This window comes from Paenibacillus thailandensis (assembly GCF_042685365.1).
GTDB lineage: Bacteria > Bacillota > Bacilli > Paenibacillales > Paenibacillaceae > Paenibacillus_AP > Paenibacillus_AP thailandensis.
On record NZ_JBHUMY010000006.1, the window covers coordinates 402292 to 628796 of the forward strand.

Genomic DNA, 226505 nt, shown 5'->3' on the forward strand with positions numbered 1-226505 from the left:
CGCCGGCCTTATGCTTAGCCGATGCAATGTGCTCGTGTTGGATGAGCCGACCAACCATCTGGACGTGCCCGCCAAGGAAGCGCTCGCTGCAGCGCTGTCGGATTACGGCGGAACGGTCGTGCTGGTGTCGCACGAACCGGAGTTTTACAAGGAATGGGCGACGGACATATGGGAAGTGGAGAAGTGGAAGTAATGGCGGAAGAGACAACGATGGAGGGATCGCGGTGAAACCGATTCAAACGAGTAAAAAAGCGCTTAGACGGCTGCTGCTGGAAAAGCAGCGGCTGCTGCGTCCGCGCGTGGAGCCGGTCCGCTCCCCGCAAGAGCTTAGGCGGAAAGTCATGGGAGTGATCCGGGAGCTGGAGTGCATTCAGATCGATCCGGTATCCGCGGTTCGCCCGAACCAGCATTTGGTGTTGGCGGCCCGGGTTGACGGGTATCGACCGGACGCCTTGCTAGAACTGCTTCGCGAGAACGAAGTGTTCGAATATTTCGCTAACGCCGCGTGCGTCATTCCGATGGAAGACTATCCGTTGTTTGAACCGGTCCGCGCACGAATGCGGAGCCATACGGAGGCTTCGCTCGATGCGCTTCGTCCGGTCGTCGAAGAAGTGCTGCATCGGTTGGAAACCGAAGGGCCGCTTCCGGCGAAAGCGTTCGAGTCCGAGATAAAGGTGCACGGTTATTGGGATAACGTGAGTGCCAAGACGAAAGCGACTTCGCACGCGCTTAATTTGCTCGCCGATGCGGCCCGAATCCGAATCGTGGGACGTGAAGGGAATCAGCGGTTGTTCGCCTTAGCCTCCCGCAGCGTCCCTTATGATCTTCTGCTCTCCGCAGAGCAAATGGATATGGAAGAGTCCGCAAACGCTTTGCTGCGCAAATATTTCCGGGCATACGGCGTCTTTGAGCCGAGCGATCCGCGGCTAGGCTGGCAAAGGCTTAATGCGGCGCAGCGAAAAGAGGCGATTAACCGTTACGTCAACGGCGGAGAGCTTGCCGAGGTTGAAGCCGATGGAGTGAAGCATCCCTATTATGTGTTGGCGGCGGACGTCGAACGGTTATACGCGCATATGGACGAAGCGGAGAAGGAGCGCGCCGCCGATGACGCAGCGCTGCCGATCACGTTTCTGCCGCCGCTGGACAATCTGCTATGGAGCCGCAAAAGGCTGGAGGAATTGTTCGATTTCGAATACCGTTGGGAGATTTACACTCCGGCGGTCAAACGCCGATACGGCTATTACGCGATGCCGATCCTTGCCGGCGACCGTTTAATCGGACGAATGGATCCGAGGCTCGATTCGAAAAACAAACATCTTTCCGTACAATTATTGCAAATTGAACCGGGAGTCGCTCGCTCATCCGCACTGGAGACAAACATTAGGGAGGCGCTGCAGTCGTTTGCCTTTATGCATGGGGCGGAAACGGTTTCCGTCGAGCAGTATCGCTGGGAATAAGCTTTTCCGAAGCTTTTGGCAAAATCGATCCGCAACGCTAAAAAGAGGCGCCCCTCGGGCGCCTCTTTTTCTATTTGGACTGAATGGACTGAAGATAATCGGCAAGCCGTTCCCAAGTCTGGTTCATGCCGGCGACGACCATGTTGAGCGAATTCCGCAGCGCTTCCGGCGATGCGTATTCGGCGCGGTTCACGACCTTCGTTGCGCCGTCCTCCTCATGGAATCCGAGCGTAATGAGCAATCCCGGAGCTTCGGGGTCGATATGGCCTTCCTCATCGGAGAAATAGTCGTTATAAACAAGCTGTTCGGGTTCGTTAATTTCCCGGTAAATCGCTTTGCCCCACGATTTCACCGTTCCGTCCGGAGACTCCATGCAGTAATGCCAGCTGCCGCCCGGATGCAATTCGACCTTGCATACCGGAACCGTCCAGCCCGCCGGTCCCCACCACCGGGCTAGATGCTCCGCTTTCGTATACGCTTCGTATACAAGCTCTCTCGGGGCGTCGAATTTGCGCTCCAAATAAAGAATATGGCCTTCCGTCTTCGCCGTAATCGGGCTTTGCGCTTTTTTGCGCCGGGATAACAGTTTTTTTCGCATAAAAGACATTTCCCTTCTATTCGTTCAATCGTCGCATTCAATATACAGGACAATGCGATAATCGCGCAAGCGGTCCGTATCGCCTGCCGGCCCGTTTGAAACAAAGGTCAGCCCGTATTCGTCAAAGAAGAAGAGATTCATTTCAGATGTTGCGCCCTTACTTTGAAAGAAAGGAGCTGAGCCGCGTGATCGGCAAAATTTCGCGTATGCTAATCATGCTGCTGTTCGTCACGGCGCTCGTTTCGTGCGGGCAAGGGAACGTCCAACCGGCAGCGGCGCCCGGAGTGCAAGCCACTCCTTCGCCTTCCCCCGATGAGCCTGATGAGGAAGGGATTCAAGTGATCGACGGCGGTTATATCGTGTCCAAAGGGAAGGAGGGATGGCTGGTTACCGCCTATGCCAAGCGGGACGGCACCCCGTACGTCGACGCGTTTTGGTTCAGCGTAAACGATCATACCCGATTGCTGGACGCGGACGGGATATCGGTCGGCACCGATCATTTCGACATCGGCTCTCATGTGCAGGTCTGGTCTACGGGTTTGATTGAAGAGTCCTATCCCTCAAGGACGACGGCTTCGCAGATTCGGATGATCGAAGAGCAAGCTGCCGATGCGCCGAGACTTGAAATAAGCGAGGAGGAGGCTTCAAAAGCTGCGCTTCAATGGAAATCGGACGAGGAACAATCCGCTTTTCGGACGATTAAACATATCTCGCTGGATGAGTCCAAATCCTATTGGGACGTAGAGCTTGTCCAATTTGAGAACGCGGGGCAGTGGTCGCATATTAGGGTCGATGCCGTCTCCGGAGCGGTTACGGCGGTATCGGTCGCGGAGAACGACGCTTTGCGCCTGTTTGCTCCGAAGGCGGGGGAAGAGGCCGGGACATCTTTTACCGTCGAAGGCGAAGCGCGAGTATTCGAAGCCTCGTTTGGCTGGACGCTGGAGGACGGTCACAATATATTGGCGGAAGGACATGCAATGGCCGATGAAGGGGCTCCGGCTTGGGGGAAGTTCCGGTTCGAGGTGAATTACCGGGAAGCTTCGCAGCGGCATCTTTTGTTGTTTTTGTATACGGAAAGCGCCAAAGACGGCAGTAAAGAGCATTCGATAATCGTTCCGTTGAAGGCTCCGGAGGAGCTTATTCGCTACGATTAACCGAAACGGGGCGCGGGGCGCGATTCTCATAGACGGAAAAAGCCGCGGAGGAGAACATCCGATTCCGCGGCTTTTTTTGTTGTTTAGGAAATTGTGCGAAGCTATTCTGTTATTCGGAGCCCCCAAAAGGAATAGGAATTCGCTGCAAAGCTTCGCTTCACTTTTGGGGGATTTGTTCCTAATGGACGTATTTGCCGTGCCGGGGCACCGCGATCCGGTCGAAATCCCGGGCAAGCTTGCCGAGACCGTCGGATAACGTATCGCCGCCGACCGGAACGCCGTGTCCGGTGACGGCCGTCGCCGGTTTCAGCGCTTCCAGCTTCCGGACGGATTCTCCGGCGGCGATCCAGTCTGTCGTCAAGTAGCGGGGAGGGCCGCTGATTTCGAGGTCCTGCATATACACCTTGTATAGCGATTCCTGCTTGACCGCCACAAACGCGTCGCCCGCGATGAGCGTCCGGTCGCTCTCCCGAAACAACGAAATATGGCCCGGCGTATGCCCGGGCGTATGGATCCAGCGCCACTCCGACAGGAAGGGGACCGAATAATCCTGAGGGAGCGGCTTTACATGCGCGCCCAGATCGACGGGCGAAACCGGAAACATCGGAGAAAGCTTCGCGACCAGCCCGCCTTCGACGGAAGGATCGGGTTCGGGATAGCTTTGCTTTCCGGTTAAGTAAGGCAGCTCGGCCTCATGCGCGTATACCGGCACTTTCCAGTGCTCGGCCAGATCGACCACCGCGCCGACATGATCGAAATGGCCGTGCGTCAGCACGATGCAGGCGGGACCGGCGCTGCGGCCGAACCGTTCTTCGGCCGCGCCGATAATTTTGTCGGCCGATTCGGGCATGCCTGCATCTACAAGCACCCAGCCGCTATGGTCCGGAAATCCGACGAAGCACACATTGACAATTTGAATGGTATGGCAATAAACGCCCCGGGCCGCCAACCATTCCTTTCCGCTGTTTACCGATGTGACGGGAAGATAGCGGTAATCCTCGCCGTAGCTCGTTTGTTGATCCATTACTGACGTATCCCTCGCTTATCGTCTTCGTTTTCGAATCGGACATAGGTTGCCCATTGTTGATGCCCGCAAATCAAACTTGGTTTATTTGGGCGGGATATGGGAAACGATGGATTAGCATGGAAGTGTGACGCCAAAGCGGGACGCTAGAAGCATATCGGCAAGGAGGAATAGCGTGAAGGAGAATAACCCGGATAGCCGCAAAATTGGCGGATTGCGTGACGTGTACTCGGGCAGGAACGCATGGGCAGGCGTTCTCGGAGGGCTCGGTCTGGTCGCGTTTATCGACGAAGCGGTCTTTCATCAGCTGCTGCATTGGCATCATTTCTACGACAAGTCCACAACGGCCGCAGGCCTCGTTTCGGACGGCCTGTTCCATGCTTTCAACTGGTTCGCTACCGTAACCAGCATGTTTATGGTAGGCGATCTTCGCAGACGGAACGCTTTTTGGCCGAAGCGATGGGGAGGCGGCGTCCTGGTCGGTGCGGGAGGATTCCAGCTGTACGACGGGATCGTCCAGCATAAGCTGATGAGGCTGCATCAAATCCGTTATGTGGACGACGTTATCGTTTGCGATATCGTATGGAACGTTCTCGCCGCCGTTCTACTGTTAATCGGAATCGGACTGCTTGCGGGAGGCCGGCGCAATAAGCAAACGGATCCTTCCCGCCGCCCCGCCCATGATTCTGTCTGACCTCGTACGTCATGCCGGCCACCCCTCCGGAATTCCTTCTGCCGGCTTCATGCGGACGACGTTTATCCTGCTTCCGTTTCTATTGGCCTCGGCCGTATATTTATTTGCCGCGATTCGTTCTTCCCGCCGGTTCCGGCCTTGGCCCCGTTCGCGGGCTTTATGCTGGATTACGGGCCAGCTTATCGCAGCTTTCTCGGCCGTTTATTCCTTATCGGATGGGCACTTCGGCCATTTTGCCGCCCATACCGTTGTGCACCTTCTCATCGGCATGCTGGCTCCCTTGCTGATGGCGCTTGCCTCGCCGGGCACTCTTGCGCTGCGAACTCTGAATGTGAAGCAAGCGCGCCGTCTCGCCCTTCTGTTAAAAAGCATTCCGCTCCGTCTTGCCGTGCATCCCGTCGTTACGGCCGCTCTGAACATCGGAGGAATGGCCGCGTTATATACAACAGGGCTTTACGAATCCATGTGCCACAGCCTACTTTTGCATATTGTCGTTCACTTTCATTTCTTGGCCGCGGGTTATTTGTTCGCGGCGTCGATCGTTTACAGAGACCCGATTGCCCACCGGCACTCGTTCGCTTATCGGGCGGCCGTACTGATGTTGGCCGTCGCCGCGCACAGTATCGCAGCCAAATATGTATACGTCCATCCGCCGGCAGGCGTAGCGGCGCAAGACGGCCGGCTCGGCGGCATGCTGATGTATTACGGGGGCGACGCCGTCGAAATCGCCCTTATGGTTTTGCTCTGCAGCGAACGGTTCAAAGCGTCCCGGAATCGAACCTTGTTGGACATACAAACCGCGTCCCCCGAATAAATTGTACAGGCAGGCAATAGCCTGTACGCCGAAATCCGGGAGGATTTATTTTTGTCCGTTCTTTTTGGCTATTTTTTGTTCGGCCTTTCGTTATCGGCGCCGATCGGTCCGATAAACGCGGCCCAACTCGACATGGGGCTGAAGCGCGGGTTTGCGCACGCCTGGCTTGTCGGGATCGGAGCTATGTGCGCGGATATCCTTTATATGCTGCTTGTTTATTTCGGATTCGTCCATTTTGTCACGCTGCCGTTCGTCAAGACGTTTCTATGGCTGTTCGGCTCTTTTGTCCTGCTGTACACGGGTTTTGAAAGCTTGTTCGCCCGTGGCGGGGAGATGGACGTCCGGTCTCAGGCCGACGACAAAGGCTACATGAAAACGCTGCTGACCGGTTTTCTCATGTCCTTGTCCAATCCGATGACGATCATGTTCTGGCTGGGCATCTACGGATCGGTATTGGCCGAACGTGCGGCGCGATACGAATGGCACGAGCTTGCGGCTGCAAGCGCTGCGATGATCGCGGGAATCATGTTGTGGGATTTTGCGATGGCTCTGCTTGCAGCAACCTTCCGCCGCTGGCTGACCCCTCGGCTTATCCGGTTCATTGCGGTATCGTCCGGCTTATCTTTAATCGGCTTTGGCGCGTATTTTGGATTTAAAGCTTTTGGACTTTTGTTCGGGTGAGAAGGCTTGTACCGGATTGTCATGATGCGGTCCGCCTTGTCCTTCCTCCGAATGTTTCCACCGTTTTCGCATAATCAAGGTCAACGTTCCGATCGCAGCCACAAAGCCAAGGCTCATATAAAAGCCCGGCCGGCTCGTATCGTGGAAAACCGCTCCCGAAACGGCGGCAAGCAGCACGCCCATACCGCCAAACGCTTTGACCCTGCACCATCCGGACGCCTTCAGCAGCTTGACCGATGTAGCGAGTATAAACATCCAATTGTACAGCAGCATCAAACCTGCCGCCGTCGTAAAAAACTCGTAGATGCTGCCCGGCATCGCCATCGACAAAACGGCGGACAGCGCCAAACCGATCGACGTCAGGCCGATCGCCGCCAGGGGACGGTTGAGCCACACTTTGGAAAAAAACGGCGGCGCGTCCTTGTCCTTAGCAAGTGTGACGAGAATGCGGGTTACCCCGAACAAGGATGCGACCATCGTAGAGAAGCCGGCAACAATCAAGACGGCATTGAACAGCGATTGCGCCCACGGCATTCCATAGGGAAGAAGAGCCAGCATAAACGGGCTTTTTTTCGAATGGAACGTCTCCCACGGTACCAGCGTCATCGCGAGAAGCAGAGAGACGGTATAGACGGCTGCCAGCAGCAGAAGCATAATTCTGCCGGCTTTGGGCGCTTCTTCGGGCTTCTTCAGCCGTGTTGCCATCAAGCCCATAACCTCGATGCCGCCGAAGGCGTAAAAGGCAAAAAGCAGCGATGACCACCAGCCTGGAAAGCCGTTCGGAAAATACGGATAGACGGCATCCTTTAAGGATAAAGGCCGGCCGTCTCCCGCCGCGACGCCGAGCAGCACCAGAACGGCAAGGACGATAAACAAGGCGATCGCGCAAATTTTGACGACGGCAAATACGTTCTCGACCCGGTCGAACGCCTTCGTTCCGATCAAAACGACGATGAGTCCGAGAAAACCGTAGCATGCGGCGAAAATCCACATGGGGACGTTCGGAAGCCAATAACGGGTAAACAGCGAAAGCGCCGCCAGCTGGCTTCCGACGATCAAGAGCTCGGAAGACCAATAGACCCACCCGCTGCCGAAGCCGGCCCAGCGTCCGAACGCTTTTTTGGCGTAAGCCCGGAAGGATCCTTCTAACGGCTCGCTCGCGGTCATGCGCGCCAGCGCGTCGAATACGACGAGCGTGACGGCCGCCGCGAGCAGAAACGATATAAGGGAGGACGGGCCGCCGATCCGAACGGCAATGCCGGATCCGAGAAAGAAGCCCGTGCCGATCGTGCAAGCGACGCCAAGCAGAGAAAGCTGCCACCAACGCAGCTTCGAATCGGAAGCTCCTCCGCCCTTTAAACGTTCGTTTCCTTGATTCTCTGTCGCCATCGTTTTACACCTCGATTAAATATGAAACGTCATACTTGTGGACCGCTCAAATGAAAAATCCTGCCGGCGTAGCAGGATTTTTCGTTAGTTTACGCTTTTACGGGTTCGTCATGCTTGACGTGCAGCGGCGGGGGAACGAGCCAGCCCTTGTCTTTGTTCATTTGCAGGATCCGAGCGCTGAGCGCCGTCTTGGTCAAGTGATATTTGGCGAACAAGGCGGCTACGTCCTCGCGGATGGCTTGCCCGATATTTTGGCTGAAGGCGGCAAGGCAGATCGAGTTGTCCGCAGCGATCTTCGCGGCGATTTCCGGATCGGAGAACCGGGCGCCCGGGGGAATATCCTCCCATTTGACGGGCGGTCTTTCCGGTAGCGCCGGAGCCGGCAATACGCCGTTTTCGGTCAGCAGGGCGTCGCATTCCTTGATTTCGAGCCTCGCTTGATCGATCAGATCCTCGAGAATTTTTTTCAGATCTTTATCTCCGCTGTGGCTCATGTAGGCCTGATAACAAGACACGGCTCCTTTGGCGGCCATAGAGGCTGCCCACAAGCCGGATATTTCGCCGAAATGAAGCGGTTGTTCTTTCGGATTGCCGCTTAAAATACCCATTTTGTCTCTCCTCTCATGTGATTGGAATTCAGCCCTTATTGTGTGCAAGGGATGGGAAAACATGCGGCGAGCTTTAGCGGATTAGGGCCGAATAATTAGACAGTTTTAGCCAAATGCTACTCTCGCTAAAACTTAAGAAGGAGGCTTACGCTTGTACTTTTATAAAGAGGATTTGATCAACATGATCGTGCCGGACAAGCCCGATCCGGCTGCCGCCAAAGTGCTTCAGGAAATACTTGGCGGCCATTACGGCGAAATGCGCACGATGATGCAATATTTTTTTCAAAGCAGCAATTTCAGGGGGAAAGCTACGCAATACCGCGATTTGATCCGCGGCGTATTCCTGGAAGAAATCGCCCATGTCGAGCTCGTTCAGAATACGATCAACCAGCTTCTCACCGGCAGCGGAGAATATCAGCCCGGCAACGCCGGCGCGGACGGGGCTCCGCTTAACAATGCCGTGAAAGACGCCAATCCCCATCATTTCATCGTAGGGGCGCAAAGCTCATTGCCGGTCGACGCAGGCGGAATCCCTTGGCTTGGCAATTATGTGTACAGCCACGGCAACCTGATCGGCGATTTGCTTGACAACCTGCTGCTGGAATCGACGGGCGTGCTGCAGAAAACGCGCATTTACGAAATGAGCAGCAACAAAACGTTTCGCGAGACGCTGGCGTTCTTGATCGTCCGGGACAACGCGCATCAGAACGCTTTCGCCAAAGCGCTTGAGACGCTTGGCGTCACTTGGGGCAATCTTTTTCCGGTGCCGAACTACGACATCAATAAGTATCCGGAATGCCGGAAATACGTCGACAAAGGTTTCCATAATGCCCAGTTTAACTTCCGTCTGGACGATACCCGAATCGGGGAAGTGTTTGCCGGCAAATCGCCGAGCCGCAACGGCGGGGAGCTCCAGGTTGTTCCTCCGCCCGACGGCTATCCGCTTCCGTTCAATCCCGAGCTGCCGAACGAGCATAGCCCGGGCTTGACCGACATGGGAAGATAACTTTCTGAACAAGAATAGAAATCCGGAAGTTGAAGACAATAGTTGCGGTACCAAAATCAATATCATGGAGGTTTCAACGTGTTTACAAACCAAAACGTAACGAATCAAATCAATCAATGCGAGCAAGCGATCCAGCAATTAATCAATCAAACGCAGCAAGCTTCCCAAATGTACCAGCAAATGCTCCAACAGGAGCAGCAAAACGCAAGAACGCTCCAAGAGCTGGCGCAACGCGAGCAAAGAGCGGCTCAAATGATTCAAACGGCGCTTCAAGGCCATCAAACGGCGATTCAGCAAATGCAGCAAGTATCCCAAATTTGCAGACAGCTTGAGCATTCCGTGGCCAGCATGCCCTTCAACCAGAACTTTTCTGCGCAAACGCAAACGGGCGGATTTACGTCCACTCCTAATTATCGCGGCTTCCAATAAGACCGGCGGATTCGAACCCGGCCGAGCACAATCGGCTAGCGCCGTCTTCAGGATGCAAAGTTTGCGGGTTGCAGCATAGATAAGCCAAGTGCAATAGGAACGAAACCGGCCTCGCGAAGGCCGGTTTTTTCGTGCTATAATGCGGCTAACGTCATCGTGCCGTTCTCGCAGGACGGCGATGCGAAACGATGGCAACGAGATTGCCGATAAGGAGACTAACCGCTGGTGATAAGAACGCTCGCCGTAACCGACGAACTGGAAGTGATGATAGACATTCCGTTAGAGCGGCTGTCGGACGGAATTTATAAATGGTATTGGGTCGATTTCGACGAACCGACGGAAGAAGAAGCGAAGCTGCTCGACAGTCATTTTCATTTTCACCCGCTGGCGGTTGAAGATTGCTTTCATCTCCTGCAGCGGCCCAAGCTGGATCATTACGAGGACGTCCACTTCTTCGTCATGCACGCCATTAACGGCAGCTCGCTTGCCGCCGAGGAGATTGACTTGTTTCTCGGGTCCAACTACATCGTAACGTTCCATTTCTACCCTTCGGATGAAATCGACGAAGCATGGAACAAAATCGCCGAGCAGGGGAAGGGGCTTGACAAAGGGCATATTTACGCTACATATGTCGTGATGGATAAGCTGGTCGATTATTACTTTCCTTCGGTCTATATGCTGGAGGAAGAAATCAACGATATCGAGAACAAGGTCATGATGCAGTCGAACCGCTCGGTCATGGACGATATTTTCAGCATCCGCTCCAAGCTGATGAAGCTGAGAAGGACGATCGTGCCGATGAGGGAGCTGCTGTATCGGGTCAACAATTCGGACAAAATCGCCGGGGTGAAGGAGCAAATCTTTTACTTCGCCGACGTCCATGACCATTTATTGAAGCTGACCGAAATTATCGATGCCAATCGGGATTTGACGGCCGATATCCGGGACAGCTACATCTCGATGAATTCGAATCGGATGAATACGATTATGAAGACGTTAACCGTCATTACGACGATTTTTATGCCATTGACATTCATTGCGGGAGTTTACGGCATGAACTTCGAGCATATGCCCGAGCTCGGCTGGAGATGGGGTTATTTCGCCGTGCTGACGGTCATGCTCGGCACCGGCATCGGCATGTACGTCTGGTTTAAACGAAAAGGCTGGTTTAAATAACGCGAATGGCGCCGGGACGCCGGAATTTTTCGACAAGCTGCCAAGTACGAATTGAGCGAGGCGGGAGGATTATGCTAACCGCCGTTGAATCTATTGATGAGGAACAATCATCATATAGATATAGAGGAGCTGGCAAGCATGTTTTTGCATTTTATCGAATCGGATGAATATAAATACGCCTTTCTGGAAATCGCCCATCTCGCGGCCAAAGCGGACGGGTTCGTCAGCCGGAACGAGGAAGGGGCTTTGCGCTCTTTTATGGCGGAGATGAATATGGAGGACGCGGGAATCGAATTTTCGGCGAACCGCAGTTTGGAGCAAATTCTCGGCGGGATCGACGATCCGCGGGTGAAACAAATTTATTTTCTCGAAATTTTGATGCTGGCGTTCTCGGACGGCAACTTTAACGACGACGAGAAACAAATCGTAAAAGACATGAAAAGGCTGATCGGAGTAACCGACGAAGCTTATGCCGCCTGCAAAAACTGGGTGGAGCGGCTCGACAAGCTGAAGGTCGAAGGGCTGAAGCTGATTCTGGAGCCTTAAGCGCACAAGCTTTCCCTGCCAATGGGGAAAGCTTGTTTTATTTTCGGCTGCTCGCAATCCTTGGTATAGCCGTAGGCTATAACTGGATATAATTTTTTTCAGTTACCCTATATATTCCAATCCGTGCTATCTTTCTTGTAACCAATCGGATAGGAGTGTTGCAGGATGGCAATCAGCAGTGTGCTTGGATATCCGCGGATCGGAGCGGAACGCGAATGGAAGAAAGCGCTGGAGGCGTTTTGGTCCGGCAAGCTGGAGGAAGAGGAGTTTCACGGAAAACTGAAAGAAATACGTTTAGCTCATTTGCGCAAACAGCAGGCCAAAGGAATCGATTTGATCGCCGTCAACGATTTCAGCTATTACGATCACGTGCTGGATACGGCCGTTATGTTCGGAATCGTTCCGAAACGGTTCGAATACGAAGGAGGAGCCGTACCTCTTTCCGTATATTACGGAATGGCCCGCGGCACGAAAGACGCGCCGGCCTGCGAAATGACCAAATGGTTCAATACCAACTACCACTATATCGTGCCCGAGCTTGACGGCGCGGAACCGGCCCTGACCGGCAACAAGCCGCTCGCCGCTTATCGCGAAGCGAAAGCGGAGCTCGGCATCGAAGGAAAGCCGGTACTGCTCGGTCCGCTTACCTTCCTGAAGCTGTCGAAAGGATATTCCGCGGCGGACACCGACGCCTGGCTGGAGCGTTTGCTGCCGCTGTACGCGCAGGTACTTCGGGAGCTCGAGCAGGAAGGCGTGCAATGGGTGCAGCTGGACGAGCCCATTCTCGCGACCGCGCTAACCGATGAAGACGTCGAGCGTCTTCGCAAAGTTTGCTATACGTTGGCTGAAGCCGCACCGGGATTGAACCTTATGCTGCAAACTTACTTTGAATCCGTCGAACGATACAGCGACATCGTCGCTTTGCCGGTCAAGGGGATCGGGCTTGATTTCGTACACGGCTCGGCCGGCAACGTCAAGTCAATCGAAGCGCACGGATTCCCGGCCGATAAAGTACTTGGCGCCGGCATCGTCGACGGACGGGGAATTTGGAAATCTTCGCTGCGAGATAAGGCTGCGCTGCTTCGGAAGATCGGCGCTTACGTGCCGAACGATCGCCTTATGGTGCAGTCGTCCTGCAGCTTGCTGCACGTTCCGGTAACGACGGAGTATGAGACGGAGCTCCCCGCTCAGTTGAAAGGGGCACTCGCATTCGCCGACGAGAAGCTGGACGAGCTTGTCCTGCTGACGAAGGCCGCCGTGTCGGGGGAAGCATCGATCGCCTCCGAGCTGAAGCAGTGCGACGACGCGCTGCATGCGCTGGAAAGCTTGGAGGAACGCGTTCGTGCCGACATTCGGCAGGAAGTGGCCGCGGTAAGCCAGACTAATCCGGAACGCGCTCTCCCGTTTGCCGAGCGTCACCCGATTCAGCAGAAGCAATGGCAGCTGCCGCTGTTTCCGACGACGACGATCGGCAGCTTCCCGCAGTCGGCGGATGTGCGGAAAGCCCGGCAGCTTTGGCGGAAAGGCGAATGGAACGACGAGCGGTACGGCGCATTTATCCGGGAGCAGATCGATACGTGGATTCGGCTTCAGGAAGAGATCGGACTGGACGTTCTCGTTCACGGCGAATTCGAACGGACGGACATGGTTGAATTTTTTGGCGAGAAGCTGGCGGGATTCGCGTTTACGAAAAACGGCTGGGTTCAATCGTATGGATCCCGCTGCGTAAAGCCGCCGGTTATTTACGGGGATGTCGCTTTCCGGGAAGCGATGACCGTCGAGGAAACGAAATACGCGCAGTCCAGGACGCAGCGTCCCGTGAAAGGGATGCTGACCGGGCCGATTACGATCATGAACTGGTCGTTCGTCCGCGAAGACATTCCGCGCGAGCAAATTGCGTATCAATTGGCGTACGCCCTGCGGCAGGAAGTCGAAGCCTTGGAGAGCGCAGGCATCGGAATGATTCAGGTCGACGAGCCGGCGGTTCGCGAAGGACTGCCTCTGAAGGAGAAGGATCAGGCCGAATATTTGGCTTGGGCGGTCAAGGCGTTCCGGATGACGACCTGCACGGTCCGGGACACGACGCAAATCCATACCCATATGTGCTATTGCGAATTTCACGACATGATCGCATCGATCGAAGCGATGGACGCGGACGTCATTTCTATCGAGACATCCCGCAGCCACGGCGAGCTTATTCATAGCTTCGAGGAAAATACGTACAAGATGGGGATCGGCCTCGGCGTATACGACATTCACAGTCCGCGCGTGCCTCGGGTCGAGGAGATGGCCGCCATGATCGATCGCGCGTTGCGGGTACTGGACCCGCGGCTGTTCTGGATCAATCCGGATTGCGGTCTGAAGACGCGCGGCAAGGAAGAGACGGTGGATTCGCTCCGCAACATGGTGGAAGCGACGCGCCTTGCCCGCGAAAAGTATTCATTAATGGTATAAATTATTAATGTTATAAATCGAATTAAAACTATAACGAAGGCTGCCCGCATTGCCGGCAGCCTTTGTAGCATTTTGCATTATGACGATATTTGATTCCATTTCGTTTGTGACGGACTCACGGGAGTGTTGATCGTATAAGCGAGAATGCCGACGGTAACCGGCATCGACGACGCCGGACAGACGAGGTAGACATTTTCCCAATCCGGGCCGAATTTATTTTTGTATTCGTATAATCCTTTAAAGTTATACAGCTTGCTTCCGTATTTCCAAAGCAGACGGACAAACAGCAGATGGTCCATATTGGCGAGCGGGGCGATGCCAAGACTGCATCTGCCATACCCGTTATCCGCTGCCCACCGGAAGAGCGACACAAACAGATAATCCATTGTACCGTGCGGACATGAAGGCGTATAACGCATAAGGTCGATCGTTATTTTTCGGCAATGCCCGGCTAATGAAGCTTCGGGTCGGGGAGCGTCTCCGGTAATGGAAGCGAAAGCTATGTATCGTCCTTCGGCATCGGTCAATACCGCAACCGGAAACCGGGAGACGTAAGGCCATGAGAAAGCCCCGACGGAAAAGCTTTTTTCTTTGCGCTCGGCAAGCCATTCGTCCGATATTTCCTGCAGTCGGCTCATGGTCGTATAAGAATATGGCGGGAATAATACGTTAACGGAGTATCGCCCGCGTTCGAATTTGTTGATCCGATTCCGGAGTTTGAGCCATCGCTTGCCTTTCAAATCGAAGCGGGTCAAGTCGATTTGCGCTTCTTCTCCGATTTTGGCGCTATGAAGTCCATAGCCGGAGAATAGCGGAAGATATTTGGATTTCGCTTGATAAAATACGGGTAAGCGGTTTAATTTTTTGCAATATGCGATAAATTCTCCGATGACTCGTCTGCATCCTTCGGGACTCCCGACAGGGTCGCCGAGCGCAATGTTTCTTTTGCCTGCCGTCCGGTATGCAATGACGGCTTCGTCCATCGAATCCCAGAACAACTCCTTATCTCCAAGGTAATACAGATGCGTATGCGAATTGTGGCCGCAGCTCTCCAGCAAACGATTCAAACGCTGTTCGGCCATGTTGTCCAGCATGGAAATTCCCTCCAGATAACCTCTATCTTGATGATTTGCTTTAATCTACATCGGCGTTTGCATGCGGCTAGTAAAGAGCTGAAAAGTTGTAAAAATTGACATAACATTCCCGGTTCATGGCGATGACTGAATTTGGCAGCCTAAGATTACAGTTCTAGAGACGAATGCCGGCAAAAAAAAGCATGAATGTTTCAAATATGGCGAACGCTATTTACGGACCGAATAGGTATAATATAGTACAAGCACAAACGCCAAGGCTTAAAGAAGGAGATGCGATGACAGAAAACAATCGTACGAACGACGCCGGTTGGGCGTTCGACAACAGCTACGTCCGACTGCCGGACATCTTTTATAAGAGGATGAATCCGGCGCCTGTAAAATCGCCGAAGCTGGCCGTCCTTAACGAAGCGCTGGCGGAGGGGCTTGCGTTGAACCCGCAGGCGCTGCGCAGCGCGGATGGAGTCGCGGCGTTTGCCGGCAACCGGGTTCCCGACGGAGCCGCGCCGCTCGCCCAAGCTTATGCCGGGCATCAATTCGGACATTTCAACATGCTGGGCGACGGAAGAGCGTTGCTGCTCGGAGAGCAGATTACGCCGCAAGGCCAACGCTTCGATATTCAGTTGAAGGGCTCGGGCAGAACGCCTTATTCCCGCGGCGGAGACGGAAGGGCGGCGCTTGGCCCGATGCTGCGCGAATACATCATCAGCGAGGCGATGCACGGGCTTGGCATTCCGACGACCCGCAGTCTGGCGGTCGTGACGACCGGCGAGACGATCCTTCGCGAAACGGAACTTCCCGGCGCCGTGCTCGCCCGCATCGCCGCCAGCCATATACGGGTGGGTACTTTTCAATACGCCGCAAATTGGGGTTCCGTAGACCAGCTTCGGGCTTTGGCGGATCATGCCGTGGAAAGGCACTATCCGGAGACGGCCGGAGAAAGCAGCAATCGTTATTTGGACTTTCTTAAGGGCGTAATCGCAAGGCAAGCTTCGCTTATTGCGAAATGGCAGCTGGTCGGATTTATCCATGGCGTGATGAACACCGACAACATGGCGATCAGCGGCGAAACGATCGACTATGGTCCGTGCGCTTTCATGGATCTCTACGATCCGGCGACGGTCTTCAGCTCCATCGATATTCACGGCCGTTACGCTTACGGGAATCAGCCGAGCATTGCCGTATGGAATTTGGCAAGATTTGCGGAAGCGTTGCTGCCGCTGCTGGACGAAAACGAGGAGCATGCCGTCGAATTGGCCGAGGATGCGCTTTCCGCTTTCGCCGTGCAGTATCATCGGCATTGGCTTTCCGGGATGAGAGCCAAGCTTGGCATCGTTAACGAGGAGCCCGAGGATGAGAAGCTGGTTGCGGACTTGCTTCGCATGATGAAGGAACACGGCGCCGACTATACGAACACGTTTCTCGCCTTCACATACGGCAAGCCGGAAGATACGCCTTTATTCGGCCATGAGCCGTACGAGCAATGGCTTGAGCGGCTGAAGGCAAGACTAAGCAGGCAAGAGCAATCGGCAGCGGAATCGGAGCAATTGATGCGCCGAAGCAATCCTGCGGTCATTCCCCGCAACCATAGAGTCGAGGAAGCGCTGGAAGCGGCGGTGAGCCGTGGCGACTACGGCCCGATGGAGCGGCTTCTGGCGGTCCTTTCGCAGCCTTTCGCTCATTCAGCCGAGCAAGCCGAGTATGCCGAGCTTCCGGCCTGCACGAACGTCCCATACCGGACGTTCTGCGGCACGTGAGCGCAAATAGCCGTTTCGCCGAGAAGGGCTGCCATTTATAGGCGGCCCTTTCGCAATCTTTCCGTTGAGATTTCAAGCATGAAAATTTTGATTGTACAAAGGGATAAGCGGCTTCGGCATAGAATGAGGAGTGGAACGGAACTTCCTACAGGGTACGAAAGGCGGCTTGAACGATGACGCATGAGGGGCTTCCCCGCAAAGTACTAAAGCAATATGAGCATTCTCCGGAGTTGCTCGCGCGGCTCTACAGGAGGACGCTGCTTATCGTCGCCTTGTCCCAAATTTTCGGCGGAGCGGGCCTTGCCGCAGGCGTGACGGTCGGCGCTCTACTAGCGCAGGACATGTTGGGCTCGGAAAATCTTGCTGGCGTCCCCGTGGCGCTGTTAACGCTTGGTTCCGCGGGATCTGCTTGGCTGGTCGGCCGCATTTCCGGACGGTTGGGCCGCCGGGCCGGGCTTACCGCCGGAACGGATTTGGCGGGACCGAAGCAGAGAGCGAAAGCCGTTAGCGTCGCAATGGTATCGACAACGGTCGGAGCCGTTGCCGGACCGAATCTGGTGGGGACGACGGGGCGATTGGCCGAATCGATCGGCGTGCCCGCTTTGGCCGGCCCGTTTTTATTGGGAGCGGCTGCTTTTCTGCTGGCCGGTTTAACGTTGTTCGTCTTTCTCCGCCCGGACCCTTATATGACGGCAAAGGCGATAGGCGGATTTCCAAACGGCCTTAAAGAAACTCCCGGCTCTGCATCCGTATCGCATGCGCCTGCGGCTCCTAAACGCGGAGCGGCGATTGCATCGGCCGTTATGATCGTGACGCAAATCGTCATGGTCGCCATTATGACCATGACGCCGGTCCATATGCAGCATCACGGGCATGGCTTGAACGAGGTGGGGCTGGTTATCAGCATCCATATTGCCGCGATGTACTTGCCGTCGCTCGTAACGGGTTTTCTCGCAGACAGGCTTGGCCGAACCTTCATGTCGGGAGCGGCGTGCTTCTTTTTGCTCGCCGCCGGCATTGTGGCGGCCGTATCGCCCGGCGATTCGCTCGGGATGCTCGTTGTCGCGCTCACATTGCTTGGGCTGGGCTGGAATTTCGGGTTGATCAGCGGAACGGCGCTGCTCGTCGATGCGACCGATCCGGCAACCCGCGCCAGAACGCAAGGCACCGTCGACGTATTGGTGTCTTTGGCGGGTGCATCCGGCGGGGCGCTGTCCGGATCCGTCGTCGCCAATTCGAGCTATGCGGCCCTGTCTTTCGCAGGAGGAATATTGGCGCTTATGCTGCTACCCGCCGTATTCGGACTAAGGAGCAGGACGAATCCGGCCGCAACGAAACGGACGCCATCGGCCTGACGGGCTGCGTCGGGTGAAGCGAAAGGCGGGACCGCGGTTTTAAGCGTATCCTGCCTTCCTGCCCTGCGACGGTTGGAGTATGGCGATCTCCGGCATCGAAATGTATCCAAAAGGCTTGCGCCGGAATATTTTTCATGTTACCATCTGTTTGAACGTTCAAACAATTTTAGCGGCATACGCTCTATGTACATGGAGGAAGAAATGACGGAACATGACAGACAGAAGAAAATTATCGATGCTGCGTACCAGGTTCTTGCGGAGAAAGGGTACGATCAAGCGTCTACGAAAGAAATCGCCCGCGTTGCCGGCGTGGCGCAAGGGTTGATCGGCTATTACTTTTCAAGCAAAGACATGCTGTTCGCCGAAGTATTCCGGAGAGAATCGGAAAAGTATTGCGAGTCGCTGTCGTTCATGAAGCGCAAAGACGAAGCGCCTCCTACCGGCGACATCATCCAATCCGCCTTAAACGTTCCGAAATCGCGGGCGGAGGAGAACCCGTCCTGGGTGAAGCTTCGTTATGAGCTGTACGCGCTTGGCCTCCGGAATCCGGCCGTGTCGGGCAGCATTCGGGATACGCTGGCAAGCAAGCGCAACCACCTTGCGGAGCTGATCGAATCGGTCGGCAACCTTTCCCCGGAGCGTTCGAAGGCGCTGGCGCCCATCCTGCTCTCCGTGTTCGACGGGCTTGGCTTGCAGAAGCTGTGCGACGAGGATTTTGACTATGACGGAGCCTACGATACGCTGGCGGCTATGATCGGCGCTTATATCCGCAGCGTTCAAACGGAAGGAACGGCTCGCCTTCACGATTGAGACGAAGGCGAACGATAAGTTGCGGTGAAAAGAGAGAGAAAGATTATGCCATTTTTTTTAAACATTATTGTTTGAACAATCAAACAAAATTGGTTAAGGAGGATTGGGATGGAGAGAAGAACAAACGAAGCGATGCCGGTCAAGCCGACTCTGCTTCGAGCAATCGGAAGCTTTATCGTGAAAGCCCGCTACGCCGTCGTTGCGGCGGGAATACTCTTATTTCTCGCTTCCGCATTGATCGGGGCCGGGACCGTCGAACGGTTGTCGTTAAGCCGGTGGGAAGTGCCGGGCTCCGAATCGTACAGGGCCGGCGAAGCGCTGCAGGAGAGCTTCGGCACCGGGAGTCCGAATCTTGCTTTGCTTGTCACCGCGAAATCCGGAAACGTCGACAGCGCCGAAGCGAAGGCGGCAGGGGCAGCTTTGACGGAGCGGCTTGCCGCTGAGGAAGCGGTGCAGGAGGCGTATTCGTATTGGACGCAAGGCGGCACGCAGACGCTGCGGAGCGAAGACGGGACGCAAGCGCTCGTGCTTGCCCGCCTAAAAGGTACCGTAACGGAAGCGAGAGAAGCGTTAGCCGGCCTTTCCCCCCAATATGCGACGGAAGACGCCGTCATCAAGGTCGAGGTCGGCGGGCAGGATGAAATATTCCGGCAGGCGGCCGAGCTGGCGCGCCAAGATTTCGTTCGGGCGGAAATGATTATTTTGCCCGGCGTATTCGTGCTGCTGTTTCTCGTCTACCGCCGTTTCCGGGCTACAGCGCTGACGATCGGAGCGGGCTTGTTCGCCATGACCGGCACGCTGGCAGGACTTGCGGCGATCGTCCCGTTTACGGAGGTCTCGACATTTGCGCTAAACCTGACGCTGGTCATGGGGCTTGGTCTCGGCATCGATTATACGCTCTTTATGATTAACCGCTTCAGGGAAGAGCTTGCCGCCGGCAAAAGCGCGAACGAGGCGGCCGTGCGGACGGTGGAAACGGCCGGGCGAACCGTTATATTCAGCGGCGTCACGGTGGCGGCATCCTGCGCGGTTCTGTTCGTATTCCCGTTTCCGTTCCTCCAGTCGTTCGCTTATACGGGCGTATTGGTCGTTTTGTCCGGAATTGTCGGCACGGTCTTCATTATGCCTGCATTCTTCGCTTTGCTGGGCACGCGTCTCGCGAGAAGGACGAAACCGGGAACGCCCAAAGCTGCCTCAAGCGGCGGCGGCTGGTGGTACCGCACCGCAAAAGCGATTATGCGGCGCCCGTTCCTTTATGGCGGAGCGGCCGTCATCGCGCTTCTGCTCCTCGGCTCTCCGATCCTGAATTTGCGGTTCGGGCTTCCCGATCATCGGGTGCTGCCTTCGGACACAACGAGCCGTATCGTCGAGGACCAGAAGCTGGCGGGCTTTGCCGCCGAGGCGACGGATACGATATATGTGGTTGCCCCGGACGTAGTTGGCCCGCAAGCGATGGCCGGCGAAATCGCAGCCTATTCGGAGAAACTGTCGACCGTACCGGGAATCGCCCAGGTGGACTCGTTGGCCGGCTCCTATGCGAACGGCAAACAAATTACTCCGCCGAGCGATATTCACGCCCGTTTCGCGGGAACGGACGGCGGCACGTATTTGACCGCAACCCCTTACGGGGCAAGCGTAAACGCCGACGCGCCGGGCATAATCGGGACGATCCGGGCTTCCGACGCGCCGTTCGAATTTCTTGTCGGCGGTTATCCCGCGGACCTGACGGATTTCCGGGAGGAGCTGCTGGAACGTATTCCGATTGCGCTGGCGCTAGTCTTGGCTATCACGTTCGTCATTCTGTTTCTGATGAGCGGAAGCGTTCTGCTGCCGATCAAAGCGACATTGCTCAATTTTCTTAGTCTCGCCATTATGTTCGGCGCTCTCGTATGGGTATTCCAGGAGGGCAATCTCTCCGGTCTTCTGAATTTTACGCCGGCCGGGTCGATCGAACCGAGCATTCCGATTCTGATGTTCTGTATCGCGTACGGGCTGTCCATGGACTACGAGGTGTTCATCCTGTCGAGAATCAAGGAAGAATATGACCGGACGGGAAATCTGGAGGAAGCGGTCGCGGGCGGCATTCAAAAAAGCGGCGCGCTGGTTACGACGGCGGCGGCGATATTGGCTTTTACGTTCGCGGCTTATTCGGCCGGCGAAGTCGTATTCCTGAAGATGCTGGGCGTCGGCATGACGCTGGCGGTGCTTGTGGACGCGACGCTGATCCGCAGCGTGCTCGTTCCCGCCTTCATGAAGCTGGCCGGCAGAGCGAACTGGTGGGCGCCGCCAATGCTCAGGCGGTTTCATGAGCGATACGGGATATCGGAAGGCGGAGCGGAGACGGAAGGTTCGAATCCAAGACCGATCGTGCATTAAAGCGAACAAGCAGGGAAGGGGAGGGGCTATGAACGCATTTGTTACCGGCGGCACCGGATTGTTGGGCAACAATCTGGTACGAACTTTACTCGCCGAAGGGCACAACGTCCGGGTCATGGTCCGATCGCGCGAGAAAGCGGAAAGATGGCTTGGGGATACGTCCGCCGAGCTCGTAACCGGAGATATGGAGAGCGTAAACGAACTCGCGGCCGCTCTGAAAGGTTGCGATACGTTGTTCCATACGGCCGCCTATTTCCGGGAAACGTTCTCGCCGGGCAATCATTGGGCGAAGCTGGAGCGAATCAACGTAAGTGCGCCCGTCGAGCTGTTTGAGCTTGCCGTCAAGGCCGGTATCGGCACAATCGTCCATACGAGCAGCAATGCCACCATTCGGAAAAGGGAAGACGGCAAAGCCGGCGAGGAAACGGATGTGCTGCTGGCGGAGGAAGCGTTAAACGATTACGGCAAAAGCAAAATCGCGGGCGACCTGGCGATCGCCGCGTTCGCCTCGCGGCAAGCGGTACCTGTTATTACGATGAAGCCTTCCTGGATGATCGGCCCGTGGGATGCGGCGCCAACGAGCGCCGGCAAGCTGGTACTCGATTACGTCAACCGAAGGATTCCAGGTTATCTTGCCGATTCGGGCATCGACGTCGTCGATGCGCGGGACGTAGCATGGGCAATGGTAAAAGCGGCCGCGTCCGTTAACCGGACCGATTCCTTTATCGTAACCGCTCATCATGTAAGTCATCAACAATTGATGCTGCTGCTTATGGACGTTACCGGAATCCCTGCGCCGCAGCGGCGGCTCCCAAACGGCTTCATGCTGGCGGCGGCGTGGGCGGCTGAGCGGTATGCGGCCTTGACAGGCAAGACTCTGTCTCTATCCGTAAACGGCGTACGCTCGATGACGAACAAGAAGCGAACGAGCGCCTTAAAGGCCAAGCGGGTGCTGGGCGTTACCTTCCGTCCGTTGGAGGAGACCGTCCGGGACACGGTCGATTGGTACCGGATCCATGCTCCCGTGCGGTACGGTCAACATTTATAAAACGAAGACGTTAAGCCGGCCAGGCAAGCCATCCCCGGCCGGCAGTTCTCATAAGGATCCTTTTAACGCTTTTTCGCTTTCTTGTTTGGCGTATTGGGGATATTGAACATATAATTCGCCCAGTCATTCCTTAATTAATTTATCGGAGATGAACGAAAGGCGGGGAGCAACATGGGGAGCGGCATTCCCTTGAGAACGGCGATTATTACCGGAGGAAGCGGAGGGCTGGGATTGGAAAGCGCCCGACGGCTTGCGAAGGCGAACGGCGATTGGATGATCGTTCTCGCATCGCGAAACCGGGAGAGAACGGAGCAAGCTGCGGAAAGTCTAATACGGGATTGCGCTTATCCGCACGTTCAAGCGATGCGGCTTGATCTTGCTTCCATGAAGACGATCCGCGACTTCGTTGCGGAAGTGAAGACCAGGAACCTTCCGCAGATTCAGGCGTTTGTCTGCAACGCGGGAGTACAGTACGTCCAAGGCACGGAATATACGGAGGACGGTTTCGAAGCGACGTTTGGCACGAATCATCTGGGACATTATCTGCTCGTCCGCCTCATGTTGCCTTTGCTCGATGCTTCCGCCCGCATCGTCGTAGTCAGCAGCGATACGCACGATCCGGCGAAAAAAACGGGGATGCCCGCTCCGCAATATTTCCATCCCGAACAAATGGCCGATCCCGATCAATCCGACGCAGCGCTGGCCGGTCTGAAGGCTTCGACGCGCGGACAAATCCGGTACACAACTTCAAAGCATTGCAACCTGTATTTCGTCTACGGTCTCGAATGCAGGCTGCGGCAGCTGCGGCGGGATAACCCGGATTTGCGGATCGCGGTCAACGCCTTTAATCCCGGAATGATGCCGGGAACCGGACTTGCGCGAAGCTACGGGCGTTTAGCCCGGCTGGCCTGGCATTATGCGCTGCCGCTGCTCAGATATATCCGCCCCTCGGTGCGCAGCGTAGAGGAATCCGGTCAAGCACTGGCAAGGCTGCTGATCGACGAATCGCTGGCCGGAACGAGCGGACTTTATTTCGACGGTTACGAGGCGATCGCTTCTTCCCTTGAATCCTATCGTCAGGACCGTATCGAGGAGCTCTGGCAATGGAGCGAGCGGCTAACGGGGCTGACGGGAGCGGACGACCCGGCAAGCTATATAAGTTGAACGAATGAACTTTCTTGACTAAGCCAATTGGAATGGAGAAAGGGAATCCCTTTCGGAAAGGAATGACCGTCAAAGTTTAGTTCAACTTATATAGTTATCGCTATTTCGCTTGTAACCTTTTTCTTCTGATCAACATCATGACGAGAAGAAGCAAAGGAAGGGCGATTTGAAAGTACGGGTCGACATATACAAGCATGAGATGCAAACCGACCCAAATAAATTCGGTGTAAGTCGGCGAAAGGAAGGTGAGCCCGAATACGGCGGCCGCGAGCGGAATGAGCCATATTCTGTATCTGACGCCGGTCAGCTTCTGGAGTCCGATGGCCGCGCACATATAAAATAATGCCATCTTAATCCCAAGCCCGATAAACAGAATGAGCGTAAACAAAGCGTCGGCCCGTTCGACAATACGGACCGTTTCGATTAATTGAACTACCGCGTACAGCGGGTAGGTCGTGATTTTGGCTATCTGCGGGTTCAAGACGAGAATAACTATCTGATTCAGGACGGTCAGGAACACCGCAACGAACGCATATGCAATAAGCACGACCGTACTCAGGTTTTTTCCCTTAGGGGCGTACTTAAACAGCGTTAAGAAAAGCACGGTCTGTCCGAAAGGAAACGATACGAGCTCCGGAAATGCGGCATCCCATACCGGCTTTAACCCGTTCTCCAATACGGGGAACATAAATTCGATATGGAGCAGCCCGGTTAGCGGAATGGTAGCAAATATCAATGCATAGGCTATCGCTAACATGTAAAAGTAGATCATGCAAGACCGAAACAAAGCTTTCGGGCCGTAGCTGGTTACAATGGCTGGCACGGCAATCGCCATCAGCAGCATCACGGACATCGGGGTTTGGTTAAGCAGCGTAACATGCGCAAGTTCTCCCAAATCGCGCAGGTTGCGGGAAGACTCGTATGCGAAGTAGGCTGCAAACGCAAAGCCCGCAAACCACCCCGGGATTTTTCCTAAATAGCGAAGGCACAATTCGTACAGATCTTTATCCGGATCCAGCCGATAGATCCGAAGATATAGGAGAAGGAGCACGAAGCCTGCCGCCGCCGCCAAAAGCATGGCCAGCCAAGCATCCTGCTTGGCTTCTCCTCCGAGCAAAAACAAGGGCGAGCTTCCGACCTCGAACAACGCAAGCGTAACGGCGATTTCGGAAGCGCGGGCGTCTTTGTTCATCAACTTTAACTCCTTAATCAAGCTGCCGGCGATTGGCCGAATTCTGGATTAGCCCCGGCCGCCTGATAATCGCTTTCACTTCGACATTTAATTGTATTTTCTTGAATTCCCGCTCCCAATCCGTTTTAACCCTCCTCCAATCGTGCGGGAATTTTCGGTGGATTTTGTCCGCAAAGCCGGCCGTATCGGCCCCCAACCGTTGCAAGGCCCGCCAAGCGGCGTTCACATCGTCCGCAATCTGGGCTTCGAGCGTTTGCTCAAGAGCCGAAATGACCTGCGGATTCGATAAATCCTCCGTACAGGTGGATTCCATTAAATCGCCGTTTGCTTTTATACGGACGCGCATGGCGAAGCCGTTTCCTGTTTTCGTCGGTTTCACGTTCGTACTCGAAGCGTATACGAGAACGGAACTTAGCTGTTTGGAGCCGGCCGAACAAGGAAAAGTCATTTCGGTCTCTATGATTTGATCGGTCAGCCAGGAAAGCCCGCGGCTTTCCTTTCGATTCAGGAAGCCGACCAACCGGTCGTCACGGAAGATCGCCAATTTGGACAACGTCAATTTTAACTCGGGCGCCGTGCTTTTAAGCGCATCGATGGACTCCAAATTTTTGGCGCTGTCGTTCCTTTCGCGGCCGATCAGGGATACGACCGGAATTCCGATGCTCCGGGAGTCGGAATATAGACTCAGCGCAAATTGGAATACGGACTTTTTGGGGAAGGCGGAAACCAACCGGGTTTCTTTCTCCAAAATCTCGCTATAGCTTTGTCCCGGCAATTTCTCCGGGGGCACCAATTTTTTCAACAGATCGCTCGCCTTGCTCTCAATCACCATTAAATAGACGGTTGCCCGCTCTTCCGTGCCCCGAAGATAAGAGTCGACCAGCTGGGTGATTCCGTTCTCGGCCGCTTTCCTTCCGATTACGATCACCTTGTCGTGGCCGACGTAGACGCGGCGGGACGTTTCGAGATTGCTTAAAAATTTCGCTTTGTTGAACGTTTCCGCTTTCACCGAAAAGACGTGAATGCCCGGCTGATTCGTTCCGCCGGAAACGACCCCGATGCCGGATACGATAGACGATGGAATGATCGTCTGATAGGATACGAGCCATTTGCCGTCTTCGTAATCGACGCCCGTAGCCGTCGTAATGCGCAGCTCGTTCAGTTCGACCCGGTTTCAGCATCCCGACAACAGAATCGCGGTAAGGGCGACAGCGAAACAAACGTAAGCTTTATGCATAGAAACTCCCCCTTCTAGGACAGAGGATCCCGGCGATGCTTCTTTGCCCGCTCGGCGAAGCTTTCTTGCCGTTCGGATTGTCTCATGCGGTTGTCGGCGCCGATCATGGCCGGACGAGTTCTCATCTTCCACCACGGAACGCGGACGATCAGGTCTTTCAGATTGGACCTCGTAAACGGCGCAATCGGCGCCAGATAGGGAACTCCGAACGATTCCAAAGCGCTCAGATGAGCCAGTATCGGCACAAGGCCGGCAAGAATGCCGAATAAACCGAAGGAACCGGCAAGGAACATGAGCAGAAACCGAAGCAGCCGAACGGCAGCGGACATATTGATGGCCGGAAGGACAAAGTTGCATATGGCGGTAAACGAAACGACGATAACCATCGCCGCCGATACAAGTCCGGCTTGTACGGCGGCCTGGCCGAGCACGAGAGCCCCGACGATCGAGATCGCCGGGCCGATCGCCCGCGGCATCCGAACGCCGGCCTCGCGAATGACTTCAAAGGTCAGTTCCATGAGGAAACCTTCCATAAGAGTCGGCAGCGGCGTCCCTTCGCGTTGAGCGGCCAACGTAATCAGAAGCGTAGTGGGCAGCATTTCTTGCTGAAAGGTCGTTACCGCAATAAAAAGGGAAGGGAGCAGCAAAGCCAAAAAAAACGCAACAAGGCGAATGACTCTCAGAAAAGACGATATATCGTACCGTTGATAATAATCTTCGCTTGATGTCAAGAAACGGAAAAAGGTGACGGGCGCCATTAAAACATAGGGAGTGCCGTCTACCATAATCGCTACCATGCCCTCCAGCAATCCGCCCGCAACGGCGTCCGGACGCTCCGTATTCATCATGGTCGGGAAGGGCGATCTTACACCGTCCTGAATATATTCCTCGATATAACCGCTCTCCAATATGCTGTCGGCATCGATCGACAGCAGGCGAGCCTTCGCTTCTTGCACGACTTCGGGCTTCGCGATGCCCTCGATATAAAACAAGGAGACCTTCGTATTTGTATATCGGCCGATTTTATAGGTCACGATCCGTAATTCGGGGGTCGTCAGGATGCGCCTGACGAGCGCGGTATTCGTCGAGATGTCCTCCGTAAAGCCTTCTTTCGGCCCGCGTATAACCGTTTGGGACGAAGGTTCTTCGACCGCGCGCCTCGGTCCGCCGGCAACCGCCGCGGCCAACGCTTCGCCGGATCCGTGGGCGAGAAGCGCGATCTGGCCGTCGAGCAGTTGGAACAGCAGCTTGTTTTCGTCGCGAACCGGCGAAACTCCGCCGATCGTAAGCCGCTCCTTTATTTTGCGGGGTTCCAACGGACCATGGACCGTCATTTCCTTTGCGATACGGTTGGCATCGGCGATGAATTGCGAGACGAGCTGCTGGTCGACGAGCCCGGATATAAAACAAACGGCGAGCCGGCATGAGCCGTCGCTTGTTTCCATGATTTTATGGATGACGAAATCGGTGCTGGCGCCCAGCCTTTCCTTCAAGGCGGCAAGCTGAGCGTCGAGATTCGGCGATAACGGAACCGGTTGATTCTGGTAGTCCGAGCTTGTGCGTGAACGGCGGTTATTGCTACGACTGCCGAGAATGAGCCGCATCCATAAATTAAACAAGGCAAATACCCCTTTTTTTGGGAAAATAAAGCTTACGAATACTTTGCTCCTGATTTATTTTTTTATGCATGGACGGCATACGTGAGGCGTGGAGGGGTGAAATCAAAAAAAGCGCCGGTTCCGCTTCGCGGCGGAGACAGGCGCTAAAATCATAGGCGAAACGGGCAACGTCCCGGTTATTCCGGTTTGACGTATTCCGTTCCGTTCAGAATAAGACGGTACGTAATATCCGCTTTAAGCGAATCGGACACGGCGCAATACTTTTCTTTGCCAAGCTCGATCGCTTTCCAGAACCGGTAATCGGGAATGTCGCCTTCGACACGGAAGACGAGCTCGATCGCCGTAAAGCCGGTAGGCTTCGTTTCTTTGCGGGTGCCGACCGTTTCGATTTCGATCTTCGCGACCTTGTCCAAGTAAGCGTCGAGAATCATCGTGACGTCGATGCCGATGCAGCCGGCAAGCCCTGCCAATAGCAATTCCATCGGGGTTGTGCCTTTACCGTCGCCGCCGTAAGCCGCGGTCGCGTCCATCGTGACGCCGTAGCCGGAAGGACCGGCCGATTCAAAAGTCCTCTTGCCTTTCCATACTGTCGTTACTTGCATTGCTGTCGCCTTCTTTCCAAGTTGTTAATCAGAACGAGTTGATTTGCCTCAGAAAACGTTTGGTCCGTTCCTGCTGCGGATCGTCAAAAAAGCGGTCCGGGCTTCCTTCCTCCACGATGACGCCGTCAGCCATAAAAACGGCTCTGTTCGCTACATTGCGGGCGAATTTCATTTCATGCGTCACGACAAGCATCGTCATCCCTTCCCGGGCCAGCTCCTGCATGACAAGCAGCACTTCGCCGACCAGCTCGGGGTCTAGGGCGGACGTCGGTTCGTCGAACAGCATGACCTTCGGTCCCATCGCAAGCGCCCGGGCAATGCCTGCTCTTTGCTGCTGTCCGCCCGAGAGACGGGAAGGGTAGGCATCCGATTTATCCTTCAGCCCGACCCGTTCCAGAAGCTGTTCGCCAATGGCGACGGCTTCGTCTTTGCGCATTTTTTTGACGGTGAGCAATCCTTCGATTACGTTGCCCAGCACGGTCATATGGGGATACAGGTTAAACTGCTGGAACACCATGCCGGTCTGGCGGCGGATGTCGCGGATCAGCTTGGCTCGGGCACGGGTGGGAAGGCCGGCGTCGACGCGGATGCCGTTCACCTCGAAGCCGCCCGCCGTAATTTCCTCCAGCCCGTTTAAGCTGCGCAGCAGCGTGCTTTTGCCCGAACCGCTCGGACCGAGCAATACGACGATTTCGCTATTGTCGACATGAAGGTCGATGCCCTTCAGTACTTCGTGCTGTCCAAATGATTTGGTCAATCCATAAGTCGTAATCATAATTTAACCTCGCTTCAGTAAGCGATCGACAACCGTCTCTCCGCATAGCCGAGCAGGGCGGAGAACAGCGTGCTTAGAATCCAGTACATAACGGCTACGGCCAAATAAAACGGCATATAGACATAATACTGCGCGATAAGCAGGTCCGCGGAACGGAGAAGCTCGGTCACGGTAATGACGGAGACTAGCGACGTTTCCTTCAGCATGCCGATAAACGTATTGCCCATAGGCGGAATCGCAATCCGGAGCGCCTGCGGAAACACGATGCGGCGCATCGTCTGCCACGGCGTCATGCCGGACGCATAGGCCGCTTCCGTCTGGCCCTTCGGAACCGCGATAATCGCGCCGCGGAACGTTTCGGACAAATACGCGCCGATGTTGATGCTGAGCGCGACGTATGCGGCCGTAAGCGGGCCGAATTCGATGCCGTATTCGACCAGACCGTAATAGACGATGATGATTTGCACCAGCGTCGGCGTGCCGCGGATGGCCGATACGTACGCACGGGCCAGCCAGCGGACCGGCTTGTTACCGTATAGCCGGGCGATCGCCGTGGCCACGCCGACGACAAGGCCGAAAAACATCGAGACGACGGTGATCAGTAGCGTATAATAAGCCCCTTTCAGCAGAAAGGGGAGGTTGTTTAAAACGAGATCCATCGGTTATTTCGCGGAATCGGCGGGTTCTTCGCCGAACCATTTTTTGAAAATTTCCGCGTAAGTGCCGTCGTCTTTCATTTCTTGCAGCGCATTGTTCAACGCTTCGACCAGCTCCGGATTGTTTTTGCGAACGGCGATCCCCGCTTGGTCGGATTTGATCGGCTCGCCGACCGCTTTGATTTTGTAGCCGTTCTCCTCGATAATCGGCTTCAATGCATAGATGTTGTTGATCGTCGCGTCAATGCGGCCATTATTGAGATCCGCCAGCGACAAGATCACGTCGTCGTACGTCTTGATCGTAAAGTCGCCGACCTTCGGCATCAGCTCGGTGCGCAAATACGTTTCGTCGTTCGTGCCGAGGCCGACGCCGATGTTTTTGCCCTTGAAATCTTCGACCTTCGTAATACTGCCGTTGTCTTCCTTAACGATAATTTTAACCTGGTTCGTAATATACGGGTCGGAGAAGTCCATCTGCTGCTTGCGTTCGTCGGTAATCGTCATTTGGCTGACAACGGCATCGAATTTTTTCGCCTGCAGGCCCGCGATCATGCCCGACCAATCCTGCGTCACGAACTCCGCTTCTACGCCAAGCCGCTTTGCCACTTCCTTGGCAATGTCCACGTCAAAGCCGTCCAGCTCTTTGTTTTCGTTCAAAAAGTTGTATGGGGCGTAAGTGCCCATCAAGCCGACTTTCAGTTTTCCGTTTGCTTTAATCTGCTCGAGCAGATTCGAGCTGTCCTGCGGCGAGCTTGTCGCTGCGCCGCCGTCTTTATTGCCGGCGTTGCCGCACGCGCCCAAAATCAGAGTGAACATAAGCAGCAGGGCGGCCGTTAAACCAATAGAATAACGCGAAGATTTATTCATTTACGAAGTACCTCTTTTCTTGTTAGAATGCGTACAATTTGCGTTTACCCCAGTATTTCCTGTCAAATCCCGATTAACCCGAAAAACTCGAAGCGAGCCGTTGCCGCCGCCAGCTCTTGCGGCGATTTCTCCGCGATGGACGCATGGGCTTCCGAGGTGCCGAACAGCCATCTCGACACGATGCCTTCGATCAACCCCATTAGAAGTGCGGCACGTACATCCGTTGAAATCGTGTCGGGGAGCATCCCCAGCTCGATCGCCCGTTCGATGTTGCGGCGGAACGCTTCCTCCATCGCGGTTCTCGTCTCGGCGATTGCGCCTCTTAGAAGCTCGTCGGTTCCGGCGCCGACCAGCAATAGCTCCATGAAATAGCGGTTATCGCGGGCATAGGCGAACAGCTCGGCAAGCAGCGCCTCGGAAGCTTGCTGCATGTCGGCTACGGTGCCTGTTCCGCTGCGATAGCCTTGGGCGATGACCTCCAGCAGCTGCTTGCGGCCCGATTCGATAATTTCCAGTGCGACGGCTTCCTTGCTCTTGAAATATAAGTAGAAGGTGCCCTGCGATACGCCTGCGTCCCGCACGATGTCGGAAATTTTCGTTTGATGGAAACCGTTCCGGGCAAAACGCTCGAGCGCCGCTTTTTTAATCTGGGCTTTGCGGTCCGCGCTTCGATTGGAAGAAAGCTCTTTGTCGGTTGCGATCCTAATCACCTCTTTTCGCCGAACAGATTAGTGACTGACTCGTCAGTCATGTGGTAAGTTATATCCTATAGGACAACTATGATTTAGTCAAGTCAGGATGGAAATTGGGCATGTAACCCCGCTCACTTCCCAAAAGTTAGTTTATAACGGTATAATAGTCGTACTTGGAATATAACCTAAGTCAAACAGATATAAAAGGAGAGAATGAATTATGGCGAAGCTCGCCGAACCGTTCACGATAAAAAATCTGCAGCTTAAAAACCGGATCGTTATGCCCCCAATGTGTCAATATTCCGTTACGGCCAAAGACGGCATTCCGAACGATTGGCATTATGTCCATTACGTCTCGCGCGCGGTGGGCGGAGCCGGTCTCATCATTATCGAAATGACCGACGTCGAGCCCGACGGTCGGATTTCGGATTACGATCTTGGACTTTGGTCCGACGAGCAAATTCCGGCTTTTAAACGCATTATTAAGGAATCTCAGAAGTATGGAGCCAAAGTCGGCATTCAGATCGCCCATGCCGGCCGCAAGGCGGAGGATGCCGAAGTGCCGGTCGGCCCGTCCGATATTCGGGTAAGCGACAACTATAAGCAGCCGCGGGCGCTGACGACTGCGGAGGTCAAAGAATTGGTCGTCAAGTTTCGCGAAGCGGCGCGACGTGCCGTGGAAGCGGGCGTAGATACGATCGAGCTTCACGGCGCGCACGGCTACCTGATCCATCAATTTCATTCTCCCGCCATCAATAACCGCGAAGACGAATACGGCCGGGACTTGGCGAAATTCGGCGTAGAAGTGATCCAAGCGGTGAAAAGCGCAATGCCGAAAGATATGCCGCTCATCTTCCGGATATCCGCGGTTGAGTACATGGACGGCGGGTACGACCTGGAGCACAGCCTGGAATTGGGCCGGATCTATAAAGAAGCCGGAGTGGACGCGTTTCATGTATCCAGCGGCGGAGAAGGCCCCGCCGGTGCGAGAAAGCCCGGCAATTATCCCGGCTATCAAGTGCCGATGGCGCGCGCGTTCAAGGAAAAGCTGGGCGTTCCGGTCATTGCGGTAGGCCTGCTCGAGGATGCCCGGCTTGCGGAAGCGACGGTCGCCAACGGAGACGCCGACTTGATCGGGGTTGCCCGCGGCATGCTGCGCGACCCTTATTGGGCGACGAATGCGATTCGCGAGCTGTCCGGAAAAGCGGACGTACCGAAGCAATACGAAAGAGCTTATTAAGTATCGGAGCCGGAAACGGCTTCAGCGAAACGAAAGGAATGAAAGCCGCGGGAGCGCGGCTTTTTTTTTCGCGGCAAAACCGCCGTACGGCGGCTATAATAGAAATCGAGCATCGATATCGAGGCGTAGGCCGATATTCAGCGCTTCGCGGAAGGCGAACCCGTTGTCGGTAACGTTGGTTTAAAAATATACGAAAGAGACGGTGTCCATCTATGAAATTGGTTACATTTATGGCGAACGGCGAAGCGAGATTCGGGATCGCCACGGTTAAAGGGATTGTCGATGTCATAGCGGCTGCGGAACGGCACCCGGAGCTCGCGGGTGTGCCTCACGAGGTGCATCAAGCCATTGAGGGAGGCCAGGAGGCTGTCGAGGCTTTGGAACGGCTGCTGCAAGCGGTTGAGCGGGACGCCCTGTCGCTTTCGGCTGTACTGCTCGAGGAGGAGAGCTTATCGTTTGAACCGTGCGTAACGCGCCCGAACAAAATCGTATGCGTCGGCTTAAATTACCGCAAACATGCGGAAGAGACGAATGCCGCCATTCCGTCCGTTCCGATTCTGTTCAACAAATTCAACAATGCGCTCGCCGGCCATCGGCACGATATCCCGCTTCCCAAAGTTTCTTCGGAAGTCGACTACGAGGCCGAGCTGGCGATCGTAATCGGAAAGACGGCCAAGAACGTGGACAAAGCTAACGCTCTTGATTACATATTCGGCTATTGCTGCGCCAACGATTTGTCCGCGCGCGATTTGCAAACGCGTACGCCGCAATGGATGCTCGGCAAAACTTGCGATAAGTTCGCTCCGCTTGGACCGTATCTGGTCACGGCGGACGAGGTCGGCGACCCGAACGCGCTCGAAATTCGCTGCAGCGTCAACGGCGAAACGAGACAATCGTCCAATACGTCGGACATGATCTTCCGCTGCGACGAGATCGTAAGCTACATATCGCAGCATATGACGCTGGTGCCCGGCGATATTATCCTGACGGGAACGCCGGAAGGGGTCGTGCTGGGATTGCCGGAAGCCCAGCGCGTTTATCTGAAGGCAGGAGACGTCGTCACGGTAGAAATCGAGAAGCTTGGCGCTCTGACCAACCGGATGGCGGCGGAGACCGAGTAGAGCTCGACGTTCCAATCTAGCATTTTCGCGCATGAAATGCTAGGAGCCGCGGCAATAGGACCATATATACTTTAGTCGAAAGGAGGCCGGCTAAGATGGATTGGCTGGAGAGAATGAATGGCGCGATCGGCTATATCGAAGATCACTTATTGGAAGAAATCGATTATGCCGAAGCCGCCAAAATCGCTTGCTGCTCCGTTCATCATTTCCAACGGATGTTTTCGTTTATAACGGAAGTGCCTTTGTCGGAGTACGTAAGGCGAAGAAGATTAACGCTCGCGGCGTTTGATTTGCAATCCGCCGAGGCGAAAGTGATCGATATTTCGCTGAAGTACGGGTACGACTCCCCCGAAGCGTTTGCGCGGGCGTTTCAAAACTTGCACGGAGTGACGCCTTCCGCCGTACGTCAAGCTCAAGTCCGGCTAAAGGCATATCCGCGCATGGCCATTACCTTGAACATTAAAGGAGCGATCGAATTGAATTACAGGATCGAACGGCTAGAGTCTTTCTCGACGGTTGGGTTCAAAGAACGGGTCCATATGGATGAAGCTTTCGAACAGATTCCGGGCATATGGGACAACGCGCATCGGAACGGGCGCATCGATCAATTGATCAAGCTGCTTTGGGAGCCCGAGCAAAGAGGGCCGAGAGGAATATTGGGGATCTGTGCCGACGGCGGTTTCGGAACTAAGGACGGTTTTGATTACTACTTGGCGATCGCTTCCGATACCGCATTGCCGGAGGGGATGGAGAGGTTGAACGTTCCCGAGGGCACATGGGCCGTTTTTGAAACGAGCGAGGACATGGACGTGCAGGGCATATGGAAACGGCTGTATACGGAATGGCTGCCGACATCGGGCTATGAGCTCGCCGACATTCCCGGCATCGAATGTTATCATCCGCCGGGGCATCAGCCTTCTGCAGAAGTTTGGATTGCGGTTCGGAAAGCCGGCGAACGAAAGAACGGTTGAAACGGGATCGGTCCATATGGTATAATATTGGAAATTATGAATGGGAGATGAAAAGGATGGACATTTCTTGCTGACGATAAAACAACCAAGCGATTTATATCGCGTGTTTTATTTCTCATGCAAGAAAGTTACATTCTCTTTTCACTCAAAGCAAATATCCCGGTCCCAGCTGCGTAATTAACGCGGCGGATTCTTCGTATTTATTTGAGCTGCAAGAAAAGTAACTTTCTTGCGGCTTTTATTATTTTTACGGAGGAGGGGCCGTCTCATGTCATTAATTAACGTTGCGAATTTGACGTTTGCTTACGATGGCAGCTACGATAACATATTCGAAAATACGAGTTTCCAGATCGACACCGATTGGAAGCTGGGATTTACGGGAAGAAACGGAAGGGGCAAAACAACCTTTCTTAACTTGCTGCTCGGCAAATACGAATACGGCGGGACGATTTCCGCTCAAGTCGGCTTCGAATATTTCCCGTTCCATGTCGAACGCAAAGAGATGAATACGATCGATGTCGTCGAAAATATTTACCCGGACTATGAATACTGGATATTAGCGCGGGAGCTTTCGCTGCTAAAGGTCGGGGAGGATGTTTTGTACCGCTCTTTCGAGTCGTTATCGAACGGAGAGCAAACGAAAGTGCTGCTCGCCGCCTTGTTTTTGAAGGAAAACAGCTTCCTGTTAATCGACGAGCCGACGAACCATCTGGATATGGAAGCAAGAAAGCTGGTCAGCGAATATCTTCGCGCCAAAAGCGGATTTATTCTCGTATCTCACGACAGAGCTTTTCTGGATCATTGCGTCGATCACATTCTATCGATCAATAAAGCGGGGATCGACATCCAGAAGGGCAATTTCTCCGACTGGTGGGAAAATAAACAGAGACAAGACCAGTTTGAGCTTGCGGAGAACGAAAAGCTGAAGAAGGATATCAAGAGGCTTTCCGAAGCGGCGAAGCGAACGAGCAATTGGTCGCACGAGGTCGAAAAGACGAAAAACGGTACGACCAACTCGGGTTCCAAGGTGGATAAAGGGTATATCGGCCACAAGGCCGCCAAAATGATGAAGCGGTCCAAATCCATTGAGCACAGACAGCAAGCGGCAATGGAAGAGAAATCGAAGCTTCTGAAAAATATCGAAAGCGCCGATACGCTCAAAATATCGCAGCTCGTTTACCATAAAAGCCGGTTAGCCGAGCTGGATAAAGTTTCGGTCGTTTACGGCGGCAAGGCGGTTTGCGAGCCCGTCAGCTTTACGATCGAGCAAGGGGACCGGATTGCGCTTCTCGGCAAAAACGGCTCGGGCAAATCAAGCTTATTGAAGCTGATTTGCGGCGAACCGATCGCCTATGACGGTACGTTCCGAAAAGGAAGCCAGCTGAAAATATCGTATGTGCCGCAAGATACTTCCCATTTGCAAGGCAATTTGACGGACTATGCCCGAAACAGCGGAATTGACGAAAGCCTGTTCAAATCGATATTAAGAAAGCTCGATTTCTCCAGGGTTCAATTCGAGAAGGATATCTCGGCCTTTAGCGGCGGCCAGAAGAAGAAGGTGCTGATCGCCCGCAGCCTGTGCGAGAACGTTCATTTGCATATTTGGGACGAACCGCTTAATTATATCGATGTCATCTCGCGAATCCAAATCGAAGAATTGCTCCTTGAATATAAGCCGACCATCCTGTTCGTCGAGCACGACCGGGAATTTTGCGACAATATTGCCACCAAGCTCGTCGAGCTTTCATGACGAGGGGCGAGGCGACGATTTTGCCGCTCTTGCATACGGATTCCTCCCGCTGAAGCGTGGAGGATTTTTTTTGCCGGATGGATTGCAGGTAATTCCAGCTCGATATATAATACATATGAACAATTATTCATATGTTAATAGGAGGCACCCTTATGGCAGTCATTCATCCTCATAACCGTAAGCATGATGAGCATGATCATCATGGGCATACGCATGACGGTCACGGACATCATGGACATCATGGACATCACGGCCATGCCCACGCTCATGCGCCAAACAACAAGACGGGGCTGACGATCGCCTTCACGATCACCGTCGGGATTATGGCATTGGAACTAGCCGGAGGACTGCTGACCAACAGCCTGGCTTTGCTGTCGGACGCCGGCCATATGCTGAGCGACGCCGGGGCGCTCGCTTTAAGTTTGTTCGCCATGTGGTTTGCGGCAAAACCCGCGTCTCCAAGCAAATCCTACGGATTTTACCGGTTTGAAATTCTCGCCGCTTTGTTGAACGGAGCTGCATTATTCGTCATCTCCGGGTTTATCCTATGGGAAGCGATTAAGCGGTTTAGCGAACCGCCTGAGGTCGCCAGCGGCTCGATGATGATCATTTCCGGAATCGGTTTGCTCGCCAATCTGCTCAGCGCATGGTTTCTGATGCGCAAAAGCGACGTAAAGGAGAACATCAACGTACGCAGCGCTTATCTGCATGTCATCGGCGATGCGTTGGGATCGGTCGGCGCGATCGCAGCCGGCGTCGTGATGTCGCTCACTTCCTGGTATATCGCCGATCCGATCATTAGCGTCTTCGTCACGGTGCTGATTTTAAAAAGCGCGTGGGGCGTCACGAAGACGGCGATTCACATCTTAATGGAAGGAACGCCCATTGCGGTGGATGCGGTTAAGGTGAAGGAGACGCTTCTTGGCATCGAAGGGGTCTTAGACGTACATGACCTTCATATTTGGACGATCACCTCCGGGCTGGATTCGCTTAGCTGCCATCTGCTCATTCGAGACGAAGAAGACGAGCAGGCCGTCTTGAAGAAAGCAATTCAGCTGATTGAGGACACGTTTAAAATCCAGCATACGACGATTCAGGTCGAAAAGTCCGATTTGCAGCATGCCGAATTGAAAGTTTAGATGCGTGTATGTAAGCTGCAACAACTTGGCGGCGGAAAGCGGCTTGTTCATTGGTTTGACAATCGCCATAGTTATAACTATAATGGTTACAACGGGTGGTGATACAAATGCAAATCAGTACGCGCTTTTCCATGGCTGTTCATACCCTTACGCTGATCGCATTCAGTCCTAACGAATGCACCGGGGACTTTATCGCGAGCAGCGTAAATACGAATCCCGTTGTGATCCGCAGAATTATGGGGATGTTAAAGAAAGCCGGTTTAATAGACGTTCGTGCAGGGGTAGGAGGCGCTGTTTTGCTTAAAGAGCCCGACGAGATTTCGCTTCTTGACGTTTACCGTGCTGTGAGAGCGACGGAGGAGGAAGGGCTGTTCCGCATCCATGAAAACCCCAATATTGCTTGCCCTGTCGGGCGAAATATCGAGCAAGTGCTGCAAGAGGAACTGAATGAAGCCCAATCCGCTATGGAACAAAGGCTGGCCCGTTCCTCGATAGCTCAGCTGTTGGGAAAGTTTGAAAAATAAGCTTAGTGGAAACGCTCCGAATCGGAGCTTTACTTACCGAATCAGCATGTTTAAGTTCATTCGAGAGCTAAGCGGATGAAGATCATTGCTGATCGGCATGAAAAGCAGCCTCTAACGCAGGGTCATACTTCGTGGAAACGCTCCGAATCGGAGCTTTTCATATAGATTTGTTGTAACACTTAAAGTTATAACATAAAAGATTACATCAATATGGGAGGAATTTTCGATGAAAATTTTAGTTACAGGCGCTACAGGGAAACTGGGCTCGAAAGTAGTAGAGACGCTGCTGAAAACCGTTCCGGCGAACGAACTGGCCGTAAGCGTCCGGAATCCGCAGAAAGCCGAACATCTCCGCGCAAAGGGAGTAGAAGTCCGGCAGGGAGACTTTGACCGCCCGGAAACGTTGGATACGGCTTTTGCAGGGATTGACCGGCTGCTGATCATTTCCGCCGACGGGGACAATGAAACGAGAATTCGTCAACATACGAATGCGGTTGAAGCGGCCGCCCGAGCGAAGGTAGGCTTCATCGCCTATACAAGCGTCGCGAACGCCCGCGAAAGCAAATTATTTCTTGCCGAAGTGCACAAAGTAACGGAAGAAGCCATTCTGAAAAACGGCATCCCATATTCGTTCCTGCGCAACAACTGGTATCTGGAGAACGAGATTTCGAGCATCCAAGGGGTGCTGGCAGGGGCTCCTTGGGTGACGTCCGCAGGATCCGGCAAAGTTGGCTGGGCGCTGCAGCAGGAATATGCGGAAGCGGCGGCAGCCGTACTCGCAGGCAGCGGTCACGAGCATACGGTCTACGAGCTGTCGGGCAAGCCGTTGACGCAGGAAGAACTGGTATCCGCTCTCGCAACCGTTCTGGGGAAGGATATTCCCGTTCAGCAGGTCGACGATGAGACCTATGGAGAAATCATGAAAAAAGCGGGCGTTCCGGACTTCGTCGTTCCGATACTGACGGCGATTCAAACGGGTATTCGGGAAGGCACGCTGGAGGTTGAAAGCAACGATTTCGAGAAGCTGCTCGGCCGTCCGTTGACTCCAATCACCGAAGCTTTGAGCCGGCTTGTCGGCAGCATTGCTTAATCATGCATCGCAATCGGCTTTCCTCCCGATGGAGGGGAGCCGATTTTTTTAGTGTGGCCGAGGCCAAAAAGATTGACAACGTTCCTCTAAAAAACCTAATCTTAAGGAAAACGTAAGCGATCGTTAACATCATTTTATTTGGAGAGGAGCTTCGTTTTGATTTCGGCTTTAATCGGAAGTTTTATATCGGCCATGGCGACGGTGCTCGGAGCCGCCCCGATTTTTTTCATCCGCAAGCTGTCCGAAAAATGGAAGGACATTCTCGTCGCTTTTACGGCCGGAATTATGGTCTCGGCTTCTACCTTTGGCTTACTGCCGCAGTCGATCGAGGAGTCGGGAATTGTCGCGCTGACCGTCGGCCTTCTGCTTGGCATCGTCGTACTGGATCTTATCGAAAAAAACGTCCCGCACATCGACGTTGAAAATCAAGCGCGGATTCAGTCGTTCGATGCCAAGACGCTGCTCGTTATCATCGCGTTGTTCATTCATAATATCCCGGAAGGGCTCAGCACCGGCTTCAGTTACGCCAGCCGGAACGAAGGCTTGGGTCCGATGGTCGCGATATCGATCGGCGCGCAAAATATTCCCGAGGGTCTTATACTGGCCGTCTTCCTTATCCGTTCGAACGCGGGGAAATGGAAGTCGTTTTTGATCGTGATGCTAACGGGCTTAATGGAGGCGGTCTCGGCCGTGGCCGGTTATTTTACGGCGAGCTACGTGCAAAGCATGATCGGCGGAGGCCTTGCGTTTGCGGCCGGCGCGATGCTTTTTATCGCCTACAAGGAGCTCATTCCCGAGAGTCACGGCCACGGCTTCGAGCGGCCGTCGACCTACTCTTTTATTATGGGATTGTTGATGATGCTGTACATCAGCTATTGGTTCGGCTAATGAGCAGACAAATTTGTGCGTAACCGCTCATTCCATGCAGTGAGGTCAAGAAGTCCGGTCCATAGGGGAGTGAGTTTCATATCCTTGCCCTACGAGGTGCAAAATTGCACCACGTTGGCGCGGGCTGGACGCAAAGGCGTCCCATGGAGTGCAAAATTGCACCTCATAGGTTCGCCGAATGAACTGGCAACGTATCGAACAAAACGGTCCTTGCGGAAAGCTTGCGCTGCCCGCAAGGGCCGTTTTTGTAAACTTAGGATGAGGAGGCCGTTTGCTCTCGAGATGGAGTTCTTTTATTCCCCATTACCCCGCCATAGAAGAACACCACAAGCGATAACGCAAGGCAAGCCGCCGAGAAGACGCCGATTGACGAGTAGCCGCCGTATTGTGCGTAAATCGCCCCGGCGATCCAGGCGCCAAGCGTGTTAGCCGCGTTCATCGTCGAGTTGGCCAAGCTGGAAATCGTCCCCCGAATCGCTGCGTTCAGCGCGGTAAGAGCCTCCATGACCGTTGGAAACACAACCCCAAGCGTTGCGAACAAGAGCAGGAAACCGACGGTTACGACAGGCAAGCTCGACATTCGGGGCAACACCGCGTAAAGCAAAATAACGAACGACATCCCGGCAATGACCGCATTTACGTTGCCGAGCTTTCTAGTTGCGTAAGAACTAACGACGCTTCCCAGCAAAGTGCCGATGCCAAGAAACATCATGACCGTGCCGATATGCCCCACGGGAAGCTGAAAGCTGTCGGCCAACCATTTTCCGATAAATGCAAAGGCGGTGCCGCTCCCCAAGTGAAGCAGCAGATAGGCGAAAAACCCGCTCCGCGCTTTCCCGCTTTTAATCAAAGGCACATATCGGCTAAGAATAGAAGGCTTCTCCTGCGCACGAGGTTTCATATCGGGCAGCTTGAAGTAAACGAAGGCCATAAGCGGCATCGAAGCCGCTCCGATCGTCCAGAACGGAACGGACCAGCTTGCGGCCGCAAGCCAGCTTCCGATCGGCACGCCAAAAGCCTGGGCAGTCGCAAGTCCGGAAAAGGCGATGCCCATCGTTTTCGATATTTGCGACGGAGGCATTACGACGGGAATGGAGGCCCATACTTGCGGAGCGGTAAACGCCGCGCTGACGCCGGCGAGAAACCGGAACAAGCACATCGTCCAGAAGCTGTCCGCGAAGCCGCACAGAATCGTCGACACGGAGAAGCCGAGCATCCCGCAGAGCAGCACGGTCTTCCGGTTCCAGCCGTCGGACAAAGGGCCGGCGATCAGGGCAAATACGGCGGAACCAAGCGTATAGGCGCCGAGCATCCAACCCGCCATCCCCGTCGATACGCCAAATTCCGTCTGCAGCGTCGGGAGCATAGGCGAGATGAGAAACGTGTCCGTTCCGATCATGAACATGATTAGAAAAAACAGCAAAATCGAGAAACGCATGAAGTATCGCTCCTAATTCATTTGTTATCGAGGTTCAGTGTAAGGCATAATAGTGACAGAAGTTGTCATAGATTTAGAATCGATTGCAAAGGAGCGGTCGCGATGTCGAAATCCAAACGATTGATGGACCTGATGATGACCGTTAATCGGAAACGGGTGTTTAAAGTACAGGAGCTTGCCGACGAGTTCGGGGTCTCGAAGCGTACGATTTTGCGGGATTTGCAGGAATTAAGCGAGCTTGGCGTTCCTTTATATTCGGAAGTGGGCCCGCATGGAGGCTATCAGGTTTTGAGAGAGAGAGTGCTGCCGCCTATCGCCTTTATGGAGGAAGAGGCTGTTGCCATCTTTTTTGCGGTGCATGCCTTGCGCCATTACTCCTCGCTGCCGTTCGAGAAGGAGTCCGCTTCGGCGCTCGGCAAGTTCTATCGGTATATGCCCGGAGACGTACGGGATCGAATCGACAGCATGAAGGAGCGGGTCGATTTCGTAACGCCCACCAGACATGCCGAAGCCCCGTGCTTATCCGTTATCCTTGAAGCGGCCGTGCGTCAGAAGGTGCTCTCCGTCGAATACGAGTCGAAGGAGGAGGGAAGTAAGTGCCGGCGAATCCAGCCGGTATGCATTTACGCGAATAACGGCCTCTGGTATTGCACGGCTTATTGTTTCCAGCGCGAAGAGATTCGGGTGTTCCGCTGCGACCGGATAAGCAAGGCCGAATACGACGAATCCGTCGAGCCGCTTGATCTAAGGAACGTTCCGACGAGAAGGCGGGAAACCGTTAAGCCGTCAAACTCGTTCCGCTTGCGGGCGGAACTGGACGAAGCCGGCGTTCAGCGTCTGGAAGCCGAGCTGTGGCTTGCTCCCATGCTGCGAATCCAAGAGAACGGAACCGGCTTTATCGATGGGGACGTGTCGCGGGACGATCTTCCTTATTTCGCGGAGCTTTTCATCGGGTTAGGGGAACATGCCGTCCTGCAGGAGCCGGAAGAACTGAAGATCTCGATCAGGGCGAGGCTTTCGAAATTGCTGGAACGGTACGGCTGAAATTTAAAGGCGCATTCGAACGATTCTGCTCCAAAATAACTGACTGTTTTTGTCAGGGATTGAAGGTTATAATGAATGCAAACCAAGCTTGTACGAGGCGTTAAATTGGAAAGAAGGTAGGACTATGCCGAAAGCGGACAACATGTTGTCGATCCTCTGGATGCTTCGCTCGGGCAAGCGGATGACCGCCAAGCAGCTCGCGGACGAACTGGAAATTAACGTGCGGACCGTCTATCGGTGCATCGATTCGCTGTGCGCCAGCGGGGTGCCGATCGTCGCGGACTCGGGACCCAACGGAGGCTACAGCATTCTTGATCGTTTTGCCGTTTCTCCGCTTTTCTTCGACACGGAGGAGCAGAAGGGGCTCGTGCATGCCGCGACCTTTGCGAAAGAGGCCGGGTACCCTTATTCGGAAGCGTTGACCCGCGCTGTGAACAAGCTGAAGCGTTACGCGAACGAACGGCAATTGGATTCGCTGGAGCGGCATGGCGGCGCTTTATCGGTTATTTATCCTCCGACGGACGGCAAATACCAAGCGCTCCTGCAAATGCTGGAAGAGGCGGCCGGACAGGGACAAACGCTGGAAATGGTATACGACAAGGGCAGGGGGGAGAAGCCGTCTCCGAGGCCGGTCGATCCTTACGGCATCGTCTTTTGGAAAGGAAGATGGTACGCTGTCGGGCATTGCGGTCGCCGGGGCGAGGTGAGAAGCTTTCGCGTCGACCGGATTCGGAGCTTGCGGGAGACCGGAGAACGGTTTCAGCGTCCGGAAGGGTTCTCCGCGAAAGAGCATCTGCTCGGCAGTCTGCTTTCCGATCCGTCCGGGCCCGGGGAGTTCGAGAGCGTTCGGATTAAGGGTAAGGAGCAAGTGCTTAACGAATTATGCGAGCATTGGCTGTTCGGACATGCTCTTGTCGCGCGCAAGCCCGAAGAAGCCGTATTTCGTTTGGACGTTGCGACGCTGGAAACTTACGTTCCTTATTTTCTGATGCCGTACGGTACGGCATTGCAGATCGAGTCGGAGAAGCTCGCCGGCAGAATGGCCGAGACATGCGCCCGCATGCAGGCGCATTACGAAGAAATGTTACGCGAATTGAAGGAAGAAAGGATCGTGAGCCATGAGTAAATATGCCATGTTCGGAAAGCTAACCGCGCATCCGGGCAAAAGGGACGAGCTTGCGAACAGGATGCTGGAATCAAGCGAAACGCTGAACGGTATGGAAGGCTGCATCCATTACATTTTGCATGCGGACGAAGACCATCCCGACGACTTGTGGGTTACGGAACTGTGGGAGAGCGAGGAGGCGCATGCGGCGTCCTTGAAGAATGAAAAAGTGCTCGAGGTCATCGGGCGCTGCCGGCCTTTAATCGCCGGCGTCACACCGATAAAAGTCCGGCCGCTTGGGGGCAAAGGATTTGGTGGTACGGCATGAAGGACCAGAATAACTACGACACGTTCATCGAAGTAGCCGAAGATTGCCCCGTAGAGACGGCCGAAGTCCCGAAAGCGAAAGGCGGCGTCAAGTCGGTACCGGTTTTGCAATATGAAATGATTGCGAACCATCCTTACCGGTACACGCAGGAGGATGTGCTGTTCGAAGTGTTTGCGGTTCGAAACGGCATAACCGAACAACGGAAGCAAGCCGAACGGGAGAAGTTTTTCTCCAAAGGCCAGCCCTGTCTTCGAACATCGTCGCTCGGCAAACGTTACGGGTGGGGAATTCATTGCGACTCGCAAGGAAAGGTCGCGCTGTACGCCGTCGAATCCGACGATTATCGGCGATTAAAGGACGATCCGAACTTAAAACATGTAAAAGCTATGCGCCAAAGCCGCAATTAGCGCCCGCAAGCCGCCGCCGTGCGGCTTTTTTTGCGGATAACGGCCCTTTGCAGCCGCAGTTATGGAAGCGTCTTTGTCGCGGGAGGATTTCGATTTACTGTTGATAACGCTTTCATTGATGTTATAATTTCCTTACATTCCTAATCCGGAAAGGGGAATAGAAGGCGGAAATGAACATGTTGCGAAACCCGATCCTGTTCAAAACGCTGCGGTTTAAGTTAATTTTCAGCTTCGTCATCATCGTCATCCCCGTTATCGCCTTCATGATTTACAACAATTTGTACGCCATTCAAGTCGTCCGCAGTCAAGTCGCGCAGTCCAACAAAAACCTGATCAGCTTGTATATGGGGCAAATCGACCGCAATTTGGAAGAAATCGACAAATACTTGTTCGGTATCGCTTCGCTCGAAACCGGCTTGCTGGTGTTGGAAACGGCGAGGGAACGCAATCCCGACGCCTATTCCTTCGAACGCATTCAGCTCTACAACAAGCTGAAGCGGGATTTGCCGAATTACAAAACGATCGACATGTTTTTCGTTTATTCTCCGGCCAACAAAGATTTGATCATCGTCGCCGAAAACCAGACGGATTACGGCGTGCAGCTCGGCATTCAGAGCAATATCGTCGATTTGCTGCAATCCGAAGGCAATCCGGAGCTGTCGTATGAGGAATGGTTCGTGCGCCGGATAGGCAGCGAATATAATTTAATGCGCGTCATTCAGTACGGCGGCGTCTATATAGGCGCATGGGGAAACGTCCAAGACTTGATGGTTCCCCTTAATTTGCTGAGGTTGGGCGACAAAGGCAAAGCTTTTTTGGCGACGGACCGTTTCGAGCCGATGACGAACCGGTTGTTCATTCAGGAACATCGAATCGATCTAAGCTTTACCGGTCCGGATTACGAGCTTACCGGCTCGGACGAAAAGTTCATGATCGTGAGCGAATGGTCGGCGAGAGGGAAATTCGGTTTATTCGCGGCCATTCCGGACAGTACCATATTGGCGAATTTGCCGTTTCTCCGCTGGATCGTATGGTTCATCTCGATCGGGGCGATTATTTTGCTCCCACTTGGCTTGTTTGCATTGCGCAAGCATATTTTGACGCCCGTCAACCGCATCGTGATGGCGATGAGGCGAGCCGAAGACGGAAATTTGGACGTCCGCATCAACTATCGTCCATCGGCATTTGAATTTGCGGTCATGACCGATACGTTCAACCGGATGCTTTCGCAAATTCAGGAATTGAAAGTGAACGTCATGGAAGAGCAGCTGAACCTGCAGAAAGCGGAGCTGAAACATCTGCAATTGCAAATCAACCCCCATTTTTTCCTGAACTCCTTGAACATTATTTATAACTTGGCGCAAGTCAAAGATTATAAGCTCATCCAGGAGATGGCGCACTCCCTGGTCGGCTATTTCCGGTTCATGTTTCGCAGCAACTTGTCCTTCGTGGCGCTTCGGGACGAGATCGAGCATACGGTGAACTATTTGCGCATTCAAGAGATGCGATTCCCCGGCATGCTGACCTTCGACGTATCCGTTCCGGATGAGCTTAGCTTCGAGAACGTGCCTCCGCTCGTCATCCAGACATTTGTGGAAAATACGATCAGACACGCGGTCAGCATGGATAAGCCGATCCATATCGGGATTGCGGTGACGAAGGACGGGGACGGCCATTTGCGCATATGCGTCCGCGATACGGGCAGAGGGTTTCCGCAGGAGGTGCTGACCGCGCTTCGCAAGCAGAACGAGCGGCTTGTCCACGAAGGCGAACATATCGGCATATGGAACGTTCAGCGAAGGCTAAGACTGCTGTACAAAGATCAGGCGCAAGTCCGGTTATCGAACGCCGAGATCGAGGGAGCCGTCGTTGAAGTTCGAATACCGTCCGTACGCGAAGCCGGATAAGGGGGATGGCGCGATGCAGCTGTTGATCGTAGACGATGAAATCCATGCCGTACGGGGGATCAAAGCGGGGGTGGAATGGGACAAGCTCGGTTTTGTCCACGTTTATGAGGCGTTCAACATTCGGCAAGCCAAAGACATCCTTGCTTCGCAACCGATCGAAGTGATGATATGCGATATCGAAATGCCGGAAGGCGACGGCTTTCAGCTTTTGACGTGGGTGAAGGAGCATTTTCCGGAGACGGAGTCATTGTTTCTGACCTGTCATGCCGATTTTGCTTATGCGCAAAAAGCGATTCAGCTCGGCAGTATGGATTATATGCTTAAACCTGTTCGCTTCAACGAGTTGGAGCACGCGGTGCGCAAAGCCGTGCAAAAAGTGATGAAGGAAAAGGAGAAAAGCAAGTTCGAGCAAACGTACGAGCATTATTACCGTTTGTGGGAATCTTATCAGCCGATGGTAGTCGAACGGTTCTGGCAGGACCTGCTGCAACGCACCATTCTGTCGAACAAAACGGAAATCGCACAGCGGCTGGCCAAGCAAAATATTCCTTACGACGAAACGGAGCGTTACCTTGCCGTCTTGATCAGCATTCAACGTTGGCATAAACCGTTGTCGCTGCGCGAAGAGAAAATAATGGAATATGCGCTGCGCAATTCGCTGGAAGAAGTCGCCTTCATCCGGGAAGCCGGCGGGCAATTGATTCAAGTGAAGAGCGGGGCGCTTGTGGCCGTCGTAAAGGCGGAAGCGGGCGGGACCAGATGCAGCGGTCGGGTTAACGCCGAGCTGCAGGCGTATATGGAGGCGTGCAACCGTTATTTTTACTGCGATCTTTGCTGTTACGTCGGCACGCCCGTACCGATCGAAGAACTCCCGGCTCAATATGAACGGCTTGCGGAGGCGGAAGAACGGAACGTAACCCGGACCAACGAGATTCTATATCCGCATTTGCTGCGGCGAGGCGGCGGCAAGCTTCAGATGCCGGCCATGGGCGGCTGGGGCGAAATGATTAAGCGCGGCTATATCGCGGAGCTGCGTGCGGACGTCGAGCATTATATGGAAGGACTAAAGCGGATCGAGGAGCTGGATGCCTTACAGCTGCGAAGCTTTTATGAAGATTTTCTCCAGCTGGTTTACCATGAGCTGCACTGCAAAGGGCTCCGCGCCCATCAAGTGCTTCCCGAGAAGCTGCTGTCCACGCGGCTGAAGGTCATTACCCGTTCCGTTGAAGATCTGGCGCAGTGGGTATTCGCTATGATCGAGGAGGCCGGCAAGCATCTCCACACCCCCCTCGAGAACAACTCGGCCGCCGTCGTAAGCAAGGCGAAAAGCTACATCTCGCTGCATCTCAATCAGGATATATCCCGCAACGACATTGCCGGCTACGTGAACCTGAATCCCGATTATTTGACCCGAATATTCAAGAAGGAGACCGGTCTGACGATCTCGGAATACGTTCTGCAGGAGAGGATCCGAACGGCGCAGGAGATGTTGTCCAAGACCGGCATGCCGATAACCGAAATTGCTTATGCGGTCGGGTACAACAATTATTCGCATTTCTCGAAAATGTTCAAAAAAGCGACGTCTATGAACCCGCAGGAGTATCGAAAATCGCGACAGAGTTAATAGTCCCGGGCTGTCCCTTTCGTATGCGGGGCAGTCTTTTTTGTATAGGAGAAGATGAATGGAAGTCGGAAAATCTCAACCGAAAAGTCGTTCTAGAATCTAGTTGAAGCGCTTTCATTTCTTTATGCTTAAAACAAACCAACTGAAGGGGGAGATCGGATGGATGCTATGACGAGCGATACGGCAAAAGAAACGAAGGCTAAGGCCGTAACGTCCGTAAAGCCGAAATGGAGCAGGCTCAGCCGGTACGCGCCGCTGTTCATCATGGTTTTGCCGGGCGTCGTCTACTTGTTCATCAACAATTACTTGCCGATGTTCGGACTGGTGATTGCGTTCAAGGACATTAACTTTGCGAAAGGGATATTTGCCAGCGATTGGATCGGGCTCAAAAACTTCGAGTACTTGTTCAAAACGTCCGATGCATGGCTCATTACCCGGAACACGATTTTGTACAATGCGGCTTTTATCGTCATCAATTTGTTTATTGCCGTGGGCATTGCGATTCTTCTGAACGAAATTCGAAAAAAATGGCTGGCCCGCTTCTATCAAAGCGTCATTCTTATTCCTTATCTGATCTCGATGGTGATCGTCGGTTACTTGGTGCTGGCGCTGCTGAGCGGCGAGAACGGCTTCGTCAACAAGCAAGTGCTTCCCGCTTTTGGGGCGGAGCCGGTTTCCTGGTACAGCGAACCGAAGTATTGGCCATACATTTTGACCATTGTTAACATTTGGAAAAATGCGGGTTATTTATGCGTCATTTATTTGGCCGCGATTATCGGCATCGATCCCGAGTATTACGAGGCGGCAACGATAGACGGCGCGAGCAAATGGCAGCAGATCAAAAGCATTACCGTACCGCTGATCGCGCCGGTCATTACAATCATGACGCTGCTGCAAATCGGACGCATCTTTTACTCCGATTTCGGCCTGTTCTATCAAGTTCCGCTCGATACGGGCGAGCTTCATTCCGTGACGAACGTCATCGACACGTATGTGTACAGAGCGTTATTGAACTTGGGCGACATCGGCATGTCGTCGGCAGCGGGATTATACCAATCCGTCGTAGGATTTGTTCTCGTCTTGATCTCGAACTACATCGTCAGCAGGCGCAACCGCGATCACGCGTTATTTTAACGGAAGGAGGAAGCTCGAATGAAGGCGACTTGGAAACAGCAAACGTTCCAATGGAGCGTCCATGCTTTATTCATCGCGCTAGGCGCCATGTGTATTTTGCCTTTCGTGCTGCTGGTGACAACTTCGTTTACGGACGAAATGACGATTCTTCGGGACGGTTATTCGTTCCTGCCGGATCAGTTCAGTCTGGAAGCTTATCGTTTTCTATGGCAGGATGCCGAAAATATATCGCGAGCTTACGGCATTACGATACTCGTGACCGTCGTCGGCACGTTCGTCGGGCTGTCGGTTTCGGCGCTGCTGTCGTACCCGATCTCGCGCAAGGACATGCCTTTCCGCACGCAGCTTTCGTTCTACGTCTTTTTTACGATGCTGTTTAACGGCGGCTTGGTGCCGACTTACCTGATTTACACCCAAGTATTCGACCTGAAAAATACGCTGCTTGCGTTAATCGTTCCCGGTCTGCTGACGAACGGCTTTTACATTCTCATCATGCGGACGTTTTTCTCCAATTCGATACCGGTTCAGGTGATCGAGTCCGCCGCGATCGACGGAGCGGGAGAGTTTAAAATCTTTTTCCGGATCGTGCTGCCGCTTTCGCTTCCGATTTTGGCCACGGTCGGCCTTATGCAGACGATCGGATATTGGAACGACTGGTTTAACGGCTTGATCTATATTACCGAAAGCCGCATGTTCAGCCTGCAAAATCTATTGAACCGCATTCTGTTGAACGCGCAATTTCTGCAGTCCAATTCCGACATGGCTTCCACGGAAATCGCGACGTCCGCCAGCATCCCGATGGAGTCGATACGGATGGCCATGGCCGTGATCGGCGTCGTTCCTTTGCTTTGCGCATATCCGTTTTTTCAAAAATATTTTGTCAAAGGCCTCGTAATCGGAGCGGTTAAAGGGTAACGGGCGTACCTGGCTTCGGCCGGTTCGTATACGCTTCAGAACATCCAAAAACAAGGACTCCAATAAAAAAGACAGGGGGAACAGGGATGACGAGAAAATGGAAAAGGACGGCGGTTGCCGCCGCATGGATGGCTTGTTTGCTTCTTATAACGGCTTGTTCGGGCGGCAATAAAGGCGGGGGAGGTACGGCACCGTCGGAGAACGATTCCGCGGGAGAGCTGAAGCCTTACGAAATAACCGTCGCGTTCTGGAATATCGGCAACACGAAGGATATGGACGCCGTAGCGGCGGAAGTGAACAAGCTGACGAAGGCGAAAATTAACGCGACGGTCAAATTTTTGCCGATCGACATCGGGGCTTGGCAGCAGCAAATGAATCTGATGCTTGCCGGCAATGAGAAGCTGGACCTTCTCGTCACCGCTACGGGGATGAATTACGGCACGCAAGCCGCAAAAGGCCAGCTTCTCCCGCTCGACGACCTGCTCGAGAAATACGGCCAGGATATCAAGGCGGTCGTAGGCCCGGACATATTGAAGGCGACGACAACGAACGGCAGCATTTACGGGGTTCCGAGCGTCCGCGATTGGGCGGCCGATTACGGCGTGCTGATGCGTAAGGATATCGTCGACAAATACAACATCGATCTGAGCAAAGTGAAGACATACGCGGACATGGAGCCTATTCTGAAAATCATTAAAGAAAAAGAACCGCAAATGGCCGGCATTTTGCCGGAAGGGACCAGCGGCACCATCATCTCCTCCATAACGCCGGGGCTTGTCGATCCGCTGAACGACGAGAACGGAGTGCTTCCGGATTTCGATAATAACCTGAAGGTCGTCAACTGGTACGAATCCGCCGAATACGCGGAGCTGATCAACATGGTAAGAAGCTGGTATACGGCCGGATACATTCCGAAGGACATCTCGACGAACCAAATCTCATCGGAGCAGCTCGTCAAAGCGGGCAAGGCATTCTCCTTCGTCGTGCATATGAAGCCGGGTTACGAAAGCAAAGAATCGCTGTTGACGGGCACGCCGATGGTTGCGGTTCGGCTGCTGCCGCCGGTTGCGACGACGTCTTCGATTTCCAACGTTATGTTCAGCATCGCCAAAAACTCGGACGATCCGGAAAGGGCGATGATGTTCCTGAACCTTCTATATTCCGACAAAGAACTTGTCAATCTGATCGACTTCGGCATCGAAGGCAAACATTACGCCAAAAATCCGGACGGCACGATCAATTACCCGAGCGGCGTGGACGCATCGAACGCCACGTATGCGCCGGTGCACGGCTGGATGTGGGGCAACCAATTTCTGTCGCATGTGTGGGAAGGCGACGATCCGAATATATGGGAGCTTCAGAAGGAGTTTAACGATTCGGCCAAAAAATCGAAAGCGATGGGATTCAGCTTTACGGTCGATCCGGTCAAAACGGAGGCGGCTGCCGTACAAAGCGTGAAAGATCAATATAAAGTCGGGCTGGAAACGGGAACGCTGGACCCCGCCAAATATTTGCCCGAATTTATCGATAAGCTGAAGGCGGCAGGCATTGACAAAATTATTGCCGAGAAGCAAAAGCAGCTCGACGAGTGGGCGGCAAACAATCAATAAGTCCGATAAACGGGTAAAAGGAGCGGGTAAGGATGAGCATTCAGGCAGGCATTAACGTATTCTCCGTACATGAACGGATCGGGGACGATTATTTCGGCGCCTTGGAGCAGTTGGCCGAAGCGGGGTACCGCAATCTGGAGTTGATCAGCTTTAATATGAAGAAGCGTTCCCGCTTGCGCGACGATTTCCCGTCCGAAGCGGTAAGCGGCAAGCTTAAGGAGCTTGGCCTGGCGGCCATCGCCGTTCATGAAGGACCGATGCCGGGGCAAGAGCTGCTCGAGCACGATTGGGATAACGTAATGGCCTATTACGGTACGCTAGGCACCGAGGCGATCGTTTTGCCTTCCGTATGGATTCAGGACCGCGAAAGTGCCCTTCGGCTGGCCGAGCAGCTCGGCGTGTTGGGCAAACGACTGAAAGACAACGGATTTGCCCTTTATCTTCATAATCATGCCCACGAGTTTAAATCGGACGGCGAAACGACGTTGTTCGACCTGCTCGCGGACAATACCGATCCGGAGCTGCTGAAGTTCGAGCTCGATATGGTATGGGCGATGCGTGCGGGCATCGATCCCGTTGCCGTTCTCGAACGGCTGGGCAGCCGCTGCGATATGGTTCACCAGAAGGATCTGAACAAGGAGCTCGCCGGTCCCGTCAACTTGTTTGAAGCGATCAAGCGTAACGGCGACGAGGCATTGCCTGTCTTCGAGGCATACCAGAAATATATCGGTCCGGCGGATTTCGTCGATTTAGGAACCGGAACGTTCGATTTTGCATCCGTCTATAAACGAATTAACGAAATGGGCAGCGTCAAATATGCGCTCGTCGAAAACGAAGGCCGCTCGTCCGACAAAATCGAAAGCGTCCGCAACGACTTGAAAGTGCTGCAAAGCTATTTATAAGCAAATGCAAAAACCGGATTTGATTAAACGTATAGGGGGGCGTCTTACGGATGGCGGACAATAAACTGAAGGTGGGAATCATCGGCTGCGGGGGGATCGCGTTTCAGAAACATATGCCGTCGCTAGCGAAGCAGACGGATTTGGCGGAAATGACGGCGTTCTGCGATATCGTGCCGGAAAAAGCGGAAAAAGCGGCTCGCGAATTCGGGGGAGAGCAGGCAGCCGTGTATACCGACTACCGGGATCTGCTTAAGGACGAGACGATCGACGTCGTCCATATCCTGACCCCGAACCTGCAGCATTCGTTCATTACGGTCGATGCGTTGGAGGCGGGCAAGCATGTCATGTGCGAGAAGCCGATGGCGATCAACTCGGCGGAGGCCCGCAAAATGCTGGAGGCGGCCAAGCGGACCGGCAAAAAGCTGACGATCGGCTACCAAAACCGGTTTAACGACGACTCCCAAACGCTTTATAAAGCTTGCCGCGAAGGAAGGCTCGGCGAAATTTACATGGCGAAGGCGCACGCCGTCCGGAGGCGGGCGGTGCCGACTTGGGGCGTGTTCGCCGACAAAGAGCAGCAGGGCGGCGGATGCTTGATCGATATCGGCACGCACGCGCTCGACCTGACGTTATGGTTCATGGACAATTACAAGCCGGTTTCGGTTTCGGGATCGGTATTCCACAAGCTGAAGGATAAGCCGGAGGGCAATATGTTCGGCCCTTGGGACCCGCAAACGCTTCATGTGGAGGATTCCGCTTTCGCACTGGTCAAGATGGAGAATGGAGCGACCATTTTCCTGGAAAGCTCTTGGGCGCTGAATACGACCGACGTAAAAGAAGCGAAAGCTTCGCTGTTCGGGACGGAAGGAGGGGCGGAAATGAAGCAGACGGCGGATTTCAGGAGCGAAATCGTATTCAATCAGGTCCTATACGGCAAGCTTACCGAAATGAAGCCGACGGCCGGACCGCCAATCGCTTACTTCGGCCCGGACGGGGAAGATCCGGGTTCCCGGGAAGCGCGGCAATGGCTCGAAAGCATCGTTCGCGATACGGAACCTCTTGTATCCCCGGAGCAAGCCTATGTGGTGACGCAAATCTTGGAGGCGATCTATCGATCGGCCGAGACGGGAAAAGAAGTATATTTGTAAGCATCCGGTAACTAACCGGAAAAAGGACCCGGACTGCCGTTGACGGCGGTTCCGGGTTCTTCGCCTCCTGCCTTAGCCGAGTGCCGGACTCGTTGATTGGAACACGATCGTGTTAAACGATTCCGGCTCCAGTTCGAAGCGGTACGTATTCCTTTCAAACGATAGATCTACCGTCCGTTCGTTCTTAAACGGGTTGTTCACGACAACCGCCGTCGATCCGTCCGTGTTGCGGAAGGCGACCGCCTTGCCGCTCCATGGCCCTCGCAGCCCGATTCTTTGCGCTCCGGGAACGACAAAATGGGCAAAATGCTTCATGACGTAATATTCCGGATTGCGCGTAACACGCCCGGACTGCGGGTCGACCGTCACCATGGAGTTCTGCTCCCATCCCCATGTGCTGCGGCCTCTCGGTTCCAGCACCATGTTCCAATAAATATAGGCGTTTACGCCGTTCGTGAAATAATGCTGATACAAATTAAACACGTATTTCGCATAATCCCACGAATTGTTCCCGTCCCCGCATTCGTTCTCCGTCTGCATGTAGCGGAGCTCCGGATAGCTGGCCGCCGTCCGCTGAATCGCATATTTGCCCGCCCATTGGTAGCCGACTCCTTTGATGTATTTATACGCCTTGGGGTCGCTGAGCACAACGGCGGCATACTCGTCGAAATCGGACGATTTTTTCTTGCTCAGCTCTTCCCACGGTTCGGGAGCGTTAATCGTTCCAAGCCATATTTCCGTTTCCAGGCCATGCTTTTCGAAGGCGGGCCCCAGATAGTCCGCAATAAATTCGCGCAGCTGCTCGCCGGTCCATACGCAAGAAGGGAACTTCTGGTCGGCGACGACTTCATTTTGAACGTGGACTTGATGGATCGTGATGCCGACATCGCGGTACGACTCCACGAATTTGACGAAATAAAGGGCGTACGCTTCCAAGATGTCCTTCTCCCAGCGAAGCGTTCCGTAGTTGTAGGCTTTAGGCGTTTTCATCCAGGTGGGAGGGCTCCAAGGCGATGCAAAAAGCTTCAAATCCGGATTGTACGTCAGCGCTTCTCGGATATAAGGAGTCAAATATTTGAAATCGCGCTCGATCGAAAAATGCTTCATGCCGAAGTCGCCGTCCGTCTCGTTGTGGCTGTACCATTCCAAGGCATAATCGCTGGCGCCGATCGGAAGGCGGCAGATCGACAACTTATGCTCGCCGTCCGGATGGAATAAGGAATGAAACAAGCTTCCGCGTTGTTCGTCGCTCAGACGACTAAGCGCGACGTACCCCAGTTCGTTAAAGCAGCCGCCGAATCCTTCTACGATTTGGAACCGCTCTCCGGTAACGATTAAATTCGCGTTCGCGGTGTCCGCAGCTGCGGACACCGTTTGTTCGTTCCATGCTTTCTCCTTCGTGGTCGAAATCCATTGAATGGATGATTTCTTCATCGACTTTCCCTCCTGCTTGAATTAGATGCGATTACTAAGGTACATTCATTATGGCAAACCCTCGTACAATTGGGATTGGTCCAACTCAAGTAAAATTTGCCCTAATCCAAGGTGGTGCAATGATGAACATCCCGGAAGCATACCGTTCCTATTTGTTTCCCGATTCCAGATGGCTTCCCGCGATCGATTGGAACGTCAAATTGTACGGTGCCCATATGCAGCGCGTTAGCAAGGGCTGGACCGTGCCGCAGGAATCCCATCATGCCTTCGAGCTGATCCTTATTCTTAAAGGCACGCAGACGACGGAGATGGAGAATGTCGGCTACGAGTTGAAAGCCGGCGATATTTTGCTGATTCCTCCCGGCTTCAAGCATGTCAACCGATCCGCTCGCGAAGAAGGGCTGACCTATTTTGTTGCCCATTTCAATGTGGACAATGCTCTGTTCCGCCAGGAGATGACCCGGCATTCGCAGTTTTATTTCCCTTCGGGTGACGAAACGAATGTCCGGCTGAAAGCGGCGATGATGAAATGGATCGAGCTGCTGCAGGAGAGGGGCTGCGACTATACGTCGGCGGATCTGTTCCGCATACAGGCCGGTTTGTTTGAAATTTTCGGCATTTTGGCCGAGCAGGCATCAGCCGGCATCGAACATTCCGTCTCTCCCGCCGCGGGCCAATACGCAAGGCTAATCGCCGAAGCCATTAAAGCGAAGTTCGAACCCGGAAAATTGGCGAAATACGGAGAAAACGAACGGGATGTCCGGATCGAAGCCATTGCCGTTTCTCTAAATATAAGCCCCGGTTACGCCCTCGAGGTGTTTCAGAAAGTGTACGGCATGTCGCCGCGCAAATATTTGTCGGAGCTGAAGCTCCATGAAGCCAAGCAGCTCATCCTTCAGCCGGATCTCGCGCTAAGCGCTGTCGCGTCCTTACTGGGGTATTCCAGCATAGCCCATTTCAGCAGGCAATTTAAGCGCTGGACAGGCATGAGTCCCCGCAAATTTCGACAATCGACGCTTGAATCGGAGCCGCATCATACGTTAAGATGACCTAAAGATTGGCCTACAAGCAGAACGCCTACGCGGCAGCGGGGCGTTTGTTTTTTCAATGGCGGAGAGGAGCAGCGCAATGTGGGGAAAGATGGGGAAGATAGGGAAGCTTGTGACGGAGCCGTTGCGGCGAAGCATTCGCAACCGGCTTATACTGACGATGATTTTGATATCCGTTCTGCCGACGCTCGCCGTAACGCTTCTTGCCGCGGAAAATAACAGGAAGACGATGGAAGCGGAAGTCGTCGAAACGAACCTGTCCAATATGAAGTGGACCGGCGTTTATTTGAGCGATCAATTCGCGCAGCTAAATAATCTGATTTATACGATGCTCATTAGCCCAAGTATGAGCGCCTATGTGCTGCCCGCGGAAGACGGTCAAGAGGAATTGGACTTTTCCGCCCAGCGGACAATTTTGGATACGCTTACAAGCCTCTTTTACTCGGCAGGCAACCATGTCGTCGGCGTGGAGTTGTATTTGAAGGAGAGAAAAACGCTGTTAACGATCAATGCGCATCAAAGCGACATCGATACGGTTCCGTTGCCTCCCCCGACTTATGCGGAGCTGTTCGGGCAGCGGAAAGATGTCGTTATTCATTCGTCGCCAGACGATCCAAGCCGGTTTCAGCTTACAAGAAGCATAAACCGGTTTGAAAACCGGGAAAAAATCGGAGGCATCACACTGGAGGTCCAATGGAACGTCTTCGACCAGACGCTTGAGCTGCTTGGGCGGGGAGAAGAGCAAGCCGTTTTTATCGCCGATGCGGACGGCCGCATCTATTACAATCCTTACGAGATCCAAGTCTCCGAATCCGCCAAAAACATAATAAGGCAAAGCGGTTCCGGTCCGGCTTACGCCCGCTCTGCAGACGAAATCGTGTTTACGAATACGATCGACCCGTCGGGGCTTAAGCTGGTCAAGGTCATTCCGAACCGTCTAGTATATCAAAGCGCGATGGAGACGGCCAGATACGGCTTTATCGTCGGCATCGTGTCGGCCGCCGTTTCACTTTTCATAGCCGTATTCATCGCATGGAGAACGGCCAATCCGATCGTCCGGCTGGCGAGATCGTTGAAAGGGCTGCATTTGATCCAGGAGGCGGAGCGCGTGCCGGTTCGGAGGTATGACGAGATCGGGTTGCTGGAAAATCGGCTGCAGCAAATGGCCATGCGGATCAGGGAACATATCAGGGTCGAATACAGCATGAGCCTCGAAAGAAAGACGGCGGAGCTTAAGGCGCTGCAAGCCCGAATAAATCCGCATTTTCTGCAAAATACGCTGCAGTTGATCGGAAGCATGCTGTTTTCCAAGCAGCCGTCCGAAAGCTACGAAGTCATTCGATCGTTAAGCGACATGTTTCGTTATATCATTCGCGAGCCGGAGGATTTAGCCGATTTTATGTCCGAAATCAATCATTTGAACCATTACATGCTTATTCAGGAAAAACGTTACGGCACAAGGCTCCGGTTTACGTTATCGGTAGACGAGGCTTTGCGGGACTGCCGGATTCCGAAGCTTACGCTCCAGCCCATTGTCGAAAATGCGTTCTTTCATGGGCTGGAGCCGAAGCAGGGCGAATGGAACCTTGCGGTTTCCGCCTTCGCTCGGGAAGGAAAGGCCGTAATCCGAATACAAGACAACGGAGTCGGCATTCGACCGGAACGGCTGACGGAGCTGCAAAAACAACTGAAAGGCTACAAGGGAGAAATATGGACGCATGGGGAGCGGATCGGCCTGAACAATGTGGCGTCCCGAATCGGTATGCATTTCGGCGACGAATACGGCGTGGAGATCGAAAGCGTGACAGGGGAAGGAACGATCGTGACCGTCAGCATCCCTTTACGAACAGGAGGCCATAACGATGCCCTATAAAGTAATGATTGTCGATGACGAGAAGTGGAACCGCGACATGGTACGAACGCTCGTCGAGTGGGACCGGCACGGGCTCGAGCTCGCCGGGGAGGCGGAAGACGGGGACGGCGCATTGAACGCGATCCGGGAGACGGGTTCGCAAATTGTCATTACCGACATGCGCATGCCCGGGATGGATGGCGTCCGGTTGATGGAGCGCATACACGAAACGTATCCCGATATAAAAACGATCGTCGTAAGCGGTTACGACGATTTTCATTATTTGAAGCATGCCATTCGTTACCGGGCGGTCGACTATTTGCTGAAACCGATCGACCCGAAGGAGTTGAATGCGATTTTGAGCAAATGCGTCTCCGACTTAGCCTCGGCGTCCGTGCAGGAGAGAGAACTGCCGCTGGAAATGTCGCTGGCGCTTTCCACATGCAAACAACTGCTTCAGAGGCATTTCAACGAATTGAACCGCGGGGGCATCAGTCATGCGCTGGAACAAGTGCGCAAGGAGCTGAACGTTAGGGGGATTACCCAGCCGTCCCGATTGGAGCGGGTCGTGCTCGAGCTGCAGGTGGCGTTAAAGGAGACGATGAACGCGAACATGCTTTCTGAAGAGCCTCTGCCGCCGATCGGCAGAAACGATACGGTCACAAGCGAAACGGCGATCCGATTCGTGGAAGAGCAATATTTGCGGGTGTTGGACATGCTTGCCGCGAGCCGGAAATTTAAAAACAAGCTCAACCTGGAAGAAATCAAACAATACGCGGAGCGGCATTTTGCCGAAAACATTACACTGGAACAGATGGCAAAGGTTTTTTACGTGAGCAAGGAATACTTGAGCAAGGCGTTCAAGCAAGAATACGGGCTAAATCTGACCGATTATATTTTGCGGCAGCGAATGGAAAAGGCAAAAGAATGGCTGCTGGACGAAGGATTATCGATCAAAGCGGTGGCGGAAATGGCCGGCTACGAGGATGTCGCTTACTTTTATCGCGTCTTCAAAAAGCATTACGGCGTAGCTCCCGGAGAAATGCGGAAAAAGAGCCTGGTTGAGAAAACCGACTAGAACATGTGATTAAAATTATCCAATCCAACGGTTTAATTTTGTCCAATTAAACGTTTTCATGAATTGCTTATAATGAAAACGCAACCAATACTAGCCGTAACTTAGGGAGGTCGTAAAACAGATGAAGATGTGGAAAGGCGCGCTTGCGACGATTTTGGCCGCCGCTTTGATCGGAGGATGCTCGAGCAACGCGGGAAGCGGCACGGGTTCCGGAGGAAACGCCCAAGGATCGGAGGGAGGGGCGAAAAGCGTCAATTTAAAAGTATTTATCGCCCAGCCCCGGTTGAAAGAGCATTACGACAAGTTTATCGCGGACTTTGCGGCGAAAGAGAAGGCGGAGAAAAACATCGACGTATCGATCCAGCTTGAAATGCCGCCTGCGGATAATGCGGCCCAAATCTTGAAGACTCGCCTTGCGTCCAACGATGCGCCGGACGTATTTGCCATTCATGCCATCAACGAGATTCCTTCTTACTACAAAGCGGGTTATCTCGAAGATTTGTCGGATCAGCCGTTTGTCGGCAAGCTGCTCGACAGCGTCAAGCCGTCCGTGACGACGACCGATGGGAAAGTCGTTGCCGTTCCGCTTGAGACGTTGTCTTGGGGTTACTTATACGATAAAAAGATTTTCGCCGATTTGGGATTGACGCCTCCGACGACGCTGACCGAAATGAAAACGACCGTAGAGAAGCTCAAGGCGAACAATATAACGCCTTTCCTGCTTTCCTATAAGGAAGCCTGGATCCCGCAATTGTTCCTGCCGCTGGCCGTAGGCGCGAAGATGAACACGGAGGAGGGCGAAAAGGATTTCATTGACCGGATGAACGCCGACCAAGGCTCGTTCGCGGAAATGAAGTCGATGTTCGAGATCATCGATCTGGTTAACGCAAACGGCACGGAAAAAGCGCTCGAGGTCGGAGGGGACGACGGCGCCGCGGCGTTCGCGGAAGGCAAAGCGGCCATGTGGATTCAGGGGCCATGGTACGCGGAAACGATTCTGAAATCGAATCCGGAACTGGATTTCGGCGTCGCCGCGCTGCCGATTAACGACAACCCGGACGCCACTATGATCAATCTGAGCGCATCCACCTCGCTGGCCGTGTCGAAGACAAGCAAAAACAAGGAGGTTGCCTTGGATTTCATCAACTACGTGCTGGACGACAACGACTCCAATGCTTTCTTCCAAGCGCTCAAATTTAATCCGATCGCCACGGTTCATACGTTCGAGAGCTACCCTTGGGTGAACGACGCGACGGAATACGTGAAAGCGGGCAAATCGTACCAAGACCCGGCCATTCCGCAGTCCGTCAAGGACGAGGTCGGAAAGGCGCTGCAATCCTATTACGCCGGCCAAATGTCGCAGGACGACGTTCTGGCCGCGCTGGATAAAGCGTGGAAATCGTTTAACAAAGTCAACAATTAATTCGCAGGCGTAAAGGAACGGAAGGGAAGAGCGGCAGCCGCTCTTTCCCTCCTTACAAGACCATAGAAGCAACCGGGGAGAGGAGATTATCATGCCGATCAGAGCGTACAAAAAATATATGTCGCTGCTTGCATTTACCATGCCGGCGCTTGTGCTGTATGCGGTATTTCTGCTTATTCCGACGATAGGCGGCATGTATTACAGCTTTACGGATTGGAACGGTTTAAACAAAAGCTACAGCTTTGTCGGTTTCGGCAATTTCGCGGAGGCGCTTACGGAGGATCCGGATTTCGTCCACTCGTTATGGTTTACGCTCAAGTACGTCGTCTTTATGATCGTACTGCAAAATGCGATTGCCCTTCTGCTAGCCGTGTTCATCGAGTCGCGCAAAAAGAGCAAAGGATTTTTCCGTACGGTTTTCTTTATGCCCAACATGATCAGCACGATCATCAGCGCCTTTATGTGGACTTTCGTGTTTACGCAGGTCCTTCCTCAACTCGCGGAAAAAACGAACATGCTGTTCCTCGACCAATCGTGGGTCGGCGATCCGAACTATTCGTTTATTTCGATACTTGTCGTTTCGCTTTGGAACGGCGTCGGTTATATGATGATCATTTATTTGGCCGCGCTCCAAGGCGTTCCCCACAGCTTGAAAGAAGCAGCGATCATCGACGGAGCTAGCGCGTTCCAAACGTTCCGCAAAGTGACCGTCCCGATGATTACGCACGCGATAACGATTTGCTTTTTCCTGACGCTGAACGGCGCCTTCAAAGTGTTCGAGATTGTATACGGCTTGACGGGCGGAGGTCCGGGACGAAGCACGCAAGTCATCACGATGAACATTTATGAAGAGGCTTTCTCGAACAATTTCCGTTACGGCTACGCCAGCGCGAAATCCGTCATCCTGTTCTTGTTCATTTTGGTTTTCACTTTGGTTCAAATTTATGTCATGAAGAGAAAAGAGGTGGAAGCGTGAAAACGAAATCGATCTCCTCTTTTTTCATTACGTTGACGCTGTCCGCCGGGGCCGTGTTCGCGCTTTTCCCGATCTACATGGCTGTCGTCAACTCGGTGAAGACGCAAGGCGATATGTTCCGGTCTTTCACTGCGCTGCCGACGGTTTTTCATTGGGAAAATTACAGCCAGGCGTACGAAAAAATCAACCTGCTGCAAAGCTCGCTGAATTCGGCTATGTTATCCGTCCTTGGAATAGGAGGCATCGTTATTTGCGCTTCTCTTGCCGGGTACAAGCTGTCGCGGACGAGCGGGAAGCTGAGCAGCGCATTATTTTTTCTGTTCATCGCGTCCATGCTTGTTCCGTTTCACTCGATTATGATACCGCTGAACCGGATGGCCAACGCGCTTCACGTGCAAGGAAGCATCTATGGGCTGTCGCTTATTTACATCGGACTTGGCGTCAACATGGCGGTGTTCTTGTACCACGGGTTCGTAAAGTCGATTCCGCGGGAGCTCGAAGAAGCGGCGCAAATCGACGGCTGCAACCAGCTCCAGACGTTTTTTACGGTCATCTTTCCGCTGCTCGTGCCGATAACGGTCACGATCGCCATTCTTGATTTTCTGTGGATCTGGAACGACTTCCTGCTGCCGCTTCTCATGCTGACGGATGTCGATCGCTATACGTTAATCCTTTCCACGAACATGCTGTTCGGCGAATACAACAAGGAATGGTCGCTCATTCTCGCCGCACTCGTTCTGACGGCCATTCCCGTCGTCGTCATCTACGCCTTTTTTCAACGGTTCATCATGCACGGCATCGCGGAAGGAGCGGTGAAAGGCTGATCAGATCGTCTTAAAGCTGCACGCTTATTGATTAACAATTGGGCTGGGGGATTCTAAATGGAAAAACTGTTGTACGGCGTTGCCTATTACGATGAATATATGCCTTACGACCGGCTTCGGGAAGATATTCGGATGATGAAGGAGGCCGGAATTAATGTCGTCCGGATCGCCGAATCGACGTGGAGCACCCATGAGCCGCAGAACGGCGTGTTCGATTTCAGCCACGTCGACCGCGTGCTGGACGCGATGCACGAAGCGGGCATTCAAGTGATCGTCGGAACGCCGACCTATGCCATTCCGACTTGGATGGCGAAGGAGCATCCCGACGTGCTGGCGGTAACGGCCAAAGGCCCGGGACAATACGGCGCCCGGCAAATTATGGACATTACGAACAAAACGTACCTGTTCTATGCGGAACGGATTATCCGGAAGCTGATCGGGCATGTGAAGGACCATCCGGCCATTATCGGCTACCAGACGGACAACGAGACGAAGCATTACGATACGTCGGGTCCTAACGTGCAGCTGCAATTCGTCAAATATATGAGGGAAACGTACGGAACGTTGGACGAAGTGAACCGGAAATTCGGCCTCGATTATTGGAGCAACCGGATTAACAGCTGGGAGGACTTTCCTTCGGTCGTCGGTACGATTAACGGCAGTCTGGGAGCCGAGTTCGCCAAATTTCAGCGGAAATTGGTGACCGAGTTTCTGGCTTGGCAAGCCGATCTTGTCCGCGAATACAAGCATCCGCATCAGTTCGTGACGCAAAACTTCGATTTTGAATGGCGGGGGCATTCTTACGGGGTTCAGCCGGCGGTCGACCATTTCCAAGCAGCCGAAACGTTCGACATCGCCGGGGTCGATATATACCATCCTTCACAAGACAATCTGACGGGAGCCGAAATATCGTTCTGCGGGGATATGGCGAGATCGTTGAAGGGGACAAACTATCTTGTCATCGAAACGCAAGCTCAGGCGTTCCCGCAATGGACGCCGTATCCGGGGCAATTGCGGCTGCAGGCGTTCAGCCATCTCGCTTCGGGCGCGAATATGGTGGCATACTGGCATTGGCACTCCATCCACAATTCCATCGAAACCTATTGGAAAGGGCTGCTCAGCCACGATTTTTTGCCTAATCCGGTATACGACGAAGCGAAGACGATCGGCCAAGATTTCGAGCGCCTTAGCGAGCACCTTATCGATCTGCGCAAACGGAACGATATCGCCGTCATGGTCAGCAACGAATCGTTGACGGCGTTGGAGTGGTTCAAGCTGCCCGGCGGCAAAACGTACAACGACGTCGTCCGCTGGATGTACGACGAGCTCTACAAGCTCAATGCGTCCTGCGATTTTATCCCGGCGGCCTATGAGAATCTGCATAACTACCGGATGATCGTCGTTCCTGCCCTATATGCCGTATCGGACGAGACGCTAAAGAAGCTGAACGAATATGTACGGCGAGGCGGCCATGTCGTCTATTCGTTCAAATGCGGGTTTGCTAACGAGCAGGTTCAAGTACGCGTATCGCAGCAACCGGGAATCATTCAAGAAGCTTGCGGAATATCGTACAGCATGTTCGCGGAACCGTCGAACGTCCGATTAAGCGGCGACTCGTTCGATCCCACCGAGGAGAGCAGCGGGGTGCATACGTGGATGGAGCTGATTACGCCGACAACGGCAAAGGTGCTCGCTTATTACGATCATCCTTATTGGTCCCGATATGCGGCGGTAACCTGCAACCGATACGGTGAAGGCACGGCGACCTATATCGGCTGCATGACGTCCGGTTCGGCGTTAAGCAAAGTATTGAAGCAAGTGTTGAAGGAGGCCGGGCTTCGAGGGGCCGATCAAGAGCTTGAATTCCCGCTGATCGTCAAATCAGGCATTAACCGGCAAGGCCGCATCGTCCGGTATTATTTGAATTATTCAAACAAACCGGTTGATTTTGTATACAAGCACGGTGCGGGCCAAGAGCTTCTTCATGACGTGCCGGTCGCTGCAGGGCAGCTGCTGGAGCTGGCGCCGTGGGGCGTCAAAATCGTGATGGAATAAGCTAAACGGCAGCGCTGCGGTCTCCGAACAGATAACGGTGAAACAGCCATTCGGCCGCTCCAAGCAGTACGGTGGCAAACAGTATTTCGGTTGCGTCCAGCGGCCAATTCATCATATAGGCGGCAATCCATAGACCGGCAAAAGCCAAAACGGCGTCGGCAATGGTCGCTACCGTATTGTTCGTTGCCCGCAAAATAAACAGATCCCCGACAAAATAAGCGACTACCGAAAGAACGGTTGCGGTTATCGCAGCGGACCAAAACGTAGCGTCTGCGTAGAACATTAACAAGGATACGACGATTACGCCGTTGACGAGCCATTTTAAAATGAATCTCATTTCTGCAAGTCACCTTCCTTTTCCACTAGCATGTCAATTTGGCCTTTTTTTATTCCAGCATCGTTCGTACACGAAAAAGACCGCTGAACAAGCGGTCTTTTTTTGCCTTGCCCGAGGGGCTTACGATCTCTATTGCATATTGAAGCCAGTCGGAGAAGGGGCCGGAAACGCGTTCGGTTGAGCTGCAGGCTGGCCGGCCGTCTGGAAATGGCCGATGATGGTATTGGTGGTCATTTCCTTCATCGTCGGCACTTGGTAATGCCCGGCTTGATTCATATATTGCCACACTTCATAGGCTTGCTCCGAACAATTGACCGCGCCTTGCTGCATGGCCGAGCGAAGCTCCCGGTTGGCGCATTCCAGCGAAGCGGTCATTTTCATCATAGCGGACGCTTTATGGAGGCACAGCAATCCGGTCGCCACATCGCGGTCGTCCATTTGCTTCGCCGTTAGATTCGGGCTTTCCATGGCGGGATTGTCAAGCCCGTAAATGGGAGTAAAGCCGCCGGCAGCCGAATACGGCGCGGATTGCGGTCTTCCTTGGGCGTTGACGTTTTGCAGCGTTTGGACAAGGAAGTTGTACTCATTGACCGCGAATTGAAGCTGCTTGTCCAGAATCTGAACGAGCCGCGAGTCCTTCGCATAAGGACGGTAAAGCTGCATCGTATTGATGGCGTTGATGGCCGACATCAATATTTCGTGGGTTTCAACCGTTTCGTGTGCGCCTAAATGAGCTGCCAATCGTATTCCTCCTAGTTCATGGTTGTTTCAACGGAATTATCGTTTCATAAACGGCTAGAAAATATGCGCCTTTTTTTCCTCTGGAGAATAATTGTTACAGCTCGATATAATCAGATACCCGTTCAAGCAGAATATTGACGAGTTCATCGTCCATGAAATAATAAGCATCGGGGATATTCAGCACGATCACGCTTTTGCCGAATAATTCCCGGGAGAATCGCTGTTCCAGCATTCTGCGATGCATATGCTCCATGACAAAGATAAGATCCGCCCAGCGGATATGCCCTGCATTGACGGTTATTCTGGCCGTTTCGTCCGTTCCGGCCGAACGAACCTCGAATTGTGGTTTATTTCGGAAAATAACCTCCGCCGTTCTGCTTCGGTTTATATTTCTGCTGCAAATAAAAAGCAATCTCATTTCTCTCAACTCCTAATGATTCATGTGTAATAGAGTATGTGAGTGATTTAAGACGCGACACGACTTCGAAACGATTTTCATAGAAATGAGGATCTATCCCGATTAGGATGGAAGCCTTCATGAGCCGGTTACAGCAAATAGAAAAAACATTCCACAAATTAATTAAAATGTGGAGAAATATACTTTCCAAAAATGGAAGGCGTGTTATAATAGGTTCAAATTCGTTTCGCGCCCAGGATATGGGACGACTTCTCGGTTTTAACATCTTTCCGGGTCTATCTTGAGGAGAGGGTGTTGGAGTTATGGGAAGCAAGAGAGGTACAAGACATGCGCTGCTCCTTGTCATGCTCGGCATGCTGATGGTTTGGGCGGCCGCCTGCAGCGGCTCCGGCAGCGGAGGAAACGCGCCGGAGGCGAGCGGTTCCGCCAGTCCGACCGCCGACGGGGGTACAGAGACTAAGGATATTACGCTTCAATTTTGGACGATCGCGCTGCAGCCGAAATTCAACGATTTCTTCAACAACTTGATCGCCGAATACGAGAAGTCCCATCCCGGCGTAAAGATTGACTGGAAGGACTTTCCGCTGGACGCGATTCAGAGCAAGCTGCTTGCGACGGCGGCGGGAGGAAGCGCGCCGGACGTCGTCAACTTGAACACGGAGTTCGCCAATCAGCTTGCTTCCAAGGAAGCGCTGGCGGACTTGACGGATTTGGTAAACGACGACGTGAAAAACAGCTTTTTTGAAGGTATTTTCAACTCCACCGTATTCGACGGAAAGCCTTATGCTTTGCCGTGGTATACGGGAACGCAAGTGTTGTACATGAATACGAGACTGGTGAAGGAAGCCGGTCTTGACCCCGCAAATCCGCCGAAAACGAAGGAAGAGCTATACGAGTGGGGCCGTCAGATTAAAGCCAAAACCGGCGCGGCAGGCTATGCGACTCAGTTTAGCGCCAATCTGTTCCCGAGCGAAGGAGTGCCGATCCTGGATGCCGACCGGAGCAAGCCGGCCTTCAATACCGAAGAAGCCATTGCCGTTGTAAACAATCTGAAGAAGCTTATCGAAGAAGGGGTTATCGTGAAGGACGACGCTCCTTTCGACAAGCAGATCCAGTACTATTCCAGCGAGCAGGTCGCGTTTGAATTGTCCGGGCCTTCCTTCATCAACTTCTTGAAAACATCGGCCCCGAACGTATATGAGAACACGGTTGCCGTACCGCTCCCGACGGGCAAAGCCGATCTCCGATACTCCAACTCCATGAACCTCGTCGTGCCCAAAGGAAGCAAGAACCCGCAGGATGCGGCAGACTTCGCCGCTTTCGTCACGAATACGGCCAATCAGACCGCTTTCTCCAAATCGTCCAACACGCTGCCGTCTACGAAAGAATCGATCCAAGACCCGTTTTTCTCGCAATCCGACAATACGCTGGAATCGCAAGCCAAAATCGCTTCGGCGCAAAGCCTCGACAAGGCGCAGGAGTATTATTTGGGCGTGCCGAACGCCTCGGACATTAACAAGGCGATCAATACCGAGCTGCAGAAAATATTGCTCGACGGCGGCGATACGAAGGCCGGCCTCGATGCGGCGGCGAAGCAAGTGGAAAGCATACTTGCAAACGGAAGCTAAGCAGCGGGCTTGATAAGGAAAAGATCAATTCTTCAACGCGGCGCGGGCCGATGAATACGACGCGAATAAGGCTAGACTTGCCCGCGCCCAATCGATTAGGACGACGTCCGGCAATCCAGAAGGTGGTGACGCGTTTGCGCGCAAAGCGGCTGCGGTCCGACGATTTGACGGCTTGGGCGTTTATGGCTCCGGGCCTTGTAATTATAACGATATTTGTTCTTTTGCCCATTGTATACAGCGTCCCGCTGTCCCTGACCAACTACTCGGTGCTTGGAGAGACAAAGTTTCTGGGATTGGACAATTTCTCGCGGGCGTTTCAAGACCGCAACTTTCTTATATCGCTCTGGAATTCGGTGCTGTATGTCATCATCGTTCCGTTTATTCAGCTGTTCTCGATCCTGATGGCCATTCTCGTCAACAGCAAGCTGCCGGGGATTCAAGCATTCCGCACGGCGTTTTATATTCCCGTCGTCACTTCCATGGTCGCGGTAGCGCTGATATGGAATTGGCTGCTCAGCAATAACGGCGTCGTCAACTACCTGTTGATCGAGTTAGGCGTCATTCAAGATAAAGTGGGCTGGCTGACAAGCGGCAAGACGGCCTTGTACGTGCTCATGTTCATCACGATGTGGAAAGGGCTCGGCTATTACATGATGCTGTATTTAGCCGGCCTTCAATCGATTCCCGCCGATCTGAAAGAAGCGGCGCTTGTCGACGGCGCAACCCGCCTGCAAGTCATCCGGCGCATTACGATCCCGCTGCTTCGGCCGTATGTGTTTTTCTGCAGCTTGATTTCCCTGATGGCGGCGATTCGCGTCTTCGACGAAATGTTCGTGTTGACCAAGGGCGGGCCCGGCAACTCCACGTTAACGTCGAGCTTGTATATTTATCAGGAAGGCATTATGGAGTTTAATTTCGGCTACGCTTCGGCGCTTGGCCTCATCGTCAGCGTCATTATCGGCGCGATGAGCGTTGCCGTGTTCAAGTTCAATCAGAAAGGCGGTGTCAACCCTTACTGATGAACGCCGTATACCGAAAGCGAAAGCTTCGCAAACCGCTGGGCTGGGCGGTCGGGTATGCGCTGCTGCTGCTGCTGGCCTTGTTTATGATCGGGCCTTTTTTGTGGCTGCTCAGCGTGTCGCTGATGCCGGGAAGGAATGTGTTTACGTTCCCGCCTGCGATTCTGCCGACCTTTATCAAGTTCGACAACTATGTTCAAGTCTGGGATTTCATCGATTTTCCCAAATATATCTGGAACACGCTGATCATTACCGCTTTAGGCGTCGCTTTCAACCTGCTGCTGTCGGCCTTGACCGCGTACCCGCTGGCCAAAATGAATTTCCGGGGGCGTCAGCTCGTATTCGGCATTTTGGTCGCGACGATGATTATCCCGTCCTCGACGTCGCTCATCGTCCACTATTTGACGCTCCGCTGGTTTCATTTGCTCGGTACGTACGTAGGCGTCGTCCTTCCTTCGGCCGTGTCGGTGTTCAACATTTTTTTGATGCGGCAGACGTTCATGAGCGTTCCGGACGACATCCGGGATTCCGGCAAAATCGACGGCGCCTCCGAGCTGCGCATTTGGCGTCAGCTGATGCTGCCGATGGTAAAGCCCGGACTTGCGGTCATCGCGCTGCTCGAGTTCATGTCTTATTGGAACACGTTTATTTGGCCGATGGTCGTGCTGGACGATCCCGGGCAATATCCTCTGGCGGCGGCGCTTACGTATTTGAACGGCCAATTCTCGTATAACTTCGGCTGGATCGCGGCAGGCACGCTTATTTCGGTTATCCCGATCATTCTCGTGTTCCTGTTCACGCAGCGGTATTATATGGAAGGGATATCCGGGGCGCTTAAAGGATGAAGAAGATTGGACTTACGATCCGTTGAATGCGGGACATGAAGCGAGAGAGGAGCATGCGAGTGGAACCGGAAACCGATGCAAAAGCAAAAATCGTTTATTTGCCGCTCGACGAACGGCCTTGCAATTATGAATTTCCGTATTTGCTGGCACAGGGTACCGATGCCGCGGTCGTGAGACCGGATCTGTCGCTTATGGGACGGAAAAAAAAGCCCGGCCGCACCGAAGAGCTTAGCGAATGGCTGGAGAAAGAGTGCTCCGACGCATACGGCGCCATCGTGTCGATCGACACGATGCTGTACGGCGGGATCGTTCCTTCGCGGCTGCACCACCGTTCCGCCGCGGACAACGAGGCGAGCCTTCAAACGCTGCGGCGCCTCAAGAAGCAAAACCCGCGGCTCAAGCTGTATGCGCTGCACCTGATCATGCGCTGCCCGCAATATTCGAGCGCGGACGAGGAGCCGGACTATTACGCGGATTGGGGAAGGGAGCTGTTCCGTGCCGGGTATATCGGGCATCGCGAGGAGCTCGGAATCGCGGCGCCGGACGAGCTTCGGGAGCTGGCGACGATTCGCTCGCGGCTGCCGGAGAACGTCATGGACGACTATCTCGGCAGGCGCGCCGTGAACGCCGAAGCGAACAAAGCGGCGCTTGAGCTTGTCGAAGACGGAACGATCGATTTTCTTGTCATTCCGCAAGACGACGCCGCTCCGTACGGCTGGACGGCGAAGGATCAGCAGAAGGTTCGCGCCCGCATCGCGGAGCTGAACGTCGAGCTGAAGGCGCTTATGTATCCCGGCGCGGACGAAGCCGGCTGCACTTTGCTGGCGAGAATGCTGAATGAAATGAACGAAAGGCAGCCCCTCGTTTATCCGCGTTTCTCGAGCGTGCAAGGCCCGTACGTAACGCCGCTCTACGAAGACCGGATCTTCGGCGAGAGCTTGAAATCCCATACGATGGCGGCAGGCGGGCTGACTGCGCACAGCGCTTCGGACGCCGATGTTGTGCTGCTCGTCAATACGCCGGGCGAAACGATGATGGAAGCCAATTCGCAGCAGCATCCTTTTGTCGGATACCAGGTGATGCGCAATATCGCGGAGCTGGCGGAATACGGGCATTATGCGCTGAAGCGGCTCGGCAAGCCGGTCGCCTTGGCGGATGTCGCTTATGCGAACGGCGGCGATCTGCAGCTGCTCAAGCTGCTGCGGCAAAAAGGGATGCTGTTCGATCTGGCGGGGTACGCCGGCTGGAATACAAGCTCCAACACGCTGGGCACCGTCATTGCACAGATGATGATTTATGCGATTTACGGCAAAACGTCGGCCCATCTGGATTTCCTCGCGCTGCGGTACACGGAGGATTGCGGGTATTGTTCGGCCGTACGCCGCAAGCTTGCGGACGGTCCGGTCAAGGAGCTCGGCTACGATTATTTCCGAATCGACGGCCAGCGCGGCCAAGTGGCCGGCATGGTGAAGAAGAGTCTGGAACGGTTCGTGGCGGAGCATGTCAATGGCTGCGGCGTAGAGGTTCGGATTACCGACTGCCATATGCCTTGGAGCCGCATGTTCGAGACGGGCTTATCCGTTCGTGCGGTCTGGACGGAGAGCGCCGGGACGGAAGGGACGGGAGCGTCGTTAGCAGATGAAGACGAGGCAGGTGGATAAGGCAATGGACCTTTTCAAGCAAGTTCGGCATGGCGTAATCGTCTCGTGTCAGGCGCTGCCGGATGAGCCTTTGTTCGGTTCTCAGATTATGGCAAGAATGGCGGCCGCGGCAGCAGCAGGAGGGGCCGTCGCCATCCGGGCCAATACCGGAGCGGACGTGTCGAGCATCAAGGATACCGTCGATCTCCCCGTAATCGGCATCGTCAAGCGAAGCTACCCGGATTCGGAGGTATACATTACGCCTACGGAGAAAGAAGTGGATGAACTTATAGCGGCGGGAGCGGATATGATCGCGTTCGATGCGACGAGGCGGCGGCGGCCCGGAGGTGTCACGTTGGAGGGAATGGTGCGGTACATCAAAGCGAAGGGGCGGCTCGCGATGGCGGACGTGTCTACGCTGGAAGAAGCGCTTTATGCCGAAAGCTTGGGCGTCGATTGCGTCTCTACGACGTTGTCCGGCTATACGCCGTATTCGCCGCAAATCGACATCCCCGATTTTCAGCTGGCCGAGAAGGCCGCCGCCGCGCTCAAAGTGCCGCTCATCGCGGAAGGGCGGATTTCCGAGCCTTCGCATGTTATGCGCATGTTAGGGCTCGGCGTGCACGCGGTAGTCGTCGGTTCCGCCATTACCCGTCCGCAACTTATTACGAAGCGGTTTACGGCCGCGGCCAAGAGGAGCATCAGCATTCATGGATCTGAAAGTAAAAGTTAGCTCGTATTACCCTTCGCTCACCAAATCGGAGCAGAAAGTAGCCGATCTGGTGCTGGGAAGCGCGGAGGAAATCATCTTTTTGTCCGTAACGGAGCTGGCGGAACTGTCCGGAGTCGGAGAAACGACGGTGATGCGGTTTTGCCGCAAAATCGGCTTTAAAGGCTATCAGGACTTTAAGCTTGCCCTGGCGCAGGACCAGGGATCGCGGCGTGCGGCGGACAACGAAGCCGACGAATCCGTTGATTTTGCCGACGTGCTGCATAGGGAAATGACGGCCATTCTCCACAACACGATGAGCCTGCTCGACCGGGGCCGGCTGCAAACGGCGATCGAACGAATCGACACGGCCCATTACGTCCAGTTCTTTGGCGTCGGATCGTCGGGAATTACGGCGTTGGACGCGAAAAACCGGCTGCTGCGGATCGGCCGGCGGGTAGAAGCGGTGCTCGACACCCATATCCAGGCCATGATGGCCGTCACGATGGGGCCGGGGGACGTCGCTTTCGGCATCAGTCTCAGCGGAAGCACGCTCGATACGAACGATGTATTGATGAAAGCGAAGCAAAGCGGCGCGTACGTCATTGCGATGACGAATTACGCCAAGTCGCCGATCACCTCCATAGCCGACCTCGTTCTGCTTACCGCAGGCAAGGAAGCGCCGCTGGAGGGCGGATCCATCGGGGCGAAAATGTCGCAGCTGCTGCTGATCGACCTGATCTGCGAAGGTCTCGCGCGGCGCGACCTGAACCGGACGCAGGTGATGAAGGAACGAACCGCCAAGGCGGTGATCGACAAAATTTATTAGCGCCGGGGCTTAGATGCTGCAAAAAGGGGGGCTTGCGAATGGGCGATAACGCTGCCGGCAGCCGCACCGCTCGCGTGATCGGAATTGACGTCGGGGGCACGACGATCAAAGGCATCGTCACCGACGATAAGGGGACGCTGCTGGAGAGCCTTACCGTACCGACCGACGCGGCGAAGGGGAAGGATTATATTCTGGCCTCGTTGGAACAACTGATGTCGGAGCTCTTAAGACTGCAGCCCGGAGTTCGGGCAGCGGGCATCGCAAGCGCCGGGCGGATCGATGCCCGAAGCGGGGAAGTCGTCTTCGCGACGGACAATTTGCCGGGGTGGCAAGGAATGCGGCTTGTCGAATGGACGCGAGGAAAGTTCGGGCTATCGGCCGCGGCCGACAACGACGCGAACGCCGCCCTTCTCGGCGAAGCGTGGCTCGGCTCGGGCGGAGGAGCGACCGATCTCGTCATGCTCACGCTTGGAACGGGTGTGGGGGGAGCCAACATGATCGGCGGCCGGATCGTTCGCGGCGCCCGATGGTACGGCGGCGAGTGGGGGCACAGCGTGCTGGTGCCCGGAGGAAGGCCGTGCAATTGCGGCCGGCGGGGCTGCGCGGAGCAGTATGTTTCGGGCACGGCGCTTGCGCGCGACGCCGCCGGGGAAACGGGACGGCCTTACGCGGGCGGAGGCGAAGTGCTGCGTGACGCCGCGCGCGGCGACGAAGCCGCGCTCCGCTTGATCGGCCGATTCGCCGGGTGGCTGGCGATCTTGATCGCCAACCTTGCCATAGGCCTGGATCCGCAGGCGGTCATTGTGGGAGGCGGGCTTGCCGATTCCCGCAATATCTGGTGGCCGCAGCTGCTGGACCGGCTTCGGGCGGAAGGCGCGGATATCGAGGTGCGGCCGGCGTCGCTCGGCAATCTCGCAGGCTGTTACGGCGCCGCCCGGTTGGCGCTTGCGCTTCCGGCAGCCGCCGGGAGTCCGTAAGCGCCGGAGCAAGCGGCCGGAGGAATACGTAAGCCGGGCAATCGAAGGTTACCGGCGAGAACAGGAGGGACATATGAGCGGAAATGAGACGATATCGGCGGACATTGTCGTGATCGGCGGCGGGCTTGGAGGAACGGCCGCGGCGCTGGCGGCGGCCAAGGAAGGGCTAAAGGTCGTCATGACCGAGGAGACGGATTGGATCGGCGGTCAGCTGACGAACCAAGCCGTGCCGCCCGACGAGCACCGTTGGATCGAAAAATTCGGGTGCACCGCTTCCTATCGAGAGTTCCGCGAGCGGGTACGGCGGTATTACCGAGACAATTATCCGCTCACGGAAGCCGCGCGCCGCAATCCGCGGCTGAATCCGGGCAACGCCTGGGTCAGCCGCCTCGCGCATGAGCCGCAGGTCGCGCTCAGCGTGCTGACGGATATGCTGGCACCTTACGTGAACAGCGGCCGATTGACGATTATGCGCCACACGGTACCCGATCATGTCTGCACCGCAGGGAACCGAATCGACTCGGTCACGGTGCGGCGCACAGCGGGAGGAGAGCGGCTCACGCTTTCCGCTCCTTATGTTCTGGACGCGACCGAATGCGGCGATCTGCTCCCCTTAAGCGGCGCAGAATATACGGTTGGCGCGGAATCGCGGAGCGCTACCTTCGAGCCGCACGCCCCGGAAACGGCCGACCCGTACGACGTTCAGGCGATTACGCATGTCGCGGCAGTCGATTACCGGAAAGGTGAGAACCACACTATCCCGCAGCCGGAGCAGTATCGTTTCTGGCGGGGATTTGTCCCTGCCTTCTCGCGGCATCCGCTGCTGAGCTGGTATGCGGCGGATTCGGCGGATACCGCACGAACGAAGGAGTTCACGCTTTTTCCGGGGACGCCCGGAGTGACGTCGCTTTGGGACTATCGGCGCGTCTTCGATCCGGGCCATCTTGCCGTTCCGGTATACGACGGCGAGCTTACGCTGTTGAATTGGCCGCAAAACGATTATTTTCTCGGCAATATCCTTGACGTTCCTACCAAGCTTCGCGCGAAACGGCTGAAGGAGGCCAAGCAGCTCACGCTGTCGCTTGTCTATTGGCTGCAGACCGAAGCCCCCCGGCCGGACGGCGGGAAAGGTTATCCGGGAATCCGGCTGCGGGGAGACGCTCTCGGCACCGGGGACGGATTGGCAAAGGCGGCCTATATCCGCGAGTCGCGCCGGATTCGGGCGGTCCAGACGGTAACGGAATGGGATGTAAGCAAGGAGCTGCGCGGCGAGAAGGGCATCCGGACCTACAAGGACAGCGTAGGCGTCGGAAGCTACCATTTGGACCTGCATCACACGACGTCGTCGAACCGCAGTTTTTATATTCCGAGCTATCCTTATGAAATTCCGCTTGGCGCGCTGCTCCCGATACGCATCGACAATTTGCTGCCGGCTTGCAAAAATATCGGGACTACGCAAATTGCTAACGGCTGCTACCGGCTTCATCCGACGGAATGGAACATCGGGGAGGCGGCCGGCCTTCTGGCGGCCTACTCGATCAGAAGCGGAGTAAAACCGCGGGAAGTCCGGGATAATAGGGATCATCTGGCGCGGTATCAGAGCCTGCTCGTTCGGCATGGCGTCGAGCTGCACTGGCCGGAAGAGGTCGAAGCGGAGGTTCTCGCCTGATGTTCGGCTGTACCATCGGAGGCGTGAGGGAATCCAAGATTGCCGGGAGGGATTGAAGTGAAAAAGTGGATGAAATGGCTATTGATGCTGGGGATGGTGAGCAGTCTGTTGTTTTCGGCCGCAACCGCTTCCGCGGAAGGCGAACTCGTTCCGATTGAGACGTTGAAGCCGGCAAAGCCGATGGAGAAGCCGATTCTTACGCCGACCGGAGGAGTGCTTATTCTTAGCGATTCTCCCGAATCCCCCAAGACGGAGGGAGCGTTCTACCGGGATCAGGTTAGCGGACTGTTCCGCGTATTCTGGCATCATGCCAATATGACGGGCGCGCCTCTCAACATCGCGGTAGCGGTTACGAATCCGACGGATGAGCCCGTTTGGCTGTATACGGAAGGCAAGGGGATCGGGGTCGACTATTATCCCGATATCGCCGGGCAAACGGCTTTGGCCGACTTTATGGATACCCGCTCCAACCGCAAGCCGACCGCTGTGCTGCAGCCGGGAGAAACGTATTATATCGAGAACGAGGCGCCTCCCGAATACACGGTAAGCGGTATCGTCCAGCTTCATGCGGTTACCCCGCAAGGGAAGGATGACGCCATCGTAACCGTGACGACGCTTGGCTATTTCCATAAGCCGGAGCATCCCGAAGAAGTCGAGGTGCTTCCGGGAGACGTCCATGTCCGCGGGACTTTCCCGCATTTCGAGCGAACGGGAACGCTGACTTACAATACGTCCGCAGGCAACTCCCTCATTCGGATTTCTTCCGCTGCATCGGGTCCGTGGAGCGACTCGATGCCGGGGGAATACGAGACCGGGTACAACGTGATAGACGGGAAATCCGTCGTGAACAACGGCAACTACGGCGTGACGTACAATTTATCGGTCGAAATCAATAACGAGAGCAACAGCAGCCAAATCATATCCGTTTACGACAATCCGTCAGGGGGCGCCGGGCATTATGTCGTCGAATGGGGCGGTCTTCTTCTGCAGTCTCCGTTCGTTAACTATACGAAGGCCTGGAAAATTACCGATTTCAAGGTGAACAAGCATGGCAAAACGATTGCGGCGAATTTCAGCTTGACAGGCGGCGCGGCTGGCCCGCAGACGCTGTATTTCACCGCATCGGAAAGATAGGTTCGGAGTAAAGATACCGAACCTCATTCCGGTCGGCATAAAAACCTGTCTTTTCACGCGGTAGCCCGTCTCGAATGGCATCGATGAACGTGCAGTCATGAAAGGATTACAAGCGGTAATGGCGAATGTCCGTTACCGCCGCTTAGTCCCCTCACGGCTCCGATTGTTCCGCCGAACGTCTGATTCGCCCGACCTTCTATCGGCCTCCCCAATTCGGGAGGCTTTTTTAATGCCGATTATGAAATAACGGGAGGATTTTTGAAGTTATTCATCTAATTTTGAAATAGTTAATAAGGGGAGGTGCCGGTTACGGAAAGAAGGCATGAAGTTCTGTTCGAGCAGATGAAATCATACCGGAGCGAGCTGCTCGGAATCGTTTCGGACGTATCCGAGACGGAGGCGGAAAGGATACCAAGCGGCTTCAACAATAATATCCGGTGGAATTTGGGGCATATTTGCCTGGATCAATATTTATGGATTCGTGCGCTTACGAAAGAAGACATCCCAGTCCCTTTAAAATTCAATGAATGGTTCGGTTACGGTACCGACCCAAGCCGATTTACGGATGAAACGCCGACCTATTCCGAGCTGATTCCGATGCTGCAAGAGCAGCCGGGCATCATTCGGGAGACGTATAAGAATCGCATGGAGGAGGAGTTTGCTCCGACCGAAATGGGAATGCACACGATCGAGCAGGTGCTCGTCCGAACGATATTTCATGAAGGGCTGCATATCGGCGCGATTCTGGCTTTAAAACGGCAGCTGAGGAGCGAATCGCGACGCCGTTGATTGCGGTATCCCAAAATCCTGCCCTTGCGCAATTTTATACAATACGCATCCCGCTTTGTCCGGTACGCTGTCTGTATCGGAAAGAAGGAGATGTGGTATGATGATGGAACTAACGGAGCTGGAAACACAATTCGCAGACGCGCTGAAGTCGATAGCCCGTCGGGAAGACTTCAAAGCTTATATCGGACAAAATCCGCTTATTTACCGGATTCTTAGACGTGCTGCCGCACAATATGTGACCGGGGACAGACGGATTCACGGCCTGGAGGCCGCCGATCGGCTGCAGGCCAAAGGATATGCCGTATCTCTCGAATACATTGGCGAAAACACGGCTAACGAGGAGGAATGCAAAGCAGCCGTATCGGAATTGTTGGCGCTGATCGGCGATTTGCGGGAAAGGGGGACTCCTGCACGGGTATCCTTCGATTTATCGCATATCGGGCTTTCTTTGGATACGGAGCTGGCGGCAGCGCATTTGTTGACATTAGCCGAAACGGCGCTACAAGCGGGCATCGAGCTGTTCATCAGCATGGAAGAGTCCGCGAAGACGGACAAAATATTGTCGGTTTACGAAGGGGCAGCCGCTCGTTATCCGAATATCGGAATTACGCTGCAAGCTTATCTCCATCGAACGGCTGAAGATTTATCGACGAAACTCCCGGCGTCCGCTCGGGTTCGCATCGTCAAAGGAGCCTATCAAGAAGCTGACGGCGTCTCGATTCCCCGCTCGGAAGCTTTGGATGACCGGTACCTGGAGCTTGTCGAGCTGGCGGTTCGTCAAGGGAACCGCGTTTCTGTGGCGACGCATGACGAGCGGTTGATCGAAAAAATAATCGACCAAGGATGGTATGGAAAGCCGGAGGTCGAATTTGAAATGCTGTACGGCATACGACCGGACTTAAGCGGCAAGTTGAAAGCAGCCGGACATCCCGTACGAATCTATTTGACCTACGGCCATGAATGGTATCTGTACTTATGTCACCGCGTCGCAGAATATCCGCCGAACATTTACCGGGCCATCGCAGCGATGATCAACGAAGAGAGCATCGGTCCTGCGTATTCTTAATAATTCTAACGGCCGTGAAGAAGTCTCGAGAAGAAGGAGGAACGAAGCATGGCAGCGATAACCTTTTACCGTGACGAGGAGCTTCCTTTTCTGGAGGCGAAGGAATGCATGGCCAACGATTTGTTTTATCACAAGCATTTCCACGAGGAATATTCGATCGGTATGATCGATCAGGGAGCCACGAACGCTTGGTGCGACGGAAGGATGTTCCGCGCCGAAACGGGAAGCGTGATCGGATTTCCTCCCCTCATGCTTCATGCTTGCCATCCCGACCAAGACGCAGAGTGGCGATACCGAATGCTCTTTATAAAACCGGAATGGTATCGGGAGTTAAAACCTCGCGAGCGCGAGCGAATGCAAATTCCTTGCTTATGGGAAGGCCGGGAAAGTTCCGCCGCTCGCTTGCTGATCAATCGGACGATGAATGCGTTAAAGCATAAGGGAGATCCGCTGGAAATCGAAACGGCTCTGATCGGCTTGATCGAGTTCGTCGCGAAACGGGAAGCTCTCGGTCCACGACATGAAGATCACGGACATTCCGATCCTAAATACGTCCGGCTGATGAGGGATTATTTGCACGCCCATTACAGGGAACGGATAACGCTCCGGCAATTGGAGGAAGAAGCGGGAATCAGCAGGTTTCACTTGATTCGCATGTTCAAGAAACGGTATCATATGCCGCCGCATGCTTATCAGAACTTGCTCCGGATTAACCGCGCCAAAATCGAGCTGAAAGAAAAACAGCCGATCGCCGCTATCGCGGCTGGCGTCGGGTATTACGATCAGAGCCATTTTTCGCGGTTTTTTACGAAAATCGTAGGGACGACGCCGGGAAAATACGCAGCAACGGTTACGTAAGGATTGAGCGCACAAATAAGCGTCTTCGCGAAGGAAACTGCCTAAACGGCACCGGAAAAGCCCTTGCCTCTTTCATCCTTGAAAACGGATGCGGGAGAAAGGGCTTTTTTACGTTTAGTTGACATTGTCCCGCTCTCTTTCTATAATTTAAATGAACAACTGTTCAATAAATAGTCGGAGGGATTCGTTATGCGGTTGGAAGGCAAGGTTGCAATCGTTACGGGCGCAGCATCGGGTATGGGCAAAGCCATTGCGGAGCTGTACGCGAAAGAAGGTGCCAAGGTTGTCGTCTCGGATTTGAATATCGATGGGGCGAAGGCGGTCGCGGAAGGGATTGAAGCAAACGGCGGGAAAGCAATCGCTATTAAAACGAACGTTGCAGACCTGAACGACATTAACGCGATGATCGATACGGCCGTGAACGAATACGGAACGCTCGATATTCTGGTTAACAATGCCGGCATTATGGACAACATGGCGCCTATCGGCGACGTGAGCGACGAGAGATGGGATCTTATATTCGATATCAATACGAAAGGCGTCATGCGCGCAATCCGCAAAGCGATTCCGATCTTCCTCGAGAAAGGTAAGGGCGTTATTATCAATACCGCTTCGACGGGCGGTTTCAGCGGCGCGCATGCTGGCGCAGCGTATACGGCTTCCAAGCATGCCGTTATCGGCATTACGAAAAACACAGGCTTCATGTACGCGCAAAAAGGCATTCGCTGCAACGCGATCGCTCCCGGCGGAACCGCGACGAATATCGCTTCTTCGGTTACGAACTTCAACGAGTTCGGCGCATCCCGTACTCAAGTGGCTCAAGGCGTCATCCCTCGCATCGGACAACCGGAGGAAATCGCGCAAGTGGCTCTATTTCTGGCGTCCGACGAGTCGAGCTTCGTGAACGGCACGGTTATAACGGCGGACGCGGGCTGGACGGCGGCATTCTAATAGAACTTGATTTTATTCGATATTTAATCTAAAAGCTGCAAACAGCATGGCTGTTCGCAGCTTTTTTCTTTTCTGACGAAACTTTACGGTATATAATACTCTTCATAGTTATTGAACAAAAGAGGCTCATACCGTTTATTAAATGTTCGATTTATATCAAGCGTAATGTTCAAAGAAGGGATAAAAGAGATGAACGAAAACGATCTGCGGGTCATAAAAACCAAAAAAGCTTTGCATCAAGCTCTTTTGACGCTGTTAAAAACAAATGCGCTCGAATCGATCTCCGTTTCCACCCTTTGCCGGGAGGCTGCCGTCAATCGAGGTACGTTTTACTTGCATTATAAAGATATCGGGGCTTTATTCGACGAGCATCTCCATCATTTGCTTAAGGATTTGGAGGAATCGTTTTATGAGCCGTACCGCCATGTGTCCCGCCTTGTTCCGCAGCAGCTTGATCCTTCGACGATCCGGATTTTCCACCATGTGAAGAAATACCAGCAGTTTTATGAGATCGTATTCGACCGGAAATCGTCGCTGTCGTATTACTATTCGCTATTCGAGAAAATAAAGGGATTAATCCGGGAAAACGCTTCGCTTTATCCGTTGGTTGGCGATATCGACCGTTCCTTCCTGATCGCTTATGAAGCTAACGCCATCATGGGCTTGCTTATCGAATGGAGCGAGGAAGGCTTCGCGCGCAGCCCCGAATCGATGAACGAGCAGCTGGCCCTTATTTTGAAGCTGCAGGGGTCGGGCGCTTCGGATCAAACCTGAAATCGTCCGGCAAACTCGAACCGATTTTCAGACAAGTCTCCGCGAGTTAATCACCCTGCGGCTCGTTCGGCATGGCTGGCCGGCTGCCCACAACAAACTCCCCGACCGGGAATTCCTGCAGGGGGTCCGAGCCGGTAAGCTCCATTATGCGTGACAACGGCCCTGAGCCAAGGGCGAACGACGGAATGTTCATGGCCGAAGCGGTTAAATAAAAATAGGCCAGCAGCACCCCTGCGTTTTTAAGAAGAAGCGAATAGGCGATCGATTGATACTTCCAGGACACCCGGTGAAAACGCGCGGTGACAGCGACTAAAACTTGGGGCTCCATTTCAGGTCTGGATAAGAGCGCTTCCGCGAATAAAGGTTCGACGTTAGCTCCGTCGTAACGCCGCAAAGCGTGAAGTCCGGGATCGTAGGCATAGAGCCCGTCCGCCAGCCCGGGGCACGAACGCAGGGCGACATAGATTTCAAACTCGTACAAGGCGCCTGCGTTCGGGTACGGCCGTCCGGTATAGTTCCCGAATATCCCGGCGTCGTAATGCTTTCTGATCCGGGCCGTTCGGAATAGAAATTCGCCCAAGCAATCGGCATCCATGAGCCTGTAGTTGCGGTCGCGTTTCGCTCCGGAAAACCTCCGTTCCGCCACTTCCGCAAACGATGCATCTTCTTTAAAGACTCGTGTCATATCCGGTCTATGGAGCGGAATAACGGAGGGCGGGAAGTTTGGTTTCACGGGAGGCGGAGGCGGCCACCGGTTCAGAAAGCGAAACGTACCTCCGCGAGTGATCCCGTCCTGTTGTTGCCGGCTTCTGGTGTGCAGCAACAGGTCATGGAACTCCCAGGCGGCCAGGGAAAAATGACGGTCTTCACCCAGCATCCCGTCTTGCCCCGTTGGAGCGGCAATTCCCGCCCAAAGAAAAAGCGTCATGACCGCCTCGACTTCTTCCCAGGCCGAATCGGCCAAGCTTCTCATAGCTTGCGGCAGCGTAATCGGCGTTCCCAGCAATTGAAAAAGCCGAACCGGGAGATCGCCGCCAATGACGATCCGCGACCGAATCAGCGGAGATTCGATAAATAAGCCTTCGTCTTCATGTCTCCGAATATAGGCGAATCGGGAAAGGCGATAGCGCGCGTCCTTCTTCGGAAGATGCCATAGCTGACGAGAATTTGGCGAGCAAGAGGAGAGAACGGCGCCAGCCGTGCTGCTCTTACAAGAGTAGGCTTCGATCAGTAGGCAGCGATGCTCGAGAAGGACGGCGAGCGTCCGGTACCAGGCCGCAAGCGAAGTCCATTCTTCATACTGCAAAACCTTCTCTTCCGCTTCCGTATAATTCAGAATGCCGTTCCCGGACAGTTTCATTAAGAGCGAGAATGCGTACGGCCCCAGTTGAGGCAGCTTGACTTCCGCGCCGCGGCATACGGCTACCGGTGTTTCGGCCGTGCCGCGAATGCCGACCGGGTAAGCGAACCGCACATATAGCCGATCCGTCGGGCTCATCGTACCGTTTACTCCTCTCATAGAAACATCGGGATCGGATTCAAGCTTTCTTCGGGTAATGGAAAGGGCAGCCACCCCATCTTTACCGGTATTTCATATAAACGACCCGGGGCGAACCGGGCCCAGAAGTGACGCAAGCCGGGGACGATGACTTTGACGACGGGCAGCCCGACGTCCGCTCTTGTCTGATCCAATACATATAGCTCGAGTCCAAGCCTTGCGCATGTCTCCACACATAACCGAAGCAGATAGGCGGAACTGACGGATGACGGAAGGGAAGAGGCGCGCAGCGATACGATCCCGTAAGGAGCCAAATAAGGCTGATTATCGACCGTTGCGGTACGCCACCAATTCAGCAGGTCCGGATCCCGGACGGTAAACGGCTTGCTTGTTTCCGGCTCCAGTGCGGGCATAAACTGGTTCATCTCGCTGATGGCCCGAAGCGCCGCGGTTTTTGCATCAAAATGGGCTCCGAATCCCATCATGATTTGCTCTTCATTTGCTCCAACGCGCCGGTTGACTGCAGCATATACCGGGATTCCGCTGTCGGCCGTCAAGTCCAGAACCCAAAATTCCCTTCCTCGCTTCCGGTAATACGCTTGAAGCTCCAGCACGAACGGATCGCCGGTGCAAGCGAGCTCGATGGCCGGACGGCGAATCCGGTTGTACCACCAAAGAGCGACGCTGTCCCGTTCGATCAGCTCCAGGAAACCCTGTACGATCGCTTCTTCAACCGTTTGCCCGGCCGCACTCCCGTTGCTGTCCGGCCAACAGCGAAAGGACCGCTCGGTCAGAGGATAACCGAAGTAAAGGTAAGATGTCGGCAAATAACGCACTTTTCCGGTTGCCGGAGAAGAAATCGGCGACCATTCCATCGGTTCGTCCGGATCGAAGGGATGGGGGACGATCCGGCTGGCGCTTCTTTTGGCCATCCACGCCTCCCGCATAGCGTACTGCTTATCGCTGAAGAGCATGACTTCGTTCGGGTGAATCGCCAAATGGCCGAGATCCCGGTAAGATGCCGTCAGTCTCGGTTCATCCCCGCGAAAGACGCCCGAATACCGCTCCAGCGCTTCGCATAACGCCGAAGCCCGCGCCTGCAGGTCGGTCGTCCCTTTGCCTGCGCTTCGAGAGCGCAGCCCTTGCAGCAGATCGGGAAGCGATTGATCGTTCATCGCGAAATTATGACTGGAATAATAGACGTGATAAGGTCGATCCGGTTCCCCTCCGGCTTTTTCGAGGGATTGAACGATGCCGGTGATCGGGCTTATATGATGCTTGTAGAGCTGCATCAATTTTTGCGCATCCATGTTTCGGTAACCGCCGTCGAAGGAGGAGACTGCAGCGGAAACGGCGCGCCGCGTCCGGCGGTCCCGTGCGGACAGCAATGGCCCGCATGCCGGACAGTCCGAAAAAGCCGCAGCAGCGTGAAAGTCTGCCGCGCCTTGAAGCGGCTGAAGGGTCATGATTTGGCCGGAAAGGGCGGAAGCTCCGCCCGCAGTCAGATGCATCACCGCTTGCAGCACGAATTGGGTCAGTGCCATACGGACGGTTAAAGGATTGCCGGCCAATGAATAAGGTCGAAGGCCCTCAATCCCCCGGCCCCGAAGATAAGCGTCCAATCGGCCGTTTTCGTGCAGCCGTCTCGTCAGGCAGTTAAAGCAAGGAAGTTGTCCCGGAACGAAGACCGGGCCGATCCAGGGAGTAAACCCGCCCGGTTTCGCCGGCATCCATGTGCGGCCTTGCCCGATAAGCTCGCGGTTTAATGCGTGAAGCCGGCCGTCCAGATAATCGTCCGTTACGACAATGACAAAGCTGCCCTCGTCCGAAAGGGAGAGCTCCATTTCTTCAAAGAGATTCTTCAAGCTTTCGCCGTATGCGTGTCCGGTTAAATCGCGCACGGCAATCGAACAGCCGGCAAGCCTGGAACGTACGAGATCGGGGGGAGTACCGAGCATTGACCAGAATCCGGCAAATGGAACTTGTGCAGCCGATGCACCCTCTATGTAACCCTCCCGCTCGAGAAAAGCCAACGCTTCGGACACTTCGTCCGCTCCGGCTTGATCCGCTAGTGCCGATGCGATTTCGTCGACCGGGCATTCATGGTCAAGCAAGGCCGCAAGACGAACGAGGAGGGGATCGGTAAACACGGCGTGACCGGTCTCGGAGAGCGCGAAGACGGCTTCGCGCTCCAGCCTTACCGTTTGATAATGCGGCTTCCAGCGATAAGATCCGTTCATCCGCACATAGGGGGAATGCTCTTCCCCTCGTCCTGACCGTTATTCGACCGGGGACCGGGCTTCGCGCACATCGGCGGAACGGCGCCCGTTTCGTGGAGGTCTGCAAGGCTGCGGTACGACGGAATCGCGCACATTGGCGGAGTCGTGCCAGGCTCCCCGGGGGCGCGGTCCGCCGGAAGGTGCGCCGCCGCGCACATCGGCGGAACAACATATGCCGCATGTATTGGGGGCGCATAAGCGGCGGCAGCCGTTTGCGGCGCGTACGTTCCGAATGGAATGGAATAGGCGCACATCAAGGGTTGAGCGTACATTCCGGAGTGATGATACGTTGCTTCAGAAGGCGCGAAATAAGGTTGCGGGTATACGCGCGGATACGGCTGCGGATAGACGGGATGCGTCCATCCCATATTCGGATAAGCCGGAAACACCGGATAACCGGAATAAGCCGGGTACGCCGGATAACCCTGCTCTCCGTACGGCCTCCACGGTGCAGCGGGCGCAGACGAGTATCCGTACATCGGGGATTGTTCCGGCGATTTGGCCGGTGCCGCAGCTTCGAACGGAGGCGAATACCGGTCCGCTTCCTCCAGAAGGGTGCGGACCGGTTCCGAGTCTGCCGTAAGCATCTGACCGTCAGGGGGAGTATAACCCTGTTCCAGGAACACGCCGGCAGGGTCTTGCCGAAAACGCCGCTTAAATTGGGGATCCGCCCAGCATAAAGCTAAAATACGCGCCGAAACCCGCTGCAGTTCACGATCCATTTCCATCATCGCTTTGATTCTCCTTCTCAAAATAAGAGTGTGTTCGGGAACGATTAAGCTTGAGGCTCGCCATGGAGCAGGCGTTTCAAAAAATGCACGGCCTTCATTCGGTCGTTAACGCCGATTTTACTGTAAATGATGCTGACGTAATTTTTGACGGTGCCCTCCGACAGGAACAGCTCGTCCGCGATTTGCCGGTTATTTTTGTACTGAGCGATCCTCCGGGCGACTTCCAGTTCCCTCATTGACAAATTGAGTTCCCGCGCCGCAGCGGGCTGCTCCGCAGATTCTTGCAGCTTCCGCAATTTCTGCGCAAGCTTGGCGGCAACGGAGGAAGGGAGCGAAAGCTCGCCTCGAACCGCATCGCGCAAGGAGGCGATCAACCGTTCCATAGGCAGATCTTTCAGCAGAAAACCAGAAGCGCCAAGGGCGAGGCTATCGACGATATAAGCTTCATCCTCAAAGGTAGTCAGAATGACAACAACCGTATCGGGGTATTCGCGTTTAATAATTTTGACCGCCTCGATCCCGTTCAGTACGGGCATTCGGATATCGAGCAACACCAGACGCGGTTGATGCAAGCGGACGAGTGAAAGCGCCTGTTCGCCGTTCTCGGCAGCGGCAACCACCTCAAAGTCGGGCTGCAGCTGCAGGATCGTCTTCAGTCCTTCCCGGATGAGAGACTGATCCTCAGCAATTAGGATGGATATTTTACTCATGGTATAACTCCTTGCAAGGGCATCGTAATGCTCAGCCTGCAGGCGGCACCGCCCGTATGGCCGATCTCCAGGCGCCCGCCCGCTTCCCGCACGCGCCGGCCCATCGCCTTTAGACCGAAGCCGAATGGCTTGTTCTCATAAGGCGTTCCATCGTTGTCCAGGGTGAACGAAAGCGTATCGTTCAGCAATCGCAGTTCAAACCTGAATTGACGGCATCTGCCGTGCCGGATCCCGTTCGTAATGCCTTCCTGGAGCGCATGAAAAAGAGCCGTTTGCTGCTGGCGGTTCAAAGGAGGAAGGTTGTCGTCGATTTCATAGTCGAACGATACAAAGCCGTTTTTCTTGGTTTCGTCGATCATTTTGAGCAGGGAGGGGATCAGGCCTAAACGGTCCAGATCGCTTCCCAGCATCCGGACGGATTGCCGGATTTCATTCAAGCCTAGGCGAACCAACTCGCCGGCTTTCGCATAAAATGCCGCCGCTTCCGCAGGAGCATGCTCAAGCAGCATCGTTCCCGCTTCGATCTGAATGATCGTAGCCGTCAGAACGTGTCCGACGTTGTCGTGAATATCTCTTGCGATGCGGCTGCGCTCCTCCAGAACGGATTTCTCGGCTAGCGCGGCGGCCGTTTCCTCGTACGAGGCATGAAGAAGAAGGGTGCGTTCCTGAATTTCTTTCTCCAGCTGCAGGTTCCATTGCGCGAGCTTTAAATGCATGTTCACCCTTGCGAGCAGTTCTCCTTTTTCGACCGGTTTAATCATATAATCGTTCGCCCCGCACGCGAAGCCTGCCGTAATATCTTCGATTTGATGCTTCGCCGTCAGAAACAGGACAGGCACTTCGGCGGCCGAATAACGTTGTCTCACTTCCCGGCAAAACCGGTACCCCGATAAATGAGGCATCATGATGTCTAGGAGAATGATCGTTGGCTTCAACCCTTCATCGATCCATTGCAGCGCTTCCGAACCGTTATCCGATTCGATCACCTGATAGTCGGGAAACGAGAAATGAAGATAGTTGTAAAACACCTGCAGATTGATCAGATCGTCGTCAACGATCAGAATGATCGGTTTATCGCCGGCATTCGAAGACAAGCCGTTCCCCGGCCTTGGAGACGACTCAATCGCATCCGCTTGAACAAGCGCCGCGGCAGCGGCCGAGTGCATCCGATTCATCTGCGGTTTGCCGGCTGCCGGCAGCGTGAACCGAAAGACGGATCCGGCACCCGGAGAAGACTCCGCGCCGATCTGGCCGCCGTGCAGTTGAACCAGCTTCTTCGTGATTGCAAGCCCGAGCCCGGTTCCGCGGTATTTCTTGTGAAGCGAACGCTCCACGCGCCCGAAAGATTCGAAGATATATTCGAGTTGATCCTCCGGTATGCCTATGCCGGTGTCCCTCACTTCAATACTGGCAAACCCTCCGCCGCGATACCCCCGAACGGCAACCGTTCCATGCTCGCTATACGTGATGGCGTTGCCGATCAGATTGATTAAAATCTGCTGCAACCGACCTTCATCGGCGGTAACGAACAAATCCGGCGGCACCTCGTTGAGCAGTTCGAGCGACTTGCCGGACACAAGCGGCTTGAGCAGCAGGAAGACGGTTTCCGTCATTTCGCTCACATTCACGGTAACGGGGCGAAGCAGTACGGAGCCGTGCTTGATTTCCGAGAAATCCAAAATGTCGTTGACGAGATGAGTAAGACGCATACCGCTGGATTTCATGAGCCGAAGCTGCTTCACCGCTTCTTCGGGCAGAGGACCGGCAGAGCCGTCAATAAGCGATTCGGTAATCCCGACCATGCCGTTAAGCGGCGTCCTGAGCTCGTGAGACGTATTGGCCAGAAATTCGTCCTTCAGTTTGTCCAGCACGAGAAGCTTGTCCGACAGCCGCTCGACCTCGGTGAATGACCGGGCGAATTGCGAGGCCAGTATCGTCGATTGGATAAATACGAAGAGGAGAGTGCCGTACTGGGACAAGGAAACAAGCGAAAACAGATCGTGAACGGCAAAAAGCATGTACAAGCCGAACCCGGCCAGGAATAGCCTTGCTCCTTCTACCCCCTTGCGCCAGGCACGAACAATTCCGGCGGCCATATAGGGAATAAGCAGCAGGCAGAGCGCCCCGAACAGCACAAGTGTCCGATCGAACCACCGAAACGGCGCGGCAATGACAATAATCGACAGCAACAAGCAGCCGTATTGCGCGATACGAACGCTTCGGACGGATATATACGGCTTGAACAGGCTCTGAACGAACATGACCCATAGCGGAAGAGCGAGATAGGCCGTGAGGAAAGTCACCTTCGGAAACAGTTCCGAGTTGAAAGCCGGGATCAGCTGAATGGCATAGCGGGAGTGCACGCAAAGGGTTCGGACGGCAATGACAAGACAAATCAGTGCAAAGTAGAGCGCCGAAACATTCTTGCGCCGCCGCAGCAAATAGAAGGCGAAGTGATAAACGGCGATCAGCAATAAGGCGCCAAAAATGAACAGATCAACGGCAAGTTCATTGTCTTGCATACGTTCAAGCTGATCTTTCGTCCCAAGCTCTACGCTGAGGTCGATTCCGCCCTTCGTATATGTAAAGTTGGCCGCATGGATGATGAGATCGAGCTCTTGTGCGTCTTCTAACCGGTCCAGCGCAATGACGTGCGGGTACGAGTAGCGGGTAACCGTTTCCGCTGGGGACTTGCCCGGATTGCCCATCTCATAAAGCTGCTCTCCGTTCACGAACAGCCTATAGGAAGAATAGATCCGGTCGATTTTAAGCGCAAGGCGTTCGCCGCCGGGCGGGAGCTTCAGCTTTAACCTGTAGGATGCATAACCGGTACCGGAAAGCGGACGTCCGCCGCTTTCGACTGAAGTCCAATACCCGGGAACTTGGACGGTGACGTTCGGATCGTCCGCCGCGCCGCCGCCCGATTTTCCGTCTGCCGCGATATACTGCTGCCAATAGAAGGTCCACTGGCCGTCAAGCGCAAACGGCCCGTCCTCGGAAAAATTCCACGAAGACAAGTCGACTTGACCGTACTCGAGAACGGGACGGTCGGAAATAGCCGGCTTCTGTGCCGAACACCCCGACAGCAATGCGCACAGGAAACAAAGAAAGATTCCTTTAAGCCGAAAGAACTCTCTTTGCATGCTCCCGCCGCTTCTCAGCCGGATACCGGCAATTTGGCGGGTGAAAGCGCTGCCTCGATGAAATAACGCTCTCCGCTGTGCAGCAGCATCCATTGTTCGCCGAGTTTGGCCTGTCCGAGCAATGCCGGCTGGTTCGGTTCGGCGAAATCGACGGGCCAATAGCTGTTAGGCACGCGCTCGTCCCCAAGCAGCCCCATCGCGATATAGCTCGCGGCCACGAGTTCGCTGCAGAAGAAGTTATCGTACGGAGCCTTGACGTTGGCCCGGCCTTCCAGAACTTCGGAGAGGAGCGTCCGGTCGTCAGGGAATACCGCTTCGTGAACGTCGCCGATAAAACGGAGGAGAGCCGCGTTCATCTCGGGAGTCCGCTCGGTTTCAAGCTTACGGAAAGCAAAATTGGAAATGGATTGCATGGCGTGAAGTCGCTGAGTGAGCAGGGTGAGTTGAGGACCTTTCTTATGCTTGTGCATGATGACGTCTTCGAGGTCATCCAGAGGCGTGGCCTCCCACAGCAACGGTTCCTGAAATTCGGGCAGCCGCACCACCATCGCGATGTGCGACCAAGGGGATTTCTCAATCATTTCGATCAGCCGGCTTTCCTTCCATTTGCCTTTGAGGAAGAAGAGGTCGCCGGTCTGCAGACGATCCAGCGCAAATTGTAAAATTTGCTGCCGCAACGATTGTTCCATAGCAACACCTGCCTAATCTATTAATTTTAACTAACAATTTCATTATATAGAAATTCAGATTGAGAGACAACAAACGGGTATTTTGGATTTGAAAGCATTTCGAGCGCTTGCCTGCGGCATGTTATGACTTTTTCGTGACCGAAGCATGACTTTTACGACAGGCGGCATGACTTCCGGACCCGTATAGTTGGAAGTGTCAGTAGTTAATCTTTGTGGAGGAAAGGATGATCTAACCGATGGCAGTCAGCATTACAAGATTTACTCCTTCATCAGGGAAGGAATACACCGTGGTTACCTTGTACGGATCCGAGTTCGAACGCGGTTCCAAGGTCAAGTTCAACGGCGTTGCGGTTTCTTCCGCCAACGTCAAATTTATTAGCAGCACGAAGATGACGGCAAAGGTGCCCGCAGGCGCGACGACAGGGAAAATTACGGTGCAAACGCCTGAAGGAACGATCGCCGCAAGCAAGACTTCCTTCCGCGTCTTGTCCGCTTTGCTGGCAGCGGATGCGGAGGAGCAGTCGCTTGCAGCATACCCGCCGTTCAACGAGGCGCATCCGCCGCTGATGACCGATGCCGATACGTTCCCGCCCGAGCGGTCCGCCGATTTAGTGGTCGGAAAGTTCGTCATTCAGCCGGGGAATTTCGACCGGGTCTACGATCCCGTCTTTCCTTGGCAGGATTTGCAATCGTACCATGATCCGGACGATTATGCCAAGATGCAGGCATATAAAAAGGATCGCGACAACAAGGTCGACCATTATGTTGTAACGCGCAAGCGCTTCTGGAAGATGACCGACCGTCAATTTTTCGGAGAGGATACGGATGTTACGGTAACCGTTCAGCAAGGTATTATTAACCATCACTCTTCAACGGAAGAGCAGACGTTTACGGAGCGCATCCAGGCCGAACTCGGTCTGCATATCGGGGGAGATCTGGGAGAGCCGGAAGTACCGCCGGTCGAGCTTACAACCGCAGTGGCGGCCGACTCGGGGCAGCCGACGGACGATCTCGGTTTTACGTTCGAGATGTCTCACACGCTCCATTTTACGCAGGTGGACGAACAAACCTATTCGGAAGAAACAACGAAAACGACCGAAGTGCATTTTAAAGGTCAAACTCATTATCTTTATTGGCAAATTTACGAGCAGCTGATCCTGAAGAGGGTTCCGAAAGCCGGACAGGAGTCTTACTTTAATGACGATCCTTCCAGCGTCAGTTCGATGACGGCGATAACGCCGATCCAATATATCGACCGTTTCACGGTGCAATCCAACAACGATGCGGAATCGAACCCGGACCAGAACCAGGACGGTAAGCTGCAATCCAAAATTTAAGGTAAAGGAGCATCCCGATGAGCGACCAATATAAACTGAACGGCGGGCAGCAGCACGTTTTCTCGACGAGACCCGTAGGTTTAAGCACTTACTTGACGATCGAATCCTACATCGATGACAACAATCATAGCAATCCCACTGAAAGTCTGTGGCATATCGAGCTATGCTGCCAGCACGATCACAACGTTTCGTTGGACCCGGGGGCAACAACCAAAATCGACGTCAGCGAAGCCAAAGGAGCGCTTATTACGGTCCGTAACGAAGGTTCATGGCCTATACTGGTCTGGACCGATTATTAAAAAACAACGACACGAATTGCACAAAGTGAATCCGAACGAAATGGAGGCGGGCTTTCATGTTGGGAACGCAATTATTTGCCAAGTTCGAACACGAACGATTTGCAGCGCGTAAAGAAGCGCTTGGGATCGACGGGCATGCGAGCGCGATAAAAATGCTGGAGCAAATTGGGAGTATCTTAAAGGAAAAAGCGTCTGCCCGCAACGTTCTCGAAGGAAACGGACAGGGAGCAGCTTCGGAACCCGGTACGGCCGATAACGGAGGGGCTGCCGCAAAGCTGCTGTCCGAAGCGCTAATCGCCATGCAGGCGCATCGACCGGGTCCGGCCGTCCATGTGCTTGGAAACGCGCGACATCCGTTTGTGGAACAGCTGAGGGAGGAACTGCGGGATTACGGTTTTACGGTCGCACAAATATTCTGGTTCTTCTCCGAGCTCATTCGGGCAAGAAAAGGGCTTGCAGACATTCTGCAGTCCGTAAAAACGGAAGAGGATTGGCGCACGCTGACAGCTTCCCTGACACATGCAGAGGATCCGCAGCAATGGGGATTCCCGCATAGCGGAAATAACGAAGTCGATCCGGTGCTTCTCCATTTTGTTGCCGCATGCCGGTCCGCCGGCGTTACGCCATCTTTTTACCTGCTATTCGCTGCCGCATCATTGCTGGCGCATGGGCATCGGGAAGCGGCTCAAGCCTGAACGGCAATATCGATTCGCCGGCTGCAAAGCCGGTCCTGCGATTCCGTGATAAACCTATACCGCAGCGGAAGCTGCCAACCAAAACGCGCGCCGGATCCGGAGCGCGTTTACGATTTCCTGCCAATGGGAATAAACCAATTTATTTAAAAAAGGCACATTTTTGCGGCGGAGATCCACTACAATGGAGGTATCAAACAGGCAAGGAGGCAACGATCATGAGAACACGGTCGAATCACCCCATCCAAGCGTATAAGGGTGGACCGCTTTAATTAAGGCGCTCACAGCGTGCCCCCTTATATGTGGCTTTTATTAATCACATAAAGGGGTATAGTATGCGATTTTCTTTAAGAAAATTTGTATCTTATTACAAGCCTTATTCGGGATTGTTTCTGTCGGTATTGGCCTGCACGTTCATCGCAGCGGCTTTAAGCTTGCTCTTTCCGCTGCTTGTAAGGTACGTCACGAAAGAAGTTTTGGCCAAAGACTTTACCGGCGGCGCGCTTACGGAAGTGTATATGGTCGGCGGACTTATGCTTATTCTCGTCGCGATTCAAAACGCCGGGAACTATTATGCCGATTACAAAGGCCATGTAGTCGGAGCGCGCATGGAACGCGATATGCGCAGCGAGTTGTTCGCGCATATGCAGACGCTTTCCTTCGATTTTTACGATAAGCAAAAAACCGGACAGCTGATGTCCCGCATAACGAACGATCTGCTATTGCTCTCCGAGCTGTATCATCACGGTCCGGAGGATTATGTCAAATCGCTTGTACGCTTTATCGGCGCCTTCTTTATTTTGTTCCAAATAAATGCGTCCTTGACCATAGCCGTCTTTTGTTTTTTGCCCTTTATGGGTTACTTCGCCCTGTATTTCAACAAGAAGCTCAATAAGGCGTTGACCCGAAACAAAGAGCGGATCGGGGACGTCAACGCGCAAACCGAGGATAGTCTCGCGGGAATCCGGGTCGTTCAGTCGTTTGCCAACGAGCGTCTGGAGAACGGGAAGTTTAACCGGGAAAATGGCCGCTTCTTCGAGAGCCGAACGCACACGTACAAGGCGGAGGCGCTCTTTTACAATTGCTTTGACACGATCATCCAATTGATTACGGTTACGGTAATCCTTTGCGGCAGCGTCCAAATCGCGGACCAACGCTTGGATCTGGCGGACTTGATTACGTTTCTGCTTTGTATCGGCTATATGACCGAGCCCGTTCAACGGCTGACGCATATGAGCACGCAGCTGCAGGAAGGCGTCACCGGATTTCAGCGCTTTATGGAGATTATGAACCTCAAGCCGTCCATCCAAAACAAACCGAATGCGATCGTCATGACAGAAGCGCAGGGAGAGATCGAATTCAAGCAAGTGTCGTTTCGTTACGGCGACCGTTCGAACGATGTGTTGACGAACCTGTCGCTGCGCGTAAAGCCGGGGGAGTACGTGGCGATCGTTGGTCCGTCCGGAGCGGGGAAAACAACGTTGTGCTCGCTCATTCCCCGTTTCTATGACGTTACGGACGGCGAAGTGCTGTTGGACGGAGTCGACGTTCGCGATATCGAGCTGGGCTCGCTAAGAAGAAACGTCGGTTTTGTGCTGCAAGACGTCTATTTGTTCAACGGGACCATTCTGGATAACATCCGCTACGGGAAGCCGGACGCAAGCGACGAAGACATCATCGCGGCTGCCAAGCATGCCAACGCCCACGAGTTCATTATGAGCTTGCCGAACGGTTACCGATCCGAGATCGGGCAACGCGGCGTTAAGCTGTCCGGCGGCCAGAAGCAGCGGCTTAGCATCGCCCGCGTGTTTTTGAAGAATCCTCCGGTTCTTATTTTGGATGAAGCGACAAGCGCGTTGGATAACGAAAGCGAGAGTGTTATTAAGGCATCGCTGGAAAAATTGTCTCGCGGGCGGACGACGATCGTCATCGCCCATCGGCTGTCAACCATCCGTACCGCCCAGCGGATTATCGTCTTGACCGAGGACGGGATCGCGGAACAAGGGACGCACGATGCGCTGCTGGACCGGAGCGGGACGTACGCGCAGCTATACGCCAAACAATTTGAATACCAAGCCTAGCTATCTCAATCGAGGAAACGGATCGAAACGCGCCCCCTGAGGTCAAATTCGGCTTTGCCAAGGAGGCATGATTGAAGCATTAAAGGGACCTGTCTTAGGGTGGAAAACCGGGGGGAGGTCTTTTTTTATTTGACAACTCCAGCTATGGATCATATGAACATAAACGCAACAACATGAAATGGAGAAGCCTGGCATTAATTTCGTAAGTGTTTCCCGAATCTTTATCTGCTGCTTTTTTGAATTGAACCGGAAGCCGCCGGTTGAGGACGGCGGCTTTACGTTCAGGCAGGCTTAACCTAGCGTCGATCCTGCTTCTGTCTCCACACAACAACAGCGATCCAAAAACAGCCGGTGGCAAGCAGAAGCCCGTGCACGATTCGGAGCGGCTGCCCGGCCATATATTGCGGTAAGAAGAGCAGGAATCCGGCGGCGAGGGGAAGTCCGCTCCATTTTGGCGTCATTCGGGACTTCCAGACGGCGATCGCAATCATCGCAGAGCCGGCGGCAAGCAGTAGAAGCCCGGTCACGATCAGAACGAAGCCCGGTCCGAAACGGACGTGATTCGCAAGGTTAAGCAAGGCATCGGAGTTTTGCCGGATCGCTTCTTGACCGATGGCCCGCAGCCCGAATATTTCCGCTCCGTAATACGGCAAGGTCAAGCCGGTCCCTGCATAACTGAAGACAAGACCTTTACGCGCGAGCCGTTCGCCCGCGGTACCTTGTACATAGAGGTATAGCCCGTAAAACCCGAATGTAACAAGTATAAAGGCAAATATGGCCAATACGTGGGAAACGACCCATTCTTGCGAAGCGAACGCAATGGCGCCCTGCAGCGCAGCTTCGTCCGAGAAAGGTCTTAAAGCGGGATAAAGGACAAAGAAAACTCCGGCGATAGCAAGGGCTATAGCGAACGGCTTGAAACGGCGAGTTTTTGCAGGCAGGACTATTGACTTGATGGGTTCCTCCGATCGCATCGCTTTTCCGTTGGTCATGATCAGACTTCCATCCTCTCCTTATAAATTGGTGTTCGCTTCAAATAAAACTAATGAGATTAGTTTATAGTTATATCATAAAACTAATGTCATTAGTTTGTCAATTCACTTTGTAAAATCTTCACATTGCAGGGACTTGGGGTTCGGTGAAGAAATGATAACAAAAGCTGCAGCAGACCTCTTGCACCTTACGTTACGTCACGTTTTATACTTAAGAAGCCGGTAATCAGCTAGCGCCAAAGAAAGGAGTGGATTATGCAGCAGCAATGGAAAGTGGGGGACCTAGCCAAGTTGACGGGACTCACGGTCCGTACACTGCGGTTTTACGATCAGATCGGTTTATTTTCGCCTTCAGGCCATTCCGGCAGCGGTCATCGGTTGTATAACGAAGCCGATATTAGACGGCTGCAGCAAATTTTGTCTCTGAAAGATTTGGGGTTATCGCTTGAAGAAATCCAGGCGCTGCTGGAAGGCCAGACCTATACGCCTGCCGAAATCGTCTCCATTCAAATCGAAAGGGTTCGCAAAACGATTAAAACCCAGCGGAAGCTGCTGGCCGCACTCGAGCGTGTGGCCGAACGAATGACCGATCAAGAGCCGCTTTCTACCGATGCTTTTATTTCACTGCTCGAATCGATGAGGTTGGCGCATGAAAAATATATCATCGAGCGCCGGATGAATTGGGAAAACCGTTTCGATCTGCTCGGAGATTTTTTAAATGAACATAAATGACAGTTAATTAACTATGGGGAGATGAAGATAACTTATGATACAACGCTCTACGAATCACTCTACCTTTCGGATTGAACGGATTTACCGGGCCGCGCCGGAACGCGTGTTTGCGGCGTGGTCGGACCGCGGCGCCAAAGCGCGCTGGTTCACGCCTGCCGAGATATTCGACTTCCGCGTCGGCGGACGGGAATACAGCCGGGGCGGCCCTTCAAGCGGACCTGTCTATACCTTTGACGCTTATTACCAGGAAATCGTCCCGAATGAACGTCTTGTATACACGTACAGCATGGACCAAGGAGAAACCCGGATATCGGTATCCGTCGCAACCGTTGAGATTGTGCCGGACGGCGATGGCACGAAGCTGATTTTTACGGAGCAGGGAACGTTTCTAGACGGACACGACACGCCGGAACAACGCGAGCATGGAACGAATATATTGCTGGACCTTCTTGGAAAATCTCTGGGGGAATATAACGCGGATACGTTCGAGCTGGTGTCCAGGAGAAGGTTCAATGTTCCCAGAAGCTTGGTATACCGGGCTTGGACCGAGCCGGACCTTCTGGCCTCATGGTGGGGGCCTAACGGGTTCACGAATACGTTCCACGCTTTCGACTTAAGACCGGGAGGCGTCTGGGAGTTTACGATGCACGGACCGAACGGTTCGTCCTATCCGAACCGAAACGTGTTTCAAGAAATCGGTCCGGAGCGGATTGTGCTGCGGCATGAATCCAACCCTCGTTTTACGTTGGCTGGGGATTTTGAGGATGCGGGCAGCGGGACGGAAGTCGTTTTCCGGCAAACGTTCGAAAGCGGGGAAGACTTCAAGAAGCTTAAGCCGATATGCGAAGAAGCGAACAAACAAAATTTGGACAGGATGGGATCGCTCTTGACGAGTCTATCCATCGAAGTATGAATGAAGAGGCGTTTCTTCTGCGCCATTCAGAATGCCGAGAAGCCCTTTGCATGCCGTTCCCGGCGTGCGAAGGGCGTTCTTTATTATCGACTGGAATGTCACGGCGTCAAGAGACGATTATTTGGCGGTTAGCGCAAATGAATGCGATTCAATTCGTTAAACCGGCACATTCGATTCATTAGCCGTAATGCTTGTCTGCCCGCGAACGGCTTCCCCTCTACGGTAGAACAGGAGGGCAAGCAACGCGATTGCCGCCATAACGAGAAATAACGTCCTTCCGCCGTAATGGCTGAGCAGCAGACCGCCAACCCATGGCCCCATGAACGCTCCCAGGTTGCTCAACGATTGCGCTCCGTAATACGTTCCTCTCATGCCGCTGGGGGCGATCCGGTCAACCAGAAGATTGGATGCCGGGAAAGCCAATATTTCGCCCAGCGTAAAGACGACCATCGAGCCTATAAAAGCGGTCCAGCTCTCCGAAAAGGCGTATCCGACATTGCCGATTGCGTACAAACAGGCGCCGACCGTCAATCCGGTTATAGGGGATACCTTCTCGGCCCATTTCGAAAGCGGCACTTGCAAAATGACAACCGTCACCGCATTGACGCTCATCATGAGAGCGAATAAAGCGACGCCTCTCTCAAATTCGCCGCCGACATATTGAGACAGATTCGAATCCATCTGCGAGTAGCTCATAGACGTCACGACTGCGCCCAATAAATAAAAACGCAGAACTTTGTCATGCCGTACGGCCTGCCAAGAGGCGGACAAGCTGGAGCCCTTCCGTTCGCCTTCGATCCGCTTGATGCCGAACCGATTCATGAGCAGAAACAGCATCGTACCATAAACCAAATAGATGCAGCCGGTCACGATAAAAGGGAGCGTGCTGTCCAATAACGCAAACAACGCGCCTAGCAGCGGGCCGACCGAAACGCCGATGTTAATGGCTAAGTAACGGAGGGAGAATACTTTGAATCGCCGTTCTTTCTCCGTCAGATCGCTCATGAGCGCTTGCGATACGGGCTCGTAGAAGGACCGGCATAATCCGTTAAGCAAGCAAAGGATGAACAGCAAGATCACATGATGCGTCCCGGCGAAACCGAAGAAAACCAAGCACCAGCCGAACAACGCTCCGAGCAATATTTTGCGCCGGCCGAATTTATCCGACAGCGCGCCGCCGACAAAGCCGCCGACCGTTCCGGCAAGGGCGCTTGCCCCGAGCACGAGACCGATCGTCCCGGCGTTTAAATCGGTATGATTCATCAAATAAATCGCGAGAAAAGGCATGCTCATGGAACTGGCGATTCTGGCAAGTATCGTTCCGAGGAGCAGAGAATGGACGATAGGATGATAGGAATGAATAAAGAGACGGGCGTTAGCGCTCCAACGGTCGATCATAAGATATGAGCTCCTTCTGTCAAGTTGTCTTTAAATTATACCGATTTTTTATGTTCTGTGAACCAATTTCTTCCGGCTCGACGTTTTGTCGTGCCAAGATTCGAGAAAGAGAATGAAACCTATTGACGGCGGCCCAAAATCTGGGTATGATGTAAACGAATTAATCGTAATCATTACGATTAAACAGAAATAGCTAAGCGGAGGTTTACGAGAAAAGCACGATCGAGGGGGAGAGAACATGCCGGTTAAAAACGGGTCCAGAGGGAAGCTGCGATGAAACGGGAAATCGATTTTGTTAAATGCAGCCCCACGCAAAATATGACGATTCTTGTCACAACCGAGCATCGGACCGAAGAGTATGTACAGATTGCTTCAAAAATGATGTCTTATGACCATGTGTATGCCGAACAGGTCGGTTTTATCAAAAAACCGTCAACGAGGGAAGCCGCTGCGCATCTTGAAATGGCGGGAGGCGAGTTTTGCGGGAACGCCTGTATGGCGTTGGCCGCTTATATGGCATCCGAAAAGGGGATGAGCCATAACGATTCGACGACTATTCATTTGGAAGCTTCGGGGACCAACGAATTAATCGCTTGTCAGGTGAAAAGAATCAACGACGATTATTTGTGCGAAGTGACGATGCCCGTCCCTAAAAAAATCGAGCAAAAAAACGTTCAATATGAAGGCGACGAGTTAAACCTTGCCGTTGTAAGGTATCCCGATTTTTTTCACATTGTAATCGAAACGGACCGATTCGACGACGCCATACGGGATAAGTCTCAACAAATGGCTAAGCTGCTTGGGGCGACGTCAGGGGCGGGCTTAATCGGAGTATTGTTGTTCAAGCCCGATTCCTGCGAATTGGCTCCGCTTATCTATGTTCCGCCGTTAGGCAGCATGATTTGGGAAAGGGGATGCGGGTCGGGTACGGCATCGATTGGCGCATACCTGGCTTGGAAGACGAAAGGAGCTATTGTCGCTTCAATTAAGCAGCCCGGCGGCACGATTCGCGTAACCGCTTTTTGTCATAATGACGAGGTCTCGGACTTGAAAATTGAAGGCACCGTCGGAATCGTAGCGCAAGGCCAAGCTTATATCGATCTTTAAATTTCAGTGGAGAGAGGCGAGCGGATTGAACTCGACGGAAACGTTTCTGCAAATTTTGACTGAATATTTAGATAAATTTACGAACTTGGCCGCGAAGTATGACGGCACCATTCAATACAGCAAGGAACTGGAAACGACCATCGACGGCTATTCTGCTTTCATTACGGATGAGAGGAATCATTCAGCTTGGGAGCAGCTGGAACGGCAAGCGTCAAACGAATTTATCCGGCTTGCGGCGGAAGCAAGGAGCGTCTCGGCGCGTTGCGTCGCCATCATGGAGAAATACCGGGCGCTGAAGCTGCTGGACGGGAACGCCGGCCTAACCGATTACTTCAAAAATATCGAATCCTGCATCGAATCGGAATTCGGAAGCTTCCACGTTACCTCCGATTCCAAGGTATTCATGGTAGGGTCGGGTTCGTTTCCGATGACGCCGCTCTTAATTGCGAAACGAACGGGCGCGGAAGTGATAGGCATCGACATCGATGATGAGGCCGTCGAATTAGGACGCCGGGTTGTAGAACGGTTAGGCGGCGGACTGCGCATTCGTCTTGTAAATTCGTCTATCGACCATCTGGATCTAAAGAATGTGTCTCACATCATATTCAGTTCAACGGTTCCGAATAAATATGACATGCTTGAGCAGCTCCATCCTTTAACCGAAGAACGAGTGGTTGTAGCCATGAGGTACGGGGACCGGTTGAAGTCGCTTTTCAACTATCCCATGAAAGAGACGGACGGGCAAACTTGGGGGCTTGTGGAAACCGTATTGCGTCCCGGCCATGTGTTCGATGTCGCCTTGTACAAAAAAGTATCGGTGGCTAGCGGTCAGAGAAGGAGGTTTACATGAGTCGTTTGAAACGGGTATTAATTGCCGGTACGGGTCCCGCTGCCATTCAATTGGCCGTCATGCTCAAAAACCGCATGAACTGCTGCGTAGCCGTTGCCGGACGAGAGTCTGTCCGCTCCGAACCTTTTTTTGCGGCGGTTCACGATAGCGGCCGGCGGATTCGCGTTGACGTTCAAAACGATAAGCATCGGCAGCTGGAAGGCGAATGCTTCGTCGATGATGTCTTTCACGGATACGGAACCGTTTCGGGCGAATGGGATACCGTTATTTTATCGGTTACAACGGATGCTTATCTCGACGTGTTGAAACAATTGGGCGAGCAACGGTTAAAACAAGTCGAATGCATCGTCTTGATTTCTCCGACCTTCGGCTCGAACAGCTTAATTCGGCGTTATATGAACCGGATACGTGCGGACGCGGAAATTATAAGTTTTTCTACATATTTAGGCGATACGCGCCGGTTGGAGGACAAACCGCCCAGTCATGTCATCACGACCGGGGTAAAAAGAAAAGTGTACATCGGTTCGACGAATGCCCAATCCCCCAACGTCGATAGGCTCTGCAAGTTGTATGAACAAGCGGGTATCGCCGTGGAGGTCATGCGCTCGCCGATCGAAGCGGAAACGAGGAACATCTCTTTATACGTTCACCCTCCGCTGTTTATGAACGAGTTTTCGTTAGACGTCGTCTTCGGCAGGACGGCTTCCAAGAAATACGTATACAAATTGTTCCCCGAAGGGCCGATCACGCCGCAATTGATTCGCGATATGCGAACCGCATGGAAAGAAATTACGGGCGTGATCGAACGTTTGAACATGAAAGGCGTCAATCTGCTTCAATTCATGACGGACGATAACTATCCGGTCAGAACGGAAAGCCTCCCGCGCCGCGATATCGAAAATTTCGTTCATTTGGAGCCGATCCATCAAGAGTATCTGTTGTACATCCGGTATGCGTCGCTGTTGATCGACCCGTTCTCGGAGCCGGACCGGGAGGGAAAATACTTTGACTTCTCTGCCGTCCCTTTACGGCAAACGTTTGTTAATAAGGAAGGGTATTGGGATATCCCGCGAATGCCCAAGGAAGATTACTACCGGATCAAAATCATACAAGGCATAGCGAGATACGTAGACGTAAGCTGCCCGACAATCGATAAGTTCATTGCCGCCTACGAGCGTAAGTTGGAGGAAGCCGCTCAAGCGCTTAAGGGAGAACGGTTATCGGATGCTTTCGTTATCCAAAGCTTTGAAGAAGATATAAAGATGATTTGCAGCGCAATAGAAGCGGGATTGATATGAAAGAAAATTAAAGAAAATAACGGGCACAACCCAGGGGGATCGAACATGACCACAAAATTGGCTGCTTTAATGTCCGCATTGGCGGCGATCATTACGCTGCTGGCCGGCTGCGGCGGCGGCGGCGAAGCCGCAACGGCGGAGTCCGCGAATAATAACGAAGAGCTGGTATTCGCCGTGTCAAAGGACCTTAACGATATGAATCCTCACCTCTATACGGGCTCCATGCCGGCTCAAGGGATGGTGTACGAGTCCCTGGTCGAGAATACGAAAGACGGCATCAAGCCGCTGCTCGCCGAATCTTGGGAAATATCCGAAGACGGCAAAACCTACACCTTTCATCTTAGAAGAAACGTAACCTTTCATGACGGAGAACCGTTTAACGCGGAAGCGGTAAAGAAAAATATAGAAGCTGTGCAGCGCAACGCAAGCAAGCATTCCTGGATCAAGTTGTCCTCCAAGATCGCGAGCTGCAACGTCGTGGATGAGTACACCGTGGAATTCGTACTGACGGAGCCTTATTATCCGACTTTGCTTGAATTATCGATGACCAGGCCATACGTCTTCATCTCCCCCCAAAATTTCATTAACGGGGAAACGAAAGACGGCGTTAGCGGTTATAACGGCACCGGCCCCTATAAGCTCGTCGAGCATAAACCCGAGCAGTATGCCGTGTTTGAAGCCAATGATAATTATTGGGGCGGTGCTCCCAAAATCAAAAAAATAACGTCAAAAGTTCTTCCTGCAGGAGAGACGACATTTCTGGCGCTGCAAAAAGGCGAAGTCGAATTCGTCTTCACGGATGATCGCGGCGCGGACAGCATCGACGTGGAAGCCATGAATCGGTTGGCCGATTCCGGCGATTACCGGATTATTCGAAGCGAACCGATGAATACGAAAATGATCGTGGCGAACAGCAGCAAAACGGACAGCCCCGTACACGAGACCGCGGTGCGCGAAGCGATATGGCATTCGATTGACCGGGAAACGATTAGCGCCCAAATTTTTAACGGCACCGAGACGGTTGCCGAAACGTTGTTTTCATCCAATATCCGTTATGCCGACGTTGAATTGAAGAAACGAAGCTATGACCCGGATAAAGCGGGAGAGCTGCTGGAAGAGGCGGGCTGGAGCTTGCCGGACGGCGGAGGAACCCGATTGAAAGCCGGAAAGCCGCTTGCGATGAAGCTTTATTATGACGTCAATTCCTCTTCGCAAAAAACGGAGGCCGAATTAATTCAAAACACGCTAAAAAAGATAGGCCTCCAGCTGGAGCTGGTGGGCGAAGAAGCCTCATCCATCGCGAACCGAAGAGCTGCCGGAGATTATGATCTGCTGTTTAATCAAACGTGGGGGCTTGCGTACGATCCGCAAAGCACGATCGCCGCGTTCGCTTCCAAGTCTTCCTATTATTATGCGACAAGCGGCATAGCGAAGGCCGAGGAGCTTTACAACAAAATCGACGAAGCGACGGTGGCAGGAGACGAGGAAACAAGGAAATCGTTATATGCGGATATTTTGACGATTGTCCATGACGAGGCCGTCTTTATACCGATTACGAACGGAAGCGTCACGGTCGTTGCTCCGGCAAGTCTGCAAGGCGTCTCCTTCAAGCAAACGCAATTCGAGCTGCCGTTCGAGCGAATGTACTTTGAGTAGAGAAATCAAAGGGAGAACGACATGGGCGGTTATATTGTCAAACGATCACTGTTGTCGGTTGCTTTGCTATTGGTCATTTCTTTTATAACGTTTGGTCTTAACCAGCTTTCGCCGTTAGATCCGGCCGAAGTCGTATTGCACGCACAAGGCGTCCCTATAATTACGGACCAGTTAATTGCGGAAACAAAAGCGGAACTCGGGATGGACCGGCCTTTTCTAATCCAGTATCTGGATTGGCTGCTCTCATGTCTGCAGCTGGATTTCGGAAGCTCCTTCGTTACGGGAAAGCCGGTATGGTCCTTGTTAGGTCCGGCTTTTCTCAATACGTTAAAGCTGACGGCGGTTTCGGTTTCGTCCATTATTGTGGCGTCTATTGCCTTGGGCGTGCTCTGCGCGCTGCGGGAAGGAACCGTCCTGGACAAATCGGTCAGAGGCGCCGCGTTTATGCTTACCTCCATGCCGTCGTACTGGCTGGCCGCGCTCCTGATCTGGTATTTCTCCGTCAAGCTTGACTGGCTGCCGACGAGCGGAATGGACTCGTATCGAAGTTATATTTTGCCCGTTATGGTCATGACGATCGGTTATGCGGGTATCTACTTTCGTATTATTAGAAGCTCCATGTTAAGCAATATGAACGAAGATTATGTATTGTACGCCAGGGCATGCGGCTTGCCTGAGAAAATCATTGCGGTTCACGTCTTAAGAAATTCCATGCAGGTAGCCGTATCGGTGTTCGGCATGGCGATACCGACCATTCTTGGGAGCACGGTCGTCGTGGAAAACCTATTTGCTTGGCCAGGCTTGGGGACGTTAAGCGTAACATCCATTCTAAGCCGGGATTTCCCGATCATACAGGCCTACGTACTCCTATTGGCCGCAGCCTTTGTGCTGTTCAATACCATTTCCGACCTGATCAATGCGGCGGTAAATCCTAAACTAAGGAAGGGGCACTAGATGAAACTGTTCCAAAACCTATGGAAAGACAAGTTGGCCGCGCTCTCCTTAACCGTTATCGCCATGACGGCTGTCGTCGGACTGTTTGCTCCTCTGTTGGCGCCTCATGATCCGGAGGAAGTCCATATGGAACTCCGCTTTGCATCCGCGTCGCGGGAGTACCTGTTAGGCAACGACCATCTGGGGCGGTGCATTTTATCGCGGTTAATCTACGGCATTCGTCCCAGCGTCCTGTGGGTGTTCGTTGCGCTGGCCGCATCCGTGTGCATGGGAGCGGTTCTAGGCTTTTTATCGGGTTATTTCAGAGGGAAAACGGATGCATTCATCATGAGAGTGTGCGACATTACGCTTTCATTTCCGGGCTACGTCATGTCCTTGGCGGTGGTCGGCATGCTGGGCGCGGGTCTTCAGAATATATTGCTCGCATTTGTATGCGTGAAATGGGCATGGTTTGCCCGCATTATCAGAACGTCCGTCATGCAATACGCCGAAGCCGATTACGTGAAATTTTCCAAAGCGATCGGAACGGGCCATTTCCAAATAATGGCGAAGCATATCGTTCCGGCCTCGCTTCCGGATATGGCGGTCGTTTCAAGCGGTGCGTTCGGTTCGATGATTTTGCAGCTATCGAGTTTTTCATTCCTCGGTTTAGGCATTCAAGCTCCCCATGCGGAATGGGGCATGATGCTGAACGAGGCAAGGGCCGTCATGTTCTCAAGACCGGAGCTTATGCTCGCGCCCGGATTGGCCATTGTCATTGTCGTTTCGGCCGTCAACTTTTTGTCGGACGCGATTCAAGTCGCTTTAAATCCCAAACTCATGAGCTCTAGGCCGAAGCTTCAAGGATTGGCGACCGCCACCGCTGCCGACCTGCAGCGAAAGGAGGTGGCTTAATCGTTTATGAATCTTTTGGAAGTGTCCAATTTGCGGATTTGGGACAGCCGCTCCGGCAATGTGATCGTTCCCGGAAGCTCGTTTCAGGTTAAAGAAGGGAGCTGTCTGGCTATCGTGGGGGAAAGCGGGAGCGGGAAGTCGGTCACGTGCAGGGCATTGATGAGATTGAACAAAGCGAATATCCGCCACTCCGGAGACATTGTGTGGAGCGGCGTGAACTTGGCCAAGCTTTCCGATAAAGAAATGCGGAAAATCCGGGGGAAGCATCTGTGCATGATCATGCAAAACGGCATGCGCGCTTTTGACCCGTCGTGCAAAATCGGCGTTCATCTCAGAGAAACGCTTGTTCAGCATTTCGGATGGAACCGCGGCGAAATCGAAGCCGTGATGCGGCGGGCGATGGAGAGCGTCATGCTGAAGGACCCGATCGCGATCATGAATCAGTATCCGCATCAGCTATCGGGCGGAATGCTGCAGCGGATTATGATTGCGCTGGCCATCGCGCTCGAGCCTGATATCATTATCGCCGACGAACCGACGACGGCACTCGATACGATCTCGCAATTTGAGGTTATGGAACAGTTCATGAAATTAAGCACCGAAAGGGGCTGCACGATGATTTTCGTTTCGCATGATTTGGGCGTTGTCCGGAAAATCGCCGGCGAGGTTCTCGTCATGAAGAACGGAGAGATCGTCGAAAGGGGGCCGGTCCAAACGATATTTGCGGAAGCCCGTCATGAATATACCCGTTATTTAACATCCTCGAAGCTGACGCTGCATCGGCATTTCGAGAGAATCATGGGAGGCGTTGGCGTTGTTAAGCGTTCATCGGGTGGAGAAATCGTATAGAACGGGCGGAATGTTCTCCGGAAGAAGGAAGAAAGTGCTGCATGGCATCAGCTTTGAATGCGAGCAGGGGGAGTGCCTCGGCATTATCGGCGAAAGCGGCAGCGGCAAATCGACGCTGGGCAGGCTGCTTCTCGGAATCGAGAAGCCCGATCGCGGTTCCGTATATTTCGAGGGAAAAACAGTAGCGGACCGCAAGGCGAGATTAGGAAAGATCAGCGCCGTCTTTCAAGATTATACCTCCTCGATCAACCCGTTTTTTTCCGTAGAGCAGGCTATAGCGGAACCTTTAAAGCTGCAAGGGATGAATCGCCTTGAAGCTCAAAGCAAGATTGATCTGCTGCTGTATCAAGTCGGACTGGATCCGTCTTTCAGAAATAAGCACCCTCACGAACTGTCGGGAGGGGAAGCGCAGCGAGTGTGCATCGCAAGAGCCGTTTCAACCGAGCCGAAATTCATACTGTTGGACGAGGCGGTCAGCTCGTTGGACGGATCCGTCCAACTCCAAGTGCTTGAGCTGTTGAAGAGCCTGAGGGAAATTTACGGCATGGGATATATCTTTATTACCCATGATCTTCAGGCCGCCGCCTATATTTGCGACAGGGTCATGATGATACGAGACGGCCGCGTGGAGGAAACGGTCCAGATCGGACAATTAAAAGACGTGCAGTCCCCGTATGCCCAAAAATTGCTGCAAATGATCATTGCGTAACCGCACGGGAATGCGTAGACGAAAAGTGAGCGGGGGAAGGAGCGAACGTTGTGAGAGGAGCTCTATCTTGGCCTTTTCTGCGGTTATATGTATTAACCCTTTTGTATTTTAGCGCAAACTCGATTCTGAATGTCATCATTCCTTTAAAGGGCGAGTCGCTTGGGGCGACCAATACGACAATCGGAATTATAATGGGAGCGTATTTGGCTACGACGATGCTGCTTCGGCCGTGGGCAGGTCAAGTGATTCAGAAGTACGGGCCGGTCAAAATGCTTCGAATCGTCTTGATCGTGAATGGATTCGCATTGCTCCTGTACACGTTCACCGGGTTGGGAGGCTATTTCGCCGCCCGAGTCCTGCAAGGGGCGTGCACCGCTTTTTTCTCCATGGCCTTGCAGCTCGGCATTATCGATGCGCTGCCGGACAAGGATCGTTCACAGGGGATATCGATGTATTCCTTATGCGCTTCCATGCCGGGTATTTTCGGTCCGCTCCTGGCTGTCGGCATATGGCAAGCGGGAGATATGAATAGTTTCACGGCGGCAATGATCGCCATTGCGATTGTGACGGGAGCGGCAGGGTACAGCGCGCGAATGAAAGGCGATGCGGGAACGTCTGCCGGCAAGAAGGAGCAGGGAACCGCGGTGTTTAAGTCTTTCGGCCAATTGGTCAAAAATCCGCATTTATTTAAATGCAGTATTCTGATGCTTATCGCTTCCGTAATATTAGGCGCGTCGACAACCTTTATCCCGCTGTACGCCGCACAAATCGAAAGCGGCAACGCGGCCGTTTATCTTATGCTTCAGGCCGGGGTCGTCGTATTGGCCCGCTTTGTTTTAAGAAAAAAAATTCCTTCGGACGGCAAATGGCATTCTTTATTTGTTATGGGGATTATGGTCATCCTCACTGCGGCGGCGCAAAGCGTAAGCTTTTCATTAACGGGAGGGGCCGCGTTCTTTTATGCGGGGGCCGTATTAATGGGACTTGCTCAAGCTCTTCTTTACCCAACATTAACGACGTATTTGTCGTTTGTATTGCCGCAGACGGATCGCAACGTCTTAATGGGGCTGTTTATTGCGACGGCCGATCTAGGCGTTGCGCTGGGAAGTGTCGTGATGGGGCCGATTGCGGATATTTCCTCTTATTCGCTTATGTATATGATATGTGCAATGTTGGGCGCGGCGATGATTCTGTTTGCCTACGATCGGCGCACCGTTTTTGCCGGTTCCAGATAGCTTTTTTTGTATGATTGCCGTCCGCAGATGCATAATTAACCAACAGAGTGAAATAATAAAAAAATGCGAGTTCACAAAGTTGCCAAATTTACTTCATGATTTCTTCATGATGAAAAGAGGGAATCGATGATAAACTATAACAAGCAGCAGATAAGAATCATTATAGACTGCTAACGGTTCTCAATTATTATTTACTTAAAAACATATCTAGGAGGAGTTAAACCATGTCTCTGATTGGAACAGAAGTAAAACCGTTTAAAGCGCAAGCTTACCACAATGGCAAATTCATCGAAGTAACCGAAGCCGACTTCAAAGGCAAATGGAGCGTCGTATGCTTCTATCCGGCCGACTTCACGTTTGTATGCCCGACTGAGCTGGGTGATCTGCAAGACCAATATGAAACGCTGAAGTCCCTTGGAGTGGAAGTATACTCCGTATCGACGGATACTCATTTCACCCATAAAGCATGGCACGACAGCTCCGAGACAATCGGCAAAATTACTTACATCATGATCGGCGATCCTTCGCACGTGATCTCCCGCAACTTCGACGTTCTTATCGAAGAAGAAGGCGTGGCGGACCGCGGTACGTTCATCATCGATCCGGACGGCGTCATCCAGACGGTTGAAATCAACGCAGGCGGCATCGGCCGCGATGCAAGCTCGCTTGTCAACAAGATCAAAGCTGCACAATACGTTCGCAACAATCCAGGCGAAGTTTGCCCTGCGAAATGGCAAGAAGGCGGTCAAACCCTGAAGCCAAGCCTTGATCTTGTCGGCAAGATCTAAGGGGGCTGTTAGCGGTGTTGGATGCGGATATCAAGCAACAGTTAAACCAATACCTTCAGCTGCTTGAAGGGGATGTGCTTATTAAGGTTAGCGCCGAATCCGACGCCCTATCCAAAGACATGCTGGCATTCTTGGACGAGCTTGCCGGCATGTCTTCCCGAATTACGATCGAACAAGCTCGGCTGGAACGTACGCCGAGCTTTAGTGTAAATCGGGTGGGCGAGGAGACCGGAGTCGTTTTTGCCGGCATTCCCCTCGGGCATGAGTTCACTTCGTTAGTTCTTGCTTTGTTGCAAGTTAGCGGGCGGGCGCCGAAGGTTGAGCAAAACGTAATTGATCAAATCAAAAGCATTAAAGGCAATTATGTCTTCGAATCATATATTAGCTTAAGCTGCCATAACTGTCCTGACGTCGTTCAAGCGCTGAACCTGATGAGCGTTCTCAATCCGGGTATCTCGCATACGATGATCGACGGCGCAGCGTTCAAGTCCGAAGTCGAAAGCAAAGATATTATGGCGGTTCCGACGGTTTACTTGAACGGACAGTTTTTCGGCAGCGGACGGATGTCGCTGGAGGAGATTGTCGCCAAGCTTGTCGATGAACCGGACGCTTCGGAATTCAACGATAAAGAGCCTTTCGACGTGCTTGTCATCGGCGGCGGCCCGGCAGGCGCAAGCTCCGCCATCTACGCGGCGCGCAAAGGCATCCGCACGGGTATTGTGGCGGAACGCTTCGGCGGTCAAGTGATGGATACGTTAGGCATCGAAAACTTCATTAGCGTAAAACATACCGAAGGTCCGAAACTCGCAGCCAGCCTTGAAGAGCATGTTAAACAATATAACGTTGATATCATGAAGCTTCAACGCGCCAAGCGGCTGGAGAAGAAGGAGCTTATCGAGGTGGAACTCGAAAACGGCGCCGTGCTGAAGAGCAAAACCGTTATTCTGTCCACCGGCGCTCGTTGGCGCAACATCGGCGTTCCTGGCGAAGCGGAGTTCAAGAACAAAGGCGTGGCGTACTGCCCGCATTGCGACGGTCCTCTGTTTGCCGGCAAACACGTCGCGGTTATCGGAGGCGGCAACTCCGGCGTCGAGGCGGCGATCGACCTCGCGGGCATCGTAAGCCATGTAACGGTTCTGGAGTATAACGACGCTCTTAAGGCGGATTCCGTCTTGCAGGATCGCCTGTACAGCCTTCCGAACGTAACGGTTATCAAAAACGCGCAAACCAAAGAAATTACCGGAACCGACAAAGTTAACGGGATTACGTACGTGGAGCGCGAAACCGGCGAAGATAAGCACATTGAATTGCAAGGCGTATTCGTCCAGATCGGCCTTGTGCCGAATACGGACTGGCTCGGCGATTCGGTCGAACGCAACCGCATGGGCGAGATCGTCGTCGACAGCCATGGCGCGACGAGCATGCCGGGAGTGTTCGCGGCAGGCGACTGCACGAACAGCCCTTACAAGCAAATCATTATTTCGATGGGATCCGGCGCGACTGCCGCATTGGGCGCATTCGACTATCTCATTCGAAATTAACAGAATGAAAGCCACCGATTTCGGTGGCTTTCTTCATTTGCCGCAAGCTCTCAGCAGCATGGGAGCGATAAAGTCCCGGAATACATTCGCCGGATGACGGTCCCTTTTGCGTTTGTCGTCGGTTAGAACGACAACGACCTCCAAGACGGGAACGATATAAATGAACTGTCCGCCATATCCCCTGGCATAAAAATAATGAAACGAAGTCGTCGGAGAGATTCCATTCCGGCCTTCGGGGGATTCCTCCCCGAACGAATCCGTCCACCAATGCCAGCCGTAATGCCCTCGGTTTGGCGGATTGGCGGGAACGGCAGGCTGTATGGAGCGCAGCACCCGTTCCTTCGAAATGAGTTGCTGGCGATTCCAGCTTCCCGACTGCAAATAAAGCTGTCCGAACTTAAGCATATCTTCCGGGCGAAGCCATAAGCCATATCCTCCGGTATGAATGCCTTGCGGATCGGTTTCCCACTTGTACTTTTCGATACCGAGCGGTCCGAACAGCATTTCTTCGGCATAACGGGCGGTCGGCAAGCCCGTTGCCTGAACGAGAATGGCGGACAGCAGCTGGGATACTCCGGAGTTGTACTCCATGCGTGTCCCCGGCGCGTCCGATAGCGGTTGTTCCAGCACATAATCGATCCAATTCGCGGATCGCGTCATTCGGGGAAACGACTTCAGTCTGCCGAACTCGGTCCACTCGAATCCGGCAGTCATCGTCAATAGATGCTCCAGCTTCATCTCCCGTTTGCGGGGATCGGCGTCCTTGGGCAGCTTCGGGAAAAAATCGGAAACCGGCGTATCGGCCTCCGGGATTCTTTTGTGGTCCATGGCCATACATATTAAAGCGGACAGAACGCTTTTGGTACAGGAGTTCACTTTGGCTATTTCCTCCGGAATCCGCGAGTTCCGATAATGCTCGAACAACAGCCGGCCGTTCCGCGCAATCAGGCAGCTTCTCAAATCTACAGGTTCGATGAGCGACTCTAGTTCAGCTAAGTTCATGACATCCATACTTTCTTTAAGGTTTTGTTTCGGCGCAAATTTTAAGGCACAACAACATTATCTCATGAATGCGCGCGTTTTACGCGAATTAATCTTTTTATAGAATGGGTTCGGGCGGAATTTGCGTCATGGATAGGTGACGAAAATTATGGCATTATTCGCTATAATGGTAGCAGGGAAAATGAAAGGAATGGAATGTTGATGAAAGTCATCGTCATCGGCTCCGGAATTCTCGGGGCGTCGGCAGCGTATCAAGCGGCAAAAATGGGGGCGGAAGTTCTAATCATCGACCGCCAAGATAAAGGACAGGCTACCGATGCCGCCGCCGGCATCATCTGCCCGTGGCTGTCGCAGCGGCGCAATCAAGCTTGGTACCGGTTAGCCAAGGCCGGCGCGCGTTTTTACCCCCGGTTAATCGACGAGCTCAAACAAGAGGGGGAAACGGAAACCGGCTATGCGCAAGTCGGCGCCTTGAGCATACATCGGGACTTGGATAAAATTCGAAAAATGGAGGAAAGGGCACTTGCGAGGAAAGCCGACGCGCCGGAAATCGGCGAAATTACACGGCTTAACGATCCGGAAACGCAGGAGCGATTTCCGCTATTGGCGGAAGGCTATCATTCCGTGCACATTAGCGGCGCCGCCCGCGTGGACGGCCGTGCGCTGCGCGACGCTTTAATCCGGGCTGCACAACGAAACGGCGCCGATTATGTTAAAGGTGACGCTTCGCTGACGAACCGCTCGAGCCGCGTAACGGGCGCGACGGTAGGTTCAACCGTCTACGAGGCGGACCAGATTGTGGTTTGCGCCGGCGCATGGGCGGGGCAGCTGCTGCAGCCTTTAGGCATAGGCTTTAACGTTAGTTATCAGAAAGCGCAAATTATGCATTTGCTAGTTGACGAAAGCCGGGATACGGGAGATTGGCCAGTCATCATGCCGCCTTCCGATCAATATTTGCTCGCTTTCGATAAGCGGAAGATCGTGATCGGGGCGACGCACGAAAACGATATCGAGGGCTACGATACCAGAATAACGGCGGGCGGCATGCAGGAAATTTTGAATAAAGGGCTGGAACTGGCTCCCGGATTAGCAAACGCAACGTATCAGGAGGTGCGGGTCGGATTTCGCCCGTTTACCCCCGGTTTCCTTCCGGTATTCGGTGCCGTCCCCGGCTGGGAAGGCCTGATCGCGGCCAACGGACTGGGAGCTTCGGGACTGACGATGGGCCCCTATATCGGATATCAGCTGGCGAAGCTTGCGCTTGGGATGCCGCCAGACATCGATCTCGGCGATTATGACATTCGCAATGCAATCGATTAGTCGGTCAATTCCATTTGGGGGGATACTATGCGATCGTTTTTGAGCTGCTTTATTTTTCTCTTACTTTTGACCGGATGCGAAGCTCAGAGTCCGACTGGAAATGAAGAAGAATGGAGAGTAAGCTCCCTATTTCAATCGGGATCTTATACGATGATTGGGGAAGAAGGTAAATTGGGATTTATTTACGACGACACGGAAGCCGTTAAATTTTACTCTGGCCAAAGCCAAAAATATATGTGGCACTTTTGGGGGGAAGCCGAACAATTACAAGGATACCCGCTGCAAGTAATCGGCACGAAAAAAGAAACAGGGGAACAGATCACGGTATTCAAAGCTTCCGCATTGGGCGGAGCTATAAACGGTGCGGATGCCCACCATCCATCCGTGATGGCGTTGCCATCAGCCGGATTATGGCGACTGGACGCATACATCGGTGAGAAATTTTACGGCAGCGTCGTCGTTGAAATCCATGAGGCTCATTAAATTGAAATACAAGAATTGGTTTAGAGGAAAAGTCAAGCCGTAAAACAATAGAATGCCCGTAGTGCTGCTGCACATCGTTTATGTCGTTTGGTCCATAATAACAAAAAATGTGTTAGCGGAGGAAAAATGATGCGAATTCAGCGACAAAGCGTGATCGGCTGGGCATTATCGATCCTTTTGATCTTAGCCGGCTGCGGGGCGGGCCAGACGTTGCCGTCCGATAACGAATCGCCGCCCATAACATCGGACTATCCGGTCGCAACCGCCCCTCAATCAGTCGCACACGAAAATCCGGAGTCGGATGTCCGGCAAACGCAGACGCCTTCAGACCCGATCGACGACCTGCTCGGAAAGATGAGCCTTGCCGAAAAAATCGGGCAAATGGTACTGGTTGGGATGGACGGTACGAAGCTTCAGCCGGAAATCGGCAAGCTGATCAAGGATCGTCATGTCGGAGGCATCATTTTATACAGCAAAAATATTACTTCCTCGGCGCAGGCGGTCCGGCTTCTCAATGCCCTGAAGCAAGCGAACCGGGATGCCGCCGCTCGCCTGCCGCTATTGCTAAGCGCGGACCAGGAAGGCGGGCGGGTATCCCGGCTGCCGAAAGAGATAACGGACTTCCCGTCAAGTATGATCGTCGGCGATACGAATGACACGAAGTACGCTTATCAAGTAGGCGCTTCGCTTGGGGAAGCGATGAAACAGTTTGGGTTCAATATGGATTTTGCTCCCGTTCTTGATGTCAATACGAATCCCGACAATCCCGTCATCGGGGACCGCTCATTCGGCGCCGCAGCCGATACGGTAAGTAGGATCGGCGTACAAGTCATGTCGGGAATCCAGTCGCAAGGCGTTATTCCCGTAGTCAAGCATTTCCCGGGCCACGGGGATACGTCCGTCGATTCCCACAAAGGATTGCCTGTCGTCGAGCATAGTTTGCAACGGCTTCGTTCCATCGAATTTGCGCCCTTCTCGGCGGCAATTTCGGAAGGAGCTCCTGTCGTTATGGTTGGCCATATTCTCATGAGCGAGCTGGATCCGAATACTCCGGCTTCGATGTCCCGTATCGTGATCCAAAATTATTTGCGGGATGAGCTCCGCTTTAACGGGGTTGTGATCACCGACGATATGACGATGGAAGCGATCGGAGAAACGGCGGCGATCGGGCCTGCGGCCGTGCAAGCCGTACTGGCGGGAGCCGACATCGTACTGGTCGGGCACGATTCCGGGCAGCAGATGGCCGTGCTCGATGCGTTGATGTCTGCGGCTCAAAGCGGGAAGCTTCCCCAGAAGGCGATCGATGCGAGCGTTTATCGGATCGTCAAAATGAAGCAAGACTTCCGGCTTTCGGATCAGCCGACGGCCACGGTCGATGTAGAAGCTTTAAATCGGCATATTGAAGCGGCATTAAAGAGATAAAGGTTGCGACCCGGTTCGGTCGTCGCATTCAATCGGACTGCCGGAGCACTTTCATAATCGCGGCGAGCTCCTCGTTCTCATATCCCGCGGTTATCGCTTTATTATAGAGACCCATCGCGAAAGCGGGAAATTCGGCGTTAATCCCCGCTTCGCTTGCATGCTTAAGCCACAATGCTGCGGTTCCCATACAGGTTTTAATCGAGCTTTGGGGGCCTTCATATTTCCCCGTTTGAATGATTTCACCTTCATATTTGATCATTTGCCCGAAAACCGGCGAAATGTCCGCGATTAAAGACCCGAAGGAATCCGCGGTATGGCCCTCCGTTTCAAGAATGCGAGCGCCGTGAAAGAAGCCGAACATAGCGCCGAACATCGTGGAGAGCGCAGCCAAATCCCATGCGGACGCCGCACCGACCGATTCTCCCATAAACATCAGATTTCCCGCCAAAATTTTTAGAACGGGCTCGCTGCGATTAAACGCGGCTTTCGACCCGGATACGAAAATCGGGGTGTCCGGCATCCCGATCTGTGCAGGCGTCGCCATGATGGCGCCATCCAAATACTCGGCACCTTGTTCCCGTACCCATCGCTCGCTGTTTCGGGCATCTTGGGGAGTTCCCGTGCTAAGCTCGACCACAACCCGTCCGGCAAGGGCGGCAGCGGCGCTTTCGGTTCCCAGAATGCTTCGGGAAATTTCGTAGTTGGCAACGCACACGATGACAACGGGGCTTGCGCTCACGGCGGCGGCAGCTTCTCGTTGAAAGACTGCACCGTCTCGAATGAGCGGTTCGGCTTTTTCGCTCGTCCGATTCCAGACCGTAACCCGGGATCCGTGTTGAAGCAGCGTTCGAGCCAGCGCAGCGCCCATTGGCCCTAAACCGATAATCGTAACATCACTCATATTTTTTCCTCCTACTCGAAATACGGTTTTCTGTCCGCCGGACCGGAAGTCCGTCGGGTAGGTTCATTGTAATTCAGGATTGAAGCGATGTATAATGATTGGTAATAATGGAAGTATCATTTTTATTGATATCACTGAATGGAGCGTTGCGAACGTTGGAACTGTCCGATCTTAAGATGTTTCTGGCGATTACGGAGGAAGGGAATATTTCCAATGCCGCCAAGCGGCTCGGTTATGTACAGTCGAATGTAACGGCTCGAATTCGCAAGCTTGAAACCGAGCTTGGCGTACAATTGTTTCACCGGCACCCCAAGGGAGTGACGCTGACCGAAAGAGGGGTTATGTTCAGCGAATATGCCCACACCATCGTGAACTTGTCCGCGGAAGCCGTGAAGATGGTTCAGGAGACCTCGCATCCAAGCGGCCCGTTGGCGATCGGGGTAGTCGATACCGTTACCTGTCTTAATTTTATGAATACGTTGGCCGAGTACCAGAGCTTATATCCCGACGTCACGCTATCAATATGGACCGGCAATTCGTCCGACCTGCTGGCGAAAGTGTTAAATCACCAATTGGACGGGGCGTTCGTCATCGGCGACTTCAAATCGCCGCATTTGACAGCCGAAAATATCCAAAGCGAAGAAATCAAATTAATAACCCGGCAACCAGGCGGCGAATATCCGGATCTGGCCCATACTCGATGGGCGGTTTCGCCAAACGGCTGCCCGTTCAGGCGAATTTTGGAGGATTGGTTGAGAAGCGAGGGGATCCCTCTCGCGAATATGATCGAGATTAGCTCGCTCGAGACGATCGTAAGCTGTGTGCGAACAGGTCTTGCCGCCACTTTGCTGCCTGCATCCGTCTTAACGGGCGAGTACTCGAAATTCGGCATCTATTCGATTCCCGAAAAATTCAGATATGCGCAGACCAGTCTGGTTCGGCGCAAAGACCGGTATGCGAGCAAGGCGCTCACGGCATTCACCAAGTTGATTCGGGAGTCAATGGCATAACATGGATAGCGACCGGGTTCCGGCTGTGTTTGAAGGTTTACTTTCGGACCCGGGAGCATGAGTTATGGCGGTTTCGTGCGTACAAGGCCGCAGAATGGAAGGAGGATGCAGAAGTGAAAATAAGCGAGCTTTCCCGGTTGACCAATGTCAGCGCCAGAGCGATCCGTCATTATGAAAAGAAAAGTCTCCTGCAAGCCGATAGATTGGAGAACGATTACCGGGTTTTCGGCGAATCGGACGTAAAACGAGTCAAGGCGATTCAGTTATACTTAAAGCTTGGACTTACGACCGATGAGATTGGCGCGTTGTTTAAGGGCGAAGCGGCGGACCCCGACGAATACGAATTTTGCGAGGAGATGCTGGCCGCTTATGAAAATAAGTTAAGCCATGTGAAAGGGCAAATCGAAGCGCTTCATGAATTGGAGAGGATGCTGGAGAGGCAGATCGCGATAACGAAAAGCAAAAAAACCATCGTTTAACTTTAGACACGGCCCCGGGCGTATAAAAATAGCTCAGGGCTTTTTTTATATTGACTTTGACACTAGCGTCAACCTTTATCATAGGCTTAATCTCATTTGAAAGGAGTTTCCAATGAACATGAGTAACAGGAGCGATACGATAAACAACGAATTCGCCGGGAGTGAAACAGAAAGGAGGAACCTCGCGCCCTTAACTATCATTGGGCTGGGACCGATGGGAAGGGCGATGGCCGGCGTTTTATTGGAACGAGGCCATGCGGTGACCGTATGGAACCGGACCGCCGGCAAAGCGGAGGAGCTTGCGGCAAAAGGGGCCGTCCCGGCGTCGACCGTTGCTGAAGCGATTGCCTCCAATGAGTTAATCCTTCTTAGCTTGACGGATTACGATGCGATGTACGCCATTCTTGAACCGGTATCCGAAAGTTTATCCGGCAAGATACTCGTCAACCTCAGCTCGGACACTCCGGAGAAAGCCCGAGAAGCGGCGAAGTGGCTATCCGCACGCGGTGCAAGGCAGCTGACCGGGGGCGTCCAAGTCCCGCCTTCGGGTATCGGGAAGCCGGAATCTTCAACCTTCTACAGCGGTCCGAGGGAGGTGTTCGAGGCGCTTAAAGAGACGCTGGAAGCTTTGACCGGTACCGACTACCGCGGAGACGACCCGGGACTTGCGGCGTTGTACTACCAAATCGGGATGGATATATTCTGGACCTCCATGCTCAGTTATCTTCATGCCCTTGCGGTCGCCAACGCGAACGGCATCTCGGCAGAGGAATTCCTGCCGTACGCATCGGAGACCATGTCGTCCCTGCCCAAGTTTGTTGAGTTCTACACGCCGCGGCTTTCTGCGGGCGAGCACCCAGGCGACGTAGACAGACTTGCCATGTGCTATGCGAGCGTCGATCATGTCGTTCATACCGCCAAAGCGGCAGGGGTGGATACTTCCCTACCGGGAGCCGTCTTGGATGCGGTCAAGCGCGGTATGACCAAAGGGCACGCCAACGACAGCTTTACCAGTCTTATTGAAATTTTTAAAGATCCCGTATAACGCTCATAAGACGGACCGTTCCATTGGGGATGCTTTGCGTAAAAAATGCACCTCCGCTGTTAAGAATATTAACAGTGGAGGTGCAAGTGCGTTTGGGCTTCTTTTTCCCGTAGAACATTCGGGTTGCGAGAATAAGGCATCTTGGAGGTTAAGCGGCCCTATGTCTAACCTTATCAAGCGTTTCCGGATAAACGTTCGTACATGATGTAATCCAAGGGGGCTGGCTCGGATCCGCTCTCGCGAAGCGCGGCATTGATCTGTCCGCGGTGGTACTGGCCGTGCAGGGCGATATGGATCAGGATGTCCCTGACAGGCGTCTCGAACGGATCCCCGGCCTGGCTGCGATACGCGATCGGCTTGTCTAGACGATCTTCGGACAGGGAATCAAGCCAAGCCCGGAATCCGCTTCCGTTCGCCTCAACCAGCGCCGCACAGGCGGCCAGCTCCGCACGATCCGCCCATAATACGATCCCCTCGCTGCTTTCGCCGCTCAGCCGGGTCAGCCAGATACGCTCCGCTTGGAGCACGTGCAAAAACAGCGTCGCCGCCTTGGCGGTTTCATCCACTTGAGCGGCTTGCAGCGCTTCCAGCAGCCGGCGGTTCGCCCAATCCATATGCGCGAACATTTTTCGAATCGTTTGCATGATGTTTCGACCTCCATCTCCCGTTATCTATTGCAGGTTCCCTTCAATCCTATCATGTCCTCACGCAATAGCCAACGGTCCCCGGATCGGATTGGCTTTTCGGGCAGGACTATGGAAATAAAAAAATGGCCCCGATAAGGAGCCGATTCATCTATTACATTACGGTGCCCCTGCTGCGTTGCAGAAGGAGATACCCGGACACAGCCGTTGTTTTTTTGCTCACGACAACTGAAAAACCGTATTTTTTCAGGCATCTGATAGCAGGGACAAGAAGCGAATTGGGAGTTAGTTTACCCTCGCAGGGACTAGCCGTTCCGATAACGCGGAACGCGGTGATCCTAGGAGCGGAGCCGGGGATAAGAGGGTTTCTTGTCCAGGATACCAATACCAAATCCGGTTCCAGGGGAATTCCAACACGAGACATATCTATCACCTCATTTCGAGAGACTCTTTATATGTAATGCAGGTTGTAGAACGATTGATTGGGAGGACTCTCGAAAAGGGCTCGGGCCATATGCGGGAAGGCTTTAAGCGAAACGGCGCCGCCCAAACGCAGGTCAGCCGCCCCGCTATGCGCGGAAGCGGGCATTCGCGGCGTTTCGGAGAAGCGGCTTCTTGTAGGAACAGCGGTATTTCGTAAGAACGTTTACCTTGGGAGCAAAAACGTACGGCGCGCGTTCTTCCCGTTCAACGTATCCGAAAGCATAAGCGCGGTAAAGTAAAGCAGGAGCGAAACGGCGATCGAAACGGCAGCGCTCCACAGCAACGGCAAGCCTTGCCCCGTCAGATAATCAAAGCTTACGCGGCCGCAAAGAGCCATAAGTATCATGCAGAGGACCACCTTGACGCACGGTTGGATGTTCCAATAGAAGCCGATCGAACCGGAAATCGAAAAGAAGTTGAGCACGGTTTGCAAGACGATGCCGATCCCGATGCCATAGGCAACGCCGACGATGCCGAACTGGCTGCCGAACACGAAGATGGAAACCGCCTTGAATGCGGTGGAAACGACGAAATTCCAAAGCGCGGAGCTTGCCCGTCCAAGCCCGAGCAGAACCGCATGCAGCGGCGCGTCGAAATAATGCAGGAAGAACATCGGAGCCAATATTTGCAGCAGCAAGCCCGCTTCCGGGGCTCCGTAAACAAGCGTCGTGAGCGGAGTCGCCCATACGTACAAGATAACGGTCGCCGGTGCGCCGATCAGAAGTCCCAGGCCTAACGCCTGATTCATTCTCTCGTGCATCAGCAGACTGTTCTTGGCCGCCGCGGCTTCGGAGATGGCCGGCACGAGGGCAGTGGACAAGGACTGCGTAACAAAGCTCGGCATGAAAAGCAGCGGAAACGCGTAGCCGGCCAGCATGCCGAACTGCTTCGTCGCCAGTGCCGTGCCGATGCCGGCAAGCGCCAGGCTGCTCGTAATGAGCAGCGGCTGAAAAGCGCCGTACAGCGAATGGGCAACGCCGTGTCCGGTCGTCGGCAGACCGATCTGAAGCAGCTCGGCAAGCGTGCCTCCGCCTTGCTTTAGATGACTGGCCCACGTTTCGCCCGGCGTTTTCCTTTCGCCGTAAAGCTTGTAGCTGAACGCCAGGAACAAAAGGCTGATCGCTTCGCTGAAGACGGAGGCCGCCATCGCGCCCGCGGCCGCATACGCGACGCCGTAAGGCAGCAGCAGGTGCACCAAGGCGAGCACGCAGGCGATTTGCACCGTATGCTCAAGGACATCGGACGCGGCGATGGTCTTCATCTGCTGCATGCCGCGAAAATATCCCTTCAGCACCGCCGAGACGGCGACAATCGGCGCGATCGGGGTAATCGCGAGCATCGCGTAATAGGCGCGCTGATCGCTCAGCAGGATCGACGCGATCCACTCCGAGCAAAGCAGGGATACCGTCGTTAGCGTCACGCTCAGAAAGCCGGTTACGGCCAGCGAGAGGTGAAGGATGCGTCTTATTTTGTGCCGGTCGCCGCGGGCTAAAGCCTCCGCCACCAGCTTGGAAATCGCCACCGGCAAGCCGAGCTCCGTAATCGTAATGACGAGAGGCACGAGCGGCTGAGCCATCATTAAGAGGCCGATTCCTTCCGCGCCCAGCACGCGGGCGACAAACATGCCGCTGATAAAGCCCAATATACGGTTTATGAATGCGGCCGTCGAGAGAATAATCGTGCCTCTCATAAAGGACCGCTCGGGTTGCGTCATGTTTTGTTCCTCCTGTTCTGATATAAGAATTTACAAGAATGCCGTCCGGCTCGCCTTCTAGTTCCCGCCGAAACGAACCTGTCCTTTGATAAGGACTGGAAGATCGTTCCGGCTTGTTCGAATACTTAAGTGTATTCATCAATCCGAAAAGCATGCGAATGCTTGGCAGACGATTGCTGCATGTAAGCTTATGCAGCCGCAAACTGCAAGAATCTCCCGTAGCGAACTCGAATAATGTAGTAAAGGAGTGCGGAAATCGATAGAGGACAATCTTTGACGGAAGGGCGGAGCGAAATTTGGAAACGGAAGTTTATCGCCCGAAGCACCATGTGCGTTTTGTGACGGCCGCCGCGTTGTTCGACGGCCACGACGCTTCCATCAATATTATGAGACGGCTCCTGCAGGCTTCCGGAGTCGAGGTGATCCATCTCGGTCACGACCGTTCCGTCGACGAAGTGACGAGCGCGGCGATCCAGGAGGACGCGCAAGGAATAGCGGTCAGCAGCTACCAAGGCGGCCATATCGAATATTTGACTTATATGTACGACGTCCTGAAGCGGGAAGGCGCGGGACATATTAAAATTTTCGCGGGCGGCGGCGGCGTCATTGTTCCTTCGGAAATCAAGGCTCTGCATGACTACGGGATCGCGAAGGTATTCTCGCCGGACGATGGCCGCCGGATGGGGCTGCAGGGGATGATCAACTATATGATCCGGGCCTGCGACTATCCGGCTCCTCGAAAGCCGGACCGGGATCTGGCGCTGCTTCAGTACCGCGACTGCGGCGCCGTCGCCAGGCTGATATCCTATGCGGAGATGCTTGCGGCAAGCCCGGAGCAGGACGACTCCGGGGTTATGGACCGGTTGGCTGCCGGCCTTCCCGAGGTTCCGGTGCTTGGGGTAACGGGGACGGGCGGCGCGGGCAAAAGCACGTTAACCGATGAGTTGGTGCGCAGGTATCTCGACGCTTATCCCGGCCGCACGGTCGCCGTCATCTCCGTCGATCCGACCAAGCGGAAGTCGGGCGGCGCGCTGCTTGGCGACCGCATTCGAATGAACGCGATCCGGGACCCGAGAGCGTATATGCGCAGCATGGCGACCAGAGGCTCCAATTCCGAGATAAGCGCGGCGACGAGGGATGCGATCCGGCTCGTCAAGCGGGCGGGATACGATTTCGTCATCGTCGAGACGAGCGGAATCGGCCAAGGGGGAGCCGCAATCGTCGATTTATGCGACGTGGCTATGTACGTCATGACCAGCGATTACGGAGCGGCGTCCCAGCTGGAGAAAATCGATATGATCGATTATGCGGACGTTATCGTCATCAACAAATTCGAGCGCCACGGCTCGGAGGACGCGCTTCGCGACGTGCGCAAGCAATACAAACGCAGCCGTCAAGCGTCCGGCGTGCCCGATGAGCAATTGCCCGTGTTCGGGACGATCGCCGGCCAGTTCAACGATCCGGGGACGACGGCGCTATTCGCCGCTCTGATGGGAATCGTAGAGACGAAGACAGGCGGAAGCTGGCGGGTGCCGTCATTATCCGCTTCCCTGAAAGCCACGAAAAGAAATGCGATTATTCCGCCGGAGAGGGCCGGGTACCTCCGTGAAATTGTTCAGACGGTCCGTCAGTACAAAACCTTCGTTGAGGAGCAGGTCGCGATCGCCCGGAAACAGGCCTGGCTTAAAGGGACTAGGCAACTGGCGGCGGAGGACCCGGGACGGCTCCTGTCCGAAGCCGAAAAGGCCTCCTTCGCGGAAAAGCTGGACGCGATGATCGCCGATTGCGAGGCCGGCTTGCATCCGGAATGCCGGAGGCTGCTGGCGGAGTGGCCGGGCATGCGAGAAGCTTACGGACGGGACCGGTTAATCACCAAGGTTCGGGACAAGGAGACGATTACCTCCCTTGCTGCCGAATCGCTGTCCGGGAACAAGATCCCGAGGGTCAGCCTGCCGAAATTCGAGGACGAAGGAGAAATATTGCGCTGGCTGCTGAAGGAGAACCTTCCCGGCTATTTCCCGTTTACGGCCGGCGTCTTCGCGTTTAAGCGGACCGGCGAGGAACCGAGACGACAATTCGCCGGGGAGGGAACGCCGGAGCGGACGAATCGCCGGTTCCATTACCTTTGCCGCAACGACGAAGCCAAGAGGCTGTCGGTCGCCTTCGACAGCGTTACCTTGTACGGGCAGGATCCGAGCGAACGTCCCGACATTTACGGGAAGATCGGGAACAGCGGCGTGAACGTCTGTACGCTTGACGATATGAAGAAGCTGTTCGAAGGCTTCGATCTGTGCCATCCCGCCGTAAGCGTTTCGATGACGATCAACGGGCCGGCGCCGGTTCTGCTTGCGATGTTCATGAACGCGGCCGTCGATCAGCAGGTTGAACGGTTCGCGGCAAGGCACGGGCGGGAGCCTGACGAGGCGGAATACGTAGCGATCAAGGCGTCGGCGCTGCGGTCGGTGCGCGGAACCGTTCAGGCGGATATTCTTAAAGAGGACCAGGGGCAAAATACATGCATTTTCAGCACGGATTTCGCCTTGAAAATGATGGGCGACATCCAGCAATATTTTATCGATCATGGAATCCGCAATTATTATTCGGTCAGCATCAGCGGCTATCATATTGCCGAAGCGGGGGCCAATCCCGTTACGCAGCTGGCTTTTACGCTGGCGAACGGATTTACGTACGTGGAATATTATTTGTCCCGCGGCATGCGGATTGACGACTTCGCTCCGAACCTGTCGTTCTTCTTCAGCAACGGCCTGGATCCGGAGTACAGCGTTATGGGGCGCGTAGCAAGGCGAATATGGGCGACGGTTATGAAGGAGAAATACGGCGCGGGCGAACGAAGCCAGAAGCTGAAGTATCACATTCAAACGTCCGGCCGGTCGCTGCATGCGCAGGAGATGGACTTTAACGATATCCGGACGACGCTGCAGGCATTGACGGCGATTTACGACAACTGCAATTCCTTGCATACGAATGCCTATGACGAGGCGATCACGACGCCGACCGAAAGCTCGGTACGGCGGGCGATGGCGATTCAGCTCATTATCAACCGGGAGTTCGGAATGGCGATGAACGAGAATCCGCTCCAAGGTTCGTTTCTTTTAGAAGAGCTTACCGACCTTCTGGAGGAGGCCGTGCTTACGGAATTCCAGCGTCTGAACGATCGGGGAGGCGTGCTTGGCGCAATGGAAACCCAGTACCAGCGGGGCAAAATTCAGGAGGAGTCGCTTCTTTACGAGCAAAAAAAACACAGCGGGGAGCTGCCGATCATCGGGGTGAACACGTTTCTTGATCCGAACCCGAATGAGAATCTGTACGACATCGAGCTGGCCCGGTCGACGGACGAAGAGAAGCGGGCGCAAATTCGCCGCCTGCAAAACTTCCGGGAAAAGCATAAGGACAAGAGCGAGGCGGCGCTGCAGCGATTGAAGCAGACAGCCGTAAGCGGCGGGAATTTGTTCGAGGAACTGATGGAAACCGTGAAGTCGGCGTCGCTGGGGCAAATAACGTCCGCGTTATACGAAGTCGGGGGACAATACCGGCGGAATATGTAAAAAACAAAAACCGGCCGTGCATGAGGCCGGTTATTTTTCCATTTAAACGACGCCGTTCGGCGACATCGTCGCGTGGATATTGCCGGTTGCAGCGGTTAGGCTATCGGAGCTAATAATTGAAATTCGATTTGCTCCATCGTTTTTTCGGCATGGGAGATGCAAGCCACAATAATCCTTTGCTGTCGGCTTGGTGGACAATCTTAAATGCAGAACGGTCGCTTTCCTTTAAGTAAGCTTCATGATGCGGCGCTTGATCGTGCACGCCCGACAGCTTGTAGTTTCCGTTACGATCAAATTCCGCATGGACTTCATAGTCGATGTCCATCCCTTTACCGAACGGATTACCGACCGTGTGCTTCAATTTGAAGGATATTCTTGAACGGCCGCTTGCATTTACTTCCTGAAGCTTTATCCCGCCGGAAGGAGAAGTTCTGCTCTCACGGAAATGTTTATTGGCGTCATAACCGCGGGTGGCTCCGACAGACCTTTTTAATTCGACCGACGGCCCCTCGGGACAGAAGCAAACGGTCACGTCGGCCCTTGTTCGAAAGGAGCTTGCAGAAGCGTCGTAACCCCGATGATCGCCTTTAAACCAGACATAATCGGAGAACGGATTCGGGTTTTTCACCCATCGGTCGGCAAGAAACGTGGCGTATCTCAAATGCCATCGTCGGATTGGTTCGTTAAGATTTTCGGCGTTCGCAATTGTTTTTTCGATATCGATCTCTTCGTCATATAACGGAACTTTTTTTCTTTTTGCGACAATGTTATATATGTTCGCCTTATCCGCATCCATTTGATAGTCCGTATATGCACTGTCTTTTACGGTCGTTACATACTCCTTATTTTTGAAAATGCTATATTCGCTTGCCCCTTGAATGTCTTCCCAGTCCAAGCTGACTTTATCTTTCTTTACGACAGTCGTTACCCGTAAATCGTTTAAATGGTCGAGCGGAGTCCTGCCGGGCTTATCGGTTTCGGTTTGAATGCTAAGCGAGTCGATCGTTTCATCGGTCTCACTTAAGGTGTCGATTCGATACGAATACGTAAAACCCGGCTGCAAATTGGCATCTTCATACCGGCTTTCTGTCCCCGTATAGACTAGTTGCCCATCGCGATAGACGCAATATTTCGCGTCGCTGTCGGACCAATCTATCCTTATGGAATCTGTATTGGCTTGTATAGAATCCGCTTCAAGCGAAGCCGGCATCGAATAGGCTGTCCTAACCATTAATGCGAAGGAAAGCAAAACAGCGAGCGGCGACGGTATCATTTTGCTATTCAAAGGCTTCAACCTCCGCCCTTAGTATAGCCAACGAATATTGTTCATATCGAACAATCGACCGGAAGGACATCATGTACTTCCGAACCGACTTTGGATTATTTTTGCCTGACATGGCAACGATAACGATAAAAAAAAGGACAGGTGTACTCCATGGACAACGTTCAAGAATTGAAAAATACGCTCTCTTATCTCCACTCCGAATTAAATCGGCTCGAAACGATGGCGGGAACCCTTGCCACCGTCGAACGCGATCACTACCAGAAGCTTACCAATTTCGACAATCGCGAGTTGGTCGATATCGCCGTCGAAGAGCAGAACGCTTCCCGCCAGTTGGGAACGATGAAGCATATGTGTTTAGCGATGGCGGAGAAGGTTGAAGGGATAAAACAGTCGATAGAGCGAGGGGGACTGGCGGGGAGCGACGGACATGCTGAGACTAATTGAGAATATCATCCGCTCGGCCGTTAATGAAGCTGCCGATAAAGCGATCACAAGACTTTTGCGGGATCAATATACGGAAAACTTGGCCGAAATGATCCCGAGCACTCAGAAAGTCGGAATCACGAATCTTCTGGAAATTACCATGCGGGCTCAGCAAGGAACTCCGGTCTCGCGCCCGCTCGGCAGCCCCATCCATATGTCACCGTGGGAGAAGATCATGTTTAATCCGGTTCATCTCTTCCGTTTCCCAACGCCTGAAAACGTCGGAATCCAAACTTCCGTTACGATAGGGCACCGGGCAAGAAAGCCGTTGACCATTTCGATTCCCGTCATGATCGCAGCGATGTCTTTCGGCGGAGCGCTAAGCAAAAACACGAAAATCGCCTTGGCTAAAGCGGCTACAAAGGTCGGCACGGCGACAAACTCCGGCGAAGCGGGGCTTCTTAAAGAGGAACGGGAAGCGGCCCGGTTGTTCATCGGTCAATATAACCGCGGAGGCTGGATGAACACGCCCGATAAATATATGCATCTGGATGCTATTGAAATTCAATTGGGTCAAGGCGCGCAAGGCTCGGCGCCGCAGCGAACGACGGCCAAAAATATCGGGGAGGATTACAGGGAAGTATTTGCACTGCGCGAAGGCGAAGACGCTTGGATTCACTCCCGGCTTCCCGGAGTCAATTCGAAGGACGATTTTATTCAGCTGGTCAAACGGCTGCGGGACGAAACGGGCGTGCCGGTCGGGCTTAAAATCGCCGCTACCCATCATCTCGAGAAAGAACTGCAGATCGCCGTAGAAGCCGGGGTTGATTTCATAACGCTTGACGGCGCGGAAGGGGGAACGCATGGAGGCGCGCCGACGCTGCAGGACGACGTCGGATTGCCTACGCTGTTTGCCATTACGAGGGCTAGAGATTTTTTGGCGGAAAAAGGCGTTATCCGGGACATCAATCTTCTGGCAACCGGAGGCCTTGTTACGCCCGGGCAAATGTTGAAAGCAATCGCGCTCGGCGCGGATGCCGTATATATCGGCACTGCGGCGGTGATGGCGCTCATTAGCGACCAAATGGTAAAAGCCGTACCCTTCGAGCCGCCGACGAGCCTGGTTGTTTACACAGGCAAAATGACGGATCAGCTGGATGTGGATCATGCGGCTATGAACTTAGCAAGATATTTGAATGCTTGCGTTCTGGAAATGGAGTCGGTCGCGATTACGCTTGGGAAAACCGCATTTGCGGATATTACAAAATCGGACCTCTGCACGCTTGATCCGTTTATATCTAAAGCGACGGGTATCGAGCTTGGCTACATTTCGCCGAAAAAACAGGAACGTTTCTTCGAAGAGACGGTGCCTTTCTTTTACGATCGGGAAGAAAGGATCGAGGGGGAAGAGGTTCTGCATTGACGGTTGGCGAGCGCAGCAACGAGCTTTATATAGAACCGTACGAGCGAGGTTTTTCATTGACGATTCAAGTTCATGTCTTGCGGCATGAACTTGAATCGTTTGCTTTTTATCGGGATTTTTCATAACTCATCAAGTACGATCAGGATTGCTTGGACCTCGCCACGACGAAGCCGTTGTGGAAGAACGCTTCTTTTTCAGCTTCCGCATCCAATAATGCTTAAATCGCTGCCGGTTGTTCGGCTTTGCCCATGACCGGGGATGCGACATAGCATCCATCATGTGGCCGATTTCGATTGCCGATGCGTCAAGCTCGTTCTTGATTTTGGAACAAAGGATGCGTCCGGGAACACTGGCCCCGACAAAAACGAGGTCGAACCGCTTCCGATTGGATCGCAGTTTCCTTAGAGCGCCGGAGAGCTCGTCATAGTTGTTCAAAGCGATTGTAAAGGCGACATGGTAACCCTGTTTGCGCAGCTGCGCCGCCGCTGCCGGAGCGGCCCGCCCGACCAAAGCTACCCGATGGGTTCGCAGCAGGCGGTGGAGGTAGCCTCTTTCGTACAGCTGGTCATTGATAAAGGAATCTGCAATACGGTGCGGCTTCCATCCGGATCGTTCGATATATTCCTTCAAATGGTTCATGCTGCCGGTGAAGTGTGATAATCCCACGACCGAGGCATTTTGGACCGCGAATTGAAGGTCGCGTTTTAACTGAGGGGAGAGGGGAAGCCGGATGCCTAGAAATTGGGATACCGGTTTCAGCGAATCTACATTCCGGCCAGACAACAGCTTGGCCATGACATCGCCGAGCCGAATGACAGAGACCGGCTTATTGGTTCGGACTGCTTGATTCACGAGCCGGTAAACGTACCCGGGACCGACAGTTTTCCTGCCGAAGTGACGTTCGATTATTTTTGTTCGCTGCCTGAATGATAATAACATGCTGGCACCCCTTTAAATGCTTCTTCCATCCTATAGTATGAGTTAGATGCAAGAGGGTGCCCCAATCAACGTTCGTTGAGTGAACCTGCCGATTGCCCAGTCCTCGCGAGCCGTGGTTTTACACCGGAGATTCGGCGATCCAATAATCGATGAAGCTGGCCGCATAGCTGCGACGCGATCGAACGTCCCGATTGAGAATCCGGATGAATGCCGAGCAGGCTCCGACCTCCAAATTGGTTCCAAAATAATGAAGGGAAAGTGGCTCTAAAAAGAACCGATTTTCTTCTTTATACTGAATTCGAAACGTATATTGAATGGAGGTTGCCGTATGCTGCAAAAAAAGAAACTCGGAAAATCCAATATTGAGGTTAGCGCTGTCGGATTCGGTTGTTGGGCGATCGGTGGGCCGTTCTGGCTCGACGGAAAACCGGACGGGTGGGGGGAGGTCGACGACGACGAATCCGTTCGAGCCATCCGGCGGTCGCTGGAGCTGGGCATCAATCTCTTCGATACGGCCGATGCGTACGGGACCGGACACAGCGAGGAAGTGCTGGGACGAGCCTTGAAAGGACGCCGGAACGAAGCGGTTATCGCGACCAAATTCGGTTACACCTACAACGAGGAGGAACGACAGGTTTATACCCGGTACGACGTGTCGCCGGCCTACATTCGCAAAGCTTGCGAAGCTTCGATGAAGCGACTCGGTACCGATTATATCGATCTGTACCAGCTTCACGTCGGAAGCATCCCGATCGATTCGATCGATTCGGTCGTCGACTCGCTTGACCGGCTCAAGCGGGAGGGATGGATTCGGGCGTACGGATGGAGCACCGACGATTCCGTCCGGGCCGAAGCATTCGCCGCCCGTTCGGCAGGCGACGCAATCCAGCATCCTTTAAACATCTTCCACGACCATCCTTCTATGATCGGAACGTGCGAGCGGCATTCGCTCAGCAGCATTAACAATTCTCCGCTGGCGATGGGCTTGCTGAGCGGGAAATTCAACCGGTCGACGACGTTGCCGCAGGACGATGTCCGGGGCAGCAATCACGATTGGGTCCTTTACTTCAAGGACGGGAAGCCGAAGGAATCTTATTTGAAGACGCTTGATGCGGTACGGGAAATCCTCACCTCGGACGGGCGCAGCATGGTACAAGGGGCACTCGGATGGATATGGGGGAGAAGCGGCTGCACGATCCCGATTCCGGGGTTAAAAACCGTTAAGCAGGTCGAGGAGGCGGCGCAAGCCCTCCACTACGGGCCGCTTCGTCCCGAACAAATGAAGGAAATCGAAGGCTTGTTCGCTCAAGCGGACGCGTAGGCCGGGGATGTCGGCGGGCTCCCATTGCGGCAAGATTCCAAGAAAGGCACTGACGATGCGGTCAGTGCCTCTTCTTTTTTGTAAAGGAAGGAGAAAATGAGCGTCAAAAGAGCAGGGATATCCAATCAAAGCACGAATGAAGGCATAAGCCAAATATAAACAAGGGAGCGAAAAACATGGCCGGCGGAGATTGGTATATTTGGGTCGCCGAAGTCGAGAAAAAAATCGTCTCTCATCTTTTAGAAGTCAAGGGATCGGAACTCAGATTCACCTTGCAATTGAAAAGTGGTCAAAAGAAAAGGAAGTTGAATTTCTTATCCTTTGGCCAAGTGCTGACAGCATTAAGTTTTATTCCAGGAACGGTTTTTTCCCATCCAAAGAAGCCATGGAAAAACATTGGAAATAGCTCAATGCAAAACGCAAAAAACAATTATTGGCAACAAACATATGTTCTGGTATGATCGTAGTATCGAATTGAAGGAGGCTTCCGCTTGCTTCCCATAGACCCGTCGAAACGCACGCAAACCGAAGAATGGCTTCATAGCATCCATTCCGGTCTGCACGCTTATTGCTTATCTCTCTCGCGTCATGCGTGGGAAGCCGATGACCTCGTTCAGGATACGATGGTCCGGCTCCTCCGCGTGATGGAACGAGATCCGGGCAAAGTGATATCCCGGACGTATGTTTATCGCATTGCCCGGAATCTCTGGATCGACCGGTACCGCAAGCGGACGCGATCCGGGATGACGCTGGCGGACGATGCGATTCAAGAGCTGGCGTCTGATTCGGATTTTGCGATCGACACGCGCGAGATGTTGGATTCCATTGCCCGTCTCCTGAACCCCAAATCCGTCGTCGTGTTGCTATTAATGGATGTGTTCGATTTTACGGCCAAAGAAACCGCCCATATGATCGCCTCTACGGAAGGCGCGGTCCAGGTCGCTCTATCGCGGGCCCGGAGGAGGCTGCGGGATATGGCCGATATGGCGAGAGGCGAAGATCCGAAAGTCCGCCCCGCCGGAGCGGCTCCCGATCCCGTCTGGTTTGAAGCTATTCTAAACGGGTTTCGCAAGCGTAATCCGAAAGCGATTTACGAAGCCTATTTGCGGCTCCATGAAGGGGGGGTCCGCTTACGCGGCTTGCGCAGCATGGGAGGCCGGCTGTTTTTTACTTTTCAGGATCCGGACGGTAACCTGCTTATGGTGAGTACATAATTTTTTTATGTGTTGTATGGTTTCGCCGCTGCCGTTCGTTATATGGATGACTCTACACTTTAAGGAGGATTCCAAACATGGAGATTGTTGATCAAACGGAAAGCGTGAAGGGTGAATCGGGAGAGCAGCCAATATCGAGTCCGCTCTTAAACCGTCCAGGTGCCGTATTTATTCCCGTTCGGGACATTGAGAAGGCGCGGGATTGGTACTGCCGCATATTGGGTATCCCCTCCAGCACCGTCACAATCATGAACGGCCATCTGTGTTCGCTGCCCGTCGACGGGTCCGGGATTATTTTGGACACGATGCCGATGTGGGGCGGCAACGCTCCTGGCGGAGCTCCAACTTTCCGGACGCCTGCCTTTATGCTGTTGACGGAGGAGTTGGACGCATCGTACGCGTTCATGAAAGATCATGGAGCGGAACTTGTTACGGACATCCAAGACGATCACTGGTTTGTTTTCCGGGATCCGGACGGCAATATGATTATGGTGTGCCGGGCATAACGGGCAGGCTGGAGAATGCAAGTCGGGAGGGGAGCGAATTGTTAGAACGAATCGACCGGGTTATTCTTCCCGTACGGGACGTGGCGAGCGCAGCTCGCTGGTACGTCGAAACGTTCCGTTGCAGCATCTTATCGCAAAGCGCAACCGAAGCTTTGCTCAAAGTGGGAGAAGGCGAGACGCATCTTGCTCTCGTGTCGGACGAGAGCGGACGGGCATTGGGATATTTGGATTCGGAAGGGCATGTGCCGAGCTTTAATTTCTACACCCATTGGGAGCACTTGCATCAGGCCTGGTTATCGCTGCAGGGCGTTCGGACGACGGAGATCATGCGGACATCTTATATGAACGTAAACGAATTCTACGATCCGGACGGCAACGTTGTCGGTCTATGTCACGAGAAGGAATCTTCCTTATTTTATACGCCGTCGGAGGAAGAAGTGCCTCCGCTCGTCCACCGGGTCCTCGCCGTATTTCTTCCCGTGCTGAACCTGGAAGCCTCGATCGCCTGGTATACCCGGATGTTGGGCTTCGAGCTGATCCATCATTGGGGGCAAGGGGCCGACTTGAAGGTCGGCTCGGGAGAGACGGTCGTCACGATGATCGTGATGAACGAGGAAATTCACCGGCAAGTCATTGAGAAGTCGGCTGGCTCTCCTTATTTTTCATTGCAAACATCCGATATTGAGCGCGTTTATGGCTCGCTTTGCAACGTAGGAGCGGTAACGGGGAAAAGGCAGCCGCGAGAAGGCTGCTTCGAAGCCGTGTCCCCTGAAGGTCTTGTTTTCATAATTCGGGAAAGGCATTACGAATTTGCGGGGCTTCCGAGATATGGATGAACGCAATGGCGAGGAGATAGAAACACGCAAATGGAAAGGGAGTCGGTTCAGGTTGGATATGGCCGCAGGGATCATTAACACTAGCGTCGTGTGGAAAGACGCATTTCAGGTTGTAGGAGAGAAAATCAGGTTCACGCCTTCTAAGGACGTCCCGCCTTCGGAGAACGAGATCACCCGCTTATGGCCCAGGTTTAACGAGAGGGTTGGGGAGATCGGGCATGTCGCCGGGGGAGCGTACGGACTTAGCTTGTTCGGTCCTGAATGCGTACCGGGCGGACCTTTCGACTATATGGCGGCCGTCAGCGTTTCTGAGGCCGATCGGTTGCCTGAAGGGATGACGGCGGATTTCTTTCCCGGCGGCTTGTACTGTGTCGTCACCCGGCAAGGCGTCATCGACGAGATCGGCACGGCGTTCCGTTATTTTTGGGAGGAGTGGCTGCCCCAATCCGGCTACGCGTACCGAAACGGCGTGGAAGTCGAGTATTACGACGAGCGTTATTACGGAAATGACAATCCTGAGTCGGTTATGGAGCTATGGATACCGATCCGGCCGGCTAACGAAATTCCGCTCAGAAACCGGGTCGGCGGCGCTTTCATCCATGTGACGGATCTGCGCAGAGCCGCGGAGTGGTACAGTCTGCTGTTCGGACTGCCCGTCCGGGAGGAACGGCTGAACGAAGGACCGGTGTATTGGTTCGACATGCCGGGTACTCATCTTATTCTCGATTCCGATGCGGCTAACGGGGAGAGCCCGGCGCGGCCGCGGTTTATGCTCGACGCGCTAGACATCGACGCGGCGTACCGCTATTTGCAGGAGAAGGCGGAGCCGCTATCCGAGCCGGAGAGACACGGCCAGCTTGCGTTTCTGAATTTCCGGGATCCGGATGGAAATACGTTGATGGCATGCTGGTCCGGCGAACCGGACACGGACTCCGTGCTTCAGGGGAACAGCCCCATCCTGCCCCGGATCGGCGGCGTATTCGTGGATGTGAAGGACATGCGGTCGGCAGCCGGCTGGTATTCCGAATTGCTCGGGTTGCCGCTCGACGAGCAGAACGCGGATGATCCGGTCTATTCGGTTCCCGTAACCCGCGGGGCCGCCCTGCTGCTGGACCGGAACCGATACTTGAACGGGGACGATTTCACCGAGCTACTGTATTTGGAGACGGAGGACTTTGAGGCCGCTCTTGCGTATGTGCGGGAACACGGATTTCAGCTAGCCGGGGAACCAAAACATTTTCACGATTTATCCGAGTTTGCGCTGCTGGACCCGGACGGCAATCGCATCGTCGTCGCCCAGATGAAGGGTTGAATAAAGCGTCCGGGAATGCGGGAAAACGTCGCTCCTGTTTAACGAGGTTGCGAGACCGGTCCATATTGTTTTGCGGTGCACCAAAAACAACAAAATAAACCCGCCGGCTATCGTTTTCGATAATCGGCGGTTTTTCGACGGTGCTTTTGTTTGGTTACTTATTCCTTTTCTTCTTCGGATGCCCGGTAAGGACGCCTTGCGGCTTCTTTGATGTTGCGGTCGATTTCGGCCTCGCCTTGGATTTCGACGGCCGCCTCGACTTGATCGTTCAGCTGCTCCTCGGCTTGTCCGATTCCGTGCGCGCCTTGATGGTTTCTGCTTGTTGCCATTGGTTTATTCCTCCCGCCTTATTGTACGGCTGTCTGCCTCAACCTTACATTACACATAATCGAAAAGGATTATGCGGCGGAGGACTTTCGAACGATACGAGCGATAAAGATCGTATCTCATTTTAAAGATGAAATTATGAAGGAGGAGTAAGGATGCCAGTACAGCAGATTGGCGGTGTATTCGTTCCCGTTACTCAATTGGAGCGTTCGATTTCGTTTTATGCGGAGACTCTCGGATTGGTATGCCGTGGAATCGAGGATTGGGGAGACGGAAAAAGAGGGGCGACGCTGTTCTTCGATCCGCATCCCGAACATGCCGCCTTGCTTACCTTGGCTGAAACCAAGGAGCCATTAACCGCACAGGCGAACTTGAATTTTAACTTTAAATGCAATCAAGCTATGGAATTGCATGCCGAGCTGAAGGCAAAAGGGTGTCGGGTAACGGAGATCGAGACCTGGGATTCGCCATGGAATCATCATATGATGTTCGATGCTTTCGATCCGGACGGCCATCGAATCAACTTGATCGAAATGGTGCCCGTCGCGAAAGCGGCAAAATAAGAAGGGAGCCGCATACCTGCGGCTTTCTTTTTTATATTTTTTGCCTATGAGGGATATGAACGTTCGGGATTGAAATGGATAAAACAACTGTACGGAAGCTATAAAAAGCGATACATTAGAAGGTAATAAAAATGAATATAAAAAGGGGAAGTGCGAGCATGAGGTCCGATCGATTAGCAAAAGCGATCCAATTGCGGGAAGAGGGACGTGCCAAGCAAGACCAGAACATTCTGAAGGAGGCCAGATCGGTTCTCTTGGACTTATTGGCGGCGTACCCGGATGACGCGGAAATTCATTTTCAAACAGGCGTGGCTCATGACAATTCCGGTTTAGGACGAGAGGCCATTCCTTACTATTTGCGAGCACTTGAGCTTGGTATCGCCGGGCCGGATCGAGAAAGATGCTTGCTGGGGCTTGGCAGTACTTATCGAGCTTTGGGACAGTACGAGAATGCGGAAAAGACGCTGCGCCAAGGCGTAAATGAGTTTCCGCATAACCGGGCGCTTCAAGCCATCCTTGCAATTGCCCTTTATAATACGAAGCAGCACAAAGAGTCGGTGGAGCTCCTGTTAACGAATCTGTTGGAGACCACGACAGACGAGAAGCTTCAATACTTTAAACGGGGTCTTATGTATTATGCGCAGCACTTGGATGAAACGTGGTGAGGTCCCTTTCCTTTATAAGCAAGAGCTCTTGAAAACGCATCCAAGAAGGGGCGTCGCGTATTGAGACGTTGTGGACTGGAACGCATCCGATATGTTGCCGTTAATGAACGATCCGAACATTCGGGAGCTTGAAAAAACGTCACGGCTCAATACTGCCCATTACCAAAAGCGAGTACGATGCCCTATTAGAAAAATGGGGCAGTTAGAAGTATAGGCGATTTGGAGAAAAAAGAGGATTGTTAATATAAATGTGTAATATTAATAATTGCATTAATAATAAAAGGAGGCATGATTATGGTTCATGCTGTAGCCGGACTATACGAAAAGGCCGGAGTTTCGGCATCGGGCGTCGATCGGATTCGCAATGCCGCAACCCGGATGGTCGGGGAAGGGATAACGCCGGCGCAAGTCGTATACGCGGCCCGTAGAGGAGTCGTTATCGTTCATCAGGCAGACGGGAAGCTTGGGCCCGATCCGGAGGCTGTCGATTTGACGGTTGATGCGTTGTTTCCGGTGTGCTCGATTACGAAGCTGTTTACGGCTACATCCGTCATGATGCTGGTGGAACAAGGAAGGGTAGGGCTGAACAGGCCGGTATGCGACTATATACCCGAATTTGCCGGCGAAGGCAAAGAAAACGTACGCATTCATCATTTGTTAACGCATACATCCGGACTCGACAGCGAAGCGATATGGCTGAGCGATAAAGAAACGTTCTCCGGCCTTTCTCAGACGGACGCCTCTCAAGACCCGGAAACCTATAGGGTTCTGCACAGCATATATCGGTGTCCGTTAAAGAACGAACCGGGGGAGGTCATGTCTTATACCGGATATGGCTACGAGCTGCTCGGAGAAATCGTAAGGCGAGTGAGCGGGTTGACGCATGACGCTTTTGCCGCGAACCATATTTTCGGGCCGCTTGGGATGCGCGACACCTATTATCGTGTTCCCGACGAAGCGCGAAACCGAGTCGTCAGGCGTTCGCCCGATGCCCCCTGCGCAGAGTGGATCGAGACGGAAGAGTGTCTGAACTCCACTTCCGCCGGCGGCGGAGCTTATTCGACGGCGAACGATTTGGGCATATTCGGACAAATGTTTCTGAACGGCGGAAGCTATAATGGAACGCGCATATTAAGCCCTGTATCGGTGAGGGAAATGACGAAAAATCAAATTCCCGGGGTATCCTCGGAATATCGGGACGAAGTGTTCCCCGAAGCTTACTGGGGTTACGGATGGGCGGTCAACGGGATGAAGCGGGACGGAGGGGATCTGTTCTCGCCCGACGCCTACTCCCATTGGGGTGCTGGCGGTCCGTTCGTATGCGTAGATCCGGTTTATGAGACGGTTACCGTGCATCTGTCCGTGGAACTGGACCACCGGAAGCCTTTCAAAAACATGTACGCCGATTACTTCAACAATACGGTTTTGGCGGCCATAACCGATTTATAATTTGCAGTTGAATCAAAAAAAAGAACATGTACATCTGAAGAAGCCGCAGCTATGCGGCTTTTTCCATATATACATCATTATATGATGCAGCGATCGCGCCGATTATAGCAACAATGTTCCATGATGATACGTTTATTTTATTGAATCGAGTTATAGCACCGGCAATTTAGAGCCAATAGATTTATTGATTAGGTTTCGTATAAGGGTAAGGCATGACCGAAATGTGAGCGAGCCGTCAGCGTCAAAAGGTTTTATTCAACCACCCTTTCAGTTACGATGATTAATGGAGTCATTTTCCAATACCGGTGGCAACCTGTTATCCGCAAACGGAGGGATAGAACTGGAAAACTATGCATGTCTATGCGTGATCAGCGGCGAGCCCTACCGATCGGGCACCTGCGTGGATCTAAGCGCGGATGAGACGTTAATCGGCCGAATATCCAAACAATTGACTCCGGATTTGGCCTTTACGAACGCCTTTATCTCAAGGCGGCATATCGTCATCCGGAAAGAGAAGAACAAGGCGGTACTCTATGATATGGGCAGCCGCCATGGAACGGAGATCAACGGCGTAAGGCTGACGCCGCACCATCCATATCCTCTGAACAACTTCGATATCATTAAACTCGCAAAAGGGATGGCCATTCTCCATTTTTCCTATATTTTTGCCGATCAGACCCTTGAAATCGAACCGCTCAGCGTCATCAGGAAGCCGGAAGCTCAAGAACCGCCGTTCAAGATTTTTTGGGAGAAAAGGGAATGTGTGGTGGAAGGCAAGCGGATTCCGATGTCCGAAAAAGAATATTTGCTGATCCGTGTGCTGCATGAGAATGCGAACCGCCTCGTTCCGCTCGAAGAAATCAAATCCAGAGTGTGGCCGGAAAGGCCGACGGGAACGGACGGCATCCCGGATGTGACGCTCGACGAATTAAACGCCCTTGTCTATCGGGTACGCAAAAAATACGGCAAAGACACCTTTCTTATTAGCGCAGTACGCGGCAGCGGCTACGTGCTTGAATCGGAATCGATATTGTCATAACGAAAGTGGGAATACATCATGAAAATTATACAAGCGGAGTATTCAGGTCCGTTGAACGGAAAGGTACATATACCGGGTTCGAAGAACAGCTCGCTAGCTCTGCTTGCCGCCGCGTGCCTGGCGGACGATATCGTAACGCTGGAGGGCATCCCGCGCATAGACGATGTTCGTATCATTGCGGGGATCAGCCGCGATATCGGAATGGAGCTAAAACAGGAAGGCCATCAAGTCGTCATCGACCCGCGCTGGATTCACAGCGCCGTAATCGATCCGGGGAAGGCTTCGAGCTTTCGGGCGTCTTATTATTTTGCAGGAGCGCTGCTAAGCAAAATCGGCAGAGTTACGATCGGATTTCCGGGAGGGGACGATTTCGTTTCAAGGCCGATCGATCAGCATATTAAGGTGTTTCAAGCGCTCGGAGCTCAGGTTCATATCCATCATGATTATTATATCGTCGAAGCCGCTGAGCTGAAGGGCGCGGATATTTATTTCGACACCGTCACGTGCGGCGCGACGATTAACGCGATGCTGGCGGCTGTGCGGGCCAAAGGGCGGACGCAGCTGCATAACGCGGCCGTGGATCCGGAAGTGGTCGATACGGCGAATTTCCTAAACCGGCTTGGCGCACGAATTTACGGCGCGGGAACGGAACGAATCCGAATTGAAGGCGTTTCTTATTTAAACGGGGGGATGCACACCGTAATTCCGGATCGGCTGATTGCCGGGGCTTTTCTGATGGCGGCCGGGCTCCAGGGTGGTCAGGTTACCGTCAAGGATGTCATCCCCGAGCATCTTGGAGCCTGCCTCGCCAAGCTGGAGGAGGTAGGGATGCATGTGGAATGCGGCGAAAGCCATATTACGGCTTACGGTACAGGCAAGCTGAAGGCAACGCGGATCCGGACGGGCATGTATCCGGGCTTCGCCACCGATTTACAGCAGCCGATGACCTCGCTTCTGTTGCACGCCAAGGGAAAGAGCATCGTTACCGAGCGCATCTTCCCGAAGCGGTTCGCGCACGTGCCGCAGCTGAGGCGGCTCGGCGCAGAGATCGAGCAGCGGCAGGAAAGCATTTTTATCCGTGGCGGACTTCCGCTCCAAGGCGGATGGGTTCATGCAACGGATGTGCGTGCCGGAACTTGCCTGCTTCTGGCCGGTATAGCGGCCGAAGGGACCACGTTTGTCACAGGCGTCGAGCATATCGAGCGCGGCTATGAGGATGTCATCGGAAGCTTCCGAGCTATCGGAGCCAAGCTCTACTTGCGCGAGCTGGATGCTCAGGAGCTGCCCGGCCGGATGCATAGACAAGGGTAATTCATTTATCGCCTTAGATTTAAGAAAGTCTGCGGGTTTTAACTGCGCAGGCTTTTTTTCTTTATCTTGGCATGTTCGTCACAATGCAATGGTGGTCCCTAAAGGGCAAATCCGCGGCTGCAGCTTTCGGGAAGACGATTTCCTGCCTCGGCCGCGGCGATTTTCCTATCCGAATAAATTAACGAAATTGTTAGAATCTAATAAGAAAAAAGGTGGCAAATCACGTGATCATAAAACTCGAACCTGTGGAAGTAAGCCTTACAGAAGAAAACGATTCGGTTAAAGTTAAGTCTGCCTTAACTTCAGCCGAAGTAGGGAAGTTATGGACGACCTTTATGGGGAACAGCATGGCCCGCTGCGTCCTGCGCTACTTTCTTCAGCACGTGGATGACGGGGATATCCGACAAGTGTTGGAGGAGGGGCTCCGTTTAGCCGATCGGTTCGCACAAACCGCCTCGAATATTTTAACCGGGGACGGTCATCCGCTTCCGGTCGGTTTCACCGAGGAGGATGTAAATTTGGGAGCGCCCCGGCTGTACGCCGACGAGTTCTACCTGCATTACTTGAAATATACCGGTAAAGCGGGAATCAGTATTTATGGAATCGCCGTGCCGTTGATGAGCCGGCGGGACATCCGGGAATTTTTTACGGAGTGCCTTTCTTCCACGATCAAATTAATGAACGATGTGAACGATTTGCTGGATGCGAAAGGTTTTTTAATCAAGCCGCCTTACATCCCCGCTCCGGAAAAAATCGATTTCGTGAAAAAGCAGCGGTTTTTGAACGGTTTCTTCGGGGATGTCCGTCCGCTTCAAGCGCTGGAAATCACCCATATTTACGACAACCTCCAGAACAACGCGACAAGCTGCGCCGTTTTGGTTGGCTTCTGCCAAACCGCAAAAATAGATCAGGTCCGGCAATACTTTAAAAGAGGGAAGGAAATCGTCCTGAAGCAATACGATATTTTAACCAGGCTGCTGCATAAAGACGATCTGTCGTCTATTCCGTTGATGAATCATCTGGTTACCGACTCCACGGTATCTCCATTTTCGGATAAATTAATGGTAACCCATAAAATGGATATGTTTACGATGCGAACCCGAACGTATGGCAATGCTCTTTCGTTCAGTGCAAGACATGACGTAACCGCCGCTTTCGCGAGGTTCATTATCGAGGTGGGCAATTACGTGGAAGACGGAGCCAATACCTTGATCGATATGGGCTGGATGGAGCAGCCTCCGCAAGCGGCGGATCGCGAAGCATTGTCGAGACAGTAGGTGTAGTACAATGTCCAGGACGTCCCGAATTGAGACGTTATTGTGGAGCATCGCTTTTCCAGGATTCGGTCAGCTCCTTAACGCCAAATATATAAAGGGCATTTTGCTGATCGTTTTGGAGTTTTACATTAACATGAAGGCCAACTTGAATTTGGTAATCATCTCCAGCTATCACGGCGATATCCGGACTGCGATCGAGCAAACGAATTACCAATGGCTCATGTTCTACCCTTGCGTCTATATGTTCGGAATTTGGGATGCCTATAAGGATGCCGGGGGAGGCGCGAAGCCGCATGCTGTTCTCCCTTTCGCGTTCGGGGCCTTTTTCGGGACGGTCGGAGTCATTTTTTCGCGGGATTTCCTGGGGGGGATGTGGCTTGGGTTACTCGGAATAGGCGTCGGCGTTCTGACCGGAACGGGGCTTCGCATAATGCTGCGGAACCGTTATACCACAATTTAAAATAAGGAAAAAATTTGGCAGTTTGGGGCTGACGGTAAGCTCCAAGCTGTTTTTTATGCCTCATGACAGGTTTGGGTGAACAAACGAAATTGAATTTTCGCTAATTATGACCGCCCCGATCATGTACGCTCCATTTTTGACACTCTAACGGCCGGATTTCGTACGGTCCGGGTCTCGAGCCGGACTTCTTTTTATGTTAATCTTGGAGCTTTTGGTTATACTACACAACAAAATCATCGGAGGAGGGATATGTTTTGCTGCGGATCAAAAGTCGAAAACAGAGTATCAATAAAGGTTCAAACCGGCTTGAGACGGCAAACCTTCCTCTCCCCGAAGAGCTCAATGCGGAATTAAGCACGATGCTCGCGATAAACGAGAAGGTGCTTAGAGAAACGTTTCAGTCTTGCTCCGATATTATTTTTCGCTTCATTTGCAATAGCCCTAAAGTGCTGCTAGTTTACGTCGACGGTTTAATCGATAACAAAATGCTGGATATGATTGTGTTAATGCCTCTCCTTCATGATGGAGCATCCGGCGATCCCAACGATTTCCCGATTTCGGGACAGCTTATCCAGGAACAGCTGCTTGCCGTCGCGCAGGTTCAAACCGTTTCGACTTTTAACGATGTCGTCAACGGGATACTGAGGGCGAACATCGTCCTATTGGTCGACGGAGAGAACAAAGCGATCATCGGAGATCTGAAAGGCTTCGAAAAACGGGGGGTCGAAGAACCGGAAGCCGAAATTTCCGTCCGCGGACCGAGAGACGGATTTACGGAAACGTTACGGATCAATACAAGCTTAATCCGCAGACGAATCCGCAGTACTAAGCTGAAAATGGAATCGTTGACATTAGGTCGAGTTTCCCAAACCGACATCGTGATCGCGTATATCGAAGGGATCGTTTCCGATACAATCTTGGAGGAAGTGCGCACAAGAATAGGCCGAATCCGGATCGACGGGGTACTGGAATCGGGTTATATCGAAGAGTTTATTGAAGATGCTCCTTGGTCGCCTTTTCCGCAAATTCAAAATACCGAGCGCCCCGATATCGTATGTGCCAGTCTGCTGGAAGGGAAAGTCGCGATTCTTGTCGATAACACCCCTTTCGCGCTGATCGTTCCGATGACGTTTTGGACAGGCTTGCAAGCCGTGGAGGATTATTACGAACGGTCCATCTATACGACTTTTGTTCGATTGGTTCGTTATTCTTTGTTTAATATCGCGCTGCTGCTCCCGTCTTTGTATGTCGCGCTCTCAACCTTTCATCAACAGCTCATTCCTACGAACTTGCTCATCAGCATCGCTAATTCAAGAGAAGGAGTCCCGTTTCCGACATTTGTCGAGGCGTTGTTGATGGAGTTTATGTTCGAAGGACTTCGGGAGGCGGGAATCCGCTTGCCCAAGGCCGTCGGTTCGGCCGTCAGCATCGTAGGAGCGCTTGTTATCGGACAAGCCGCCGTACAAGCGGGCATCGTATCCGCGCCCGTCGTAATCGTCGTAGCCACGACGGGAATCGCTTCGTTTGCGATCCCGCGTTACAATTTCGGGACGGCCTACCGGCTTCTTCGTTTTCCAATGTTGATCTTAGCGGGAGTATTAGGTTTATACGGAATTATTAGCGGGCTTTTTCTTATGATCATCCATCTCTTAGGCCTGCATTCGTTTGGAGTTCCGTATATGAGCCCGGTAATTCCGCTCATTCAAAACCTGAAGGATGTATTCATACGCGCGCCCAGATGGTCGATGACCATGCGGCCCGCATTTTTCTCCGGGCCTAACCGGAAACGTATTCCGGAAGGCCAACAACCACGTCCGAAACGAGGAGGTCAAGCGAATGATTAAGAAATGGGGGGGATGCTTCGGTTTAATTCTCTCCCTTTTTTTAGTATCGGGTTGTTGGGATAGTTCGGAAGTAAACGAAATTGCCCTTGAGCTTGCTTGGGGGATCGATAAAGCCCCGGATGATAAAATTAAGATCAGCGCCCAAACCATCATCCCGTCGAAAATTAGCGGCGGGCAGAGCGAAGGCGCTGCCGGAGGAAGCAAAGAAAAACCTTATTTCGTCGTCACGAGCGACGGCCTCAATACGCTTGATGCGGTGCAGCGGATGCAGACGAAGCTTTCCCGGCAAATGTTCCGCGGTCACCGGCGGGTGATCGTCATCGGGGAAGAGATGGGCAGGCAGGGGTTAAAGGAGATATTCGACACCTACACCCGAGATCCGAATCTTAAGCTGCGAACCGATATTTTTATTGTCAAGGGGGGGACCGCCAACCACTTTTTAAACCTCTCGTACCCGTTAGAGAGTATTCCCGGTCTCGGAGCTTTAGGGGAATATAATCAGCTGGGAACAACGGCTGAAGTCGCGTTGTTAAATTTTTTGCTTGCCGCGACCAGCGAAGGAACTTGTCCGACCGCACCCTCGATTGTAATTGGCATGAACTCTGATTCGCAACAAGAACAAAATCAAAACCAACAATCCGGAACGGAAAAAGAAGGGTTTCGAATCGCAGGTTCCGCTATTTTCAATAAAGATTTGAAACTGGTTGGATTTTTGAATTTCAAGGAAGATCTCGCCCTACGCTGGATAACCGGGAATCTTAAGGAGCTGACGGTTCCAGCAAAAATTCCGCAAGAGAAAGGCAACGTCAGTATGGACGTGTTCAAGGTAGGCAGAAAGATTGAGCCGGTCTACCAAGGGGGAAAGCTGAAAATCGACGTTACGTTAACGGGCAAAGGAGCGATTCGGGAAAACAACACCGATCTGGATCTTACGCAGACGGAGAACATTTCGCTATTGCAAAGCGCATTGAACAGACAAGTGGAAAAAAAGGTGCAACAAACGATTACCAAAGTACAGCAAAATTACGGAACGGATGTGTTTGGGTTCAGCGATGTCATTCGCCGGAAAAATTTGCCGTTATGGAGATCCATAAAAAACAACTGGGGAGAGGAGTTTCGGGAAGCCGAAATCACCGTAACTGCCAAATTAACGGTTCGACGGATAGGCGTAACGGGGCCTTCGCTGCATTTGAACCCGAACGAGGTCAAGAAATGAAGCTTCATTTCGCCAATCGCCGAAACCACGTCACGATAAGAAGGAGCGTGGGCAAGATCAAAAGCATAGGTACCCATATATAGGGAACGAATATTTCAAAGTGATGACGATATATGTGCTCGGCAATGTTTCGAGACATCGTCATTCCCAGCAATAGCGATATGGCGCATGCCGGGAGGATCAGTACGCGGTAACTTTTGATCTTCGTTAACTGCTGTAACCCTTTTACCGCAGCGAACATTAGAACGACGCTCTTTAAAAGCGCCGTCATCAAAAAATAAAGAGCGCCGAACATCTGTATGTTTTCAATAAACTGTCCGATGCTAATGACGCTCAGTAAAGTGTAAAGCGGGTACAAAAAGCCCGAAAACATGTTTCCAAAAACTAAAATAGCCAAAACATCAAAGCAAGTGATGACGATTCCGGACAATAAAGTGGCGAAAACGGTAATCTTCATCACTTTATTCGTGTTTTTGGCTTCCGGCCAGAACATAGCGAGGATGATCGTCTCCCCAAAGGTTTGCGTGATGCCTGACGGATAAACGGTTTTCCAGACAGGCCCCCATCCATGTTCCAAAGGGGGGAGTAAATTGCGGAAATGCAAGACGCCGGAACCGGCAAGCAGAACGACTTCCGTACAAAACAGGATTAATACGATAGGGAAAAATAATTCACCCAGCCTACTAACTCCTGCGATGCCTTCATATACGCAATAGGCAATGATTGCGGTAAATATCGCGGTAACTACGATGAGCGGCGTATTCGGCAATAAAGCCGTTGAAATCATATCCCTAATATCCGCGATAATCCGTCCGGCAGAGTACAGAAACAAAAGCGGGTAAAAAAAAGCAATCGGCGTCCCGATCCAGCGCCCGAGTTGAGCGGGAAACCATTGAACCAGCGTTAACCCCGGATTCATCCTCATTAAAGCAATATTCATCAAAATGACAAGTAAACCCAAACAGATGGAAAGCAGTTGGCCGATCCATGCATCCCGGCCGGCTTGACCTCCGAAGCCGAATATAATCGTCGTGCCTAATTGGTAAATAAATGTAATTGAGAATAACTGGAAGTTGGTCATTTTATTCATTATAACCTCTCGATATCGTCTGACTTATGATCCAAATCGCTGCGCAGAGGAGTTATTCCGTTGAGGCATAAGCAAGACCGACAGCTAATGCATGATTCGTCCACATCGCCTTCTGCACAAGCTCGGATTGGTCGGCATCGCACTGCACAATGACCGTAACCTCCGGACTCTTCTTTGAATGCCGTATTTTCGGCTTCTGAATGATAACTATAATGCCAAATCCAATACCAAAGCCGATAAAGGCAGCCGCTAACCCGCTAATAATCGGACCCCACGGCATAATAAACCCGACGCTGGTGCCGATGACGGACAGTGCCGTAGCACAAGCAAGGCCAACCTCTATTCCTTTGGAGTAGGAATCCTCTTTTTTTTGTTTGGCCGAAACATATTCTTTGGCATCGCTGTCCATACAGACGACAAGAAGCTGGTTTTGTGCGATTCCTATTTTCTCCAGCTTGACGAGCGCTTGCTCAAGCTCGATCGAATGCCGGAAGGTACCGATTATAATCATGCATTTCCACCCGATTTACTGAAAATTTGCACAGCCGAGCAACGGTACCGATGTGTCAGATACTGGCGTTGCTCCAGGCTGAAAAGCCGATTATGTTCTTTAGCGTTTATGTAAGCCTGGTAAATGGAACCGCCCATCACGGAAGGCATGAACATCAGCCAATTCATTCGCAATATCGGGATAGATTCCGTTATCCGCCCATTTAAAATGTAGATAAGCGATTCATGAACATGAGATAACGTCAAGTAAATCCACCACCAAGTAATCGCAAAAAAAGCTAGGCCGATCCGATGATTGTAAAACTGTCCCATCCCCGGGAAAAAGATCGAAAACAATGCCGCTACAAACGGGCTTTTGCGCTGAACGTATTGAACTTCGGACGTAAAAAGCCGCAGGTTGGGAAGGGGCGCATTCTCAAACTCCGCCATATCAACAAGCCGATTCCGGTATAAAGCCAAACGGTAGCTATCCCATATCGCGACAAAAAAAAGAATGATATAACCGAGAATCCATCGAGGTTCCAAAATGGCTTTCGCTTGTGCAAAGCGTCCGCAAAAACTGAAAACAATCGCCTCGTTAATATGGGATAACGAATTAAAGATCACCTCCGATAAGGTAAGAAACGTCGCTCTCAAATAATGATTCAGCAAAAAATGGCCGAAGCCGGGAAAAGCAGCGGACCACCAAACGATCATTAAAGGATGGTACTGATGGATCGAAGTAACGCCGAACTGGGTTAACCTGGCCATTGGGTAGCGGGATGGTTGCATACGATTCCTTAACGCTCCTTTCTAATCGAATGGCGGCTGCTTCAGGCTTGACCATAATTGCGTGCGCCTGATTTAGCCGTTAAAATGCGATTCAAACGGCTCAGCAGCTGAAGGAGAGCGATCTGTAACAAAAATAATATAAAAACCGGCCATATTCCCGATGTGATTAAAACATCCAACTGAATAAGCCAAAGCAGGCCGCCTCCGATGCCGGCGAGTATAACCGCTTTCCAAAGCCAATGGGCCCTCAATGAAATGGCTATCGCAAACAATACGGAGTCCATATGCACGATTATTGTAGCGAAAGAGATGTTATCTCTGGAAGGATCTTCAAACCAGCCGGGCCGATATTCAACTTGGTGAAACAACACGATATAAAAAAACTGAACGGACCCTTGCAGCGATACATTGATAATATATAGGGCAATTAAACGAAAATAATAAGGAAGATCGGCTTCGTTCATTTTGCGCCACAGCCGCTTCCCTATTAGAAAAAGAACAATTAAGCCAATACCCGTATATATGGTTTTCCACCAATGATGCTCGAAAATGTCCAGATGAAGAAATAACTGTTCAACACCCATAAATCCGGCGGAAATGAGCAAAATCCATAAAAAGCTCAGGTTATAGACGGCGATAAAAACGCAAGCGGAAGGGACGATAAACCCGTTGGACACGACGGCGCCAATCGCGCTGTCGTAGAAGAGATCCTTGAAAATTCCGGGCATATATCGGTAACTGTCCAAAATAACGAAAGAGACCAACTCAAAAATATAGATGAGCCCGGAAATGCAAATATAGAATGGAATAAGTTTTGCATTGTTGCATTTGCGCCAAGAGAAGGCGATTAAAACGATACTGGCCGCGATAAGCAATAAATAGGGAACAAAAGCTGGAATAAGATCATCTCCCGGGTATGGATTAAGGATAGTTCTGCCATTTAGTATCCCGTTTATCGCGTATCTTATTCGTGATGATGTCGTTGATTGTGTGGAGAGAAGAACAACATATACGGTTTTAAAGTAAAATTATGGTACAATAACAAGGGGATATATATATTGAAGGAGGCGGCTAAAAAAATGATGCCGAGAATGCTCGCTTGGATCGGCTGCATGTTGAAAGGTATGTGCGCCTTGTTCGCCGTCTTGGTCGTCGCAGCCGGCTGCATAGGGACGTCCGTTGCGGAAACGGAACCGGCGCATCGGGATCCAAATCTTACTCCGGAAAAAGCAAAAGAACTGAAAAAGATATACGGCTTGGAAGAATCGAACCGCAATAATGAAGACCGTATTCGGTATGACTGGGGTTACTCCATTCATTGAGGGTAGAATTGATTCCGAGCGGCATTTAAACTATAATCCATTCTGTAACAGTTAAAGTATAGAGAGAAGGAAGGAATCGTACATGCAAACGTTACAAGGCAAAACCGCTCTGATTACAGGAGCCGGCCGCGGGATCGGCCGCGCAGCAGCCATTGCTTTAGCTAAGGAAGGCGTAAATATCGGCCTTGTCGGGCTCACCTTACCCAACCTTGAGAAAGTCCAAGAAGAGATACAAGCGCTTGGCGTCAAGGCGGCGATCGCTTCGGCTGACGTAAAAGATTTAAACTCGGTTACGCAAGCCGTCGAACAGATTCATAAGGAACTCGGACCGGTCGACATTCTTATCAACAATGCCGGCACCGCCAAGTTCGGCAAATTCCTCGAGTTGTCTCCGGAGGAATGGGAAAATATTATCCGTGTCAATCTCATGGGCGTCTATAACGTTACAAGAGCCGTTCTTCCTCAGATGATCGACAGACAAGCCGGAGACATTATTAATGTCTCGTCGACAGCAGGCGAGCGCGGCGCAGCGGTGACAAGCGCCTATAGCGCATCGAAATTCGCCGTCCTAGGCTTAACGGAATCGCTGATGCAGGAGGTCCGCAAGCATAATATCCGCGTAACGGCGCTGACGCCAAGCACGATTGCCACGGATCTTGCGATCGAACAAAAACTTACGGACGGAAATCCGGAGAAAGTGGCGCAGCCTGAAGATTTGGCCGAATTGATCGTAGCACAACTGAAGTTGAATCCAAGAGTATTCGTGAAGTCCGCAGGTTTGTGGTCGACGAATCCGTAAGGTGTCGGAGGAAAGGGACATACGCGCGTAAAAAGCCGCATAACTGCGGCTTTTTCATTTTTGCGGAAGGAATGAAGCGTTGTCATGTAATAGAATAGCGTAACTTTATAGCGTTCTCCAGCCGGTTCGTTGGGGATTTGGCTGTAGCCGGATAAATCAGGAATCGGGTTCCAGCAGGCGGGAGAGGCGAATGGCTTGCTTGAAATTGGCCGCCTTCCATACTTTCACTTTGCCTCGGTGAAGAAGGTTTTTGTCGCTGATCCTCCACGTGTGTTGGTTCATATTTTCTTTGCGGACGGCCATATAGCCGGACCTGCCGCAGGCATAAATTTTGAAGCCTTTCGCGGCACTGTCGATACAAAATTTTACGCACTCGCCGCGGGTTTGGTCTGGGAAAGCAACCTGGCGGAATACATGACGTTTGACGAGCAGCGTTGCGCCTTGTACCATCCGGACGAACTGATGCTCCTTGTCGCAATAACGCAGAAGCAGCAGCCGACTGCCCTGAAGATACATGTAATGGGCGCGCTTGCCGACGAGATCGGCGTCGGTGCGCTGCATGGCTCGCATGCTGTCCGCCAAATAGTTTGCAGAGTAATGATCGTCGTCGTCAAATTTGGCGATATAATCATATGCGGCCGCTTTCACGCCGAAATTCAGGCATTTGCCCAAAGAGCGGTTCGGCATCCGGTAAATTCTAACATTCTTATATTTTTTGGCCGCCGACCTATACGCCGCCGGATTTATTTCGGGATCATTCAAGATGACGATAAGCTCTTTGTTTTTGTAATTTTGCCGTCCATAGTTTAATAGCAAGTTATTCATGCAATCCGGCCGTTTCGTGCACGCGATAATGGATACGGCAGGCTCAGCATTCCGGGGCCGCTTCATGTCGAAGCCTCATCCGTTTGTTTCCGTTGAACGAACCGCCTTATATTTTTTACGTTGGGGATGACCTGATGATGGGCGATTAACGTTTCGTCGCTAATAATCCATGTATGCTGGAACGAATTTTTCCTGCGAATCGCAACAAAATGATGCCTGTCCCCCGAATAAACCTTAAAGCCTTTTTCCTTGCAATTTAAGCAAAATTGATCGTCCTCGCCGACACTAACGTTCGGGAATTGGACTTTTTTGAATACTTGCCGTTTGGCGATAAGCGTCGCGCCGGGAAGATGGCTGACGGATCGGTTTTCATCATGGGGAAACCGCAGAAGAAGAGTTTTCGATCCCCGCAAATACATATAATGGGCTCTTTTTCCGATCACGTCGGCGTTTGTTTTTGCGAAAACTTCCAAACTGTTCGTTAAGTAATTAGGGGCGTAATAATCGTCATCGTCAAATTTGGCGATATAATTGTATTTGGTTTTTTTTACGGCGAAATTCAGGCAGGCGCCGAGGGATCGTTTTTCCGGCATGCGGTAAACTTGAATCCGTTTATCTTTTGCAGCCAGCTTTTGATAGGGCTGAAGAGGGATATCGTCGCTATTGACAATAATAATAAGCTCTTTTTTCTCGTGGCGCTGTCTTTCGAAATTTTGAAACAGGTTGCCCCTATAATTTTGCCGATTCGTGCAGGTGATAATGGAAACTCCCGGGCGATTCGCAGAGCGGTTTAAATCGGTTGGCATAAGATCAACTCCTGAATCTCTTACTACCAAAATAATATGCAATTAGTAGAAGGGAGGGCACGGCCAATCACCTTGCCTCAAGGTGGCGCAAGACGTATTCTAATGTTGTCTAAAGTGCCGAACCCGCCGCGTGTTATCGATCCTGCATGGAGATGTTGGACGCATTATCGGTCGAAGAGGATTATAATGAATAGATCCATGTATTTCAGTCATCGTCGGAATAAGGGGGGAGATTGTACGCATGTCGATTGAAATAAAAGAGATTGTTGCGAAGAAAATCCTGAACGAAGCGACGGGGTACTTGGATATCGGATTTACCCACTCCTTGAACCCGTACAGCGGCTGCGCGTTTTCCTGCAAGTATTGTTACGTAAGGGAAATGCCGATTCAAAAGTTCAAAGACATCCCTTGGGGGGAATGGGTGGATATCAAAACAAACGCGGCGGAAAATTATCGGACCGAGGTGATCAAACTCCGTCGTAAAAACAAACCCGTCAATATTTTTATGTCTTCGGCCACAGACCCTTATCAACCGATTGAACGAAAGGCCGGGATAACGCGGCGGATTTTGGAAGCGATGATCGAAACGCCGCCTGATCTGCTTCAAATCCAGACACGCAGCCCGCTCATAACAAGGGATATCGATTTGCTGGTCAAGCTGAAAGAGACATGCGAAGTTCTCGTTTCCATGACGATCGAAACGGATCGCGAGGACATGAAGCGAATCTTCGCGCCGTATGCGCCCGGAATCAAATTGCGCATCCAAGCATTAAGAGAATTACATGAGGCCGGGATCGCTACACAGGCTGCCCTTTCACCTGTGTTGCCCTTTACTCCCGATTTCCCCAGGTTGCTGGAGGGAGTCGTGGACCGTATCTGGATCGACACGCTCAATATTGGGGACGGCTCATTGGGCAAACGTTCGGAACGACTGGGGATGCCCCGATTGTTTGAAGAGCATGGTCTGACGGAATGGTACCGGAAAGATATCCATGTTAGGGTGGAAAAGTATTTTAAAAAAACGTTTTCGCCGGAGATGGTGCACGTTTCAAAAAATGAAGCATTTCCAAAACAGACGATATAAGTTTTTGCTTGATTACGAATCTTTGCGCGCAGCGCAACGAATAAAAAGGAGTTTACAATTCCTTTAGCGAATATATCATCCGGCTTGGTTGGATATCCGCAAAAAGGAGCTCATTGCACATGCTGGATCAAACTGCAATTCATCAACTGAAAACGGCGCTAAGAAACAGCGTCGAAAACAATGAAGTGGCAGGCGCAAATTTGCTGGTCATCAAAGACGGTAACGAGTGGTTCTACCATGAAGACGGGCTGGCCGACCGGGAAGCGGGACTTCCGATTGCCCGGGATTCCATTTTTCGTTTGTATTCCATGACGAAGCCGATTACCGCCGCCTCGATCATGATTCTGGTTGAACGCGGCGTCATCGATTTATTTGATCCCGTCAGCCGCTATCTTCCCGGGTTAAAAATCAGACGGTCGAGAAGGACGGCGAACTAGTGCCGGCGGAGCGGGAGGTCACTATCCACGACCTGCTTTCCATGACGTCGGGACTCGTATATGGAGGAAGCCATATGGCCGGACGAACAACGGAGGCTCTGTTCCAAGAAATGGACCGCCGTTTGTACGGCGAGTCGCCGATGGGGACGCTTGAAGCCATGAACCGGCTCGGCCAATGCCCGCTTGCTTTCCAGCCCGGATCCTCTTGGGCGTACGGAACATCGGCCGACGTGCTTGGCGCGGTCGTCGAAGCCGTAAGCGGCATACGTTTCGGACAGTTTTTGCAGCAGGAATTATTCGAGCCGTTGAATATGAAGGATACCGGATTCTGGCTGCCTGAATCTATAAGAGGGCGTCTGGCCAAAACCTATCAAGATAACGGACATGGGGAATTGACGCTGTATACGGGCAGCCACCTCGGCATTGTGCATCAGCTGGACCGGGATCCGGCGTTCGAATCGGGTGGAGCCGGACTCGCTTCGACAATAGACGACGCTGCGAAATTTACGACCATGCTGATGAATGATGGAAGCTTAAACGGCGTTCGAATTTTAAGGCCGCGAACGGTTCAATATTTAACGACGGCGACGTTAACCGAAAGACAATATAAAGGCTTCGAATCCTGGCATACGCTAAGCGGCTTCAGCTACGGCAATCAAATGCGCATTATGACGGATAGCCGCAAAGCCGGGCTGATCGGCAGCAATGGCGAATACGGATGGGACGGCTGGCTTGGGCCTTACTTCTGCAACAGCCCGCAGGACGGTCTCACGTTCCTGTTCATGACCCAGAGGAAGGATGCGGGAACGCTGCCCATTACCCGAAAGCTGCGCAATATCGTATTCAGCGCCTTGTAATCCGGCGGCGGGCCGGGGAGAAATCCCCGCCCGCCGTTTCTTGCAAGAGCAGAGCAGAAGGGCAATGAATCAACCTCCACTATAATTGTCAGAAAATTAATGCAATGATATATTTGGGTTTACATCTTTTTAACAATCCCATGTTATGCTTTCCTTACACCATAAAAGGAGGAGATGCGAATGTTCTATACTGTGCTTATTCTCATCGTTATCTTAATCGGTTGGGCCGTCCTTTCTGCGACGAAGGACTCAAAGACCGGACATAAGCGCCGCAGAAGCAGCAGGGACGACAGTCCTTCTTATGTATACGCAGACTCCGGAAGCTCCGACGGAGGCTGCGACGGTGGGGGAGGAGGCGGCGGCGACTAACCCACGTTCGATTTACCCTTCGTTTAATCTTCGCAGCCGATAAGCGTTCGATGCGGCTTCGCCAAGCTCCTCGAGAATGGTGTAGTTCGCCCAAGCGCCCGCAACCGCGCCGATCCCCGGCACCATCTGCAGCATTTTCCGGAAGTCGATCGCGTCGCGGTATTCCTTCTGGAACGTCTCCCAATCCATCTTTTTGGAGTACTCGGAATCCGAGACCCACAGCTCCTTTTCCGTATCCCACCGCTTAACCGAATCCAACAGCCGGGCCCGCTGTTCCGCCCCGGAGAACGCCAGTTGGAACACCTTGAGAATGAAAATCCGCTCGGAAAACTGCTTCGTATCGTAACCGTAAATATGAGCCAATTCAAATAAAAATTTCATCTTGATCGCAATTAAAGCGGGGAAATCCACGAGATTAAGCATAATGCCGCCCGCTCCGGTGCCTGCACCTTCGGCTGTCGCGATTTTTTGGTAGAGGGACAACGAACGTCTCGCCTCTTGATCGGCAAGCTCGAGACGGCTAAACGACTGGACCGGTCTCTGGGGGGTGTATTCCGCGCCGTAAAGCGCCGTACGCACGATCGACCTTATGGTGGCCGTAATGACGTCGTGCACTTTGGCCGGAATCAGGTCGTTGATTCGCGTGCCGATCGTCTTCGACGTTCGCTCCAGCCAGCCTGGCGGCTTGAATAACTTGCTCTCCCAAGCGGCAATTTCGTTGCGCACCTTCTCTTCGTAATTCAATGCCAATCGCTCCTCCAACGGATTTGGCTCTATTGTACCGGAGAACGCCGCGAATCGAAACCGGCTGCGGCAGGATTGCGGAACAAGACGAAAGTCGCGGAGCGTTGCCGAACTCCGGACCGGGACGGGTTTATCTTCATCCATAATCAAAAAAATTAAGCGCTACTATATTAAGCCTATGTGGAGAAGCCCATCGATTTGCCGGTCACATGCACAGCTTACGCGAATAATATCCTTGATTTACATAGATTGCGTTTATTTGCGATTTCTGCTACGATGATCTGGACTTATTAAATCGGTTTAATAAGTTGGACTTATTTATGAAAGGGTTTTAAATTACATGACGAACGTGTTTAAGACGCCCAAGGAGATCAGGGAGCCGTTAATTTATCGCATCCGCGCGGGACTCATCATGATGGGAAGCGCCACGAAAGCGGAGCTCAGCCAGCGCTTGGGGATTAGCTTTCCGACGGTCAGCAAGTTTCTGGCCCAGATGGAGAAGGACGGGGAAATCCGCTATACGGGGGAGGACGATTCCAGCGGAGGCAGGAGGGCGAAGCGTTATACCTATGATCCGGAATACATGTTGGGGCTAGCCGTTTTTATCGAGAAGGACGAGACGAATTATTCGATTTTTAACTGTATTGGGGAGGTTAAAGAGCAGGGGACAAAGCCAAGCGTATTGCTACAAGATGCCGAGCTGCTGGCGGACCTGACCGAAACGCTGATTGAGAAATATCCAAGGCTTCGTTCAGTCGCGATCGGAGTGCCCGGCGCGGTTAACAATGGGAAAATCATCTTTATCCCGCCATATGAGAAATTCCAAGACTTTGATTTGAAAGGGGAATTTGAGTCCCGATTTCAAATGCCGGTCGCGGTCGAAAACGATATGAATGCATCGGTGCTTGGCTATGCGTCGAACTTCCAGCTTGAGAACGAATCGCTGGTTTATCTGTACTTCGGTCAAAACGGGCCGGGTTCCGGAATTATGATTAACGGCGATGTCGTGCGGGGCAGCACGTTTTTCTCGGGCGAGATTTCTTTCGTGCCTCAGTACGATAATCGATCTTTCCTGCAAGCGCTGCAGCTGGAAGAGGGCAATCGCCGGATTGTATTGGCGGGAGACAACCGGATTGATGCCGTCGCCCGCTTAATCGCCACCTTGGCCGCCATCCTTAACCCTCGGGCAGTCGTGTTTTGCGACGATGAGGTAGACGAAGCGCTTTTGGCCAGATTCGCGGATCGAAGCTCGGCCTATATTCCGAAAGAGCATTTGCCTACGCTTACGATGAGCAATTGGAGACAGGACTACTTGACCGGCTTGCAGCAATTAGCGCTTAATCTGATGATTACGGAATGCTGCTAGAAATTAAGCTTATGGAGATATAAACAATCTTCTCCAGAAGGAGTTGCACGATGGCTACCATATTTTTAGTTGTTATCTATCTGGCATTTATCAGCCTCGGAATTCCCGATTCTCTGCTTGGATCGGCATGGCCTGCGATGCGGCCCGAGCTGGGCGCTTCATTTGGCTACGCGGGGATTTTGTCCATGATTGTAGCCGGAGGAACCATCGTATCCAGCCTGGCAAGCGGGACTATGGTTCGGCTAGTGGGGACGGGCAAAATTACTTTGATCAGCTGCTGTCTTACTGCAGGAGCGCTGCTTGGATTCTCTACGGCACCCTCGCTGGTCTGGCTTATATTTTTGGCCGTTCCTCTCGGTCTGGGCGGAGGTGCCATCGATGCGGCGCTCAATCATTATGTAGCGGAAAACTATAAGGCCCATCACATGAACTGGCTGCACTGCTTCTGGGGTGTAGGGGCAACGATGGGACCCATGATCATGTCTTATTATATGGCGGAACATCACTCGTGGAGAGACGGCTATGCAGCGGTATCTATCATCCAGTTCGCACTCGCGGTCATATTGCTGGTTACGCTCCCCCTCTGGAAACGGATCGCTGCGACGAGGGAGGTTGAGCGTCTAAATTATAAGATCCCGCAAGGCCAAGCCGGATCCGAGCCGGTACGATCTGCAGGCGGATCCAACGCTAACGTGCTCCGGATCAAGGGCGTCAAACCTACGCTTGTCGCTTTTTTGTTCTACTGCGGGGTGGAATCCACGGTAGGATTATGGGGGGCGAGTTATATGGTAGGCGCAAGAAATATGACAGCCGAGACCGCTGCCGGATGGATATCTTTATACTACGGCGGGATAACTATTGGAAGGCTCATTACCGGCTTTATCGCTCTGAAAGTCCACAATCGGCTGTTAATCCGCTGCGGTCAGATGATCGCCATTGCGGGCGGGCTCATGCTGTTGTTTCCGCTGCCTCAACTTTTCCTGGCTGGGCTTATTCTTGTTGGACTTGGGCTTGCCCCCATCTACCCCGGTCTTCTTCATGAAACGCCAGCGCGCTTCGGTAAGGAAAATTCCGCCAAGCTTATGGGCTATCAGATGGCAGTCGCCTATACGGGAACCACATTTCTTCCTCCGTTATTCGGGGCAATCGCCACGCAAACGAGTATAGCTTTGTTCCCTTTTATTGTGCTTGCTTTCAATGTTTTGATGATGATGAGCGCGGAGAAAGTAAACTATATGTTGAACAATCGGCCGAATTCTAAAGGCATGCATTTATAAAAATCGGCCATGTGCTGCGAAAGGATGTCAGTATGCGATTAAAAACCGAAAAAGAAAAGATGATAAGCGGCGAACTATATCAGACGGGTGACGCGGAGTTAGTGCAGGACCGTTTGAACGCGCGCCGGCTCACACGGCAGTTCAATCAGTCGCTTGAGTCGGATGATGACAATGCGGTCGTAGGCGGCTGCCCGGCTAAAGTAATTAAGCAAATCGATAACGGATTTGGAAAGGAGGATTAACCGGTATGCTTTACGATTTGAAAGGCGAAGCCAACATGTCGCCTGTTGTGGGAATATTGTATTCAGCCGTAAAAGAGAATAACGAGCGACTCCGTGTCATTACGGAGGGCATGTCGCAGGAAGAAGTCGATTACAAGGGGCCTAATGACAAGTTTAATAGTACCGCCCAATTAATAAAACATCTCTTGTATGTCGATTTGAATTGGGTTTATCGAATAAAAGGACAACCGCTTCCTCAGGCTTTAATGGAACAATACGGTCCGATGATCGATGAAAATAATAAGCTTCCGATGGTAAAAGGGATATCACTGAGTTCCCTTATGTCTAATTATGAAGGCGTCTTAACTATGTTGAGAGACTCGTGTACGCAACTAACGGATGCCGATCTGGACAAAGTGGTTACATTCGGGCATGCAAATGAAAAGCAAGCAACTTTGCGTTGGGGCATATGGCATATGGCCGACCATAGCCGCTATCATCAAGCTCATATTAATCAGCTTAGAAAGTGGTACCGTGAAAATTCCATGTCTCAATAATATGCGCTTGCGCCGCAATCGTTTGCTTCACTCCTCTTTATAGCGCCGGACCGTACTTTTTCCTATATTCCGAAGGAGATAAGCCCGTTGTCAGGCGGAAGGCCTTGGAGAAATAATGAATCGAGGAGAAGCCGTGCTTGGACGCAATGTCCGTAATGGAAAGGTTCGAGCCCGCTAAGTCCTCCGCGATCCGGCGGTATTTGAGCCTTTTTACATAATCGTTTGGCGTGTAGCCGGTGTCCGCTTTAAATAAAGCATGGAACCGGCTTTTTTTGAGTCCCAGTTCCTCAGCCCATCGATACAGATTTCGTTCGCATTGTTCCGGCGTCTCCTTCTCCATAAGCGATAGAATTCGGGAAATTCTAGGGTCGCGGGCCCCCTTCTTCATCGCTAACGCCATATAATGATGCAAGAACGTCTGGAAGGCGCCGTTGTATTGCAGCTTGTACCACGGATTCCGTTGTCCGAGAATTTCCGGCGGTGGAGTCAGCGTGTTGAAGTAAGAGACCCAGAGCTGAATATTGCCGCTGCGGATCACTTCTTGCAGCTCAAGCTCCGGGAGCGGGGATATCAGCTCTTTACGGTACGTCTGGATGCCGCAAAAATAGTCGCGCTGGTATTGAAAATCCGGCCGGCTCACATATTTCCAGTCGAAATAAACGCACCGCTGCACCATAGGCTCTTGCGAATCGGCCGTCCAACGATGCACGGAACCTGCGGAAATATATACCAGGGAACCCGGCTCAACATCGCAGCGTTTCCCATTAAGCTCAAGCCGGCCCTTGCCCGATTCGATCAAAATAATGGCGCTGGCGTAGCATCTGCGCAAAGGACATTGCTCGCCCGGTCCAAATACGTATTTTTGGGCGAACAATAGCAAAGGGTTAAATTCCGAATAGCACGTAACATAGTCCACACGAAAGCTATAAATCGGGATTCTCAAGAAGGTGCACCTCCGTAGTTGCCGGGATGGGCGTAAACGAATCACTCCTATTATATTGGAAAAAAGGACAAATGAAAACGTTTTAATCCAAAGACGCAAACCGTCCGCCGCTCCTATACTAGTCTTAACGGTCAACAGTAAAGCCGAATAGGAGATGATTGGAATGAACGCAACAGCCGGCGGCAGGAACAAGCTTGTTCTAAAATATCCGGCCTCGTGGTGGAAAAATATGTGGAGGGAAGGATTGCCGTCAGGCAACGGAACGATCGGCGCTTCGGTTTATGGTGCGGTCCAGGAGGAGACCGTTCTGATCACGCACGAGGATCTGTGGCATTGGGGCCATAAAGATGTCCTTCCCGACGTGAGCCACACGCTCCCGGAGACCCGCAAAATGATGGACGAGGAAAAATATGTGGAGGCAAGCTGGCATTTGACCAACGCCTTGAAGGAAAAGGGATATAACACCCGCTTGGCTGCAAGGTTTCCCGTAGCGGAGCTGAAGCTGGCCATGGCCTGCGAGCATGCGTTCAAGCAATACCGCAGAAGTCTGGACATGGAGACGGGGGAGATCGCGGTCAGCTGGAAAGACGGCGGGACGTCTTATGTGAGAAGGCTCTTTGTCTCAAGAGCCGACCAGGCGATCGTCTACGATATCCAGACAGATGGACAAGAGCTTCAGGGAGAGCTGCGCCTCGCGTTCCATCCGACCGACAATCCGAGGCTGATTGAGGCATGCAAGGAGATGGAAGCTACCGTTCAGGTAAAAGCGGAGAACGGTTATCTCTATTACGCTGTCCGCAATGACGACGGAACGGACTTTGGCGCCGTCATGCGCGTCATCCCGGAGAAGGGAGCACTGGAAACGGAGCAGAAGCAGGCGATTCAGTTCCGCGGAGCGTCCCGGGTATTGGCCGTCGTCAAAGTGTTCGTGAAAGGCGAGCGGGAGAAGGAATGGGGCAAGCTGAAGGGCGAGCTATCCGGCATTTCGGCCGGCTATGAGGAGCTTCTGGCGACTCACGCCGCCATCCATGGGCGGCTGTTCCATACCGCTAAGCTGGAGCTGGAAGGCGACGAGGGGGAACGGACGAACGAGGAGCTGCTGCTGGAAGCTTACGACGGGGAGGCCCCAACCGAACTGGTTCGGAAAATGTGGGCTTACGGCCGATATCTGTTCATCTCCGGAACTCGCGCCGAAGGTTATCCCTTCGGCTTGTACGGCCTGTGGGGCGGAGACTACCGGCTGATCTGGTGTCACAACATGGCGAACGAAAACGTGCAAATGATGTATTGGCATGTCCCTGCCGGCGGCTTGACCGAGCTGATGCCCGCTCTTTTCCGCTACTACGACAGCATGACGGACGACTTTAGAGATAATGCCAGAAAGCTGTATGGCTGCCGCGGTATCTATATTCCTGCCGGGTCGACGCCGGGAATCGGAGTACCGAACCAGATCGTGCCGGTCATTATGAACTGGACGGGTGCTGCCGCCTGGCTGGCGAGACATTATTACGAATATTATTTGTATACCGGCGACAGGAACCTTTTAGTGGAAAAGATTCTTCCGTTTATGAAGGAAGCGGCTCTATTTTACGAGGATTTCGTTGTGCAAGGCGATGACGGGTACTACAAGTTCTATCCTTCCGTTTCGCCGGAGAACACGCCGGAGAACTTCATGCCGACGGACGGCAAGCCTCTGGCCCACCCGATGCCGACGACAATCAATGCGACGATGGATTTTGCGCTTCTGAAAGAGCTGCTCTCGCATTTGGTCGAAGGAAGCCGCGAGGCGGGCGTTCATACCGAGGAGATCGCGAAATGGGAAGCGATGCTGAAGAGGATCCCCGAGTACCAAGTAAATTCGGACGGAGCGATTCGCGAATGGATGCATGAACGATTCGATGACCGGTATAACCATCGCCACTTGTCTCATATTTATCCGATCTTCCCCGGTCAGGAATTCACTAGGGAAGAACTGCCGGAACGGTTCGAAGCGTTCGAGACGGCGGTGAAGAAACGGCTGATCGGCGCACAAAGCGGCTGGTCGCTTGCCCATATGGCCGCCATCTACGCCCGGCTCGGCGACGGAAATAAGGCCTTGGAATGCCTCGATATTTTGTCCCGCTCCTGCTTGTTGAACAATTTCATGACGCTGCACAATGATTGGCGGAACATGGGAATTTGCATGAATATGGCGGAAGCCCCCATCCAGCTTGATGCCAACATGGGCTGGGTGAATGCCGTTCAAGAGATGCTGCTCTACGTCTCGCCGAAAATGGTGAAACTGCTGCCGGCTCTGCCGGACAGATGGACGAGCGGCAAAGTGTCGGATCTTCGGTTTTGCGCCGGGAAAGCGGCGATCTCATGGAACAAGGCGACCGGGAAGTTTGAGGCGGAGCTTGCCGCGGATCGGGATGCGTCGTTTGTGCTGAAGCTTCCGGCCGATTTGAAGCATTATAGATTGTCGGGTCAAGAGGCATCGTTCAAGCCATCCACTCTGGGAAGCGGCTGTTACGAGGTAGTTATGAACAAAAAGGGCAGGCTTTTTGTATCAACCTAAAATAAAGTTTTAGCAACTTTTTATGAGAGTTTTCGTTTAGTAGATACAATTATCTACAGAGGTGACACTAGGATCGATGAACCCAACCATTACAATGGCCGAAGCGCTCGCCGTACGTGCGGCGATCAAGCGGCTGATTCATCAACTGGAGCAGGAGCGTATAACGAACAGCGTAGCCGTCATCGACAAGGGCGAAACCGCCGAGTACCCGGCGCGGACGGTCGACATCATTACGGCGGAGCTTGAGCGGGCAATGCGCGATTACCGGCAGTTGGATCTCCGGATGGCGACCGCGAATACGGTTAACGTAATTCAGTGGGACGGCGGAACGATTACGGTCATGGAAGCCATCGAGCTTGCCAAGCAGATGAGGTCCGAAATCGAGCAGCTTCGCGTACTGGGCGGCCGCAAAAAAATGGAGCGCCAGTATGCCGGAGGTTACGGCGAACGGTCAAATCATCTGTTCAGCGTGACGCTTTACGACCCCGATGCTTATCTGACGTTAGCCCGGAAAAAAGAACGCGAAGCGACGAAGCTGTCCTCGCTGATCGAGCATTCCAACCATATGTGCGTGATCGAGTTTGATTCTTCCCCTTATATGGATTAATGAAGGCTGCCGCCGGCCCCAAGCCTGCGAATGATGATTCGCGCGCTCGGAGCCGGCGGCAGCCGGCGGCGGGAAAGTGCGGGCAACCGTTTGTTGTTTGTCGGATACAAACAAACCACCGATTATTTAATAAACCTTGGCTTAAACGGATCACCGCTGACGGTTTACGGTTCACAACAGTGACGTTTTACGGAAAACTCTCGAAGATTCGCCCCGTTTCCCGCTTTCATGACCTCCATTTCCAAGAGGAACGATAAATGTTGCGCGACAAGAACAGAAACGCTTTAAAGCCGCATAAATGCGGCTCTTTTTATAGTAATTTGCCGATAGCGGACTGGTGAATTTGAGGCGAGGGCGGATTTGAATCAAAGCCGGTGAGCCATTTAGATCGTTCGCGTTGGAATTTTGAAAACGATCAACCATTTGAACGTATTATAGAAATTGGCGAAAGAGGTTTGGAGCTTGGCTGCGGCTCCGGGTCGCTATCGTTGATTAAATCGCAGAGCGTATGGTTGACTTTCCCGAAGAAGCTTTGCATTGGGGGAAAGGGGGAGAGCTAACGACAGAACTTTAGTTTACAAAAACGGGATCGGTCTAGCAGATCCTCAGCTAACGTATATGGATTATACCTCTATGGGCATAATAGAAGATTAGGAATAGTGGCTTGGCCAATCTATGTCTTATATGTGAAAGGGTTAGAGACGATGTCGCATGCCAATGAATGGATAGAGAAAAAATGGAAGAGGGACATCATCCTTTTTTTAAGCAGCCAGACGCTCTCTTTGTTCGGTTCCGCTTTGGTACAATATGCCATCATGTGGTATATTACACTGAATACGCAGTCCGGCATTATGATGACGCTTTATATTATATGCGGCTTTATTCCGACGTTTTTCTTATCGCCGTTCGCGGGCGTTTGGGCGGACCGCTACAATCGTAAAAAGCTCATTATGTTAGCCGACGCTATGATTGCGGTCGTTACGCTGATTTTGGCCATTACATTTTTGGCCGGGTACGAAGCGATTTGGCTGCTATTCCTGATCGCCGCCGTTCGCGCGCTGGGAGCGGGCATTCAAACGCCTGCAGTCGGGGCGATTTTGCCGCAGATCGTACCGCAGGATAAGCTGACGAAAGTAAACGGCATCAACGGCAGCTTGCAAGCCATCACCATGTTCGTTGCGCCCATCGTCAGCGCGGCAATCCTGTCGATCGCATCGATTGAAATTATATTTTTCATCGATGTCGTTACAGCGGCCATTGCGATTTTTACATTGTTAATCTTTCTCAAAATCCCGCTGCACGAAAAGGCGGCCGATGCGCAAACGACGGGCTACTTGGACGATTTCAAACAAGGATTGGCTTATATCGGCCGGCACGCCTTTTTGAAAACCTTTTTTATTTTCTTCGCCTTTTTCTTCGTCCTTATGGCTCCGGCCGCCTTTTTGACCCCCTTGCAAGTGACGCGAACCTTCGGCGACGATGTTTGGCAATTGACCGCCATCGAAATTGCGTTTTCCATCGGCATGATGGCAGGAGGGGGCATCATCGCAGCATGGGGCGGCTTTAAAAATAAAGTGCACACCATGACCTTCGCCAGCCTGATCATGGGCGTATGCACGTTCGCGCTCGGCATTGTGCCTGTTTTTTGGATTTACTTGGCGGTAATGGCCGTGTTCGGAGTCGCGATGCCTATTTTCAATACGCCGACGACCGTCATGCTGCAGGAGAAGGTGGACGGCAATTATATGGGGCGGATCTTCGGCGTTTTTGGGATGATTTCGACTTCGATGATGCCGCTCGGGATGCTGATATTCGGGCCGCTTGCCGATGCGGTCGATATCGAATGGCTGCTAATCGGAACCGGACTGTTGTTGATTGTGCTGTCCGTTTTCTTCATTTCCAACAAGCGATTGGTTGAAGCCGGCAAGCCGCTTCCGAAGGAAGCTGCACAGGATTGAATGGAGTCTAATAAAGATGAGAATCTAATTAGCTTGAATAGCTTCGAGACCTTGACAAGTCGATGTCAGGGTCTCTTTTCGTATTATGAGGTCAACCAGTTTTTCTGGTTGGCCTTTTTTTGTTGCAACGCGGCGGTTCGGATGCGGGACGGCGTTAACCCATGAATATAAATCTTATATGTCCGTATCGATCTTTTCTATTATACGGCGCCGTTCGTATACCCTATAGTAATAATAGCAACTTTTATCATTGGAATAATCGACTATATTGGAAAGGAGCGATTATCGCGCATGTCGACGTTAAACGAATATTTGCGGCACAAAAGAGAGGCGTTGCTAGCCCGCAAAGCTCAAGCCGAAAAGCAGCCGGTTCAAGCCGGCAATAAATTCAGCGCCAAGGTAAAAGCGTTGGGGCGCAGCGGCGTCCGGGAAATCCGAATCCGCGATTTTCAGGTAATAAGCGACAGTCCGCCGGATTTCGCGGGTTACAATCTGGGTCCGTCATCGCCTGAGCTCCAGCTCGGGGTTCTTGACAGCTGCCTGACGCATATCGCGTTAATCCAAGCCGCCGAAAGACAAGTGTCCCTTCGCTCGCTTGAAGTCGAGGTCGAGGGAGAGATGCACCCGTTAGCCGGCCGTCCCGGCTACGAGGATGTGCCGATCTATCCCCATAACATTCGTTACAAGTTGATCGTGGAATCCGACGAATCCGAGGAAACGCTGCAGGCGCTGCACGAAGCGATCGAAAAGGTGTGCCCGATTCTCAATCTGCTGAGCAACCCCCAACGGATCGAAGGACAGCTGATCGCTGGCCGGCCCGAGGCCGAAACCGTGTAGAATGCATTGGAAGCGGAATTTATATATTCTATGGCTCGGATTGTTTTTCAATCATATGGCTTATACGCTTTCGGTTCCGTTTTTCCCTTTGTTCCTGCAGGACAATCTCGGAATCCAATGCGGACTGGAAGCATGGTCCGGCCTTTCCGTTTCCATCAGCTTTCTGATCAGCGGCCTTTGCGCTCCATTCTGGGGTTCGCTCGCCGACAAATGGGGATGTTTCATTGCGTCGGGGATCATTACGTTGTTCTCCGCCGTCATCGTCCTGGGCGTCAAAGAAGTTCATGCGCGTAATGCGGCAAATCGATCGAACATTCTGCAAGACTTGAAAAAAAGCGGCGGCTAACCCCCGGTTAGTCCAACTTTACGGGCTGATCTTGCTGGTATCGACTTCCGTGCTCATTCTCGAGCCGTTAATAACGATCTATGTCGTGCAGCTGGGCGGCCCCGTCCGGAACGCAACGCTTAGCTCAGGCATCGTATTTTCGGCGGTTGGCGCGGCAACGGTCATCATGGGATCGCGCTGGGGGAAAATCGGAGGTCGGATCGGGTACGAGAAAACGCTGCTTATCGGATTGGCCGGCGGCGGCATCGGGAATCTTCTGCAGCTTGTTACTCCCAATCTCGTCTCTTTCGGCCTGTTGCGATTTGGCTACGGCCTGTTTTTTGCGGCGGTGTATCCGGCGCTGAACGCTCTCATTATCAAATATGCGGAGCCGGATTTTCGCGGGAGAGCCGTCAGTCTAAGCCAATCCGCCAATCAATTCGGAATTGTGGCCGGTCCTCTGCTCGGCGGTTTCATTGGCGGACGGACCGGCATCCCGTTCGTTTTTCTTCTTACGGGTCTCGCGCTGCTCGGCGCTGCCCGGTGGGTCAAAGCTTTTATGGCCGAGAAACCCCGCGTACCGGAATTGGACAATAAGCCGGGAGTTTAATAAAAAGCGGTAAAAAGGGACGACTCTCGCTGCGGCGCAACCGTTATGCGGTTGAAGCCGTGAAATAACCGGTCTTAGAAGCGAAAGAAACGGAGACTACTGCTCATGCGATGCGATTAACAAGAAAGCAGGGAAGAGGAAGAAGACTATCGAATCTAAACAGGGAGAGGAGGAGAATGACAAACGAAAGGGGGAAGCGGCCGGTGATAACTGAAAAACCAAGCATCATTCTTATAACGGGCATCATGGCCAGCGGAAAATCGACCTTTGCGCAGCTCCTCGCCGAGCGCTTGGACAAGTCCGTCCATCTTCGCGGCGACGCGTTTCGAAAAATGATCGTCAATCATCGAAAGGAAATGAAGCCGAATCCTAGCGGAACGGAGGAATTAAACCAGCTTCTGCTTCGATACCGTCTTGCCGCGCAATCGGCGGACGCTTACGTGAAAGCCGGGTTTACGGTAGTCCTGCAAGACGTGGCGGTAGGTCCGGTGCTAACCGATATGATTTCGTATATCCAAACCCGTCCTCTTTATGTCGTTGTCCTGTGCCCGAATCCCCAAGCGGTTGCGGACAGGGAGGCAAGGCGAATGAAAAAAGGGTACGGCGCATGGACGGTCGAAGGATTGGACCGGGTATTGCGGCAAAACACGCCGCGAATCGGCTTGTGGCTCGATTCCTCCGAGATGACGCCGAACGAAACGGTCTTCGAAATTGCAAATCGGTTGCAAGAAGCTCTTTTCGCTCCATAAATCGGTATTCCAATTCAAGCTTAACCAGCGGAAGCTGGTTATTTTTTTCGATGGGCGGCTTCATACAACCCGATCCGAAAGCCTTTCACGAGCGTATCGCCGTTGTACAAATCCGTCTCATAGGCCCGCTCGAACCCAAGCCGCTCATACAGCCTGACGGCGGAGTCCATCATGTCGGAAGTATGAAGATTGAGCTGCTTCGCTCCAAGCGCGCGGGAGCGCCGGACGGCTTCCTTTATAAGCAGCGCCGCTATGCCTCTTCCTCGTGCTTCAGGAGATACGGCCAAGTACCGGATGATCGGATTATGAATGCCAAGCTCCGGCCTGCCGTATGCTTCTGCGGAGGAAGCGAACAGCTGGACGCTGCCGACTATGCGCCCTTCCAGCGTTGCGACGATTCTGCCGATCGGTTTCCCTTCATCGAAAGAGGCGCCAAGCGCTTCTTTGTATTGCTCCCACTGCGGGCCGGGCAGCTCATCCGCGTATTGCTTATAAGCGTCTAACAATACCTGTATAAAAGACTTGCGATCCTCCTCCGTTGCATCCCGAATAACGATATCGGCTGATCTCATGCTCCCACTCCTCTTCCTAAGTTATACAACTACTATAGTTTATAATTCCGACTATTCCTATATAGTAAAATAAATTTCAATACATGCATAGAAAAGGTCTATCGATCGGTCGTAAACGGGTCAAAGTTAAAAATTGACAGATTCATTTCCTCTGATTTAAACTATCCATACCTTATCGAGCCAGTAGTTCTCTATTGATTTAATTCCTTGTTTTTCGATAAGGAATTACGTATTTATACGAGCAGTTAACGGAGGGAAGCGACGATGAACATCGAGAACATCGAAGCGTTCGTGTATGTGAACCATTACGGCAGCTTTAATAAAGCCGCAGAGGTGCTTTTCCTATCCCAGCCGTCCGTAACCGCACGGATTCAGACGCTGGAGCGGGAGCTGGACTGCAGGCTGTTCGACCGGCTCGGAAAGCAAATTCTGCTTACCGAGAAAGGCAAACAATTTCTTCCTTATGCGCAGCAGATCCTTCAAACGATGCAAAAAGGGAAGCTTCACCTTCAGAACCGGGGGACCCGACGAAACGAGCTTCGGATCGGCAGCACGGTATCGGTGTCGAATTATTTGATCCCGGATTTATTGCCCAGATTGAGACAACGATTCCCGGAGTTGACGTTCAAGCTGACAACAGCTCCCTCGGACGATCTGGTGCACAAGCTTCTGGAACGGGAAATCGACATTGCCTTCGTAAGGAAGCTGGCGCATCCTTCGCTGCAATCCTATTCGTTCTGCGAGGACCCGATTCGGCTGTACGTTTACGAAGGACACCCGTTTGCCGCGGCGGGGCGCGTCTCTATACACGATATTCGCCACCAGACGCTGGTCTTCTTTGAATGCGGCTCGTTGGACTGGCTGCGGCTGCATCGCGTATTCGAAAATTTGGAGCATCCGCCGAATATCGTGTTTCATGCGGATAACTCCGAGACGGCCAAGAAGCTGGTTCTTCAAAAAGCGGGAATCTGCTTCCTTCCCGGCTTATGCGTGAAAGAGGAAACGAGCAGAGGCGCCTTAATCCCGATTGAGATCGAAGAAACGAAAGGAATCTCGCTTCAAACGAATCTTATCGCCTTAACCGGAGAGAACGAGGAGTTTATCGAAGCGCTTCTCACCAAGGAGAGCGTATACAGCATCTAGTCCCCTTGCCGTTCATTAGTTTTTCAATCGACCGATAGAGAAAGTCTATTAGCGCAAAAAGACGGGCGGTGTTACATTAATAGCATATTAATCCTCACTAAGTTTATAGGAACTATGTTTATTTAGAAAAGGGGTGGAGTCATGAGCGAAATTTTTCGTCAAGCCGGCTTGGAAGACGCGGAGAGACTGCGGGAAGTAATCCATGAAGCTTACGCGCTTATCCGGGAGCTGAAGCTTCATTGGCCGGCCGCAAACGCCGGCCTGGCACAGATCCGGGATAACATCGCACAGAACGAGTGTTATGTATTGGAGGTCAACGGCACGATCGTAGCCACGATTACGCTCTCGAAAACCGACCAGATTACGAAAGAAACGGGGCTGCCGTTTGTCAAATGGTTTGCCGTACATCCCAGCGAGCAAGGAAAAGGCTACGGCGACAAGCTGCTGACATGGATGGAGCAAAGCGTTATACGCGACAAGCTTGGAGCTCCTGCAGTGACGCTGGGAACCGCAGAGAAGCACCCTTGGCTGCTTCCGATGTATAAGCGGAGAGGCTACGAGAGCATCCGTACCGTCGATCCGGGCAACGGCGACGGCATCATGCATTTGCTGCGCAAAGTGGTCAATCCCGCTTTGTTTGCGCACAGCCGGCAATCATAACGAACCAAACAAATAGAAACAACGGAGGGTCATTTCGATGAAGAAAACATTTCTGCTGTCCGCAGCCTTAATCTTTACGCTGGCGGCTGCCGGGTGCGGTACAAACTCCGCCGATAAAGCAAGCGGACAAGACAGTTCCGCAAGCCCTGCATCCGCAGGAGAACCGACAAAAATTATCGTCGGAACGGGGACCGGCTTTCCGAAGGTGTGCTTCATCGACGAGAACGGAAAGCTGACCGGCTTTGACGTGGAGCTCGTGAGAGAAATCGACAAGCGTCTCTCCGATTATGAATTTGAGTTCCAAACGATGGAATTTTCGAACCTGCTGCTCAGCCTGGAAACGAAGAAAATCGATTTCGTGGCGCACCAGATCGAGAAAAATCCGGAGCGGGAACAGAAATATTTGTTTAACAAAGAGCCTTACGCGTACTGGCGGAATAAAATTATTGTCGCCAAGGACAACGAATCGATCAAGTCTCTCGACGACTTGGCCGGCCAAAAAGTATTGACCAGTTCAACAAGCGCGCAAGCGCAAATTCTTGAAAATTATAACAAGGACCATGAGAAGAAAATCGATATCGTATATCAAAACGGCGCGGCCAACGATACCGTCAGCCAAATAACGACCGGACGCGTCGCCGCCACGATCGGGGCCGACTTTACGCTTTCCTTGGTTGATCCGCAGTCCAAGCTGAAGACGGTCGGCGAAGATTTGAGCGAAGCCGATATTTTGTTCGCCTTCCGCAAGGACGAGGCCGATTCGCAGAAGCTGGCCGATGCGATTGACGCGGCCCTGAAAGAGCTGAAATCCGACGGAACGCTCGGCAAGCTGAGCACGGAGTGGCTTGGCGCGGATTACACGGCGGAAGCCTCCAAATAGCGCATCGGTCGATTTTAAGAAAAAGGGTGAGAACGCAAGATGGAATACGGCTTCGATATCGCCTATGTATTCGAATTTATCCCCAAGCTTCTGAGCACTTTGAGTACGACGCTGCAGATCGTGGCGGGAGCGGTTGCGGTAGGGCTGATTGCCGGTTTGCTGGCGGCGCTGCCGCGTCTGTACCAAGTGCCGGTCCTTCGGAACCTGTCTATGGTTTACGTCTCTTTTTTCCGGGGAACGCCGATTCTTATCCAGCTGTTCTTGCTCTATTACGGCCTTCCGGAAATATTGAAGCTAATCCGAATCGACGCTTCGAAAGTGCCCGTTCTTTTCTTTGTCATTTTGACTTTCGGTCTTCACGCAGGCGCTTATATTTCGGAAAATATCCGGGCTGCGGTGTCGGCCGTCGACCGCGGACAGGTGGAAGCGGCATATGCGGTCGGAATGACGGGATATCAGGCTTTTACCCGGATCGTGCTGCCGCAGGCGATCGCCATAGCGATACCGGTGTTCGGCAATGCGGTTATCGCCATGCTGAAGGATACCTCTCTCGCTTTTACGCTCGGAGTTATGGAAATGACGGGAAAAGCGCAAACGCTCGGAACGTTGACGCAGCATTTTATGGAAACGTACGTTTCGCTTGCTCTCATCTATTTCGTTATCTGCTTTACGCTCGAGCGTGTCATATTTGCTCTGGAACGAAGGCTTCAGCGCCATATGCGCAAGGATACCGGGAACGGAGGCCGGTTCGCCTTCCGACGGCGCCAGACGCTTAGCCGCTTGACCCGTGAACTCATTCCGGACAACAAGGAGGTCCCGCGCTATGAAGCTTGATCCGGGCTTTATATGGACGGCTTTCATCCAGCTGCAATCCGCCATTCCGACTACGCTGGCCATCACGGTCGTTTCCGTCCTATGCGGTTTTATTATCGGCACGGCAACGGCGTTATCCCGCATTTACCGCGTTCCGGTGCTGTCTCAGCTATCGGCCGGTTATGTGACGTTTATTCGCGGCACGCCGATGCTGACGCATCTGCTGCTCATCTACTTCGGCGTACCGATGATCGTGGACGGGCTTGCCGCGCAGCTCGGGCTCGAATGGAATTCCGCCAAAATTCCGATGATCGCGTTTGCTTTCATCTCCTTTTCCATTACGGCCGGCGCTTACATGTCCGAGGTCGTCCGCTCCGGATTGCTCGCCGTGGACCGCGGGCAGATCGAAGCCGCATGGTCGGTCGGCATGACGACGCCGCAAGCGCTTCGCCGTATCGTGTTTCCCCAGGCGCTGGCGGCAAGCCTGCCGAACTTGTCCAACTCCGTCATCGGCATGCTGCACGGGTCTACGCTTGCCTTTACGGTTTCGGTCGTAGACTTGAACGCGAAGGCTCAGATCGTCGCTTCGACCAACTGGAAGTTTTTTGAGGCATACTTGGCGGCGGCCTTGATCTTCTGGGGTTTGACGATCCTGATTGAACGCATTGCTGGCGTTATCGAGCGGAGAATCAACCTTTACAGCAGAGGAGGCGTAGCATGATCAAGCTAAGCGGCATCCGAAAATCATACGGCCGGAATGAAGTGCTGAAGGGCATCGATCTGACGGTAGAGAAAGGCGAGGTCGTAGCCATCCTGGGACCAAGCGGGTCGGGAAAAACGACGCTGCTCCGCTGCATCAACTATTTGGAGAAGCCTAGCGACGGGGAAATCCGCATCGGGGATTTTACGCTGGATTGCAGACGCGCGGGCAAGAAGGATATTCGCGCGCTGCGCCTTCGGTCGGCGATGGTATTCCAGCAGTACAACCTGTTCAGCCATAAAACGGCGCTCGAGAATGTGACCGAAGGGCTTATCGTCGTGAAAAAAATGAACAAGGAAGAAGCGCGAAAACGCGGCATCCGGCTTCTTGAGAAAGTAGGGCTTGGAGCGAAGCTGGACGCTTACCCGAGCCAGCTTTCCGGCGGCCAGCAGCAGCGCGTCGGCATTGCGCGGGCGCTTGCCCTTGAGCCTGAGGTGATCCTGTTCGACGAGCCTACTTCTGCGCTCGACCCGGAGCTTGTAGGCGAGGTGCTGGACGTCATCCGCCGGATTGCCAAGGAAGGCATAACGATGATAATCGTCACGCACGAGATGGGGTTCGCGCAGGATGTCGCGGGTCATGTCGTCTTCATGGACGGGGGTATGATCGTCGAGGAGGGCCGTCCTTCCGAGTTGTTCGGAAATCCGAAAGAAGAGCGGACGAAGCAGTTTCTAAAGCGCATCGCCCCGGAGCCGAGCTATTCGATATAGCGCTTGCCTTCGAGGCCGTGCTCAACTAAACGAAGCGTACGCTTTCAGTTAACGCCCGATAGGGCATTAGATTTTAGGAGGGGATGAAAATGTCCGTCGCGATCAGTATTTTGGACCAAAGTCCGATCAATCCGGGCGAAACGTCAACGGAAGCTTTCGCTCATACGCTTGTCTTGGCGCAAAGGGCGGAAGAGCTAGGATTTCGCCGGTTCTGGGTATCGGAGCATCATGACTCGGAGCATTTGGCGGGTTCGTCGCCGGAGGTGCTGATCTCCTATCTGCTTGCCAAAACGAATCGGATCCGCATCGGCTCGGGCGGCATTATGCTTCAGCACTACAGCCCGTATAAAGTGGCGGAAAACTTTCATGTGCTCGCGTCGCTTGCGCCGGGCCGCGTCGATCTTGGCGTCGGCCGAGCGCCGGGAGGTTTGCCGCGCAGCACGCAGGCGCTTCAGAGAGGAGTCGAAAACCCGCAATCGCTGACGGACAAAATTATCGAGCTGCGCCAGCATTTGGCGGGAAATCCGGACGAAGGCGGCCCTCTTGCGGGCTTGAAGGCAACGCCGCTTCCGGAAATTGAGCCGGAGCTTCATTTGCTCGGCGCTTCAAACAGCAGCGCGGAGCTGGCGGCGAGCCTCGGACTCCCTTATGTATTCTCCTTGTTTATCGGGGGCGATGAACAGGCGGCCGTTGAGGCCGTGCAGAAATACCGGGAACAGTTCAACTACGCGCACGGGTCTTCGCCGCAGGCGATTCTGGCCTTGTCCGCCATCGTTGCGGATACGGACGAGGAAGCGGAAAGCTTGATTGTGCCTCACAAGCTGGTGAAGGTCTATCTCGCCAGCGGACGCAAAGTGACGCTTGGAACGGTCGAGCAGGCGGAGGAGTACGGACGCCAAGCCGGCGAGCCGTATACCATCGAAGAGAAGGAGCCGTTAGTGACGGCAGGCTCCAAAGAGACCGTGCGCGGCAAGCTCCTTGCTTTGCAGGAAGCGGCCGGCGTCGATGAATTTATCGTCACGACGAATATCGCGCCTTTTGAGAAGCGGGTTCGTTCATATGAGCTGTTAAGCGAGGCGTTTGCAGAAGTGACGGCTTAAATAGCTTATGAAACTTGGAAGCCCAGCTTCACAAAACGAAGCGGATGCTTTCGAAGCAACGTTTTGTTGCGATGATATTCGAAGAAGCCCAGCTTCACAAAACGTCTGAGGAGGAGCGCTGATGAGCAAAGAAATCAAGTATCGCAGCGCGGCATCGCTTGCGGGACGGCTGACGGAGATCCGCAGGGAACTGCACCGTTATCCGGAGCTGTCGCACGAGGAATTCGAAACAACGGCTAGAATAAAGCGATGGCTTGAGGCGGAAGGCATCCGAATTGCGCGCTATCCGCTGAGGACGGGCGTCATCGCAGAGGTAGGAGGCCGGCATGGCGGGCCGATCGTCGCGCTGCGGGCGGATATCGATGCGCTGCCGATTCAGGAGCAGACAGGTCTCCCGTTTGCCTCGGCCGTTCCGGGCAAAATGCACGCCTGCGGCCACGATTTTCATACCGCCGCTTTGATCGGCGCCGCTTATTTGCTGAAGGAACGGGAGGATGAGCTCCAGGGGACGGTCAGACTTCTGTTCCAGCCTGCCGAAGAGAAGGCGTCCGGTGCGCGCAAAGTAGTGGAAAGCGGCGCGCTTGAAGGGGTCCGAGCCGTATTCGGTTTGCATAATAAACCGGATCTTCCCGTAGGCACGATCGGCATTAAAGGCGGTCCGCTTATGGCTGCCGCAGACGGTTTTGTCGTGGAGGTGGCCGGCCAAGGCTCGCATGCCGCCGTACCCGAGGCGGGCATCGATCCGATCGTCACCGCTTCGCATATCGTGGCGGCGCTGCAGTCGATCGTCAGCCGCAGCGTAAGCGCGCTCGATAGCGCCGTCATCAGCGTGACGAAGCTGCATAGCGGCACCGTCTGGAACGTTATTCCCGAGAAGGCGGTGCTTGAAGGAACGATACGTACGTTTGATGCGGGCGTCCGCAGCCGCGTGCTCGACCGGTTTGCCCAAGTCGTCGAAGGAGTGGCGTCCGCTTATGGAACAAGCGCATCCATACGCTGGGTCGAAGGACCGCCGCCGGTCCGCAACGACGAAGCTCTGGCCGGGCTGGGCTGGAAGGAGGCGGAGCAATTAGGGCTTCTGCCCGTCGTTCCGACGCCTTCGCCCGCCGGAGAAGACTTCTCCGTCTACCAGCAGCATGTGCCGGGCTTGTTCGTATTTCTCGGAACGGCGGGGCCTCACGAATGGCATCATCCGGCTTTCGATCTGGATGAACGCGCCCTGCCGATCGCGGCCGATTTTTTGGCCGGACTCGCAGAACGCGCGATTGCGAACTTCACGGTCGGAGCACAAAGCCGGCCATCCTATTAAAATCGGAGGGAATCGACATGAGCGAAGCGGATATTCAGTCGTATTTGGATACGCATCTGCAGCTGACCCGGGCCGTCGCCGGACTGGATGAGGAGCAGCTGAAATGGAAAGAAAGCGAAGCCAAATGGAGCGTAACCGAGGTTCTCGCTCATCTGGCCGATCACAATATCGTCGTGTCGTTCCGGATTCGCGATCTTTTGGCCGACACGAAAGCGCAGCTGCCGGCGTTCGATCAGGATAGATGGGTATCGGGGCAGCGGTCCAACGACGGAAACGCGGCGGACATCTTGAATGCGTTCTGGTCGCTGCTTCAATACAACGGCTTGCTGTTCGGCCGGCTGAGCGAGCGGGATTTCGACAAGAGCGGCATCAACTTTAAAGGGGAAACGGTTCGCGTCCGGGATATTATCGCCGGATTTACGAGGCATGTACACAACCATATCGGCCAGATCGAACGGATCAAAAAAGCTTACCGCGATCATGTTTCCGGAGCATCGGCCGCACAGGCCGCATCGCAAGGAGGGGAAGCATCATGACGCGCCGCAAACAATTAAAGCTGGGCGCTATGCTTCACGGCGTCGGCAGCAGTACATCGTTATGGCGGCACCCGGATATCCAGCCGGATGCAAGCGTCAATTTCGAGCTGTACAAAAGATGGGTCGAGAAGGCGGAGGCAGGCAAGTTCGATCTGGTCTTTATTGCGGACGGTCTCTATATTAACGAAAAGTCGATCCCCCATTTTTTGAACCGGTTCGAGCCTCTTACGATTCTGAGCGCACTTGCTGCGGTGAGCAAGCGGATTGGTCTTGTCGGGACTTTATCGACTTCCTACAGCGAACCGTTTACCGTCGCGCGCCAGTTCGGTTCGCTTGATATGATCAGCGGCGGGCGTGCCGGCTGGAACGTGGTCACTTCGCCGCTTGAAGGATCTGCGCTTAATTACGGCAAGAAAGAGCATCCCGACCACGACAAGCGCTACCGGATCGCGACGGAATTTTTGGAGGTGACGCGCGGCTTGTGGGACTCCTGGGAGGACGACGCTTTCGTCCGCGACAAAGCTTCCGGCGTTTTCTTCGATCCCGCCAAGATGCATGCGCTGAATCACGAAGGCGAATTTTTTTCCGTCAAAGGGCCGCTTAATATTGCGCGCTCCAAACAAGGGCAGCCGGTCATTTTCCAAGCGGGCGCTTCGGAAGTCGGCAAAGATTATGCGGCGAAGCATGCGGACGCGATTTTTACCGGCCACGAAACGATCGAGGACGCGGCCCTGTTCTATCAAGATGTGAAGCGCCGCGCAGCGTCGTTCGGAAGGAATCCGGATCATGTGCTGGTCTTCCCCGGTATCGGGCCGGTCATCGGGAGCACGGAAGAAGAGGCGGAAAGCAAATATCAAGAGGTCGTCCGGCTTGTCTCGCCGGAGAATGCGCTTATTTATCTCGGACGCTTCTTTGAGCATCACGACTTCTCTCAATACGATCTCGATGCTCCGTTCCCGGAATTGGGCGATCTGGGGCGCAACAGCTTCCAGAGCGGCACGGACAAAATCAAGGCGCAAGCGAAAGAGAAAGGATTGACCCTCCGCCAGGTCGCTTTGTCGGCAGCAACGCCGCGACCGACCTTCATTGGCACGCCGGAGCAGGTTGCGGACCGGGTGCAGCGATGGTTCGAGGCGGGAGCCGCAGACGGCTTTATGATTCAATCCTCCGTTCCGCATGGTCTGGAAGATTTCATCGAACATGTCGTGCCGATTCTGCAGGAGCGCGGCTTGTTCCGTACCGAATACGAAAGCGATACGCTGCGCGGCAATCTGGGCGTGCCAATTCCGGCCAATCGCTATTCCGAAGCGGCTAAGGCGTCGGAACCCGTCATTCCATAGATCATTGTAGACCGTCGATAGAATAGATCTATACATTATTGTAGGGCCGGATTCCGGGTGATACATTATGGTCGAGTTTAATTCCGATTAAACAAATAGGGAAATTCATATTAGATCGAATCGGGATTTATAAAAACGGGTCAAAGGTGGAGTGGTCATGGGAAAAAGGAGAACGTTGAAATTAGGAGCGGTGCTTCATGGCGTGGGCGGAAGCGCGTCGGGCTGGAGACACCCGGATATGCCTGCCGACGCAAGCGTCAATATCGGCTTTTACAAGCAGCAAGCATTGAAGGCGGAAGAAGGCAAATTTGATTTTATATTCATTGCGGACGGCCTATATATTACCGAGAAGTCCATCCCTCATTTTCTGAACCGTTTCGAACCGGTCACGATCCTTTCTGCGCTTGGAGCCGTCACATCGCATATCGGGCTTGTCGGCACATTGTCGACTTCTTACAGCGAGCCCTTTACGGTGGCCCGTCAATTCGCCTCGATCGATCATATTAGCGGGGGACGCGCCGGCTGGAACGTCGTCACTTCTCCGCTCGAGGGCAGCGCGCTCAATTTCGGCGGGAAGCCTCATCCTTCCCATCCGGAGCGATACCGGATCGCCGAGGAATATTTGGAGGTAACGAAAGGCTTGTGGGATTCTTGGGAGGACGACGCATTCGTCCGCGACAAGGAAACCGGCGTGTTCTTCGATCCGGCCAAAATGCACCGTTTGAATCATAAAGGCGAGTATTTCTCCGTTCAGGGACCTCTTAACATTGCCCGCTCGAAGCAAGGACAGCCGGTTATTTTCCAGGCGGGATCGTCCGACAGCGGGCGCAATCTTGCCGCAAAAACGGCGGACGCCGTATTTACGGGGCCGGAGTCGATCGAGGAAGCGAAAGAGTTCTACCGCGATGTGAAGCAGCGGATTATCCGGAACGGCCGAAATCCGGAGCATACGCTTATTTTTCCCGGGATCGGTCCCATTATCGGCCGTACGGAGGCGGAAGCGGAGGAAAAGTATCGCCAAATCGCAAGTCTGGTGACGATCGAGCAGGCGCTGGATTACTTGGGACGGTTCTTCGAGCACCATGACTTCTCGCAATACGAGCTGGATGCGCCGTTCCCGGACTTGGGCGATTTCGGATCTAACAGCTTCCGCAGCACGACCGACCGGATCAAGCGGCGCGCCAAGGAACAGCAGCTGACGCTCCGCGAGGTAGCGCTGCAGGCGGCTACGCCGCGGACCGCTTTTATCGGAACGCCGGAGCGCGTTGCGGGTTTGGTCCAGCAGTGGTTCGAGGAAGAGGCGGCGGACGGTTTTATCGTAGGCGCAAGCGATCCGAACGGTTTGAACGATTTCGTTGACCTCGTCGTGCCGATCCTGCAAGAGCGCGGGCTGTTCCGTACCGAATACGAGGCGGACACGCTGCGCGGCAATCTCGGCATTCCGGTGCCCGAAAACCGCTATACAGCCGCCCGTAAAGCAGCCGACTCGATTGTGAATTCGTAACATGTGAATTCGTAATTGGGTGCGGCAAAGGGAATTCCTTTTCGGAGTGAAATGGCCTTAAGTTCTATTCTTTGGAGGGGCGAAAATGAAAATACGAAAAAGATACCGCCAAGCTGCCGCCGCTCTGCTGGCATTTACGCTGGTGCTTGCCGGATGCGGAGGAACACCCGGTACGGAGCATGCAGGCGGCGAATCGCAAGCGCCGGGCACGGCCAGCGCAGAAGGAACGGCAACGCAGGGGGGAGAACTAACCTACGCGCTGGCCACATCGCCGGATACACTCGATCCGCACCGCAGCGGGCTCGCCGTTGCAGTACGCGTTATTCGCACGATTTTCGACTCGCTGGTCGTTCAGCTTCCGGATAATTCGATCAAGCCGTGGCTCGCCACTTCATGGACGATCTCCGAGGACGGCAAAAGCTATACCTTCAAGCTGCGTCAGGACGTCAAGTTCCAGGACGGCACGCCGTTTAACGCCGAAGCGGTCAAATACAATTTCGACCGCATTCTGGACCCTGCGACGAAAGCCGGAAACGCGGCCGCGCTTCTTGCTCCTTATCAGTCGTCCGAAGTCATTGACGAGTATACGGTCAAGCTGAACCTGGCATCGCCGTCGCGCGCCTTTCTCGGCAATCTCAGTCAAGCGCTGCTAGGAATCGTCTCGCCGACGGCCGCGAAGAAATATGGGGACCGATTCGGGCAAAATCCGGTGGGCACCGGTCCGTTCAAATTTGTCGGTTGGGCTGAAAACTCGGAAATTAAAGTGGAGCGCAACCCGGACTACAAATGGGCGCCGGAGCTTGTAAAGAACGAAGGAGCGCCGTATCTGGACGGCATCGCCTTTAAGATCGTGCCGGAAGAGGCCACCCGCATCGGCAGCGTCCTGAGCGGACAAGTGCTTGCCGCGGAAACGGTACCGCCGCAAAATATCGTTTCCTTTAAAAACGATTCGAAATTTCAACTGCTGGAGGCCAATACGGTCGGTCTGCCGTATACGCTGTTTTTCAATCTGGAGAGGGAGCCCTGGAATGAGGAGAAAGCGAGACAAGCCGTTCAACTTGCGATCGACGTCGACAGCATCGTCAAAACGTTGTATTTGGGCACCTACGACCGCGCATGGTCTCCGCTTACGCCCGGCACCTTCGGTTATGACCCGTCCCTTGAGAACAGCGTGAAGCCCGATCTCGACAAGGCCAATGCGCTTCTCGACGAGCTGGGCTGGGCGAAAGGGGCGGACGGCATCCGGGCGAAGGACGGCAAGAAGCTCAGTCTGCATTATGTTGACGGTACGCCGAACCGGGAGAAGCGCAACGATATTGCCGTTATCGTTCAGCAGCAGCTGAAGGCTGTCGGCATTGCGGTCGACGTCGAGATTACGAAGGACGTACGGACTGTGGTTTACACGAACGGGGCCTATGATTTATACGGGAATAGCCAAGTGAATTCGGATCCGAACGCGCTGTATGCATTCTACCACTCCTACGATCCGAAGGGCCGTCCGACGCTTTCGCGGTTGTCGGATCCCGCTATCGACGAGCTGCTGGAGCAAGGACTGGTGGAACCGGACGATGCGAAACGCGCGGACATTTATAAGCAAATTCAGCGCTATATCATCGAACAGGCCGTCGTCATTCCGATCTACGTATTCCCCTATACGGTCGCGGCGGACAAATCGGTGAAAGGAATCGTATTCGATTCGCTCGGTTATCCGTTGTTCCATGACGCATCCATCGATTCCTGAAGAATGGGGGCAGGTTGGCATGGCCAGAGTCGTTGCCGGACGTTTTCTTTCATCTTTGCTGGTTATCATGGGCTCCCTGGTGCTGGTCTTTACGATTCTGTACGTGCTTCCGGGAGACCCGACGGATACGATTCTCGATCCTTCGGTCGCCACGCCGGAGATGGTCGCAAATTTACGGCATCAGCTGGGAGTGGATCAGCCGTTCCATATTCAGTTTTTCCGTTATTTCAGCCAGATGGTTCAGGGCGATTTCGGAACATCGCTTTTAAATTCCGAGCCGGTGCTGGATAAAATACTCGCGCATTTCCCGGCTACGCTGGCGTTGACGGCGGCGAGCTCGCTCGTCTCGGTCAGCGTCGGCCTTGTGCTCGGCGTTCTCTCGGCCGTTCATCGCAATCGTCTGATCGATATCGCAGCCCGAATCGTCGGACTGTTCGGCATCTCGATGCCGACCTTCTGGTCCGGCATTCTTCTTATCGTCATCTTCAGCTTAAATCTCGGCTGGTTTCCGGCTATGGGATCGGACGGCTGGCTTACGCTGGTGCTGCCTGCGGTAACCCTCGGCATCGTGGGAGCGGGATTTATCGTCCGAATGGTTCGGAGCAGCATGCTGGACATTATCGACGAGCACTTTATCGTAACGCTTCGCTCCAAAGGATTGACCGAGCGGGCCGTTATGTACCGGCATGCGCTGCGGAACGCATTGATCCCGGCCATCACCATGATCGGCATGCTTGTCGGCGAGATGCTGGCGGGTACGGTGGTGGTCGAGACGGTTTTCTCCCGTCAAGGAATCGGCCGAATTCTTTCGGACGCCCTTATGGCGAAGGATCTCCCCGTTGTACAAGGCGTTGTCTTTTTCTCGGCTCTTGTTTATGTGATCGCTAATTTGCTGGTCGACCTTTCTTATGCGGGCATAGATCCGAGGGTAAGGCGCTCCGCTTAAGTAATAGAAAGGAGTTGAACCCACATGCGGGAAGCCGTTTCCGCCAAAACCGTATGGCGCAAGCGGAGCAAACCGCTCGCATCCGTTCGTTCGTCGCGCATTACGGCTGCCGACCTGTTACTCTTGGGCGCAGGCGTTGTCATTTTGTTTATCGCGGCATGCGCGATCGTGCCGGGTTGGATTGCTCCTTATTCGCCTACGGAAATGTTGACCGGCAGCATTATGAAGCCCCCGAGCGCGGCTCATCTGTTCGGAACCGATTATTTCGGAAGAGACATTTTCAGCGTCGTCGTTCATGGAAGCCGCGATTCTCTTTTTATCGGATTCGCTTCCGTATTGGCCGGGGGGGTGGTCGGCGGCTCGATCGGCGCTTTGGCCGGATATGCCGGCGGCATGGTCGACACCGTATTGATGCGCTGCAACGATATTCTCATGACGATTCCCGGCATTTTGCTCGCGCTTGCGATTGCGGGAGCGCTTGGACCCGGCATGGTCAATATCGTGCTGGCCGTGGCGATCTCCTCCGTACCGGGTTATGCGCGCGTTATGCGTTCCCAAATTATAAGCATTAAAGGGCGAACCTTTATCGCCGCTTCCCAATCGGTCGGAGCGCCGCCCCTACACATTTTTTGGAAGCATGTGCTGCCCAACGCGCTGTCGCCGCTGCTCGTTATGGCGACAATCGGCATCGGAACGTCAATATTGACCGGATCGGGATTAAGCTTTCTTGGTCTTGGCGTTCTCCGGGAAGTGCCCGATTGGGGAACGCTGCTCTCCCAGGGACGCGGCTACTTGACGGTGGCTTGGTGGATTTGCACCTTCCCCGGCCTCGCCATTACGCTGTTCGTCCTCGCCGTCAATATTATCGGCGATCGGCTAAGAGATCATTTGGATCCGAAGAAAAATGCCTCGAGGTAAGCGCGGCTCAATAGGCCGCAAAACGTTGTAGGAGGGTGACAGATGGAAACGCTACTCGATATCCGGGAGCTGTCGGTCGATTTCCGAACGAAGCAGGGCCCGTTAAAGGCAATTGCCAACGTGACTTTCTCCATCAAACAAGGAGAAACCGTCTGTCTGGTAGGGGAGTCCGGCAGCGGCAAGACGGTTACATCGAAAGCGATCATGCGGCTCATCGACTATGAACACGGCTCGATTACCGGCGGAAGCATCGTCCTGGAGGGACGGGATGTGGCAGCGCTTCCGGAGGCGGAGCTTCGAAAAATTCGCGGCAAACGGGTAGCGATGGTATTTCAGGAACCGATGGCGGCGTTCGACCCCGTTTTTACGATCGGACAGCAGATCGTGGAGACCATCCTCCGTCATGAGCGCATCGGCCGTCGCGAGGCTTGGGAGAGAGGCGCCCGCTTGCTCGAGAGGGTTGGCATACCGGAACCCGCGATTCGGATGAAACAGTATCCCGGCGAGTTGTCCGGAGGGATGCTGCAGCGTGCAATGATCGCAATGGCGCTTTCCTGCGGCCCGGAGCTGCTTATCGCCGACGAGCCGACGACAGCGCTCGATGTCACGATTCAAGCTCAAATTCTCCAGCTGCTGCAGGAGATTAAACGGGAATTCGGCATGTCGATATTGCTCATTACCCATGATCTCGGAATCGCTGCCGAGATTGCGGACCGGATCGTCGTCATGTACGCGGGCCGGATTGTCGAACAGGGAACGACCGCCGAGTTGTTTGAAAACCCCCGGCATCCTTACACGAGAGGGTTGTTGAAATCGATCGCGCCGCTCGACAGCATTCGCGGGTCGAAGCTGTTCTCCATCAAAGGCGCCATTCCGTCCTTGGCTTCGCTGCCAAGCGGCTGCTTGTTCCATCCCCGCTGCGAGTATGCTTCGGACCGGTGCCGCACCGAGGCGCCGCCGCTAGTTGACCGCAGCGGAAGAGAGGTGGCCTGCTGGCATGCCGAACGAATCGCAGCCGAAGCGAACGGGCCGTGCGGAAACCTCTGGATGGAGGAGGCGGCCGGACTCGAAACCGAGCTGCCGGTCGCGCCCGATGCTCGCAAAACGAATGACCCCGCCTCCGATACGCTTTTTGTTGTGGAACATTTGCATAAATATTATCCGGTAAAACGAAAAGGGTTAACTGCCGCACGCACTTATATTCGAGCGGTGGACGATGTATCGTTTTCAATCCGGCGCAACGAAACGTTTGGTCTTGTCGGGGAGTCGGGAAGCGGCAAATCGACGCTTGGCCGAGTTCTGCTGCAGATGGAACGAGCCACTTCGGGACAGGTGCGTTTTCAAGGCGAGGAGCTGACCGGTCTTGGAAGCAAGGAGCTGCGTTCCTTGCGCCGCGAGATGCAGGTCATCTTTCAAGATCCTTACGGCTCGCTGAACCCAAGGTGGACCATCGGCGAAAGCATTGCGGAGCCGCTCCAGGTGCACGGCGTCTTGTCTGCAGCCGATAGGAAGCGGCGTACGGAAGAGCTGCTGCAATTGGTAGGGCTCGATCCTGCAAGCGGAGGCAAATACCCGCATGAGTTTTCGGGCGGACAGCGGCAGCGGATCGGCATAGCCCGGGCAATCGCGCTGAATCCGAGCTTCATTCTGGCCGATGAGGCCGTATCGGCGCTGGACGTCTCGGTTCAGGCGCAAATTATTAACCTTCTTCAACAGCTCCAGCGGCAGCTTGGCCTCACTTATTTGTTTATCGCGCACGGTTTGCAGATTGTGAGGCATATCTCGGATCGGATCGGCGTTATGTACCTGGGGAAGCTCGTTGAGATCGCTCCAAGCGGCGAGCTGTTTCGGCGTCCCGCCCATCCGTACACCAAGCTGCTCATCGATTCGATTCCGCAGCCTATCCCGGGCCAACCCCGGAGCGCTGCCGCCGTCAAAGGCGAGATCCCTTCGCCGGCCCATCCGCCTAGCGGCTGCCGCTTCCATACCCGCTGCCCGTTTGCGACGGCGAGATGCAGGGAGGAGGAGCCGGCGCTTCGCTCGTTGGACGAAGAGCGGTTCGCGGCTTGCCATTATCCGTTAACATGATCGCCCGTGCGCTGCTGCCCGAGAACGGATAACGGCGGCAGCGATCCGTATTCCGAAGGGAAGCGAAAGCTGATGAAATTTATATGGTTTAGCCTCGTGATGAATCTCACGAATCCCGTCACCGGAGAAAGCTTCACGACCGGCGAGAAGTTCGAGAACATTATCCGGCAAGCGTTGCTTGCCGAGAAGCTGGGATATGAAGGATATGGGGTAGGAGAGCGCCACGGCGCCCCGTTTCTGTCGTCTTCGCCGCCGCTGCTTCTGACCGCCATTGCCGCGAGGACTTCCCGCATACGGCTGTTTACCGCCGTCACGGTTCTAAGCGTGCTCGATCCGGTTCGGGTCGCCTTGGCCAATACGACGGAGGAGGCGATCCGCCGCTACCGCCCTTATTATGAGGCGTTTCAATCGACAGCGGCGGCGAAGCATAACCAATCCCCGTTCACCTCGCTGGAAGACCATATAGAGAACGGTCCGATCCTTGTCGGCAGTCCAGAGCAGGTCATCGAGAAAATATTGAACTACCAAGCTGCTTTCGGTCATCAGGTTCTGTCGCTTAGCGTAGACGGGCTCTCCGAAGCCGAGCAACGGGAGCAAATGGAACGGTTCGCGTCGGAAGTTGCACCGGTGTTGCGCAAAGAAGCGCCAAGCGAGTTGTGGCAAAAATCATGCTCCATTTCAAAAACGGTATAACAGCGCTGCAATGGCAGCGGTGAGAAATCGAAGCCATCCTTTAATGGGATGGCTTTTTGCATTATGGTGTCGCTATTCGGAGGTGCCTCCGGGTTAATGATATTTATCGATATCGTCGAGCGCGCTTCAGGCATGTAAATCGGGGATGTCGTCAAAGGGATGAGTGTAAAAAATGTAAAAAAAATGGGGACAAATCTTTAATTTGTTAGATGGTAATGAATGCGCTTTCCTCCTATAGTTTACTTTAGAGAGGGGGTGATATCTGAATATCATGGCATATAACACAGCTTAATGAAGTGTCCCTAAGAGAAACAACCAAGAAGTAGTATGCATGTAAGCAGAAAGAAACAAAAAAAGGTTAAGGAGGTAGTTTATGTTTAAGTTAAAGAAGAAAATTTTGCCGGTGTTTATTGCAGCTATAATGAGTGTGGGCATGTTCGCTGCAACCTCCAATGCAGCGACAGATTATTGGCAAAACTGGACCGACGGTGGCGGAACCGTAAATGCAACCAATGGATCTGGCGGAAATTATAGCGTCACCTGGACCAATAGCGGGAACTTTGTTGTCGGTAAAGGCTGGACTACCGGATCTCCGAACAGGACAGTTAACTACAATGCCGGCGTCTGGGCGCCATCCGGCAATGCGTATTTGACGCTTTACGGGTGGACGAGAAACTCGCTCATCGAATATTACGTCGTTGACAGCTGGGGTACTTATAGACCTACCGGTACGTATAAAGGCACCGTAACCAGCGATGGGGGCACATACGACGTATATACGTCCATGCGCTACAACGCTCCTTCCATCGACGGGACACAAACGTTCACCCAGTATTGGAGTGTCCGGCAGTCGAAGAGAGCGACCGGCAGCAACGTTGCGATCACGTTTAGCAACCATGTTAACGCATGGAGAAATTACGGAATGAATCTGGGAAGCAGCTGGTCTTACCAAGTGTTAGCGACAGAGGGATATCAAAGCAGCGGGCGCTCAAACGTAACGGTGTGGTAACGGGCCATTCTTGTCGTTGATAGGGCTAAAGGCTGCCGGTCTCACAGCCGGCGGCTTTCTATATTTCAGCCAGAGATCTTGGTGCTAGACTAGCCGTTCCCTCCAGTTCGACCCGCCATTCCGGATGCGTTGCGGACCGATTCCCGCAAAACGAACGGATTTCGCTGCCGGGGGAGATTCCAGTCGGCCGTCTCAGCCTGTATCTATTCCTATCGGTGTAAAGGAGACCTATCCATGAGAAAGCTATTAATTTTCCTCTTAATAGCAATATCGGTTGTTGTCAGCGCATGTTCGGAAGAAAAGCCGGATATGAATGAAAAGACTACGGAAATCGACAACGACAACCTTGTATTCGTCGAAGGAGGATCTTTCATCAACACGAAGTCCAATTACTATGGAAAAAGCGTAACCATATCGAGTTTTTATATCGGCAAATATGAGGTCACTCAAAAAGAGTGGATTGAGGTAATGGGAACGAATCCGTCGGCATTCAAAGGGGATAATCTGCCTGTCGAAACGGTAAGCTGGTATGACGTTGTGGAGTACTGTAATAAAAGAAGTGTGAAAGAGGGCTTAGAGCCGTATTACAATATAGACAAGAGTAAAAAGGACCCGAATAATAAGAGCGAATACGATAATCTTAAATGGACTGTAACGATCAATGAGGGGGCTAATGGCTACCGGCTGCCGACAGAAGCGGAATGGGAATATGCCGCCAGCGGAGGTCAGATGAGCAAAAGCTACACGTACAGCGGAAGCAATAATGCAAATGAAGTCGCATGGTATTGGAGGAACGCGGGAGTTCAATTTTTATCCGGGGAATGGAACTGGACAAGCATAGAAAACAACAAAAATAAAACAAAATCTATCGGTCTCAAGAACCCGAACGAATTAGGACTTTACGATATGTCGGGAAATGTAAGGGAATGGTGCTGGAACTGGTTCGGAGACTCGGATGCTAAAAGCGGTTCTTTGCGGGTTGTTAAAGGCGGCGGTTGGATCGGCGACGTCAGCAACAACGAGGTAGCTTTTCGGGGCAAGTTCGAAGCGAGCGGCATCGGCCCAGATCAAGGTTTTCGTGTCGTTCGCAGCGGGTAAACGGGGAAAGGGCCTGCCAGAATGAGCAACAAACAAAGAAGTTAAGAAGATTAGAGTCCGCGGAATCCGCGGATTTTTTTTGGATAACTGACTATACGGGGGCAATTCGGGACTACGTTAAGTCGGCCGGCAGATAAGTTAACATTTGTGATATACTCGAATTGGCTCGTAATTAGACCAAGAGAAACCATCCATTGGAGGAAGTTAAATGACTAAAGAGGAAATCCTTCATTATTGTCTGACCTATCCCGACGTATATGAAGACCATCCCTTTGACGAAAAGTGGACGGTCATACGCCATAAAGCCAATAAAAAAATATTTGCGCTGATCTACAACCATAATGGCCGCCTTTGCATCAACCTCAAATGTGAACCGAGCAGAGCCGATTTTCTGCGCAGTCTCTTTGAAGAGGTGAAGCCGGGATACCATATGAATAAGATGCATTGGAATACGGTTATTTTAGACGGGAACATGCAAGCTGACGATGTTTTCGAGATGGTGCACCATAGCTTCCAGCTTACGAAACCAAAGGCAAAAAAAGAACGTAAAACGTAAGACTAACGCTGAGTGTTAAGCATAGTGCGTTGCCGTTTATGGCAGCGTATTTTTATGTTGGGAGATGCACTAAAATGATTGGCAAGATTATTTTGTTTTATGTCTTATTGCAAATCTTAATGGGGGCAATTATGGCGGTTTTTCCGAGAGACGAAGGTATGAGAGTCAACATCGGGCTCGCTTCTTTCACCTCTAAGCCCAAATCTGCGGGAGACTACTTTTTTAACGGCCTCGTTATCCTCCTTGCAGGAGGAGCGCTTTATATGGAGCACATCAATGACCGAATTCAAAAAAAGCATTGGGCGGTTCGGATTGGCACGCGGCTTGCGGTTCTATCGATAGCACTGGTACTCGCTTTCATCCTCGCGATCGTTGTTTCCTTGATCAACGGGTAGTTCATTCCAAAAATAGCATGTCGCTATCATTCATTCCAAAATGAAATCGAAGGGAGCTCCCGTTCGAGAAAACGATATAACGTTTCGGCTGCTTTCATTAATGGCGAGGTTCGGCGAGCCAGTCCCGTAAGCATATGAACGGAATCGCCTTTCATCGCTCGAACCGTCGTGCCCGTTGGCTTCGCCTCGAGCTGAATTTGAGGTACTAAGGCTATTCCCAGCCCTGTTTCTACATAATGCTTCAAAGCCGTCATGCTCCCGATTTCCATCGTCTCGCCCGATACATTGCCCGATTGCCGAAGCATCACTTCAAGCTGTTTGCGGTAAGGACAAGTTGCCGACGTTATGAAAAGACGGTGCTCATGAAGATCGATGGGTTCAACGGTTTCTTTAACGGACAACGGATGGTTTTGAGGCATTAACAGAACGAACCTCTCTTGAAACAACGGTTCAAAATACAGATCGAAACCGGTATTGTCGGGCGTGGAGCAAAGCGCGAAATCAATGTTTCCGCGCATGAGAGCTTCCGCTAAAGCCGGCGTATTGGAAACTTCGATCGAAACCCGGATTTTCGGGTGTTCGGCCATAAACCGCTGCATTAAGCGCGGCAACCGATAACTTGCGTTTGGCTCCGTCACCCCAAGCCGTACGGTTCCGGCTTCGCCGGTTTGCACATCGGTTACTTGGGTCTGCAATTGCTCCAATTGCCGGACAATATCGAGACTTTTCTCGTAGAATAACCTTCCGGGTTCCGTTAAGCGGATCGTTTTTCCGCGTTCAAGCAGCTGTATTCCAAGCTCGGCTTCGAGCTTCTGGATTTGCATCGTCACCGTCGATTGCGCATAATTCAATTCTTCGGCGGCCCGAATGAAGCTTCCGTATTTTATAATGAGATGCAATGTTTTTAATGTTCTGAGATCCATAGTAGACTCCTCGCGTCGGATTCAATATTTTTGAATTTTATAATCATTAAATTCAATTATACAAAATCAGATATCCGTTTTACAATTTATGTATCGAGACGAGGAGGAGATTGTAATGGATTTGAACAATAAAGTAGCTTTGGTTACGGGCGGCGGCACGGGGATCGGCAAGGCGACCAGCTTCGCGCTAGCTGAACGCGGCGCGGTCGTTGTAGTCAATTATTCCCGTTCTCATGCCGAAGCGGAAGAAACGGTACAAGCCATTCTGGACGGAGGAGGACGGGCAATGGCCGTGCAAGCAAACGTTGCGAATGACGAAGAAGTCCGGCGCATGGTCGATGCAGCGGCTCAACGTTACGGCGCCGTCGATGTCCTTGTCAATAACGCCAGCATAACGAGGCATATTCCGCTTGACGATCTGGAATCGGCGAACGACGAAGCATGGGATGAGTTATTCCAAGTGAACGTGAAGGGCATGTTTTATTGCGCAAGAGCCGTTGCTGCCTGGATGAATAAAAACGGACAAGGGGCGATCGTTAATTTAGGCAGCATCGCCGGTTCGACGGGCTCCGGATCTTCGCTCCCGTATGCCGTGTCCAAATCTGCCGTCCACGGGCTTACGAAATCGTTAGCGCGCGCCTTGGCGCCGCATATCCAGGTCAATTGCGTTATACCGGGCGCAGTCGAGACCAGGTGGTGGGAAGGAAGGGAAGAACAAATGAGAAGATTGGCTCCCAATCTTCTGTTGCAGCGTCTTGCAGCGCCGGAGGATATTGCGGAGTGCATATGCGCGGTTCTTGCCCAAGAAGCGATGACGGGGCAAACGATTACGGTCGATAGCGGCCAAACGTTGTAATCCATTTAAAATATTGAGGAAGAAATTGTATCGTTTAAATTTAAACGATCTCTACCCTTTATCCATTGGGAATACACGATACAATTGACATAAAGATAAACGCGGAGAGGATTCCCGAACCTGTAAAGGAGGGTCATTCACATGGCTGACATGTTATTTGAAGAGCCGCGGCTTGCAGAAGTTTACGATCTCTTTGATTCGGCGGAACGTCCCGATCTCGACCCCTATATGGCAATGGCGGACGAATTCGATGCGAAATCCGTCATTGATCTTGGCTGCGGAACCGGCACTCTTGCTTGTCGATTAGCCGGAGTCGGCAAGGAAGTCATTGGGATCGACCCGGCGGCTGCCTCGCTCAAAGTTGCAAGCGGCAAGGCATACGCAGAGCGGGTCAGATGGATTCACGGGACGGCTGCAAAGCTCGCTGGACTACAAGCCGATCTAGTCACGATGACCGGGAACGTCGCACAAGTCTTTATAACTGACGAAGAGTGGATGTCAACGCTTCGTGTATGTCGCGATATTATTCGACCTGGCGGACGGCTTGTATTCGAGGTGCGGGACCCTTCCAAGGAAGCGTGGAAGAAGTGGACCCGCGAGCATACCTATCAGGTTATGGATGTGCCGGCAAAAGGAAAGATAGAGACTTGGATCGATCTGCTCGATGTACAATTGCCTTTCGTTACGTTCCGTCATACATTCGTGTTCCATAGGGACGGAGCGGTAATAACTTCGGACTCGACACTGAAGTTCCGGAGCAAGTCCGAAGTTATCGACTCCTTAAGCGGGGCGAATTTTCATGTCGAGGATATTCGGGACGCACCGGACCGCCCCGGGCTAGAATTCGTATTCGTCGCCCGTTGTCCGGGCCGATGATAAACATTCATATTGATTGAATACATAGGATTAGACTGTGAAACGATATTTTTTAGGCTTGTTTAAAGCTAAATAATGCGAATAGAAAAGGAGCATGAAACATGAGCGATACAATTAAGCCAAACGGTTCTCAACATGCCGCTCCCCCGTCGAACGATCCCAAAAAGCAGGGAAGGTCCGCCGCAAAGAAAAAATCCAAGTAATACCCCAGTCCAGGGCTGCCGGCTACCGGCGGCCTTTTCGAGCTTGCAAACCGCCGGAAAGGGCGGCTGATAGCATAATAGAAGAATTCGGGCTCCGGATTGATGCATGAATCAGACCCGGGATGGTTTTGGAATATACCCTTCTCAAAGTAACATTAGGCTATAATCAGATGAAGAAGGGATTGTTATCATGACCAATAAAAGGATTCCGTCGGAGGTAAAAAAATCATATTGGTATTGGCTTGTTGCCATTGCGGCCGGCGTGTTTGAAATGCTGATCGCGGTTACTCAAACGCTATCTGAAGACATTGAGGCAGGAAGCGGTATTTTTATTCAAGCAGGGCTCAGGACTATAATTTTTGCCGCACTGGTGTTTGTCATTGTGAAGATGTACCGGGGAAATCATTGGGCCAGGATAGCTTTAACCATACTTCTTGGCGGGATTGGAACTGCGTCCTTGCTCATCGATCCGATCAATTGGGTCCTGGAAGGAAATTCGCTTGATCAAGCCTTTGCGGGCATGACATTATACTCCGGTTTGTTTGGGATAAGCCGAATCGTCCATTTGGCTTCGGTAATGACGGCCTTAATTCTAATGTACCGGCCTGCAGCGAATAAATATTTTCGATTAGACGCATAAGCGACGAAGCACTAATTGCTTAATTATTGAGGCGAAGCAGACCGTCGGATTGATGATTTGCGATATGTAAGAGGCCATGCAACGGCTGACTAAGACCGTGACCAGTCCTAGTCGGCCGTTGTTTTTTTCGAACGATTACATGATATCCGTTGCACCCGGCGGAAGGGTGTGGATCTGATGAAGATAGGATGTCACTTGCTCCTCTTCATGAATCGGATAGTCATAGCCGAAGTATTCGGATACCGTTAACGCTACATCTCGGAATAGAGCTCCCATCTCAAATAATGCTTGCCAGATTTGCTCATAGTCTCCGTTTGAGAATGTTCTTACAAAAGAATCCCATTGAGAAGCTTCCAAATATTGCTCGAAATATTTGCCTTCTTTTCCTGTCTCAACTTGAAAGCTCGTTCGAACCCCGATATACCACGCGATCATTCGCATCAACATGTCCCGCACCGGACCCTCATACATCCGCATGGCATACGGAAGCTGTCTGCGCCACAAGCCCTTTGCCACATACGTGCTTACCCACCAAAACTCATTGCAGCAATTGTAAAATTGCATCTCGGATGGAGGAGTCGGCAAATAATCGCGATTGCTGGGTGATGGAACATTGTCGAAGAGACCGTCCTTATCGAGCAGAATGACCGTTTGGCTGTCATGGACATAACGGTCAAGCTGATCCGTCCGGAAAAAGGTAAGGTCAATCCGGTTCCCATCCTTAAATAGCATGAGAAAAGCATACTTGTTGAATGGTTCCGCGTGCGGGTTATCCATGCCGTCCGGCGTCTGCATAATCAGAATGTCGCCAAATTCGGATATCCAACTTTGATCGTCGATGAATAGCTGTACAGAGTCAACAAAGTAAACAATATCGTAATCCTGAAAAATATCTTTAGCGACTGCGGGATTTGCCCGCGAGCCGTTCATCATAACCGCCCGAACATTCAAGTTGTCCTTGGCAAAATCACGGATTAACCGCAGCATTTCGGCTTCATTTCGCATTAGAGTCTTCCTCCCGTAATTTTATAAATAACGCGCGGTTTAGCCCAGGAGGAGGGGCTCGTGCATGTTTCCGTTATAACTTATCTAACATTTTCTTCATGCTTTATATCACCCGCTTTCCCATCGATTGGATATTATCGCTTATTATAATAAAGTATAGCTAGTAAGTAAAAAACGATCTTGTTTTCTAAATATGACAAGTATCTTTTTTATGGCTTTCAACGGGGGAGATCGGTTTTTTCAGTGGAGCGGGTCCGAGCCCCTTTGCTTCATGACTTCAGATACTCCAAAGCATACCGATATAATAGATAAGTCTTGACTTCTAAGTGTGTCTCTTTGGAACGACATAATGAAAAAATGAACTCTAATGGAGTGAGGAAGCTATGAAAGAAATAATCCAACTGTTGGCCGTTTGGGCCGGCGTATTGGGGCTATGGGGCTATGCGGGTCCGTCCGACGCGCCGCTGCCCGAGGGTAAATTATCCGATTCAGGAGAGGAACAGGAAGAACCGGCAAGCATGCCGAATGCCGGTGCGGTCTACTACATATCCCCGAAAGGTGATGACCGAAACCAAGGGACAATCGATTCGCCCTGGAAGACGCTTCAGCATGCGGCCGACCATGTTAAGCCGGGAAGTACCGTTTATGTCCGGGAAGGGGTATACCGTCAGAAACTCCACATTACGCGTGGAGGATCGGAGGCGGAAGGAGCGGTCGTATTCTCCGGGTATCCGAACGAGACGGCTGTCATCGACGGCGAAGGCCTGTCCGTTGACGAGATGGAAGGACTTGTGGAAATCGATAATACGAGCTATGTGACGATCAGGCAGCTGGAGATTCGCAATTACACCACCTCTACGAATGGAGAGGTTCCGGTTGGAATTTATATTCATGGCGCCGGCAAGAGCATCAGTCTGCTGGAGAATCGGATTCATGACATTGCCAATACGGCTATGCCTGAAGGAGGCGAGCTTGCGGGAAAGGATGCGCATGGTATCGCCGTTTACGGAACTAACGCCCGGGAAGCCTTGCGCGATCTGACGATCGACGGCAATGAGCTGTATAATCTGGTGCTGGGATCCAGCGAATCGCTTGCGGTGAACGGCAATGTCGATACGTTCGCCATAACGAACAATCGGATTCACGACAATGACAACATCGGAATTGATCTGATCGGTTTCGAGGGGATTGCAGGCAATGAAGCGGTTGATCAGGCTCGCAACGGCACGGTAAAAGGAAATACGGTGTACAATATTTCAACGAATGATAACCCGTCTTACGGTACGGTGCTGCCTAATGACAGCCATTCTGCCGGCGGAATCTATGTTGACGGAGGAAGGAACATTCTCATCGAGCAGAACCGCGTCTACGACAACGATATCGGCATCGAACTGGCTTCCGAGCATGCCGGACATGTAACCAGCGGCATAACGGTGAAGGACAACCTGATTTACCGCAACCGTCTGACCGGCATCGCCATGGGCGGCTATGACGAAGACCGGGGCGGCACCGCAAACAGCACGATCATATCCAATACGCTTTACGATAACGATCTGTTGGAAGAAGGGAACGGCCAGTTGTATTTGCAGGCCTCTCTGACCGGGAATACGATTGCGCATAACATTCTGGTCGCGAGCGATTCGGGTGTTCTGATTTACAACGAATATACGAGCAATACGGGCAATGTGTTGGATCATAACCTGTATTACGCCGAATCAGGCGCGGAGGACGCCGAATGGGTATGGAAAAATAACGAATATACCGGCTTTGCTTCTTATGTATCAAAATCAGGCAACGATTCAAGCTCGTTGTTTGCGGACCCTCAGTTTGTAGACGCGGCACTAGGCAATTTTCAGCTTTTGCCCGGCTCCCCGGCTAAGGGAAAAGGGTGGAGCGAACCGGAAAGAAACGGGGGATAAGGAGAAACGTCTCGACAATTGTTGTTATGTCTAACAGGTCGTAAGCTTGGTGTCGGGTGACAAGAATATAGACCGATTAATTCGGTTGACCGGCAGGATGGAACTGTAATATGTAAAAAAAGCCTGGAGCCAATAAATGCGCTTCAGGCTTTTTTCGGTTGAGCATGTGAGACTCGTTGGCCGCTTTAGGCGCAATTCAGCTTAATCACGTATGGATTGCGGTTTCATTACATTACGCTGTTGACACTGCACCAAATGGTAACTATAATCAAATCGTCACTAAATGGTGTCCGATTAAGAGCAAGGGGTAATTTTGGACTTGGCATAAATTTCACTTTAAACCATAACGGGGAGGTGGCGGGCATAAAGGCTGTCCCTTCATACCGCCAAGTGATTTTTACACAGTAAGCATTTGACAATCCATAAAGAGTCCGGGCCGGTACTTGACCGGAGAATCGGCAGAGAACCGCGATTTAGATTAAACGCCGCTCCGCTCAGTGAAATTCAAGACTGGGTGGCTTTCTAAAGCAAGTTCTGGAGTACGAATATGCTGCGCTTGAAGCAACTTTTAGAGGAAAGTATGAGTTTAAGATAAACCGGCTGATTATTGCAGACGGTTTATGTCTGCTTCGGTGAACGTTGTGAATGAAGCAGACATTAACACGAACGGAAAGGATGTTGGCCATGAACGATTCTAATCAAGAATTTATCGTAATCTCGGCTGCAAGGGAGAACAATCTCAAGAACGTATCCTTGCGCATTCCGAAACGAAAGATCACGATCTTTACCGGGGTATCCGGCTCCGGGAAGTCGTCGATCGTCTTCGATACGATTGCGGCGGAATCCACTCGATTGCTGAATGAGAACTTCAGCATGTTCGTGCGTACTTTCCTCCCCCGCTACCCGCAGCCGGATGCGGACGCGATCGAGAACCTGAGCATGGCTGTTATTGTCGATCAGAAACGGCTGGGCGGCGGATCCCATTCCACGATGGGCACGATTACCGATATCTCTCCCATTCTCCGGCTTCTCTTCTCCCGAGTGGGTCAGCCCTATGTTGGACAAGCGAACATGTTCTCGTTCAACGATCCGCAAGGCATGTGTCCCGAGTGCAACGGGATCGGACGCAAGCTTGGCGTCGACATGAGCAAAGCGGTGGACATGTCAAAGTCGTTGAATGAAGGGGCCATCTTGCTGCCGGACTATTCGGTGAACGGCTGGGAATGGAATATGATCGTGCAGTCGGGAGACTTTGATCTGGACAAGAAGCTGAGCGATTACTCGGACGAAGAACTGGAGCAACTGCTGTACTCCAAGGCAAGGAAAGTGAAGATGGATTTCGCCGGGAAGGCGACGAACATTACAGTGGAAGGCGTTATCGAAAAGTTCACCAACAAATACATCAAGCAGGATGTGAAGACGAAGTCCGAGCGCACTCAAAAAGCGGTTGCTCCGTTCATTTCCGAGGGTCCCTGCTCCAGCTGCCGCGGCGCCAGACTCAATCGGGCTGCGCTCAGCTGCAAAATTAACGGACTCAACATTGCGGAGATGTCCTCTTTGGAAGTCGGCCAGCTCATTCGCGTCATTCGGGAGATCGACGACGCGGTCGCCGCTCCGATCGTTAAGTCGCTGACCGAGCGGCTGCAGCATCTGGCGGATATCGGGCTTGACTACTTGACGCTGGACCGCGAGACGGATACATTGTCCGGCGGCGAGTCGCAGCGGGTCAAGATGGTGAAGCACCTGAGCGGCAGTCTGGTGGATGTCACATACATCTTTGATGAGCCCAGCGTTGGCTTGCATCCCCGCGATGTACACCGGTTAAATGAATTGCTTCAGAAGCTGCGCGACAAAGGAAATACCGTGATCGTCGTTGAGCATGACCCCGATGTGATCAAGGTCGCGGATCATATTGTCGACGTCGGGCCATACGCCGGCAGCCGCGGCGGTAGCATCGTGTATGAGGGGAGCTACCAAGGGCTGCTGGAGGCAGGTACATTGACGGGGACCCATATGAAGCGGCCGCTCCGGCTGAAGCACGATTGCAGGCAGCCATCCGGCAAGCTGACCGTCAAGGATGCCACGCTGCACAACCTGCGGAACGTGACCGTAGATATTCCGATCGGAGTGCTGACGGTCGTTACCGGTGTGGCCGGTTCGGGCAAAAGTACGCTGATTAACGAAGTGTTCCTTAGCCAGCATCCGGAGGCGATCGTCATCGATCAATCGGCTGTAGGCGTGTCGACACGCTCGAATCCCGTGACTTACACGCGCATTATGGATGATGTGCGGAAGGCGTTCGCTGCCGCGAACAAGGTGAATCAAGGCTTGTTCAGCTTCAACTCCAAAGGGGCTTGCGAGAACTGTCAAGGGCTGGGCGTCGTGTATACAGACCTTGCATTCCTCGACAGCGTGAAACTGCCGTGCGAAGTATGCGGAGGCAGACGGTTCAAGGAAGAGGTGCTTGCCTACAAGCTGAACGGCAAGTCCATTGCAGAAGTGCTGGAGATGACGGTGGAGCAGGCGCTGGATTTTTTCGAACTAAAAGAAGTTGTGCGAAAGCTTCAGGCGATGAGCGACGTGGGGCTGAACTATATTACGCTCGGCCAGCCGCTCAGCACGCTCTCGGGCGGGGAATGCCAACGCATCAAGCTGGCAAGCGAGCTGCATAAGAAGGGCAGCATCTACGTGATGGACGAGCCGACGACCGGCCTGCATATGTCAGATATCGGTCACCTTCTGGGGATCATGAACCGTCTTGTGGATGCCGGCAATACGGTGATCGTCATCGAGCACAACCTCGATGTGATCAGCCAAGCGGATTGGATCATCGATATGGGACCGGACGGAGGGAGCAAGGGCGGCCAGGTGGTATTTGAGGGCACGCCGGCTCAGATCGTTCATGCGCAGCAGTCGATTACGGGAAGATACTTGAAGTAATGCATCGAACCGATTTACTATACGGGTTACAAAGTTATTACGATAGAGTCAAGCCTTTCCACTCCATCGGATTTATAGTAAGCTAACCATATAAGGGAGGAGAGGGAATCTATGGTGAAACAATTGATCGTTGGCGACGCCTTGCATGAGCTGGCCGCTACGCGCCGAATCCTGGAGCGCTTGCCCGGGGAGCATATGACGTGGAGGCCCCACGTGAAATCGATGACGCTGGGCGGGCTGGCGACGCACCTGATCAACCTGCTGAACTGGCAAGTCGCGATTTTTCTTTACCCGGAATTCGATCTTTCGACCGTGCCGCTTCGGCGGGAAGCTTTGGAAAAGCCCGAAGACGTGCTGGAGGAATTCGACGCGAACGTCGTCAAGCTGGAGAAGCTGATTGCCGAATCCGACGAGAAATCTCTCGGCGAGGAATGGACCTTGCGTAACGGCGACCATATTATTCTGCGTCAGCCGCGGGCGATCGCGCTTCGCACCTTCGGATTAAGCCACATGGTCCACCACCGGGCGCAGCTCGGAGTTTATTTGCGGCTGCTTGATAATCCGGTACCGGGTCTATACGGCCCCTCGGCCGACGAGGAATGGAAATAAACGGATACTCCGCTTCTCTGCTCCAAGATTGACAGGATCTGAACGGCCGTTATATCGGCGATTTCGAGGAGCTATTTGTCGAGTCGGAGCATCAGCCAAAAAAATATCGATAAAAAAATCCGCGGAATCCGCGGATTTTTTTATTCGACGGGATGGTGCGAGCAGGTCCCGATTAATGCTCGCCGTAAGCTTCGCGGAATGATGATGTAGGATTCAAGAAAGTTTACGTCGATCGGTATTTATCTAAACGGAGATATGAACAAACGTGCCGCCCACTAAGGCAGCGCGTTTGTTCTTTAATAAGCGTTGTTCCGTTCCTTGAGAAAATTCGGTATGAAGATGTCGAAGACAGTTTGAGTATGGCGGTTTTCTTTTGCATTCCGGGACTGTCGCCTAACCGCCCCCCGCTGAATACATCTGAAGTAGAAGATTTTTCAGGAGAGGAGGTGAGGTTGGCCGTGAAAGCAGTTCCTCATGATCTCGATCAAGGATTGATCGCCTACACGTCGGACCGCGGCGGAGCGTTCGACATCTGGCTGTACCGGCCGCAGGACGGTCTTCATTTTCAAGTTACCCAGGGGCTAGGTGCGGAATTTTCAGTTCCCTATTGGTCTTCGGACAGCAGAAGAATCGCTTTCATAGGCAACGGCAACGTAGTCAACCTGCTGGATACCGTCACGCGCGCCGTCGCCCGCATCGATCAGATCGATCCCTACACGCTGCTGGACTGGTCCCCCGACAGTCGGCTTCTTGCGTATGTCAAAAACGGGGGAATCGTCATCTATGATACTTTCTCGCACAGCAGCTATGCCATCCCGGAGCCGGGCGCCAGCGACGTTCAGTGGTTCCCTACCGGTATGGAACTTCTGTTTGCGGCTCCGGATTCAGCCGGCAACACCCAGCTCTTCCGCATCCGGACCGATGGCTCAGAACGGAGACAAATCACACACAATACGGATGGACCGCTCCATAACGTTCGCCTTTCCCCGGACGGAACCTTCGCGCTTTATACGTACCCCGGTGTCAGCATCTCCATCATTTCGACAATAGATCTGGCCACAGGCTCCATCTACACGCTGGAAGGCGGGCCGCTTGCCAAAAATTATTTTCCGGCATGGTCCCCCGACTCGCGCAGCATCGCCTACAGCGGAACCGCCTATGAGGAGCCGAACTATTATTCTCTCATCCAAATCGACAACCGTACCGGTCGGAATCCAAGGACGCCTGCGGCTTCCGATTGCTTCGCAACTCCCGTCGCCTGGTCGCCGGACGGCAATAAAATCGCGTATTTATCGGGATGCGCAGGATTAGAGAGACCCAATCAGCTCCGGATTGTCGATCTCAGGGAGCCGACGCCGGTGAAAGTCCTCAGCACCGGCCGGATTTCTGCTCTGCAGTGGTCGCCTAGCGTCGGAAGGGTTCCGGAGAACATCTATACAAGCTTCGTGTATCGGGTTTCCTTCCCGTATCCCGCCAACTGGCGGCCTGTCAGTGACGAGAGGTACGAAGGGCTTGAAGGGTTTTTCCAAATATCCGCGATTTCAGGGGGCGACCGGATTGCCGATGTATGCAGTTCCGAAGCTTTTCATCCGTTGATGCCTTACGGCTCGTCTCCTCGGATTATCATGACGAGGTTACAAAACCGAGAGGCATGCTTCATTATTCCGTCGGCCGACCAACCGGCGGAGATGAACAAACAGGCTGCCCTCATTGTGAGATACCCCCGCCCAGTCCGAATCGGGGAAACGCTGTACAATTATTTTGTCCTATGGGCCGACGTCAACCACATCCGCCAAGTTGGCGGGCGGCTGTCATTCCTTTAGCCTCAAAACTTGTTACAACCAAGTGCCGCCAATAGTTGTTGAGTGAACTGGGCCAGTCGCTTAAACCGAATATCGATGTCATGTGCGGGTGGGGCGTACGATATATTCAGGGGATGCTCACAAAGCAAGAAAGTTCGAGCATGCGGCGAGTTTCCAAGAGTTCAAGATAGGTAACCGGGATTCCCGATAGAGGTTAAGGAGTCCCGGTTTTTATACCGTGAAACGGAGCTGCAGCGGCTTTGGGGAAATCTCGCAGACTTTCATTACGGACGGGCAGGATAATTGTCTGCTAGATCGAATATTTTGTTAATCATCATTATCGAACTATCCTTGAAATATAGTTCTCATTAATGTTGGGGGAGATTAAGGTGTATACATAAATTGCTTTCTTGCGCAAATAAAGTATATTCTGAGTGAACATTTTTGAACTACGGAGGAGAAATGATGTGGAAGCAGGGAGAAAGTAAGAGACTTACAATTCTGCAATTGTACTTGCTCATCATTATGCTGTTAACATTAATTGTCATGCCTACCCGTTCAGTGGCGCAAAGCAATGAGGAAACGCTGCTAAAGGACGTTATCTCGGTCAGTGCCGGTAAGACGTCAAGTTATGCGATTACGGAGGACGGTACGGCATGGGCATGGGGAGGGGAACCGGGCGCAAGTGTCCTTGGGATAGGTACAACGACCCCTGTCTACTCACCTGTCAAAATGCTCATTGATAATGTCAAAATGATTTCCAGCGGCTGGGACCACACTTTGATCTTAAAGAAAGACGGCACGGTATGGGCTGTCGGGAATAACCATTATGGCCAGCTTGGTATTGGAGAAACTTCACATCAAGAGCTAGAACCGGCCGAAGTGAAAGGCTTGACGGATGTCGTTGCTGTTTCTGCCGGCAGCTATTTGAGCTTGGCGCTTAAAAAGGACGGTACCGTCTGGCAGTGGGGTTGGGGCGACAGAGTGAATGGCTATGTTTCGACTCCAAAGAAGGTGGAAGGATTGCCTCGAATTACTGCAGTCGCGGCGGGATATTTTACATCCACGGCGCTCGGCAGCGGAGGCGAGGTATGGGTTTGGGGCACGGAACTTTGGATGTCGGGAATTCCCGATAAGATTCGAAAGCCGACGCGATTGAGCGGTATCGGCGAAGTAAAAGCGATTGCCGCTCAAGGAAATACGGCCGCTGCAATCCAATGGGACAGTACGGTTTGGGTTTGGAATAATGCAAAAACTTACCCTGAGCCGGAAAAATTGCTGCAGCCTGTTGAAGCAGGGATTACGGATGCCGTGTCGATCGTGGGCGGAAGCAACAACTTTTATACGGTTATCAAATCTGACGGTACGTTATGGGAATGGAACACGCACAAACTAAGCGAAAATCAACCCTATCAAGTGAAACCTATCGAAGAAGCCGTTGCTGCGGCTAACGGGTATAATCATCGGCTTTCCCTGCTAAAGGATGGAACGGTTCTTGCATGGGGGGACAACACTTACGGGCAAACCGGCGTGGGCGCGATTCAATCCGAAACGCTGAAAACGGTATTAGAAAGCCTGCCGTCAACGATAACGAGACCCACTCCAGTCGGTAATGCCGTTTCGATTGTAATCGACGGAGAAAAAGTTGAGCCGTCTGTTCCTCCGATCATCATTAATAACACGACATACGTTCATGTTCGAATCGTCGAAAAGCTTGGAGCAACAGTCAAGTGGGAATCGGTCAGCGGAGAAGTGACGGTAAACGGGAAACTAATACCCCCTGAAGTGCAGCCAATTTCTCTTCATTATAAAACAATGGTACCGTTGAGATTCATCGCCGAAGCATCCGGTTCCATGGTGAAATGGGACAACAAAACAAGAAGCGTCATTGTTACAACGAAGCCAGTAACTGCGAAACAATAGCAACTATAAGGTACATTGGTGAATAACCTGATGTCGTAACAGTTGCAGCCGGTCGGAACGATCGGCTTTTTTTGCGTATAAGTCAGGAAAAATACTGGGGAAAGTTACCAAAAAGATCAATTGGATGAAAACGATAAGGCTCAACTAAGTAACATCAAAAAGTTAACAGATCTATATTTCGATCTTATAAAGAAAGGTAATCCCAATACTGGCTATATTGACGATCAGACAATGCTCGAAGCTGAGCAAGCCGCTCAACAATATCTTCTGCAGTAAGCGGATATTTTTGAGGATGCCCCATAAAAACCTCTATTTTCGGTAATGCTACAGCCAAAGGGCGGTGTTTAATATGTGGATTATTAAAGCAAAGCATCAAAGAGATGAAGATGGCGGAACGGTTGCGCTGGAACTGGAAACGGACGATAAGCGTTTCGATGTTAATGTCAGATGGGATGGTTGTATGGAAATTCATTTGTATTCCATTACCGAAGAAAATCGTGAGCTTCACGATACTTTTCATACGTGTGATTTAAAAGGCTTTATTGCTGTCTTGCAAAGCCTTGATCGTACTTGTCAGGATTATTTTGGTTCGGGAAGCTATTGGGAACAAAATGCAGAGCAGGAGGAGGAACAGTTAGAGTTTACATAAGTAAGATGCCGATGATGAGGCGAGATTGGCGAATACAGCGAATAGAAGGTGGAAAAATACAAAGAATAGATCGGGTAAAAGTTTAAAGTAAAATGGAGGAATGAAGAAAATGGATGAAATTCGGGAAATTCCGCAGGTTGACATCCCTGAAGTAGAGGAGAGAGAACTCCCGGGTGATGATCATACAAGGGCCAATGGGGAAACAAATGCCTAAGTCTGAAAACGCAGAAAAAAATCAGCATCAAGAGACCAATATACAATACAGCGAAGCGAACGAAATGGGCCATGAACGCAACCAAGCAGCAAAAGCGCAAAAACAAATGGCTTCTCAAGAAACAACGGGAGTATTAGAGCAAGAATAGAAGGCGCCCCATAATTATTGATAGCGGGAAACCAAAAAAGAACCTGGATAGTTATATCCGGTTCTTTTTATATTGCAAATAAACAGAGACGATGCTAAAATCAATTAGTACTGTGTATAGCAAAAAGATCATAGTAATCGCATTTTACAATTTAATTGTACCACGCCGGGTCAAGTCTTGTCAAATGTTTTTTCTCATTTTAATGGTTAGGAGAGATGTAGGATGAGTCCGCTGGTTCTCGATTTTCAGGAAATGGAAAAAACGCAGCTTTCGCTCGTTGGCGGAAAAGGGTTGAATTTAGGGGAATTATCAAAAATTGAAGGAATACAAGTACCGGATGGATTTTGTGTGACAACAGCGGGATATGAGAGAGCCATCAAACAAAACGAAACGTATCACGCTTTGTTGGATCGACTAACCATGCTGAAAGTAGAAGATCGAGAGCACATTGGCGAAATCAGCAGGAAGATTCGAGAAACCATTATGGAAGCAGAAATTCCTTCCGACGTTGCGGAAGCAGTTGCTTACAATCTCTCCCGGTTTGGCGAGGAACATGCTTATGCCGTGCGTTCTAGCGCGACTGCCGAAGATTTGCCGCATGCCTCTTTTGCCGGTCAACAAGACACCTATTTAAATATTATCGGCAAAGAAGCGATCTTGCACCATATCAGCAAATGTTGGGCTTCCCTATTTACGGATCGCGCGGTCATCTACCGTATGCAGCACGGATTCGACCACAGTCAAATTTACTTATCCGTTATCGTTCAAAGGATGGTTTTCCCGCATGCTTCGGGGATATTATTTACCGCCGATCCCATTACCTCCAACCGGAAGCTGCTGTCCATCGAGGCCGGTTATGGGCTTGGAGAAGCGCTGGTCTCCGGCTTGGTATCTGCCGATTGTTATAAAGTATACGAAGGGGAACTTGTCGAGAATAGGATAGCAGCCAAAAAATTGGCTATATATGGACGAAAAGAAGGCGGAACCGAGACACGGCATATGGAACCCGATCGGCAAAAGACTCAAACCCTTACGGAGCAACAAATTTTACAGCTGGCACGCATCGGAAGACAGATCGAAGCTTATTTTGGCTGCCCGCAAGATATCGAATGGTGTTTGGCGGATGATGCATTTTATATTGTCCAGAGTCGGCCAATCACGACTTTATATCCGATCCCCGAAGCGAATGATCAAGACAATCACGTATACGTATCTGTCGGTCATCAGCAAATGATGACAGACCCCATAAAACCGTTGGGACTGTCCTTTTACCTGTTAACGACTCCGGCACCCATGCGCAAAGCAGGCGGAAGGCTGTTTGTTGATGTTACGCCTATGCTTGCTTCGCCTGCCGGCAGAGAAACTTTATTAAATACGCTGGGACAATCCGATCCGCTCATAAAAGACGCGCTTATGACCATAATAGAGCGAGATTTTATCAAATCGTTACCGAATGATAAAATAGAATCGAGTCCCGGCAAAAGCAATAAAGGGATGCCGTCCGCGGGTTTTCAAGCACAAATCGACAACGACCCGGCCATCGTTTCTGATTTGATTAAGCGCAGTCAAGCATCGATAGAAGAGTTAAAACAAAACATTCAAACGAAATCCGGACCGGAATTGTTCGATTTTATTCTGGAAGATCTCCAGCAATTCAAGAAGATTTTATTTGACCCGCAAAGCTCAGCTGTCATTATGGCTGCTATGGATGCCTCAGCATGGATCAATGAAAACATGAAGCAGTGGTTAGGTGAAAAAAACGCAGCAGATACGCTTTCTCAATCCGTACCCAACAATATTACTTCGGAAATGGGTCTGGCGCTATTGGATGTCGCGGACGTAATTCGTCCTTATCCGGAAGTCGTTGATTATTTACAGCATGTTAAAGACGATAACTTTTGGGATGAACTGGTTAAGTTCGATGGCGGGCAGGAAGCCCAAGACGCGATCTATGCTTATCTCGACAAGTACGGAATGCGATGTCCCGGAGAAATCGATATTACAAGAACTCGTTGGAGCGAAAAACCAATTACGCTTGTTCCCATGATTGTTAGCAATATCAAAAACTTCGAGCCTAATGCCCGCAATCGGAAATTTGAGCAAGGGCGACAGGAAGCTTTGACGAAGGAACAAGAGTTATTAGATCGATTGAAGCAATTACCGGATGGCGAACAAAAAGCTAAAGAAACAAAACGAATGATCGACCTCATCCGGAATTTCAGCGGGTATAGGGAATATCCAAAATACGGAATGGTTAATCGCTACTTCGTTTATAAACAGTCTTTACTGAAAGAAGCCGAACGACTCGTACAAGCGGGCGTTATTCATGAAAAAGAAGATATCTACTATCTCACTTTCGAAGAACTTCATGAAGTCGTACGCACCAATAAACTGGATGATCGGATCATCAGCAAACAAAAAGACGAGTACAAATTATATGAAAAATTGACTCCGCCGCGCGTGATGACGTCTGATGGCGAAATCATTGCAGGCGAGTACAAACGGGAAAATCTCCCCGCCGAAGCGATTGCAGGTCTGCCTGTTTCTTCCGGAGTTATAGAAGGGCGAGCGCGCGTCATCTTAAACATGGAAGATGCTCATCTGGAAGATGGAGACATCTTAGTCACCTCCTTTACGGATCCTAGCTGGACGCCATTGTTTGTATCCATAAAAGGCCTGGTCACCGAAGTGGGCGGACTGATGACCCATGGAGCCGTTATCGCGCGTGAATATGGTTTACCGGCAGTTGTCGGAGTGGAGAATGCCACCAAACGGATAAAAGACGGGCAGCGAATTCGAGTGCATGGCACGGAAGGGTATATCGAAATATTGTAGTGGCTGAATACGTCAAGGAAGAGCATTTATTATAATGGACATTTCTAATTCTGGAGGATATTTATGAATCAACGTTTTCGAATTACAAGATCCATGCAGCATAACCTTGAGACTCAAGAGATTTCCTTGGAAGAATGCAAAGCTTATTTTTCGTCCAAGAGCGATTTCGCTTATCAGACGGTACTCACTGTGAAAGGGCCGGAGAGCACCATGTCCATTGAAGGGGATTTCTTCATGTGGAAGCTTGGAGAAACGCATATTCCGTTCCGGCACTATATGGGGGATTTGTATGTAGCCGTTTCCCATGAACAGGTCGTGCCCATGATGGTCGAAATCGCGACCGATCTTCGAGCAGATGTAGTAGAAGGTTAATGGGTAGATTAGAGAGGCAGGCATAAAGCTGCCTCTCTTTTTACCGTCCCATTCCTGTAGTCTTCAAACATACTCGCACTTAAATTTAGAGAACTCGGCCAAAGCGTCTTCTCCATGGGCATATAACCCGATCATTACGCCTGTGAATCCTCCGGCAACTTCCGAGGACAAGTATTTCGTTTGCGCCGTGCCCAAGAGGATGTCCTTACCGTCTGCCTGAATGAAGAAGCTATAGCGCTCATGGCTAGCCCGTATAACCAACGTGGCATGATTGTCGCTTCCCAGGTCCACTTCATTTTCGATGGATTTGATATCCCCGATATTAAGGCGCTCAACAACCTTATACCCGTTATCCTCTTGGCGGATGGCCAAATCATAATGATGATGTTCATCCATATAGAGCGTAATGCCGGCCTCTCCATTCGAAAGGCTTACATCGCAAGAGATTGCCGCCTCAAAATCTTTTTGCCGTATGCCGATGAATGTCGGGGATGCCGGAACATCCAGCGACACTCCGGTTCCTTTCAGTTTCAACTTGTCGGATTCCAAATGGTAATGTTCTGCAACGGGATGACGAAGATAACACCAGTCCAGATTCCAATCCGTGTTCTCGAACGTATAGAGCTTTTTCTCTTGTTGAATCACCGTGTCCGGGATACGGTCGGTGTCGAAGCTCGCAAGAGCGGTCCCTTTATGTCCTGCCGTAAACCAGCCATCTCAAGACGATCCGCATTGACGCCTCGGGCACGTTTATGGATGGAGAGCGGATGTCGAACGTAACCGTCGCGGATATCAAGCTGCAGGAACCGTTCTGGACGCTTCGGTTCACGGTTGACGAGGAGGCCGTTCACATAGGGGGATTGACGCTCTACGGTTCCGGTTTCGGCAATCATGACCAGGATATTGTGATCCGCGTACACCTTCGTGACTGAACGTTAGTTCGTAAAGGGTGACGGGATGAATGATATTTTTTCAACTGGATATGTTAAAAGAAACAAAATGATGTGAGGGATCTCCATTGAATATTATGGACGGAATGGATGCTGCGAGGTTTAATTCAGGCAATCCGCACGAGAAGTCAAAGGAAGAGGAAACGAATGAAGCCAATGCCGAAGCAAATGCGAAAATGCCAATGGTGTTAAGAAATCTAAACAATAAATCCGACTTTGACCGAACGAATCCGCAGCAAGCTAAAGAATAACAAGTCAAAAAATTAACCACGTTCAAAAAGCCGCATTTTTTGCGGCTTTTTGATTTATAGGATTGGCATTGATGGGCCTGGCTAAGCAGGTGCCGGAGGCAGCCGGCGTTTCGGCAGACAAACTATTTTTTATTTGATGTTGACTTAAACCATGGTTTAAGTCGTAACATATATTTGTCGACATGAAAGATTAATCTTGGAGGCCTCCAGATGAAGTATTGTTCAATTAGCGAAGCGTCAGCCAAATTCAATATCCCAGAATCAACGATACGTTATTATGAAAAAAAAGGACTGCTGCCGCTAATAGAACGTGATGAAGCGGGTAGGCGGTTATTTTCCGAAGATCAAATGACGCTCCTTGAAATTGTTATTTATTTAAAAAACACGCACATGCCAATAAGCGGCATCAAGCAATATGTTGATTGGGTAGTCCAAGGAGACGATACCCTTGAACTCCGGCTTGAAATGATGAAGAACCACAAACGGAATGTGCTGGCCGAAATTTCGCTAATGACAGAATCCTTAAAAGCAATAGACGTAAAAATTAATCGATATACCGGACGCATTCAGGAAAGACAAGAACATAACAGGATGAAAAAATAACGGAGGAGAGGAATTATAATGAAGCTTTCAGGAAATACAATACTGATTACCGGCGGAGGTTCTGGAATAGGATTAGCTTTTGCCGAGCGCTTTATAAAAGCCGGGAACACAGTCATTGTTAGCGGACGACGTGAAAATGTTCTTCAACAAGCGAAAGAACAATGCCCTGGCCTTATTACACATGTAAGCGATTTGAGTCATGAAGCCGAGCGCGTCGCCTTGTTTGATTGGGTAACGGCGAACTATCCGGAAGTGAATGTGTTAGTCAACAATGCAGGGATTCAACATCGCTTTAATGTGTTAAAAACGGATGCGGAAACCAATTGGAGTTATTTCAATAAAGAAATCACAACGAACATTGAAGCGCCATTCCATCTCTCCATGCTGTTCGCTCCATTTTTTGCAGCAAAGAATGAGGCGGCTATCATTAACGTGACATCCGGGCTCGCTTTTACGCCGTTTGCGCTTACCCCGATCTATTCGGCAACAAAAGCGGCGCTTCATTCCTTTACAATGAGCCTAAGACACCAGCTCTCCGATACGTCGGTAGAAGTAATTGAAGTTGCTCCTCCGGCAGTGAATACAGATTTAGGCGGAGCGGGGTTGCATGTTCATGGCGAACCATTAGATGCGTTCGCAGATGGAATTTTCCAAGGTTTAGAAGAGGGTAAACAGGAAATCGGATACGGTACCTCTGTGAACCGCCTGCGCATGTCTCGAGATGAAATCGACATTTATACTGAAAATATGTATAACGCAGCAAAAAACACAATTGAGTAACCGGCAAAAAAATGGAACCATTCGTTGAAATAGCAAAGCAAAGAGTCTTCGGTTGACGTATGAACTTTGGCCCACAAGAAGAACACTTTTGAAAAAAGTGCCCCTCCTGTGGGCCATTTGAGTTTCAATAAGTTGCCCCGGGGATCGATCGGAAACTCTGATATTCTTCCGAGGAAGGATGACCTTTCTTCCAAACTTCCGTAAATTTGCGGATTCTTTGCAGCCCCTCGGCGATCTCTTCTTCAGATAGATGCCCATAGCCAAGCACCACTTTGCCGGGGTAACGCCCTTTAAAAACCGCGTAGTCATCGAAGGTGTAGAAGTGCGCGCCGAATGCTTCGATTCCGTGCCAATCGATGGATCCGTACCGGTCTTGCCGGAAAACAAGCTGGACGTGCATGCCGGCTTCGTCTCCGGCAACTTCCACATGTTCCCCAAATAGAAGGCGGACTTGATCCGCGAGAAAAAGCCGTTTTCGCTTGTAAACCGCCCTCATCTTATGGATATGCCGGTCGAAGCAGCCTTCCATCATAAAGCGTGCTAGTGCTGACTGCGTGATGGAGGAAGCTGTCAGATTTAATTCCGTTTTCGTCCGAACGATAAGCTCGATTAAGCCCGGAGGAACGATGAGGAAGCCGATTCGCAGCGCGGGCGACAACGTTTTGCTGAACGAACCGGCGTAAATGACACGCGATGGAGCCAGAAGCTGCAGCGGCGGGACCGGTTCACCTTTATGACGGAACTCGCTATTATAGTCGTCTTCGATGATATAATGGCCGTCCTTATTCGCTAGCGCGACAGCCTGTTGTCTCCGCTGAATGGAAAGAATACTGCCCGTCGGGTATTGATGGGAGGGCGTCAGAACGATTAATCCGCTTGGTGCGGACCGTTCGATTCGGCTAATATCCATCCCTTGATCGTCCACTTCGACCGGAACAATGCTGTACTTCATTTTCTGAAAAATATCTCGGACAAATTCGACCGTCGGTTCTTCGACGTAGACGTTCCGGTATCGGTCCGAGAAGGCGGCGGCCAGCAGCAGGAAGCTTTCCGAGGTTCCCGACGTAATGACGATTTGCCCGGGGTCACAGGTGATGCCCTTCATCCGGAACAAATATCGGGCGATGGCTTCCCGAAGCGCCGGCGTTCCCTGGACATCGCCGTAAGCAAACACTTCCGCAGGCTCCGAATCGATGATCTCCCTAACGCATTTGTTCCATACCCTTCGCGGAAAGCGAGACAAATCCGGAGTTCCTGTGTCAAAGCTGATCACCTTCATTCTCCGCGCAGGGATAACGGAGAGCGGCTGTATGGGATAGGAGGTCGGGGGTTGCTTCATTCGAGACCGGATTTCAATGCCTTCGGAGACATACGTTCCGGAACCGGCTTTGGACGTTAAGTAGCCTTCGGCGGCCAACTGCTCATAGACCTCGATGACGATGTTTCGGGCGATCCCTAACTCGTCGGCGGCCTTGCGCGTAGGCGGAAGCTTGAGGCCGGGGGAAAGCGCTCCTTTCTCGATTTTGTCACGTAAAAAACTGCATAATTGCTTCGTGATAGAACCTGCATTCGCTGTTGGTTGAAACCCGAACAAGGGGCGTTCCTCCTTCAAATTGGTTCTTGAAATTGGATCGGATTCGGCTTTAATTGCGACCGATTGCCATTATTATACTGAACGTAAATCCAAATAAAAAGGAGAAGGCTCTTAACCAAATCGAAGATGGTTAGTGACATCAAAAGATTATTGACTATTCAGTCCGGAATGAGTATACTAGCGAACAAAGGAGGATGAAAGTCCGCCGGGATCGTTGGCCCAATCAGCTTTGAATGGATAATGAAGCGACATAGCTTCATTCTTATTTTCTCAATTACAGACCGTTTAGTCTAATATGCCTGGACTGAATGGTAATTAAACGAGAGGCAAGCCAAGGAAATGATGAGCGTTTTTTATGGAAAGATAACTTACTTTAAGGATTGCTGGGACCCAACGGTTGTGCTCGAATCGATGAACGGCTAAGTTCAGAAATTCATATTGAAGGAGATGAAACCAAGATGATGAAGCAAGGAAAGCTGCTCATTACAGGAGGAAGAGGAAAGACAGGAGCGAGAATTGCGGAGAGGCTGGATGTGCTGGAATATCCCTATAAGACGACTATTCGGAATCCCCAGGCCATTACAGACCCGTTGAAAGAAGTTCATTTCGACTGGTATGACGATTCTACGTTTCTCCCGGCTCTGCACCATGTTGAACGAGTTTATTTGGTTGCACCCGTAGGTGACCCTGAACCGGTTAAAGTCATGAAGCCGTTTATTGAAATAGCATTGAAACAGGGAGTAAAACGTTTTGTTCTGCTCAGCAGCGCATCCATATCGGAGGAAGGTCCGGTTTTTGGGCCGGTTCATCAATTGTTGAAAAAGCTTGCTCCGGAATGGACGGTGCTCAGGCCTTCCTATTTCATGCAAAATTTCACCGAAGGTCAACATGCAGCGACTATAGCTCGGCAGGATTTGATCATTAGCGCAGCAGGGCAAGGGAAAATTGGCTTTGTGTCAGCTGAGGATATCGCTGAAGTCGCTTTAAGAGCGCTAATGGATGAGGAGGCCCACAATACGGAACATATTATTACGGGGCCGGATTCGCTTTCGTACGATGACGTCAGCCGTATTATTAGCGAGGTAACGGGAAGAAATGTAGTCCACAAATCGATTTCAGACGATGAATTGACACGCAGCTGGTTAGCAATAGGGTTAAGCAAAGAATATGCCGAGTTTATGACCGAGCTTGACCGCAAAATTCGCGAGGAACGGTCCGAAGATTTAAGTACGGACACGGTCATAAGGGTGAGCGGAAAAACGCCTGTTTCCTTCCTGCAATTCACGAAAAAACATGCCGGAGTCTGGAGCTCAATCGGAAGCGATCACAAAATATAAAAAAGTATAGCTGCCGGGTCGCAAGAACAAAACCGTATAAATGTTGTATATATTCACCGATGGCCACAACTCCCGAAACCGCCGATTGACCATTTTCAAGTGGAGTTTAAAATGCGGTTGACACGACACCGAATGGTGACCTATAATCAAATAGACACCAAATGGTGTCCGGTAAGCGGATAGTTCTTTTGGTCGTACGTCGACACTAGCTTTGGAATGACGGCCGCAAAAAACAAGATTATTGGAGGGGGTGTTGTGAACGAGAACAACCAATTGCGGGATGTGTTTGACGCTATCGCAGATCCGACGAGGCGCCGACTGATCCGCCTGTTGGCAGAGGCGGAGGAGCTGCCGCTTCATGAGTTGACGTCACAGTTTTCCATGGGCCGTACAGCGGTTTCCAAGCATTTGACCATTCTTAAAGAGGCCGGACTGGTGCTTGACCGGAAAGTCGGAAGAGAAACGCGATTTCGGCTGAACGCCGCTCCACTCAGAGAAATCCAAGATTGGGTGGCTTTCTACAGCAAGTTCTGGAGTGCGAATATGTTGCGCTTAAGCCAATTGTTAGAGGAGGAAGATGAATGAGTTTGGCATTATCTATGGATTTTGAGTTCAAGACAACGATCGAGAAGGCTTGGACCGCCTTAACCGATTCAAGCAAGCTAGCCAAGTGGATCACGGAAAATGATTTTAAACCCGTCGTAGGGCATCGTTTTCAGTTTCGCCATCAGCCGTCCGAATATTGGGATGGAATCGTTGACGGCGAAGTGCTTATCGTGGATCCGCCGAACCGGTTGTCCTATTCATGGGCTACCGGCGACGAGAGGCATACGGTCACATGGACGATCCAGGATTTGGGGGACGGTAAGGTGAACCTGCATCTCGAGCAAACCGGATTCTCTAATGTTCATGGACTCGAAGGCGCCAGATACGGTTGGGGTGAATGGTTCGGCAAGTTCGAACAGGCGTTGGATCAATAAAGGCGAAATAACATCAACGATCGGTGATATGAATATCGGCCGATAAAAAACCGCGCAACACGCGGTTTTTTTCTTTTAAGGTAATTAACGTATTCGCTAATGGATTTCCGCCAGTGAGACGGACGGCAAGGAATGATGAACAAGCGAAGCGCGATCATGTTCCCATATGAAGATTTTGTTAAAATGTTTAATTTTGAAACCCTTTTACCGTTTCGTACATCTAACATACGTCAAAGTGAAAGGGGGGCAATATGTGGACTTATCAAAAGAAGTGAAAAAGGCTCAAAGAGGCAATCTTCACGCCTTTGAGCACCTGATTCACGCCCATAAAACTATCATGTATCAGGTTGCGAAAACTATACTTGCAAGCGATGCGGATTGTGCAGATGCCATCCAGGAAGCGATTCTAAAGGCTTTTGAGCACATAAGGACCTTAAGAGAACCGGCCTATTTCAAAACCTGGCTGCTTCGGATTTTAATCAATGAATGCAATCAAGTTCACCGGCACAATAAAAAGGTCATTGAACTCAACGAAGTTACGGTGCCTTCTTCAAATGAGAGCGGATATGAAAAGATTGAGTTGAAGCAGCTGCTGGAGGCACTTCCGGAGGAAGAACGCAGCCTTCTGAAGCTTTACCACATGGACGATATTTCGATTAAGGATTTGGCCGACATTTATCAGAAGCCGGAAAACACCATCAAAACGCGGTTACGCCGCGCGCGGGAGAATGCACGTCTGATTTGGGAAGAACGGGAGGGGTATCAATGGATAAATGGGAACAGGAATTAAAAAAACATGTTGATCTAGCTTTACCCGATTCCATCGATGAACGGATCCAGCTAACGCTCAGTCAAATCAAAAGAAAGCATAATAAATCTTCAAAGCTTCGTCATGGCGCGACTGCGGCAGTGGCCTCCCTCGTTCTTATCTTTGGCCTATCATCGCTGTCTCCCGTCTTTGCTGAGGCCATGAAGTCGCTCCCTCTTGTCGAATCTATCTTCGAGCTGGGTGGCGATGCCGGTATGAAGAGAGGAAACCAGCTTCAATTGACGGCGAAAATTGGCCAGCAAGTCCAAATTGAAGATCAGTTGGTAACATTTACGGAAAGTCTCTATGATGGCTCCAACATTAACCTTGGTATCATTGTAACGGAGAAAGATGAGGATCCGTTGGCATTTGCAACGGGTATTGTATATACGGTTGATGGCGAGGTGCTGGAGTATGGCGGAAATTCTAGCCTCGAAAAGCTGGGAGATGGGACGTATGCGGGGACAATAAGCATTACGCCAGACAGGCAGCTGCCGGATTCGTTTGTTCTTGGCATCTTGTCTCGCGATCAAACGAAAACCTTAGCCGAGATTCCGGTGAAACGTCAAGGAGGAAGCCATACCTATACGATCGCCCAAACGAGAATATGGAACGATATCGAAGTAAATTATGAAGCGGTCACGTTGTTTCCGACTACAACGGAAATTAATTTTCAGCTCCGAAACACGGATTCTGCATTCTGGGAATTACAGATTTATGACGAACAAGGGCGCGTACTGCAGCCCATAAGTCATCACGCCCGCGGTTCGGATAACCAAGTAGAAGTTAAGACCTACTTTGAACCGCTTGAGACAATCCCTAAGCAATTAACGATTAAACCGTATTTAAGCAGTTTCGAATCCGATACAAAATGGAGCGGAAAGTGGAACGGAACGCCGATAACCTTATCGCAAGGGAAGGCGGGGGCATTAACGATTCTGGATCGGAAGTGGGAAAATAACCAATTAACGCTCACGTATGAAGTAACGGGTGAGCGCATTTTCGAGCAAATGAATCAGATCTGGCTCGAAGATCGAAACGGGAATAGATACTTCAAGGAAACCGCGCCTATTCGTATCCACGGCAGCAGTCAATATCAAGTAACTTTTTCAAACGTAACTAACATCGACACAATCTACATCTGCACAGCGCAGGTTAACATTCACTATTTGGAGGAGCTTGCAGTTACAGTGGATTTAGCTAAGTAGAAACCTAGATTAAAAATGGATATTTAAGGGAATCGAGGGATACCGTAATGAATTAGCCATGACACTAGTAGGATGATACGCAAGAAGCGTACCGTTTGTGACTCCCAGCTTTTGTGCTTTTCGCTTGCCGGCAGCAGACGATTGTCAACAAATCTATGATAATATTAGAACCAGAACCAAAACTAGCAAGATCACAGAGAGGGGAGTACATATGGAAGATAAGATGAACTGGGCCGGGAACTACCGCTACGGCTCATTGGAGTTGCTTGAACCGGGAAGTCCGGAAGAGGTCCGCGAAATGGTCCTTCGCAGCCGCCGCATTCGCGTGCTTGGCTCGCGCCACTCCTTTAACGGGATCGCCGACACCGACGGCAGCCAGCTCTCGCTTCGAAAGCTGAATCGGGTAATCGAACTCGACCCGGTGCAGGGGACGGTCACGGTCGAGGGCGGCATTCGTTACGGGGACCTGTGCCGTTACCTGAACGATCATGGCTACGCGCTGCACAATTTGGCTTCGCTGCCGCATATCAGCGTGGCTGGCGCCGTTGCGACAGCTACACACGGATCGGGCGATCGGAACGCGGGTCTGGCGGATGCCGTCCGGGCCATCGAGCTGGTGAAGTCGGATGGAGAAACTGCGGTACTCACGCGCGGGACAGACGGCGAGTTCGAGGGGGCGGTCGTCGGACTCGGCGGGCTTGGAGTCGTTACAAAGCTTAAATTGGACGTAGTGCCCGCGTTTCAAGTAAGTCAGACCGTATATGACGAGCTTCCTTTTTCTGCACTGGATAGCGGCATAAACGAGATTTTTTCTTCAGCATACAGTGTCAGTTTGTTTACGAATTGGGAAAGGCCTGTATTCAATCAAGTGTGGGTGAAACGGAAGGTCGAAGCCGATGGGGAGGATGCTTCGGCGGGAGCGTCGTCCAATTTCTTCGGGGCTTCGCCCGCTCCGGAAAAACGGCATCCTGTACCCGGCCAATCTGCAGTGAACTGCAGCGAGCAGCTAGGTGTCCCGGGCCCATCGTACGAGCGGTTGCCTCATTTCCGGATGGATTTTACGCCGAGTGCGGGCAACGAACTGCAAAGCGAATATTTCGTGCCGAGGCGGCATGCATTCGAGGCGCTGCGCGCGCTCGAGGGACTTCGCGACCGAATCGCGCCGCTGCTTTTTATCTCGGAGGTACGTACCATTGCCGCGGACAACTTCTGGATGAGCCCTTGCTACCGGCAGGACAGTGTAGGCTTGCATTTTACGTGGAAGCCGGATTGGGAGCGCGTTCGCCAGGTACTTCCGCTAATAGAACGGGAACTGGAGCCGTTCGAAGCGCGTCCGCACTGGGGCAAGCTGTTCACGATGGAGCCGGCAAGGGTGCAGGCGCTGTACGAACGGCTAACCGATTTCCGTCAGTTGCTGCTTCGATACGATCCAGCGGAGAAGTTTCGGAACGCGTTCCTGGATACTTACATTGGACAGTGATGGGAACGATGTATGGATTGGTCAAGATGTCAGCGTAATGCCCGGTGCGCATATTGGTGACGGGGCGATCATCGCAGCAATTCAGTCGTTGTAAACGATGTAAAAGGGAAGTCGAGAATAAAGGTTCTCGGCTTCCCGTTTTGCTGTTTTCTGCTCTGTTCTATTGACCGTGAAATCGGCTACCGTGCAGGGAATGCCACTCCGTCGGAGAAAGAAGCGCGCCGTCTCCCCATGCAGGCTTGTATCGAACCGCCAGCCAATTCAATTCTAGAATAATCAATATATGTTTATAGAATCCGCGCACTGCGCGGTTTTTTGATTAGCGCACCATGCCAAAACGATCAAAAATCATTAGCGTTGATACTATAGTGTTATACATCATAAGTGGACATCTGTTTCAGATAAACGGAATGTCCACTTTTTTTGTGAAGATGAAGGTGGGAAGGAGTGAAGGAAGGGGCTTCGTTCTTGAAAGATGAAAAACGATTTGAGCAGTTGGGATTACTCCTTGTAAAGAAAGAAAATGAAGATCGTTAAGCGGCAGCGCGGCGGACGCCTAAAAGGACGAAGGACGGTTGTATCCTTTCAGACCTCCAATATTATCCTTTTGGATAATAGGCATCCTCATGAACGCTTGATAGGCTATAGGGGTGAAAAAAATTCCCATTTAAAGGAGAGATTTGTGATGTCCAGCAGTAAAAAAGACACCCCATTGAAGCTGGCGGGCGAGACAAACGCGCCCGTAATCAGCTACAACGTACCGGAGCCTACGTCCTACACCGGTCGTACTTACATTGAGTTGACGTTCCCCGACGACAGCTTCCTTCCGTCGGCGGCCGGAGATCGTGCAAACGCCTCGCGGGCTGCACTCGCCAAATCCGTTTCTTCGGTGGAGGAGCTGCGGAAAGCAAAGCAATCGGGAACCCGCATGACGGAAACATTGGCGAAGCTTACCGAGGAAGAGGTTGAGCAGGCGGAACGCGAAGGCAAAAAGCTGTCCATTTACCGGACGATGACCGGCGCGTTGGCACATCGGTTTAGAAATGTCCCTACCGCTGGCGACAATACGCTTGCCGCAGCTTCACGGCTTGCAGCGCTGCCAACGACCGACGGCGGCGGGTATGTTCCGAACGCGATCCCCGTTGATCCGGATACCGGCGGCGGCGGTAACTATCCCGAACCGAAGGTCAGCGTTTCGATTACGTCGCCAGTTACAAACACAGCCATTACCGGACCTCATACCGGAGCGCCCGTTACGATTACAGGTAGAGCCAGCGCAACGCAAGGTTTTGTTGCGGATGTATTCGTTAAAATCGGTAACGGCGACTTCAAAACCGCTACGCTTGAAGCCGGCGGCACATGGTCTTATAATACGGTATTGAAAACCGAAGGAAGCGTCACGATTACGGCAAAAGCCACCCACGATCAATCAGCTGTAACGAGCACGGCCGAGATAACCGTAAACGTCGACCTTGAAGAGCCCGATACCGTTCCGCCGGCCGTGGCGATTACGTCTCCCGCTCCGGGTCAGCAATACAGCGCCGCGGGGAAAGATAACGTCTCCGTTACGATCGAGGGAACGGCATCGGATGCGCGCGGCATTTCCAAGGTGGAGCTCGTCGTAGGCAGCGGCACCCCGCAGCCGGTCGATACGACAAACGGATACGCGAACTGGGGCAAGGTGATAACGCTTGGCCCGGGAAATCACGCCATCTTGGCACGCGCTACGGACAGCGCGGGCAAAACCTCCGAAACCAGTCTCACGGTGCTCGTCGACGCGACACCGCCGGTCATCGAAATTACGTCGCCGAAGGCGGACGGGAACGTAGCCGGCACGCATACGAAAGGCGCGATTCTGGAGGTGACGGGTACCGCAAAGGACGACGGCAACGGCATACGCGTCGTTGAGGTGACCGTCGACAACAATCCCGTCTATACGCGCGCAGTCGAAAAAGCGCCGAACGATTGGTCGACATGGAAGGCTTCCGTTCAAATCGAACAGCCCGGCAAGCGGACGATTACAGCCAGAGCGACAGATCTAGCGGGCAATACGATTACTACGACGATTATGGTGAACGTCACTATTGTGCCGGAAATCGCATCCCGCACGAACCGTATCATCCTGATCGAATCGTACCGTCTGTCCTCCTTCTGCGGACAATACGGCCTTGGCCGCGAGCTGAACACGTTCTCCCTTCTTCCGGGGGAAAAAAGCAAAATCACGGTTCGATCTTATACGCAAAGCGAAGAAAGCCGGAAAGAGGCGTCCAGCATCCTTGATTCCGTCACTGACGAAATCGCCAAGGAATTCGAGGAGTCAATCGGGGCCGAAACGTCGAATAAGGTGGTCTATGAGGAGAGCGACCAATATAAGCTGGAAGGAAACATGGGCATCAGCTGGGGCGGCTTCCTGAGCGCGTCGGCCAGCGCATCGACCAGCGGCACGACCAACGCCGCGCGCGAACAGCTGACGAAGAACATTGTAAACGCCGCCGAAAAACATGTGGCCAAAGCTTCCGCCCGCCGCGATCTGAAGGTGGAAACGACTTACGAAATCAAAACGACGGATACGGAAGAAAACGTGATCGTACGCGAAATCGAAAACGTCAATATGAGCCGTACCCTCAATTTCGTCTTCCGCCAAATGAATCAGGAATTTATTACGCTGCTTCACCTGGTTGACCTTAGGATCGGTTATTTCTGCGCGGATAATAATTATTACCGCGAGGTCACCCTTCCCGAGCTCGACACGCTTCTGAACGAAGTTATCGTGCCGGAGAAAATAACGGAAATCCGAAACGCCATTTTGAACCAGCTCACTAATATTTTCGATTATCAGGATCGCCATCACGTCTTCGTCGAGGAAGAGCTGTTTACCGGTTCGGACGGCAAGCCTGTTCCTAACTCCAGCTACTTGCGGGTGAAGAAAGATTACATCTCCGAATATTACGACGAATCGACCAAATCGACCATAAAGGTGCCCGGCATTATTATGGCGGCTAACCGCCATGTTCTCCGGACGGACGGCATAGCCGTGGATGCGCTGCTCGGCCAAGGCGAAGCGCTCGACGACTACTCCCGCAGCCTGCAGGAGCAAACCGTCCGCGAGAAGGAGCTCCGCAACGACATGCTGGAAGCGGAGATCAAGATGAAGCAGCTTGCGCTGGCGATTCTGGAGGCGCGCGACGAAACCGCCGCAAAAATTTACGGCATGCTGAATCCTGCGCCTGTCGCCGAAGAGGAAGAATCTGGCGCGGCCGCCGTTACGGCATAGGTGAAGGGAGAACAGCCCATGGAACCCGCGAGAAACGACAAAACGCAGAGCGCCGTCCTTCATGAAAAAGCGTTGGAGCAAGCCAAGAAGCTCGTGGCGGATAAAGACAATCTGTTTAAGCTTTACAAGAAAGCGGCCGAGTACCTTAAAAAAGTGCTGGATAAAAGAAAAGCAGGCCTTGTGCTCGACTTCCACAAAGTTCATATGCAATACCTCGCCATCGTGTACGCCGCCGTTCTAAAAGTGGAGAATGCGGGAAGCGCCATTGCGCAGCTGGATGCGAATCTTAACGCTTTTATGTCTGCGGCGGAAAAGGAAATGCAGTCCGCGGCGGAGGTGCCGTCCGATCCCCTTCGGAATTATTCGGCAACCCAACTTTATCTTTACGCCAACGATCCTGTATTCAAGATGCTCTACAACGACACGGTCACAACGCAGCGCGAGCTGACCAAAGCCGCTCTGGAGCCCCTCGTCGAACTCGGGGATCAGGGACGCCGGATTTCGGAGGAAACGAAGTCTATATACAAGGAGCTGAATGATAAGCTCGATGCGATGGTTCCGGAAACGCAAGTGGAGAAAGATCTAATTAAACGAAACAAACAAAATCTGAGCGATATTTACCGCAAGCTGACAAAGCTTGACGGGGTGAACGGGCGCCTTGCTCAAGCCATCTCTGACATGCAGGAGGAAAATGAGGCAGCCAATCATTATCCGCTTATGTAAATTGTTATCCCAAGTCCAATGGATGCCTCGCCGTTCGAACCGGAATAGCGGGGCATCCTCTTGCAGCGCATGCTGATCGCGGAGCATAGGAGAGCAGACGCCGCTTGCTGAACAAGAATAAGACCAAGCTATAGAACTGGCCGAAGACGAAAGAATGTCCTTTCGTCTTCGGCCTTTTTTTTGCTAAACAGCTTCTTATGGGGAAAAGAATGGGCCTGTCCTAAATGGCTACTTGAACTTAATGGCGAGCGGCAGCTTGCGCAAGCCCAGTAAATTAAAGCTCGTTAACGGTTCTAATGCTTCGGCCGCAGGAATTTCGAAGGCTTCTATCCGGTCTAGCAGCACTTGCAGCGCTATCGAGGTTTCCAGCCGCGCAAGCGGCGCCCCCAGGCAGAAATGAATGCCGTGACCGAAGGTCAAATGCGGCCCGGACGGCCTTGTGATATCAAACACATCGGGCCGCTCGAACTTAGCCGGATCCCGGTTTGCGGCCCCAAGGAAGACGGCCACCCGGTCACCCGGCGAAAGCTTCGTCCCGGAAATTTCCGTCTCCTTGGTCACCAGCCGGAACATAAGCTGTACGGGCGTACGGAATCGCAGCACTTCTTCGACCGCCTGGGGAATCAGGTCTCGATTGCGCTGCAGCAGCTTCCATTGCTCGGGGTGCTCGGCGAAGGTGCGAATGAGATTGGCGAGCAAATTCGTTGTCGTTTCATTCCCGGTAACCAGCAGGAGTGAACAGAAGTTACTGGCCTCCAAATCGGTCAGCTTTTCTCCGTCCGCTTCGGCTGCAGCCAGCCGGGAAATCAGATCATTTTGGGGCTCCGTTCTTCTCTGATGGATCAACGATTGGAAATACTGCTTTAAATCCCTATAAGCGGCAATATGCTCGGGCAGTTCCTCGGTTTGGCCGGTTAACAGGCGCTCCGAAATCTCGACAATAATGTCCGACCAATGTTTGAAACGCTCGAAATCTTTTTCGGGCACGCCGAGCATCTCCGCGATGACCGTAACCGGAAACGGAACGGCGAACTGTTTCACGAAGTCGATATCCTGCCCGGTAAGCATGGCATCGATCAAACTTCCGGCAATCGTACGGATGCGCGGTTCAAGATCGGCAACGGCTTTAGGCGTAAACGCGTGGGTTGCGAGCGCCCTTAACTGCGTATGTCTCGGATGATCCAACGCCTGAATTTGACTGTCGAACGTAAGCTCTTCCGATAATCCGTCATACAACGCGGATGAGAACGTTTTATAGTCTTGAAACACGCTTCGTACATCGTCATATCGGAATACCATGTATGCGCCGTATTGTTCGTTATATGCGACCGGCGAATGCTTGAGCATTTCCCCATACCACGGATATGGATTCAAACGCAAATCCATTGGAATCGACATGTTCGTTTCACTGCCTCTCGCGATTATGGAATAATAGATTTCACGAATATCGTAGCAAAATCGTATAACGCGGATAATGATCCGGAAGTAGAGTATTAGGTAGCCGGAAGGATAAAGAAGAGGAATATATCGAAGCGGCTGTATCGAACGGAGCAAGCCATTCGCTTGTGATCCGGTTTTACATTCTGAAGAACATCTTTCTAGGTATGAGAAAGGTTCATGGCATTAAACGTCATGGACCTTTTTCGATTTCCGCCGATGATCATTGTTGACTCCTCATATCCCAGTATCAAATTGTATCCTACCTTACAAAAATGATCGGATCATACAAAAAAGTGCGTACTATTCAAGGGTATGGGAACCTGATAATCTAACATCCAGAACGATCGATCCAGATTTCAGCGGTCGGACGGTCGTTTAAAAACTTATAGGTGAGGTGCGAAAGTATGCAGGAATACCAACTTGCTTTGAAAGATAAGCGAATCGCATGGGGGAAGGCTCTCGATATCGAGGCGCTCATTGGCAAATATCGCGGAGATTCCTTCAGACAGGACGTAAACGCGGCCTTGGATTGGAATTTGCCTGCCGGTGTATATCGGGCGAAAGAGGTTGTTATCGAGCTCGATAAGATGCTTGAGGCGATGCTGGTCCAGCTTGGCGAACCGGTAAACGGCGATCCGACGGTGCTCTTGGACAGCCTTCAGGCCAACTTGGCGATTTCCGGACGCGTATCCTCTTTGCCGCTGGGGCCATTGGCTCTTGAGGATAAAGCTGGCGTCGAAATTACGGCTCAGGCGGTGCGCATCGGCGAACAATTGGTAAGCTGGGCTCGGGAGATTAATGCCGGGAAAAAGGCGTTCGCCAAATATGGCCCGGAAGCGCTTGGCAAGCTGGAATTTCGAAGCCATTGTTATGGTCATCCTCTGATTCCGGAAGCCGTCGCTCAAGTATGGGGGCCATTCGGCGGCCCGAGGATCATGCAAATTTATAATGAATACCTGCACCAATTCGTTTTGCTGCGGGATGCCTTGCTTCCGTTTGCCAACTGGGAGGAAGTTCCGTTTGAAGTCAAGGAATATACGGAGTTCAAAGGGCTGCGGTTTCTTGAGCCGGCCCGGGAGGTCTTTTTAACGCAATTGCTCGGGAAAAAGCTTACGCACAAATCGATCGTTCAGTATGCGCAAAGTGTGGTCAGCTCAGGGTTAAGCAAAGCCGGTTACGGCTTCCAATATCGTCTGGGGACAGTTCTGCCGGCTGGGTTGGGAGAGCCGGCCCGGACGGCGGCGCATTATCTGCTGAAGTGGCATCCGGTACATACCATCGCTGCAGATGATGAGTTCGCCGCGGTCTCTTTCGATTATGAATATGACGATTATTATGCCGCGCCGCGAATCGAGACAGGAAAGGGTACGCCGGTGAGCAAGGACGCGTTTCCGGTTACGGGGGAGCATTACGATGAACCATCCATCGCCCGGTTGCTGCCAAATGCGGATACCGATCGAACGACCCTTCGATTCAGCCTGGAAATGGAAGAAGGCGAATTTTCGGTCGATCTCGGTCAGCTTTTTAGAGGACATCGCTTTTTGTATCGGCCGCAAAGAAGCGGCGATGCCGGCGCCGCACTTGCGAAGCGGAACTCCCTTAGCTGGCACCTTGCGGCAGACATTCTCTCGCATTCCGGATTGGTGACGAATACGGACGGCATTCATTTCATTCCGACCGGCGGAAATGAACTCGTGCTGTGGGCTTTGCTAGGGAAGCAGTATCCCGAAAATGTGGTTTTATTGGACAAAGGGGATGAGGAGGAGCTGGAAGCGGCTTATGTTTCCGGCAAAGGCTTCGGAGCTCAATTTTTAGTGCTGTAAAACCAAACGAGATACCATTCTGGACAGGAGCGGGAGGAGAAATATTTTGACTAGACAACACAAGCCCATAAGCATCTCATTCATGGCTATCGTCGTTTATCTCATGAACTCGACGATGCAGTTGTACTTCATTGATTGGGCCGATCGGCATGTTCCGGAGGCCAGAAACTTGGCTTCATCCTTAACCTCTGTATCCGTCAATGTCGGCATCGCGATGGGATCCGCTTTGGGAGGATTTGTAACGACGAACATGGAGCTCATTGATCTTTCCTGGTCCGGGGGAATTGTTGCCGTTTTGGCAGCCGCGTTGGCTTTTATCAACTATCGTTTGGAAGGCGGGTCTCGTAGCGGTACTAAAGAGGAGAATGGACTGCGCGGCCAATACGAAGGAAGCTTGTGATCACGCCATCTAAGGTTAAGAGGTACCCTTCTGGGGTACCTCTTAATGCTTGAATAGCTGATGCGATCTCTTCAGGCAAGGCGTGAACCGGTAACCGCGATCCGCGCTGAATTAAGTTTTTGCTCCGGTATGCTTTGGATTGGTGTACGATACTTCACCGGGAAAGCTCTCAATATAGGCGGTTCCAAAATCGCATAACATCGTGAGCATGGGAGCCAATTGTTCGCCCAGCTCGGACAAGTAATATTCCACCTTCGGCGGTGAAACCGGATAAACCTTGCGAATAATGAGTCCGTCGCTTTCCAGCATTTTTAGCTGCATCGTAAGCATGCGTTGGGTCGCGTCAGGAAGCAGCCGCTGCAGCTGATTAAACCGAACCGGACCCTTGGCCAACTGGTTTAAGATGGATATTTTCCATTTGCCGCTGATTAAGCCGAGTACAATTTCCGAAGTGCAGCGGAATGTTTTGTCTCTAAAGGTTATCATCTATCTACACATCCCTTTCGGAAGAATAGAGCTAATACAATTCGTTTCTCCTTTAAGTAGAATTGAATTGCGGATCGATCATTCCATATGTTATGTTCAACCCTCTTCCTTGTCAAGGAGTTCTGGATCGATTAGTATAAAAATATTAAAGGAGGTCGTCTTATGCCACGAACGGGACGTCCACGTTCATTTAATCGTGACGAGGCGGTTGCCGCCGCCATGCTTTTATTCTGGGAGCACGGCTTTGAACCGACTTCATTGGCTCAGCTGCGGGCGGCGATGGGGAATATATCGGCGGCGAGTTTTTACGCGGCGTTTGAATCCAAGGAAGCGCTATTCCGCGAAGCGGTTAATCGATATCTATCTACTTATGGACATGTTTCGGAAACTTTCAGGGATACAAGCTTGACATCGAAAGCAGCCATGGAATTGGGACTGCGGCAATCGGCGCGGATGCAGACGGAGAACTCCCATCCTTTAGGTTGTTTGTTGGGATTGTCCGCCGTAAACTGCTCGCCTGAGCAACAACATATCCGAGACCTGCTGTCCAAGGAACGAGAGAGGGTCCGGGGCTGGATAAAAGAATGTATAGAACGAGCCGTAGCCAACGGGGAGTTGCCCGAATCCACGGATATCTCCATGGTTGTGACGTTATTTGAAACATTCTTGCGAGGAATTTCCACGCAAGCCCGGGACGGTGTACCCTACGAGGCCATTGATGCTGCCATAACTCAACTGATGAGCGTATGGGATGCATTATCTGTAGAGCCAGGATAATCGGCTGATCTTCGAGAACGGAACCAGCTGGACCGACTAAACTCGAGGTGACCACTTTCGTTTCCCGGGCTTCAGTAGAAAGAGCCGGATAATTAAGAAATCGGCCGGCCTGACTCGTCGATGCTGAATCGCTTTCTTGAAATATTTATAAATTCCGACACGGCTGCTGTTTTATAACTGTCTTTGCGCCGTATGAACAGAGTTGGCGTTCTTAGAAACTTATCCGAGATTTCATGATACTGCAAGTTATACCGAACGATGGCTCTTTCAATGACCGAACGAGGTAATAGGGAGACCCCCAGTCCGGCATAGATACATCCCAAAATTCCTTCCAATGTCCCGAATTCCATAAGCTTCGCGGGTATAATACCCTCTAGGTGCAGCCAGTCCTCTAGTTTTCGACGGTAAGAACATCCAACACGAAACACCAGTAAAGTAAGATTGCGAAGCTTGTCCGGTCCGTCTATAGAGCCGATTTGTCCTCTAGATATGAGCACAAGTTCCTCGGCCCCAACTTCAATAATTTCGAGCTCTGCATGATCGACCGGTGCTGCTACAAACGCTCCATCCAATTCGTATTTCAAAACCGATTGGACGAGTTCTTCCGTCGTTCCGGTTTTCAATGTCAAGTCGACTTCGGGGTATGACTTATGGTAATCGGCAAGAATAAACGGAAGTCGAATCGCTGCTGTCGTTTCAAGCGATCCGATCCGAAGTCGACCACGGGGGATGGAGTTGTCCGATACGACCCGTTCTGCCTCTTGTGTAAGAAAGATAATTTTTTCGGCATAAGACTTGAGTGCCTCACCTGATGTTGTGAGCCGAATTCCTTGCCGATTGCGATGAAGAAGTACTGTTTTTAATTCACTTTCAAGCTGCTGGATTCGGATACTGATACTCGACTGTACGTATTCTAATTTCTCAGCTGCTCTTGTAATGCTGCCCTCGTTGGCAACAGCCAAAAAAATTTGCAGGTCTCGGATGTCCATAATTTTTCCTCCGATTATAGTATTAAATATTTTAATGCAAATCATCGTTTGTATTCATTTTACACAATATTATCGGAGGGTTACAATAATTTCAGTAAAGGAGGCAGTACTCATGGCGATAACCGTTTTTTGGCGAAACGTTTTTAGGGATTTCCATCCTCGTAATCGCTGCAGCCCGAATGGTGAGACCATGTAATGGTTCTTGGTCCGATTGGGGCCGGGATAGTTTTGGAACTAGCGCATAGGAGGCGTTTAACAGTGTTTGAAACGGAGATAACACGCAAGCTAAAAATTCAATACCCTATCTTCCAAGCCCCGATGGCAGGCGGCCCTACAAAGCCCGAATTAGTAGCAGCAGTTTCCAACGCCGGAGGCTTAGGCAATCTGGGAGCTGCATATTTAACGCCGGAACAGCTCCGCGGCGCGATCCATCAGACCAGAGAATTAACAGACAAGCCTTTCGGGGTAAACTTGTTTGTACCTGAGCAACCTGAAGAATCGCAAGAAGCCGTCAGTCAAATGATAGATTATCTCAATAAATACCGCGACAAACTTGGCATTGTACCCAATCCAGCCATTCCAAAGTTTTCGGAGTCGTTTGAGGAGCAAGTGCAAGTGCTTCTGGAAGAGCAAATTTCGGTATTTAGCTTCACTTTTGGCATACCGCCACATGAGACGATCGAAGCTATGAAGCAGCGCGGGACTGTCGTATTAGGCACTGCAACAACAGTGGAAGAAGCTAAACTTCTGGAGACGGCTGGCGTCAACGCAATTGTAGCTCAGGGATGTGAAGCAGGAGGTCACCGAGGCACATTCTTGAAAAAGGTTTCCGAGTCTCTGATTGGCACCATGGCACTTGTTCCGCAGATTGTAGATCATGTGTCGATTCCGGTCATCGCATCGGGGGGCGTCATGGATGGACGGGGACTTGTAGCAAGCCTCGCATTAGGGGCCGGTGCTGTACAGATGGGAACCGCGTTCCTCGTTTGTCCCGAGAGTGGCGCTCACGAAGTCTACAAACAGAAGATCCTTGCAGCAACTGAGGACTCCACTGAAATTACAAGCGCATATTCGGGTAAACCGGCAAGAGGCATTCGAACTGCGTTTATGGATGACATGCATCGGTATCCCGGAACCATCCCGGCATTCCCCATTCAAAACGCATTGACGCGAGACATTCGACAGGCGGCCGCAAAAGCGAACGCCCCGGAGTATATGTCACTCTGGGCGGGGCAGGGTCTAAGGCTAGTCAACGACCAGTCTGCAGCTGCAATCGTCAAACAAACCATCGAGCAGGCAGAGGCTCTTGTTAAAAAGAGTTTTATCTACAATTCATAATGAAGGAGAAAATTGCATGCCGTTGCTTCGTTTTGACCTTATAGAAGGGCGAGATAAAGCAAGTCTGAAAAAACTTTTAGATGTTGTTCATACTGTTGTCGTAGAGGTTTTCGAAGTTCCCGAGCGGGATCGTTACCAAATCGTTCATGAACACCCAGCAGAACATATGATTATTGAAGATACGGGGTTAGGACTTAACCGCACGAATAATATAGTTGTTCTATCGATTGTAAGCAAAGCCCGGCCAAAAGAGAAGAAACAAAAATTCTATTCCTTACTATCCGAACGATTAGAAGCTGAGTGCGGGATTGCGCCAAGCGATCTAATGGTGTCTATCGTTGAAAATACGGATTCCGATTGGAGTTTTGGACGGGGTGAGGCTCAATTTTTAACGGGTAGGTTATGATCCGCGAATTGCCCTTGCCGACCGCCACGAGAACAAAAAGCAGCCGCTCAGAATGGGTCTGGGCCGGCTGCACTTAACGATAGCCATTGAATGAAGCTTCATAAAAGTTCGACAGATGTATGATTGCAACCGAACTTTCTTCATCTTTCCGCGGCTTTTTAGAGGTTTAAAATTTGGTTCCCGGATCGGATCTGTTATGGATTCTCGTAGTTTTTTAAAGGCATACCCACATACTCGCGGAAGGAGCGGATACGCTCTGCTTCGAACTCGAAAACGATCACAAGCTCATTGGAAAAAGGGCGTCCATTCAAAGGACCTTCCGAGCGAAATGCCGCCATCCCGTTGTCCGCATTCTCAAGCACGAGAAGCGGGGTCAGCTGCATCTGAAATACAGAGCGCTCGAACTTGACCAATTCTTCGAACCGCTCTTTGCCTTGCTGCTTGTGATTCCACTCTTCTAGCGGAAGCGGGACGAAGAAATGAAAATCATCCGTAACCTTGTTAAGAAAATCGATTGTATATCCTGTTTCTAAAGCCTTCCTAAAAGCATCAAACGCTTCATATGTTCGGGATGAGACCGGGCTTACGGAATTCTCCATGAGAAAAATCCTCCTCGTTACGGCTTATTAAGTCGCTCCAAATATCCCTAGCTTTCTTCGGTTAATGCGGCAGAACTTTTAGCTGGCTTGATATCGTAGCCAGGTGAAAAGCTTCGTGAATCAGAAGGAAATTTAATAACTCGCCGGGGGCGTTGAATTGGAACGGTCCCAAGGCAAAGGGAGTTGAAAGCTTCTCGCCCAGCATTTCAGGTGTCAGCTCAGATAGGCGGGAAAGCTGCGCAGTCAACATCTCGACCAACTCTTCCTTCGATGGAGGAGCAAATGTCCAGTCCAAGGGCTTTGTTCCAGAGTTAAACAGCGAATCATAGAAGTCCGGTATTGCCGAGGGGGAATCGAAGATCAAGGGAGAATACTTATCCATCCAATAAATCATATGGCCGACATGGACCTCTGTCAAGATAGTAGACACAAATTTTATCGATTTACCGTATTAAAGTAGAATTTTCG

214 protein-coding genes and 3 pseudogenes (1 of these 217 running past the window's edge) are annotated in these 226505 nt (G+C 52.5%); 166 read left to right on the plus strand and 51 right to left on the minus strand.

From position 1 onward, the window contains the following. Together ACFSW5_RS06740 and ACFSW5_RS06745 are read left to right on the plus strand one after the other, a co-directional pair. Positions 1-193, plus strand: the end of a protein-coding gene (locus ACFSW5_RS06740; protein WP_379270636.1) for an ABC-F family ATP-binding cassette domain-containing protein. The gene continues 1340 nt to the left of window position 1, outside the view; the window shows 193 of its 1533 coding nt (coding positions 1341-1533); its start codon lies off the left edge, out of view; its stop codon occupies positions 191-193. A gap of 31 nt (positions 194-224) precedes the next feature. Then, positions 225-1457, plus strand: coding sequence for a winged helix-turn-helix domain-containing protein (locus tag ACFSW5_RS06745; protein WP_379270637.1), 1233 nt, complete (start codon positions 225-227; stop codon positions 1455-1457). A gap of 70 nt (positions 1458-1527) precedes the next feature. Here ACFSW5_RS06745 and ACFSW5_RS06750 read toward each other — a convergent pair whose 3' ends face one another. Then, the gene (locus tag ACFSW5_RS06750) at positions 1528-2055 is read right to left on the minus strand and encodes an SRPBCC domain-containing protein (protein ID WP_379270638.1); all 528 of its coding nucleotides are present in this window, start codon (positions 2053-2055) and stop codon (positions 1528-1530) included. Positions 2056-2240: 185 nt separating this feature from the next. Here ACFSW5_RS06750 and ACFSW5_RS06755 point away from each other — a divergent pair, with 185 nt between their 5' ends. Next, a complete protein-coding gene (locus tag ACFSW5_RS06755) occupies positions 2241-3209 on the plus strand; it encodes a Gmad2 immunoglobulin-like domain-containing protein (protein ID WP_379270639.1) in 969 nt (322 codons plus the stop codon). Positions 3210-3387: 178 nt separating this feature from the next. On the opposite strand, the gene ACFSW5_RS06760 is transcribed toward ACFSW5_RS06755, so the two are convergent. Then, a complete protein-coding gene (locus ACFSW5_RS06760; RefSeq protein WP_379270640.1) occupies positions 3388-4233 on the minus strand; it encodes an MBL fold metallo-hydrolase in 846 nt (281 codons plus the stop codon). A 175-nt stretch (positions 4234-4408) separates the two neighbouring features. Between ACFSW5_RS06760 and ACFSW5_RS06765 the strand changes: the two genes are divergently transcribed. From ACFSW5_RS06765 to ACFSW5_RS06775, 3 genes are read left to right on the plus strand one after another with little or no spacing between them, the layout of a single operon-like run. After that, on the plus strand, positions 4409-4927 hold the full coding sequence (locus ACFSW5_RS06765; RefSeq protein WP_379270641.1) for a DUF2243 domain-containing protein: 519 nt from the start codon (positions 4409-4411) through the stop codon (positions 4925-4927). Next, on the plus strand, positions 4914-5741 hold the full coding sequence (locus ACFSW5_RS06770; protein ID WP_379270642.1) for a cytochrome c oxidase assembly protein: 828 nt from the start codon (positions 4914-4916) through the stop codon (positions 5739-5741). Before ACFSW5_RS06765 ends, ACFSW5_RS06770 begins: the two co-directional genes overlap by 14 nt. Positions 5742-5792: 51 nt before the next feature. Then, positions 5793-6422, plus strand: a complete 630-nt coding sequence (locus ACFSW5_RS06775) for a LysE family transporter (RefSeq protein ID WP_379270643.1) — start codon at positions 5793-5795, stop codon at positions 6420-6422. On the opposite strand, the gene ACFSW5_RS06780 is transcribed toward ACFSW5_RS06775, so the two are convergent. After that, positions 6366-7811 carry an amino acid permease gene (locus tag ACFSW5_RS06780; RefSeq protein WP_379270644.1) on the minus strand — a complete coding sequence of 482 codons (1446 nt, stop codon included), beginning with the start codon at positions 7809-7811 and terminating at the stop codon, positions 6366-6368. The genes ACFSW5_RS06775 and ACFSW5_RS06780 overlap by 57 nt on opposite strands. Before the next feature lie 89 nt (positions 7812-7900). After that, positions 7901-8419, minus strand: coding sequence for a DUF3231 family protein (locus ACFSW5_RS06785; RefSeq protein WP_379270645.1), 519 nt, complete (start codon positions 8417-8419; stop codon positions 7901-7903). A gap of 151 nt (positions 8420-8570) precedes the next feature. Between ACFSW5_RS06785 and ACFSW5_RS06790 the strand changes: the two genes are divergently transcribed. The 5 genes from ACFSW5_RS06790 (at position 8571) to metE (ending at position 14030) form a co-directional block, all read left to right on the plus strand. After that, positions 8571-9425, plus strand: coding sequence for a manganese catalase family protein (locus ACFSW5_RS06790; RefSeq protein ID WP_379270646.1), 855 nt, complete (start codon positions 8571-8573; stop codon positions 9423-9425). 78 nt (positions 9426-9503) lie between these two features. Then, entirely contained in the window at positions 9504-9854 is a 351-nt protein-coding gene (locus ACFSW5_RS06795) for a hypothetical protein (RefSeq protein ID WP_379270647.1), read from the plus strand. A 225-nt stretch (positions 9855-10079) separates the two neighbouring features. Beyond that, positions 10080-11030: a magnesium/cobalt transporter CorA gene (gene corA / locus ACFSW5_RS06800; protein WP_379270648.1), complete on the plus strand. Its 951-nt coding sequence runs from the start codon at positions 10080-10082 to the stop codon at positions 11028-11030. A gap of 138 nt (positions 11031-11168) precedes the next feature. Next, a complete protein-coding gene (locus ACFSW5_RS06805; protein WP_379270649.1) occupies positions 11169-11576 on the plus strand; it encodes a TerB family tellurite resistance protein in 408 nt (135 codons plus the stop codon). Positions 11577-11741: 165 nt separating this feature from the next. After that, positions 11742-14030, plus strand: a complete 2289-nt coding sequence (gene metE, locus ACFSW5_RS06810) for a 5-methyltetrahydropteroyltriglutamate--homocysteine S-methyltransferase (protein WP_379270650.1) — start codon at positions 11742-11744, stop codon at positions 14028-14030. A gap of 77 nt (positions 14031-14107) precedes the next feature. Here the strand turns inward: metE and ACFSW5_RS06815 are convergent, their stop codons facing one another. Next, positions 14108-15124: a phosphatidylglycerol lysyltransferase domain-containing protein gene (locus ACFSW5_RS06815; protein WP_379270651.1), complete on the minus strand. Its 1017-nt coding sequence runs from the start codon at positions 15122-15124 to the stop codon at positions 14108-14110. Positions 15125-15399: 275 nt separating this feature from the next. On the opposite strand from ACFSW5_RS06815, the gene ACFSW5_RS06820 reads away from it, so the two are divergent. The 6 genes from ACFSW5_RS06820 to ACFSW5_RS06845 all read left to right on the plus strand — a co-directional run bounded on the left by ACFSW5_RS06820 (position 15400) and on the right by ACFSW5_RS06845 (position 23631). Further along, the gene (locus ACFSW5_RS06820; protein ID WP_379270652.1) at positions 15400-16878 is read left to right on the plus strand and encodes a protein adenylyltransferase SelO; all 1479 of its coding nucleotides are present in this window, start codon (positions 15400-15402) and stop codon (positions 16876-16878) included. A gap of 173 nt (positions 16879-17051) precedes the next feature. Further along, complete coding sequence (locus ACFSW5_RS06825; protein WP_379270653.1) at positions 17052-18233, plus strand: MFS transporter; 1182 nt, start codon at positions 17052-17054, stop codon at positions 18231-18233. Between the two features lie 201 nt (positions 18234-18434). Next, positions 18435-19043 (plus strand): TetR/AcrR family transcriptional regulator, encoded by a 609-nt coding sequence (locus ACFSW5_RS06830; RefSeq protein WP_379270654.1) that lies wholly within the window; start codon positions 18435-18437, stop codon positions 19041-19043. Between the two features lie 108 nt (positions 19044-19151). Further along, positions 19152-21419, plus strand: coding sequence for an MMPL family transporter (locus ACFSW5_RS06835; RefSeq protein ID WP_379270655.1), 2268 nt, complete (start codon positions 19152-19154; stop codon positions 21417-21419). Between the two features lie 28 nt (positions 21420-21447). Continuing rightward, positions 21448-22467, plus strand: a complete 1020-nt coding sequence (locus ACFSW5_RS06840; protein ID WP_379270656.1) for an SDR family NAD(P)-dependent oxidoreductase — start codon at positions 21448-21450, stop codon at positions 22465-22467. Between the two features lie 189 nt (positions 22468-22656). Then, positions 22657-23631 (plus strand): SDR family NAD(P)-dependent oxidoreductase, encoded by a 975-nt coding sequence (locus ACFSW5_RS06845; RefSeq protein WP_379270657.1) that lies wholly within the window; start codon positions 22657-22659, stop codon positions 23629-23631. Positions 23632-23731: 100 nt separating this feature from the next. On the opposite strand, the gene ACFSW5_RS06850 is transcribed toward ACFSW5_RS06845, so the two are convergent. From ACFSW5_RS06850 to ACFSW5_RS06885, 8 genes are all read right to left on the minus strand, one after another. Beyond that, positions 23732-24823, minus strand: a complete 1092-nt coding sequence (locus ACFSW5_RS06850) for a GerAB/ArcD/ProY family transporter (RefSeq protein WP_379270658.1) — start codon at positions 24821-24823, stop codon at positions 23732-23734. A gap of 13 nt (positions 24824-24836) precedes the next feature. Beyond that, a complete protein-coding gene (locus ACFSW5_RS06855) occupies positions 24837-25985 on the minus strand; it encodes a Ger(x)C family spore germination protein (protein WP_379271052.1) in 1149 nt (382 codons plus the stop codon). An 89-nt stretch (positions 25986-26074) separates the two neighbouring features. Further along, positions 26075-27664 carry a spore germination protein gene (locus ACFSW5_RS06860; protein WP_379271055.1) on the minus strand — a complete coding sequence of 530 codons (1590 nt, stop codon included), beginning with the start codon at positions 27662-27664 and terminating at the stop codon, positions 26075-26077. Between the two features lie 191 nt (positions 27665-27855). Then, positions 27856-28281 (minus strand): OsmC family protein, encoded by a 426-nt coding sequence (locus ACFSW5_RS06865; protein WP_379270659.1) that lies wholly within the window; start codon positions 28279-28281, stop codon positions 27856-27858. 28 nt (positions 28282-28309) lie between these two features. Next, positions 28310-29056, minus strand: coding sequence for an amino acid ABC transporter ATP-binding protein (locus ACFSW5_RS06870; RefSeq protein WP_379270660.1), 747 nt, complete (start codon positions 29054-29056; stop codon positions 28310-28312). A 14-nt stretch (positions 29057-29070) separates the two neighbouring features. Then, positions 29071-29715, minus strand: coding sequence for an amino acid ABC transporter permease (locus tag ACFSW5_RS06875; RefSeq protein WP_379270661.1), 645 nt, complete (start codon positions 29713-29715; stop codon positions 29071-29073). Positions 29716-29718: 3 nt separating this feature from the next. Then, positions 29719-30579 (minus strand): transporter substrate-binding domain-containing protein, encoded by an 861-nt coding sequence (locus ACFSW5_RS06880; RefSeq protein WP_379270662.1) that lies wholly within the window; start codon positions 30577-30579, stop codon positions 29719-29721. Positions 30580-30641: 62 nt separating this feature from the next. Further along, positions 30642-31289: a TetR/AcrR family transcriptional regulator gene (locus ACFSW5_RS06885; RefSeq protein WP_379270663.1), complete on the minus strand. Its 648-nt coding sequence runs from the start codon at positions 31287-31289 to the stop codon at positions 30642-30644. Between the two features lie 202 nt (positions 31290-31491). On the opposite strand from ACFSW5_RS06885, the gene ACFSW5_RS06890 reads away from it, so the two are divergent. The 8 genes from ACFSW5_RS06890 (at position 31492) to ACFSW5_RS06925 (ending at position 39994) form a co-directional block, all read left to right on the plus strand. Then, positions 31492-32511: an NADH:flavin oxidoreductase/NADH oxidase gene (locus ACFSW5_RS06890; RefSeq protein ID WP_379270664.1), complete on the plus strand. Its 1020-nt coding sequence runs from the start codon at positions 31492-31494 to the stop codon at positions 32509-32511. Positions 32512-32723: 212 nt separating this feature from the next. Beyond that, complete coding sequence (locus ACFSW5_RS06895) at positions 32724-33632, plus strand: fumarylacetoacetate hydrolase family protein (RefSeq protein WP_379270665.1); 909 nt, start codon at positions 32724-32726, stop codon at positions 33630-33632. A 95-nt stretch (positions 33633-33727) separates the two neighbouring features. Beyond that, a complete protein-coding gene (locus ACFSW5_RS06900; RefSeq protein WP_379270666.1) occupies positions 33728-34603 on the plus strand; it encodes an AraC family transcriptional regulator in 876 nt (291 codons plus the stop codon). Between the two features lie 268 nt (positions 34604-34871). Beyond that, positions 34872-36353 (plus strand): Lsa family ABC-F type ribosomal protection protein, encoded by a 1482-nt coding sequence (locus ACFSW5_RS06905; RefSeq protein WP_379270667.1) that lies wholly within the window; start codon positions 34872-34874, stop codon positions 36351-36353. A 152-nt stretch (positions 36354-36505) separates the two neighbouring features. Then, a complete protein-coding gene (locus ACFSW5_RS06910; RefSeq protein ID WP_379270668.1) occupies positions 36506-37492 on the plus strand; it encodes a cation diffusion facilitator family transporter in 987 nt (328 codons plus the stop codon). 107 nt (positions 37493-37599) lie between these two features. Continuing rightward, positions 37600-38016, plus strand: coding sequence for an Rrf2 family transcriptional regulator (locus tag ACFSW5_RS06915; protein ID WP_379270669.1), 417 nt, complete (start codon positions 37600-37602; stop codon positions 38014-38016). A 226-nt stretch (positions 38017-38242) separates the two neighbouring features. Beyond that, the gene (locus tag ACFSW5_RS06920; protein WP_379270670.1) at positions 38243-39106 is read left to right on the plus strand and encodes an SDR family oxidoreductase; all 864 of its coding nucleotides are present in this window, start codon (positions 38243-38245) and stop codon (positions 39104-39106) included. A 156-nt stretch (positions 39107-39262) separates the two neighbouring features. Next, positions 39263-39994, plus strand: coding sequence for a ZIP family metal transporter (locus tag ACFSW5_RS06925; protein WP_379270671.1), 732 nt, complete (start codon positions 39263-39265; stop codon positions 39992-39994). Positions 39995-40247: 253 nt separating this feature from the next. On the opposite strand, the gene ACFSW5_RS06930 is transcribed toward ACFSW5_RS06925, so the two are convergent. After that, positions 40248-41432, minus strand: a complete 1185-nt coding sequence (locus ACFSW5_RS06930; protein ID WP_379270672.1) for an MFS transporter — start codon at positions 41430-41432, stop codon at positions 40248-40250. A 102-nt stretch (positions 41433-41534) separates the two neighbouring features. On the opposite strand from ACFSW5_RS06930, the gene ACFSW5_RS06935 reads away from it, so the two are divergent. The 11 genes from ACFSW5_RS06935 to ACFSW5_RS06985 all read left to right on the plus strand — a co-directional run bounded on the left by ACFSW5_RS06935 (position 41535) and on the right by ACFSW5_RS06985 (position 53556). Continuing rightward, positions 41535-42476: a helix-turn-helix transcriptional regulator gene (locus ACFSW5_RS06935; protein ID WP_379270673.1), complete on the plus strand. Its 942-nt coding sequence runs from the start codon at positions 41535-41537 to the stop codon at positions 42474-42476. A 124-nt stretch (positions 42477-42600) separates the two neighbouring features. Beyond that, entirely contained in the window at positions 42601-43602 is a 1002-nt protein-coding gene (locus tag ACFSW5_RS06940) for a helix-turn-helix transcriptional regulator (protein ID WP_379270674.1), read from the plus strand. Beyond that, a complete protein-coding gene (locus ACFSW5_RS06945) occupies positions 43595-43909 on the plus strand; it encodes a putative quinol monooxygenase (RefSeq protein ID WP_379270675.1) in 315 nt (104 codons plus the stop codon). Before ACFSW5_RS06940 ends, ACFSW5_RS06945 begins: the two co-directional genes overlap by 8 nt. Beyond that, positions 43906-44316, plus strand: coding sequence for a DUF6157 family protein (locus ACFSW5_RS06950; protein ID WP_379270676.1), 411 nt, complete (start codon positions 43906-43908; stop codon positions 44314-44316). The genes ACFSW5_RS06945 and ACFSW5_RS06950 overlap by 4 nt, the downstream gene beginning before the upstream one ends. A 170-nt stretch (positions 44317-44486) precedes the next feature. Next, entirely contained in the window at positions 44487-46223 is a 1737-nt protein-coding gene (locus ACFSW5_RS06955; protein WP_379270677.1) for a sensor histidine kinase, read from the plus strand. A gap of 13 nt (positions 46224-46236) precedes the next feature. Beyond that, positions 46237-47847, plus strand: coding sequence for a helix-turn-helix domain-containing protein (locus ACFSW5_RS06960; RefSeq protein WP_379270678.1), 1611 nt, complete (start codon positions 46237-46239; stop codon positions 47845-47847). A 168-nt stretch (positions 47848-48015) separates the two neighbouring features. Then, positions 48016-48981, plus strand: a complete 966-nt coding sequence (locus ACFSW5_RS06965; protein ID WP_379271057.1) for an ABC transporter permease — start codon at positions 48016-48018, stop codon at positions 48979-48981. 18 nt (positions 48982-48999) lie between these two features. After that, positions 49000-49896: a carbohydrate ABC transporter permease gene (locus ACFSW5_RS06970; protein ID WP_379270679.1), complete on the plus strand. Its 897-nt coding sequence runs from the start codon at positions 49000-49002 to the stop codon at positions 49894-49896. An 86-nt stretch (positions 49897-49982) separates the two neighbouring features. After that, complete coding sequence (locus ACFSW5_RS06975; protein ID WP_379270680.1) at positions 49983-51506, plus strand: ABC transporter substrate-binding protein; 1524 nt, start codon at positions 49983-49985, stop codon at positions 51504-51506. 32 nt (positions 51507-51538) lie between these two features. Next, positions 51539-52408 (plus strand): sugar phosphate isomerase/epimerase family protein, encoded by an 870-nt coding sequence (locus ACFSW5_RS06980; protein WP_379270681.1) that lies wholly within the window; start codon positions 51539-51541, stop codon positions 52406-52408. A 50-nt stretch (positions 52409-52458) separates the two neighbouring features. Further along, positions 52459-53556 carry a Gfo/Idh/MocA family protein gene (locus ACFSW5_RS06985; protein WP_379270682.1) on the plus strand — a complete coding sequence of 366 codons (1098 nt, stop codon included), beginning with the start codon at positions 52459-52461 and terminating at the stop codon, positions 53554-53556. 72 nt (positions 53557-53628) lie between these two features. On the opposite strand, the gene ACFSW5_RS06990 is transcribed toward ACFSW5_RS06985, so the two are convergent. Then, positions 53629-54990: a glycoside hydrolase family 30 protein gene (locus tag ACFSW5_RS06990; RefSeq protein ID WP_379270683.1), complete on the minus strand. Its 1362-nt coding sequence runs from the start codon at positions 54988-54990 to the stop codon at positions 53629-53631. Between the two features lie 122 nt (positions 54991-55112). Between ACFSW5_RS06990 and ACFSW5_RS06995 the strand changes: the two genes are divergently transcribed. The 7 genes from ACFSW5_RS06995 (at position 55113) to ACFSW5_RS07025 (ending at position 64247) form a co-directional block, all read left to right on the plus strand. Then, entirely contained in the window at positions 55113-56039 is a 927-nt protein-coding gene (locus ACFSW5_RS06995; protein ID WP_379270684.1) for an AraC family transcriptional regulator, read from the plus strand. Positions 56040-56118: 79 nt separating this feature from the next. After that, positions 56119-57912 carry a sensor histidine kinase gene (locus ACFSW5_RS07000; protein ID WP_379270685.1) on the plus strand — a complete coding sequence of 598 codons (1794 nt, stop codon included), beginning with the start codon at positions 56119-56121 and terminating at the stop codon, positions 57910-57912. Beyond that, the gene (locus ACFSW5_RS07005; protein WP_379270686.1) at positions 57902-58969 is read left to right on the plus strand and encodes a response regulator transcription factor; all 1068 of its coding nucleotides are present in this window, start codon (positions 57902-57904) and stop codon (positions 58967-58969) included. The genes ACFSW5_RS07000 and ACFSW5_RS07005 overlap by 11 nt, the downstream gene beginning before the upstream one ends. 121 nt (positions 58970-59090) lie before the next feature. Further along, positions 59091-60392: an ABC transporter substrate-binding protein gene (locus ACFSW5_RS07010; protein ID WP_379270687.1), complete on the plus strand. Its 1302-nt coding sequence runs from the start codon at positions 59091-59093 to the stop codon at positions 60390-60392. Positions 60393-60483: 91 nt separating this feature from the next. Then, the gene (locus ACFSW5_RS07015; RefSeq protein WP_379270688.1) at positions 60484-61368 is read left to right on the plus strand and encodes a carbohydrate ABC transporter permease; all 885 of its coding nucleotides are present in this window, start codon (positions 60484-60486) and stop codon (positions 61366-61368) included. Continuing rightward, positions 61365-62192, plus strand: coding sequence for a carbohydrate ABC transporter permease (locus ACFSW5_RS07020; RefSeq protein WP_379270689.1), 828 nt, complete (start codon positions 61365-61367; stop codon positions 62190-62192). Before ACFSW5_RS07015 ends, ACFSW5_RS07020 begins: the two co-directional genes overlap by 4 nt. A 57-nt stretch (positions 62193-62249) precedes the next feature. Beyond that, complete coding sequence (locus ACFSW5_RS07025; RefSeq protein ID WP_379270690.1) at positions 62250-64247, plus strand: beta-galactosidase; 1998 nt, start codon at positions 62250-62252, stop codon at positions 64245-64247. Between the two features lies 1 nt (position 64248). Here the strand turns inward: ACFSW5_RS07025 and ACFSW5_RS07030 are convergent, their stop codons facing one another. From ACFSW5_RS07030 to ACFSW5_RS07040, 3 genes are all read right to left on the minus strand, one after another. Next, positions 64249-64584, minus strand: coding sequence for a DUF2512 family protein (locus tag ACFSW5_RS07030; RefSeq protein WP_379270691.1), 336 nt, complete (start codon positions 64582-64584; stop codon positions 64249-64251). 129 nt (positions 64585-64713) lie between these two features. Further along, on the minus strand, positions 64714-65325 hold the full coding sequence (locus ACFSW5_RS07035; RefSeq protein WP_379270692.1) for a spore coat protein: 612 nt from the start codon (positions 65323-65325) through the stop codon (positions 64714-64716). A gap of 94 nt (positions 65326-65419) precedes the next feature. Next, a complete protein-coding gene (locus tag ACFSW5_RS07040; protein ID WP_379270693.1) occupies positions 65420-65743 on the minus strand; it encodes a low molecular weight protein tyrosine phosphatase family protein in 324 nt (107 codons plus the stop codon). 302 nt (positions 65744-66045) lie between these two features. On the opposite strand from ACFSW5_RS07040, the gene ACFSW5_RS07045 reads away from it, so the two are divergent. From ACFSW5_RS07045 to ACFSW5_RS07110, 14 genes are all read left to right on the plus strand, one after another. Beyond that, positions 66046-67371 (plus strand): ABC transporter substrate-binding protein, encoded by a 1326-nt coding sequence (locus ACFSW5_RS07045; protein ID WP_379270694.1) that lies wholly within the window; start codon positions 66046-66048, stop codon positions 67369-67371. Positions 67372-67505: 134 nt separating this feature from the next. Beyond that, the gene (locus ACFSW5_RS07050; RefSeq protein ID WP_379270695.1) at positions 67506-68390 is read left to right on the plus strand and encodes a carbohydrate ABC transporter permease; all 885 of its coding nucleotides are present in this window, start codon (positions 67506-67508) and stop codon (positions 68388-68390) included. After that, on the plus strand, positions 68390-69235 hold the full coding sequence (locus ACFSW5_RS07055) for a carbohydrate ABC transporter permease (RefSeq protein WP_379270696.1): 846 nt from the start codon (positions 68390-68392) through the stop codon (positions 69233-69235). The genes ACFSW5_RS07050 and ACFSW5_RS07055 overlap by 1 nt, the downstream gene beginning before the upstream one ends. Before the next feature lie 53 nt (positions 69236-69288). Continuing rightward, complete coding sequence (locus ACFSW5_RS07060) at positions 69289-70896, plus strand: DUF4127 family protein (RefSeq protein ID WP_379270697.1); 1608 nt, start codon at positions 69289-69291, stop codon at positions 70894-70896. 4 nt (positions 70897-70900) lie between these two features. Continuing rightward, positions 70901-71608, plus strand: a complete 708-nt coding sequence (locus ACFSW5_RS07065; protein ID WP_379270698.1) for an N-acetylmannosamine-6-phosphate 2-epimerase — start codon at positions 70901-70903, stop codon at positions 71606-71608. Then, positions 71586-72413, plus strand: a complete 828-nt coding sequence (locus ACFSW5_RS07070; protein WP_379270699.1) for a MurR/RpiR family transcriptional regulator — start codon at positions 71586-71588, stop codon at positions 72411-72413. The genes ACFSW5_RS07065 and ACFSW5_RS07070 overlap by 23 nt, the downstream gene beginning before the upstream one ends. A gap of 38 nt (positions 72414-72451) precedes the next feature. Further along, the gene (locus tag ACFSW5_RS07075; protein ID WP_379270700.1) at positions 72452-73390 is read left to right on the plus strand and encodes an ROK family protein; all 939 of its coding nucleotides are present in this window, start codon (positions 72452-72454) and stop codon (positions 73388-73390) included. Positions 73391-73463: 73 nt separating this feature from the next. After that, positions 73464-75059 carry an FAD-dependent oxidoreductase gene (locus ACFSW5_RS07080; RefSeq protein WP_379270701.1) on the plus strand — a complete coding sequence of 532 codons (1596 nt, stop codon included), beginning with the start codon at positions 73464-73466 and terminating at the stop codon, positions 75057-75059. 57 nt (positions 75060-75116) lie between these two features. Next, the gene (locus ACFSW5_RS07085; RefSeq protein ID WP_379270702.1) at positions 75117-76193 is read left to right on the plus strand and encodes a hypothetical protein; all 1077 of its coding nucleotides are present in this window, start codon (positions 75117-75119) and stop codon (positions 76191-76193) included. Positions 76194-76535: 342 nt separating this feature from the next. After that, positions 76536-76982, plus strand: a complete 447-nt coding sequence (locus tag ACFSW5_RS07090) for a DinB family protein (RefSeq protein WP_379271059.1) — start codon at positions 76536-76538, stop codon at positions 76980-76982. Between the two features lie 100 nt (positions 76983-77082). Continuing rightward, positions 77083-78048: a proline dehydrogenase family protein gene (locus ACFSW5_RS07095; protein WP_379270703.1), complete on the plus strand. Its 966-nt coding sequence runs from the start codon at positions 77083-77085 to the stop codon at positions 78046-78048. Between the two features lie 48 nt (positions 78049-78096). Continuing rightward, a complete protein-coding gene (locus ACFSW5_RS07100; protein WP_379270704.1) occupies positions 78097-78906 on the plus strand; it encodes a helix-turn-helix transcriptional regulator in 810 nt (269 codons plus the stop codon). 189 nt (positions 78907-79095) lie between these two features. Continuing rightward, positions 79096-79857, plus strand: coding sequence for an SDR family oxidoreductase (locus ACFSW5_RS07105; RefSeq protein WP_379270705.1), 762 nt, complete (start codon positions 79096-79098; stop codon positions 79855-79857). A gap of 189 nt (positions 79858-80046) precedes the next feature. After that, on the plus strand, positions 80047-80631 hold the full coding sequence (locus ACFSW5_RS07110) for a TetR/AcrR family transcriptional regulator (RefSeq protein ID WP_379270706.1): 585 nt from the start codon (positions 80047-80049) through the stop codon (positions 80629-80631). A 46-nt stretch (positions 80632-80677) separates the two neighbouring features. On the opposite strand, the gene ACFSW5_RS07115 is transcribed toward ACFSW5_RS07110, so the two are convergent. Genes ACFSW5_RS07115 through ACFSW5_RS07140 form a run of 6 tightly spaced genes read right to left on the minus strand, consistent with a single transcriptional unit; the run spans position 80678 to position 89681 of the window. Beyond that, positions 80678-82129 (minus strand): SagB family peptide dehydrogenase, encoded by a 1452-nt coding sequence (locus tag ACFSW5_RS07115; RefSeq protein WP_379270707.1) that lies wholly within the window; start codon positions 82127-82129, stop codon positions 80678-80680. 17 nt (positions 82130-82146) lie between these two features. Further along, positions 82147-84369, minus strand: coding sequence for a TOMM precursor leader peptide-binding protein (locus tag ACFSW5_RS07120; RefSeq protein WP_379271062.1), 2223 nt, complete (start codon positions 84367-84369; stop codon positions 82147-82149). Continuing rightward, the gene (locus tag ACFSW5_RS07125) at positions 84366-85139 is read right to left on the minus strand and encodes a hypothetical protein (RefSeq protein ID WP_379270708.1); all 774 of its coding nucleotides are present in this window, start codon (positions 85137-85139) and stop codon (positions 84366-84368) included. The genes ACFSW5_RS07120 and ACFSW5_RS07125 overlap by 4 nt, the downstream gene beginning before the upstream one ends. Positions 85140-85183: 44 nt before the next feature. Continuing rightward, on the minus strand, positions 85184-85849 hold the full coding sequence (locus ACFSW5_RS07130; RefSeq protein WP_379270709.1) for a response regulator: 666 nt from the start codon (positions 85847-85849) through the stop codon (positions 85184-85186). Next, positions 85846-88992 (minus strand): ATP-binding protein, encoded by a 3147-nt coding sequence (locus ACFSW5_RS07135; protein ID WP_379270710.1) that lies wholly within the window; start codon positions 88990-88992, stop codon positions 85846-85848. The genes ACFSW5_RS07130 and ACFSW5_RS07135 overlap by 4 nt, the downstream gene beginning before the upstream one ends. A gap of 14 nt (positions 88993-89006) precedes the next feature. Continuing rightward, complete coding sequence (locus ACFSW5_RS07140; protein WP_379270711.1) at positions 89007-89681, minus strand: hypothetical protein; 675 nt, start codon at positions 89679-89681, stop codon at positions 89007-89009. 236 nt (positions 89682-89917) lie between these two features. On the opposite strand from ACFSW5_RS07140, the gene ACFSW5_RS07145 reads away from it, so the two are divergent. The 4 genes from ACFSW5_RS07145 to ACFSW5_RS07160 all read left to right on the plus strand — a co-directional run bounded on the left by ACFSW5_RS07145 (position 89918) and on the right by ACFSW5_RS07160 (position 94090). After that, positions 89918-91018: an IPT/TIG domain-containing protein gene (locus ACFSW5_RS07145; RefSeq protein ID WP_379270712.1), complete on the plus strand. Its 1101-nt coding sequence runs from the start codon at positions 89918-89920 to the stop codon at positions 91016-91018. 17 nt (positions 91019-91035) lie between these two features. Beyond that, a complete protein-coding gene (locus tag ACFSW5_RS07150; RefSeq protein WP_379270713.1) occupies positions 91036-91317 on the plus strand; it encodes a hypothetical protein in 282 nt (93 codons plus the stop codon). A gap of 56 nt (positions 91318-91373) precedes the next feature. Continuing rightward, positions 91374-92012: a hypothetical protein gene (locus tag ACFSW5_RS07155; RefSeq protein WP_379270714.1), complete on the plus strand. Its 639-nt coding sequence runs from the start codon at positions 91374-91376 to the stop codon at positions 92010-92012. 332 nt (positions 92013-92344) lie between these two features. Further along, positions 92345-94090, plus strand: coding sequence for an ABC transporter ATP-binding protein (locus ACFSW5_RS07160; RefSeq protein ID WP_379270715.1), 1746 nt, complete (start codon positions 92345-92347; stop codon positions 94088-94090). Positions 94091-94386: 296 nt separating this feature from the next. On the opposite strand, the gene ACFSW5_RS07165 is transcribed toward ACFSW5_RS07160, so the two are convergent. Continuing rightward, complete coding sequence (locus tag ACFSW5_RS07165) at positions 94387-95082, minus strand: hypothetical protein (RefSeq protein ID WP_379270716.1); 696 nt, start codon at positions 95080-95082, stop codon at positions 94387-94389. Positions 95083-95337: 255 nt separating this feature from the next. On the opposite strand from ACFSW5_RS07165, the gene ACFSW5_RS07170 reads away from it, so the two are divergent. After that, a complete protein-coding gene (locus tag ACFSW5_RS07170; RefSeq protein WP_379270717.1) occupies positions 95338-95814 on the plus strand; it encodes a MerR family transcriptional regulator in 477 nt (158 codons plus the stop codon). A 34-nt stretch (positions 95815-95848) separates the two neighbouring features. Beyond that, positions 95849-96727: an SRPBCC family protein gene (locus tag ACFSW5_RS07175; protein WP_379270718.1), complete on the plus strand. Its 879-nt coding sequence runs from the start codon at positions 95849-95851 to the stop codon at positions 96725-96727. A gap of 156 nt (positions 96728-96883) precedes the next feature. Here ACFSW5_RS07175 and ACFSW5_RS07180 read toward each other — a convergent pair whose 3' ends face one another. Continuing rightward, complete coding sequence (locus ACFSW5_RS07180; RefSeq protein WP_379270719.1) at positions 96884-98125, minus strand: MDR family MFS transporter; 1242 nt, start codon at positions 98123-98125, stop codon at positions 96884-96886. A 273-nt stretch (positions 98126-98398) separates the two neighbouring features. Here ACFSW5_RS07180 and ACFSW5_RS07185 point away from each other — a divergent pair, with 273 nt between their 5' ends. The 11 genes from ACFSW5_RS07185 (at position 98399) to ahpF (ending at position 110006) form a co-directional block, all read left to right on the plus strand. Further along, complete coding sequence (locus tag ACFSW5_RS07185; RefSeq protein WP_379270720.1) at positions 98399-99232, plus strand: diaminopimelate epimerase; 834 nt, start codon at positions 98399-98401, stop codon at positions 99230-99232. Positions 99233-99257: 25 nt separating this feature from the next. After that, complete coding sequence (locus tag ACFSW5_RS07190) at positions 99258-100082, plus strand: SAM-dependent methyltransferase (protein WP_379270721.1); 825 nt, start codon at positions 99258-99260, stop codon at positions 100080-100082. Further along, positions 100079-101380, plus strand: a complete 1302-nt coding sequence (locus ACFSW5_RS07195; protein WP_379270722.1) for an opine metallophore biosynthesis dehydrogenase — start codon at positions 100079-100081, stop codon at positions 101378-101380. Before ACFSW5_RS07190 ends, ACFSW5_RS07195 begins: the two co-directional genes overlap by 4 nt. Positions 101381-101425: 45 nt before the next feature. After that, positions 101426-103036 carry a staphylopine-dependent metal ABC transporter substrate-binding lipoprotein gene (gene cntA, locus ACFSW5_RS07200; protein ID WP_379270723.1) on the plus strand — a complete coding sequence of 537 codons (1611 nt, stop codon included), beginning with the start codon at positions 101426-101428 and terminating at the stop codon, positions 103034-103036. A gap of 21 nt (positions 103037-103057) precedes the next feature. Beyond that, positions 103058-103990 (plus strand): nickel/cobalt ABC transporter permease, encoded by a 933-nt coding sequence (gene opp1B, locus ACFSW5_RS07205; RefSeq protein ID WP_379270724.1) that lies wholly within the window; start codon positions 103058-103060, stop codon positions 103988-103990. Then, positions 103991-104884 carry a staphylopine uptake ABC transporter permease subunit CntC gene (cntC, locus tag ACFSW5_RS07210; protein WP_379270725.1) on the plus strand — a complete coding sequence of 298 codons (894 nt, stop codon included), beginning with the start codon at positions 103991-103993 and terminating at the stop codon, positions 104882-104884. Positions 104885-104890: 6 nt separating this feature from the next. Then, positions 104891-105733 carry a staphylopine uptake ABC transporter ATP-binding protein CntD gene (gene cntD, locus ACFSW5_RS07215; protein ID WP_379270726.1) on the plus strand — a complete coding sequence of 281 codons (843 nt, stop codon included), beginning with the start codon at positions 104891-104893 and terminating at the stop codon, positions 105731-105733. Then, on the plus strand, positions 105699-106442 hold the full coding sequence (locus tag ACFSW5_RS07220) for an ABC transporter ATP-binding protein (RefSeq protein WP_379270727.1): 744 nt from the start codon (positions 105699-105701) through the stop codon (positions 106440-106442). The genes cntD and ACFSW5_RS07220 overlap by 35 nt, the downstream gene beginning before the upstream one ends. Before the next feature lie 50 nt (positions 106443-106492). Continuing rightward, positions 106493-107677: a staphylopine family metallophore export MFS transporter CntE gene (cntE, locus tag ACFSW5_RS07225; RefSeq protein WP_379270728.1), complete on the plus strand. Its 1185-nt coding sequence runs from the start codon at positions 106493-106495 to the stop codon at positions 107675-107677. A gap of 224 nt (positions 107678-107901) precedes the next feature. After that, the gene (gene ahpC / locus ACFSW5_RS07230; RefSeq protein WP_379270730.1) at positions 107902-108465 is read left to right on the plus strand and encodes an alkyl hydroperoxide reductase subunit C; all 564 of its coding nucleotides are present in this window, start codon (positions 107902-107904) and stop codon (positions 108463-108465) included. A 14-nt stretch (positions 108466-108479) separates the two neighbouring features. After that, positions 108480-110006: an alkyl hydroperoxide reductase subunit F gene (gene ahpF / locus ACFSW5_RS07235; protein WP_379270732.1), complete on the plus strand. Its 1527-nt coding sequence runs from the start codon at positions 108480-108482 to the stop codon at positions 110004-110006. A 33-nt stretch (positions 110007-110039) separates the two neighbouring features. Here the strand turns inward: ahpF and ACFSW5_RS07240 are convergent, their stop codons facing one another. Beyond that, positions 110040-111008 (minus strand): serine hydrolase domain-containing protein, encoded by a 969-nt coding sequence (locus ACFSW5_RS07240; protein WP_379270734.1) that lies wholly within the window; start codon positions 111006-111008, stop codon positions 110040-110042. Between the two features lie 198 nt (positions 111009-111206). On the opposite strand from ACFSW5_RS07240, the gene ACFSW5_RS07245 reads away from it, so the two are divergent. The 3 genes from ACFSW5_RS07245 to nagZ all read left to right on the plus strand — a co-directional run bounded on the left by ACFSW5_RS07245 (position 111207) and on the right by nagZ (position 114233). Next, positions 111207-112328: an NAD(P)/FAD-dependent oxidoreductase gene (locus ACFSW5_RS07245; RefSeq protein WP_379270736.1), complete on the plus strand. Its 1122-nt coding sequence runs from the start codon at positions 111207-111209 to the stop codon at positions 112326-112328. Positions 112329-112478: 150 nt separating this feature from the next. Continuing rightward, positions 112479-112811, plus strand: coding sequence for a hypothetical protein (locus ACFSW5_RS07250; RefSeq protein ID WP_379270739.1), 333 nt, complete (start codon positions 112479-112481; stop codon positions 112809-112811). Between the two features lie 129 nt (positions 112812-112940). Then, a complete protein-coding gene (gene nagZ / locus ACFSW5_RS07255) occupies positions 112941-114233 on the plus strand; it encodes a beta-N-acetylhexosaminidase (RefSeq protein ID WP_379270742.1) in 1293 nt (430 codons plus the stop codon). Between the two features lie 28 nt (positions 114234-114261). Here nagZ and ACFSW5_RS07260 read toward each other — a convergent pair whose 3' ends face one another. After that, complete coding sequence (locus tag ACFSW5_RS07260; protein ID WP_379270745.1) at positions 114262-115134, minus strand: NAD(P)-dependent oxidoreductase; 873 nt, start codon at positions 115132-115134, stop codon at positions 114262-114264. Positions 115135-115289: 155 nt separating this feature from the next. Here ACFSW5_RS07260 and ACFSW5_RS07265 point away from each other — a divergent pair, with 155 nt between their 5' ends. From ACFSW5_RS07265 to ACFSW5_RS07275, 3 genes are all read left to right on the plus strand, one after another. Next, positions 115290-116144, plus strand: a complete 855-nt coding sequence (locus ACFSW5_RS07265) for a LysR family transcriptional regulator (RefSeq protein WP_379270747.1) — start codon at positions 115290-115292, stop codon at positions 116142-116144. 113 nt (positions 116145-116257) lie between these two features. After that, positions 116258-116623 carry a MerR family transcriptional regulator gene (locus ACFSW5_RS07270; RefSeq protein ID WP_379270749.1) on the plus strand — a complete coding sequence of 122 codons (366 nt, stop codon included), beginning with the start codon at positions 116258-116260 and terminating at the stop codon, positions 116621-116623. A 112-nt stretch (positions 116624-116735) separates the two neighbouring features. Further along, entirely contained in the window at positions 116736-117668 is a 933-nt protein-coding gene (locus ACFSW5_RS07275; protein ID WP_379270751.1) for an NAD(P)-dependent oxidoreductase, read from the plus strand. A gap of 173 nt (positions 117669-117841) precedes the next feature. On the opposite strand, the gene ACFSW5_RS07280 is transcribed toward ACFSW5_RS07275, so the two are convergent. Both ACFSW5_RS07280 and spoVB read right to left on the minus strand, forming a co-directional pair. Next, on the minus strand, positions 117842-118312 hold the full coding sequence (locus ACFSW5_RS07280) for a DinB family protein (RefSeq protein ID WP_379270753.1): 471 nt from the start codon (positions 118310-118312) through the stop codon (positions 117842-117844). Between the two features lie 646 nt (positions 118313-118958). Then, positions 118959-120509, minus strand: coding sequence for a stage V sporulation protein B (gene spoVB, locus ACFSW5_RS07285; protein ID WP_379270756.1), 1551 nt, complete (start codon positions 120507-120509; stop codon positions 118959-118961). 296 nt (positions 120510-120805) lie between these two features. Between spoVB and icmF the strand changes: the two genes are divergently transcribed. Then, positions 120806-124075, plus strand: a complete 3270-nt coding sequence (gene icmF, locus ACFSW5_RS07290) for a fused isobutyryl-CoA mutase/GTPase IcmF (protein ID WP_379270758.1) — start codon at positions 120806-120808, stop codon at positions 124073-124075. 109 nt (positions 124076-124184) lie between these two features. On the opposite strand, the gene ACFSW5_RS07295 is transcribed toward icmF, so the two are convergent. Beyond that, complete coding sequence (locus tag ACFSW5_RS07295) at positions 124185-125360, minus strand: hypothetical protein (RefSeq protein WP_379270760.1); 1176 nt, start codon at positions 125358-125360, stop codon at positions 124185-124187. A gap of 150 nt (positions 125361-125510) precedes the next feature. On the opposite strand from ACFSW5_RS07295, the gene ACFSW5_RS07300 reads away from it, so the two are divergent. Continuing rightward, positions 125511-125804: a hypothetical protein gene (locus ACFSW5_RS07300; protein ID WP_379270762.1), complete on the plus strand. Its 294-nt coding sequence runs from the start codon at positions 125511-125513 to the stop codon at positions 125802-125804. Beyond that, entirely contained in the window at positions 125788-127206 is a 1419-nt protein-coding gene (locus ACFSW5_RS07305) for an FMN-binding glutamate synthase family protein (RefSeq protein ID WP_379270764.1), read from the plus strand. The genes ACFSW5_RS07300 and ACFSW5_RS07305 overlap by 17 nt, the downstream gene beginning before the upstream one ends. Positions 127207-127335: 129 nt before the next feature. Here the strand turns inward: ACFSW5_RS07305 and ACFSW5_RS07310 are convergent, their stop codons facing one another. Continuing rightward, positions 127336-128145 (minus strand): GT-D fold domain-containing protein, encoded by an 810-nt coding sequence (locus ACFSW5_RS07310; protein WP_379270766.1) that lies wholly within the window; start codon positions 128143-128145, stop codon positions 127336-127338. A gap of 328 nt (positions 128146-128473) precedes the next feature. Here ACFSW5_RS07310 and ACFSW5_RS07315 point away from each other — a divergent pair, with 328 nt between their 5' ends. The 6 genes from ACFSW5_RS07315 (at position 128474) to ACFSW5_RS07340 (ending at position 133334) form a co-directional block, all read left to right on the plus strand. Further along, a complete protein-coding gene (locus tag ACFSW5_RS07315; RefSeq protein WP_379270770.1) occupies positions 128474-129466 on the plus strand; it encodes an aldo/keto reductase in 993 nt (330 codons plus the stop codon). A gap of 199 nt (positions 129467-129665) precedes the next feature. Next, positions 129666-129872, plus strand: coding sequence for a GNAT family N-acetyltransferase (locus tag ACFSW5_RS07320; RefSeq protein WP_379270773.1), 207 nt, complete (start codon positions 129666-129668; stop codon positions 129870-129872). Positions 129873-129957: 85 nt separating this feature from the next. Beyond that, complete coding sequence (locus ACFSW5_RS07325) at positions 129958-130680, plus strand: sigma-70 family RNA polymerase sigma factor (RefSeq protein ID WP_379270776.1); 723 nt, start codon at positions 129958-129960, stop codon at positions 130678-130680. 77 nt (positions 130681-130757) lie between these two features. Then, positions 130758-131186: a VOC family protein gene (locus ACFSW5_RS07330; RefSeq protein ID WP_379270779.1), complete on the plus strand. Its 429-nt coding sequence runs from the start codon at positions 130758-130760 to the stop codon at positions 131184-131186. 38 nt (positions 131187-131224) lie between these two features. Next, positions 131225-132022 (plus strand): VOC family protein, encoded by a 798-nt coding sequence (locus ACFSW5_RS07335; RefSeq protein ID WP_379270781.1) that lies wholly within the window; start codon positions 131225-131227, stop codon positions 132020-132022. A 58-nt stretch (positions 132023-132080) separates the two neighbouring features. After that, positions 132081-133334: a GyrI-like domain-containing protein gene (locus tag ACFSW5_RS07340; RefSeq protein WP_379271064.1), complete on the plus strand. Its 1254-nt coding sequence runs from the start codon at positions 132081-132083 to the stop codon at positions 133332-133334. 158 nt (positions 133335-133492) lie between these two features. Here the strand turns inward: ACFSW5_RS07340 and ACFSW5_RS07345 are convergent, their stop codons facing one another. Next, positions 133493-133663 carry a hypothetical protein gene (locus tag ACFSW5_RS07345; RefSeq protein ID WP_379270783.1) on the minus strand — a complete coding sequence of 57 codons (171 nt, stop codon included), beginning with the start codon at positions 133661-133663 and terminating at the stop codon, positions 133493-133495. Between the two features lie 153 nt (positions 133664-133816). Between ACFSW5_RS07345 and ACFSW5_RS07350 the strand changes: the two genes are divergently transcribed. The 9 genes from ACFSW5_RS07350 (at position 133817) to ACFSW5_RS07390 (ending at position 143485) form a co-directional block, all read left to right on the plus strand. Next, positions 133817-134224 (plus strand): VOC family protein, encoded by a 408-nt coding sequence (locus ACFSW5_RS07350; protein WP_379270786.1) that lies wholly within the window; start codon positions 133817-133819, stop codon positions 134222-134224. A 131-nt stretch (positions 134225-134355) separates the two neighbouring features. Continuing rightward, positions 134356-134889, plus strand: coding sequence for a tetratricopeptide repeat protein (locus ACFSW5_RS07355; RefSeq protein WP_379270788.1), 534 nt, complete (start codon positions 134356-134358; stop codon positions 134887-134889). 294 nt (positions 134890-135183) lie between these two features. Continuing rightward, complete coding sequence (locus tag ACFSW5_RS07360) at positions 135184-136338, plus strand: serine hydrolase domain-containing protein (RefSeq protein ID WP_379270791.1); 1155 nt, start codon at positions 135184-135186, stop codon at positions 136336-136338. 364 nt (positions 136339-136702) lie between these two features. Next, a complete protein-coding gene (locus ACFSW5_RS07365) occupies positions 136703-137377 on the plus strand; it encodes an FHA domain-containing protein (RefSeq protein ID WP_379270793.1) in 675 nt (224 codons plus the stop codon). A gap of 18 nt (positions 137378-137395) precedes the next feature. Next, positions 137396-138688, plus strand: a complete 1293-nt coding sequence (gene murA / locus ACFSW5_RS07370; protein WP_379270796.1) for a UDP-N-acetylglucosamine 1-carboxyvinyltransferase — start codon at positions 137396-137398, stop codon at positions 138686-138688. A gap of 224 nt (positions 138689-138912) precedes the next feature. Continuing rightward, entirely contained in the window at positions 138913-139965 is a 1053-nt protein-coding gene (locus tag ACFSW5_RS07375; RefSeq protein WP_379270799.1) for a DUF3231 family protein, read from the plus strand. A 10-nt stretch (positions 139966-139975) separates the two neighbouring features. Continuing rightward, positions 139976-140425, plus strand: a complete 450-nt coding sequence (locus ACFSW5_RS07380; protein ID WP_379270801.1) for a hypothetical protein — start codon at positions 139976-139978, stop codon at positions 140423-140425. A gap of 254 nt (positions 140426-140679) precedes the next feature. Then, entirely contained in the window at positions 140680-142269 is a 1590-nt protein-coding gene (locus ACFSW5_RS07385; RefSeq protein WP_379270804.1) for a spore germination protein, read from the plus strand. Continuing rightward, entirely contained in the window at positions 142262-143485 is a 1224-nt protein-coding gene (locus ACFSW5_RS07390) for a Ger(x)C family spore germination protein (protein WP_379270806.1), read from the plus strand. The genes ACFSW5_RS07385 and ACFSW5_RS07390 overlap by 8 nt, the downstream gene beginning before the upstream one ends. Positions 143486-143489: 4 nt before the next feature. Here ACFSW5_RS07390 and ACFSW5_RS07395 read toward each other — a convergent pair whose 3' ends face one another. The 4 genes from ACFSW5_RS07395 to ACFSW5_RS07410 are packed head-to-tail and all read right to left on the minus strand — an operon-like array spanning position 143490 to position 146731. Beyond that, positions 143490-144575 (minus strand): GerAB/ArcD/ProY family transporter, encoded by a 1086-nt coding sequence (locus ACFSW5_RS07395; RefSeq protein WP_379270809.1) that lies wholly within the window; start codon positions 144573-144575, stop codon positions 143490-143492. A 52-nt stretch (positions 144576-144627) separates the two neighbouring features. Then, complete coding sequence (locus tag ACFSW5_RS07400) at positions 144628-145086, minus strand: hypothetical protein (protein ID WP_379270811.1); 459 nt, start codon at positions 145084-145086, stop codon at positions 144628-144630. Next, a complete protein-coding gene (locus ACFSW5_RS07405) occupies positions 145083-145856 on the minus strand; it encodes a hypothetical protein (protein WP_379270813.1) in 774 nt (257 codons plus the stop codon). Before ACFSW5_RS07405 ends, ACFSW5_RS07400 begins: the two co-directional genes overlap by 4 nt. Positions 145857-145897: 41 nt before the next feature. Beyond that, entirely contained in the window at positions 145898-146731 is an 834-nt protein-coding gene (locus ACFSW5_RS07410; protein WP_379270816.1) for a hypothetical protein, read from the minus strand. Positions 146732-146935: 204 nt separating this feature from the next. Here ACFSW5_RS07410 and ACFSW5_RS07415 point away from each other — a divergent pair, with 204 nt between their 5' ends. Both ACFSW5_RS07415 and ACFSW5_RS07420 read left to right on the plus strand, forming a co-directional pair. After that, positions 146936-147178, plus strand: coding sequence for a hypothetical protein (locus ACFSW5_RS07415; RefSeq protein ID WP_379270818.1), 243 nt, complete (start codon positions 146936-146938; stop codon positions 147176-147178). An 82-nt stretch (positions 147179-147260) separates the two neighbouring features. Continuing rightward, the gene (locus ACFSW5_RS07420) at positions 147261-147977 is read left to right on the plus strand and encodes a 3-ketoacyl-ACP reductase (protein ID WP_379270820.1); all 717 of its coding nucleotides are present in this window, start codon (positions 147261-147263) and stop codon (positions 147975-147977) included. A gap of 156 nt (positions 147978-148133) precedes the next feature. On the opposite strand, the gene ACFSW5_RS07425 is transcribed toward ACFSW5_RS07420, so the two are convergent. Both ACFSW5_RS07425 and ACFSW5_RS07430 read right to left on the minus strand, forming a co-directional pair. Further along, positions 148134-148868: a glycosyltransferase gene (locus ACFSW5_RS07425; RefSeq protein ID WP_379270822.1), complete on the minus strand. Its 735-nt coding sequence runs from the start codon at positions 148866-148868 to the stop codon at positions 148134-148136. Next, the gene (locus ACFSW5_RS07430; RefSeq protein ID WP_379270825.1) at positions 148865-149608 is read right to left on the minus strand and encodes a glycosyltransferase; all 744 of its coding nucleotides are present in this window, start codon (positions 149606-149608) and stop codon (positions 148865-148867) included. Before ACFSW5_RS07430 ends, ACFSW5_RS07425 begins: the two co-directional genes overlap by 4 nt. 241 nt (positions 149609-149849) lie before the next feature. On the opposite strand from ACFSW5_RS07430, the gene ACFSW5_RS07435 reads away from it, so the two are divergent. From ACFSW5_RS07435 to ACFSW5_RS07450, 4 genes are all read left to right on the plus strand, one after another. After that, a complete protein-coding gene (locus tag ACFSW5_RS07435) occupies positions 149850-150692 on the plus strand; it encodes an SPL family radical SAM protein (RefSeq protein ID WP_379270827.1) in 843 nt (280 codons plus the stop codon). Between the two features lie 119 nt (positions 150693-150811). Next, positions 150812-151129, plus strand: a complete 318-nt coding sequence (locus ACFSW5_RS07440) for a serine hydrolase domain-containing protein (protein ID WP_379270830.1) — start codon at positions 150812-150814, stop codon at positions 151127-151129. 41 nt (positions 151130-151170) lie between these two features. Next, on the plus strand, positions 151171-151986 hold the full coding sequence (locus ACFSW5_RS07445; RefSeq protein WP_379271066.1) for a serine hydrolase domain-containing protein: 816 nt from the start codon (positions 151171-151173) through the stop codon (positions 151984-151986). A gap of 180 nt (positions 151987-152166) precedes the next feature. Further along, entirely contained in the window at positions 152167-152355 is a 189-nt protein-coding gene (locus tag ACFSW5_RS07450; RefSeq protein ID WP_379270832.1) for a hypothetical protein, read from the plus strand. A gap of 12 nt (positions 152356-152367) precedes the next feature. Here ACFSW5_RS07450 and ACFSW5_RS07455 read toward each other — a convergent pair whose 3' ends face one another. Further along, the gene (locus tag ACFSW5_RS07455) at positions 152368-153099 is read right to left on the minus strand and encodes an EcsC family protein (RefSeq protein WP_379270834.1); all 732 of its coding nucleotides are present in this window, start codon (positions 153097-153099) and stop codon (positions 152368-152370) included. Between the two features lie 340 nt (positions 153100-153439). Between ACFSW5_RS07455 and ACFSW5_RS07460 the strand changes: the two genes are divergently transcribed. The 4 genes from ACFSW5_RS07460 to ACFSW5_RS07475 are packed head-to-tail and all read left to right on the plus strand — an operon-like array spanning position 153440 to position 156520. After that, positions 153440-154465, plus strand: a complete 1026-nt coding sequence (locus ACFSW5_RS07460; protein WP_379270837.1) for an ROK family transcriptional regulator — start codon at positions 153440-153442, stop codon at positions 154463-154465. A gap of 50 nt (positions 154466-154515) precedes the next feature. Further along, entirely contained in the window at positions 154516-155742 is a 1227-nt protein-coding gene (locus tag ACFSW5_RS07465; protein WP_379270839.1) for an MFS transporter, read from the plus strand. A 32-nt stretch (positions 155743-155774) separates the two neighbouring features. After that, the gene (locus ACFSW5_RS07470) at positions 155775-155984 is read left to right on the plus strand and encodes a maltose acetyltransferase domain-containing protein (protein WP_379270842.1); all 210 of its coding nucleotides are present in this window, start codon (positions 155775-155777) and stop codon (positions 155982-155984) included. Positions 155985-155989: 5 nt separating this feature from the next. After that, complete coding sequence (locus ACFSW5_RS07475; RefSeq protein ID WP_379270844.1) at positions 155990-156520, plus strand: DinB family protein; 531 nt, start codon at positions 155990-155992, stop codon at positions 156518-156520. A gap of 37 nt (positions 156521-156557) precedes the next feature. Here ACFSW5_RS07475 and ACFSW5_RS07480 read toward each other — a convergent pair whose 3' ends face one another. Then, a complete protein-coding gene (locus ACFSW5_RS07480; protein ID WP_379270846.1) occupies positions 156558-157463 on the minus strand; it encodes an AraC family transcriptional regulator in 906 nt (301 codons plus the stop codon). 163 nt (positions 157464-157626) lie between these two features. Between ACFSW5_RS07480 and ACFSW5_RS07485 the strand changes: the two genes are divergently transcribed. The 7 genes from ACFSW5_RS07485 (at position 157627) to ACFSW5_RS07515 (ending at position 165106) form a co-directional block, all read left to right on the plus strand. Then, positions 157627-160020, plus strand: a complete 2394-nt coding sequence (locus ACFSW5_RS07485) for a glycosyl hydrolase family 95 catalytic domain-containing protein (RefSeq protein ID WP_379270848.1) — start codon at positions 157627-157629, stop codon at positions 160018-160020. 76 nt (positions 160021-160096) lie between these two features. After that, on the plus strand, positions 160097-160627 hold the full coding sequence (locus ACFSW5_RS07490) for a hypothetical protein (protein ID WP_379270850.1): 531 nt from the start codon (positions 160097-160099) through the stop codon (positions 160625-160627). Between the two features lie 704 nt (positions 160628-161331). Then, positions 161332-162585 carry an MFS transporter gene (locus ACFSW5_RS07495; protein ID WP_379271068.1) on the plus strand — a complete coding sequence of 418 codons (1254 nt, stop codon included), beginning with the start codon at positions 161332-161334 and terminating at the stop codon, positions 162583-162585. 291 nt (positions 162586-162876) lie between these two features. Then, entirely contained in the window at positions 162877-163422 is a 546-nt protein-coding gene (locus ACFSW5_RS07500) for an OsmC family protein (protein ID WP_379270854.1), read from the plus strand. Between the two features lie 55 nt (positions 163423-163477). Beyond that, entirely contained in the window at positions 163478-163768 is a 291-nt protein-coding gene (locus ACFSW5_RS07505; RefSeq protein ID WP_379270857.1) for a hypothetical protein, read from the plus strand. Between the two features lie 31 nt (positions 163769-163799). Continuing rightward, on the plus strand, positions 163800-164357 hold the full coding sequence (locus ACFSW5_RS07510) for an MFS transporter (protein ID WP_379270860.1): 558 nt from the start codon (positions 163800-163802) through the stop codon (positions 164355-164357). A 203-nt stretch (positions 164358-164560) separates the two neighbouring features. Next, positions 164561-165106: an AAA family ATPase gene (locus ACFSW5_RS07515; RefSeq protein WP_379270862.1), complete on the plus strand. Its 546-nt coding sequence runs from the start codon at positions 164561-164563 to the stop codon at positions 165104-165106. Positions 165107-165144: 38 nt separating this feature from the next. Here ACFSW5_RS07515 and ACFSW5_RS07520 read toward each other — a convergent pair whose 3' ends face one another. Continuing rightward, a complete protein-coding gene (locus tag ACFSW5_RS07520; RefSeq protein WP_379270866.1) occupies positions 165145-165678 on the minus strand; it encodes a GNAT family N-acetyltransferase in 534 nt (177 codons plus the stop codon). A gap of 264 nt (positions 165679-165942) precedes the next feature. Between ACFSW5_RS07520 and ACFSW5_RS07525 the strand changes: the two genes are divergently transcribed. The 20 genes from ACFSW5_RS07525 to ACFSW5_RS07620 all read left to right on the plus strand — a co-directional run bounded on the left by ACFSW5_RS07525 (position 165943) and on the right by ACFSW5_RS07620 (position 185877). Beyond that, complete coding sequence (locus tag ACFSW5_RS07525; RefSeq protein WP_379270869.1) at positions 165943-166821, plus strand: LysR family transcriptional regulator; 879 nt, start codon at positions 165943-165945, stop codon at positions 166819-166821. A gap of 141 nt (positions 166822-166962) precedes the next feature. Continuing rightward, positions 166963-167481, plus strand: coding sequence for a GNAT family N-acetyltransferase (locus ACFSW5_RS07530; RefSeq protein ID WP_379270872.1), 519 nt, complete (start codon positions 166963-166965; stop codon positions 167479-167481). A gap of 37 nt (positions 167482-167518) precedes the next feature. Further along, on the plus strand, positions 167519-168361 hold the full coding sequence (locus ACFSW5_RS07535; RefSeq protein ID WP_379270875.1) for a transporter substrate-binding domain-containing protein: 843 nt from the start codon (positions 167519-167521) through the stop codon (positions 168359-168361). Between the two features lie 39 nt (positions 168362-168400). After that, the gene (locus ACFSW5_RS07540) at positions 168401-169195 is read left to right on the plus strand and encodes an amino acid ABC transporter permease (RefSeq protein ID WP_379270877.1); all 795 of its coding nucleotides are present in this window, start codon (positions 168401-168403) and stop codon (positions 169193-169195) included. After that, positions 169185-169895 (plus strand): amino acid ABC transporter permease, encoded by a 711-nt coding sequence (locus ACFSW5_RS07545; protein WP_379270879.1) that lies wholly within the window; start codon positions 169185-169187, stop codon positions 169893-169895. The genes ACFSW5_RS07540 and ACFSW5_RS07545 overlap by 11 nt, the downstream gene beginning before the upstream one ends. Continuing rightward, positions 169892-170644, plus strand: a complete 753-nt coding sequence (locus ACFSW5_RS07550) for an amino acid ABC transporter ATP-binding protein (protein WP_379270881.1) — start codon at positions 169892-169894, stop codon at positions 170642-170644. The genes ACFSW5_RS07545 and ACFSW5_RS07550 overlap by 4 nt, the downstream gene beginning before the upstream one ends. 89 nt (positions 170645-170733) lie before the next feature. Further along, a complete protein-coding gene (locus tag ACFSW5_RS07555; RefSeq protein ID WP_379270884.1) occupies positions 170734-171744 on the plus strand; it encodes an LLM class flavin-dependent oxidoreductase in 1011 nt (336 codons plus the stop codon). A gap of 121 nt (positions 171745-171865) precedes the next feature. Beyond that, positions 171866-173053 (plus strand): amidohydrolase, encoded by a 1188-nt coding sequence (locus ACFSW5_RS07560; protein ID WP_379270886.1) that lies wholly within the window; start codon positions 171866-171868, stop codon positions 173051-173053. 17 nt (positions 173054-173070) lie between these two features. Next, positions 173071-173589 carry a DinB family protein gene (locus ACFSW5_RS07565; RefSeq protein WP_379270888.1) on the plus strand — a complete coding sequence of 173 codons (519 nt, stop codon included), beginning with the start codon at positions 173071-173073 and terminating at the stop codon, positions 173587-173589. Next, positions 173586-174929, plus strand: coding sequence for an LLM class flavin-dependent oxidoreductase (locus ACFSW5_RS07570; RefSeq protein ID WP_379270892.1), 1344 nt, complete (start codon positions 173586-173588; stop codon positions 174927-174929). Before ACFSW5_RS07565 ends, ACFSW5_RS07570 begins: the two co-directional genes overlap by 4 nt. A 157-nt stretch (positions 174930-175086) precedes the next feature. After that, positions 175087-176433: an LLM class flavin-dependent oxidoreductase gene (locus ACFSW5_RS07575; RefSeq protein WP_379270895.1), complete on the plus strand. Its 1347-nt coding sequence runs from the start codon at positions 175087-175089 to the stop codon at positions 176431-176433. Positions 176434-176518: 85 nt separating this feature from the next. Next, entirely contained in the window at positions 176519-178174 is a 1656-nt protein-coding gene (locus tag ACFSW5_RS07580) for an ABC transporter substrate-binding protein (RefSeq protein WP_379270897.1), read from the plus strand. Positions 178175-178193: 19 nt separating this feature from the next. Then, a complete protein-coding gene (locus tag ACFSW5_RS07585; RefSeq protein ID WP_379270900.1) occupies positions 178194-179120 on the plus strand; it encodes an ABC transporter permease in 927 nt (308 codons plus the stop codon). A 24-nt stretch (positions 179121-179144) separates the two neighbouring features. Then, on the plus strand, positions 179145-180038 hold the full coding sequence (locus ACFSW5_RS07590) for an ABC transporter permease (RefSeq protein ID WP_379270902.1): 894 nt from the start codon (positions 179145-179147) through the stop codon (positions 180036-180038). Between the two features lie 42 nt (positions 180039-180080). After that, entirely contained in the window at positions 180081-182126 is a 2046-nt protein-coding gene (locus ACFSW5_RS07595) for an ABC transporter ATP-binding protein (protein WP_379270904.1), read from the plus strand. A gap of 72 nt (positions 182127-182198) precedes the next feature. After that, positions 182199-182819: an LLM class flavin-dependent oxidoreductase gene (locus tag ACFSW5_RS07600; protein WP_379270906.1), complete on the plus strand. Its 621-nt coding sequence runs from the start codon at positions 182199-182201 to the stop codon at positions 182817-182819. A gap of 373 nt (positions 182820-183192) precedes the next feature. Next, entirely contained in the window at positions 183193-183828 is a 636-nt protein-coding gene (locus ACFSW5_RS07605) for a glycoside hydrolase family 11 protein (RefSeq protein ID WP_379270909.1), read from the plus strand. A gap of 234 nt (positions 183829-184062) precedes the next feature. Continuing rightward, positions 184063-184926, plus strand: a complete 864-nt coding sequence (locus ACFSW5_RS07610; RefSeq protein WP_379270911.1) for a formylglycine-generating enzyme family protein — start codon at positions 184063-184065, stop codon at positions 184924-184926. A gap of 208 nt (positions 184927-185134) precedes the next feature. Beyond that, complete coding sequence (locus ACFSW5_RS07615; RefSeq protein WP_379270914.1) at positions 185135-185482, plus strand: MmcQ/YjbR family DNA-binding protein; 348 nt, start codon at positions 185135-185137, stop codon at positions 185480-185482. A 74-nt stretch (positions 185483-185556) separates the two neighbouring features. Continuing rightward, complete coding sequence (locus ACFSW5_RS07620; RefSeq protein WP_379270916.1) at positions 185557-185877, plus strand: hypothetical protein; 321 nt, start codon at positions 185557-185559, stop codon at positions 185875-185877. A 26-nt stretch (positions 185878-185903) separates the two neighbouring features. On the opposite strand, the gene ACFSW5_RS07625 is transcribed toward ACFSW5_RS07620, so the two are convergent. Then, entirely contained in the window at positions 185904-186800 is an 897-nt protein-coding gene (locus ACFSW5_RS07625; protein WP_379270918.1) for a LysR family transcriptional regulator, read from the minus strand. A 115-nt stretch (positions 186801-186915) separates the two neighbouring features. Here ACFSW5_RS07625 and ACFSW5_RS07630 point away from each other — a divergent pair, with 115 nt between their 5' ends. The 3 genes from ACFSW5_RS07630 (at position 186916) to ACFSW5_RS07640 (ending at position 189375) form a co-directional block, all read left to right on the plus strand. Next, a complete protein-coding gene (locus ACFSW5_RS07630) occupies positions 186916-187656 on the plus strand; it encodes an SDR family NAD(P)-dependent oxidoreductase (protein WP_379270920.1) in 741 nt (246 codons plus the stop codon). A 141-nt stretch (positions 187657-187797) separates the two neighbouring features. Next, complete coding sequence (locus ACFSW5_RS07635) at positions 187798-188532, plus strand: class I SAM-dependent methyltransferase (protein ID WP_379270927.1); 735 nt, start codon at positions 187798-187800, stop codon at positions 188530-188532. A gap of 393 nt (positions 188533-188925) precedes the next feature. Beyond that, a complete protein-coding gene (locus ACFSW5_RS07640) occupies positions 188926-189375 on the plus strand; it encodes a hypothetical protein (protein WP_379270931.1) in 450 nt (149 codons plus the stop codon). 135 nt (positions 189376-189510) lie between these two features. Here the strand turns inward: ACFSW5_RS07640 and ACFSW5_RS07645 are convergent, their stop codons facing one another. Then, positions 189511-190380, minus strand: a complete 870-nt coding sequence (locus ACFSW5_RS07645) for an aminoglycoside 6-adenylyltransferase (RefSeq protein WP_379270934.1) — start codon at positions 190378-190380, stop codon at positions 189511-189513. Positions 190381-190763: 383 nt separating this feature from the next. On the opposite strand from ACFSW5_RS07645, the gene ACFSW5_RS07650 reads away from it, so the two are divergent. The 10 genes and pseudogenes from ACFSW5_RS07650 to ACFSW5_RS07695 all read left to right on the plus strand — a co-directional run bounded on the left by ACFSW5_RS07650 (position 190764) and on the right by ACFSW5_RS07695 (position 203791). Beyond that, a complete protein-coding gene (locus tag ACFSW5_RS07650; RefSeq protein ID WP_379270936.1) occupies positions 190764-192299 on the plus strand; it encodes a DUF5123 domain-containing protein in 1536 nt (511 codons plus the stop codon). A 403-nt stretch (positions 192300-192702) separates the two neighbouring features. Continuing rightward, positions 192703-192822: pseudogene (locus ACFSW5_RS07655) on the plus strand (transcriptional regulator); the annotation flags it as partial. A 161-nt stretch (positions 192823-192983) separates the two neighbouring features. Next, positions 192984-195239 (plus strand): ATP-binding cassette domain-containing protein, encoded by a 2256-nt coding sequence (locus ACFSW5_RS07660; RefSeq protein ID WP_379270939.1) that lies wholly within the window; start codon positions 192984-192986, stop codon positions 195237-195239. Positions 195240-195350: 111 nt separating this feature from the next. Beyond that, positions 195351-195848 (plus strand): DinB family protein, encoded by a 498-nt coding sequence (locus ACFSW5_RS07665; protein WP_379270942.1) that lies wholly within the window; start codon positions 195351-195353, stop codon positions 195846-195848. Positions 195849-196306: 458 nt separating this feature from the next. Next, positions 196307-197671: a hypothetical protein gene (locus ACFSW5_RS07670; RefSeq protein WP_379270944.1), complete on the plus strand. Its 1365-nt coding sequence runs from the start codon at positions 196307-196309 to the stop codon at positions 197669-197671. A gap of 444 nt (positions 197672-198115) precedes the next feature. Next, entirely contained in the window at positions 198116-199573 is a 1458-nt protein-coding gene (locus ACFSW5_RS07675; protein WP_379270946.1) for a stalk domain-containing protein, read from the plus strand. Positions 199574-199922: 349 nt separating this feature from the next. Continuing rightward, complete coding sequence (locus tag ACFSW5_RS07680) at positions 199923-200222, plus strand: hypothetical protein (RefSeq protein ID WP_379270949.1); 300 nt, start codon at positions 199923-199925, stop codon at positions 200220-200222. 176 nt (positions 200223-200398) lie between these two features. Beyond that, positions 200399-200584, plus strand: a complete 186-nt coding sequence (locus ACFSW5_RS07685; protein WP_379271070.1) for a hypothetical protein — start codon at positions 200399-200401, stop codon at positions 200582-200584. 222 nt (positions 200585-200806) lie between these two features. Beyond that, positions 200807-203419 (plus strand): phosphoenolpyruvate synthase, encoded by a 2613-nt coding sequence (gene ppsA / locus ACFSW5_RS07690; protein WP_379270951.1) that lies wholly within the window; start codon positions 200807-200809, stop codon positions 203417-203419. A 63-nt stretch (positions 203420-203482) separates the two neighbouring features. Continuing rightward, a complete protein-coding gene (locus ACFSW5_RS07695) occupies positions 203483-203791 on the plus strand; it encodes a hypothetical protein (RefSeq protein WP_379270953.1) in 309 nt (102 codons plus the stop codon). Positions 203792-203854: 63 nt separating this feature from the next. On the opposite strand, the gene ACFSW5_RS07700 is transcribed toward ACFSW5_RS07695, so the two are convergent. Continuing rightward, positions 203855-204436: a beta-xylosidase family glycoside hydrolase gene (locus ACFSW5_RS07700; RefSeq protein ID WP_379270955.1), complete on the minus strand. Its 582-nt coding sequence runs from the start codon at positions 204434-204436 to the stop codon at positions 203855-203857. 122 nt (positions 204437-204558) lie between these two features. On the opposite strand from ACFSW5_RS07700, the gene ACFSW5_RS07705 reads away from it, so the two are divergent. The 4 genes from ACFSW5_RS07705 to ACFSW5_RS07720 all read left to right on the plus strand — a co-directional run bounded on the left by ACFSW5_RS07705 (position 204559) and on the right by ACFSW5_RS07720 (position 206375). Then, positions 204559-204723, plus strand: coding sequence for a hypothetical protein (locus tag ACFSW5_RS07705; protein ID WP_379270957.1), 165 nt, complete (start codon positions 204559-204561; stop codon positions 204721-204723). An 86-nt stretch (positions 204724-204809) separates the two neighbouring features. Further along, entirely contained in the window at positions 204810-204992 is a 183-nt protein-coding gene (locus ACFSW5_RS07710; RefSeq protein WP_379270959.1) for a hypothetical protein, read from the plus strand. Positions 204993-205202: 210 nt separating this feature from the next. Next, positions 205203-205595, plus strand: coding sequence for a MerR family transcriptional regulator (locus ACFSW5_RS07715; protein ID WP_379270964.1), 393 nt, complete (start codon positions 205203-205205; stop codon positions 205593-205595). Positions 205596-205613: 18 nt separating this feature from the next. After that, on the plus strand, positions 205614-206375 hold the full coding sequence (locus ACFSW5_RS07720) for an SDR family oxidoreductase (RefSeq protein ID WP_379270967.1): 762 nt from the start codon (positions 205614-205616) through the stop codon (positions 206373-206375). Positions 206376-206499: 124 nt separating this feature from the next. Here the strand turns inward: ACFSW5_RS07720 and pdxR are convergent, their stop codons facing one another. Further along, positions 206500-207969: a MocR-like pyridoxine biosynthesis transcription factor PdxR gene (gene pdxR, locus ACFSW5_RS07725; protein WP_379270969.1), complete on the minus strand. Its 1470-nt coding sequence runs from the start codon at positions 207967-207969 to the stop codon at positions 206500-206502. A gap of 458 nt (positions 207970-208427) precedes the next feature. Between pdxR and ACFSW5_RS07730 the strand changes: the two genes are divergently transcribed. The 9 genes and pseudogenes from ACFSW5_RS07730 to ACFSW5_RS07770 all read left to right on the plus strand — a co-directional run bounded on the left by ACFSW5_RS07730 (position 208428) and on the right by ACFSW5_RS07770 (position 217779). After that, entirely contained in the window at positions 208428-209306 is an 879-nt protein-coding gene (locus tag ACFSW5_RS07730) for an NmrA family NAD(P)-binding protein (protein ID WP_379270971.1), read from the plus strand. A gap of 255 nt (positions 209307-209561) precedes the next feature. After that, complete coding sequence (locus ACFSW5_RS07735; protein ID WP_379270974.1) at positions 209562-209891, plus strand: ArsR/SmtB family transcription factor; 330 nt, start codon at positions 209562-209564, stop codon at positions 209889-209891. Beyond that, positions 209888-210286 (plus strand): SRPBCC family protein, encoded by a 399-nt coding sequence (locus tag ACFSW5_RS07740; protein WP_379270976.1) that lies wholly within the window; start codon positions 209888-209890, stop codon positions 210284-210286. Before ACFSW5_RS07735 ends, ACFSW5_RS07740 begins: the two co-directional genes overlap by 4 nt. Before the next feature lie 253 nt (positions 210287-210539). Further along, positions 210540-211076, plus strand: coding sequence for a sigma-70 family RNA polymerase sigma factor (locus ACFSW5_RS07745; protein WP_379270979.1), 537 nt, complete (start codon positions 210540-210542; stop codon positions 211074-211076). Beyond that, complete coding sequence (locus ACFSW5_RS07750; protein WP_379270980.1) at positions 211052-212302, plus strand: DUF4179 domain-containing protein; 1251 nt, start codon at positions 211052-211054, stop codon at positions 212300-212302. Before ACFSW5_RS07745 ends, ACFSW5_RS07750 begins: the two co-directional genes overlap by 25 nt. A gap of 211 nt (positions 212303-212513) precedes the next feature. Further along, complete coding sequence (locus ACFSW5_RS07755; RefSeq protein WP_379270982.1) at positions 212514-213782, plus strand: FAD-binding protein; 1269 nt, start codon at positions 212514-212516, stop codon at positions 213780-213782. Between the two features lies 1 nt (position 213783). Further along, positions 213784-213884: pseudogene (locus ACFSW5_RS07760) on the plus strand (acetyltransferase); the annotation flags it as partial. 583 nt (positions 213885-214467) lie between these two features. After that, positions 214468-217056 carry an Ig-like domain-containing protein gene (locus ACFSW5_RS07765; protein ID WP_379270985.1) on the plus strand — a complete coding sequence of 863 codons (2589 nt, stop codon included), beginning with the start codon at positions 214468-214470 and terminating at the stop codon, positions 217054-217056. Positions 217057-217074: 18 nt separating this feature from the next. After that, on the plus strand, positions 217075-217779 hold the full coding sequence (locus ACFSW5_RS07770; protein ID WP_379270987.1) for a hypothetical protein: 705 nt from the start codon (positions 217075-217077) through the stop codon (positions 217777-217779). A 228-nt stretch (positions 217780-218007) separates the two neighbouring features. On the opposite strand, the gene ACFSW5_RS07775 is transcribed toward ACFSW5_RS07770, so the two are convergent. Continuing rightward, positions 218008-219177: a cytochrome P450 gene (locus tag ACFSW5_RS07775; RefSeq protein WP_379270990.1), complete on the minus strand. Its 1170-nt coding sequence runs from the start codon at positions 219175-219177 to the stop codon at positions 218008-218010. Between the two features lie 446 nt (positions 219178-219623). Here ACFSW5_RS07775 and ACFSW5_RS07780 point away from each other — a divergent pair, with 446 nt between their 5' ends. Both ACFSW5_RS07780 and ACFSW5_RS07785 read left to right on the plus strand, forming a co-directional pair. Beyond that, positions 219624-221042, plus strand: coding sequence for a hypothetical protein (locus ACFSW5_RS07780; RefSeq protein WP_379270992.1), 1419 nt, complete (start codon positions 219624-219626; stop codon positions 221040-221042). A gap of 82 nt (positions 221043-221124) precedes the next feature. Beyond that, entirely contained in the window at positions 221125-221442 is a 318-nt protein-coding gene (locus tag ACFSW5_RS07785) for a hypothetical protein (RefSeq protein ID WP_379270994.1), read from the plus strand. A 111-nt stretch (positions 221443-221553) separates the two neighbouring features. Here the strand turns inward: ACFSW5_RS07785 and ACFSW5_RS07790 are convergent, their stop codons facing one another. Continuing rightward, positions 221554-221928 (minus strand): winged helix-turn-helix transcriptional regulator, encoded by a 375-nt coding sequence (locus ACFSW5_RS07790; RefSeq protein WP_379270997.1) that lies wholly within the window; start codon positions 221926-221928, stop codon positions 221554-221556. A 162-nt stretch (positions 221929-222090) separates the two neighbouring features. On the opposite strand from ACFSW5_RS07790, the gene ACFSW5_RS07795 reads away from it, so the two are divergent. Continuing rightward, positions 222091-222705, plus strand: a complete 615-nt coding sequence (locus ACFSW5_RS07795) for a TetR/AcrR family transcriptional regulator (RefSeq protein ID WP_379270999.1) — start codon at positions 222091-222093, stop codon at positions 222703-222705. Positions 222706-222797: 92 nt separating this feature from the next. On the opposite strand, the gene ACFSW5_RS07800 is transcribed toward ACFSW5_RS07795, so the two are convergent. Then, complete coding sequence (locus ACFSW5_RS07800; protein ID WP_379271001.1) at positions 222798-223694, minus strand: LysR family transcriptional regulator; 897 nt, start codon at positions 223692-223694, stop codon at positions 222798-222800. A 258-nt stretch (positions 223695-223952) separates the two neighbouring features. Here ACFSW5_RS07800 and ACFSW5_RS07805 point away from each other — a divergent pair, with 258 nt between their 5' ends. Both ACFSW5_RS07805 and ACFSW5_RS07810 read left to right on the plus strand, forming a co-directional pair. Further along, positions 223953-225032 (plus strand): NAD(P)H-dependent flavin oxidoreductase, encoded by a 1080-nt coding sequence (locus ACFSW5_RS07805; RefSeq protein WP_379271003.1) that lies wholly within the window; start codon positions 223953-223955, stop codon positions 225030-225032. Positions 225033-225048: 16 nt separating this feature from the next. Beyond that, the gene (locus ACFSW5_RS07810) at positions 225049-225438 is read left to right on the plus strand and encodes a tautomerase family protein (protein ID WP_379271005.1); all 390 of its coding nucleotides are present in this window, start codon (positions 225049-225051) and stop codon (positions 225436-225438) included. 194 nt (positions 225439-225632) lie between these two features. On the opposite strand, the gene ACFSW5_RS07815 is transcribed toward ACFSW5_RS07810, so the two are convergent. Beyond that, positions 225633-226037: a nuclear transport factor 2 family protein gene (locus tag ACFSW5_RS07815; protein ID WP_379271007.1), complete on the minus strand. Its 405-nt coding sequence runs from the start codon at positions 226035-226037 to the stop codon at positions 225633-225635. Between the two features lie 61 nt (positions 226038-226098). Then, positions 226099-226443, minus strand: a pseudogene (locus ACFSW5_RS07820) (DinB family protein); the annotation flags it as partial. Between the last annotated feature and the right edge of the window lie 62 nt (positions 226444-226505).

Coding starts and splice junctions, on each gene's coding strand:
- cntD (WP_379270726.1), top strand. CDS start 104,891: ATGAATCTTTTGGAAGTGTCCAATTTGCGGATTTGGGACAGCCGCTCC.
- ACFSW5_RS06805 (WP_379270649.1), top strand. CDS start 11,169: ATGTTTTTGCATTTTATCGAATCGGATGAATATAAATACGCCTTTCTG.
- ACFSW5_RS07595 (WP_379270904.1), top strand. CDS start 180,081: ATGGAAACGCTACTCGATATCCGGGAGCTGTCGGTCGATTTCCGAACG.
- ACFSW5_RS07390 (WP_379270806.1), top strand. CDS start 142,262: ATGATTAAGAAATGGGGGGGATGCTTCGGTTTAATTCTCTCCCTTTTT.
- ACFSW5_RS07755 (WP_379270982.1), top strand. CDS start 212,514: ATGGAAGATAAGATGAACTGGGCCGGGAACTACCGCTACGGCTCATTG.
- ACFSW5_RS07800 (WP_379271001.1), bottom strand. CDS start 223,694: ATGGACATCCGAGACCTGCAAATTTTTTTGGCTGTTGCCAACGAGGGC.
- ACFSW5_RS07395 (WP_379270809.1), bottom strand. CDS start 144,575: ATGAATAAAATGACCAACTTCCAGTTATTCTCAATTACATTTATTTAC.
- ACFSW5_RS06750 (WP_379270638.1), bottom strand. CDS start 2,055: ATGCGAAAAAAACTGTTATCCCGGCGCAAAAAAGCGCAAAGCCCGATT.
- ACFSW5_RS07815 (WP_379271007.1), bottom strand. CDS start 226,037: ATGGAGAATTCCGTAAGCCCGGTCTCATCCCGAACATATGAAGCGTTT.
- ACFSW5_RS07635 (WP_379270927.1), top strand. CDS start 187,798: ATGGCTGACATGTTATTTGAAGAGCCGCGGCTTGCAGAAGTTTACGAT.
- ahpC (WP_379270730.1), top strand. CDS start 107,902: ATGTCTCTGATTGGAACAGAAGTAAAACCGTTTAAAGCGCAAGCTTAC.
- ACFSW5_RS07350 (WP_379270786.1), top strand. CDS start 133,817: ATGCCAGTACAGCAGATTGGCGGTGTATTCGTTCCCGTTACTCAATTG.
- ACFSW5_RS07280 (WP_379270753.1), bottom strand. CDS start 118,312: ATGCAAACGATTCGAAAAATGTTCGCGCATATGGATTGGGCGAACCGC.
- ACFSW5_RS07730 (WP_379270971.1), top strand. CDS start 208,428: ATGATGAAGCAAGGAAAGCTGCTCATTACAGGAGGAAGAGGAAAGACA.
- ACFSW5_RS07580 (WP_379270897.1), top strand. CDS start 176,519: ATGAAAATACGAAAAAGATACCGCCAAGCTGCCGCCGCTCTGCTGGCA.
- ACFSW5_RS07705 (WP_379270957.1), top strand. CDS start 204,559: ATGTCGAACGTAACCGTCGCGGATATCAAGCTGCAGGAACCGTTCTGG.
- ACFSW5_RS07310 (WP_379270766.1), bottom strand. CDS start 128,145: ATGTTATTATCATTCAGGCAGCGAACAAAAATAATCGAACGTCACTTC.
- ACFSW5_RS06905 (WP_379270667.1), top strand. CDS start 34,872: ATGTCATTAATTAACGTTGCGAATTTGACGTTTGCTTACGATGGCAGC.
- ACFSW5_RS06900 (WP_379270666.1), top strand. CDS start 33,728: ATGGATTGGCTGGAGAGAATGAATGGCGCGATCGGCTATATCGAAGAT.
- ACFSW5_RS07540 (WP_379270877.1), top strand. CDS start 168,401: ATGGAATACGGCTTCGATATCGCCTATGTATTCGAATTTATCCCCAAG.
- ACFSW5_RS07630 (WP_379270920.1), top strand. CDS start 186,916: ATGGATTTGAACAATAAAGTAGCTTTGGTTACGGGCGGCGGCACGGGG.
- ACFSW5_RS07450 (WP_379270832.1), top strand. CDS start 152,167: ATGTTCTATACTGTGCTTATTCTCATCGTTATCTTAATCGGTTGGGCC.
- ACFSW5_RS07650 (WP_379270936.1), top strand. CDS start 190,764: ATGAAAGAAATAATCCAACTGTTGGCCGTTTGGGCCGGCGTATTGGGG.
- spoVB (WP_379270756.1), bottom strand. CDS start 120,509: ATGACGCAACCCGAGCGGTCCTTTATGAGAGGCACGATTATTCTCTCG.
- cntC (WP_379270725.1), top strand. CDS start 103,991: ATGAAACTGTTCCAAAACCTATGGAAAGACAAGTTGGCCGCGCTCTCC.
- ACFSW5_RS07170 (WP_379270717.1), top strand. CDS start 95,338: ATGCAGCAGCAATGGAAAGTGGGGGACCTAGCCAAGTTGACGGGACTC.
- ACFSW5_RS07415 (WP_379270818.1), top strand. CDS start 146,936: ATGATGCCGAGAATGCTCGCTTGGATCGGCTGCATGTTGAAAGGTATG.
- ACFSW5_RS07715 (WP_379270964.1), top strand. CDS start 205,203: ATGAAGTATTGTTCAATTAGCGAAGCGTCAGCCAAATTCAATATCCCA.
- ACFSW5_RS06825 (WP_379270653.1), top strand. CDS start 17,052: ATGACGCATGAGGGGCTTCCCCGCAAAGTACTAAAGCAATATGAGCAT.
- ACFSW5_RS07405 (WP_379270813.1), bottom strand. CDS start 145,856: ATGCAACCATCCCGCTACCCAATGGCCAGGTTAACCCAGTTCGGCGTT.
- ACFSW5_RS07400 (WP_379270811.1), bottom strand. CDS start 145,086: ATGATTATAATCGGTACCTTCCGGCATTCGATCGAGCTTGAGCAAGCG.
- ACFSW5_RS07425 (WP_379270822.1), bottom strand. CDS start 148,868: ATGAAGCGGCCCCGGAATGCTGAGCCTGCCGTATCCATTATCGCGTGC.
- ACFSW5_RS07110 (WP_379270706.1), top strand. CDS start 80,047: ATGAACGAAAACGATCTGCGGGTCATAAAAACCAAAAAAGCTTTGCAT.
- ACFSW5_RS07055 (WP_379270696.1), top strand. CDS start 68,390: ATGAACGCCGTATACCGAAAGCGAAAGCTTCGCAAACCGCTGGGCTGG.
- ACFSW5_RS07275 (WP_379270751.1), top strand. CDS start 116,736: ATGAACATGAGTAACAGGAGCGATACGATAAACAACGAATTCGCCGGG.
- ACFSW5_RS07065 (WP_379270698.1), top strand. CDS start 70,901: ATGGACCTTTTCAAGCAAGTTCGGCATGGCGTAATCGTCTCGTGTCAG.
- ACFSW5_RS07535 (WP_379270875.1), top strand. CDS start 167,519: ATGAAGAAAACATTTCTGCTGTCCGCAGCCTTAATCTTTACGCTGGCG.
- ACFSW5_RS07010 (WP_379270687.1), top strand. CDS start 59,091: ATGAAGATGTGGAAAGGCGCGCTTGCGACGATTTTGGCCGCCGCTTTG.
- ACFSW5_RS07570 (WP_379270892.1), top strand. CDS start 173,586: ATGACGCGCCGCAAACAATTAAAGCTGGGCGCTATGCTTCACGGCGTC.
- ACFSW5_RS07490 (WP_379270850.1), top strand. CDS start 160,097: ATGAACCCAACCATTACAATGGCCGAAGCGCTCGCCGTACGTGCGGCG.
- ACFSW5_RS07250 (WP_379270739.1), top strand. CDS start 112,479: ATGATTGGGGAAGAAGGTAAATTGGGATTTATTTACGACGACACGGAA.
- ACFSW5_RS06980 (WP_379270681.1), top strand. CDS start 51,539: ATGAGCATTCAGGCAGGCATTAACGTATTCTCCGTACATGAACGGATC.
- ACFSW5_RS07770 (WP_379270987.1), top strand. CDS start 217,075: ATGGAACCCGCGAGAAACGACAAAACGCAGAGCGCCGTCCTTCATGAA.
- ACFSW5_RS07475 (WP_379270844.1), top strand. CDS start 155,990: ATGCTTTACGATTTGAAAGGCGAAGCCAACATGTCGCCTGTTGTGGGA.
- ACFSW5_RS07015 (WP_379270688.1), top strand. CDS start 60,484: ATGCCGATCAGAGCGTACAAAAAATATATGTCGCTGCTTGCATTTACC.
- ACFSW5_RS07080 (WP_379270701.1), top strand. CDS start 73,464: ATGAGCGGAAATGAGACGATATCGGCGGACATTGTCGTGATCGGCGGC.
- ACFSW5_RS07240 (WP_379270734.1), bottom strand. CDS start 111,008: ATGAACTTAGCTGAACTAGAGTCGCTCATCGAACCTGTAGATTTGAGA.
- ACFSW5_RS07615 (WP_379270914.1), top strand. CDS start 185,135: ATGACTAAAGAGGAAATCCTTCATTATTGTCTGACCTATCCCGACGTA.
- ACFSW5_RS07505 (WP_379270857.1), top strand. CDS start 163,478: ATGGCTTATACGCTTTCGGTTCCGTTTTTCCCTTTGTTCCTGCAGGAC.
- ACFSW5_RS07005 (WP_379270686.1), top strand. CDS start 57,902: ATGCCCTATAAAGTAATGATTGTCGATGACGAGAAGTGGAACCGCGAC.
- ACFSW5_RS06965 (WP_379271057.1), top strand. CDS start 48,016: ATGACGAGCGATACGGCAAAAGAAACGAAGGCTAAGGCCGTAACGTCC.
- ACFSW5_RS07140 (WP_379270711.1), bottom strand. CDS start 89,681: ATGGAACAATCGTTGCGGCAGCAAATTTTACAATTTGCGCTGGATCGT.
- ACFSW5_RS06815 (WP_379270651.1), bottom strand. CDS start 15,124: ATGCTGGACAACATGGCCGAACAGCGTTTGAATCGTTTGCTGGAGAGC.
- ACFSW5_RS06975 (WP_379270680.1), top strand. CDS start 49,983: ATGACGAGAAAATGGAAAAGGACGGCGGTTGCCGCCGCATGGATGGCT.
- ACFSW5_RS07810 (WP_379271005.1), top strand. CDS start 225,049: ATGCCGTTGCTTCGTTTTGACCTTATAGAAGGGCGAGATAAAGCAAGT.
- ACFSW5_RS07185 (WP_379270720.1), top strand. CDS start 98,399: ATGAAACGGGAAATCGATTTTGTTAAATGCAGCCCCACGCAAAATATG.
- ACFSW5_RS07175 (WP_379270718.1), top strand. CDS start 95,849: ATGATACAACGCTCTACGAATCACTCTACCTTTCGGATTGAACGGATT.
- ACFSW5_RS07565 (WP_379270888.1), top strand. CDS start 173,071: ATGAGCGAAGCGGATATTCAGTCGTATTTGGATACGCATCTGCAGCTG.
- ACFSW5_RS07530 (WP_379270872.1), top strand. CDS start 166,963: ATGAGCGAAATTTTTCGTCAAGCCGGCTTGGAAGACGCGGAGAGACTG.
- ACFSW5_RS07165 (WP_379270716.1), bottom strand. CDS start 95,082: ATGACCAACGGAAAAGCGATGCGATCGGAGGAACCCATCAAGTCAATA.
- ACFSW5_RS07645 (WP_379270934.1), bottom strand. CDS start 190,380: ATGCGAAATGAAGCCGAAATGCTGCGGTTAATCCGTGATTTTGCCAAG.
- ACFSW5_RS07585 (WP_379270900.1), top strand. CDS start 178,194: ATGGCCAGAGTCGTTGCCGGACGTTTTCTTTCATCTTTGCTGGTTATC.
- ACFSW5_RS07720 (WP_379270967.1), top strand. CDS start 205,614: ATGAAGCTTTCAGGAAATACAATACTGATTACCGGCGGAGGTTCTGGA.
- ACFSW5_RS07470 (WP_379270842.1), top strand. CDS start 155,775: ATGCGATTAAAAACCGAAAAAGAAAAGATGATAAGCGGCGAACTATAT.
- ACFSW5_RS06990 (WP_379270683.1), bottom strand. CDS start 54,990: ATGAAGAAATCATCCATTCAATGGATTTCGACCACGAAGGAGAAAGCA.
- ACFSW5_RS07260 (WP_379270745.1), bottom strand. CDS start 115,134: ATGAGTGATGTTACGATTATCGGTTTAGGGCCAATGGGCGCTGCGCTG.
- ACFSW5_RS06895 (WP_379270665.1), top strand. CDS start 32,724: ATGAAATTGGTTACATTTATGGCGAACGGCGAAGCGAGATTCGGGATC.
- ACFSW5_RS07575 (WP_379270895.1), top strand. CDS start 175,087: ATGGGAAAAAGGAGAACGTTGAAATTAGGAGCGGTGCTTCATGGCGTG.
- ACFSW5_RS07440 (WP_379270830.1), top strand. CDS start 150,812: ATGCTGGATCAAACTGCAATTCATCAACTGAAAACGGCGCTAAGAAAC.
- ACFSW5_RS07680 (WP_379270949.1), top strand. CDS start 199,923: ATGTGGATTATTAAAGCAAAGCATCAAAGAGATGAAGATGGCGGAACG.
- ACFSW5_RS07380 (WP_379270801.1), top strand. CDS start 139,976: ATGTCCAGGACGTCCCGAATTGAGACGTTATTGTGGAGCATCGCTTTT.
- ACFSW5_RS07100 (WP_379270704.1), top strand. CDS start 78,097: ATGGCAGCGATAACCTTTTACCGTGACGAGGAGCTTCCTTTTCTGGAG.
- ACFSW5_RS06950 (WP_379270676.1), top strand. CDS start 43,906: ATGAAGGACCAGAATAACTACGACACGTTCATCGAAGTAGCCGAAGAT.
- ACFSW5_RS07545 (WP_379270879.1), top strand. CDS start 169,185: ATGAAGCTTGATCCGGGCTTTATATGGACGGCTTTCATCCAGCTGCAA.
- ACFSW5_RS07465 (WP_379270839.1), top strand. CDS start 154,516: ATGGCTACCATATTTTTAGTTGTTATCTATCTGGCATTTATCAGCCTC.
- ACFSW5_RS07520 (WP_379270866.1), bottom strand. CDS start 165,678: ATGAGATCAGCCGATATCGTTATTCGGGATGCAACGGAGGAGGATCGC.
- ACFSW5_RS07560 (WP_379270886.1), top strand. CDS start 171,866: ATGAGCAAAGAAATCAAGTATCGCAGCGCGGCATCGCTTGCGGGACGG.
- ACFSW5_RS07500 (WP_379270854.1), top strand. CDS start 162,877: ATGTCGACGTTAAACGAATATTTGCGGCACAAAAGAGAGGCGTTGCTA.
- ACFSW5_RS07420 (WP_379270820.1), top strand. CDS start 147,261: ATGCAAACGTTACAAGGCAAAACCGCTCTGATTACAGGAGCCGGCCGC.
- ACFSW5_RS07445 (WP_379271066.1), top strand. CDS start 151,171: ATGACGTCGGGACTCGTATATGGAGGAAGCCATATGGCCGGACGAACA.
- ACFSW5_RS06850 (WP_379270658.1), bottom strand. CDS start 24,823: ATGAACAAAGACGCCCGCGCTTCCGAAATCGCCGTTACGCTTGCGTTG.
- ACFSW5_RS07360 (WP_379270791.1), top strand. CDS start 135,184: ATGGTTCATGCTGTAGCCGGACTATACGAAAAGGCCGGAGTTTCGGCA.
- ACFSW5_RS06870 (WP_379270660.1), bottom strand. CDS start 29,056: ATGATTACGACTTATGGATTGACCAAATCATTTGGACAGCACGAAGTA.
- ACFSW5_RS07000 (WP_379270685.1), top strand. CDS start 56,119: ATGTGGGGAAAGATGGGGAAGATAGGGAAGCTTGTGACGGAGCCGTTG.
- ACFSW5_RS07605 (WP_379270909.1), top strand. CDS start 183,193: ATGTTTAAGTTAAAGAAGAAAATTTTGCCGGTGTTTATTGCAGCTATA.
- ACFSW5_RS07355 (WP_379270788.1), top strand. CDS start 134,356: ATGAATATAAAAAGGGGAAGTGCGAGCATGAGGTCCGATCGATTAGCA.
- ACFSW5_RS07045 (WP_379270694.1), top strand. CDS start 66,046: ATGGGAAGCAAGAGAGGTACAAGACATGCGCTGCTCCTTGTCATGCTC.
- cntA (WP_379270723.1), top strand. CDS start 101,426: ATGACCACAAAATTGGCTGCTTTAATGTCCGCATTGGCGGCGATCATT.
- ACFSW5_RS07435 (WP_379270827.1), top strand. CDS start 149,850: ATGTCGATTGAAATAAAAGAGATTGTTGCGAAGAAAATCCTGAACGAA.
- ACFSW5_RS07305 (WP_379270764.1), top strand. CDS start 125,788: ATGCTGAGACTAATTGAGAATATCATCCGCTCGGCCGTTAATGAAGCT.
- ACFSW5_RS06890 (WP_379270664.1), top strand. CDS start 31,492: ATGGCGAAGCTCGCCGAACCGTTCACGATAAAAAATCTGCAGCTTAAA.
- ACFSW5_RS06865 (WP_379270659.1), bottom strand. CDS start 28,281: ATGCAAGTAACGACAGTATGGAAAGGCAAGAGGACTTTTGAATCGGCC.
- ACFSW5_RS06760 (WP_379270640.1), bottom strand. CDS start 4,233: ATGGATCAACAAACGAGCTACGGCGAGGATTACCGCTATCTTCCCGTC.
- ACFSW5_RS07340 (WP_379271064.1), top strand. CDS start 132,081: ATGGCCGCAGGGATCATTAACACTAGCGTCGTGTGGAAAGACGCATTT.
- ACFSW5_RS07780 (WP_379270992.1), top strand. CDS start 219,624: ATGCAGGAATACCAACTTGCTTTGAAAGATAAGCGAATCGCATGGGGG.
- opp1B (WP_379270724.1), top strand. CDS start 103,058: ATGGGCGGTTATATTGTCAAACGATCACTGTTGTCGGTTGCTTTGCTA.
- ACFSW5_RS07665 (WP_379270942.1), top strand. CDS start 195,351: ATGGTGAAACAATTGATCGTTGGCGACGCCTTGCATGAGCTGGCCGCT.
- metE (WP_379270650.1), top strand. CDS start 11,742: ATGGCAATCAGCAGTGTGCTTGGATATCCGCGGATCGGAGCGGAACGC.
- ACFSW5_RS07625 (WP_379270918.1), bottom strand. CDS start 186,800: ATGGATCTCAGAACATTAAAAACATTGCATCTCATTATAAAATACGGA.
- ACFSW5_RS07550 (WP_379270881.1), top strand. CDS start 169,892: ATGATCAAGCTAAGCGGCATCCGAAAATCATACGGCCGGAATGAAGTG.
- ACFSW5_RS07795 (WP_379270999.1), top strand. CDS start 222,091: ATGCCACGAACGGGACGTCCACGTTCATTTAATCGTGACGAGGCGGTT.
- ACFSW5_RS06940 (WP_379270674.1), top strand. CDS start 42,601: ATGCCGAAAGCGGACAACATGTTGTCGATCCTCTGGATGCTTCGCTCG.
- ACFSW5_RS07090 (WP_379271059.1), top strand. CDS start 76,536: ATGAAATCATACCGGAGCGAGCTGCTCGGAATCGTTTCGGACGTATCC.
- ACFSW5_RS06835 (WP_379270655.1), top strand. CDS start 19,152: ATGGAGAGAAGAACAAACGAAGCGATGCCGGTCAAGCCGACTCTGCTT.
- ACFSW5_RS07695 (WP_379270953.1), top strand. CDS start 203,483: ATGAATCAACGTTTTCGAATTACAAGATCCATGCAGCATAACCTTGAG.
- ACFSW5_RS07300 (WP_379270762.1), top strand. CDS start 125,511: ATGGACAACGTTCAAGAATTGAAAAATACGCTCTCTTATCTCCACTCC.
- ACFSW5_RS06970 (WP_379270679.1), top strand. CDS start 49,000: ATGAAGGCGACTTGGAAACAGCAAACGTTCCAATGGAGCGTCCATGCT.
- ACFSW5_RS06785 (WP_379270645.1), bottom strand. CDS start 8,419: ATGGGTATTTTAAGCGGCAATCCGAAAGAACAACCGCTTCATTTCGGC.
- ACFSW5_RS07775 (WP_379270990.1), bottom strand. CDS start 219,177: ATGTCGATTCCAATGGATTTGCGTTTGAATCCATATCCGTGGTATGGG.
- ACFSW5_RS07610 (WP_379270911.1), top strand. CDS start 184,063: ATGAGAAAGCTATTAATTTTCCTCTTAATAGCAATATCGGTTGTTGTC.
- ACFSW5_RS07135 (WP_379270710.1), bottom strand. CDS start 88,992: ATGCAAAGAGAGTTCTTTCGGCTTAAAGGAATCTTTCTTTGTTTCCTG.
- ACFSW5_RS06920 (WP_379270670.1), top strand. CDS start 38,243: ATGAAAATTTTAGTTACAGGCGCTACAGGGAAACTGGGCTCGAAAGTA.
- ACFSW5_RS07060 (WP_379270697.1), top strand. CDS start 69,289: ATGCGAGTGGAACCGGAAACCGATGCAAAAGCAAAAATCGTTTATTTG.
- ACFSW5_RS07105 (WP_379270705.1), top strand. CDS start 79,096: ATGCGGTTGGAAGGCAAGGTTGCAATCGTTACGGGCGCAGCATCGGGT.
- ACFSW5_RS06985 (WP_379270682.1), top strand. CDS start 52,459: ATGGCGGACAATAAACTGAAGGTGGGAATCATCGGCTGCGGGGGGATC.
- ACFSW5_RS07525 (WP_379270869.1), top strand. CDS start 165,943: ATGAACATCGAGAACATCGAAGCGTTCGTGTATGTGAACCATTACGGC.
- ACFSW5_RS07430 (WP_379270825.1), bottom strand. CDS start 149,608: ATGCCAACCGATTTAAACCGCTCTGCGAATCGCCCGGGAGTTTCCATT.
- ppsA (WP_379270951.1), top strand. CDS start 200,807: ATGAGTCCGCTGGTTCTCGATTTTCAGGAAATGGAAAAAACGCAGCTT.
- ACFSW5_RS06910 (WP_379270668.1), top strand. CDS start 36,506: ATGGCAGTCATTCATCCTCATAACCGTAAGCATGATGAGCATGATCAT.
- ACFSW5_RS07075 (WP_379270700.1), top strand. CDS start 72,452: ATGGGCGATAACGCTGCCGGCAGCCGCACCGCTCGCGTGATCGGAATT.
- ACFSW5_RS07485 (WP_379270848.1), top strand. CDS start 157,627: ATGAACGCAACAGCCGGCGGCAGGAACAAGCTTGTTCTAAAATATCCG.
- ACFSW5_RS06930 (WP_379270672.1), bottom strand. CDS start 41,432: ATGCGTTTCTCGATTTTGCTGTTTTTTCTAATCATGTTCATGATCGGA.
- ACFSW5_RS07660 (WP_379270939.1), top strand. CDS start 192,984: ATGAACGATTCTAATCAAGAATTTATCGTAATCTCGGCTGCAAGGGAG.
- ACFSW5_RS06820 (WP_379270652.1), top strand. CDS start 15,400: ATGACAGAAAACAATCGTACGAACGACGCCGGTTGGGCGTTCGACAAC.
- ACFSW5_RS07620 (WP_379270916.1), top strand. CDS start 185,557: ATGATTGGCAAGATTATTTTGTTTTATGTCTTATTGCAAATCTTAATG.
- ACFSW5_RS06945 (WP_379270675.1), top strand. CDS start 43,595: ATGAGTAAATATGCCATGTTCGGAAAGCTAACCGCGCATCCGGGCAAA.
- ACFSW5_RS07125 (WP_379270708.1), bottom strand. CDS start 85,139: ATGATGGAAATGGATCGTGAACTGCAGCGGGTTTCGGCGCGTATTTTA.
- ACFSW5_RS07495 (WP_379271068.1), top strand. CDS start 161,332: ATGTCGCATGCCAATGAATGGATAGAGAAAAAATGGAAGAGGGACATC.
- ACFSW5_RS06875 (WP_379270661.1), bottom strand. CDS start 29,715: ATGGATCTCGTTTTAAACAACCTCCCCTTTCTGCTGAAAGGGGCTTAT.
- ACFSW5_RS07180 (WP_379270719.1), bottom strand. CDS start 98,125: ATGATCGACCGTTGGAGCGCTAACGCCCGTCTCTTTATTCATTCCTAT.
- ACFSW5_RS07685 (WP_379271070.1), top strand. CDS start 200,399: ATGATCATACAAGGGCCAATGGGGAAACAAATGCCTAAGTCTGAAAAC.
- ACFSW5_RS07040 (WP_379270693.1), bottom strand. CDS start 65,743: ATGAGATTGCTTTTTATTTGCAGCAGAAATATAAACCGAAGCAGAACG.
- ACFSW5_RS06960 (WP_379270678.1), top strand. CDS start 46,237: ATGCAGCTGTTGATCGTAGACGATGAAATCCATGCCGTACGGGGGATC.
- ACFSW5_RS07150 (WP_379270713.1), top strand. CDS start 91,036: ATGAGCGACCAATATAAACTGAACGGCGGGCAGCAGCACGTTTTCTCG.
- ACFSW5_RS07765 (WP_379270985.1), top strand. CDS start 214,468: ATGTCCAGCAGTAAAAAAGACACCCCATTGAAGCTGGCGGGCGAGACA.
- ACFSW5_RS07785 (WP_379270994.1), top strand. CDS start 221,125: ATGGCTATCGTCGTTTATCTCATGAACTCGACGATGCAGTTGTACTTC.
- ACFSW5_RS07030 (WP_379270691.1), bottom strand. CDS start 64,584: ATGAGATTCATTTTAAAATGGCTCGTCAACGGCGTAATCGTCGTATCC.
- ACFSW5_RS07155 (WP_379270714.1), top strand. CDS start 91,374: ATGTTGGGAACGCAATTATTTGCCAAGTTCGAACACGAACGATTTGCA.
- ACFSW5_RS06780 (WP_379270644.1), bottom strand. CDS start 7,811: ATGGCGACAGAGAATCAAGGAAACGAACGTTTAAAGGGCGGAGGAGCT.
- ACFSW5_RS06860 (WP_379271055.1), bottom strand. CDS start 27,664: ATGCGGCTCATTCTCGGCAGTCGTAGCAATAACCGCCGTTCACGCACA.
- ACFSW5_RS07740 (WP_379270976.1), top strand. CDS start 209,888: ATGAGTTTGGCATTATCTATGGATTTTGAGTTCAAGACAACGATCGAG.
- ACFSW5_RS07600 (WP_379270906.1), top strand. CDS start 182,199: ATGAAATTTATATGGTTTAGCCTCGTGATGAATCTCACGAATCCCGTC.
- ACFSW5_RS06995 (WP_379270684.1), top strand. CDS start 55,113: ATGAACATCCCGGAAGCATACCGTTCCTATTTGTTTCCCGATTCCAGA.
- ACFSW5_RS07145 (WP_379270712.1), top strand. CDS start 89,918: ATGGCAGTCAGCATTACAAGATTTACTCCTTCATCAGGGAAGGAATAC.
- ACFSW5_RS06880 (WP_379270662.1), bottom strand. CDS start 30,579: ATGAATAAATCTTCGCGTTATTCTATTGGTTTAACGGCCGCCCTGCTG.
- ACFSW5_RS07115 (WP_379270707.1), bottom strand. CDS start 82,129: ATGAGCCCGACGGATCGGCTATATGTGCGGTTCGCTTACCCGGTCGGC.
- ACFSW5_RS07120 (WP_379271062.1), bottom strand. CDS start 84,369: ATGAACGGATCTTATCGCTGGAAGCCGCATTATCAAACGGTAAGGCTG.
- ACFSW5_RS07195 (WP_379270722.1), top strand. CDS start 100,079: ATGAGTCGTTTGAAACGGGTATTAATTGCCGGTACGGGTCCCGCTGCC.
- murA (WP_379270796.1), top strand. CDS start 137,396: ATGAAAATTATACAAGCGGAGTATTCAGGTCCGTTGAACGGAAAGGTA.
- ACFSW5_RS07330 (WP_379270779.1), top strand. CDS start 130,758: ATGGAGATTGTTGATCAAACGGAAAGCGTGAAGGGTGAATCGGGAGAG.
- ACFSW5_RS06955 (WP_379270677.1), top strand. CDS start 44,487: ATGAACATGTTGCGAAACCCGATCCTGTTCAAAACGCTGCGGTTTAAG.
- ACFSW5_RS06770 (WP_379270642.1), top strand. CDS start 4,914: ATGATTCTGTCTGACCTCGTACGTCATGCCGGCCACCCCTCCGGAATT.
- ACFSW5_RS06830 (WP_379270654.1), top strand. CDS start 18,435: ATGACGGAACATGACAGACAGAAGAAAATTATCGATGCTGCGTACCAG.
- ACFSW5_RS07025 (WP_379270690.1), top strand. CDS start 62,250: ATGGAAAAACTGTTGTACGGCGTTGCCTATTACGATGAATATATGCCT.
- ACFSW5_RS07315 (WP_379270770.1), top strand. CDS start 128,474: ATGCTGCAAAAAAAGAAACTCGGAAAATCCAATATTGAGGTTAGCGCT.
- ACFSW5_RS07460 (WP_379270837.1), top strand. CDS start 153,440: ATGACGAACGTGTTTAAGACGCCCAAGGAGATCAGGGAGCCGTTAATT.
- ACFSW5_RS07590 (WP_379270902.1), top strand. CDS start 179,145: ATGCGGGAAGCCGTTTCCGCCAAAACCGTATGGCGCAAGCGGAGCAAA.
- ACFSW5_RS07160 (WP_379270715.1), top strand. CDS start 92,345: ATGCGATTTTCTTTAAGAAAATTTGTATCTTATTACAAGCCTTATTCG.
- ACFSW5_RS06915 (WP_379270669.1), top strand. CDS start 37,600: ATGCAAATCAGTACGCGCTTTTCCATGGCTGTTCATACCCTTACGCTG.
- ACFSW5_RS07790 (WP_379270997.1), bottom strand. CDS start 221,928: ATGATAACCTTTAGAGACAAAACATTCCGCTGCACTTCGGAAATTGTA.
- nagZ (WP_379270742.1), top strand. CDS start 112,941: ATGCGAATTCAGCGACAAAGCGTGATCGGCTGGGCATTATCGATCCTT.
- ACFSW5_RS07750 (WP_379270980.1), top strand. CDS start 211,052: ATGGATAAATGGGAACAGGAATTAAAAAAACATGTTGATCTAGCTTTA.
- ACFSW5_RS07675 (WP_379270946.1), top strand. CDS start 198,116: ATGTGGAAGCAGGGAGAAAGTAAGAGACTTACAATTCTGCAATTGTAC.
- ACFSW5_RS06935 (WP_379270673.1), top strand. CDS start 41,535: ATGTCGAAATCCAAACGATTGATGGACCTGATGATGACCGTTAATCGG.
- ACFSW5_RS07555 (WP_379270884.1), top strand. CDS start 170,734: ATGTCCGTCGCGATCAGTATTTTGGACCAAAGTCCGATCAATCCGGGC.
- ACFSW5_RS07070 (WP_379270699.1), top strand. CDS start 71,586: ATGGATCTGAAAGTAAAAGTTAGCTCGTATTACCCTTCGCTCACCAAA.
- ACFSW5_RS07640 (WP_379270931.1), top strand. CDS start 188,926: ATGACCAATAAAAGGATTCCGTCGGAGGTAAAAAAATCATATTGGTAT.
- ACFSW5_RS06840 (WP_379270656.1), top strand. CDS start 21,448: ATGAACGCATTTGTTACCGGCGGCACCGGATTGTTGGGCAACAATCTG.
- ACFSW5_RS07130 (WP_379270709.1), bottom strand. CDS start 85,849: ATGAGTAAAATATCCATCCTAATTGCTGAGGATCAGTCTCTCATCCGG.
- ACFSW5_RS07095 (WP_379270703.1), top strand. CDS start 77,083: ATGATGGAACTAACGGAGCTGGAAACACAATTCGCAGACGCGCTGAAG.
- ACFSW5_RS07345 (WP_379270783.1), bottom strand. CDS start 133,663: ATGGCAACAAGCAGAAACCATCAAGGCGCGCACGGAATCGGACAAGCC.